Here is a 184,872-nt window from a genome sequence, read left to right as displayed (position 1 = left end):
GTTGAACGCCTTCGCCATCACCTTCAGCGACCGCTTCCCACCCGCTGAAACCTACTAACCAAGATCGCCGGAAACACCCTTAGCGAGACAGCCCCATGCGGCCGGGCCGGGCCGGGCCGGGCAGGGCCGGGCCGGGCGGGTCCGGGCGGGGGTGGGGCGGGGGCGGGCAGGGTGGGCGCAACGGTCGGGTGGGGCGCAACGGTCGGGTGGGCCGCAACGGTCAGGGTGGGGCGCAGGGCTGGGGTGGGGCGCAACCGCCGTGGGGATCGCCGGGCCGGTCCGCGCTCGCGGGGCAGGGTGGGGCCGTGTGGTTGGGGTGAGCCGCCCGGTCTGGGCCAGCTCTCGATCGGGGGCGGGGTGCGCGGTGGTGGGTTGGGGTGGGTGCGCTCGTTTCGGGGTCCTGCGCAAGGGTGGCGGGTAGGGTCCGGAGGTGGTGGGACGACAGCGGTTGGGGGCCAGATGCGGGATCTCCGCTTCAAGATGATCATGGCGTTGAACGCCGCCGACCTGGGCGACCCGATCTGCGAGCAGGTAGCCGAGATCTGTGCCGAGATCGCCGAGCAGCACTGTGCCGAGTTCGGCCACACTCCCCAGCTACGCACCGGTGAGATCGCCGAACTGGCCAGCGGCGATCCGGCCCTGACCTGGGCGCCGTCGACCCCCGACGCCGGGCAGCGTGCCTGGTGACCGCGCCAGCGCCCGCCGTCGACATCCGTCGTGCCGATGATCGATTCGCCACCCGGATCTCCTGGCTGGACTCCAAGCACTCCTTCTCGTTCTCCCGGCACTACGACCCGGCCAACACCCACCACGGCCTGCTGCTGGTCAACAACGACGACGTGGTCCGACCGGGCGCCGGCTTCGAGACCCACCCGCACCAGGACATGGAGATCGTGACCTGGGTGCTGCGCGGTTCCCTGGTGCACCAGGACTCCACCGGGCACTCCGGGGTGATCTACCCGGGTCTGGCCCAGCGGATGAGCGCCGGCACCGGCATCCTGCACTCGGAGAAGAACGACGCCTGGCGGCTCAACAACCAGGAGCCGCACACCGACCCGGTGCACTTCGTGCAGATGTGGGTGCTCCCCGACGAGCAGGGCGTAGACCCCGGCTATGAGCAGTTCGAGATCGAGGACGAGCTGCTCCGCGGGGGCCTGGTGCCGATCGCGTCCGGGATGGACCGCTACGACGGCGCGTCCGCGATCCGGATCCGCAACCGGTACGCGACCCTGCACGCCGCCCGTCTCGCCCCCGGCGACGAGGTGACCATCCCGGACGCGCCCTACGTGCACCTCTACGTGCCCAACGGCACGGTGACCCTGGAGGGCAGTGGTCCGCTCGGCAGCGGCGACGCCGCCCGGCTCACCATGACCGGTGGCCGGCGGGTGACCGCCGACGAACCGGCCGAGATCCTTGTCTGGGAGATGCACGCAACGGTCGCCTGACCGCTACCGGTTCGCACCTGCCGTCTCCCTAGATCACGCTTGAACATGGATGTAGTGGCCTCCACGGAGAGGGAGGCCACTACATCCTGGATCAAGCACGATCTTGCAGGGCGCAGGGCGCAGGGCGCAGGGCGCCGCGAACCGGGCTTCGCGCCGGCTACGCCGGCGACTCGGTGCGGTCGGCGGCCCAGGTGGTGTGGAACGAGCCCTCGCGGTCCACCCGCTGGTAGGTGTGTGCGCCGAAGTTGTCCCGCAGACCCTGGATCAGCGCCGCGGGCAGCCGCTCCGCGCGCAACGCGTCGAAGTACGCCAGCGACGACGAGAACGCGGGCGTTGGCACACCGGCCCGGGTCGCATCGGCCACCACCCGCCGCCAGCTCGGCACGCCAGCGCTGACCGCCTCGGCGAAGTACGGCGCCACCAGCAGCGTCGGCAGGTCGGGCTGCTCGTCGTACGCCTCACGGATCCGGTTGAGGAAGCGGGCCCGGATGATGCAGCCGCCCCGCCAGATCGTCGCGGTGCCGCCAAGGTCGATGTCCCAGTTGTACTCCTGGCTGCCCGCGCGGATGTGGTCGAAGCCCTGCGCGTACGCGACGATCTTGGAGGCGAGCAGTGCCCGGCGGACGTCCTCGACGAACGTCTCCCGGTCGGTCACCTGCCACTTCTCACCCGCGTCGGGGAACGCCCGGCGGGCCGCCTCGCGCTGGTCGACGTGCCCGGAGAGCGAACGGGCGAAGGTTGCCTCGGCGATCCCGGTGATCGGGATGCCCAGGTCCAGGGCGCTCTGCACGGTCCACCGACCGGTGCCCTTCTGCTCGGCCCGGTCCTGCACGATGTCCACGAACGACCTGCCGGTCGCCGCGTCGGTGTGCGCGAGCACGTCGGCGGTGATCTCGATGAGGAACGACTCAAGCTCGCCGTTGTTCCACTCCCGGAAGATTTCCGCGATCTCAGCGGGCGTCGCGTCCAGGCCGGCCCGGAGCAGGTCGTACGCCTCGGCGATGAGCTGCATGTCGGCGTACTCGATGCCGTTGTGCACCATCTTGACGAAGTGCCCGGCGCCGTCCGGCCCGACGTGCGTGCAGCACGGCACGCCGTCCACCTGGGCGGCGATCTTCTCGAACATCGGCCCGAGCTTCGCGTACGACTCGGCGGAGCCGCCCGGCATGATGCTCGGCCCGCGCAGCGCGCCCTCCTCGCCGCCGGAGACACCGGTGCCGCTGAAGTGCAGCCCCTGGGCCCGCAGCGCCTCCTCGCGGCGACGGGTGTCGGCGAAGTGGGCGTTGCCACAGTCGACGATGATGTCGCCCTCGTCGAGCAGCGGCACCAACTCGTCGATCACCGCGTCGGTGGGCGCGCCGGCCTTCACCATCACGATGACCGCGCGGGGTCGTTCCAGTGACGCCACGAAATCGGCCATCGTCTCGCCGGGCAGGAACGTGCCCTCGTCGCCGTGCTCGGCAACCAGGCTGCGGGTGCGCTCCGGCGAGCGGTTGTGGACTGCCACCGTGAAGCCGTTGCGGGCCAGGTTGCGGGCCACGTTGCGACCCATCACCGCCAGCCCGGTCACACCGATTTGTGCCCTCGCCTGATCAGCCATTCGTGCCGCCACCTCTCGTCACACCACTATCAGCGCTTGGAAACTTACCGTGATGTGAGCCGATACGGACCAGTGATCGACGTCCCGTTACTGCACGTGATGCGGACGTTGCCCCTGGCGGCTCGGGCCATCGGCGCTGGTCGGTGAGCCCCGCGCAGGGAAACGTGTCGTCATTCCGCGCCGCGCACGTCAGCCTTCGGCGAGACGGGCTTCGATTCGGGCGATCTTCCCGGTCAGCGCGTCGGTGACCCCAGGTCGGACATCGGCCTTGAGCACCACACTCACCCGGGGCGCCCGCGCGGCGACCACGTCGACAGCCTGCTTCACCACCGCCATCACCTCGTCCCACTCGCCCTCGATGGTGGTGAATATGGCATCGGTCCGGTTGGGCAGGCCGGACGCACGGACCACCCGCACCGCCTCGGCGACCAGGTCACCCACGGAGTCGTCACCGCCGAGCGGGGTGATCGAGAACGCGATCAGCATCTGCCGATCGTGCCAGTAAAAACGGATGCGCGTCGGTCGGGCGGTGGCTACGGTACGAACATGCGTAACTGACGCCCCACTTCCGAGCCGGCCCGCCGTCCCGCGTCGCGGTCCGTGCGCTCCCGGGCGTCCCGCATTCCCTCCCCGCCGTTCGGTGGCGATGGCCCTGCCTGGCCCGGTGAGCAGTCCCTTCCCCAATCGACCGCCGCGCAACGGCGGTCACCAGCCGATCCGACCGACCGCCGCAGCGCGGGACCGGCCGTGCCGGTCGGCCTTGAAGGAGGCCCGGATGCCTGCCAGGCGTAACCCGAAGAAGACCCGTACCCCGAGAGCGACGCCGCTCGGCGTCGACCCGGCGGCCGGCAACGGCCCGTTTCCACCCACCCGCCCCGACCTGGACCTCACGGTCGAACCGGCCCTGCCGGCGGTGCTGGTGGAACCGGCCCTGCCGGCCGAGCCGGCCCTGCCGGCGGTGCTGGTGGAGCCGGCATCTGGCCTGGGCGAGGTGGCGCCGCCGGTCGATGTGCCGGCAGCGGTCGACGCGCCGACGGTGGGAGATCTGCCCAAGCCAGCCGCACGACCGAAGGCACCGACAGCAGGGCCACCGCAGGGTGGCGGCAACCGCTCCGGCGGCGGCCGCAGCCAGCAGGCCGGCCAGGCCCGCCGCTACGCCTTCCGCCGCAGCTGATCGAGCCGCCCACCCCGCCCCGCCCGTCCCGCCCACCCGGCCGCGCCCGTCCCGCCCACCCCGCCCCGCCCGTCCCGCCCGCCTCGGGCCGCCCGTCCCGCCCGCCTCGGGCCGCCCGGCCCCGCCCGCCTCGGGCCGCCCGGCCCCGCCCGCCTCGGGCCGCCCGGCCCCGCCGCGCCCCACCCCGCCCGGCCCCGCTGCCCCCCGCGATCTTGCAATTTCTGTCCGCGTATAAACGGCATATCGGGATGAACCAACGACAGAAGTCGCAAGATCGGCGTAGGCGGGCGAGGGCGAGGGCGGGGGCGCTGGGCGCTGGGCGCTGGGCGCTGGGCGCGGGATGGTGACAGCAACATCAGGGATGTAGTGGCCTCCATGGCGAGCGAGGCCGCTATCTCTGATGTTGTGTGGATCTTGGCCCAGCGGGGGCCCAGCGGCGGGCCAGCGGCGGGACTCAGCTGATCAGGGGGCGGAAGGCGCCTAGGAGGATGCTTGTGGTCAGGGCGGCTCCGGCCAGCACGAACGCCCCGGCGATGAGGAGGGCGTCGGCGCGGGTGAAGTACGGCCGCCGGGCGACGGTACGGGGTGTGCCGGCGTCGAATCCGCGGGCGTCCATCGCCACGGCCAGCCGGGTGCCTCGACGGATCGCCCCGACCAGCAGGGCGAATGCGGTGGGGTCCGTTCCCGGATTCGTGGGGCAGCGGGGCGTCGGCCGCCGTGCTAGAAACTCTCCGACGTGGCACGGGCGGGGCGTGCCGCGCGAACGGGGAGCGGTCTGGTGGAACAACATGAGGCGGCCGGAGATCTCAACTCCGAACTGCTGGCCAGCGACGTGTGGGCCGATGAGATGCTGGCCGGCGCCGGCATACCGGTGGTGGATGTCCCGTTCGTGACGGTCGGCGGCGGGATTGGCTCCTTCGTCACTGTGGACTACCTCCGCATCGCCGGAGTGGCTGCCGACCGGATCCGGGTGCTGTCCAACATCGACCATCCCTGGCAGACGTACGAATATCTGACCCGGGTGTCGCAGATTCCGCGCCACGAGCGGATCCGCTCCGACTCGTCCTCCCGGCCCGACAACATCTGGGGCTTCCCGTCGTACGCGGTGGCGGAGGCCTGGCAGGAGCGCAGCCTTCGGCCGCTGCTGCACGTGCTGGGTGAGCCGCTGTTCAGCGACTACTGGACGCCCCGGGCCGGGCAGGTGTTCGCCGGCCTGGAGCGGGAGGCGGAGCGGATCGGATACCGGGACATGCTGGTCGACGGCGTGGTGCGGATGGTCCGGCGGCGTGCCGGGGGCGGCTACTTCACCATCCTCACTCCGCCGGCCGGCAGCTCGTCGACCCGGCGGGTTGCCTACCGGTCCCGATTCGTGCACCTCGCGGTCGGCTATCCCGGCCTGCGTTTCCTGCCGGACCTGCAGCAGTTCCGCGAGACCCACCAGGATTTCGAGCACGTGGTCAACGCCTACGAGCCGCACGAGCACGTGTACGAGGTGCTCAAGAACCGGCCGGGCACCGTGCTGGTCCGGGGCGGCGGCATCGTCGCGTCCCGGGTGCTGCAGCGCCTGATGGACGACCGGGAACGGCACGGTCTGGGTACCGAGATCGAGCACCTGTTCCGCACCTATGTCAGCGGCGCGCACGGGCCGCACCCGTGGCTGCGCCGCCGGGGCGGCGACGGATGGGCGTACCAGGGGTTCAACTATCCCAAGTCGGTGTGGGGCGGCCAGCTCAAGGCCCGGATGCGCCGCCTCGAGGGCGCGGACCGGGCCGCCGCGTACGCCGCGATGGGCGGCACCAACACGCCGAGGCGCCGCCGCTGGCAGGAACAGATGCGCGCCGGCCGGAAGGGCGGCTGGTACCGCACCTGGCAGGGCACGGTCGACCAGGTGGAACCGACCGCCGACGGCCGGATCGCCAGCCGGGTCACCGGCGACGCCGGCACGAGGACGCTGCTCGCGGACTACGTCATCGACTGCACCGGCTTGGAGGCCGACATCGCCGAGCACCGAGTCATCGCGGACCTGCTCGAACATGGCGGCGCCGGCCGCAACCCGGTCGGCCGCCTCGACGTGGAGCGGCACTTCGAGGTACGCGGGACAGCGAGCGGCGACGGTGCCCTCTACGCCTCGGGCACGGCTACCCTCGGCGGCTACTTCCCCGGCGTGGACACCTTCCTGGGGTTGCAGATCGCAGCCCAGGAGATCGCCGACGACCTGGCGCGTCGAGGCTTCGGCGCCCGCCTCGGGCCGGTGCGCTCCACCATGGAGTGGGTGCGGTGGATGCGTGGCCGGCCTGCCGGTCAGAAGGGCTGAGACGATGGTGCCCACCCTCGCCGGACGGATCCAGACCCGGCTCGTGCTCCTGGCGGTCGTCGGCTCACTCGTGACCGCGATCGTGACCCCGCTGCTGCCCTCCGGTGTCGGCTACCGGGACACCTTCGGGGTGCTGGTCGCCGTCGCCGTCCTCGGCGTCGGCTGGGAGCTGGTCTACCACCTGCTCATGCAGTTCCGCTGGGAGAAGGACTGGCCGCTGCTGTTCGGTCTGGGCACGGCGGTGCCCGAGGCGGCGCTGATCTGGCTGCTGCTCGACCACCACGCGCTGCCGGGGCTCGCCGGGCCACCTCCGCTCGGTGCGTTCCTGCTGCACTTCTTGGCGGTCTGGCTGGCGGTCTGGCTGGTCGCCAACGGCCCGATGCGGGTGCCGTTCCTGCGCTGGCGCTTCTTCGGCGGGCGGCTCGGGTGAGCGGCCGGAAGCCGGACCCGGCCGTGCCGTTCACCGCGGTGCTGCTCGTCGCCGGCGCCACCGAGGTGGTCGCGACGACGGCCGGTGAGCCGACGGTCGTGCTGCCGGCGATGGTCGAGGGCGTGGACTGCCGGAACGGCCACTTCAACGACCCCGGGCTGCGCTACTGCCAACGCTGCGGCATCGCCATGCATCAGCAGACGCTCGCCACCCGGCTGGCGCCGCGGCCGCCACTCGGCGTGCTGATCACCGACGATGGGGTCACCTTCCGGCTGGACACGGACTATGTCGTCGGGCGCCGTCCGGAGCAGCATCCGGACGTCCGGGCCCGGCGGGCGCGGCAGGTCCGGCTCACCGGCGAGATCTCCGGAGTCTCCCGCCTGCAGTTGCGGATCCAGCTGCGCGGCTGGCAGGTGGCGGTGGTGGACCTAGGCTCTGCCAACGGCACCATGCTGCGCGAGGCAGCGGACGCCGACACCCGGCGGGTGCCCGCCGGCGAGCCGGTCGTGATCCGGCCCGGCACCCAGATCGAGTTCGCCGCACGGTGGCTGCGGTACGAATCCCACCGGAACCCCTGAGGAAGCCCGTGCGCGGCATCGCCGACTACACCTTCATCCGCCCGCTCGGCTCAGGTAACCACGGGACCTTCTACCTGGCGAACCGGCCGGCCCGGCTCCCGATCCCGGCCGACCTGGTCGCCGTCAAGGTGCTGCACGCCGAGTCCGAGGAGACGGCGTTCCGGCGGGCGACCCGAGAGCTCGCCGCGTTCGCCGCGGTCAGGTCCCCGTACCTGGTCGACCTGTACGACGCAGGTCAGCACGACGGCTTCTTCTACTACTCGACCGAATACCTGCCGGACGGCTCGCTAGCCCAGCCCGCCGTACCGGTCGACCGGTCGACCGCGCTGCGGGCGCTCGCCGACGCGGCCCGGGCGCTGTCGGCCCTGCACGCTGCGGGCATCGCGCATCGCGACATCAAGCCGGGGAACGTGCTCCTGCGCGACGGTGGCGGTCGGCTGGCCGACCTCGGCCTCTCGCAGATCTTCACCGAGGGCGCCACCATCACCGGGATGGGGTCGGCCGACTCGGTCGAGTACGTCGACCCGGCGGTGCTCCTCGGCGACCCCGCCGGACCCGACGGTGACGTCTGGTCCCTCGGCGCGACCGTGCACCGGGTGCTCGCCGGCAGCGGCGTCCACGGCGAGTTGCCCCCGGGAAACGCGCTGCTCGCCCTGCGGGCGGTGCTCGCGCGGCCGCCCCGCGTCGACCCCGACCTGCCGGACGCGCTGCGCGGGCTGGTGGCGGACTGCCTGGCGCCCGCGGGCGACCGTCCCACCGCGGCGCAGGTCGCGGCCCGGCTCGACGGGATCGCCGCGGAGAACGAGGCGTGACCGCGCACGCGGTGGGCCAACTCCTGCTCGCCCTGGCCGTCGTGATTGCGCTCGCCCGCCTGCTCGGGGCGGCGGCGAAGCGCCTCGGGCAGCCGCCGGTGGTGGGCGAGATCGTGGCCGGTGTGCTGCTCGGTCCGACCATCTTCGGTGCCGAGCTGAGCGGGCGGCTGTTCCCCACCGAGATCCGGCCCGCCCTGTCCGGGCTCGCGAACGTCGGTCTCGTGCTGTTCATGTTCATCATCGGCTACGAGCTGGACCAGTCCCTGGTGCGGGGCCGGCTGCGGGCGGCGGCCGCGGTCTCGCTGGGATCGATCGTCGTGCCACTTGGCCTCGGCGTCGGTCTGGCCGGGTGGTTGGCGGGGCGGCACGACGTCGACCGGGTGGTGCCGTTCGCGTTGTTCCTCGGCGCCGCGATGGCGGTCACCGCCTTTCCGGTGCTGGCGCGGATCCTCGCCGATCGGAGGATGGTCCGGACGGAGTTGGGCGGGCTGGCGCTTGCGAGCGCCGCCGTCGACGACGTGGTCGCCTGGTGCCTGCTGGCCGGGGTCGTCGCGGTGGGCGGTGCGGAGGCCGGATTCCCGTGGCAGGTGCTGCTCGTGGCACCGTACCTGCTGGTGATGTTCGGCTGGGTGCGGCCGATGCTGCGCCGGTTGACGGTCGTCCGGGCACGTGCCGGCCGACTCACCCCGGACGTGCTCGGTTTCATCCTGGTCGGCCTGCTGCTGTCCTGCTACACCACGGAGCTGCTCGGCCTGCACGCCATCTTCGGTGCCTTCGTCTTCGGCGCGATCATGCCGCGGGTGGACGGTTCGGCGCTGCGGGAGGAGATCCTGGAGCGCCTGGAGCAGGTCTCCGTGCTGCTTCTGCTCCCGGTCTTCTTCGTGATCGCCGGGCTCCAGGTCGACCTGTCCCGGATCGGTCTCTCCGGTGTGGTGGACCTCGCCCTCATCCTCGTCACGGCGATCGGCGGCAAGTTCGTCGGCGCGTACCTCGGCGCCCGCTCGCAGCGGGTCGCCCGACGGCCGGCGGGGGCGCTCGCGGCCCTGATGAACACCCGTGGCCTCACCGAGATCGTCATCCTCACCGTGGGTCTGCAGCTCGGCATCCTCAACCCTGAGTTGTTCTCGCTGATGGTGGTCATGGCGCTGGTCACCACCGTGATGGCCGGGCCACTGCTCAATGTGATCTATCCCCGTCGCCTGGTGGACCGGGACATCGCCCAGGCACAGCGGGCCGCGCTCGGTGGGCCCGACACCCACCGGGTGCTGGTGGTCGTGCCGGAGGGTGAGCGGGCGGCCGAACTGACCGCGCTCGCGGTCGACCTGGCCGGATCCCGAAGACCCGCCGAGGTGGTGCTGAACCGCCTGCTGCCGTACCCGGTAGCCGCCGTGGAGGTCGGTGCGGGCCTGCACACGGAGCTGGCGGGGATGACCGCCGCGATGGGGGAGCTGGCCCGGTTGGCCGAGTCGGTCCGCAGCGCGGGTCTCGGCGCGCCGGTGCTGGTGCGGTATGCGACCGACCCCCGAGGTGAGCTGGCGGGCGAGGTGGCGACGGCGCAGCCGGCCGTGGTGCTGTCCACCCAGCCCGCCGACGTGGACGTGCCCGACGCGGTGTGGGTCACGGCGCACCGGTTGCCGGCCCGCCCCTGGCCCGCCGTGGCGGTCGCCGCGGACGGCGCCGACGGGCCGGCCGCGCTGCGGGTGGCCGCCCAGCTCGCGGCGGGCGCGGGGGTGCCACTGGTGGTGGAGTCGGTCGGTTCCGGCGGCGGGGCCCGGCGGGCCAACGCGGCGGTTCGCGCGCTGGTCCGGCAGGGGGTGGCCGTGGACACTGGCGGGGAGGCGCCGACGGGGGCCCTACGGATTGCCGGCCGCGACGTCGCCTCCGACGGGGCGCACCTCACCGTCCAGGGTGGAAGGTCGGTGGACGCCGCCGATGGGCAGTGGTTGGTTCCGCCGCGGTCCCGGGAGGAGCGGGACGGGTGCGATACTGTGCCGGCTCCCGGCGCGGACCGGGCGTGAGGCACGGAAGTGGGACGGGATGACGGGCGATACCACCGAAGACTTCCAGCCGCTGCGCCCTGGCGATCCCCGGCACCTCGGGACGTGCCGGCTTCTCGGCCGGCTCGGCGAAGGTGGGATGGGCACCGTCTTTCTGGCGGAGCAGCCGGGTGGCCGACGGGTGGCGGTCAAGGTGATCCGCACCGACCGCTCCGACGACGCCGAGTTCCGGCGGCGCTTCCGGGGCGAGGTGAAGCGGGCCCGGCAGGTTCCGCCCTTCTGCACCGCCGAGGTGCTCGACGCGGACCCCGATCATGAGCCGCCCTACCTCGTCGTCGAATACGTCGACGGACCGAGCCTGGCTGCCGTCGTGGCGGAGCGGGGGCCGCTGACCGCTGGCAACCTGCACGGCCTGGCGATCAGCGTGGCGACGGCGCTGACCGCCATCCATGGTGCCGGCGTGATCCACCGCGACCTCAAGCCGAGCAATGTGCTGCTGCCGCCGGGCAGCCCGAAGGTGATCGACTTTGGCATCGCCCGGGCGGTTGAGGGCAGCGCCGTCACCCGGACCGACCAGGTGGTCGGGACGGTCGCGTACATGGCGCCGGAGCGGTTCGAGCCGGCCGGCAGTGGGACGCTGACCGCCGCGGCCGACGTGTTCGCCTGGGGCGCGGTCGTCGCGTTCGCCGGTACGGGTCGGACCCCGTTCGCAGCGGACACGCCGCAGGCCACCGCGGTGCGTATCCTCACCCAGGAGCCGGGCCTGGACGGGTTGACCGGCCCGTTGCGCACACTGGTGGAGCAGGCGCTGGCGAAGGATCCGGCGAGCCGGCCCGGTGCGCGGGAGTTGCTGGACCGGTTGCTGACGGTCGCTCCGCGGCCGGAGACCGGCTCCGCCGAAGTGACGGCCGACCGGTCCGCGCTGCTCGCCGCCGTCGAGCAGGCGCAGGCGGCGACCGACCAGCGTCCCCTCCTCGAGACCGAGCTCGCCGGTCGGCGGCACACCACCCACGGGTCCGTGGTCGCGTCCGGTGCCCCTGCCACGCCGCCTGCGGACGACGACGCCACCACCCGGTGGGGTGTCTCGTCCGCCACCCCGACGCCGAGGCCGACCTCCGTCGCGAGGCCGGCGGACGCCCTACCCGCCTCCGCGCCCCCGCCCGCGACCTCCGCGCCCGCGATGAGCCCGCCCGCACCGACTCCCCGGCGGTGGCCGTTCGTCGCCGCCACGGTGCTCTCCGCCCTGGCGCTGGTCGCCGCGCTGGCCGGCGTCGGCGTGCTGACCGGGGTGCTGCGGGGAGGCCCGGGCGAGCCGCTCGGCCTCGCCCCGACGCCGTCCGTCGAGCCGTCCGTCGAGCCGTCCGGCGCGACGCCGGCACTGCCGTCGGTGGTGATCCGGGATCCGCTCACCGTCACCAACTACTGGCGGACCCGCACCGACGAGAAGAACCGGGTCAGCTGCGCGTTCGACGGGGCGTACGTGGTGACGAAACGGTCCGAGGGTCCGTACCGCTGCCTGGGGCCGCAGCAGTCCTTCGCCGACTTTCAGGTCGAGGTGGACGTGGCGTTGCGGCGGCCCGGCAGTTGCGCCGGCATCTGGTTCCGCTTCACCGACCTGACGGGTGGGCACGCGCTGCGGGTCTGCCCGGACGGATATCACCTCGTGGCGCACGGAGTGGACAGCCCGAACGCGGTCACCCCGGCGGGCACCTTCCCCTACCCGGCTGGGCAGCTGGCACTGGGCCGGACGATCCAGGTGGGCATCGTCGCCAGGGGCGGGCAGTTGCGGTTCCTCCGGGAAGGTGTGGAGATCGGCGCGGCCCGGGACGGCGCCCCGGTGCCGGGCCGGGTGGTGCTCGGCATCTTCCGCGACCCGGCCCGGGACGAGCCCGCAGAGCCGCCGTACGAGGTGGCCTTCCGCGACGTCGAGATCCGGCAGCTCGACTGAACGTCCGGTCAGTGCTGCCCGGCGCGGCAGGGCGTCGGGTCCGGCACCTCGCACGGGGCGATGCCGGCGGCCCGGTACGGCGTGGCCACCAGCATCAGCTCGCCGGCCTGCCACTGCGGCCGGACGAAGTCCCGGGTGTGCACCACGGTCTCCCGTCCGGCCGGCGGCGCGCCCAACACGATCACCGCTGGATGGCGCTGGCGTCGAGCAGCTCGGCGACGGTCAGCGTCCCGACCAGACGGTCGACCCCGGGATAGCGCACCGCCCGACCCGAACGGCGGGTGGCGTGCTCCATGGCCGCATGGTCGGCGGCCTGTCTCAGCTCGGCGGGGCTCGCCGGCAGCCCGGCCAGCCGGTCGTCGGACAGGTCGCTGCCCAGGCTCAGGGCCACGTGTGGATGCGGTGCCCAGGACAGGTGGGTGCAGGCCACCAGGTCGGGCAGGTCGAGCGGGGGTACGTGCTCGGCCAGCCAGTGCTCGGCCTCCCGTACGGTCCGGTGGCCCAGGCTCAGCCCGACGATCACCGGTTCAGCGCCCAGGCGTAGCAGCCCGACCCGTACGCGCGGCAGTGCTCGGCGACCGGGGCGGAGCGGTCCAGCGCCGGGAGTCCGTCGGTGACGGCCGTCTGGTCGTGGTCATCGCGGGGTGCCGGTCCGTGTCCCATGTGCTGCTCCAGTCGCGTTCGCGGGAGGCGTCCGGGTCAATCTGCTGCGGCCAGCGGAACGTCGGGAGTCCCGATCACGGCAGGAACGCGAACAGGTGACTGCGTAGCCGCCCTCAGCCGAGCAGCGGGCGGAACGTGCCGAGCAGCACGCTGACCGTCAGCGCCGCCCCGGCCAGCGCCGCTGCACCGGCGACCAGCAGCCCGTCGGCCGCCGTGAAGCGCTGCCGCCGGGCGACCGTACGCGGGGTGCCGGCGTCGAATCCGCGGGCGTCCATCGCCACCGCCAGTCGGGTGCCTCGGCGGATGGCCCCGACCAGCAGCGCGAACGCGGTGGAGGCGAAGAGTCGCAGCTTCGCCACCGGATTGCGTCCCGCGTCGACGCCCCGGGCGCGTCGAGCCATGCTGATCATCTGCCACTCCTGACCGAGCAGCGGTACCAGTCGGAACGCGGCCAACGCACCGATGGCGAACCGGGCCGGTGCCTTCGCGTTCTGGATCAACGCGTCGGCCAGGTCGGTGGGGTCGGTGGTCGCGAAGACGATCACACCGGGCAGGGCCACCGCGAACACCCGCAGTACCAGGCCGAGCGCGGTGAGCAGGACGCCGGTGCTCACCAGCACCGGTCCCACGTCCAGCAGGACCCGGCCGGACCGGTCGGCGGCGAACAGCACGAGGGTGACCAGGATGCCGGCGGCACTGAGCAGCAGTGGCCAGGCCCGCCGGGCCAGCACCCGGTAGCGGATGCCGAACAGCGGCAGGACGGCCAGTTCGAGGGCGATGGCGATTGCCGGGGCCACCGGGTCCAGGGTCGCCAGCAGGGTGAACGAGAAGACGAGTGCGGCGGCGACCTTCGCCACCGGGTTGCGGCGGGCCAACGGGGCGTCCGGCGCGGCGACCGGCTCGATGCTGATCATCGGTGGTCGTCCGGGGTTCGGTGCAGGGTGACGGTGCGGTCGGCGAGCGCGGTGACGAAGTCCGCGTCGTGGGTGACGGTGACCACGGCGTGCCCGGCGTCGCGCAGGTCGGCGAAGAGGTCGACCAGCTCCCGCCAGGTCCGCCGGTCCTGACCGAAGGTGGGTTCGTCGCAGATCAGCAGGCGTGGCGCGGTGGCGAGGGCGGTCGCCACGCTCAGCCGCCGCGCCTCGCCACCGGAGAGGGTGTACGGGTTGGCGGCGGCGAGTCGGGCCAGCCGTAGCCGTTCCAGCAGCCCGGCTACGGTTGCCTTGACGGCAGCCTCGGGTTGACCGGTGCGGCGCGGGCCCAGCGCCAGCTCGTCGAAGACGGTGCTGGTGACGAACTGGTGCTCCGGGTCCTGGAAGACCGACCCGATGCGTCGGGCCAGCGCGGGTGCCCGCCACCGGTGCGGGGGAGTGCGGTGGTCCGCGCCGGCCAACTCGGCGGTCGCGGTGACCTGCCCGTTGCCCGGCCTGAGCAGACCGCCGAGCAGCAACGCCAGGGTGGACTTGCCGGCACCGTTCGGTCCGCGTACGGCGAGTGCTTCACCGGCGCGTACCGCCAGGTCGGTGGGGCCCAGCCGGGGCGGCAGGCCGAGCCGGTCGGCGGTGAGCAACAGCTCCCCGGGGCTGGCGGTGGCCGGTCGGGGCGCGATGGGGTGACCGGGCACCCAGACCCCCTCGGCGGCCAGGGCGGCGCCGTGGGCGGCGAAGACCGCCTCGGGCGGGCCGTCCGCGCGGACGCCGCCACCCGGTTCCAGGACGACCACCCGGTCGACAAGCGGCAGTGCCTCGGCGACCCGGTGCTCGACCAGGATCAGCGTGGTGTCGGCGTCCAGCGCGCCGGCCACCGCGTGCCGGACCAGTTCGGCCCCGGTCGGGTCGAGGTTGGCCGTCGGCTCGTCGAGCAGCAGCAGGGCGGGGCGCAGGGCCAGCGCGCCGGCCAGGGCGAGCCGTTGCTGCTCACCGCCGGAGAGCGCGGCGGTGTGGCGGTCCCGGGAGTACGGGAAGCCGACCCGGCGCAGCGCCTCGTCCACCCGGGGCCAGATCTCGTCGGCCGGTACTCCCCGGTTCTCCAGCCCGAACGCGACGTCGTCGCCGCAGCGTGCCATGACCAGTTGGGTCTCCGGGTCCTGGAAGACGATGCCGACCCGTTCCCGCCCCTTGCGGGGGTCGAGCCCGTCGATCTCGACGGTGCCCTCCTGCTCGCCGGAGTCCTCCGGGAGCAGCCCCGCCAGAGCGCTGAGCAGTGTGCTCTTGCCAGCCCCGGACGGCCCAAGAAGCAGAACCCGTTCCCCAGCCTCAACCCGCAGATCAACCCCGCGCAGAGCCCAGGCCCGCCGCCCAGCGTGCCGCCACCCGAACCCCCGCAGCAGTACCCCGCCCACCAAACGACCCCCTCCCAGCCGCGCCCCGCCCCACCTCACCCTGCACGGTCGATCATGAGGTTGACGGTGGTTGTGGAGATCCATCCGCCCGTCAACCTCATGATCGACGCGAGTTGGTGGGGGTTAGATCAGGGCTCGGTTCCGGCCTGCCGGGAAGCGGTCCAGGACGCCGGTGTTGGCCAGGGCGTTCGTCAGCAGCCAACCGCCCAGGCCGGCGATCACTGTGGCGCTGACGATGGTGAGCAGCGCGTACGGGATGCGGTAGTCGGTCAGCGCGTAGTCGACGTTCCAGACGAAGAAGTCGAACAGCGCGGCGCTGAGGCCGGTCAGCGCGCCCGCGAACACCGCGGTCGGCAGGCGGAACGACCGGTACCGGAAGGCGGCGAAGGCCAGCTCGGCGCCGATGCCCTGCACGATGCCCTGCGGAATGACAGTGCCGGCCCACTGGCTGCCCAGCAGCGCGGACAGGACCGCGGCCACGGTCTCGCAGTAGAGCGCGGCGCCGGGCTTGCGGATGACCAGCCCACCGATCACCGCCGGCATCAGCCAGACGCCGTAGAGCAGCGTTTGCGCCGGCGGGAAGAAGGCGAACGCGCCCTCGGTGGCGCTCCAGACCAGGCCCCAGGCCCAGAAGATGACGCCGAAGGCGACCGCGATCACCGAGGCGACCACGATGTCGATGGTGCGCCAACGGTGTGTGTCAGTGGTGGATGTCATGTGTTGCTCCCAGTTCGTGAGTGCGAACCAGGAGAAGACGCACGCCGCGTCCGGTGGCACCGGACTGCGGCGCGGCTGGAGGTCGACCGAACTCCCTGCGCTGGCATTACCCAGATCAGGTTCGAGGGTCTGCGGGCGTGCCCGCACTCTCAGCGCTGTGCGCTCCCCTGTCGGATATGAAGTTGTCTCGCTGACGCTAACACCGACCAGGGGCGCGGGCCCAGCAGGGCATCCGCCTGACCTGCGGGAGCGAGCGGCCGACCGCCGTCTGGGTACGCTTCCGATCATGCGGGTTGATGCGCGAGGCTTCACGTTCGAGGTGACCGTCGGCGGTCCGACGGACGGCGTACCCGTCCTGCTGCTGCACGGTTTCCCCCAGCACAGCGGCGAGTGGGACGACGTGGTGCCGGCGCTGCACGCGGGCGGGCTGCGCACGTACGCGCTGGACCAGCGCGGTTACTCACCCGGTGCCCGGCCCACGGTGGTGGCCGACTACCGGATTCCCGAACTCGTCACCGACGTGGTGGCGGTGCTCGACGCGCTCGGGCTGGACGCCGTGCACCTGGTCGGCCACGACTGGGGCGCGATAGTGGCCTGGGCGGTTGCCGCCGGGCACCCCGAGCGGGTCCACACGCTGACCGCCGTGTCCGTACCCCATCCGGCGGCCATGGCGCACGCCCTGAGCAACGACGCCCAACAGAAGGCCCGCTCGTCGTACATCGCCCTGTTCCGCAAGCCCGAAAAAGCGGAGAAGGTCCTGCTGGCGTGGCACGCCACCGCGCTGCGCAAGATGCTCGGCGGGGTGGGCGACACGTCCCGGGTGAACCGGTACGCCGACCCGATGCGTGAGCCGGGTGCGCTGACGGCCGCGCTGAACTGGTACCGGGCGATGTCCCGCGCCGACCTGGCCGGCGTCGGCCCGGTCGCGGTGCCCACCACGTACGTCTGGAGTGACCGGGACGTCGCCATCGGCCGGACCGCCGCCGAGGTGTGCGCGCAGAACGTCACCGGCGACTACCGCTTCGTGCAGCTGCCCGGGGTGAGTCACTGGATCCCGGACGCGGCACCGGCCCCGCTCGCCGAGGCGATCCTGGCCCGAGCCGGCGGGACGGCCTGAGCAGCAGTGGACACCAACGGGCTGCTGGCCCGCAATCGAACGACGGAGGACGTATGACGGTGAGTGCCGAGGACTACCTGGCCGTGGTGACCGAGACGATCGGCCGGGTGGCCGCCAGTCAGCGGGAGGCGGTGGGGCGGGCCGCCGACCTGATCGCCGAGGCCGTCCGAGCCGACGGTGTGGTGCACGCGTTCGGCACCGGGCACTCGGAGGCCCTCGCCATGGAGATCGCCGGACGGGCGGGTGGTCTGGTGCCTACCAACCGGATCGCGCTACGCGACCTGGTGCTGCTCGGCGGCGAGCCGGCCGACCGGCTGGGCCCGCTGCTGGAACGGGACCCGGCCGTCGCGCACCGCCTCTACGAGCTGGCCCCGGTGCGCCCCACCGATGTCTTCGTGCTCGCCTCGAACTCCGGCGTCAACGGCGCGATGGTGGAGTTCGCCACGCTGGTGAAGGAACACGGTCACGGGCTGGTGGCGATCACCTCGGCGCGGCACTCCGGCCGGATGGCCTCCCGGCACCCGTCCGGGCGCAAGCTGAGCGACCTCGCCGACGTGGTGCTCGACAACGGTGCGCCGTACGGCGACGCGACGCTGCCCCTGCCGGGCGGTGGCGCGGTCGGCGCGGTCTCCTCGATCACCGCGGCGTTGCTGGCGCAGCAGGTGACAGTGGAGGTGGTGGCGCGGTTGCTGGCGGCGGGGGAGCGACCCCCGGTCTACCTGTCGGCGAACATCCCGGACGGCGACGCGCACAACAACGAGCTGGAAGCGCGGTACGCGGGCCGGATCCGACGCGGGTCCTGACGCCGCCGGGCGGCCGACGCGCGTCGCCGAGATGAACGGCAGGTGTCGTGAACTTGTTTCGCGCTCGGCCGGGTGGGGCATTGGCGTTGCTGCCGGCGGGCGGGACCGCCGGCAGTAGCGTCTCACCGGAGGTAGCGCGTGTCGAAGGAGACCGAGAAGCAGCGCTGGCAGCGCAACTTCGCCGACCTGCTGCAGGAGTTGCGGGTCGCCCAGACCGGCGTGCAGATCCTCTTCGCCTTCCTGCTCACCCTGCCGTTCAGTAACGGGTTCAACGAGACCAGCGAGTTCCAGCGCGACGTCTACATCGTGGCGTTGCTCGCGGCGGCCGCCGCCACCGCGATGATCATCTCGCCGGTGGCGTTCCACCGGGCGCTGTTCCGGCAGGGGCGCAAACCGGAACTGGTCCGTTTCGCGCACCGGATGGCGACCGGCGGCCTCGCCTTCATGCTGATCGCAATGGTCAGCGCGGTCCTGCTGATCACCGACTTCGTGCTGGACCGGCCGATCGCCTTCCTGCTCAGCGCCCTGACCGGGCTCTGGTTCCTCACCTTCTGGATGGTGCTGCCGTTCGCCCGGCGCAGCTGGGGTGAGGACGACATCGACGACGATGACGACGACCCGGACACCATCGAGGAACGCTGACCGCGTCGATCTTCACGCAGCGCTACCCCTGGGTAACAACCGGGGGTAGCGTGACGGTAGCCGCATCGAGCTTCGAGGGGGCAGCCGTGACCACGACGCAGAACGGCCGACCGGCACCGGACGGCCCCGACTCCGAATCCACGGCCGGTGCCGCCGCGCCGCTGCCCGCCGAAGCCGGGCAGGTCACCGAGAAGGAAGCCCGGCAAGTCGCCGAGGCCGCCCGCGAATCCACCTGGGACCGGCCCAGCTTCGGCAAGGAGCTGTTCCTCGGCCGGTTCCGGCTCGACCTGATCGACCCGTGGCCCCGATCCGACCCGGACGACGTGGCTCGCGCGGAGGAGTTCCTTGGCCGGTTCCGCGCCTTCCTGACCTCCGAGGTGGATGGTGAGGCCATCGAGCGGGACGCGTCCATACCCGACTCGGTGTTCCACGGCCTGGCCGACCTCGGCGCGTTCGGCATGAAGATCGACCGGAAGTACGGCGGGCTCGGGCTGAGCAACCTGCACTACTGCCGAGCGCTCATGCTGGCCGGCTCGGTCAGCCCGGCCATCGGCGCGCTGCTCTCGGCGCACCAGTCGATCGGGGTGCCGCAGCCGCTGAAGATGTTCGGCACCCCCGAGCAGAAGCAACGCTTCCTGCCCCGGCTCGCCGCCGGTGAGGTGTCCGCGTTCCTGCTCACCGAGCCGGACGTCGGCTCCGACCCGGCCCGGCTGGCCACCATCGCGGAGCCGACCGAGGACGGCACCGGCTACCGGCTCAACGGGGTGAAGCTCTGGGCCACCAACGGCATCGTGGCCACCCTGCTGGTGGTGATGGCCCGGGTGCCGGCCACGCAGGGACGTCGGGGCGGCATCACCGCGTTCGTGGTGGACGGCGACAGCCCCGGCATCACCGTCGAGCGGCGCAACGAGTTCATCGGCCTGCGCGGGCTGGAGAACAGCCTGACCCGGTTCCATGACGTGATCGTCCCCGCCGAGAACGTCATCGGCGGAGAGGGCAAGGGGCTGAAGATCGCCCTGACCACTCTGAACACCGGCCGGCTCTCACTGCCGGCCATGTGCGTGGGTGCCGGCAAGTGGGCGTTGAACGTGGCCCGAGGGTGGGCCGCCGACCGGGTCCAGTGGGGACGGCCGGTGGGCGAGCACGAGGCGGTCGCGCAGAAACTCTCGTTCATCGCCGCCACCACGTACGGCATGGAGACGATGCTCGACCTCTGCTGCCTGCTCGCCGACGACGACCGCAACGACATCCGGATCGAGGCGGCACTGGTCAAGCTGTACGCCAGCGAGATGGCCTGGAAGATCGCCGACGAGCTGATCCAGATCCGGGGCGGGCGCGGCTACGAGACGGCCGACTCACTGGCCGCCCGCGGCGAACGTCCGGCCGCCGTCGAGCAGATGCTGCGCGACCTGCGGATCAACCGGATCTTCGAGGGTTCCACCGAGATCATGCACCTGCTGATCGCGCGGGAGGCGGTCGACGCCCACCTGTCGGTGGCCGGCGACATCATCGACCCGGACGCGGGGCTTGGCCGCAAGGCCCGAGCCGGCGCGCGAGCGGGCGCCTTCTACGCGAAGTGGCTGCCCACGCTCGCCGTCGGTCGGGGGCAGAGCCCTTCGGCGTATGCCGAGTTCGGCCCGCTCGCCGCGCACCTGCGTCAGGTGGAGCGTTCGTCGCGCAAGCTGGCCCGGTCGACGTTCTACGCGATGTCCCGCTGGCAGGGAAAGATGGAGCGTAAGCAGGCGTTCCTCGGCCGGGTGGTGGACATCGGCGCCGAGTTGTTCGCGATGTCCGCGGTCTGCGTCAGGGCCTCCGCCGAACGGGACACCCGCCCGGAGAACGTCGAGCTGGCCGACCTGTTCTGCCGGCAGGCGCGGGTGCGGGTGGACGCCCTGTTCGCCGGCCTCTGGGACAACACCGACTCGGTCGACACCGCTGCCGCGAAGCGCATCCTCGCCGGCCGCTACGCGAGCCTGGAGGAGGGCGTGCTCACCCCGTCCGAGGAGCTGCCCTGGGTGGCCCGCTGGTCGCCCGGTCCGTCCACCTCCGAGGATGTCCGCCGCCGCATCCCGCCAAAGCCGTAAACCCCGCTGCACGGCCTCGCCGCCGCGTGGGTCGGCAGGGGTTGGCCGGGGTGCGGGTCGGCAGGGGTTGGCCGCCGTGCGGGTCGGCAGGGGTTGGTCGCCGTGCGGGTCGGCGGCTTCGGTCAGCGGGCGACCGCCCAGGCCAGCACCCCCGCCAGGATCAGACCGTTGAGCCCGGCCAGGGCCAGGTACGCCGCAGGTGGAATCTTCTTGCCCCGGCGCAGGAAGGAGACCAGGACAGCGGCGTAGCCGAGCAGCAGGACGGCGATGACGACGAGGAAGTAGAACACCCGACGACTTTAGCGGCCCCGGCTGCGTAGACCGAGTTGGCGCAGCTCCAGAGCGGCCAGGGCGTCGACTGTCGCGTCGTCGCCGCGCCGCCACGCCTCAGCGACGTCCGGGCCGATCCGGGTCAGTTGGCCCAGCGGCTGGGTGGCCAGGGCGCGCAGGGCGAGCAGGTCCCGACCGGCCGGACCGGCGGCCAGCTTCGCGGCCGACCCGGCTCGGCGCATCCAGCGCAGCCGCAGCGGCAACCAACCGAAGAGCACGATGCCGAGCGGGAAGATCAGCACCGCGACGGCGAGGGCGAGGGCGAGCTGATCGACCAGGTGCTGCTGGTCGCGGCCGGCGTCGGCCAGCCCTCGGGCCGCGTCGGCGGCCTGCCGGAACGGAGCGGTCAGCTCGTCGCCGACCAGTGGCACCCGGCCGACCTTCCCGCCGGCTTCGGCGAGGTTGTCGGCGAGGCCGCTGCCCGCGCCCTCCAGCTTCTGTCCGGGTACGGCGAGCTTCTGCACCAGATCGTGCAGCCACAGCGCGCCGCGGATCGCCACGTACACCCAGGCGACGACGAGCAGGTCGGTGAGCAGCTGACGGGCGGCGGTCGGGAACCGATCGGCATAGATCTTCACGCCGGACAGCGTGTCACGAACGGCCTTCGCGGGGCACCCGTGAAGTGAGCCCGGATCGCGATCGACCGGGCCGGTGGTCAGCGCGGGCAGGTCGGGCAGGTGCCGAAGATTTCCAGGGTGTGGCTGACGTCGGCGTAGCCGTGCTGCGCGGCGACCCGGTCGGCCCAGCTCTCCACGGCCGGCCCGGCCACCTCGACCGTACGCCCGCACACCCGGCAGACCAGGTGGTGGTGGTGCCCCTCGCTGCACCGGCGGTACAGGTGCTCGCCGCCCGGCGGACGCATCACATCGATCTCACCGGCGTCGGCGAGCCCCTGGAGGGTGCGGTAGACGGTGGTCAGGCCGACCCGCTCGCCGCGCTGCCGCAGCATCGCATGCAGGTCCTGGGCGCTGTGGAAGCCCTCCATCTCGCCCAGCAGCGCGCTCACCGCCGAACGCTGCCGGGTGTTGCGCACGGCGGCGCTGCTCTCGCTCATGATCCCTCCCCGGCGTGGCTGACCGCGTCCGCCACGATGTGCGCGACGTGCTCGTCGACCAGGCTGTAGGCGATCTCCCGGCCTCGGCGGGAGCCGCGCACCACGCCCGCTCCGCGCAACACCCGCAGGTGCTGGGAGACCAGTGGTTGCGCCGCGCCGAGCTTCTCCACCAACTCGTGCACGCACCGCTCGCCGCCGGCCAGCTCACTGACGATGGCCAGGCGAATGGGAGCGGACAGGGCGCGGAGCAGCTCGCTGGCCCCGTCGAACCCGTCGTAGCCCGTCGCGCTGGTCATCCCGCAACGGTAACCAATACCACTGAGCTCGCGCTGACCAGGCTCAGCTCAGCACGACCTCGTGAGGTTCCGGTGTCGGCGCGGCGGTTGGCGTCGTCCGGCGGCGCACGACCCGCCAGACAGCGCCGGCCACGGCCACCACCAGGAACGAGGCGATCGCCACCAGCACCACCGAGGCGCCCGGCGCGGTGTCCGCTGTGGCCGCCACCCAGACACCCGAGCCGGCGGCGAAGAGCCCGAGCGCCATCGCGGCGGCCATCGTGCTGCGGAAACCCCGGGTGACCTGCTGGGCGGTGGCAACCGGCACCACCATCAACGCGCTGATCAGCAGCACGCCGACGGCCCGCATGGCGATGGTCACGGTGACCGCTGTGGCGACCGCGATCAGCAGGTTCAGCGTGCGGACCGGCAGGCCGGAGACCCGGGCGTACTCCTCGTCGTGACTGACCGCGAAGAGCGCCGGCCGCAGCGCGATCATCGTGACCAGGATCGCCGCGCCGAGCACCGCGATGGTCGTCAGGTCGGCGGGCGAGATGGTGGTCAGCGACCCGAACAGGTAGGCGTTGAGGTTCGCGCTGGTCGCGTCGGAAAGGCCGACCAGGAGTACGCCGCCCGCGATGCCGCCGTAGAAGAGCAGAGCCAGAGCCAGATCACCGGAGGTACGCCCACGGGCCCGGACGATCTCGATGGCGATCGCGCCGATGGTGGCGGCGATCACCGCGACCAGCACCGGGGAGCGGTTGAGCAGCAACCCCGCGCCGACGCCGGTCAGCGCCACGTGCCCCACACCATCGCCGATCAACGCCAGCCGGCGCTGCACCAGGTAGATGCCGAGCGCCGGCGCGGCCAAGCCGATCACCAGCGCGCCGATCAGGGCGCGCTGCATGTAGGGGTACTGGAAGAGTTCCATGGGTCAGTTGCTCCACAGCCCGGCGGGCTCGTCGTAGCAGTGCGGGTGCACGTGGTCGTGGTCGGGCTCCGCGTGATGGCCGGCCGGGTCGGGCACCGCGCCGTCGTGGGCGATGCGACCCTCGTGGACGACGACGGCCCGGCTGATCACCGGTCGCAGCGGGCCCAGCTCGTGGGCGACGAGCAGCACCGTTCCGCCGTCGGCGACGAAGTCGCGCAGCGCGCCGGCGAAGGCCTCCTGGCTGGCCGCGTCCACCCCGGCGGTGGGCTCGTCGAGCACCAGCAGCTCCGGCTGGCCGGCCAGGGCGCGGGCGATCAGGGTGCGCTGCTGCTGGCCGCCGGAGAGCGTGGACACCGGGTCACCGGCCCGGTCGGCGAGCCCGACCGCGCCCAGCGCCGCGTCGACGGCGGCCCGGTCGGCTCGACCCGGCGGACGAAGCACCCCCCGACGGGCCAGCCGGCCGGAGGCCACCACCTCCCGGACGGTCGCCGGTACGCCGCCGCCGGCGCCCAGGCGTTGCGGGACGTACCCGATGCGTGCCCACTGCCGGAACCGGCGCAACGGCCGGTCGAAGAGGGTGACCGAGCCAGCGCTGATCGGCACCAGCCCGAGCACGGCGCGGATCAGGGTGGACTTGCCCGAGCCGTTGGCGCCGAGGATCGCGACCACCTCGCCGGCGGTCACGGTGAGCGAGATGTCCCGGAGCACGGGGCGACCGTCGTAGCCGACCACCCCGTGCTCGACGGTGATGACAGGTGAGGTCACGAGCAGCTCAAGGCCGTCTGCAGGGTCCGCAGGTTGGTGCGCATCACCGAAAGGTAGTCCCCGTTGCTGCCGGCGGCGAGCCCTTCGATCGGGTCGAGCACGGCGGTCTTCGCGCCGACCTGACCGGCGATGGTCTCGGCCACCTTGGGGCTGACCAGGGTCTCGAAGAAGATCGTGGTGGCCTGGTGCTCCTTGGCCTCCTCGATCACGTGCGCGAGGCGCTGCGGCGAGGGCTCGACGTCCGGGCTCAGCCCGGTTATGCCGACCTGGTCGAGCTGGTAGCGGTCGGCGAGGTACCCGAACGCGGCGTGGCTGGTCACGATCTCCCGCCGCTGGCAGGTCGCCAGACCCTGCTTGAACTCGCCGTCCAGTGTCGTCAGGTCGGCGCGCAGGGCAGTCGCCCGGGCGGTGTAGTCGGCGGCGTGGTCCGGGTCGGCCTTGCCGAGGCGCTGGGCGAGCTGGTCGCCGATGCCGGCCAGCCGGGTCGGGTCGAGCCAGACGTGTGGGTCCTTGCCGCCGCTCTCCTCGGCGTGCCCCTCTTCGCCCTCGTGGTCGTGCCCGCCGGCGGACGCGTCCAACAGCGGCTGCACGCTCGTCACGTCGAACGCCCGGTCGCCGCCGTTCTGGGCCACGGCGTCGTCCACGGCCGGCTGGAACCCCTTGAGGTAGACGATCAGCTCCGCGTCGCTGACCTCTCCGACCTGGCTCGGGTTGAGCTCCAGGTCGTGCGGCTCGGCGCCGGGCTTGGCCAGGTTGGTGACCCGGACCGCGTCGCCGCCGATCCGTTCGGCCAGGAACTGGAGGGGGTAGAACGCGGCCACCACGTCGACTCGCTGGGGGTCGGCCCCGGCGGCGCCGCCGGTGGAGCAGCCGGCTCCGGCGCCCAGGGCGAGGAGAGCGGTCGCGGCGGCCAGGACACGGTACGTGGCGCGGTTGGTCATGTCGTCAACTGTCCGTGGTAACGATAATGATTGTCAAAAACGCATGATTGCATGTCAGAGGAGCTTCGCGAGGCCCACTGCCACCAGCAGGGTGAGCATCACCAGCCGGATCAGCCGGGTCTGCGGCGCCTGAACCGCCCAGGTCGTCGCCAACAGGGCGATCAGGACCCCGGCGAGCGCGAGCGTGAGCAGCCCGCCGATCACCCCGGGCGTGAAGAACGCCACCAGCACCACCACCAGGGTGAGCAGGAACACCGACGTCGGGTTCGCCCCGGCCAACCGGGCGAGCAGAGGGCGCTGCGTACGCTGCATCCCACAGACTCTACGAGGAGGAACCCCCGGTGCTGGTGACCAACCGGTTCGTGGTCGACGTCGATGCCGCCGACGGCTTCACCGAACGGGCGCACGCCGCCCTCACCGCGCTGGCCGCCCGGCCCGGCTACCTGCGCGGCCAACTGGTCCGGGCGTTGGACGACCCCCGGCACTGGTCACTGGTCACCGAATGGGAGTCGGTCGGCACGTACCGGCGGGCGCTGGGCGCCTTCGAGGTCAAGGTCAGCGCCGTGCCGCTGCTCGCCGAGTCCGTCGACGAGCCCTCCGCGTACGAGGCGCTGGCCACCGCCGCCCCCGGCGGGGCCGTGGTCGTCGCCGAGAGTGATCGGGCTGCGGGTCCTTACCGCTGAGCCGCCGGACACTACGCTGCTCCTATGACCGCACCCGCCCCGCCACCCGGTCCCGGGGTGGCTCCGCCGTTTGCCGCGCCGCCCACCGAGGGCCGCCGGGCTCGGCTCTGGATCGGCCTCGGCGTCGGCGCGCTCGCCGTGGTGCTCTGCTGCGGCGGCGGTGGCACCGCCGTCGTCGGCCTGGCCGTCAGCGGAGTCCAGGCCATTCGGGAACAGGCCCGCACCGTGACCGGCGACTACTACCAGGCGCTCGTCGAGCGGAACTACGGGCGGGCGTACGACCAGCTCTGCGACGACGCGCAGCGGCGTGAGTCCCGGCCGGAGTTCGAACGGCGCGCCGCCGCCGAACCGCAGGTGACAGCGTTCCGCGTGGGCGAGGTGGACACCACCTACCTGACCGTGCCGGTCGACGTGACCCTCGACGGCGGCGACCGGGAGCGCCAACAGGTCAGCCTCGGGCAGGACGGGCAGACCGGCGGCGTGGAGGTCTGCGAGGTCAGCTGACCCGTCCCCGGTATTCTGCTGGGCTTGGGGCGACGGTGGTCGTACCGTTGTCCCGAACCGACCGTTCCATCCACATCTCGCCCCCGCCGACCGCCAGCCGGCGTAGGAGGAAACATGCCAGCCGACCGTATCGACGCCGTCGTCAGCCTCGCCAAGCGCCGAGGCTTCGTCTTCCCCTCCAGTGAGATCTACGGAGGCACCCGATCGGCGTGGGACTACGGTCCGCTCGGCGTGGAGCTCAAGGAGAACGTCCGCCGGCAGTGGTGGAAGACGATGGTCCAGCAGCGCGACGACGTCGTCGGCCTGGACTCCGCGGTGATCCTGTCCCGCAAGGTGTGGGAGGCGTCCGGCCACATCGCCGAGTTCGTCGACCCGCTGACCGAGTGCCAGTTCTGTCACAAGCGGTTCCGGGCTGACCACCTGGAAGAGGCGTACGCCGAGAAGCACGGCAAGCCGCTCACCTCGCTGGCCGAGCTGAACTGCCCCAACTGCGGCAACAAGGGCACCTTCACCGAGCCGAAGATGTTCAACGGCCTGATGAAGACCTACCTGGGCCCGGTGGAGAGCGACGAAGGGCTGCACTACCTGCGCCCGGAGACCGCGCAGGGCATCTTCGTCAACTACAAGAACGTCGAGACGGTCGCCCGCAAGAAGCCCCCGTTCGGCATCGCGCAGACCGGCAAGTCGTTCCGCAACGAGATCACCCCGGGCAACTTCATCTTCCGGACCCGCGAGTTCGAGCAGATGGAGATGGAGTTCTTCGTCGAGCCGGGCACCGACGAGCAGTGGCACGAGTACTGGCTCCAGGAGCGCTGGAACTGGTACCTCGACCTCGGCCTCTCGGCGGACAATCTGCGCCTGTTCGAGCACCCCAAGGAGAAGCTGTCGCACTACTCGAAGCGGACCGTGGACATCGAGTACCGCTTCCAGTTCGGTGGCACCGAGTTCGCCGAGCTTGAGGGTGTCGCCAACCGCACCGACTTCGACCTCTCCACGCACAGCAAGCACTCCGGCGTCGACCTGTCGTACTTCGACCAGAGCAAGAGTGAGCGCTGGATGCCGTACGTCATCGAGCCGGCCGCGGGTCTGACCCGCGCGGTGCTCGCCTTCCTGCTGGAGGCGTACGACGAGGACGAGGCGCCGAACACCAAGGGCGGCGTGGACAAGCGCACCGTGATGCGGTTCGACCCAAGGCTCGCCCCGGTCAAGGTGGCGGTGCTGCCACTGTCGCGCAACGAGGCGCTGTCGCCCAAGGCCAAGGATCTCGCGACCCTGCTGCGCAAGCGCTGGGTGGTGGAGTTCGACGACTCGCAGGCGATCGGGCGTCGCTACCGGCGGCAGGACGAGATCGGCACCCCGTTCTGCGTCACCGTCGACTTCGACACCCTGGACGACAACGCTGTGACGGTGCGCAACCGGGACACCATGGCCCAGGAGCGCGTCTCCCTGGACCAGGTCGAGCGCTACCTGATCGAGCGTCTTCCGGGCTGCTGAGACTCTGCGCACGGGGCCTCGGCCGACGCCATGAGCGCCGGTCGGGGCCCCGTACACTTGTCCGGTGACTGCCTCGACCGTGCCCGCGCTGCGCCCGCTGACTCTCGGCCAGCACCAGGTGTGGCCGCCGGTCGTGCTCGCGCCGATGGCTGGGATCACCAACATCGGGTTCCGTCGGCTCTGTCGCGAGCAGGGCGGCGGCATCTACGTCTGCGAGATGATCACCACTCGGGCGCTTGTCGAGCGCAACCCGAAGACGCTGCGCATGATCGCGTTCGGCGACGACGAGAAGCCCCGCAGTCTCCAGCTCTACGGCACCGATCCGGAGATCACCGCCGCCGCCGTGCGGATCGTCGTCGAGCGCAACCTGGCCGATCACATCGACCTCAACTTCGGCTGCCCGGTCCCGAAGGTCACCCGGCGCGGCGGCGGCGCGGCGCTGCCGTGGCGGCGGCGGCTCTTCGCGCGACTCGTGCGGGACGCGGTGGCCGCCGCGGCACCGTCCGGCGTGCCGGTCACTGTCAAGATGCGCAAGGGCATCGACGACGACCACCTGACGTACGTCGAAGCCGGGCTCGCCGCCCAGGAGGCCGGCGTGGCAGCGGTGGCCCTGCACGGGCGCACGGCCTCGCAGCGCTACTCGGGCACCGCCGACTGGGACGCGATCGCCACCCTGAAGCAGGCCCTCGACGTGCCGGTGCTCGGCAACGGCGACATCTGGGAAGCTGACGACGCTCTGCGCATGGTGGCCCACACCGGCGTCGACGGCGTGGTCATCGGGCGCGGCTGCCTGGGCCGGCCGTGGCTCTTCGCCGACCTGGAGGCCGCCTTCAACGGTCGGCCGGAGCGGCGGCTACCCACCCTCGGCGAGGTGGCCGTGACCATGCGCCGGCACGCCGAGCTGCTGGTCGACCAGTTCACTGCCGGTGCCCGCAACCCGGCCCGAGGTGAACGGGACGGCTGCACCGACTTCCGCAAGCACGTCGCCTGGTACCTCAAGGGCTTCCCCGTCGGCGGCGAGCTGCGGCGCTCGCTGGCGATGATCGAAAGCCTGGCCCAGCTCGACGACCTGCTCGGCAAGCTCGACCCGGCGGAGCCGTTCCCGATGACCGCCCTCGGGCAGCCGCGTGGGCGTACCAACTCGCCCGGCAAGGTCTTCCTGCCGGAGGGCTGGCTGGCCAGCCGGGACGACGACACCGTCCCCGAGGGCGCCGAGATGGACGACTCGGGCGGCTGAGTCTCCGACCCTCGTGGGGTCGTCGCTGTCGGACCTACTTCGCAGGTTCCCGGCCCGGTTCCGGCCGGGAGCAGGGGGCGGACGTTGGGGGTGCGGCACGCTATCGAGCTGATGTCGTAAACGAGTCATGACCTGGGCTCGGCCGTGCGCTGTTCGGCGGTGCCACTGACTCGCACTGCCCTGCGGCCGCCACCGTTGTTGCCCTGCGGTGCCTCCACCGCCTTGCCGTCACCGTGTTGCCCTGCGGTTGCCGTGGCGAGTTGCCCTGCGGTTGCCGCCACCGGGTTGCCCGGTAGGTCCCATTGCGACGTTGCTTCGCGGCTGCCCTGGTGACGCTGATTCGTCTACGACATCAGCTCCAAAGGGCCCGTGACGCAGACAACGGACCCCGCGCCGGGTACTTCGTCGCCGAGATCCGCTCAACATCAGGGATGCTGGTGTCTCCGGCGTGTCGGAGGCAGCAACATCGGGGATCTTGCGCGGGGCGCGGAGCGCGGACATGCGGAAGGGCCGGACCCCGTGGTGGGGTCCGGCCCTTCCGAGTTGGGTGGTGCTCAGCTGGTGGCGTAGCCGCGGGTGGCGATCCAGTCCGCGAGGTGCTCGATGGTGACCTCGTACGAGGCGGTGTTCGGGTCGGCGGAGTCGGCGATCTTGACGATGTTGCCGTTGTCGCGGTAGCCGACGACGCTGATGTAGTGCCCACCCTCGAAGGAGTGGATACCACCGTCGGTGTCGGTGGTGGTGCCGGCGATGTTGGCGACCACGGCCCGGCCGTCGTCGACGGTCTTGACGACGTCGGCGCGAAGCTTGTCGGTCTGCTTCTCGTCGGCCTTGGGCGTGCTGATCTCGACGGAGTGGTAGGCGTCGTTCTTGCCGGTCTCCTTGTTCAGCACCGGGGTGATGTCGTTGATGGAGTTGGTGCCGGCCTCGGTGGTGCCCATCTCCTTGGCCATGGCGTCCACGCTGATGTCCTTGCCCTGCACGGACAGGGCGTTGCGGGCGGCGGCGGGGCCGCAGTAGTAGAAGTTCGGCTGGGCTTCGTAGCGCACGCCGAGCTCCCGCTCGCCGTGGCCCTTGCGGTCGGTCTGCGCCTGCGACGCCGGCTTGCCGGTGTTCGGGGCGGCGAACGCGGTGGTGACGGGTCCGACGATGGCGCCACCGGTGAACGCGAGGCCAGCGGCGGTCAGAGCGGTCTTACGAATCAGATCGGTACGCATGATGGCGTGCTCCTCTGCTTCATCGGGGGTGCCGCGCGGCGTGACAGGGGACAGCAATCCGCGCGGGAGATACGCAGTGTTGTCGTCCCGGCGGCTCGTGGGGCCGGCGTCGGGACAGAGCACAACGGTGCGGGGCGGCGGATCATTCCGCCGGGTTCCTTGCCGGCGCTGCTGCGCTGTGCGGGGGATGTAACTGGGGCGGCCCGGCCGGTGTTCCCGGCGGCTGCCCTGCACCGACGACCGACAGTCGCGGTGCCGTGCCAGGTATAACGACCCCGCCAGGCCGACGATTCCGCCATCCGGGTGGCCCCGGCCACGGGACGTTGAGCCTGATATCGGACATCCGGCGTCTAGCGACCTACGCCGGGTCGGCGATGTGGGGCGTCCTGGCTGAAGGATGCCGCGATATCGGCGATCTGAAAGCGACCACCGGAATCGCGGGCCTATATCCGGTTGGCACCCTCTCGGGTCGTGTTGTCCTGGCTCGGGACCGCCGGGTTGGGTTGGGTGGGGATGATCGGGGTGGTTGGCCAGTGGATCTCGGGCGCGCGGTGGAAGGTGATCCCGGCCGTCGTCCAGCGCGGGCCCTGGCCGGCCAGGCGGTCGCGGAAGTCGGCCCAGTCGTGGCTTGCCCGGGGTGACCAGCCCAACTCGGCGATGGCCGGGAGGCGGGGCAGGAGCAACAGCTCGATGTCGGCCAGCGAAATGACCGACTCGGTCCAGAGCGGGGCCTCCACACCGAGAACCGCCTCGGTGGGTACGCCGGCGACGTGCGTGCCCGGGTCCCAGTCGTACGCCTTTCGCACGTCGATGAGGCCGGCCCAGTCGTGCCCGATCGGGGTGTCCGGGGCGTACTTCATATCCAGGTAGGCGTGGTTGCCGGGGGAGACGATCAGCCGGGCGCCCCGGCGTACGGCGTCGACGGTGGTGGGGTCCTCGCCGTTCGTGCCCCACCACTGCAGGACCCGCCCGTCGAGGTGGGCGGCTGGCGCGAGCTGGTGCCAGCCGACGACGGTCTTGCCGAGGTCGGCCACGATGCGCTGGACCCGCTCGACGAAACCGGTGTAGACCTCGCCCTTGACCTTGAACGCCTCGTCGCCCCCGATGTGCAGCCAGGGGCCGGGGGTGAGCGCGGCCACCTCGCCCAGCACGTCGGCGACGAAGTCGTACGTGCGCTCGTCGGCCGGGTCGACGTAGCTGAAGCCGACCTCGGTGCCGGTGTACGGCGGCGGTGCGATCTTGTCCGGTGCCAGTTCCGGGTACGCGACCAGCGCCGAGTTGGTGTGCCCCGGCAGGTCGATCTCCGGGACGACGGTGATGTGGCGGGCTGCCGCGTAGGAGACGATCCGCGCGTAGTCGGCCTTCGTGTAGTGCCCGCCGGGGCCGCCGCCGACCTCGGTCGTCCCGCCGATGCTGGTCAGCTTCGGCCAGGAGTCGACGGCGATCCGCCAGCCCTGGTCGTCGGTGAGGTGCAGGTGCAGGTGGTTGAGCTTGTAGCGGGCCAGGTGGTCGACCACCCGCAGCACGTCCTCGACGGCGAAGAAGTGCCGCGCTACGTCGAGCATCGCACCCCGGTAGGGGAACCGGGGTGCGTCGGTGATGGTCCCGCCGGGCAGCACCCAGCGTTCGGTGACCGGGGTGGAGCTCTCGATCGCCGCTGGCAACAGTTGGCGCAGCGTCTGTATGCCGTGGAAGAGGCCGGCGGCGGTGGAGGCGGTGACGTTCACCCCGTCGGTGGCGATGTCGAGGCGGTAGCCCTCCGCGCCGAGGTCGGCGCTGCCGTCGAGCACCAGCGCGATGCCACCGGCGGGCTCCGGCGTCGTGGCGTCGGTGACCGGCAGCGGGTAGCCGGTGGCCGGACGCAGGAGTTGGGCGAGCTGCTCGGCGACCGCCAACGCGGCGGGGTCGGCGCTGGACACGATGACGGCTTCGGCTGGGAGGGTCCAGTCGGCGGTCGGGTCCGGCTGGACCTGCTGGGGGGCGGGCACGACGTCGGCCAGCCGGTGGGGGGCCGCCGGGGCGAGCAACGCGCCCGCTGTCTGCTCGGCCGTGCTTGCCAGCGTCGCCGCGTCCGGTTCCCCCGCCGACAGGGGCGCGGGGAGGGCGGTGGGGCCGGGGGAGGGGGTGGTCGACACGGCGGCGACTCCGGGGGTGTATTCGCGTCGGTTATGGCAAAAGTGAAGTTCACTGGCTGGCGTGCCGTCAAGCGTACGACGCTCTGCCGTATGCGTGATGGTGCGCATGGAAGCGTTCCCAAAAACCGGTACGAACACGGATAGTCGTGATAGCTGTGCCAATTGTCACCGAACGGTCCCAGGTCACTCGATGGTCGCTTAACCTTCGCCCACCGATCGACGTTGACCCCGGGATTACCGGCGGTCCGTCCCGGGGAAGAAGAAAACTGAACCTTCGTTAAGTGTCAATCCGGCGCGTGTGTTGTGGAGGCTCTGGTGGCAGCGCAAGAGACCGTCGATCACAAGTACGTCTACGACTTCTCCGAAGGCAACAAGGAGCTCAAGGAGTTGCTCGGTGGCAAGGGGGCAAACCTCGCCGAGATGACCAATCTGGGCCTGCCCGTTCCGCCCGGCTTCACCATCACCACCGAGGCGTGCCAGGCGTACCTCGCGACGGGACGGGAGCCGGACGGGCTCGCCGGTCAGATCGAGGCGCACCTGGAGTCGCTGGAGCGCGCGATGGGCAAGCGCCTCGGTGACCCGCAGGACCCACTGCTGGTCTCCGTCCGCTCCGGTGCCAAGTTCTCCATGCCCGGCATGATGGAGACCGTCCTCAACGTCGGTCTCAACGACCAGAGCGTGGAAGGACTCGCAGCCCAGGCCGGCAACAACGAGCGGTTCGCCTGGGACTCCTACCGGCGACTCATCCAGATGTTCGGCAAGACCGTCTGCGAGGTGCCGAGCGAGGAGTTCGAGCACGCGCTCGACGAGGCCAAGCACGCCAAGGGCACCCACAACGACCTGGATCTGGACGCCGACGACCTGCGTGGGCTGGTCGACGCGTACAAGAAGATCTTCTTGAAGCACACCGGCCGGGAGTTCCCGCAGCAGCCACGCGAACAGCTCGACCTGGCCATCCGGGCGGTCTTCGAGTCGTGGAACGCCGAGCGCGCCGTGCTCTACCGCCGCCAGGAGCGCATCCCGGCCGAGCTGGGCACCGCTGTCAACGTGGTGACGATGGTCTTCGGCAACCTCGGGCCCGACTCCGGCACCGGTGTCGCGTTCACCCGTGACCCGGCCAGCGGGGCGCAGGGCATCTACGGCGACTACCTGGCCAACGCGCAGGGCGAGGACGTGGTCGCCGGCATCCGCAACACGGTGCCGTTGCAGGAGTTGGAGCAGCTCGACAAGGCGTCCTACGACGAGCTGCTCGGCATCATGGCCCGGCTGGAGGAGCACTACAAGGACCTCTGCGACATCGAGTTCACCATCGAACGCGGCAAGCTGTGGATGTTGCAGACCCGGGTCGGCAAGCGCACTGCCGCCGCCGCGTTCGTCATCGCCGGGCAGCTCGTCGACGAGGGCCTGATCGACCTGGACGAGGCGCTGCACCGGGTCAACGGCGCGCAACTGGCCCAGCTGATGTTCCCGCGCTTCCAGCTCGACCACGAGTTCCAGCCGGTCGCCACTGGCATCGGCGCGTCGCCGGGCGCGGCGTCCGGCACTGTGGTGTTCACCTCCGCCCGAGCCGTCGAGCTGGCCGCCGAGGGGAAGTCGGTGATCCTGGTGCGCCGGGAGACCAACCCGGACGACCTGAACGGCATGATCGCCGCGAAAGGCATCCTCACCTCGCGCGGCGGCAAGACCAGCCACGCCGCGGTGGTGGCCCGGGGCATGGGCAAGACCTGCGTCTCCGGTGCCGACGAGATCGAGGTGAACGTGCCGGCGAAGCGGTTCACTGTCGCCGGCCAGACCGTCGCCGAGGGCGATGTGGTGTCCATCGACGGCACCACCGGCAAGGTCTACCTCGGCGAGGTGCCGGTCATGCCCTCCGAGGTCGTGCAGTACTTCGAGGGCAGCCTCGACCCCGAGCACGTCGACAACGCGCTGGTCCGGGCCGTACACCGGATCATGACGCACGCCGACGGGAAGCGGCGGCTGGCGGTCCGCACGAACGCCGACACCGGCGCGGACGCCGCCCGGGCCCGGCGCTTCGGCGCCGAGGGCATCGGGTTGTGCCGCACCGAGCACATGTTCCTCGGCGACCGGCGGGAGCTGGTCGAGCGGCTGATCCTGGCCCGGGCCCCGGGTGAGCGGGAGGCGGCGCTGGCGGCGCTGCTGCCGTTGCAGCGGGCCGACTTCGAGGAGATCTTCCGCGAGATGGACGGCCTGCCGGTCACCGTCCGGCTCATCGACCCGCCGTTGCACGAGTTCCTGCCGCCGTTGGAGCAGCTCGCCGTCAACGTGGCGGTCGCGCAGGAACGCGGCGAGGACGTGGCCAAGGAGGAGGCGCTGCTCGCCGCCGTCCGGCGGATGCACGAGGAGAACCCGATGCTCGGGCTGCGTGGTGTACGCCTCGGCCTGGTCATCCCCGGCCTGTTCGCGATGCAGGTCCGCGCCATCGCCGAGGCGGCGGTCAGCTGTGCCCGCGGCGGCGGGGCGGCGAAACCGGAGATCATGGTGCCGCTGGTCGGGGCGGTGCAGGAGCTGGAGACGGTTCGCGCCGAGGCCGAGAAGATCATTGCCGAGGTGGTCGGGGACAGTGGCGTCGAGGTGCTGATCGGCACCATGATCGAGGTGCCCCGGGCGGCCCTGACCGCCGGGCAGATCGCCGAGGCCGCCGAGTTCTTCTCCTTCGGCACCAACGACCTGACCCAGATGGGCTGGGGCTTCTCGCGCGACGACGTCGAGGGGGCGTTCTTCTGGCGCTACCTGGAGTTGGGCATCTTCGGCATCTCGCCGTTCGAGTCGATCGACCGTGACGGTGTCGGCCGGCTGGTGCGGATAGCCGCCGAGGAGGGCCGGGCCGCCCGCCCCGGGCTCAAGCTCGGTGTCTGCGGTGAGCACGGTGGCGACCCGGACTCGGTGCACTTCTTCCACGAGGTCGGCCTGGACTACGTGTCCTGCTCACCGTTCCGGGTGCCGGTGGCCCGGTTGGAGGCCGGCCGGGCGGTCGTGGAGACCGGCGGGTCGGACAGCCGTTGACGCACGCCGGCGGCGGCCTGGTCACCGGGCCGCCGTCGGCGTTCAGATCGGCGGACGACGCCAGGTCGGTCGGGACGAGCGGCGCAACTGCGCCGGCAGGGTCGCCATCGGGGTACGCGTGGCCAGCGGGGCGTGCGCGTCCGGAACGGCTGTCGCGCCGATGCCCGTGCCGCGAATGTCCAGGAACGACCCTGCCCGACGGGCCACCACCCGTGCCTCCTCGTGCAGCGCCTCCAGGTCGTCTGCCGCCGACGCGGTGACGAGGGTCAGCAGGGCGCTGCGCCCGGCCGGATAGGTGACCACGCAGCCTGCTGTGGTGCACACGACCGACTCCCGGAACTCACCATGCCGGACGGTGTCGGCCACCCGGTGCCCGAGCCCGAAGCTCGCGGCGGCGAGCGCGGCGAGATGGGTGGCGTCGGTGCTGGGTAGGTCGCTGGAGATGAGCAGGCCGTCGGTGCCCGCGAGCACCGTGCCCGCGATGTCGGGTCGGCGCTGGCGCAGCCCGCGTAGCTCCGGTCCCATCACCGTGTCTGCGTCCACGAGCGTTACCCCTCACCGGTCGGCTCTGCGTGTCAGTCGGCTGGTCACGTTCCGCGCTGGGAACGCTACCGGTGGCGACTTCCGACCGCGAGACCGTAACCCTCGGCGATCGGTCGGCAACTGGGGGCCAATCGGTGGTTGTGTGCCATTCATCGATGCGTCGTGAGCGGGTCGGGCAGTGGTGGCGGGCGTAACCTTGGCTCGCTCGTACACGGCCGATTGGGCGCCGCGTCGAACGGGAAGAGGTGACTGCATGACGAGTGTCTGGGAGAGCCTGACTGTCGACGCCCGCGACCCGGCCAGACTGGCCCGTTGGTGGGCTGAGGCACTCGGCTATCAGGTCGTCACCGAGAAGCCCGACGAGGTGGAGATCCGCCAGTCCGCCGACCGCCTGCCCGGCCTGGTCTTCGTGCCGGTGACCGAGGGTAAGGAGCGCAAGAACCGGTTGCACCTCGACCTGCGCCCCGCCGATCTGGAGGCTGAGGTCGAGCGCCTGGTCGACATGGGCGCCCGGCACGTCGACATCGGTCAGGGCGACGTCGAGTGGACGGTGCTGGCCGACCCGGAGGGCAACGAGTTCTGCGTGCTGCATGCGCGAGAGGAGTGACGCGGCGGAAGCTCGGTTGGTCGAGGAGCCGCCCAAGGACACCGGGCATCGCCGGTCGCCGTACGAGCGCGACCGGGCCCGGGTGCTGCACTCGGCGGCGTTTCGCAGGCTGGCCACCAAGACCCAGGTGCACACCGCCGGCACCGACGACTTCCTGCGTACGCGGCTGACCCACTCGCTGGAGGTGGCCCAGATCGCCCGGGAGATGGGTTCCCGGCTGGGCTGCGACCCGGACGTGGTGGACGTCGCGGGGCTCGCGCACGACCTCGGGCACCCGCCGTTCGGGCACAACGGCGAGGCTGCGCTGGATCTGCTCGCCACGCCGTGCGGCGGCTTCGAGGGCAACGCGCAGACCCTGCGGGTGTTGACCCGCCTCGAGGCAAAGGTGATCGCCCCGGACGGCTCGTCCGCCGGGCTGAACCTGACCCGGGCGTCGCTGGACGCGATCGGCAAGTACCCCTGGCCGCGCCGGCCGGGGGAGCGCAAGTTCGGGGTGTACGCCGATGACGCGGCCGTCTTCGACTGGATCCGGGCCGGCGCACCCGGCGACCGGCGTTGCCTGGAGGCCCAGGTGATGGACTGGGCCGACGACGTCGCGTATTCGGTGCACGACGTGGAGGACGGCATCCACGGCGGCTATGTCACGTTGCACCCGCTGCTCACCGACGCCGACGAGCGGGCCGCGCTCTGCGCCGACGTGGCCGCCGCCTACTCCGGGGAGTCCGAGGCGGACCTGGCCGAGGTGCTCGTCGACCTGCTGGCCGGTCCGCTGCTCGCCCCGCTCGCCGGCTACGACGGCAGCCATCGCGCGCAGGTCGCGTTGAAGGCCACCACCAGCGGCGTGACCGGGCTGTTCGTGTCCGCCGCGGTGGCGGCGACGGAGGAACGCTTCGGTCCGGGCCCGCACCGCCGCTACGCCGCCGACCTGGTCGTGCCCCGCCTGGTGCGGGCGCAGTGCGCGCTGCTCAAGGGCATAGCGCTGCGGTACGTGATGCGTCGCAGCGGCTTCCGGGGCCGTTACGAGCGGCAGCGGACGATGCTCGCGGAGTTGGTCGCCGCGCTGGTCCGGCATGCCCCGGAGGGGCTCGACCCGATCTTCGTCCCGCTGTGGCGGGCCGCCCCGGACGACCGGGCCAGATTGCGGGTGGTGATCGACCAGGTCGCCTCGCTCACCGACCCGGCGGCGGTGACCTGGCACACCCGCCTGGTCGGCAAGGGGACACCCCCGGCCGACCATGAGCCAACTTAGGCTAACCTAACTGACATGACGGAACGCCCCAGGAACGTCACTTCGGCCCGGGTGCTGCGCACCGAGCGTCCCACCCCGCACCTGATCCGGCTCGTCCTCGGTGGGGACGAACTGGTCGGCCTGCCGGTGGGCGAGTTCACCGACCACTACATCAAGGTGGTGTTCCCGCAGCCGAACGTCGCGTACCCGCAGCCGTTGGACCTCGCCGCGATCCGCCGGGACCTGCCCCGGGAGCAGTGGCCCCGGCTGCGCGCGTACACCGTGCGGCGCTGGGATCCGCTGGCCGGGGAGCTGACCGTCGACGTGGTGCACCACGGCGACGAGGGGTTGGCCGGCCCGTGGGCCGCCGCGCTGCGTCCCGGCGATCCGGTGCACTTCGTCGGCCCCGGCGGCGCGTACGCCCCGAACCCGGACGCGGACTGGCACCTGCTTGTCGGTGACGAGAGCGCCCTGCCGGCGATCGCCGCCGCGCTGGAGCGCCTTCCGCTGGGTGCCCCGGCCCACGTCTTCGTGGAGATCGCCGACCCGGCGGAGGAGCAGAAGCTGCTCAGCCCCGGGGCGGTCGAGTTGACCTGGCTGCACCGTGGCGAACGCCCGGTGGGCGAGGCGCTGGTCGCGGCGGTACGCGCGTTGGAGTTCCCGGCCGGCCAGGTGCACGCCTTCGTGCACGGCGAGGCGGCCTTCGTCCGGGAGTTGCGCCGGCTGCTGCGCGGTGAGCGGGGCGTACCCCTCGACCAGCTCTCCATCTCCGGCTACTGGCGGCGTGGCATGGACGACGAGGGCTGGCGTTCCACCAAGGCCGACTGGAACCAGCAGGTGGCGGCCGAGGAGACGAGCGTCGCCGAGCCGGCCCGGGTGGCCTGAGCGCCGCTCAGCCCTCGGGCGTCTGATTCGCCTGGCCGGCCTTGGCCAGTCGCCGGCTGACCAGGACGGCGTACCCGACGACGGCCAGGGAGAGCAGCGACAGCATCAGCCTCGGTTGGTGCACCGTCACGGTGACCAGGGAGACCGAGACCACCCCGTAGACGGCGATCGCGAACCGGGCGGCGCTCGGCCGGGTCCACAGCCAGTACAGCGCCAGACCGCAGAGCGTCCAGATCACCATCGACGCGCCGAGCAGCAGCCGCAACTCCAGCGGCAGGTGGTTGGCGTTGTCGTCGACCAGCCGGACCACCTGCCCGAGTGACCAGCCGAGCAGCAGCAGCGCACCGCCGAGCGGAATGTGCAGGTAGCTGTACGCCTGCCCGCCGCGCAGCCGGCGTTGGAGAAGGCGGGTGGTGACGAATGTGGTGTAGACCCACCAGACGGCCGCTGGGATCAGGAAGGCCAACGCGGCGGTGAGGATCATGTGGGGCGGGGGATGGTCCGGCACGGCGAAGAGCAGGCTGGCCAGCGCGCTACCCAGCACGATGATGGTGAACTGGCCGATCCGTTCCGGCAGGTGCCTGTTGTCCACCGGCCAGCGGTTGAGCCAACGCGCCCCGACCCAGGGCGTGGACAGTTCGATCACCATGGCGACGATCCACAGGACGGGCCGCAGCTCGGTGGGCACGATCAGCGACACCAACCAGATCAACCAGCCCGACCCGAAGCCGATCAGGTAGATGGTCGTCACCATCCGGGCCATCGGGCTGGTGGAACGGGCCCGTAGGTACAGCAGGAGCAGCACACCCCGCACGATCAGGTACCCGATGGGCAGGAGGACGCTCTCCGGCACCTCGTCGACCCCGAGTGTCATCGCGCCCGCGCCCACCAGCGCGACGAGCACCAGCACCCGGTGCAGCGCGTCGTCCGGATCGAACCGCGTGTCGTAGTAGACCTGTCCCATCCAGGCCCACTGAATCACCACGAAGAGCCCGATCACGGCCAGTACGTCGGTCGGCGACGGGCTCGGCTCGTTACCCAGCCGAGCCACCACCGCCGCCAGCGCGTACACGAAGATGAGGTCGAGGAAGAGTTCCAGCCAGGTGGCGTGCCGGTGTCCGGCCTCGTCCGCACCCGGGGTCTGATCGGGTAGCCCGACCCGCCCGGCCAGCCATCTTGGCAGGCGGGGGGCTTGGCTACGTACCCGGCGCATCTGGTCATGGTCCCCGCGCGGACCCGGCCGGCGGGCCGGAACCGCCCAGCCGGCAGCGGCCGCCGCCACACCGGCGTCCCCCGGCCGGCGTGTCGTCGGTCCGGCAGGGCAGGATGTACGGCGAGGGGGTGGCGCATGGCTGGGCGGATCCGGGACGAGGACATCGCACTGGTCCGGGAACGCACCTCGATCGGGGATGTGATCTCCGAGACGGTCACCCTGAAGTCCGCCGGCGGCGGCAACCTCAAGGGTCTGTGCCCGTTCCACGACGAGAAGAGTCCGTCGTTCAACGTGTCCCCGGCCCGCAACGTCTGGTACTGCTTCGGCTGCGGGGCCGGCGGGGACGCGATCAAGTTCCTGATGGACGCCGACCACCTCAGCTTCGTGGAGTCCGTCGAGCGGCTGGCCGGCCGCGCCGGCATCCAACTGCGCTACATCGAGGACGACAAGGGCACCCCGCGGCCCCGCCCGCAGCAGGGTCAGCGGCAGCGCCTGGTCGCCGCGCACGCCGCCGCCGTCGAGTTCTACAGCGCGCAACTGAGCACCGCCGGCGCGCGGGCGGCACGGGAGTTCCTGGCCCGCCGGGGCTTCGACCGGGCCGCCGCCGAGCGCTACGGCTGTGGCTTCGCGCCGGAGGGTTGGGACCCGCTCACCAAGCACCTGCGCCAGCAGGGCTTCACCCACCAGGAGCTGGTCACCGCCGGGCTGTCCCGGGAGTCCCGTTCCGGCACCCTGATCGACAGGTTCCGTCGCCGGCTGCTCTGGCCGATCCGCGACCTCGCCGGCGACGTGATCGGCTTCGGTGCGCGCAAGCTCTTCGATGACGACGACGGCCCGAAGTACCTGAACACGCCCGAGACGCCGATCTACAAGAAGTCGCACGTGCTCTACGGCATCGACCAGGCCAAGCGGGAGATCGCCAAGCAGGGTCGGGCGGTGATCGTCGAGGGTTACACCGACGTGATGGCCTGTCACCTGGCCGGGGTGACCACTGCGGTGGCGACCTGCGGCACCGCCTTCGGTGCCGACCACATCAGGGTTCTGCGGCGGCTAGTGCTCGATGGCAGCGCCCACTCTGGTGAGATCATCTATACGTTCGACGGTGACGCCGCTGGCCAGAAGGCAGCCATGCGGGCGTTTGAGGATGATCAGGAATTCCTGGCGCAAACTTTCATTGCGGTCAGTCCAAACAACATGGATCCGTGTGAGTTGCGGCTGGAAAAGGGGGATCTCGCTGTTCGAGACCTTGTCGCGTCCAGAGAGCCGCTGCTGACCTACGCGCTTCGCAGCATCGCCAGCCACTATGAGCTCGACACGGCCGAAGGTCGGACTGGAGCAATGCGTGCCATTACTCCGCAAATGCTCAAAATCAGGCGCTGGGACCTGCGTGAGCAGTACCTCCGGGAGTTGTCCCATATCACCGGCGTTGATCCGGAAGAGGTCCGCGTAATTCTCAAGGCTGCAGACAGGGCTAACGGTGGCGTGGTCGCCGGACTTCCACGACCTGCTAAGAACATCTCGCCGGCGGTGGACAGCCCGCAGTCGATGGTCGAGCGGGAGGCGCTCAAACTCGCCCTCCAGCAACCGGTCCTGGCCGGGCCGATGTTCGACACGGTCGAGGCCACCGAATACCGCCACCCGGTGCACGTCGCGGTGCGTACGGCCATCGCGGCGGCCGGTGGTGCCGCGTCGGCGACCGGCGGCGCGGTCTGGATCGAGTCGGTCCGCGACGCCTGCGAGGACCTGGCGGCAGCGGCGCTGGTCGGTGAGCTGGCCGTCGAACCACTGCGGATCGACGGTGAACCGGACCCGCGCTACGTGTCGATCACCATGGCCCGGGTGCAGTTCGGGTCGGTGACCGCCCGGGTCCGGGACCTCAAGTCACGCATCCAGCGAATCAACCCGGTCAACAACAAGGACGAGTACTTCGCCGCCTTCGGTGAGCTGCTCTCCCTGGAGCAGCACGCCCGGGCGTTGCGCGAGCAGGCTGCGGGAGGCCTCTAGATGGGACTGTTCAGCCGCAAGCCGAAGCTGCCGCCGGCCGACCGGCCGCCGCTGACCGCCGACGAGCGGGTGGTGGCCTGGGCCGCCGCCGGCAACGGTGAGGGCGACGGGGTGGTGGTCGCCACCAACCTCGGGTTGTGGCTGCCCGGTCGAGGGCACCGGCTCGGTTGGCACACCATCCTCAAGGCGGTCTGGTCCGGCCGGCAGTTGACAGTCACCCCCGCCGAGCCCGTCGTCGAGCGCGACGGCTACACGGTGGTCGCCGACGGTCCGGCCGAGACGTACCTGCTGCTCGACCCAGGGGAGTTGCCGCACCAGGTGCGGGCCCGGGTGACCCGTTCGGTCGCGTACACCGAGCACCAGCCGGTGCCCGGCGGCGCGGCGCGGGTCGCGGCCCGACGCGTGGCCGGGGTCGACGGTCTGACCTGGACGGTCCGACTCGACCCCGGCACTCCGACCGACGACGACGCAGTGCTCGCCGACACCGACCGGCTGGTCGGTGTGGCCCGCGCCGCCACCGCTCCGGCGGACGGCTGACCGGTCGGGTCAGTTCGCGCCGAGGTCGTTCAGCGCCTTCTCGGCGCCGCGGTGCAGCGGCACCGGCAGGGTCCGGCGGGCCTTTTCCAGCGAGATCCCCTTGGCCGCCGGGTTGGCCTGGGCCAGAGCGTCGCGCTTGTCGAACACCGTCCGGGTGATCGCGCAGGCCACGTTGGCGTCAAGGTCCTTGCGGACCAGCAGCACGTTGGGCACGACGATGGTCGGGGTGTCGCTCGCCGTCTTGTACGCGTCCCGGCCGATCGTGCCTTCCTGGTAGCCGGGGCTCAGCGTGGTCATCTTCGGCAGCAACGGCGAGATGTCGACGAACTTCACCGAGTCGCCGGCAGTGGTGAACAGGTCGGTGAGGCCACCGGTGGGCAGACCACCGGACCAGAAGAAGCCGTCGACGCTGCCGTCCTTGATCCCCTCGACAGTCTTGGTGAGGTCCAGTCGCTGCGCCCGAATGTCCTTCGCCGGGTCGAGACCGGCGGCCTGCAACAGCCGGTTCGCGATCACCTCGGTGCCGGACTTCGGTGAGCCGGTGGAGATCCGCTTGCCGCGCATGTCGGCGACCGAGGTGATCCCGGAGTCGTTGCGGACCACCACCTGCGTGTAGTTGTCGTAGATGCGGGTCAGCGCCTGCACCGGCTGCGGCGCGGTGAAGCTGCCCTTGCCCTCCACCGCGTTGACCGCCGTGTCGAACAGCGAGAACGCCACGTCGTACTGGCCACCGACCAGTTGCTCGACGTTCTGCACCGAGGCGCCGGTCTCGGCGGCGGTGCCGGTGAGCTTGCCGCCGGTCGCTCCGGACAGCTGCCCGGCCAGGGCGTTGCCGACCACGTAGTAGACGCCCGTCGCGTTGCCGGTGGCGATGCCGACGCGGGTCTCCTTGGTCACCTCGCAGGTGACCTCGCTGGCCGTGTCGTCAGTGGCCGCGCCGCCCTGCTGACCTCCGCAACCCGCGGCACCGACCGCGACGAGAGCGAGCGCGCTCAGGCCCGCCGCGAGCCGTACGTCGATTCGTCTCACAGTTGTTCCTCCACAGGATTTGCTGGTGATCCGGACGTTGACCGGCCGGCGGCGCCGCGTCTAACGAACACGCCCGCCGCCGCCACGGCGGCCAGCGCTGCGCCGACAGTGACCGGCACGGGTTCGAGCCAGAGCAATGTGACGCCGGCGAGAGCGCCCAGCACCCGCTCCGGTACGCCGGCCCGGCCCACACCGGGCAGCCAGCCACCGGCGGCGACGGCGAGCACCGCCACGCTGAGCGCTGTGACGCCGGCGGCGAAGGCGATCCGCTGGACGCCACCGATGCCGAGCAGGCCGAGCCCCGCCGGCGTGATGACGAACGCGATCGGGGTCAGGTAGGCCGGCAGCGCGTACCGCAGGGTCTGCCACATGGTCGGCACCAGCCGGCCGCCGGTGACCGCGGCGGCGGCCACCGCGGCGAGCGCGGTCGGTGGGGACACCTCGGACAGCACCGCGAAGTAGAAGACGAACATCGCCGCCGCCGGCGCGGTGACGCCCAGGTCGAGCAGGGCCGGACCGACGATCACCCAACCGATCACGAACGATGCGGTGACCGGAACGGCCAGGCCCAGCAGGCTGAGCGCGACGGCGGCGAGCAGCGCGGTGAGCACCAGCACCAGGGTCGGGTCCGACGTGGCCGCCTGCGCCCCGCCGATCAGCAGCGCCGCCGCCTGCGGCCCGAGGCCGGTCTTCGTGGTGGTCGCCGTGATGATGCCGGCGGCGGCGCAGACCGCGGTGACGGCGAGGACGCCGCGTACGCCGGTGACGAGCGCGGTCACCAGCCGGCCCGGGGTGAGTCGGTGCGCCCGGTCCAGGTAGGAGAGCACGACGGCGAGGACGATGGCGAACACGACGGCCCGCGTCGCGGACACACCGATGGCGAGGAACACGATGATGGCGATCAGCGAGGCGAAGTGGTAGCCGAACCGGGCCAGCAGCCGCCAGGGCGAGCCGACGTCGATCACCACCGGGCGTACGCCCGAACGGCGGGCGTCGATCTCCACGGCGAGCAGGATGCCGAGGTAGTAGAGCACCGTCGGTACCGTTGCCCAGCCCAGCACCTGGAGGTACGAGACGCCCAGGTACTCGGCGATGATGAACGCCGCCGCACCCAGGGTTGGCGGGGAGAGGATCGCGCCCACCCCGGCCGCGGCCAGCATGCCGCCGGCCCGCTCCGGCGGGTAGCCGGCGCGGCGCAGCAGCGGCCAGGTGACCGCGCCGATGCTCACCGTCGTCGCCGCGCCGGAGCCGGAGACGGTGCCGAGCAGGAAACCCGAGGCCACCGCCGTCCGGCCGGCTGCGGTCCGGGACCGTCGGAACGCCGCGGCCGACAACTCGACGAAGAACCGCCCGGCGCCGGACAACTCCAGCACCGCGCCGTAGATGGTGAACAGCACGATGTACGAGGCGGCCACGTCGAGCGGCGTGCCGTAGAAGCCGCTGTCGGAGTTGTAGAACGCGTCGACCAGCTGACTGAAGTCGAGCCCGGCGTGCGCGACCGGCCAGGACTGCGGCAACAACCCGCCGTAGTAGCCGTAGCCGAGGAACAGCAGGCAGACCGCCGGCAGGATCCAACCGGTGGCACGTCGACACGCTTCGAGCAGCAGGAGCAGCAGGACGGTGCCCAGCACCAGATCCGTCGCCGCCAGCAGGCCCTGCCGGTCGAGGAACGCGTTGTAGCCGCCGCCACCGCTGCCGATCCGGATCGGGAGGACGGGGTAGAGGCAGGCCGCGACCGCCAGGGCGCTCAGAGCCCAGTCGGTCATTGTGGGCCGCGTCGACGCGGGTGCCGGGACGCGCCCGTCGCTGTCGCTCCCGGTGGCCTCGGCGCGGTCGGCCCGTGGTCGCCGGGAGCGTAGGCGGGCCGGCAGCCGCAGGTCGGACGGGTAGGCGAGGAAGACCAGCGGGAGTACGCCGGCGAGGAAGATGATCAGGTAATACTTGCTGCCCTGCGACAGGGGGCGGAACACCTGCCACAGGGCGAGAGCGCCGACCGCCAGCGCCGCCACGGTGAGGAGCAGACCCGCCGGCCCGGAGAGCACCCGCCCTGGTTTCTCGTCCTCGAACTGGGCGGCCAGGTCCCGAGTCGCCTGCTCGGCGACGCTCGGGTCGCTCGGCTCGGCTTCAGATCGCGGTCGGGGTGGCCCGCCGGGGCTCGCTGCGGGCCCGTCAACGGAAGAGTTGGCTGGTCGGGCACGTGACTGTGAACCATCGGGCGAGCTGATGGGCGGCACGGAAGGACGATACACGTCGATTGGCTGACGGGTGGGGCATCGATCGGCGTTTCGCCGTCGGTGGTACGGAAACCACTGTGATCGGCCGGTCGCCGGCGGATATTTGCGTGGAGGGGTGTCGGACCGGGCGGTTAGGGTCGGGCGGTGACTTCGGGGCGACCACTGATTCAGGCTCGCGGGCTGGTGAAGCGGTTCGGCGATTTCACCGCCGTGGACGGCATCGACGTCGAGGTTCGCCCGGGCGAGGCGTTCGGTTTCCTCGGGCCCAACGGTGCGGGCAAGTCGTCCACCATGCGGATGGTCGGCTGCATCTCCCCACCCAGCGCGGGTGAGCTGCGCATCCTCGACATGGATCCGGTGGCTGACGGGCCGGCCATCCGGGCGCGCCTCGGGGTGTGCCCCCAGCTCGACAATCTCGATCCGGAGCTGACCGTCCGGGAAAACCTGACCGTCTACGCCCGCTACTTCGGCATCTCCCGCCGGGCGGCCCGGGAGCGCGCCGCCGAGCTGCTCGACTTCGTGCAGCTCACCGAACGGGCCGACAGCAAGGTCGAGCCGCTGTCCGGTGGCATGAAGCGTCGGTTGACCATCGCCCGAGCGCTGGTGAACGATCCGGAGATCGTGTTGCTCGACGAGCCGACCACCGGGCTGGACCCGCAGGCCCGGCACCTGGTGTGGGAGCGGCTGTTCCGGCTCAAGCAGCAGGGCGTCACGTTGGTGCTCACCACCCACTACATGGACGAGGCCGAGCAGCTCTGTGACCGGCTGGTGGTGATGGACGGCGGCCGGATCGTCGCCGAGGGCTCGCCCCGCGCGTTGATCGAGCAGCACTCGACCCGCGAGGTGGTCGAGCTGCGTTTCACCGCCGAGTCGCAGGAACCGTTCGCAGGCAAGCTCGACGGGCTGGGGGAGCGGGTCGAGGTGTTGCCCGACCGGGTCCTGCTCTACGTGCCCGACGGCGACGCGGCGGTCGCCGAAGTCGCCGCGCTGGGGCTCCAGCCGGCGAACGTGCTGGTCCGGCGCAGCGGCCTGGAGGATGTCTTCCTGCACCTGACCGGCCGCACCCTGGTCGACTGACCGCCCGCGACTGATCGTTGACAGTGCCGCCACCGTTGATCTGCCGGCGGTTGCGGCTCAACGGGCTCTGGCCCAGGTGAGGAAGCGGTCGGTCAGCCCGTCGTGCCCGGCGAGGTCCCCGGCCGCCTCGTAGAGCAACGTGGCGAGGTAGACGAGCAGGCCGACCCGGTCCTCTCGGTACTCGCCCAGCAGTGCCAGCCGGGCCGGTGAGCAGGGCCACGCCGCCCCGCAGACCCGGCAGCGCCAGGACGGGCGGGCCGCGACGTGCGGGCGGTACCGGGGCATCAGTGCCCGCCGCTGTGACAAGCCGACCAGGTCAGTCGCACGAGGGAACCTCCATCGGGGGTGGGGAGGGGAGCGCCCCGGATCGGGGGGTCACGGGGCGCTCCCGGCCTGGTTCCGCCCGCCGTCTGGATCCCGTGAGCGGTTCCGCTGCGTGACAGTCTGCTGAGGGCCCGACTACTGTGGGAGGTTCCGCACGCCGACGACCAGCGCGTACGGCAATCGGCCCGGCACGGTACGGGAATGTACGGGGGTTGTCCGTGGAGAGTTCGTCCATGCTGGAGCACTTCGCCGAGGAGTTGCGACTGGCGCGGGCCGCCAGTGGGATGTCGCAGACGGCGCTGGCCGAGGCGTTGAGCTATTCCGGGGCGTTGGTCGCCAAGGTGGAGACATCCGAGCGCCGGCCGAGTCTGGATTTCGCCCGCCGTTGTGACGCCGTGTTCTCAGCCGACGGTCGGTTCGAGCGCATCCAGCGGCGGATCAGCCGTGAGGCGGTGGTGCCCTGGTTCCGCGACTGGGCCGGCATTGAGCAGGAGACCACAGCGCTGCGGTGGTACGAGCCGCTCTACGTGCCGGGCCTGGTCCAGACCGAGGGGTACGCCCGCGCCATCCTGGCCGGTGCCGGACTCTTCGCGGCGGACGAGGTCGAGCAGCAGGTGACCGCCCGGCTCGATCGGCAGGGCGTGCTCACCCGGGACCGGCCGCCGCTGCTCAGCGTGGTCGTCGACGAGTACGCGCTGCGCCGCCACGTCGGCGGGCCGGAAGTCATGCGTGAGCAGTTGCGGCACCTGGTGAAGCTCGGCTCGGCCCTGCCCCGGGTCCGAATCCAGGTCGTGCCGCTGTTCGCAGGTGCGTACGCTGGGCTCGATGGTCCCTTCGTGATCGCCACCGCAGCCACCGGTGAAGATGTGGTCTTCCTGGACGGGCAGCGTCACGGGCAGGTCATCGACCGCGCCGAGTATGTCCGGCAGATGGTCGAGGTGTGGGAGTCGATCCGTGGTGAGGCACTATCGCAGCAGCAGTCCCTCGACCTGATCGCGGAAGTGGCGGAGACATGGATCTGACCGGTGCCCGGTGGCGCAAGAGCACTCGCAGCAACGGCAGCGGCGGTGCCTGTGTGGAGGTTGCCAGCAACCTGCCTGGGTTGGTGGCCGTCCGGGACTCCAAGGACCCGACCGGCCCTGTGCTGGTCTTCGCGCCCGACACGTGGCGCGCGTTCGTCGGGTCCGACTCCGTCCGCCGGTAGGTAGCTGCCACGCGGTCCAGATCCACTCGGCTTTCAGGAAGTCGGGGTGTTGGGGCGGCTCTGACACCGCGAATTCCTGAAAACCGAGTCGATCAACGGGGCCCAGGCCGACCGCGCGAAACCCGGGCGACACGTCGGCGGGGTCGTCGTAGGGTGACCGGCGGTCTGTCGTACCCCTTGGGTAGACAGGTCGTGGTGGCCGGCGCGGCGGGCGGGGTGATCGGGTGAGTGTGACGGGATCGGCGCGGTTCCCCTGGGTGCCGGCTTACGCGGTGTTCGAGCACTACCTGGTGGGTCTGCGGCGCACCTGGCGGGCCGGGGTGTTCTCGTCGTTCCTGCTGCCGGTGCTGACCGTCCTCGGGTTCGGGGTGGGCGTCGGCGCCTACATCGACCAGGGCGTCGGCGGGGTGCGTTACCTCGACTGGTTGGTCCCCGGGCTGATCGCCTCGACCGCGCTCCAGGTGACGGTCGGTGACTCGACCTGGCCGGTGTTCAGCAACTTCCAGTGGGTCAGGACCTACTTCGCGCAGGGCGCGTCGCCGCTGCGGGTGGGTGACATCGTGGCCGGGCACCTGGCGTTCGTGCTGTTCCGTGTGCTCACCACGATTGTGGCGTTCCTGCTGGTCACCGGGCTGTTCGGGGCGTTGCGGTCGCCGTGGGCGGTGGCCACCCTGCCGGTGGTCGCCCTGCTCGCGCTGGCCGTCGCCGCGCCGACCTTCGCGTACGCGGCGTCGGTGTCGAGCGACAGTTGGCTGGCGATGCTGTTCCGGTTCGCGGTCATCCCGATGACGCTCTTCGCCGGCGTGTTCTTCCCGGTCGAGTCGTTGCCCGAGGCACTGCGCTGGCTGGCGTACGCGACACCGTTGTGGCACGCCGTGGACCTGTGCCGCGCGGCCACCCTCGGCGTCGCCCCACAGTGGTCGGTCGTCGGGCACCTGCTCTACCTGGTCGCCTGGGCGGTCGCCGGCTGGTTGCTGGCGGTGCGCGCGTTCCGTCGCAAGCTCGTCGTCTGAAGAGCAACTCGTCGTCTGAGGAGCAAGCAGAGAGGGTGTCGTGGTCACGCTGATCCTGCCCCGGCTGGTCGACGTCTCCGCCGCGTCCCGGCGGTCGGCATCGGTGGTCGGGCGCAACGTCGCGGCGCTGAAGTCGGTCTACTGGCTGTTGCTGCTCTCCGGCTTCGTGGAGCCGCTGCTCTACCTGCTCTCCATCGGGGTGGGCGTCGGCGCGCTGATCGGCGACCTGCCGCTGCCCGACGGGCGGCTGGTCTCGTACGCCGAGTTCGTGGCCCCGGCGATGCTGGCCTCCTCGGCGATGACCGGGGCGCTCGCGGAGACCACCTTCAACTTCTTCGGCAAGATGAAGTACATGAAGCTGTACGACGGGATGATCGCCACCCCGGTACGGCCGTTCGAGATCGCCGTGGGCGAGTTGGGTTGGGCGATGCTGCGGGGCAGCGCCTACTCGGCGGCGTTCCTCGGGGTGATGGTCGCGCTGGACCTGACCAGCGTCACCCGGGCGTTGACCGCCTTCCCGGCCGCGGTGCTTGTCGGGTTCGCGTTCGGGGCGCTCGGCATGGCGATCTCCACCTTCATGCGGAGCTGGCAGGATTTCGACCTGATGGGCTCCGCCCAGTTCACGCTCTTCCTTTTCTCCGGCACCTTCGTGCCGGCGCAGGCCTACCCGACGCTGCTGCACTGGCTCGTCGAGGTCACTCCGCTGTACCGGTCGGTGCACCTGATCCGGGGGGTCACGCTGGGCAGTGGCGGTTGGCTCTGGCTGCTCGACGTGCTCTACCTGCTGGCGATGCTGGCGGTCGGCCTGTACGTGGCCTCTCGCCGGATGGGCAGGTTGCTCTACAAGTAGGGGTTATGTGCGCGCGTTCACGGGGCATGTCCGGAGGTGACACCACCGACGAAGAGGAGGGGCGATGGCCTCGGACGAGTCTTCCGCCCAGCGGGAGCGGGAGCATGATCCCGCGAACGCGCCGGTCGGGCCTGACGCGGGGCCGGACAGCCCCACCGATCTGCCCGGCAGTGGCTGGAAGGCGGCGTTGCGCCGGACGGTCCGCGAATTTCAGGACGACAGCCTGACCGACTGGGCGGCGGCACTGACCTACTACGGGGTGCTGTCGATCTTCCCCGGCCTGCTGGTGCTGATCTCGATCCTCGGCCTGCTCGGCAAGAGTGCTACCGAGGGCGTCAAGGACACCGTCAACCAGGCGGTGCCGAACGACAGCATCCAGAAGATCATCGAGGGTGCGATCGATACCGCCCAGCAGAACGGCGGCCTGGCCAGCATCGCGGCGATCATCGGTCTGTTGGCCGCGTTCTGGTCCGCCTCTGGTTACATCGGCGCGTTCATGCGCGCCTCGAACACCATCTACGACGTGCCGGAGGGGCGGCCGATCTGGAAGACGCTCCCGATCCGGCTCGGCGTGACCGCGGTGGTCGGGGTGTTGCTGCTGGTCAGCGCGGTGATCGTGGTCTTCACTGGGCGTCTCGCCGAATCGGTCGGTGACGTGATCGGGTTGGGCTCGACGGCGGTGGCGGTGTGGGACATCGCGAAGTGGCCGGTGCTGCTGATCCTGGTCAGCCTGATGTTCGCGATCCTCTACTGGGCCTCACCGAACGCGCGGCACGGCGGCTTCCGCTGGGTCAGCCCGGGCGGGGTGCTGGCCGTGGTGATCTGGTTGTTGATCTCCGGCCTGTTCGCCTTCTACGTGAGCAACTTCAGTTCGTACGACGAGACGTACGGGACGCTGGCCGGGGTGATCATCTTCCTGGTCTGGCTCTGGCTGAGCAACATCGCGATCCTGCTGGGGGCCGAGTTCGACGCCGAGTTGGAGCGGGGCCGCGCCATCGAGGCGGGTCACGACGTCGACGACGAGCCGTACGTCGAGCTGCGCGACGACCGCAAGCTCCGCAAGAAGCGAAATTCTGCCGGCCGTCGCTGACGGCCCCGCGCGAATCGCCCCGCCACCGAGGATCGGCTGGCGGGGCGTTTGCGTGTCCGTCGATGAAACTGTTGGCGAGGGGACGCGACCCGTCCGTGATCCTTTCCTTGATCGACTAGTAGCTTTTGTTCTTTCGGACAAAAGTTGGTCTCGGAACGGCTGAAGCTCTGGACAGGCGGCGTGGAACGCTCTTACTGTGTCGGACACAACACACCGACATTGCGTCGATGTGAACGCTGCCAATGAAGAGGGGGCCCAGGTGCGCACCGTCGACCCCCTGCACGTGCGCCTGTTGCGGCTGCTCCGCGACGAGGGCGCTGTGTCCCGGGCCGAGCTGGGCGACCGGCTCCAGATGCCGCGTCCGCGCATGCTGGCCGAGCTGGATCGCCTGGTCGCGCTCGGCTACGTCGCCGAGGCGGGGCTCGCCGCTTCCCGAGGTGGGCGTCGCTCGACTCTTGTCGAGCTGAACCCGAAGCTGCGCTTCGCCGCCGTCGACCTCGGCGCCAGTTCGATGGACGTCGAGGTGGTCAACGGCCGCCTCGAACCGGTGGCCCACTACGCCGAGGCAGCCGACATCCGCAGCGGCCCGAAGGTGACCCTGCAACGGGTGAACGAGCTGCTGCACAAGGCCCGGGTCGACGGCGCGTACGAGCGCCTGGACGCTGTCGGCATCGGCGTGCCCGGCCCGGTCAGCTTCCGCGACGGCGTGCCGGTCTCACCGCCGATCATGCCGGGCTGGGACCGGTTCCCCGTGCGTGAGCTGCTCAGCCGTGAGCACGGCTGCCCGGCGGTGGTCGACAACGACGTCAACATCATGGCGATCGGCGAGCGGCACGGTGGGGTCGCCCACTCGGTGGACGACTTCCTCTTCGTGAAGATCGGCACCGGCATCGGGTGCGGCATCTACCTCACCGGCGAGGTCTACCGGGGCACCGACGGCTGTGCCGGCGACATCGGCCACATCCAGGTCGACTCGCACGGTCCGATGTGCTCCTGCGGCAACGTCGGCTGCCTGGAGGCGCTGTTCAGCGGCGCCGCGATGGCCAAGGACGCCTTGGCCGCCGCCCGCAGTGGCACGTCGCCGGCGCTGGCCGAGCGGCTGGCACTGCGGGGTGTCGTCACCGCGCTGGACGTCGCCGAGGGCGCCGTCGAGGGCGACGTGACCTGCATCCAGCTCATCCGGGACGGCGGACGGCGGGTCGGCGGGGTGCTCGCCGGTCTGGTCAGCTTCACCAACCCGTCCATGATCGTGATCGGTGGAGGGCTGGCCCAGCTGGGCCACATCCTGCTCGCCGAGATCCGCAGTGTGGTCTACCGGCGTTCACTGCCGCTGGCCACCGGCAACCTTCCCGTCGTCCTGTCCGAGCTGGGCGGCCGTGCCGGTGTCACCGGCGCGGCGGTGCTCGCGAGCGACGTCGCCTTCGGGGAAGCCGCATGAAGCCGTTCGAGATTCCGTCGTGAGCGAGGAGGAGACTGTGGCTCTGCCCGAGGATGACCCCGCCACCGCGTCGGCCGAGGCCGTCGCCGAGGCGCCGCTGGTCGAGGCTCCCGCCGACACCGTCGCGGGCGAGGTGGTCCTGCGCCTCACCGATCTGGTGAAGACCTTCCCCGGCGTACGCGCGCTCGACGGCGTGCAGCTGGAGGTGCGTGCCGGCGAGGTGCACTGCCTGCTCGGGCAGAACGGCGCCGGCAAGTCCACCCTCATCAAGGTGCTGGCCGGGGTGCACCAACCGGATTCCGGGCAGGTGGAGTGGCGCGGTGAGCCGGCCACGTTCGCCAACCCGCAGGCCGCCATGAAGGCGGGCATCGCCACGATCTACCAGGAGCTCGACCTCGTCGAGGATCTGTCGGTGGCGGAGAACGCGTTCCTCGGGCACGAGTACCGCAACTTCGGTTTCGTCAGGCGCGGCCGGATGGCTCGGCACACCCGCCAGATCCTCAGCCGGCTCGGCCACGGTGAGATCCCGCCGAATCGGATGGTCCGGTCCCTGCCGGCGGCCGGCAAGCAGATCGTCAGCATGGCGCGGGCGCTGTCGCACGAGGCCCGACTGATCATCATGGACGAGCCGAGCGCGGTGCTGGCCCACGACGAGGTCGGCAACCTGTTCCGGATCATCCGGGAGCTGACCGCGCAGGGCATCGCCGTCATCTACATCTCCCACCGCCTGGAGGAGATCCGCGAGATCGGCGACCGGGTCACGGTACTCAAGGACGGCCGGACCACGGCGGCGAACCTGCCGGCGCGCGACACCCCGACCCGCGACCTGGTGAGCCGGATGACCGGCCGCACCATCGAGTACGTCTTCCCGGACCGGCCGACCGAGGACCCCGCCGGCGCCGACCTGCTTCAGGTGCAGGGGCTGACCCGCACTGGCGAGTTCGCCGACGTGTCGCTGAACGTGCGTGCCGGGGAGATCGTGGGCATCGCGGGGCTGGTCGGCTCCGGGCGTTCCGAACTGCTGGAGACGATCTACGGTGCCCGCCTCCCGGAGGCCGGCACGGTGCAGATGGACGGGAAGGTCCTGCGGCCCGGCGTCGGCGCTGCGGTTCGCGCCGGCATGGGAATGGCCCCGGAGGAACGCAAGAGCCAGGCTCTGCTGCTCGGCGAGCCGATCTACCGGAACGTCACGCTGGCCACCTTCGGCCGGTACGCGCGCCTCGGCTTCACCAACGCCGCCAAGGAACGTGCCGAGGCGGACCGGATCGCGGAGACCCTGGAGCTGCGGCCCCGGGACGTCGACCGGCCGGTACGCACGCTGTCCGGCGGTAACCAGCAGAAGGTGGTGGTCGGGCGTTGGCTGCTCGGCGGCACCAAGTTGCTGCTTCTCGACGAGCCGACCCGGGGCGTGGACGTGGGCGCCCGAGCCGAGCTCTACCAGGTCATCCGGGCATTGGCCGCTCAGGGCGTGGGGGTGCTGCTGGTCTCCAGCGAGGTGCCCGAGGTGCTGGGTCTGGCCGACCGGGTGCTGGTGATGCGGGAAGGGCGTGTCGTCCGCGAAGCCGCGGCCGGCGAACTCGACGAGAACACTGTGCTTGACCTCGTGATGGCGGGGTCCTTGATGGAAGGCGCACCGGCATGAGCGACGCGACTCCCACTCCCACCGCGACACCGGAGCGCCCGCAGCTTCCGGCGCAGTCGCCTCCGGTGGATCCGGCGGAGACGGCGGTGGCCAGCGACAAAGCAGGATCCGGGGGCAAGCTCTCCTGGTGGCGGGGTGACGGTGGCGACGGCGCCAAGCGCAACCTCGGCCTGATCGGGGTGCTCGCTGCGCTCATCGTGGTCGGCGCGGTCACCAAGCCCGACCTGTACGGCGACCCGAACTGGGTCTGGAACAACGTCCTGGCCATCCTCCAGTTGGCCTCGGTCGTCGGCGTGGTCACGGTCGGGATGACCTTCGTGATCATCGGTGGTGGCATCGACCTGTCGGTCGGCGCGATCGTCGCGCTCGCCGGGGTCTGGTGCACCACAGTGGCCACCCAGAGCTACGGCGCCGCCGGCATGATCTTCACCGCCCTCGCGGTCGGCGTCTGCGTCGGCCTCGTCAACGGTGTGCTCATCTCGTACGGGCGGCTGGTCCCCTTCATCGCGACGCTCGCGATGCTGGTGGCCGCGCGGGGGCTCGCGGCTTCCATCTCCAACAAGCAGACCCAGGTGTCGAGCAGCACCTTCATCAACGACATCGCCGCGCGCAAGGTGATCGGTATCCCGATCCTCGTCTACATCCTCGGCGCGGTGGTGCTGGCCGGTTGGGTGGTGCTCAACCGCACGACCTTCGGCCGGCGGACCATCGCCGTCGGCGGTAACCCGGAGGCGGCCCGGCTGGCCGGCATCAACGTCCGGCGGCACACCATGCTGCTCTACGCGCTCTCCGGTCTGTGCTGCGGTATCGCCGCCATCATGCTCACCTCGCAGGCCACCTCGGCGCAGGCGGCGATGGCCAACCTGTACGAGTTGGACGCGATCGCCGCGGCGATCATCGGTGGGACGCTGCTCAGCGGCGGCCGGGGCACGATCGTCGGCTCGCTGCTCGGCGTCATCATCTTCGCCACCATCACGAACCTCTTCGCCATCAACGGCCTCTCCATCGAGGCGCAGAACATGGTCAAGGGCGGCATCATCGTCGCCGCCGTCCTGGTCCAGCAGTTCCAGTTCAAGTCCGTCACTCGGCTCCTCGCGCGGAACAGGGTCACCACCGCAACCTGACGCACCGCACCGTTGTCCTGGCGACGTCGAGATCGTTCGACGGTGGCCGGGCCTCGCACACCCTCAATAAGTCAAATCCCGCTCCCAGGAGGTCATTAATGACCCAGCACAGTCGCGACCTGTCGCGCCGCCGGTTGCTCTTCGGTGGAGCCGCAGTGGGCGCTGCCACTCTGCTCACCGCCTGCACCAGCAACGAGACCCCGGCCGCCAGCACCCAGACCAAGGCCGCCGGAAACGCCGAGGGCAACAACGCCCCGGGCAAGAAGGTCGTCATCGGCTTCTCCGCCCCGGCCGCCGACCACGGCTGGATGGGCGCGATCCACGCCAACGCCAAGGCGCAGGCCGCCGCGTACTCCGACGTGGAGTTCAAGGAGGTCGACGGTGGCTCGAGCTCCGAGGCCCAGCGCTCCACGCTCGGCACCCTGATCGCCCAGAAGCCGGACATCATCGTCGTGCTGCCGCACGACGGCAAGGAGGTCAACGCCGTTGCCCTCCAGGCGATGCAGGCGGGCATCCCGATCGTCAACCTCGACCGGATCTTCCCGGACGCGCTGGCCTCGCGGCTGGTGATCAAGGGTGACAACTACGGCATGGGCGTCGCCGCCGGGCACTTCATCGGCAAGCAGCTCAAGGACAAGGGTGTCACCAACCCGGTCATCGGCGAGATCGCCGGTCTGGAGATCCCGCTGACCGTCGAGCGCAGCACTGGCTTCAACGCCGCCCTGGCGACGTACGGGTTCAAGGTGCAGAACCGGCGTTCGGCCGAGTTCACCTCGGACAGCGGCCAGCGCGAGGCGGCCCAGCTCCTCCAGGCGCTGCCGAAGATCGACGCTATCTGGAACCACGACGACGACCAGGGCATCGGTGTGCTGGCCGCCATCAAGCAGGCCAACCGGTCGGAGTTCTTCATGGTCGGCGGCGCGGGCTCCAAGCTCGCGATCGACGCGATCAAGGCCGACAACACAGTGCTGAAGGCCACCGTCACCTACAACCCGTCGATGGCCTCGTCGGCGATCTCCCTCGCGCGGCTCATCGCGCAGGGCCGGGGCCTGGGCGACCTGACGGAGCTGCAGGTGCCCAAGGAAGTGACCCTGGCCTCGGAGACGATCACCAAGGAGAACGCGAGCAGCTACGACAAGCTCGGGTTCTGACATACCGGGGGGAGACCCACCTTGTCCACGACAGACAAAGAACTGCGGGTCGGCATGGTCGGCTACGCGTTCATGGGCGCCGCGCACTCACAGGCGTGGCGCACCGTGAACCGCGTGTTCGACCTGCCGGCGCGGGCCCGGATGGCGTTGATCTGCGGCCGAGACACAGCGAAGGTGGCGGACGCCGCCGACACGCTCGGCTGGGACGCGTACACCACCGACTGGCGTGACCTGATCAACCGGGATGACATCGACGTTGTCGACATCTGCACACCGGGCGACAGTCACGCCGAGATCGCTCTCGCCGCGTTGGCCGCGGGCAAGCACGTTCTGTGCGAGAAGCCGTTGGCCAACTCGGTGGAGGAGGCACGGGCGATGACCGCTGCGGCGGACGCCGCCCGGGCTGCCGGAGTGCGGTCGATGTGCGGGTTCAACTACCGCCGGGTCCCCGCGGTCACGATGATGCGCCAGTTGGTCGCCGACGGACGGCTCGGGGTGATTCGACACGTCCGTGCGACGTACCTGCAGGACTGGATCGTGGACCCGCAGTTCCCGCTGGTCTGGCGGTTGCAGAAGGACAGGGCGGGCTCCGGCGCGCTCGGTGACATCGGTGCGCACATCATCGACCTGACCCAGTTCGTCACGGGTCAGCGGATCAGCGGCGTCAGCGCGGTCACCGAGACCTTCGTCAAGGAGCGGCCGTTGCCCGCCGAGTCGAGCGGTCTGGCGGCCTCGGTGGACGGCCACGAGGCGCCCACCGGGACGGTCACCGTCGACGACGCCGCGGTCTTCGTGGCGCGACTCGACGGTGGCGCCCTGGCCACGTACGAGGCGAGTCGGTTCGCTACCGGCCGGAAGAACGCGCTGCGCGTCGAGATCAACGGCTCGCTGGGCAGTGTGGTCTTCGACCTGGAGCGCCTCAACGAGCTGGAGTTCTACGACGCGACCCGCCCGACTGTGGAGCAGGGCTTCAGCCGCATCCTGGTGACCGAGGGCGAGCACCCGTACATGTCGGCGTGGTGGCCCCCGGGCCACATCATCGGCTACGAGCACTCGTTCACGCACGAGATGCGCGATTTCATCGAGGCGGTCGCCACCGGTGTCGACCCGACTCCCTCCTTCGCCGACGCGTTGCAGGTCCAGCTGGTGCTGGACGCGGTGGCCCGCTCGGCGGAGCTCGGCTCCTCCTGGGCCGAGGTGGAACCGACGCTGACCGCGGCGGCTCTCTGACCATTGGCCATCCGCGACGGCGGTGTTCGCACCGCCATCGCCCGACTGGCTTTCCGAAGCCGACCGGCGAGGGACCAGCCACGGATTGCGCCCCGTGGCCGGGACAGAGGTCGGCATCGGAGAGCGTGCAGCCGGGCCCTACGGCCCGGTGGCGCACGAGCAGGACGGTCGTCCGGTGCGACCGGACCGGGATTCCCCGGCCGCACCGGAGGACCGCCACCACCGGTGACCTCCGGAGGACCTGATGACACCGCCCGCCGCCGCCCCCGCCCGTACCGCACCCGCTCGCCGGTTTCCGGCGGGTAGTGGTTCGGTCGGTGTTCCGGTGGGCGCGGCGGCCTGAGACGCCCGGCCGGGGCATACCAGTGCCCCGACCGGCCGGATGCGGGGGAGGCAGGGTCGAGACGCCGACCCGACCCTGCCTACCAGCCCCGTCTGCTCGCACCTGCCGGGATCCGGTCCGGCGTCGTCGCCGCCGAAGCCGACGTCGGAAGCCGGTGCTGTTCCGGTGCGGGGCGAGCGGACGGGGCCCATTCCACCCGGCCCGAAACTTTTCCGAAACCGGGCCGTATCTTTCCGAAACATATTCTGATATTCCTATATTTAGCGGTACCGACGGTTCCTCGGAAATGGGGAAGGAGCACCATGCGAACAGGTGTCTGGCTGGTAGGAGCGCGCGGTTCCGTCGCGACCACCAGCATCGTCGGGGGGCTCGCGCTGCGGGCCGGCCTGGCCGGGCCCACCGGCTGCGTCACCGAGCTTCCCGAGCTGCGCGGCCCGGCCCTGCCGGCCTTCGCCGACCTGGTCTTCGGCGGACACGACCTGGCCACCACTCCGCTGTGCAAGCGTGCCGAGGCCCTCGCGGACGCTGGTGTCATCCCGTGGCGGTTGGTCGCCGCGCTCCGCGACGAGCTGGGCGTGGTCGAGCAGGAGCTGCGCCCCGCGCCGGTCGGCGACACCCAGGCCGAGCGGGCCGAGGCAGTGGTCCGCGACCTGACCAGCTTCCGCGAGCGGCACAAGTTGGACCGGGTGGTGGTGGTCAACGTCTCCGCCACCGAGCCGGCCCCTCGACCGCACCCCGCGCACGCCGACCCGGCCGCGCTACGCGCCGCCCTCGACGGCCCGGACGAGGTGCTGCCGGTCAGCTCTCTCTACGCGTACGCAGCGGTGCTCGCCGGCTGCCCGTACGTCGACTTCACCCCGTCCACCGGGCTGCGGCTGCCGGCGCTGGCCGCGCTGGCCGAGGAGGCCCGACTGCCGTACGCCGGGCACGACGGCAAGACCGGGGAGACCCTGGTCAAGTCGGTGCTCGCGCCGATGTTCGCGATGCGCAACCTGGCAGTGGGCTCCTGGTCCGGGGTCAACCTGCTCGGCGGCGGCGACGGCGCCACCCTTGCCGACCCGGCCGCGAACGCGGCGAAGGTGCAGAGCAAGCAGCGGGTGCTCGGCGAGACGCTGGGCTACGTCCCGCAGGGCGGCACCCGCATCGAGTACGTCGAGGAGCTGGGCGACTTCAAGACCGCCTGGGATCTGATCACCTTCAGTGGATTCCTCGGCACCGGCATGCGGATGGAGTTCACCTGGCACGGTTGTGACTCCGCGCTGGCCGCGCCGCTGGTGCTCGACCTGGCCCGACTCACCGCCGCCGCGCACGCCGCCGGGCAGGTGGGGCCGCTGGCCGACCTGGGCTTCTTTTTCAAGGACCCGCTGGGCACGCCCACCCACTCGCTGGGCGAGCAGTGGGCCCGGCTGACCGCCTTCACCCGGCAACTGCATGACGGCGGGGACGGTGATCATGACAACGTTGGCTGATCTCGCCGAGCTGGTCCGGGCGCCGGCCGCGCTCTCGGTGCCCGGTGACGTGATCGCCGGGGCCGCGGCGGCGGGCGCGCTGAGCCCGCGTACCCCCGCCCTGGCCGGCGCATCGGTGCTGCTCTACTGGGCCGGCATGGCCGCCAACGACTGGTCCGACCGGGGTCTGGACGCCGAGGAGCGGCCCGAGCGGCCGATCCCGAGCGGGCGGGTCACCCCGGCCGTCGCGGTCGGTCTCGCGGCGGGCCTCACGGCCGCCGGTGTGGGCCTGGCCGCCGCCGTGGGCGGTCGCCGCGCCGCCGCACTCGCCGTGCCGCTGGCCGCCACCATCTGGGGGTACGACCTGCTGGCCAAGAACACCGCGGCCGGTCCGGCCGTGATGGCCGCCTGCCGAGGGCTGGACGTGCTGCTCGGCGCGTCCGGCGGTCGGATCACCCGGGCGTTGCCGGCGGCGGCCACCGTCGCCGCGCACACCTGGACGGTCACCGCGCTGTCCCGCCGGGAGGTCACCGGCGCGGACGCCACCCTGCCGATGCGCACCCTCGCCGGCACCGCGTTGGTCGCCACCAGTGCCGCCGTCGCAGTTCCGGGCGCCTTCCGCACCGCGAACCCCGCCGGGGCCACCGACCGGGCCGAGACCGTCGACGAGACCGGCGTGCGCGCGGGTCGGAGCCGGTCGGCCACGATCGCGGCGCTGCTACCCGCGGTGCTGGCCGGGTGGTACGCCGCCCGGTACGGCGCGGCCCAGGTCGAGGTTGTCCGGGACCCGTCGGCCAAGCGGGTCCGCGCGGCCGTCGGCGCCGGGATCACCGGGTTGCCGGCCCTCCAGGGAGCGCTCACCGCACGGGGTGGAGCAGGTCTGCTCGGGGTGGCCGTCGCGGCGGCCGCGCCGCTGGGTCGACGACTGGCCCGGAAGGTCTCCCCGACATGAGCGTCCCCGAGCCACGGCCCGGTGCGCCGGCCACCGACGCCACCACGCTGCGCCTCGGGTACGGCACCAACGGGTTCGCCAACCACCGCCTCGACGACGCGCTCGCGGTCATCGCCGACCTCGGCTACGACGGGGTGGCGCTCACCCTGGACCATGACCACCTGGACCCGTTCGCGCCCGGGCTCACCCGCCGGGTCGCCGCTGTCAGTCGACGGTTGGAGTCTTTGGGCCTGGCGGTGGTCATCGAGACCGGCGCCCGCTACCTGCTCGACCCGTGGCAGAAGCACGCCCCGACGTTGCTGCACGACGACCCGACCCGGCGGATCGAGTTCCTCCGCCGGGCCGTGCGGATCGGCGCCGACCTGGGCGCGGAGGCGGTCTCGTTCTGGGCCGGTGTCCGACCCGAGTCGGTGTCACCGCAGTGCGCCTGGGACCGACTGGTGGCCGGCTGCGCCACAGTGGCCGACGCGGCCGACACCGCGAACGTCACCCTCGGCTTCGAACCGGAGCCGGGCATGCTGGTGCAGGACATCGCCGACTGGCGTCGGCTGCACGCCGCACTGGACAACCCGGCCCGCTTCGGCATCACCCTCGACATCGGCCACTGTCGGTGCCTGGAGCCCTGGCCGGTGCCGCAGTGCGTCGCCGAGGTGGCCGACCACCTGGTCAACGTGCAGATCGACGACATGCGCCGAGGCGTGCACGAGCACCTGGAGTTCGGCGTCGGCGAGATCGACTTCCCGCCGGTGCTGGCCGCCCTGCGCGACGCCGGCTACCGCGGCCTGGTCGCCGTGGAGTTGCCCCGCGACTCGCACGCCGCACCCGCCGTGGCGGCCCGGTCGATCGAGTTCCTGCGTGCCGCCGCGGCCACCGATCGCCACGCCACTCGCACCCTTTGCTCTGCACCCGCCGATGCGCCAGCGGCCGAGGGATCGCCCGTCGAGGCGACAGCCGCGAAAGAGGCCCCGGTGCAGATGTAGGTGCAGAGCAAAGGGTGGCGTGGCACTGGCACTGGCACTGGCACTGGCACCGGGAGTAGCACAAGGGGAGGAGACGGGATGACACCGGATTCACTACGGGCCGCGCTGGGAGGCGTACCCGATCCCGACTGGCTGGACACGGCGCTGCGCCGGGTCACCACCGAGCCCACCGCGATCACCCGGCTCTTTCCCGCCGTCGGCCGACGCTGCGGGCGGGCCGCGCTGCCCGACGCCCCCGGCTGGACCGCCGACGACGCGGCCCGGGTGCTGCTGCTCACCAGCCTGCCCGGCGAGCACGCGGCGTACGCCGAGCGCCTCTACCAGCACGGTGACGCGGCCGAACGACGAGCAGTGCTGCGCGCCCTGCCGCTGCTGCCGATCGGCGCCGACGCGGTCCCGTTGCTGCACGACGCGATCCGGACCAACGACACCCGGTTGGTCGCCGCCGCGCTCGGCCCGTACGCCCGGCACCTCGACCAGGCCGCCTGGCGGCAGGCGGTGCTCAAGTGCGTGTTCAGCGGCGTACCCCTGGCCGGGGTGGCCGACCTGGACTCCCGGGCCGACAGCGAGCTGACCGCCATGCTCGCCGCGCTGGCGGCGGAACGACACGCCGCCGGCCGTGACCTGCCCGCCGACGCCACCGACCTGCTCGACCGGCTCACCGCCGCACTGCCCCGGGAGGCGTGAATGCGCATCTTCGACCCCCACATCCACATGACCTCACGCACCACCGACGACTACGAACGGATGGCCGCCGCCGGAGTGCGCGCGGTGGTGGAGCCGGCATTCTGGCTGGGGCAGCCGCGCACCAGCGCCGCCTCGTTCACCGACTACTTCGACTCGCTGATCGGCTGGGAGCCGTTCCGGGCCGGGCAGTTCGGGGTGCGCCACTTCGCCACCATCGCGCTGAACCCCAAGGAGGCCAACGACCCGCGCTGCCGGCCGGTCCTCGACCTGCTGCCCCGCTACCTGGACAAGGACGCGGTGGTGGCGGTCGGCGAGATCGGGTACGACTCGATGACGCCCGAGGAGGACGAGGCGTTCGCGGCGCAGCTCGCCCTCGCGGTGGCATACGAACTACCGGCGCTGGTGCACACCCCGCACCGGGACAAGGCGCGCGGCTGCGAGCGGACCCTCGCCGTGGTCGCCGAGTCCGGCATCGACGCGGGTCGGGTGGTCGTCGACCACCTCAACGAGGTGACAGTGAAGCTGGTCCGCGACAGTGGCTGCTGGCTGGGTTTCTCGATCTACCCGGACACCAAGATGACGCCTCAGCGGATGGTGGAGTTGCTGCGGGAGTACGGCACCGAACGGATGCTGGTCAACTCGGCAGCCGACTGGGGGCGCTCCGATCCGCTGCTGACCCGAGCCACCGGCGAGGCGATGCTCGCGGCCGGCTTCAGCGACGACGACGTCGACAAGGTGCTGTGGCGAAACCCGGTGGAGTTCTACGGGCAGTCGGGGCGGCTCGACCTCAGCGACCTGGATGCCGCCGCCGCCGTGGACCCGCAGACCGGCAACTCGATCCTGCGCGGCGGCAGCTGATGCGGCTGCGACATGCCGGCGGTGAGACCGTCCACCTGGGCTACTGCACCAACGTGCACCCGGCCGAGGACCTCGCCGGGATCCTCGGTCAACTGGACACCTACGCGGTGCCGGTCCGCGAGGCGCTCGGCAGCGACCTGCTCGGGCTCGGTCTGTGGCTGGCCGCCCCGGTCGCCGCCGAGCTGGCCGCCGACCAGACGCTACGCCGCCGGTTGCGCACCGAGCTGGACGCGCGCGGCCTGGAGGTGGTCACCCTCAACGGCTTCCCGTACGCGGCCTTCCAGGCCCCGGTGGTCAAGCAGGACGTGTACCACCCGGACTGGACCACCGAGCAGCGCCTGACCTACACCCTGGACCTGGCCCGGGTCCTCGCCGACCTGCTGCCCGACGACGCCGCCAGGGGTTCGATCTCCACGCTGCCGCTGGCCTGGCGTCAACCGTGGGACACCGGCCGGGTCGACGCGGCCCGAGGCCGACTGGACCAGCTCGCCGCCGGCCTGGCCGACGTGCAACGCGACACCGGCCGTGAGGTGCGCGTCGCCTTCGAGCCCGAGCCCGGCTGTGTGGTGGAGAGCACCGGTCAGGCGGCCGCGCTGCTGTCCGGGATGGACACCGAACGGCTGGGTGTCTGCGTCGACCTCGCTCACCTGGCCTGCGCCTGGGAGGAGCCGGCCGAGGCGCTGCACCGACTGCGGGCGGCCGGACTGCCGGTGGTGAAGGTGCAGGTCTCGGCCGCTGTCGAGGCCGCCGACCCGGCCCGCGACGCCGAGGCGTTGCGCCGCTGGGTGGAGCCGCGCTTCCTGCACCAGACCCGGGGCGCCGGTTGCGCCGGTCTGGCCGACCCGGCCGAGCCGACGTACGCGGCCGACGACCTGGACGAGGCGTTGGAGCGGGCGCTGCCCGGGCCGTGGCGGGTGCACTACCACGTGCCGCTGCACGCCCCACCCGAGGAGCCGCTCGGCTCGACCCTGCCGGTGCTTCGTGCGGCCCTGAGAGCGCTCTTCGACGGCCCGACCGCCGGCTGCGACCACCTCGACGTCGAGACGTACACCTGGGGGGTGTTGCCGGCCGCACGACGGCCCGGCACCGACGCGGAGCTGGCCGCCGGCATCGCCGCGGAGCTGGCGTTCGCCCGGGACGAACTGGTCGGCCTCGGCCTGACCACAGACCGAACCGTGAGCATGGGAGTGACGCGATGAGCCGGCGACTGGTGGTCCTCGACGTGGTGGGGTTGACGCCCCGACTACTGGCCCACATGCCTCGACTGCGCGGGGTGGCCGACGGCGGCTTCCGGGCCGAGCTGGGCACTGTGCTGCCCGCCGTGACCTGCTCGGTGCAGTCCACCTTCCTCACCGGAGAGCAGCCCAGCGGGCACGGGATCGTCGGCAACGGGTGGTACTTCCGGGAGCTGGGCGAGGTGCTGCTGTGGCGGCAGCACAACGCGCTGGTCGGCGGGGACAAGCTCTGGCAGGCCGCTCGCCGGGCCGAACCCGGCTACACGGTGGCCAACGTCTGCTGGTGGTACGCCATGGGCGCCGACGTCAACTGGACGGTGACGCCACGCCCGGTCTACTACGCCGACGGGCGCAAGGAACCGGACTGCTACACCGACCCGCCGGAGCTGCACGACGCGCTCACCGGGCGGCTGGGCACCTTCCCGCTCTTCACCTACTGGGGGCCGACCGCCGCCCTGCCGTCGTCGAAGTGGATCTGCCAGGCCGCCGAGCAGATCCTCGCCGACGTGTCACCCGACCTGACCCTGGTCTACGTCCCGCACCTGGACTACGACCTGCAACGCTTCGGTCCCTCGTCGGCCCAGGCCGCCGCGGCGGCAGCCGAGCTGGACGCGGTGCTCGGCCCGCTGTTGGACGCCGCCCGGGCCCGGGACGCCACAGTGGTGGTGCTGTCCGAGTACGGCATCACCGACGTGTCCCGGCCGGTGGACGTCAACCGGTTGCTGCGCGCCGAGGGCCTGTTGCGGGTGCACACCCAGGCGGGCATGGAGTACCTCGACCCGTGGACGTCGAAGGCGTTCGCTGTCGCCGACCACCAGATCGCGCACGTCTACGTCAAGGATCCGGCCGACGTGCCGGCGGTGGCGAAGCTCTGCGCCGGCCTGCCCGGGGTGGCCGAGGTGCTCGACGCCGAGGGTAAGGCCGCACACGGGCTCGACCATCCGCGCGCCGGTGAGCTGGTGCTGGTGGCCGAGCCGGACGCCTGGTTCACCTACTACTACTGGTTGGACGACGCCGACGCACCGGACTTCGCCCGGCTCGTGGAGATCCACCGCAAGCCGGGCTACGACCCGGCGGAGCTGTTCTTCGACCCGGCGAACCCCGGTGCCGCGAAGGCTCGCGCCGGGGTGGCCCTGGCCCGCAAGAAGCTCGGCATGCGGTACCTGATGAGCGCTGTCGGCCTGGACGCCGGTGCGCAGGCGGTTCGCGGCTCGCACGGGCGGCTGCCGGCCGACCCGGCGGACGGCCCGGTGCTGCTCTGCTCCGACCCGAGCGCGGCCCGGGACAAGATCGCGGCGACCGAGGTCAAGGCGCTGCTGCTGGAGCTGGCCGGATTAGGCGTTGACGGCGCGAGCGGCTCGGGGGAGCGGACATGACGGTCACCGTCGCGCCCACCGACGCCAGCGAACTGCGGGCACGCTTCGACGCGGAGCTGGCCGGGTTTCTCAGCCGACAGGGCCCGGACTGGCCGGACGGGGCGCCGCGGGGCGTGTTCACCGCGCTGCAACGGTTCGTGCTGGCCGGTGGCAAGCGGTTACGACCGCTCTTCTGCTACTGGGGTTGGCGCGGCGCGGGGGCGGCCGACGGCACCCCGATCGTGGTGGCCGCGGCGGCCCTGGAGCTGTTCCACGCGTTCGCGCTGATCCACGACGACATCCTGGACGGCAGCGACCGCCGCCGGGGTGAGCCGTCGGTGCACCGGCTCTTCGCCGACCTGCACGCCCGCTCGTCGTGGCGCGGTGACCCCGAGGCGTACGGCCGCAACACCGCGCTGCTCTGCGGGGACCTCTGCGCGGCCTGGTCGGATCAGATGTTCCACGAGTGCGGGCTCAGCACCGAGCAGGTGCACCGGGGGTACGGCGTGTTCGCGCTGATGCGTACCGAGGTGATCGCGGGGGAGTACCTGGACCTGGTCTCGGGGGTGGGCGACGGCTCGGTGGCCAGCGCGCTCACCGTGATCCGGATGAAGGCTGCCCGGTACACGGTCACCCGGCCGTTGCAGATCGGTGCGGCGCTGGCCGGCGCGGGGCCGGAGCTGATCGCCGCGTTGGGCGAGTTCGGTGACCCGCTGGGTGACGCGTTCCAGCTCCGCGACGACGTCCTCGGCGTGTTCGGCGACCCGGCGGTGACCGGCAAGTCGGTCCTGGACGACCTGCGTGAGGGCAAGCCCACGGTCATGATGGCGCTGGCCCGCAGCGCCGCCGACCGGCCCCAGACCATCCGGTTGCGGGAGCTGTTCGGTAACCCGGCGTTGGACGCCGAGGGCGCGGCGGAGCTGCGCGACATCATCGAGGCGACCGGCGCGCGGGAGCGGATCGAGCAGATGATCCGGGTCCGGACCGAGGCCGCGCTCGCCGCGCTGCAGAACGCTGTGGTGGCCGACGAGTCCCGCGCGGCCCTGGTTGCGCTGGCCGGGCAGGCCATCGACCGACGCGCCTGACCGGCGACTTTCGATCAAATCGACAAAAGTTGATGCTGAACCGCCGGAAGGTATGGACACATCGACACGTGCGACTTAGTGTCGTGACCAACACGAAGATGTTTCGTCGAGGTGAACCGGCGGCGCGGTAACCCATCGACCCCCCACCACCGCTACGGCATCCGGCGCGACGGCGCGCGCCCGGCCTGGCAGTCACACGTCAGGAAGGGACAGCACAGATGTCAATGAAGGACGCTCCCCGACAACGGTCCCGACGATGGTTCTCCACCGGATCCGCGCTGCTGCTGGCGGTCGCCGCCGGCACTGTCACCTTCGCTGCCGGCTCGGCCCCCGCCCAGGCACACACGATCGTCGCCAGCGACTTCCAGCAGGTCGAGTTGGCTCGCGGCGTGACCGACATGGGTGAGCCGATGTCGCTGGCGGTGCTGCCGGACCGCTCGGTCCTGCACACCGCCCGCAACGGCACCCTGCGCCGCACCGACGCCAACGGCACCACCTCCGTGATCGGCACCCTCTCGGTCTACACGCACGACGAGGAGGGGTTGCAGGGCGTCGGGGTCGACCCGGGCTTCGCCAGCAACCGCTACATCTACCTCTACTACGCCCCGCCGCTCTCCACCCCCGGCGGCGACGCACCGGCCACCGGCACCGACTTCTCGGCCTTCGACGGCGTCAACCGGCTCTCCCGGTTCACCCTCAACTCGGACTTCACGCTCAACCAGTCCAGCAAGGTCGACGTGCTCGACGTCCCGGCCAGCCGGGGCGTGTGCTGCCACGTCGGTGGTGACATCGACTTCGACGCCGCCGGCAACCTCTACCTGTCCACCGGCGACGACACGAACCCGTTCGAGTCGTCCGGCTACTCGCCGCTGGACGAGCGGACCAACCGCAACCCCGCGTACGACGCGCAGCGCAGCGCCGGCAACACCAACGACCTGCGCGGCAAGATCCTGCGGATCAAGGTGAACGCCAACGGCACGTACTCCGTCCCGTCAGGCAACCTGTTCGCCCCCGGCACGGCCAGGACCCGGCCCGAGATCTACGCGATGGGGTTCCGCAACCCGTTCCGGATCAGCGTGGACAAGGCCACCGGGGTGGTCTACGTCGGTGACTACGGGCCGGACGCCGGCTCCACCAGCTCCACCCGCGGGCCGTCCGGCCAGGTGGAGTTCAACCGGGTCGCGGCACCGGGCAACTACGGCTGGCCGTACTGCACCGGCACCAACACCAGCACCGAGACGTACAACGAGTTCGACTTCGCGACCAGCGCCAGCGGCGCGAAGTACAACTGCACCGGCGGGCCGACCAACAACTCGTTCCGCAACACCGGCCTGACCACCCTGCCGCCGGCCCAGCCGGCCTGGATCCGGTACGCCGGTGACGCCGGCACCCCGACCGAGTTCGGCGGCGGCTCCGAGTCGCCGATGGGCGGCCCGGTCTACCGGTACAACGCCTCGTCGACCTCCACCACCAAGTTCCCGCAGTCGTTCGACGGTCAGTTCTTCGCCACCGAGTTCGGCCGGGGCTGGATCAAGCCGATCCACGTCAACTCCGACGGCTCCCGGGGCACCATCGACACCTTCCCCTGGGTCGGCAAGCAGGTGATGGACTCGGCGTTCGGCCCGGACGGCGCCTACTACGTCCTCGACTACGGCACCGGTTACTTCAACGGTGACGCCAACTCCGCGCTCTACCGCTTCGACTACGTCGGCGGCGGCAACCGGGCGCCCACCGCGAAGGCCAGCGCCAACCGCACTTCAGGTGCGGCCCCGCTCGCAGTGACGTTCTCCTCGGCCGGCTCGTCCGACCCCGAGGGTGGCACGTTGACCTACGCGTGGGCCTTCGGTGACGGCACCACCTCGACCGCCGCGAACCCGACGAAGACCTACAGCGCCAACGGCACCTACACCGCCACGCTGACCGTGCGGGACCCGCAGGGCGCCACCGGCAGCAGCAGCGTGCAGATCAGCGTCGGCAACACCGCGCCCACCGTCACGATCAACAACCCGGGCAACGGTCAGCTGTTCGGCTTCGGGGACACGGTGCCGTACAGCATCACGGTGACCGACCCGGAGGACGGCACCATCGACTGCACGAAGGTCAAGATGACCTATGTGCTCGGCCACGACCAGCACGGCCACCAGATCACCTCGAAGACCGGCTGCTCCGGCTCGATCACCATCCCGGTCGACGGTGAGCACGACGACGCGGCGAACATCTTCGCGATCTTCGATGCCGAGTACACCGACGCCGGTGGGCTGACCACGCACACCCAGCACACGTTGCCGCCGCGGCACCGCCAGGCCGAGTTCTACGGCACCTCGTCGGGGATCAACGTGTTCAGCAAGACCCCGGCCGAGGGTGGCAAGACCGTCGGCGACATCAACAACGGCGACTGGATCGCGTTCCAGCCGTACCGGCTGGGCAACGTGACCTCGTTCAACGCCCGGGTCTCCTCGGCGGGCGCCGGCGGCACCCTCCAGGTCCGGGCCGGCTCGGCCACCGGCACCGTGCTCGGCTCGGCCACGGTCCCGGTGACCGGCGGCTGGGAAACCTTCACCACTGTCACCGGGACGATCAGCAACCCGCCCACCGGCACGACCACGCTCTACCTGACCTTCGCCGGGTCGGGCACCGGGGCGCTCTACGACCTGGACGCCTTCACCTTCGTGACCGGGACGCCCCCGGCCGGTGGGGCCGGGCCGATCAAGGGCCTGGCTGGCAAGTGCCTGGACGTGCGCAACGCCGCCACCGCCGACGGCACGCAGATCCAGATCTACACCTGCAACGGCAGCGCGGCGCAGACCTGGGCCGTGACGCCGAACTCGACGATCAAGTCGTTGGGCAAGTGCCTGGACGTCGCGGGTGCCGCCACCGCCGACGGCACCAAGATCCAGCTCTACACCTGCAACGGGACCGCCGCGCAGAACTGGGTGGCCCAGGCCGACGGCACGTTGCGTAGCCCGGCGTCCGGCAAGTGCCTCGACGTCTCCGGCAACAGCTCCGCCGACAGCACTGCGGTCCACCTCTGGACCTGCGTCAGCGGTGCCGCAAACCAAAAGTGGATCCTGCCCTGAGCTGACAGGTGGGGGCCCCTCGGCACGCCTAGTGTGAGGCGAGGGGCCCCTCCTAACCGCAGTTAGGAGAGCGATATGCGCAGACGTCTGCGACCCGTCCTCGGTGCGGCAATGGCCGCACTCGCCGTCATCGCCTGCACCACCCCAGCCACCCCGGCCAGCGCCGCCGACGCCCCGTACGACGTGTTGGTCTTCTCCAAGACCGCCGGTTTCCGGCACGACGCGATCCCGGTCGGCATCCAGACCATCCGGGACCTGGGCGCGGCGAACAACTTCACGGTCACCGCGACCGAGGACGCCGCCGCGTTCACCACGAGCAACCTCAACCAGTACGAGGCTGTCGTCTTCCTCAACACCACCGGCGACGTGCTCAACGCCAGCCAGCAGACCGCCTTCGAGTCGTACATCGGCTCCGGCCGCGGATACGTGGGTGTGCACGCCGCAGCCGACACCGAGTACGACTGGCCGTTCTACGGCAACCTCGTCGGGGCGTGGTTCGCCTCGCACCCCGCGATTCAGCAGGCCAACATGAAGGTGGAGGACCGGGGCCACGCGGCCACCGCTCACCTGCCGCAGACCTGGACCCGCACCGACGAGTGGTACAACTACCGCACCAACGCCCGGTCGAGCGCCCACGTGCTGGCCACCCTCGACGAGTCGTCGTACTCCGGCGGCGGAATGGGCGCCGACCACCCGCTGAGCTGGTGCAAGAGCTACAGCGGCGGCCGGTCCTTCTACACCGGCGCGGGGCACACCCAGGCGTCGTACGCGGAGTCGGGTTTCCGGAACCACCTGCTCGGCGGCATCCGGTACGCCTCGGGCCGGAGCAAGGCCGACTGCCGGCCCGAGACCGGCTACACCCCGCTGTTCAACGGCTCGACGGCCGGTTGGTCACAGGCCGGCCCGGGCAGCTTCACCAACACCGACGCCACCCTGACCTCGGTCGGCGGCATGGGTCTGTACTGGTACAACGCGAAGCAGTTCACCAACTACTCGCTGAAGATGGACTGGAAGCTGGCCGGTGACGACAACTCCGGCATCTTCATCGGGTTCCCTCCGTCGAGTGACCCGTGGTCGGCGGTCGACAACGGTTACGAGATCCAGATCGACGCCACCGACGCGACCGACCGCACCACCGGCGCGGTCTACACCTACAAGTCCGCCGACATCGCCGCCCGCGACGCGGCGCTGAACGCGCCGGGGGAGTGGAACACCTACGAGCTGCTGGTCGAGGGCGAGCGGCTACAGATCTTCCTCAACGGGGTGAAGATCAACGACTTCACCAACACCAACCCGGTACGGTCGCTGGCCGGTCACATCGGTATCCAGAACCACGGCACCGGTGACGACGCCTCCTTCCGCAACATCCGGATCAAGGAACTGGGCGGCACCCCGCCGACCGGGAACACCACGATCCAGGCCGAGGCGTTCAGCTCGGCCAACGGGGTCTCCGCGTTCACCAAGGCGGGCGCCAACGGCGGGCAGACCCTCGGCTACATCGAGCCGGGTGACTGGGCCGCGTACAACGGGGTCAACCTGGCCGGGGTCACCTCGTTCACGGCGCGGGTCGTCTCCGGCGGCGCTGGTGGCGCCATCCAGGTGCGCACCGGTTCGGCCACCGGCCCGGTGCTCGGCACTGTCGCGGTGCCGAACACCGGCAGCTGGAGCACCTACGCCAACGTCTCCGCGGCGCTGTCCAACGTCCCGTCCAGCACCCAGAACCTCTACCTCACCTTCACCGGTAACGGCACGGGGCTCTTCGACCTGGACGACTTCACCCTGGTCAAGGGTGGAGGTGGCACAAACGGGGTGGGCCCGATCAAGGGTCTGGCCGGCAAGTGCCTGGACGTGCGCAACGGTGGCACCGCCGACGGCACCCAGATCCAGCTCTACACCTGCAACGGCAGCGCCTCGCAGACCTGGACCGTGACGCCGAACTCGACGATCAAGGCGCTCGGCAAGTGCCTGGACGTCAACGGCAGCGGCACCGCCGACGGCACCAAGATCCAGCTCTGGACCTGCAACGGCAGCGGCGCACAGAACTGGGCTGCCGCGTCCGACGGCACGCTGCGCAACCCGTCGTCGGGCAAGTGCCTGGACGTCTCCGGCAACAACTCCGCCGACAGCACCGCCGTGCACCTCTGGACCTGCCTCAACGCGGCCAACCAGAAGTGGACCCTGCCCTGACCGACTGCCCCCTGACCCCCTGACAGCGGAGGGGCCGCGGCTCACGTCGTCGGCCCCTCCGGCCTGACCGCCGACGTGCCCGGCCGACGTCCCCCGTCGACCGGTCGCACCGTCGAAGCGCGACGAGCGGTGTCTCCAACGAGCGTGATGCCTCTGAGTCATCAAGATGACTCAGAGGCATCACGCTCGCACCAATTTGTCCGCCGGGTCGCCATCCCGCCGGGCGCCGCATGCGAGGTGTGCGGGCTTGTCGGAAAGGTCGGGCCTCGGTGTAGGGCTGGCCCCCGCGCCGCTGCCGGGGTACCCGGATGCAGGCACATTGCGTGGACGCCGCCGCCCGGCTCACAGCGGGCTGCCGTACCTTGACCTGCATGGGGTTGTTCGCGCAGTGGCGCGGGACGGTGCTGGCGCGAGGCCATCAGCTGCTCGGTGCGCTGGGCCGGGCCGACGAGCCCGACGACCCGTCCCAGCCGGCGCCCAGCCTGAACCGCCTCGACGCGCTGGTGGAGGGCTTCACCGCCGGTCAACCGGTGCGGTGGACCATGGCCGGGCAACCCCGTCCGCTACCCGGCCCGGTCGACGTCGTGGCGTACCGGATCATCGAGGAAGCGCTGACCAACGCCTGCCGGCACGCGCCGGGCGCCCCGGTCGGGGTCCGCCTGCGCTACGACGCTGCGGGCATCAGCATCGAGGTCCGCGACGAGGGCGCCGCTCCCGCTCCGTCCGGCGGCGGCACCCAGGGCGCCGGTCGAGGTCTGCTCGGGGTACGCAGGCGCGCCGAGCGGCTCGGCGGCACGTTTTCCGCCGGCCCGCGCGCCGGTGGTGGCTTCACCGTACGGGCTGTCCTGCCCGCGCCCGAGGAAATGATCGGATGATCGGCCGTCTGCGGGGCTTCCCCGATGGGGCACTGCGGAAATAGGGTGGGGGTCGGCGACCGTGCTGGTGGCCGGTGACCCGGTGGGAGGCGCAACCCGCCGGGCTCAGGTGTGCTCCGCACCCACCGGTGACCGTTCGGGTGCCACGCACGTCCGGTCACCCTCGCCCCGGTCCGCACAAGGAATCCCCATCACATCAGGGGAGAAGGACAATGGCGCGACCCATCACGCTCTTCACCGGCCAGTGGGCCGATCTTCCGTTCGAGGAGGTCTGCCGGCTCGCCTCCGAGTGGGGCTACGACGGTCTGGAGATCGCCTGCTGGGGCGACCACTTCGAGGTCGACAAGGCGCTCGCCGACGACTCGTACGTCGAGCGCAAGAAGGAAACCCTCGCGAAGCACAACCTTGAGGTCTTCACGATCTCCAACCACCTGGTCGGTCAGGCGGTCTGTGACCACCCGATCGACGAGCGGCATCAGGACATCCTGCCCGGCCGCATCTGGGGCGACGGGGAGCCCGAGGGGGTTCGCCAGCGGGCCGCCGAGGAGATCAAGGACACCGCGCGGGCGGCGGCGAAGCTCGGAGTGAAGACCGTCGTCGGCTTCACCGGCTCGTCGATCTGGCACACCCTCGCGATGTTCCCGCCGGTGCCGCCGTCGATGATCGAGCGCGGCTACCAGGACTTCGCCGACCGGTGGAACCCCATCCTCGACGTGTTCGACGAGGTGGGAGTGCGGTTCGCGCACGAGGTGCACCCCAGTGAGATCGCGTACGACTACTGGACGACGAAGCGGACGCTGGAGGCGATCGGCAACCGGCCCGCGTTCGGGCTGAACTGGGACCCGTCGCACTTCGTGTGGCAGGAGCTGGACCCGGTGAACTTCATCTTCGACTTCGCCGACCGGATCTACCACGTGGACTGCAAGGACGCGAAGGTGCGTACCGGCGATGGCCGGCGTGGCCGGCTCGCCTCGCACCTGCCCTGGGCCGACCTGCGGCGCGGGTGGGACTTCGTCTCCACCGGCCACGGCGACGTGCCCTGGGAGGACTGCTTCCGCGCGTTGAACGCGATCGGCTACACCGGCCCGATCTCGGTCGAGTGGGAAGACGCCGGAATGGACCGGCTGGTCGGCGCTCCGGAGGCGTTGCAGTTCGTCCGCCGGCTCGCCTTCGACGCACCGACCGCCGCCTTCGACGCGGCGTTCAGCAGCAAGGACTGACCGCGCGTCGGACAGACCACGGGCCGGTCGCCCTGCGGCGACCGGCCCGTCGACGTGCGATTGGTCAGAGCGTGCTGGCGTTCGTGCCCGAGCCGGACGGCTTGGTGCGGGGGTTCGTGGACGACGGCGACCCGGAGGTCGTGCCGACCGTGCTGGTGCCCGTCTTGGCGCCCACAGTGGCGGGCGTGCCGGCGAACGCGTCGTCGGCGGCGGTCAACTGCTGCGTGCTGGTGCTGCCGTTGCCGTTGCCCAGCTTCTCGCCCAGTTTGGTCTGGCCGAGCTTGTCCTTGCCCTCGCTGTAGAGCTTGTTGGCCTGGGCCTGCGCGACCCCGGCCGCCTCCTGGACGGTCGGGTGGTCGAGCACCTTGCGGCCCTTGACCACGAGCTCTTCGTACTTCTCCCGGCCGGCACGGGCGCCCAGGACGAATCCCGCAGCCAGCCCGCCAAGAAACATGATCTTTCCGCGCATGGCGGCTCCTTCCGTACCTGACGCGCCGTCACCCCGGCGAGTTGCCCCGTCGGAAGGCGACCTGTTCGCGCCTGCGTCCTCTGTCCGCAGCTAACTACCCATCCTGCTCCCCGCTCAAGCATGGTTGTGCCGGGATGGCGATTTATCCTGTTTGTCAATGCGTCGCGGACCCTGACCTGCGCCTCTTGATCACCCGGCGCCGGGGTGGAACCCACTGGACCGCCACCGGGGAAAGTCCTGTACTCTTGTCCCGTCGCACGGCGTCGGCGAGATCCGATGTCAGGCGGTGCACGATCCCCTGTAGCTCAATTGGCAGAGCAGCCGGCTGTTAACCGGCAGGTTATTGGTTCGAGTCCAATCGGGGGAGCTTCTCCACCCAACGCCCGTCGGCTTCAGGCCGACGGGCGTTTCTTCGTATCTGGCCCCCCATCCGCAGGGTCGATCATGGAGTTGTGGTGTCGGTTGCACCCTGCTTTGCGCATTTCATCCACCGCCACAACTCCTTGATCGACGCTGACGGTATGCCGGATTCGCACTGTCTCGACTGGTTTGGGCGGCAGGATGGGCGATGGTGGCCGCGCTCAGAGCGCGTCGAACCTTGAGGTGTGAGGGGCGGATGTCCGGACGAGGCGGCAGGGCCACGCTGATCGCGGTGGCGGTCGTGCTGGCCTGGTTGGTGATCGGCGGCGTGTCCGGCCCGTACGCGGGACGCCTCAGCGAGGTCGCCACCAACGACAACGCCGCCTTCCTGCCCACCGACGCCGAGGCGACCCGAGCCCAGGACCTCGCCAGCGAGTTCGTCGACAGGCAGACCATCCCGGCTCTGGTCGTCTACGAGCGGCCCACCGGGATCACCGACGCGGACCGGCAACGGGTGAGCGCCGACGCCGCCCGGTTCGCCCAGATCCCGGGAGTGGTCACCCCACTGCCCCCGCCCATCCCGAGCGACGACGGCCAGGCCCTCCAGGTCGTCGTACCGGTGGACGACGCCGAGGGCGAGGAGATCGGCACCGTCGTCGAGCAACTGCGCGACATCACCGGCGGGGACCGGGACGGCCTCACCGTGGACGTCTCCGGCCCGGCCGGTCTGCTCGCCGACCTGATCGAGGTCTTCTCCGCCATCGACGGACCACTGCTGCTGGTCACCCTGGTCGTGGTGCTTGTCATCCTGCTGGTCGTCTACCGCAGCCCGGTCCTGTGGATCTTCCCGCTGCTCGCCGCCGGGATGTCGTACGCCCTCGCCTCGGTCTTCGTCTACCTGCTCGCCGACGCGGACGTGGTCAAGCTCAACGGGCAGGCCCAGGGCATCCTCACCGTGCTGGTCTTCGGCGCCGGCACCGACTACGCGTTGCTGCTGATCGCCCGCTACCGGGAAGAACTGCACCGGCACGAGCGCCCATGGGACGCCATGAAGGCCGCCTGGAAGGGCGCCGCGCCGGCCATCATCGCGTCCGGCGGCACCGTCATCGTCAGCCTGCTCTGCCTGCTGCTGTCCAGCCTCAACTCCAACCGGGCGCTCGGACCGGTCGCCGCCATCGGCATCGCCGCCACCCTGCTGGTGATGCTCACCTTCCTACCCGCGCTGCTGGTGCTCGGCGGACGGTGGGCGTTCTGGCCCCGACGACCCCGAGCCGACCAGGCCGACCCTCGGGCCGAACACGGCATCTGGAGCCGCGTCGCCGGCTTCGTCGCCCGGCACGCCCGCCCGATCTGGCTGAGCACCGCCGTCGTGCTGGCCCTGCTGACCCTCGGCCTCACCCAGCTCGGCGCCACCACCCTCGGGCAGTCCGACCTGTTCACCCAGCGCACCGACTCGGTCGACGGTCAGGAGGTCATCTCCCGGCACTACCCGGCCGGCACCGGCAGCCCGGCCACCATCTTCACCACCGAGCAGACCGCCCGACAGATCGCCCAGGTGGCGACTGACGTGCCCGGGGTCGCCGACGTCCGCCCCCTCACCGCCGGCCCGCAGACCGGCCCACCCCAGGAGAACGCCGCCCCGAAGGTCGTCGACGGGCGGGTGCAACTGGAGGCGACCCTGGCCGACCCACCAGACAGCGACGGCGCCGAGCGGACCATCCGCGAGCTGCGGGTGGCCGTACACCGGGTGCCCGGCGCGGACGCGGTCGTCGGCGGCTTCACCGCGATCAACGTGGACACCTCGGACGCCGCGAAGCGCGACCAGAACGTCATCATCCCGGTGGTGCTGGCGGTCATCGCCGTCATCCTGGCCCTGCTGCTGCGCGCGCTGCTCGCCCCGCTGCTGCTGATCGCCACGGTGCTGCTCAGCTTCGCGGCGACCCTCGGCCTCTGCGCGCTGCTGTTCCGCGACGTCTTCGACTTCCCCGGCGTGGACTCGTCGTTCCCGCTGTTCGCGTTCGTCTTCCTGGTCGCGCTCGGCATCGACTACAACATCTTCCTGATGAGCCGCGTCCGCGAAGAGTCGGTCAAGCGCGGCACCCGCGCCGGAGTGCTCGCCGGCCTCGCCGTCACCGGCGGGGTGATCACCTCCGCCGGCATCGTGCTCGCCGCGACGTTCTCCGCCCTCGCCGTCCTGCCCCTCGTGGTGCTCGTCGAGTTGGGTACGGCGGTCGCGATCGGGGTACTGATCGACACCATCATCGTCCGGTCGCTGCTGGTGCCCGCACTCGCGTACGACATCGGGCCGAAGATCTGGTGGCCGGGCCGGTTGTCCCGGGCGAATGGTGAGCGGGAGGCGCGCGGTGCTGGCTGAAACCGATGTGGTCATCGTCGGCGGCGGCCTGGCCGGCCTCGCCGCCGCCCGCCGGCTGCACCGCGCCGGCGTGCCCTGGCGGCTGGTGGAGGCCGAGGGTCGGTTCGGCGGCCGGGTCGCCACCGACGTGGTCGACGGTCACCTCATCGACCGGGGCTTCCAGGTGCTCAACACCGCCTACCCCCGGCTCGGCACGCTGCTCGACACCGACCAGCTCAACCTCGGCTACTTCACCTCCGGTGTGCTGGTCCGCAAGGGCGACAAGCTGCTGCGGCTGGTCAACCCGCTGCGCGAGCCCACCAGCGGGCCCGGCACCGCGCTCGCCGGGGTCGGCTCCCTGCTCGACCGGCTGCGCTTCGCCGCCCTCGCCACCGGCTGCGCCACCCTCCCCGCGTCCCGGCTGCTCGACGCGCCGGAAACCAGCACCGAGACCGCGCTGCGCCGCGCCGGCCTCTCCGACGCCATCATCGAGGAGCTGCTGCGACCGTTCTTGTCCGGTGTGTTCATCGACCGGGAACTCTCCACCTCCAGCCACGTGCTGGCGATGGTGCTGCGCTCCTTCGCCCGCGGCCGGATCGGCCTGCCCGCCGAAGGAATGGCCGCGCTGCCCCGGGCCGTCGCCGCGCCGCTCCCCGCCGACCTGCTCGACCTGAACACCCCGGTCGCCGAGGTCACCCCGGGCCGGGTCCGCACCCAGGCCGGCGACATCCACTGCCGGGCCGTCGTGGTCGCCGTCGACCCGCCCGCCGCGGCCGCGCTGCTGCCAGCCCTTGCGACGGTACGCATGCACAGCTACACCACCTACTACCACAGCGCCCCTGAGCCGCCGCTCACCGAGCCGATCCTGCTCGTCGACGGCGACCGACGCGAACTCGTCGCCAACACCGTGGTGCTCAGCAACGCCGCCACGACGTACGCGCCCACGGGACGGCACCTGATCGCCACCTCGGTGGTCGGCCCGACGGCCCCACCCGAGCCGACCATCCGGGCCGAGTTGGCCCGGCTGTACGGCCGCTCCACCGCCGACTGGACCCACCTCACCACAGTGGCCATTCCCGAAGCGCTACCCGCCGCGCCACCGCCGCAGGGACGGCTGCGCAAGCCGGTGGCGCTGGGGAAGGGCCTTTTCGTGGCCGGTGACCACCGGGACAGCCCATCGATCCAAGGCGCTCTCACCAGCGGCTGGCGTGCCGCCGGCGCCGTACTGGACGAGCTGCGCGCCGGCTGACGTTCGTACCCGAGCACGCTGTTATATTCCTGTTGCCCATCGTGCTGGCTCAGGCGTGGGCACCGGCCGGCTTCATGCTGGCTGCTGATCGCCGAGCGGGATAAGATCCGGCGCGGTGTTTCGGGGCGGTAGCTCAGCCGGTTAGAGCAGGGGACTCATAATCCCTCGGTCGCGGGTTCGAGCCCCGCCCGCCCCACCGAAACGGATACCCAACCGGAGGGGTCGGAGACCCGAGAAGCTGCAGGCCACGGCGTGCGCCGGGGCTAAGCGACCGACGCCGCTCGGCGGCCAGTGGGCGAGTTGGGCCTGGGCCTCTCGCGGGTATCAGGCGTTGACCGAGTTGTCTGTCAGACCTTGAGGACGTCGACGTCGTACAACGCTATCGACGCGTCGCGGGAGGCGAGGGTCAGACCTTCGGTGATTGCCTGTGCCACCAGCATGCGGTCGAAGGGATCGCGGTGATGCGATGGCAGGCGGCCGGCGGCTATGGCGTGGGCGTAGGTCACCGGGAGTTCTCGAAAGCCCATGTCCCTTACCCGCTCTGCGAGGTCAGGGGGTCCGGTGAGTTTTCCGGTGCTTTGTTTGATGGTGATTTCCCAAAGGGTGACCGGGGAGAGAAAGATGTCCGGCTCGTGGCGTAGTCGGTCGAGCAACTCGGCACCGAGAGTCGGGTCGCCAGTGATGGCCCAGAGCGCGACGTGAGTATCCAGCAGCAGGTTCATGCGCCGATGCCGAAGTCGTCGGCGATCTCGGCGTTGGTCTGTGCTGAGTCCCAGTCACCGGAGAGGTCCAGTTGTCCGGCGAGGGAGCCGACTGCGGTGCGGTTGGCCCGCCGGACCAGCGGTACGACCTTCGCCACCGGGGTGCCCGCCCGGTCGATGATGATCTCCTCGCCGTGTTCCACCCGTTCAATGATGCGCGACAGATGGGTCTTGGCATCATGCATGTTGTAGTGCACAGCCTCAGCCGACATGGCGTGACCTCCTCGCTTAGCTAAGGGATTAGTTTAGCCTGCTTGGCCGCATGCGTCAGCGGCCTTGGCTGCTCGGGGTCGAGGTCGCCAGACGCCGCGCCCTGGGAAAATCAGGATCAGCGGATCACCAGGGATGGTGGCGGCGTGGTTCGCATGGTGGTACCTCCGCCCCACCACACAAATTTCCTGGTCAAATCCCGCTGCCGGCGACGGCGCGAGGGCCTTCTTCCAGGTAGCGAGGCATTCATGCATGCATAATGAATGCATGGTTGCTATCCAAATTCGGGACGTGCCTGAAGAGGTGCGAGATGCCTTGGCTGCCCAGGCCAAGGAACGCGGGCAGTCGCTCCAGGCGTACCTGCTGGAGTTGGTGGAGACGCAGGCTCGACGTCTGCGCAACACAGCGACCCTTGATCGCTTCGCCGGCCGTTCTGATGGCACTCGAGCCCTTCCGGGGGAGAGCTCTGCGGAGCTGACAGACCAGCGGGAGCAGCGAGGGCCGAGGGGTAGTGCCGCATGATCGTCGTGGACGCTTCGGTCCTGGCTGATGCTCTCGTCGACGACGGGCCGGTAGGCGACGCGGCGCGGGCGGAACTTTACGCAGATCCGCACTGGGCGGCGCCAGGTCATCTTCTGGTGGAAGTCATGTCGGTGATCAGAGGCAAAGCCCTCGGCGGAAAACTGAGCCCTGCCCGCGCTCAAGAGGCCGTCGATGCTCTGCCTTCACTGGTCATCGACGAGGTTGACGTCTTGCGATTGCTCGACCGGATGTGGCAGTTGCGAAGCAATGTCACGGCCTACGACGCAGCGTATGTCGCGGCAGCGGAGCTGCTGGCCTGTCCACTCGTGACCGGCGATGGTCGGCTCGCCAAGGCCAACGGGATCCGCTGCGAGATCCGACTGCTCGCACCGTCCTGACGGCGGCTGCCACGGATATCGACCCTTGCCTGGACGCGGTGGTGGGAGAACGACATCCTGTCGCCGAAATCGCGTGCGAGGGTTGCCTTGCCTTCGAGAGGTAACGGAGGGGAGGGCTGATGAGCGGCTTCCAGGACTGGGACGGCATCCGTGCAGAGCTGCACGACGGAGACAACGACGCGCTCGATGGGTCGACACCATCAAGACCGCCTGCCGCCCCTGAGCCGGCAGGGCGGCTGACATGGTTCATGGCACTCGCGAACTGGCGCACCTGTGCGGTGAGCGTCAGCGTGTCCGGCTGACGGACGTAACCCTCGGGTCTACGGAGTAGCGGCGGACGACGTCGGCGGCGTCGCCAGCGGTGGCACCGGGATCGAACAGCACCTCCAGGCACGGGGCTTGCGGCCCTTCCGACCCGAAGCCCGCAACCACGTTGTTCGGGTCGAAGCGGTGGCTCTCGCCCACCAGTTCCTCAGCGGACTGCCCCTCCCGCACGCAAATCATCGCCTCGGGCTGGCTACCACCCCAGGCCAGTGCTGGAGCCGACACGCCGATTGTGAGCACCAGCGCCGTCCCCACGCCGATCACTGTCGTCCGGCCAAGCCCTGGTCGGCTGATCGGTGAGATCACCGCCGCCAGGGCGGACAGCACGTAAACCCAGAGAGCCCGTTTGTCGGCCGAGTCATGGAGAGCCAACGCGATGACGCCGGCTCCGACGGTCTGTGCGATCAGGCTGATCACCCGGAACCCTGGCCAGTCGACCAGCGCCGCTGGTATCGCGGCGAGCGCACCAAGCAACAGGAGGAGCACGACAAGCCCGTACGCACTCCATTCACGGCGCGCGTCCAGGACGAGCAACACCAGAGCAACCAGGTGTCCGCAGACGACAAGCGGCGGGCGGAGGTACGCCAGAAACCGTGCGACCATCGGAAGACCCTACGTGATGTGACCGATTTCGACGAGGGCTCCAATCCCGGCCCGACCGGCGAGCGGTGACGTGAGGAGGGGGCCGGACATGGTTCAAGGCACCCGCGACGAGCTGCTCGGGCGCTTGGCTGAGGCAGTCGGGGCCGTCGCAGTCGGCCACCCGACGCGGGTTGCCGTCGACGGAGCGCCCGCCGCTGGTAAGACCACTCTCGCCGACGAGTTGGCCGTCGTCCTGCGCGCACAGGGCCGCGAGGTCATCCGCGCCACGATCGACGACTTCCTCTTTCCTCGGGCGCAGCGCTATCCGCGCGGCGAGTACTCAGCCGTTGGCTGCTACCACGACACCCACGACCATCAGGCGCTGAAGCGGGTTCTCCTCGACCCGCTGGGGCCGGGCGGAGATCGACGCTTCCAACCCGCGGTCTACGACAGCGCAACGGATGCCGTGCTGTCCCCGCCGGTCGTGACCGCCCCGACCGACGCCGTGCTCGTCCTCGACGGCGTCTTCCTCCTGCGCCCGGAACTGGTCGACCGGTGGGAGCTGCGCGTCTTCGTGTCGACGGCATTCGACAAGACCGTGGATCGTGCCGTGGTCCGGGAGCGCCGGGGGTCGACCCGGGCCCACGTCGAACGGCGCTGGCGGGAGCGTTACATCCCCTCCCAGCAGCTCTACCTCGCTACGGCCCGGCCGATCCAGCACGCCGACATCGTCGTGCACAACGACGAGCCTCAGCGGCCGGCGTGGGAGACGCGGACGCACTGGCCGCACTCATCCTGACTCTGGGCAGGCCGGTCAAGCGCACGGTTAGGCAGCCGCGTCACCCACGGTCGGGCTGTGGGGTCTCGACGTACTGGCCAAACGGTTCGGCGGCGTCGTCCGACTCTGGTAGGTGCAGACGACCTGACGGCCACACCGTGTGTCCCACTATGGGCATCTGACGACTGTCGATGCCCTTCACGTCGAAGCCGTTGTCCGGAGGCATCGACGGGTGGCACGGTCGTGCGATGATCAGCGCGAGTGCCAGGTGGCGGAGGGAAGAAGCGTGACCGATCCGCAGCACGGCTCCGGTCGACGGGAGCCGTTCTGGCAGACAATGGCCGGGATGCTCACCGCCGTCGCGGCCCTGATCACCGCGATCGTGGGTGCCGCGGCCTTCGTGCATCAGATCGGCGGGTTCGGCGCGGACGGCGGTCAGCAGACGGCCACCGGGACGACCGCCACGCCTTCCATCGCGCCCCGTTCAGCGGAAACGGCTGGCGCGCAGGCGACGTCACCGCGTGCCGCTCCGGTGGAAGGCGCGGGCGCGGGACCGTACGAGTTGCTCTTCACCAACAACGGCGTCGACCTCGACGCGGACCCACCGAAGGTCGCCACGGGCCCGGACCCGAGCATCGACATCTACGACGCCGGCACATTGATGACGAGTTACCCGGCCTGGCCCGGTCTGGCGAAGTGGCCCCGGCCCAGCGCACCACAACGACAGGACTGCCTCTCGCTGCTCAACAGCTTCGCGACGAGCAACTCAAGATTCGTCAAGGGGAGTCGGTACTGCGTTCGCACGCAGGGCGACCTGCATGTCGCAGCCGTCGAGTTCGTCGAACCGATGAGCGGCGGGTGGAAGATTCGTGTGACGGTCTGGCCGGGCACGGTGAGCTGACAGGACAGGTGGTGCGTCGGCGCTACCGTGAGTGCGTCAACCCCACCGAGGAGCGCCGCATGACCGCCGCACCGCGCAGGGCCGTACGCCGGGGTCTCATCGTCCTTCTCGTCCTGCTGGCGGTCTCCGGCTGGACCTATGTCGCCATCGGTGACCGGTGGAAGAGCAACGTCGCCTTCTTCACCCTCGACGAGGGCGACAACTATCGGCTCCGGGTCACCGGTTCGTTCGATGTGCGTTGCGCCAAACTTGAACGGGAGACGTTCTCCGACCCGTACGTCAACTGGCGGGAGGCGGGCAAGGACTGCGCCTGGCCCCGGGTGGCAGACGGCGACGGCTGGCTGGCCGGTGGGCGGGTCGAGCAGGTCCATTCGGAACGTCTGGGCAGGCGCCTGCCGGAGGCGATCCTCTATGGCATCGTGCCGGCCGCCGCCACGTCGATCCAGATCACCCTTGGCGACGGGACGCCACGCGAGGCGACCACGATCGCATCGGGTCACGATGCCTACCGGGTCTACGCCGTGTACGTACCCGACGCGGGCGACCGGGTCGAGGTCGTGTCGCTGCGGCTGCACGACGCGCGAGGCGGTGATCTGCTTGTCTACTAGCCGTTTCCGTACCGTGGTGGCTGCCGTGGTGGTGTTCGGTGGTCTTGCCGTGGTCGGCGGCCTCACCTGGGAGGGCTGGGACGGGCGGCGGCCGAGCGTCACCGGTCCCCGGTTACTCACCGAAGGCACGACCGGCGGCGTGCAGTGGTCGGTGGTCCAGGTTCGGGAAAGCACCTGGGGTGAGTGTCTCTACCTGCGTCAGGACGGCGCGACAGTGGAACGCGCCTGCACCGAGTCCGGAGTTCTGCAGAACTACGAACTCAGCGTCCGTACGCTCCGCGGCGCCGCCGCCCCGATCATCTTCGGCATGCTCCCCGCCGCTGCCGCCCGAGCCGAGGTGGCAGCGGACGGCGGCGATGTCCAGGTCCGCTTCCGCAACGCCAAACTGGTGCCCCTCAAGGTCCATGGCTCCGACGGGTCCCGGCGCTTCGTGGTGCAGGCCGCACCGCCCGGCCCGGACTGGGCTGGCAAGAACTCGGTGTCAGTCGCCGTCCAGGACGCGTCGGGTCGGCCGCTCACCCCCCGCGACCTTCGGCCCCGCTAGTCGCCGGGGTGACAGGGCGGCTGGTTCGTGGCTACTGGTCACCGTGACTCTGCTCGCGGGTGCGCTTGATGCTGCCGACCTCGCCTCTGATCGGCAGCCAGTAGAACGGGATGAACGCGATGACCACCACGAGGCCCACGACCGGATGAATGGCGCCCAGTGCGGTCCCGACGACGATCCAGAACGGCGCGGGGCGGAAGCGTCTGCTGATCGCCCGTGCGGTGTCGTCGTCGGTGGTGGAGGTCAGCAGACGACGGCCGTGCCTGGCGTACTCCCAGATCACGTTGAAGAGGATGGCGGCTACCACGTAGGTGGCCCCGTAGAAGATGAGTGCGGTCCGCTTGCCGTGGCCCGACTCGAACGCGTGGGCCAGGAGGGACGAGGCGAACGGCAGAAATGCGATCACCATCAGCAGCAGGGTGTTGAGCAGGAGCAGCATGCGGTCGGCGGAGCGGATGTGGTCGAACATGACGTGGTGGTTCACCCACATCTGCCCGATCAGCAGGAAGGTGATCGCGTACGCCAGGTATGAGGGCCACAGTTCGATGAGGCCGCGGAGCAGGTGCTCGGTGTCCTCCGGCGGCTGGATCTCCAGGACGAGCAGGGTAACGGCGATGGCAATGACCGCGTCACTGAAGGTGACTGCCCGCTTCGGATCTCGTTCCGCACCGATCGGGTTGCTGGATCTGGTTGTGCCCTCGGTGGAGACGCCGCGAGCCGCGCGAAACCAGCGCATGAGCCCCCCCACGGTGGTCATCCAAGAGCCTGCCGGTGCCGCGGGTTCCCACCGTCGCCGGAACCAAACCGGCCTGCGGGTCAGGCAGCGTCCTCCGCCTGGACGAGTCGGCCTCAGCCGATGTGCAGCAGCAACACCTGGTGGTCGCTGAGGTCGGAGACGCAGTCGCGCAACAGCCTCAGCCCGTCCAGCCCGGCCGGGCCACTCTCCTCGAAGTCCATCCCCATCTCGGCGAAGTGGGCCGCCAAATCCTCCGCGTGGTGCGCGCCGGGATCGAGCTGATCCAGTAATCCTGGTGCGGGAGTGATGAGCGTGGTCAGGCCGTACGCGCTGTTGATGGCCTCCGACTCGGCGTTGAACTCCGGCGGATCCAGGTCGATGCCGCGCTCCTCCAGATAGGTCAGGACGTACAGCATGCAGTAGCCGGACCAGTCGTACTCCTGCCGCGCACTGCGCCCGTGTTCGGCCAGGTACGCGCGGAACGACGACGGCGATGTGCGGGCCAGGCGGGCCAGCTCAACGATGCTGTCCCTCGGGACCACTGTCAGTGACGCGATGGCGGACAACGCATCCTCCGGCGGTTCAGGAGAGCACGCGGTAGGTGACGTGCAGGACCGAGCTTGCCGCCCGTGCCGTCACCTGTTCCAGCTTCAGCGACGGGACGCCGTCGAACAGCCGCACACCGGTGCCGAGGGTGAACGGCACCAGGTGCAGCCGCAGCTCGTCGACGAGGCCGGCGGCGAGGTACTGGTTGATGGTGGTCGCACCGCCGTGGATCAGGATGTCGCCGCCACCGGCCGCCGCACGGGCCCGCGTGAGCGCCGACTCGATGCCGTCGGTGACGAAGTGAAAGGTGGTGCCGCCCTCCATCGGCTGCGGCTCGCGTGCGTGATGGGTGAGCACGAACACCGGCTTGTGGAACGGTGGGTCGTCACCCCACCAGCCGTTCCACTGCCGATCCCACGCACCGCGCACGGGGCCGAACATGTTGCGCCCCATGATGACCGCCGACGCGTCGGTGAGCTGGTCGAGCTCGGCCTGGTTCTCCTCGGCGTGGTCGAACATCCAGGCGTGCAGTCCACGGCCCCCGCCGTCACCGCCGTCGTCGCCGAACGGGCGTTCCTCGGTCTGGTTGAGCCCGGCCGAGTATCCGTCGGCGGAGACGGTCTGGTCGGCGATCACCTTGCCGTTACGTGTGGTCACAACGCTCTCCATCGACGACTTCTGGGCGGGGATCAGCCTACGGCCACCCATGATCCCGAACGTGCATTGAAGTTCTGGCAGCTATGGGGAGGGCGCCGCTCGAAGGAACACCAGAACCAGAGCGGCGGCCATCACCACGGGGGCCAGGCCGCACGCGACACTCACCACCACCGCCGTGACCCGAGAGCTGGGGTCGGTCCCGGTCTCGCGTTTCGGGAAGGCGTACACGCCGACCAGGAGGAGCACGAGCCACAGTGGCACGAGCACGGGGGCGAGAGCGGGCCAGACGGGCCAGACCGGCTCGGTGACGATGCCCGGACCCAGGGCCGTCCAGGTGAGGGCGGCGCCCGGGAGGAGGCCAACCGTGACCAGGGTGCCGACCAGCAGGGGTACGGGTCGACGCCGCCGTCCCACCCACCCGAACAGCGCCGCGCCGGCTGCTGCACCGGTGAGGGTGCCAGCGACAGCGCTGGCGAGGAACGTGGCGGGCGCGGCCGATGCGATGGTCAGCTCTGCCCCGCTCGCCGAGTAGTCGAGCGTGAACGTCTGTCCGTCGCGCTCAGCCCGCCAGCCGTCGCACAGGTAGCCGGGTACGCGGCGAAGACCCTCCCACCCCTGCCTCGCGGCGTTGCGCCGCAACTGCTCCGAGAGCCCACAGTCGTCACCATCGTCGTACCGGAAGGACGTCCGGCCCGAGCCCAGGTCGTCGGCAGCGAGATGAACGCCCCACCGGTAGCCGTGCACGACCTGACCCGAGTCGACCGGCACCGCACCGGGAAGCAGCTGCGCCGCCGCGCGCTGTGCCTGATCGCCGGTGGGTGGCGTGACGCCGCGACCGCCGTACCAGGAACCGAGGCTGAGGCCGACCGCGCCCAGCAACACCGCGCCGAGCAGCACCATCGCGACGCGCCGCAGCCGACGGCTCATCGGCGCACCTCCCTGCCGTAGTGCGCTAGAGGGTAGCTCCCGGAGTCCGGCTCTGGTGCCCCGTGGATCGTGTCCAGTGCGCGACGATCGGATCGAGCATGCCGGGGCGGAGATTTAGCCTGATTCGGTGATCTCGATGGTTGGTACGGGCGTGCGGGTCAGGCTGCTCGGGCCGGTGGAGGTGGTCGTCGCCGGCGCTCCGCAGGCGCTGAACGGTGTACGCCGCAAGGCGGTACTGGCCACGTTGGCGCTGCACGCAGGCCGTGTCGTCAGCATCGACCGACTCGTCGACGTGGTCTGGGGCGACCAGCTACCAGCCACCGCGGCGAACACCTTGCAACGCCACGTCTCCTACCTACGCGGGGTGCTCGGTGAGCCCGGATCGATCGTGGCGCGCCAGCCCGGCTATCTGCTCGACACCGGGCCGGACTCCACGGATGTCCAGGCCGCCGAGCGCCTCATCGAGCTGGCCCGGCGCTCGACGGACCCCAACGAGCAGGTGAAGCACCTGACGGCCGCGGTGGCACTGTGGCGGGGCCCACCGCTGGCCGACGTGGCCGGGTCGGCCTGGCTTGAGGAACAGGCCGAACATCTGGCACGCCTACGGTTGGAGGCCGAACGGTCGCTCGCCGAGGCCCGGCTGTCCGTCGGTGAGCACGCCGGCCTCGTCCCCGGGTTGGAACGGCTCGTCCGACAACACCCCTTCGACGAGCACCTGCACGCCCAGCTGATGCTCGCCCTGTACCGCGACGGCCGACAGGGCGAGGCGATCGCCACGTACCGGCGGTTGCGCGACAACCTGCGGGAGAACCTCGGCCTCGACCCGGGTCCGCGGCTACGCGACCTGGAGTGCGCCATCCTGCGCCAGGACACCGCCATCGCCGCACCAGCCGCGGCGGCACCGACGCGGGTTGCGGCGCAACTGCCTCCCCCCGTACCCACGTTCACCGGACGCGACGCGCAGCTCGCCGCCCTCGACGCGATGATCGACCGGGGCGGCGCCGTCGTGGTGTCCGGGACGGCCGGCGTCGGCAAGACCGCCCTCGCCGTGCACTGGGCGCACCGCGCGGCCGAGCGCTTCCCCGACGGGCAGCTCTACGTCAACCTGCGCGGCTTCGACCCGGCGGCCACACCGACCGAACCGGCGCGAGCGCTGCACGGTTTCCTGGAGGCGCTCGGCGTTCCGGTGGCCCGAATGCCCCGCGACCTGGACGCCATGGCGAGCTTGTACCGCACGACGGTGGCGGGCAAGCGACTGCTGGTGGTGCTGGACAACGCCCGCGACGCGGAGCAGGTCCGTCCGTTGCTGCCCGGCTCACCGGACTGCCTCGCCGTCGTCACCAGCCGCGACCAGCTCATCCCGCTGGTCGTCACCGAAAGCGCCCAACCGGTGCCCCTCGACCTGCTGAGCCCCGGCGAAGCCCGCGACATGCTGGTCCGCCGGCTCGGGGAGCGCCAGGTCGCCGCCGAACCCGCCGCGGCCGACACCATCGCCGACCGGTGCGCCCGGCTGCCCATCGCCCTGGCCATCGTGGCCGCCAGAGCCGCCACCAACCGACACTTCTCGTTGACCGCCGTCGCCGGCGAGCTGGGCGACCTGGACGCCTTCCGCGCAGGTGACGAGGCCACCGACGTACGGGCGGTCTTCTCCTGGTCGTGCCGGACGCTCAGCCCGGCCGCAGCCCGGCTGTTCCGGCTGCTGAGCCTGCATCCCGGCCCGGACGTCTCCGCCCCGGCCGTGGCCAGCCTGGCCGGCGTCGACGGGCAGGCGACCGGCCCTCTGCTCACCGAGCTGACCCGGGCGAATCTCTTCACCGAGCACACGTACGGGCGCTACGCGTTCCACGACCTGCTGCGCGCGTACGCCGCCGACCTGGCCGAGGAGGCCGAGCCGCCGGCCGAGCGTCGTGCCGCCATCCACCGGCTGCTCGACCACTGCCTGCACACCGCTCACGCCGCCGACCTGGCACTGCACCCGCACTTCAGCGCGATCAGCCTCCCGCCACCCCGGGCGGGTGTGACGCCGGAACGCCCCAGGAGCCGATCGGCCGCCGCGGCGTGGTTCGCCACCGAGGTCCCCGTCCTGCTTGCCGCCGTGCCGCTCGCGGCGCGGTCCGGGTTCGAGGGACACGCCTGGCAGCTCGCCTGGACCATGGCCGGGTTTCTGCACCGGCAGGGGCACTGGCAGGACTGGCTCGGCACGCAACAGATCGCGCTGGCCGCCGCGTCCCGCATCGGGGATCAGGCGGGGCAGGGCCACGCGCACCGCAGCCTCGGTCTCGCCTGCTCCCGGCTCCGACGGTACGACGAGGCCGACGACCACCTGCGGCGCGCACTCGACCTGTTCACCGACGTCGGCGACGACGCCGGACGGGCGCACACCTGCCTGAACCTTGGCCAACTGGCCGAGCGGCAGGGGCAGCACCAGCAGGCGCTGCGCCATTCCCGGCGGGCGCTGACCCTGTTTCGGGGGGCCGGAAACCGGGCCGGGCAGGGGTACACCCTCAACGCGGTCGGTTGGCAGGAAGCGCTGCTCGGCAACTACCACAGCGCCCTTGAGTCGTGCGGCCAGGCGCTGCGGATGTTGCAGGAGGTGGACGACGTCCAGGGGCAGGCCGACACCTGGGACAGCCTCGGCCACGCCCACCACCAGCTCGGCGACGACCGCCGGGCCATCGCCTGTTACGAGCACGCCCTCGAACTCTTCACGCAGGTCAACGACAGGTACGCCGAGGCGGGCACGTACGTCAATCTCGGCGGCAGCCACCTGGCGCTCGGCGACGTCCCCGCCACCCGTGCCGCGTGGCGGCGAGCCCTGACCATTCTCGACGAGCTCGGCGATGCCGACGCCGACTCGATCCGCGCCGACCTCGAACAGCTCGACGCCACTCGGCTGCGCTGACGTACGCCGCTTTCTGCGCCGTTTCCGGGCCGCTTCAGCGCGGCCCGGCACTCTTCGGACACCAGTCTCTTCCGCATCAGGAACGGAGCGTTCGATGAGTCGTTTGGCACACCGCCTCGCGGTGATCGGGGTGGTCAGCGCGACGGTGCTGGCCATGTCCTCCGCCGCCGTCGCCCAGACCGACAAGCCGCCACGGAAGGGCGTCGACTGCGTGGTCCAGCACGTCGACGAACGCGGCAAGGTCCTCCGCACCGAGACCGCGCCCGAGGGCCGGGAGTACGGCCCGTTTCGGTGCGTCGGCGGGAAGTGGACGTTCACCTGGGCGCCCTTCGGGGCGGACGACATGATCACGGCCGCCGAGATCCAGATCGAGCCGTCCGGTGCCGTGTCGGTCCGGCAGTTCACCGGCCCCGCGCTCGGCAACGACCTCACAGTGGGCGAGATCGCCGGCATCGCCCAAGCCGTCAGCGGAAGCCGGGAGGTGCTTGTCGACCGCGCCATCGTGGCGGTCGACGACGGCAAGGAGCGGACCCCGGAGCAGATCGAGGCGCTGCTGGCCGGCAATGACGACACCGGGGTACGGGTGCTGGACATCATCGAGAAGCCCGACGCCGCCATGTCGACGAAGGACGTCATCGACGAGGCCGGCGGGACACCCGAGACGACAGTCGTCTACTTCAGCCTCTGGGGCGCGATCAAGTCGGTGTTCGCCTGGATCGTGGACACGATCGGCGAGATCGGTGAGTGGATCGACGACCACTGCGACTGGGGGTCCCCCAACACCACTGGCGACATCGTGACGTGTCGCTGGTAGCCCGTCCCACCCCGCCGACACCGATCACGGAAATGAGGACAGCATGACAACTCTGCGGGACATCACCAGGCGCGCCACCATCGTCACGACCGCCCTGATCGTCGGACTGACGGCTTCGTACGCACCGTCGCAGGCCGCCGAGGGGCAGGCCCGGACGACGATCACCGACCACAGCGGTGCCCCGGGCACGATGCTTCGACAGCTCGAGGATCTGACCGGTCGGCCCGTCGGCGACCTGGACAAGGTGCTGGCCGTCGACACCGGCGGGCGGACCCTCACCAGCGACCAACTCGCGGCGCTCGCCGCCGGCAAGGAGGTCGACGGCGTCAAGGTCGTCGGCACGATCCCGGGCAGCCGGGAGGTGCTCGGTACGACAATGGCCGACCTCGCCGACGGCACGTACGACGGCACTGGCGACGGCGGGACGGCAACGTCAGTGCTCTTCGCCTCGTCGACCTCCGGCGGCCGGGAGTGGTGCCTGACCATGTGCGTCGCGTCCGGCAAGTCCGTCTGGGAATGCCTGCTGTCGCGCCGGACCGGCGAGCTGATCCTCACTCTCGACCTGGCCGGCGGCACCACGGTCGGCGGGACGAAGGCGGCCTTCGAGAAGGCGAACGGTGTCGCCGTCGACGGCCCGTCCAGCGTGCAGACGCTCATCGGCGACGGCGCGCCGTCGGCGGACGAGATCAGGACGCTCCTCGACGGCAGGGACATCACGTCGCTGCGCCGGGTGGCGACAGTGGACCGCCCGGACCCCGAGTGGGCGCTGGCCGACGTCGCCGAGAAGTCAGGCGTCGTCTACGCGAAGACCAAGGGCCACCTCTTCACCCTCAACCTCCCGATCCTCGGCAAGATCCTCGTGTTCTGCGTCTCGCAGGACAACGGGAAGACCTGGAAGTGCTCGGCCAAGCAGTGGGGCGGGTTCTGACCCGTTGGCCCGCCAACGGTCCCGCTCCGCGTCGACCCTCAGCAGTCGACGCGGAGCGGGACCCCACCCCTTGAGCGCGCCGCGCATACTCCCCACATGATCAGCAACGACCCTCGCGTCCCGTGGTCGCCTCGGGCAGCCCACCCGGCCGACGGCTCGACACTGCCGCTCTACATGGTCTTCTTCTTCCTCCTGGGCCTCGTCGGCTTCGCGATCTACGGGCTGAGCGACGGCGAGGGTGCGCTCGTTCTCGCGATCATCGTCTCGGGAGTGTTTTTCGCGTGCTTCCTGATCCTCTTCGCGGTCTACTGGATCGGATACCTGCTCAAGGGACACGCCACCTGGTTGGCCGAGCGTCAGGCTGAGTCCGATGGGCCGTCCACGGGTCACCAACCGGAGGCGTGAGCCCGGCAAGCGATCTTCCACTCAACCCCGGAGACCCCCGGTGGCGTCTCACCCTGCGTCCGCACTCAGACGCGAGGTGGACGCGACCTGGAGGTGGCGTGAGTCGGCACGAGGACGACGAAGAGTTCCGGCTGTTCGTGCAACGACAGTGGGGATCGCTGCTCCGAACGGCCTACCTGCTGACCGGTGACCGGGGGACAGCCGAGGACCTGACGCAGTCGGCATTGGAGAAGACCCATCGGCGCTGGGGGCGGGTGCTGCGCCGGGACGCGCCCGAGGTCTACGTACGTCGGGCGATGGTGAACACGGCGATCTCCTGGCGGCGTCGACGGCGGCCGTTGGAGGTGCCGCTGCTGACCTCCGACAGCCAGCCGACGCATGACGCGTACGCGCAGGTGGAGCAGCGGCAACTCCTCCTCGCCGCGTTACGGCGATTACCGCCCAGGACGCAGGCGGTGCTGGTGCTGCGCTACTTCGAGGATCTCAGCGAGGCGGACACCGCCAAGGTCCTCGGCTGCTCCGTCGGCGCGGTGAAGAGCCAGGCGTCGCGCGGCTTGGCCCGACTGCGCAGCGACTTCGCCCCACCCGCGGCGCAGTCCCCGGCACGGCTCGAGGAGGAACTGGCATGACCGGAAGCTTCGCCAATTCGACGCTCGGTCCCGCGCTGCGGCAGGCCGCGCACGGCGTCGACGTACCCGAGGATCCCTGGCCCGGATTCGCCCGCCGGGAGCGACGGCACCGGCGGACGCGGCTGATCCGCACGGCGTTGGCCGCCGCGGTCGGGGTCGCGCTCGTCGGGGTCCAGACCAACGTGGTTCCGTTGCCCGGATGGGCGCCGGGCATCGCGGTCGCAGCCACTCCGACGGCGCTGCTCGACGCACCACCACGGGGCGCGCTGGCCGGAGATCAAGCTTGGCTGGACACGCTACGGGCGCGGATCACCGCCGATCCGCCGGTGCGAATCGACGCCCCGGTGGGTGCCTGGAAGATCGGCGACAGTGACCGGATCCGTCTGATCTACGGCAGTGACCAGCCGGGCCACCGGGTCGCGCTGGTCGCGGTGCCGCTGCGGTTCGGCCTGCTGACCAGAGAGGCGCTGGTCTGGTACGTGGGTCCCGCCGGGGCCAGTGCCCAGCAGATGCGGTACAGCGGCCACAGCGAGGGTGACGACGACCCGGTGATGACGCTGATGCGGGCCTACCCCGACCGGGCCGGGTTCGCGGTCGCCGTCGGTCCGCCCGAATCCACTGTGACGATCAGTGGCGACCCTCGATACACGTCGAGGGGCACCCTGGAGTACCAGGACATCGCCCGAGGGGACGGAGGCGGAGTCGGGCTCGCCGTACTGCCGCCCGAACCCCTGCCGCACGAACCCGTCGTCCGGGTCAGCCGCGGCGAACGGGTGTTCTTCCAGGGCGGTCTGGGCGGCGGCCCGTACGCCGGGCTCGACCCGACCGGGCCGGAGATGGACGGCCTGCTCATCGGTGCTCGTCAACCCGTCCGAGGTACGCCGATCGACGAGGCCAACCTCCGTAACTTCGTCCACACGGCACTTCAGAACAGCCAGCTCGCGGCCGGCGGCACGACAGTACGGGTGCGGTGGTCGGGCCGCGATCACGGGCAGGCCGCCGCGCTGCTCACCGTGCAACCGGCAGGGGGTGGAGTGATCGCGTACGCCATGCACGGCGACGACCGGACCGGCTGGTACATCGACCTACGGTTGCTGCTGCCGGCCGAGGGCGCCGACCAGCGACCGATCGGCTGGCGGGTCCGGACCGAGGACGGTGCCCGTCCCGCCACCGGCGAGGTGCGGGTGATCGCCCCGCCGAACGCGGCCCGCCTCACGGTGACGGTCGAAGGCGCACCCCCGGCCACTGTCACCCTCGACGCGTCGAACGCCGGCACCACCCGGGTACCAGCGGACCGGGCGGCCACTCTCACCGCGTACAGCAGGGACGGCGGTGTCCTCGGGACCACCCCGCTGCCGCCCGTGGAGACCGACAGCAGCGCGGGAGGTCTGCCCGGCGACAGCCCTGCCACCCGGGTGACACCCTGACGCGACGGCAGGCGGGCCGAGCCGTCCCCGGACGGCTCGGCCCGCGTCGGCCTCTAGGATCGACAGCCTTGACGGCGAAGACGGCCTGCGGGAGCGCGTGGTGACGATCGAGGCAGAACGGCCAGCTGACCGGCTCGCCGACATCGTCGAGCGGGCCGAAGCCGTACTCGTGGACTTCGACGGACCGATCTGCCGCCTGTTCGGCAGCAAGGCCGCGCCGCGCATCGCCGCCGACCTGCGTCAGCTGATTCTCAGCCGGGGCGTCGTCGTGCCCGACGAGCTACGCGACGGAGACGACCCGCTGGCGCTGTTCCGCGCGACAGCTGCGTTCGCGCCGGAGCTGGTCGGCGTCGTCGGTGCGGCCCTGGCATCGGCGGAGGTCGAGGCGGCGGCGTCCGCGGAGACCACCATCGGAGCCTTCGACCTGGTCAGGGCATGCCTGGCGACCGGGCGAAGCCTCGCCATCGTCAGCAACAACTCCGCCGCCGCCATCGGCGCCTACCTCGGGCGCCGCGACCGGGCCCGCTACTTCGCCGCCGTCGTCGGGCGGGGCGAGCATCCTGATCTGCTGAAGCCCGACCCGACGCCCGTTGTGCAGGCCCTGCGGGCGCTGACGGTCGCACCCGATGCCGCTGTTCTGGTCGGTGACTCGGTCACCGACGTCGAGGCCGCCCGAGCAGCCGGTGTCGCCTGCATCGGGTACGCCAACAAACCCGGCAAGGCCGAACGCCTCACCGCCGCCGGTGCCGACGCGATCGTGACCGACATGACCGACCTGGCCTCGGTTCTCGCTCGTACGCGCACGCCGGTCAGCCTGCTGCCGTGGGTCGACTCGGGCGGCGGGCCGCTCATCGTCGTGCCGACGACCGCGCTCGGCCAGTGGAAGGGCGCGTCGGACGACGACGATGACTCCTGGGGTGACTACGACCGGGCCTGCCGGGTCGATGGTTACGTGGGGGTGCTTGACGTCGGTGCCGCCCAGGCGCTCGTTCTGGCCGACGAGCCGGCCTCCACCACGTACCTCCCGGACCGGCGGATCTTCGTGCGGTGGCTGTGCGCCGACTCCGAGGCAGAGGTCGTCCGCCTGGTGCCCCGGGCGGTCGAGATCGCCGACTGGGAGGACGCGGGTACGTGGACGACCAGCGGGCCAGCCGAGTTGTTCGACTCCGCCTACACCGATGACGGGTTGGAGCACACCACCCACCTCACCGTTGACCTGGCCCGTGGCACGTACCTGATCCGCACCGCTCTCGTGCAACCCGACGAGAGGACGGCGCTGATGCTTGTCCACCTGGTCGAGCAGACGCAGCCGGCCTGAGCGGACCGAACAACTCCGGACAGACCCGTGACCAGCCCGGACAGGGCGCGTCTGTTCGGAACAGGCAGCGACCGTAGCGGAGGCTGAGCTGGCGTCAATACGCTGATGACCGGTCACCCGGGACGCTGGCCAGCAGGACCGGGTGACGAGTTTCGCCGATACGTGGGGCCCCGACGATCTGTCAGCGCTGTCGCCTGTTGAAGCGGCAGCACACCCTCTGAGAGGAGAGCTCATGCGAGTTCGTCGTGTTATCTACGCAGCGGCCGTCGGGGCCATCGTTGCGGCCACCTGGATGGCCGCGCCGGCTCAAGCCGGTTGGGGTCACGGCTGGTAATCGGTTTCGGGCGAATGCGGGCGGGCCGGCACCCGGCGGGACTCCGGCCCGCCCGACACCCTCACACGGCCGGACTTCTGTCGCTCGCATCGTCGGGTCGAGGTACAGTTTTCTGTACCCACTTGGAGGTGATCGTGCGAACCGTGAACTTCACCCAGCTTCGGCAGAACCTGGCCGCCGAGCTCGACAGTGTCATCAACGACGCGGAGGAAGTGGTGGTGACCCGGTCAGGCCACGAGCCGGTGGTGATCGTGCCGCTCGCTGAGTACGAGTCAATGAAGGAAACCGAATACCTCCTGCGCAGCCCGAGCAATGCGGCCGCCCTGCGTCGATCGATGGCAGAGCTGGAGGGCGATGATGTGGTCGAGCGCGACCTGATCGACCCGGCAACTGTGCGAGACGTCGCATGAGATTGGTCTTCACCGCGACTGCGTGGAGCCAGTACCTCAGTCACACGGACCGTAAGCTGGTCAAACGCATCAATGACCTCATCTCGGACGTCATGCGCAACGTGGACGAAGGCATCGGAAAACCGGAGCCTCTTCGGGGAGAGCTGTCCGGTTTCTGGTCCCGCCGGATCGATCGTGAACACCGGCTGGTGTACCGAATCACCAAGGATGACGTCGAGATCATCGCCTGCCGGTATCACTACGGCGACAGCTAGCAAGTGCGGAGCGCCGACCGGTTGGCGTCGGGTCCTCGCACCTCGATGAGCCGCTGGGAGGTGGGTCGCCCCGGCTACGAGTCGAGCCGGGGCTCACACATGCGCAGGGCATCGGCCTACCTGGAACCGTGGCCGCCATCGCGACAGCCTAGGGCTGGCGCACGTCCGTTCACGAGGTGGCCGTGCGGATCTCCGATCGGGTGGGGACGACGCGGTGGCGGCGGACCGGGTACAGGACCGGGTGCGTCATGCTCCAGGCGGCACCAGCGCAGACGAACTCCTTGTACCGGGCCGCCAGCTTCCCGGTGAGCTGGGCGGGCCTGGCCCGGTCGTCGGCGGTCACGTACTGGATGATGCCGTCGCGGCGACCGAGGCTGATGCACTGGTTGAAGTAGCGTAGTGGGGCCTTGGGGGACTTCGCCCGACCGGTCAGGCGCGCGGCGATGGCGTCGGCGGCCTGCCAGGCCATCGGAATGCCCGAGGCGCAGGACATCCGCAGTGGCTTGCCGCCCGGTCCTTCGGCGATCGCGGCGTCGCCCACCGCGTACACCTCGGGGTGTGAGACCGACCGCATGCTGGCGTCGACGATGATCTGGCCGGTCTGCGCCACCGCCAGGGTCGTGGCGGCGGCGATGGGGTGCACGGCGAAGCCCGTCGTCCACACCGTCACCTGGGCCGGGATCTCCCGACCGTCGCGGGTGACCGCACCGTCCGCCTCGACCCGCGTGATGTCGGCGTGCTCGTGCACTGTGATGCCGAGCCGGTCGCAGACGCCGCGCAGGTGCTGCTGCGCCCTGCCGTTGAGCCAGTCGCCGAGACCGCCGCGGGCGGCGAGCGCGACGTCGAGGTCCGGCCGGGTCTCCGCGATCTCGGTGACCGCTTCGAGGCCGGTGAGGCCGCCGCCGACGACGAGCACGGTCCCGCCGGCAGCGAGGTGGGCGAGGCGGTCGCGCAACCGCAGCGCCGAGGGCCTGCCCGCGATGTCGTACGCGTGCTCGGCGACCCCGGGAACGCCGTGGTCGGCGGTGACGCTGCCGAGGGCGTAGACCAGCGTGTCGTACGTGATCTCGTCGGTGCCGTTGTCGTCGACGAGCGCTACGGTCCTGCGGTCGGCGTCGACGGCGGTGACCCGCGCCTGCCGAGGCGTTACGCCGGTGCCGGCGTAGACCTTGCTCAGTGGGCGTGGTGTGAGGTCCTGTCCGGTGGCGAGTTGGTGCATGCGGACCCGCTCGACGAAATCCGCGTCGGCGTTGACGAGGGTGATCTCGGTGTCGTCCGGGTGCAGCCGCTTGGCGAGACGCCCGGCGGCCATGGCTCCGGCGTAACCCGCTCCGAGGACGACGATGCGGTGCTTCATGGTGGCACTCCTGTCTCGGTGGTGGTCGCTTCCTGAACCGGACAGCGACGCGATTCCTGACAGGAGTCGGCTATGAGCTGGATCACCAGACGCGGAGGGTGGGCTCCTCGTGCTCCAAGGCGGACCACTGCCGGGTGGCGCGGACGAGCTTGTCGGGGTTGACCTGGTTGTGGATGGCCGCGACGCCCTCGGGCGTCACCTCCAGCGACATCACGCCGATGACCCGGTCGTCGATCACGACCACCACCGCCGGAGCGCCGTTGGCGGTGGCGACGTGCACGGCTGGGCTGCCACCCACCAGGTCCCGTTTGACGTCGGTCGGCTTGAACAGGCCACGCAGGAACTTCGCCACCGCCAGTGCGCCGACGATCGGCGCGGCCCGGGCCGGGATCTTGCCGCCACCGTCGGCGGTGCTCGTCGCGTCACTGGTCAGCAACTCCACCAGCCGCTGGATCTCGCCGTTGTTGGCCGCCGTGAGGAACTCCGCGACGACCTTCCGGGCGGTGGCCCGGTCGACCTCCGCGGGTGCCCGTTCGGCGGTGACGTGCTGTTTGGCGCGCCGGTAGGTCTGCTGGCAGTTCGACTCGGTGATGCCGAGGATCTCGGCGATCTCACCGTGCGGGTAGCCGAAGGCCTCCCGCAGCACGTACACCGCGCGCTCGTTGGGTGACAACCGCTCCAGCAGGGTCAGCACCGCCATCGAGACGGACTCGCGCTGCTCGGCGGTGTCGAGCGGGCCGAGCATCCGGTCCCCGCCGAGGACCGGCTCGGGCAGCCAGGTGCCCACATAGGTCTCCCGCCTGGCCCGCGCCGAGGTCAGCTGGTTGAGGCACAGGTTGGTGAGGACCTTCGTCAGCCACGCCTCGGGCGTCTCGACGTGTTCCCGGTCCGCGCCCTGCCAGCGGAGGAAGGTGTCCTGGACGGCGTCCTCCGCGTCGCTGGCCGAACCCAGCAGGCGGTAGGCGATCGCCTCCAGGCGGGGCCTGGAGTGCTCGAACACCTCGACCTCGTCCGGGCTGAGCGGCATGACTAGACAGTATCCGGGCGGGCGGTGCCGCCGTCCCGGTGCCCGTCCCACCGCTCGCGCCATGATCAAGTGATGAAAAGTAGCTTTGAGCGCTGTTCCTGACCTCTTTTTCATCACTTGATCAACGGATCGCACGGCCCGCGTGGTCCACCACCACGGCGGTCAGGCAGATCGCCGCAGCTGCCATGAGCGGCGGGCGGGCACCGAGGTGGACGGCCGCGGAGCCGAGCGGAATCGCCACGACGAGCGGTCCGAACATCGCGGTGTTGGCCGTCGCGGAGACCCGTCCCAGCAGCGCTGACGGCGTGTGGGTCTGCACGGCGGTCACCGCCGCGACCAGGGTCCAGGGCAGCCCGACGCCGGCCACCACCGCCCCGACGACAGTTGCCGGCCACCACGGCAGGCAACGCGTCAGGCAGCCGACCGCGAACAGCGCCGTTCCGGCGATACCGACGGCCACGGGACCTCTCGCCGCGATGAGCCTGCCGACGATCAGGCCACCGAGAACGGAACCGGCGCCCTGTGCGCTGGCCAGCACACCGAGGAACGTCGTCGGCAGGCGTAGCTCGGTCACGACGATCGCGTAGATTCCCGCGGTCGTGAAGCCGGACATGGCGATCGACACCGCGGCGAGCACGACCGCCAGCCGTGTCGCTCGCTGTCCGAACAGGACCACCAATCCGGTACGTAGGCCGCCGCCGCGTTCGGTGGGCCGGCCGGTGGGCGCATCGTTGAGGCGAAGGAGCGCGTACAGGGTGGCGACCAGGACCGGCATGGCGGCACTGAGGACGGCGACCGCGTGGCCGCCGCGCCACGCGTAGAGGCCGGCCCCGGCCAGGGGAGCGACGAGCTTCATGCCCTCCTGCGCGCTGGAGCGCCACCCGTTGACGTCACCGAGTTCGGCCGGCGCGAGTGCCGACGGCAGCAACGCCGTCTCGCCGGCGTCGATCAGCACGTAGCTGACGCCGTAGGCGCACGCGACGGCGAAGATGAGCCAGGTCTGCCCCGGCCCGCGCACCGCGAGGAGCGCGAGCAGGGCGGCCGCCAGCATGAGGTTGACGGCGATGACCAGCGGCCGTCGGGCCGCCCGGTCGAGCAGACCGCCCAGCCACGGGCCGGTGAGCACCGGGGCGTAGACGCAGAGCCCGGCGAGGGCGGCGAGGCTGGTGGAGCCGGTGAGGTCCAGGATCCAGATGCCGGCGACCAGGGACATGGCGCTGCTACCGAAGCCAGACAGCAGGGAGATCGCCACGAACAGGCCCGCGTTGCGACGCATGAGCACTCCGAGTTGAGTCGAGGTGACTCATATCCTCAAGCTTGAGCGCAGTGCGGGCAATGCCGCTGGACCTTGTCAATCAACCGTTGACAAGGGCAATGTCGATCTTCATCGCGGCGGTCCGCGCCGACGCGGGCAGTCGCTCACCCGCTTCGGCGAGATCGGTGCTGAGGTGCAGGGCCAACGCGTGCAGCGAACCCGAGGCCGCGTCCAGCGCGGCGTCCACGGTGCTCCGGACGAGCGCCGCTCGACGAAATCGGCTGTCCCACCGCTGGTCGGCCCCGATCCACCGAGCCAGGTCCGCCACCGCCGCCCGCAGCGCCGCGACCTGCTGCGGCATCTGAAGGTCGAGCTGCTGCCGCCGCGACCACCGTGCCGCCACCAGCCGTTGTCGACGCTGCTCGGCGGCCTGCCGACTGCCGAGGCCGAGTGCCGTCGCGATCTGAGCCCACGTCGCACCGTCGTGTCGTGCGCGGTCGATGAGCTCCAGCTCCTGCTCGTCCAGGCGGGCGCGGGTGGCGCGAACCCCCGCCAACCGCGCCAGCTCCGACGTCATCCGTCAACGTTACATTGACACTGTCGGAGTCTGGGCGGCGATCGTCCTGGGGGCGCGAACCATGAACACGTCCACCGCATCCTCGGTGTCGAGGGTGAAACCGTGCCGCTCGTACAGGCTCCGGGCTGGGCTGCCCCGCAGCACGTTCAGCCGGACCGGCGTGCCGGCGCTGTCGCACCGGCGCAGCAACTCGCGCAGCACTGCCGTGCCGATGCCACTGCCCTGTAGCCGCGGAGCCAGGTAGAAGTGCTCCAGCCAGTGGGCGTCCGCCGCGGGCCGCAGCGCCACGCAGCCGGCGAACGCGCCGTCCACCTCGACGACCCAGGTGTGCGCCGGTGCGAAACCGTCCCGCAGGCGCTGCCGCACCCGCTGTTCGTCGTGCCGCCCGAGCCGCTCCAGATCGGCCCGCAGTACCACCGCCCGCAACTCGGCCACCGCCTCGACGTCCGCCGCCGAGGCCGGCCGAAGCTCCCAGTCCGTCATGATCAATAAGCTAGCGCGGCCCGGTGACCTCGTGTTGGCGCAGCCCCGCGACGAGGAGTTCCACCATGCGACGCGCGTCATAGCGGGGTTCGCCGGCGCCGATGCAGAGATTGCCGACACCGCGCAGCAGCTCGAAGGCCGTCACGTCGGGGCGGATCTCTCCAGCCGCGGCAGCGGCGTCGAGCAGTTGGGCGCACACCGGCAGGAGCCGGTCCAGGAAGTAGGCGTGCAGCGCCTCGAAGGCCGCGTTGTCGGACTGTAGCGCCTCGGCGAGGCCGTGCTTGGTGACCAGGAAATCGACGAAGATATTGATCCACTGGGCGAGGGCGGCGTGCGGTGTGTCGCTCTCCGCCAGCAGCGTCGGCCCGGCCTCCGCGCACGCCTCGACCTGGTGTCGGTAGACGGCGACGATGAGGTCGGCGCGGGTCGGGAAGTGGCGGTAGATGGTGCCCACACCGACGCCGGCCCGGGTGGCGATGTCGCGTACGGGCACGTCCACGCCCGAGGTGACGAAGGCCGAGGCGGCGGCGGCCAGCAGTGTCGCCTCGTTGCGCCGGGCGTCGGCCCGCTTCCGCGGGGTCGGCCTCCCTGGTTCGCCGTCGATGTCGACCAACGCGCCCTACCTCCTATTTGGCAAACGGAACAGTCCGTTAGCGGAACGGCGTTCCACTTGACCAGGATGCCAGATCGGGTGGGCCAGTCGCCACCGCCGCGGACGCCGCGCCTTCGGGTGCGGTGCTCGGCACCGCTGGTCACCTGGGATGAGACCCATGAGCGCTGAGGCTGTCGGCATGCACATGCCCGCCGTTGTGACGCTCGCAGACGTGGCGGCGATGAACGCCGCCGATCCGAACGGTCACCGCTACGAGACCAGCCCCGAGGGGTTCCTGTCGGTCATGCTGCCGCCCGATTCGGAACACGCCATGATCGCCAGCCGCCTCTTCGCCTGGCTGATCGTGGCCGGGTGGCCTGCCGAGCAGGTGCTTCAGGCGGTCGGTGTGCGCATCTCCGGACCGGACGGTGACGGTGGCCGCATCCCCGACGTGAGCGTCTGGCGTAAGCCGCCGTCCCGCAGCGTCTGGGCCACTGTCGCCGACGTCGTACTCGTCGTGGAGATCGTCTCGCCGGGCTCGGAGGCGATGGACTCCGTGACCAAGGTCCGCGAGTACGCGTCGGCGGGGATCCCGCAGTACTGGGTCGTCGATCGGGACGGCGCGCAGACGGTCACCCTCCACCGGCTGAGCAGGGACGGCAGCTACGAGACGCGGGCACGGATGCCACTGGCCTGGCTGCTCCAGACCGCCCCCGCCGACCACCTCGACTGAACGCCAGCATCGACGGCCCCTGACCTGTCGTATCTTTTCGGGATGGTGCAGCCGGTGTGGGCGAACGGTGACGCGTACGAGGCGTACGTGGGTCGGTGGAGCCGCCTGGTCGCTGTGGAATTCCTGCGCGGGTTGGCCGTTGCGCCGGGGCGGCACTGGCTCGACGTGGGCAGCGGCACCGGAGCACTGACCTCGACGATCCTCACCCACAACGACCCCGCCGAGATAACCGGCATCGACCCGTCGGAGGGCTTCGTCGCTGTCGCGCGTACCCAGGTCACCGACCCCCGAGCGGCCTTCCAGGTTGGTGACGCCCAAGCGCTGCCGCTGCCCGATCGCGTCGCGGACGTGGTGGTCAGCGGATTGACGCTCAATTTCGTGCCGGAGCCCGCGCGGGCGGTGGCGGAGTTCGCCCGGGTGGTCCGGCCGGCCGGGGTGGTGGCCGCCTACGTCTGGGACTACGCCGATCAGATGGCGATGATGCGGCACTTCTGGGCCGCCGCCGCACAGCTCGACGGGGCCTCGGCGAAGCTGGACGAGGGGAACCGCACCACCGTGTGCCAGCCCGACGCGCTCCGCACGCTGTGGGAGCGGGCCGGGTTGCGGGACGTGTCGGTCTGGCCGGTCGACGTACCGACGACCTTTACCAACTTCGCCGACTACTGGACGCCGTTCCTCGGCGGCCAGGGGTCGGCGCCGGGGTACGTCGCGACGTTGGCCGAATCCGACCGGGCCGCGCTGCGGGAGTCGCTGGCCACGCGGCTGCCGGTCGAGCCGGACGGGTCGATCCGGCTCACCGCGCGGGCGTGGGCCGTGCGCGGGACGCCGCCCGAGTAACCCGTCGCGCCGAGCCCTTCCCGAGCCTTCCGGGCTCTTGTCGCAATTCGGACAAGACGGTAAAGCCCCTGGTAGAGCACCCTTGGGGCAGGTGGAGGTAGACGGGTGGCGGGCCACATCCCGATCCTCCGGCCCGGTGGGGACAACATCGTCCGCACCGGTGCCGCCCTCACCCAGCCCGGCCTCGAAGCCGTGGCGGTCACGGCACAGCTGCCGTGCCGATCGCGCGTACGACAGGCCGTGGCTGTCACCGACACCCCTGCGGGCGCCCGCAGCGGTGCCTCCGCCCATCGGGACAAGGACGTCAGCACCATCGGCAGTCAGGCAGCGCCGTCCGTCGGTCGTGCTCACCGTCCCCGTGCCCCGCCGGCCTTTCGCACTGTGGACCCCGCCGGGGTCCGGCGTCGCTCGACCGCGCGCCGAGGCCCGGCGACCGAGCAAGAAGGGGCCCGACATGGCCGCTCCCACTGCAACCGCAGCCCTGAACGCATCCGTCTTCGCGCCGGGTGACCAGATGCTGCTGACCGTCACCTACTCAGACGCCGACACCAAACCGCTGACCGTCACCATCGTGGTCACCGACGCGCAGGGCAACAGCAGCGCGCCGGTCAAGGTCACGGCGGTCATCGACCCGCTCACGGTCACCGTCACCGACAACTCCGGACGTACCTGGACCCGGGTCTCCGACAACGGCTCCGTGGCCGTGTATCGGTCGGTGGCGTGATGCCCCGGGTCACCGTCCAGGTCCGCGACGCCGCTGGCAACACCGCGACGGCAGCCGCCGACTACAGCCTGAGCCAACCCGTGCTCGGCGGCTACTACCTCTCCGGGGGCGCCGACCCGACCGCCGACATGGCCGGCGGCAACTTCCGGTCGCTCACCCAGTACCGCAGCTTCGCCGACGGCTTCATCTTCCCCGGCTACAACCGGCCCTGGCTGGTCAATCTTGGTAAGGCCGGTGTGCAGATGAACATGGTCCTGGAGTTGAAGAGTTACGGCGCCCCGAACTACGGGCCGCAGAGCTTCACTGTGGACGGCGTCAGCTACACGGTGCCAGCCCCGTCGATGACCATCCAGCAGCGACCCGGCACCACCTGGCCGAGGGCGTACGGGTACAACCAGGTGATCAAGGGGCAGTGCGACGGGTTGTTCGCCCGCGCCCTGTCGCAGTACCGGGCGCTCGGTTTCGGGGTCAACATCCAGCTCGCCTCGGAACTGGACACCGATCACGAGTTCGGCACCACCGAGGACGGGAAGGCGTACACCTGGGCCGAGTCGGACGCTCGCGCGGTGCAGGCGATCAACTACATCCTGACGTGGTTCAGGGCGCGGACCCTGCCCACCGGGACGACCTTCTCGGTGGGGTTGGGCGGCTTCGACCGGGAATGCTTCCAGCGCACCCACCCGGAGTCGCTGATGTCCCGCCTCGACTACCTCCAGTGGAACGCGTACGGCACCAACGCCAGCCACACCGCGCTGGCCCGGTTTCGTCGCACCAAGGACTGGGCGGTGGCGGATCTCGGCCCGGTGGCGCTGTCCCGACCCGTGATCATCGCGGAGTGGGGTGTCAGGGTCGCCGAGATTCCGAACCAGGCCGCCTGGATCGCCACCGTCCCGGCGGCGATCGCCCAGCTCAACGCCGAGCGTGGGCCACGGATCGTGCGCACCAACTACTTCAACTCCGGGTGGGGCACCCTGGTGCCGAAGGCGGCCGGGTTGACCGCGCTCCGCGAGGCGTACGCCAAGCGGCCGTACGTCTGAGTGACGCCGGCGGCCCGGTCGGCATCCCGCCGATTGGGCCGACCGGGAAACCCTATGCTCGAATCATGGAACTTCGGATCTTCACCGAGCCCCAGCAGGGTGCCAGCTACGACCAGTTGCTCGCCGTCGCCCGCTGCGCCGAGGACGCCGGCTACGGGGCGTTCTTCCGGTCCGACCACTACCTGAAGATGGGTGACGTGAGCGGCGAGCCCGGCCCCACCGACGCGTGGACCACGCTCGCCGGCCTGGCCCGGGAGACCAGCCGCATCCGGCTCGGCACGCTCATGACCGCCGCCACCTTCCGACTGCCCGGCCCGCTGGCGATCACGGTGGCGCAGGTCGACCAGATGAGCGGCGGCCGGGTGGAGCTGGGCATCGGCACCGGCTGGTACGCCGAGGAGCACAGCGCGTACGGCCTCGCGTTCCCGCCGCTGGGCGAGCGGTTCGACCGGCTGGAGGAGCAGCTCGCCGTCATCACCGGGCTCTGGGCCACGCCGCCGGGGGAGCGGTTCGACCACGACGGCCAGTACTACCCGGTCCGGAACTCGCCAGCCCTGCCCAAGCCCGTGCAGCAGCCCCGTCCTCCGATCCTGCTCGGCGGTACGGGCCCGAAGCGCACCCCTCGGCTGGCCGCCCGCTACGCGGACGAGTTCAATCTGCCGTTCGCCTCGGCGCCGGACACCGCGGCGCAGTTCGACCGGGTACGCGCGGCCTGCATCGAGATCGGCCGGGACCCGGCCGAGATGGTCTGGTCCAACGCCCTGGTGCTCTGCTGCGGGCGCGACGACGCCGAGGTGGCCCGCCGCGCTGCCGCCATCGGTCGCGATCCGGACGAGCTGCGGGCCAACGGTCTGGCCGGCACGCCCGCCGAGGTGCTGGACACCATCGGCCGGTACGCGGAGATCGGCAGCGAGCGGCTCTACCTCCAGGTGCTTGACCTCAGCGACCTGGAGCACCTGGAGCTGGTCGCCGGCGAGGTGATGGCGAAGCTCTGACTCGGCCCGGTCAGGCCCGGTGGAAGCTTGTCCCGACCGCGTTCGGGTCACTTAGCACGGTGTCCAGCCGCCCGTCGCGGTCACTGTCCACGTAGGTGATGTCCGGGATCCCGTCACCGTCCACGTCGATCTGGACGATGTCGGCGACGCCGTCCCCGTCGAGGTCGGTGACCACCTCCACCGAGCCGTCCAGGTGACGCGTCACGATCGACTGTGCGCCGGGGGCGCGCGGCGGCGGGCCGGGTGCCGGCACCGGCGTCGGGGCGGGCGCGGGCGTCGGTGTGGGCCGAGGACCGGGCGTCGGCGACGGGTGGCTCGAAGACCCGCCGGCCGGCGGCGCGCTGGCCTGCTCGACCTCGGTGCCGGTCGGGTCCAGCTCCTCCTCGGAGGGGAAGACGTCGCCTCGTGCGGCCGGATCACGGTAGCTGCTCATGGGCGTAGGGTTCCCCGACGACGACGAGAACAACCGTGCCCGATCGACCGGTGTCCCTGGTGCCCGGTCTGGCGGAAGATGTCGGGACCGACGCCACGGTCATGAAACGGGGGTCCGAGCGTGGAACTGCGCCGGAATCGGGGGGCCCGTGCGCTCGCCTTGGTGTGCGTACTCGGTGGAGTGCTTCTGTTGGTCTATCCCAGCGACGGCGCCCTGCTACGGACGATCATCGCGGTGGGGGCGATCGCGCTCGGCGCGGTGGCGCTGGTCAGCGCGATGCGGCCGTTCCGGTTCGGGATCCACTCGGAAGGGCTCAGCATCCGGCGTCCCGGCCTGCGCCGGGAGATTCGGTGGGACGAGGTCGACACGCTGGTCCTCGACGAGCCGCCCCGACGCGACGGCTACGCGAAACCGCCGCGACTGTTGCTGGTTCCTGTGCAGGGTGTGCCCCGTGAGCTGGTGACGGCGCGCCACCCGTCCGACGGTCGCCCGGCCATCGAGCTGCTCGTTCTCGACCAGGTCCGTGAGCAGCCGGAGCAGGTGTCGGCCGCGTTGACCCGCTATGCCGGCGACCGGTTCGTCGACCTGCTCGCGGTGCGCCGCGCCGCCTTCGAGGCACCGGAGCTCATGATCGGTCTGCGTGGCTACCAGATGGACCGGGTCGACCGGTTGATCCGACGCGGCCAGGACGCGCTGATGTCCGGGGACACGTCAGCCCGGCAGGCGGCCCGTGGTGAGATCGAACTCGCCACCAGGGCTGGTCTGCCGATCGCCCAGCGTGGCTACAACACGTCCGAGACGGATACCGTTCTGGGTGCCCTCGTCGCCGCGTTGGCCGACCAGCAGAGCACCGATCGGGAGACCGCCACATGACCGCGCAGGGACCGCACACCGCGTCGACCACTGACGTTCCGCGCCGCAACTGGGCCGGCAACGTGCGGTACGCCGCGAAGGCGTTCCACCGCCCCACCTCCGTCGACGAGCTGCGCCGGCTCGTCGCCGGCAGCAGCCGGATCCGGGCGGTGGGCAGCGGGCACTCCTTCAACCGTCTCGGCGACACCGACGGTGACCTGGTCAGCCTCGCCGGGCTGCCCCCGGTCGTCGAGGTGGACCACGAGCGCGGGCAGGTCACGGTGAGCGGCGCGATGCGCTACGGCGACGTCGCCCGACAACTGCACACCCAGGGGTACGCGCTGGAAAACCTCGCCTCGCTGCCGCACATCTCGGTGGCCGGCGCGGTGGCCACCGCCACCCACGGTTCCGGTCAGACCCACGGCAACCTGGCCAGCGCGGTCGCCGGCCTCGAACTGGTCACCGCCGACGGCGACCTGCTCCGTGTCGACCGCGACACCGACACGTTCGCCGGCATGGTGGTCGGGCTCGGCGCGCTCGGCCTGGTCACCCGCGTCACTCTGGACGTCGTGCCGACCTTCGCGCTGCGCCAGTACGTACGCCTCGACCTGGACCGGACGGCGTTGGACGAGGCGCTCGGCTCGGCGTACAGCGTGAGTGTCTTCACCGACTTCCGCGCGCCCCGGCTGCGTGAGGTGTGGCGCAAGCAGGTGGCCGACGAGCCGTCACCCCCGGTGGACTGGCTGGGCACCACGGCGGCCGACCAGCCTCGGCACCCGGTGCTCGGGATGCCGGCGGAGAACTGCACCCCGCAGCTCGGCGAGCCGGGCCCATGGCACGAACGGCTGCCGCACTTCAAGCTCGGCTTCACCCCGAGCAGCGGCGACGAGTTGCAGTCCGAGTACCACGTCGCGCGCACGGCGGCGGCGGACGCGCTCGCCGCCCTGGACGACGTGGCGGACCTGATCGCCCCGGTGCTGCTGGTGTCCGAGCTGCGGACGGTGGCGGCCGACGAGCTGTGGCTCAGCCCGAACTACCGGCGCGACAGCTTCGTGCTGCACTTCACCTGGGTCGACGACACCGCAGCGGTGCTGCCCGTGGTGGCCGCCGTGGAGGAGCGGCTGGCGCCCTTCGCGCCCCGCCCGCACTGGGGCAAGGTCTTCGTCACCGACCCGGCCGAGCTGTCCGCCCGCTACCCGCGCTACGACGACTTCGCCGCGCTCCTGGCCGACCTGGACCCGAAGGGCACGTTCCGCACCGAGGCCATGGACCGCTACTTCCCCCGGTGATTCAGCGCGTGTCATAGCGCGGCGGCATGGGGCGGCTGGGATTGGTGAGGTGCGAGACCCCCGACGGACACTGACGTCTGTCGATGAGTCTCATCGTCCGGTCCCCGTCCCCGGGACCGTCGGCTCCACCCCTCGGAGCGAGACATGCAGCCCGTACCCGCCATCATCCCCGAACCAGTCGCCCCTCGCCCCCGCCGCGCTCTGCGCTGGGCGCTCGCCCTCGCCGTGCTCGGCGCCGGACTGGGCGCAGCGGCGCCGGCCGCCCACGCCGCCGCCAGCCCCTACGAGCGCGGCCCGGCCCCCACCGTGGCCAGCATCGAGGCCAGCCGGGGCGCGTTCGCCATCGCCCAGAGCACCGTCGCCGCCTCCAGCGTCAGCGGTTTCCGGGGCGGGACGATCTACTACCCGACCAGCACCGCCGAGGGCACCTTCGGCGCGGTGGCGATCTCACCCGGCTACACCGCCACCCAGTCCAGCGTGGCCTGGCTGGGGCCACGCCTCGCCTCGCAGGGCTTCGTGGTGATCACGATCGACACGTTGTCCCGCTACGACCAGCCGGCCAGCCGGGGCACGCAACTGCTCGCAGCCTTGGACTACCTCACCAACACCAGCGGCGTACGTACCCGGATCGACCGCAACCGGCTCGCCGTGATGGGGCACTCGATGGGCGGCGGCGGCAGCCTCTCGGCGGCGAACTCACGACCGCAGTTGCAGGCCGCGATCCCGCTGACCGGCTGGCACACCGTCAAGAACTGGTCCGGCGTACGGGTGCCGACGCTGGTCGTCGGCGCGGAGAACGACTCGGTGGCGCCGGTCTCGTCGCACTCGGAGCCCTTCTACACCAGCCTGCCGTCCACGCTGGACAAGGCGTACCTGGAACTCAACAATGCCAGCCACTCCGCGCCCACCTCGACGAACGTGACGGTCGCCAAGTACAGCATCTCCTGGCTGAAGCGCTTCGTGGACGACGACATTCGCTACGACCAGTTCCTCTGCCCCGCACCCGCGCCCTCCACAACCATCCAGGAGTACCGCAACACCTGCCCCCACTCCTGACCCCACGCCCCTCTTCCCTTGCCTTCGTTGATCATGAAGTTATTGCCACTCGGCACGGCGTGTCGGCGCAATAACTTCATGATCAACGGGGTGGGGTGCGGGAGGGCGTGGGGGTGCGGAGGGTGCTGCGTTGGACGGCGCGGCTGATGTCGCTGGGGGAGACTATGCCGGTCAGGTGGCCGTCTTCGGTCACCACGAGGGCGCGGCCGTCGGCGCACTCGGAGAGCCGGGGGAGCAGGTCGTTGAGCTGTTCACCGGGCTGGGCCAGCACCAGATCGTCGGCCCGGCAGGCCACCTCGGCCAGCGTGGTCGACGCCCGCCGCTCCGGCGGTACGCCCCGCACCCGGTCGACGGTCACCAGCCCGGTCGGCCGGCCGTCCTCGGTCAGCGGCAGCGCCGAATGCCGGTACGCGAAAAGGTAGTGGTCGACGAAGTCCGCGACAGTCATCTGCGCCGAGGCCGTCTGCGGCTGCGGAGTCATCACGTCGCCCACCCGGATCCCGCGCAGCGCGGTGCCGGTGCGGGCCTGCCGCTCCTCCATGCCGGCCGCCCCGATCAGGAACCAGCCGATCAGCGCCAGCCAGAGCCCACCGAAACCGACACCGGACAGGAACTGCCACAACCCCAGGCCGATCAGCAGCACACCCAGCACCCAGCCGGCCCGAGCGGCGACCACCGACGCCCGGGTCCGGTCGCCGGTGGCTTTCCAGACCGCGGCGCGCAGCAACCGGCCACCGTCCAGGGGCGCGGCCGGCAACACGTTGAAGACGGCCAGCAGCACGTTGATCCCCGCCAGCCAGGCCACCGCCCCGAACAGCAGGCCGCCCTGCCCGGCCAGCGCGAGCAACGCCGCGATGGCACCGAAGAACGCCCCGATCAGCAGGCTGACCAGCGGGCCGACGCCTGCGATGCGCAACTCCGCACCCGGGTCACGCGGCTCGCCCCGCAACTCGGCCACGCCGCCGAACAGCCACAGCGTGATGCCGTCGACCTCCAGCCCGTTGCGTTTGGCCACCACCGCGTGCGACACCTCGTGGGCGAGCAGGCCGACGAAGAAGACCACCGCCGCGGCCAGGCCGGCGAGGGTGTACGCCACGGGCGAGCGGTCCGGGTACGAACGGGGGAACTGGTTCGCGGCCAACCCCCACGCGATCAGCGCGAAGATGACCAGCACACTCCAGTTGACGCCGACCGGCACTCCTGCGACCCGGCCAAGCCGGAAACTGGCCCTCATCCCACCGAGATACCCCGCCAGGACGCCGACATGCCGCACCGCCAGCGCGGTCTTGCTTGATCAGGTGATGAGAAATAGCTGTCAGAGGCATTCCAGAGCTATTTCTCATCACCTGATCATGGCAACCGGGCAGGGCGACCGACCGCTCAGCGACCGACCGCTCGGCGACCGACCGCTCAGCGGCGGGGCGTTTCGCTGGCGATTGTCGCCTCGCGGGGCAGGGCCGCCGCGCGCAGCGCCCAGTCCAGCGCGTAGTCGGCGATCGGCTCCCAGCCGGGTTGTCCGACGGTGAAGTGCGATCGGCCGGGGAACTGCTCGTACGCGGTGAGGGCCCGGGACTTCTGGTAGAGCCCGGCGTTGGCGCGGACCACCGACGCCGGCACCACATGGTCGGCCTCGCCGGCCATCAGCAGCAGCGGTGCCCGGTCGATGCGCCCGACGTCGACCCGGGCGGGTGAGCGCGGGTCGACGTTGGCGAAGGCACCCTCGAAGAAGACCCGGCCGGCGCCCGGGACGGCGTAGCGCTGCCAGGCCCGGTCGGACTCCTCGCGGCTCATCGTGTTGCCGAAGGTGTAGGCGAAGTCGTCAGGGGTGAACGGGACGGCCTTGCTGCGGTTGGCGGGGCTGCGCAGGATCGGGAAGCCCGAGCGGAGCTGACTCAGCGGCACCTTGAGCACCCCCTTGATCGCCGCGGGATGCACCCCCACCACTGCCGCGCCGAGACCCCGGTCGGCGAGGACCTGGGCGAACAGGCCGCCGAACGAGTGCCCCATGATGATCGGCGGTCGGGGCAGCGCCCGGATGATCTTGTCGTAGTGCGCGACGATGGTGGCCATGCTCTGCTCGGCGATGGGGCCGGGGTCGTCGCGCAACTGCTCCACGGACCGGTCCATGCCGGGCCAGGCTGGGGCGATGACGTGCATGCCGCGTTCGGTGTACCGCTGGGCCCACCCCTCCCAGCTGCGCGGCGTCATCCAGAGCCCGTGGATCAGCACGATCGTGTCGACCTGACCCTGCGGCGTGGCACCCATCGCGTCCTCCCGGTGTCGCGGCTTCGGCCCGGCGGTTACCCGCTGCCGGGCGTGGAAACCCTCCGGGGCAACGGGCCCCTGACAAATGTCACGGTCGGAGCGTGACGACCGCTCCGGGCATCGGGGTACGCGCCGCCGGAGCATGACTGGCATGACCAGTACCCATCCGGCTGTCGAGTTGGACGGCCTCACCAAGAGCTTCGGCGCGGTCACCGCTGTCGACGGGTTGAGCCTTCGGGTGCAGCCCGGCGAGGTGGTGGCGTTCCTCGGCCCGAACGGCGCGGGCAAGACCACCACCATCGACATGCTGCTCGGGCTGTCCCGCCCGGACACTGGCACCGTCCGCATCCTCGGTGGCACCCCTGACGACGCGGTGGCCCGAGGTCGCGTCGCCGCCGTACTCCAGACCGGTGGGCTGCTCAAGGACCTCACCGTGGGCGAGACGGTGCGGATGACCGCGCACTTCTACCGGCACACCCGCCCGGCGGCGGAGGTGCTGGAGCGGGCCGGTATCACCGACATCGCCGACCGGGTGGTCGGGCGCTGCTCGGGTGGTCAGCAGCAGCGGTTGCGCTTCGCGCTGGCCCTGCTGCCCGACCCGGACCTGATGGTGCTCGATGAGCCGACCACCGGCATGGACGTCGAGGGTCGGCGGGACTTCTGGCAGGCGCTGCGCCGTGACGCCCGGCGCGGACGGACAGTCATCTTCGCCACCCACTACCTCGACGAGGCGGACGCGTACGCCGACCGGATCGTGCTGGTCCGGCAGGGACGCATCGTCGCCGACGGCACCACCGCGGAGATCAAGAACCTGGCCGCCGGCCGTACCGTGCGGGCCACCCTGCCCGGTGCCGACCAGGCCGCGCTCGCCGCGCTGCCCGGCGTGGACGCCGTCGAGGTGCGCGGCGACAGCGTGCTGGTGCGGACCGGCGACTCGGATGCCGTCGCCCGGCACCTGCTGACCCGGACCGCCGCCCGGGACGTCGAGATCACCTCCCGCAACCTCGAGGACGCGTTCCTCGCCCTGACCACAGCGCAGACCGGAGCCTGAGATGACCATCTCCACCCCCACCCGCGCCGCGGTCACCGAGCCGGACCGTCGGCTGCCCGCCCTGGGCGGGTTCGCTCCCGGCGCCCTGGGCATCGAGTTGCGCCGGGTGCTGCGCAACCGCCGCACCCTCGCCTTCACGCTGATCATGCCCGGCGTCTTCTTCCTCATCTTCGGCCTGCCGCAGGGCGGGCAGTCACTGGACAACGGTCGGCCGGTGACGGCGTACGTCATGATCAGCCTGGCCGTCTACGCGGCCATGGTGGCCACCACCAGCGTCGGTGGCGCGGTGGCCACCGAGCGGGCCCTGGGCTGGAGCCGGCAACTGCGGCTCACCCCGCTGCGCCCGGCGGCGTACGTGGCGACCAAGCTCATCACCGCGATGAGCCTCGGCCTGCTCGCGGTGGTCGTCGAGTTCCTGGTGGGTGCCGTGGCCGGCGTCCGCGTCCCGGCGTACGTCTGGCTGCTGTCCGGGCTCGCCGCCTGGGTCGGTTCGCTGGTCTTCGCCGCGTTCGGTCTCTTCATCGGCTACCTGGCGCCGGCCGAGAACGTCATGCAGATCATCGGCCCGGTGCTGGCGGTGCTGGCCATGTTCGGCGGGCTGTTCGTCCCGGTCGAGGTGCTGCCGGACGTGCTCCAGCAGGTCGCGAAGTTCACCCCGGTGTACGGCATGGGCGTGCTGGCCCGTGCCCCACTGACCGGCGACGGGGTGAGCATGGCGGCGGTGGCGAACCTCGTCGTCTGGGCGTTGCTCTTCGGTGTCGGCGCGGCCCGGCTGTTCCGCCGGGACACCGCGCGGGTCTGAGCGACCGCGACCGCTAGCGTGAACCCGATGGACCTCCCGACCGGGCAGCCGTGGCCGGTGAGCCGCCACTGGCGGGTCACCGGCTGGCTGCTGGCCGCCGTCTGGCTGTTCTTCCTCAACGTGCCGCTCGCCACCGCGCTGCACCAGCCGGAGCTGTGGCGGCGGCTCCTCGGTGTGGTGGCCCTTGTCGTCTTCGGCATCGGTTACGTGTTGCTCTTCCAGTGGGCGCGCAAGCTCCGCCAGTCACTGTCGCCCATCCCGACCGGCCGGGCTCGGGCCGGGCTGGCGCTGCTGCTCGCGGTGGGCCTGGCCAGTGTCCCGGGCACCGAAGGGGACTGGCTGGCCACCCTGGTCTACGTGGCCGCGGCGGCGGTCTTCCTGCTGCCGCTACGGGAGGCGTTGGCCGTCGTCGTGCTCTGTGCGGTGACCCCCGTGGTGGCGTCCCAGCTGGTGCCGGGGTGGGAGGCGGAGAACGGCATCGTCTTCGCGGTGCTGCTCGCCTCGTTCGCCATGTTCGGGGTGTCCCAGTTGGCGCAGCGCAACAGCGAGCTCCGCGCCGCCCAACAGGAGATCGGTCGGCTCGCGGTCGCCGAGGAGCGGTCCCGTGCCGCCCGCGACCTGCACGACATCCTCGGGCACTCGCTGACCGTGGTGGCGATCAAGGCCGAGTTGGCCGGCCGTCTGATCGAGGTCGACCGGGAGCGGGCCGCCACCGAGATCGCCGAGGTGGAGGCGCTGGCCCGGGCCGCGCTGGCCGACGTACGACAGACGGTCGGGGCGTACCGCGAGGTGAGCCTCGCCGCGGAGCTTGCCGGCGCCCGCTCCGCGCTGGCCTCGGCGGGCATCGCGGCGGACGTGTCGGCCGAGGTGCCCGAGCTGCCGCAGGAGTGGGACCGGTTGTTCGGCTGGGCGGTACGGGAAGGGGTGACCAACGTGGTCCGGCACAGCGGGGCGCGGTGCTGCGTCATTCGGGTGCACCCGGATCGGGTCGAGATCAGTGACGACGGTGGCGGGCCGTCCACTCCCGACCCGAGCGGGCACGGGCTGGTGGGCCTGCGGGAGCGGGCGCGGCGGCTGGACGCTGTGGTGACCGTCGGCCGGCGGCCGACGGGCGACGGTTTTCTGCTGCGGGTGCACGCGCCGGGGGAGGCCCGGTGAGCGGCGGCTCCACGCCGATCCGGCTGTTGCTCGCCGACGACCAGGCGCTGGTCCGGGGTGCACTGGCCGCCCTGCTCTCGTTGGAGGAGGACCTGACAGTGGTCGCCGAGGTCGGCCGGGGCGACGAGGTGGTGCCCGAGGCCCGACGCAGCGCTCCGGACGTGGCTCTGCTGGACGTGGAGATGCCCGGCCTGGACGGGATCGCCGCCACCGCGGCGTTGCGGGCCGCGCTGCCGACCTGCCGGGTGCTGGTGGTGACCACCTTCGGTCGACCCGGCTACCTGCGGCGGGCCATGGAGGCCGGTGCGAGCGGTTTCGTGGTCAAGGACACGCCGGCCCGGCAGCTCGCCGACGCGGTCCGCCGGGTGCACGCCGGGCTGCGGGTGGTCGACCCGACGCTGGCCGCGGAGACGCTGGCCGCCGGGATCAGCCCGCTGACCGAGCGGGAGACCGAGGTGCTGCGGACGGCCCGGGGCGGTGGCAGCGTCGCGGACCTGGCCAGGGCGTTGCACCTGTCCGAGGGGACGGTACGCAACCACCTGTCGGCGGCGATCGGCAAGACCGGTGCCCGCAACCGGGCCGACGCGATCCGGGTCGCCGAGCAGAACGGCTGGCTGCTCGGTGAGTGACAGTGCGAGCCGGTGCTCAGGTGCTCAGGCGGTCGGCGGTGGGGCGGCCAGTTGGTCGACGACGACGACGCTGCTGCCGGGGCGGACCTCGGCGAGCAGTTCCCGTTGACCGCTGCGGGTCAGCCGGATGCAGCCGTTGGTGGTGTTCTCGCCCAGCTCGTCGTCGTTGTGCCAGGTGTGCACGCCGATGTGCGCGCCGCGCAGCCCGGACGGCACCGACTCGGGGTCGTCGGGCACCGACCCGAGGGCGTAGATGTCCACCCCGCCGTAGACCTCCTCCGGCGGTGGGGTGCGGCCCAGGACGAAGGTCCGCCCCAGTGGAGTCTCCTGGCCCGACTGGCCGAGGCTGACCTCCCAGGAGCGCACCGCCTTGCCGGCCCGGTACCAGGTGAGCCGGTGGACCTTGCGTTCCACAACGATCTGGTCGCGCAGCGCCACCGTCTCGAACCCGCCGGGCGGCAGCCAGGCGAGCCGGCGGTTGGCCGAGGGCAGCAGGACCGCCGTCCAGCCGGCGCGCCGCTGGGCGATCGGCATTGTCAGCTCGACGCCGCGGATGGTCGGTTCGAGGAAGGCACGCGGCCGACCGCCGGGCGCGTCGTACGCGGCGATCCGTCTCGTCGGGTGCGCGCCGTCGGCCAGCGGTGTGACGTCCATGGTGAACGGATCGGCGGGGAACCCGCCGGGGGCGGGGTCGTAGTCGACCACCGGCAGCCCGTCCGGGGCGGGCGCGGCCGGGGGGATCGACTCCTCCGGGCTCTGCTCCACACTGCTCGGAGTGGGGTCGGCTGCCACCACGTCGCGGTCGTCGGGGGCCGTCGAGCTCGGGGTGAGGGCCTGGCCGACCAGCAGCGCGGTCACCAGCAGCGCGGGTACGCCGATGGCGGCGGCCACCCAGACGCCGCGACGGCGGTACGGAGTCTTTCGGTCAAACGGCACGAAACCACTCTATGGTGGCGGATGCTTCGGGGCCCCCGGTTCGGCGAGACCCGCCGTCCGGAGGCCCCGATCGCGTCAGACCCGCGCGCCGATGTGGATGGCCACAGCGTCGTGCGCCGGCACGTTCGCCGCGAACCAGCCGTTACCGTCCACCGTGATCACCGGACCGCTGCACGTCCCACCCGCGTAGGTGCCGTGGATGACGTCGCAGTACCGACCGGCGGGCAACCCCGTGTAGTAGGAGCGGCCGTTCACCGCGGCGTCCTCGTCGTTGACGGTGAGGAAGCCCTTGCCGCTGCGACTGAACGCGATGTGGTTGTTGCCGTTGTCGTACCAGTTGGCCACGCCGGCACCCTCGGTGGCGTTGCGGAAGCCGACCATGTTGGCGATCACCGGCCAGCGGTGTTCGCACTCCCAGCCGGAGTAACAGGTGGCGTTGAGCGTCTTGTTGGCGCCGTCCGACGGTGGGCCGGCGTCCCGGTTGCTGAAGGTGTAGCTGGACATGACGGTCGGAGAGCCGTACGGCCAGGCCAGCATGAAGGCGTTCGCCAGCGCGTAGATGCCCCGGTCGCGGTAGGTCAGCACCCCACCGGAGTCGCGCTGGGTGTCGTGGTTGTCGACGAACACCGAGGCCGGGCCGGTGGGCAGGTGCCCCCAGCCCTCGCCGAAGTTGCGCAGGTACGCCAACCGCTCGGAGCGGAACACCCGGGCCAGGTCCTTGCCGTAGCGGAACTCGTGCACGTCACCGTTGCCGGTGTACTCGGTCGGCTGGACCGGCTCGCCGGCACCGTAGATGACCTCCTGCACGATGTACGCGGAGCGGGACAGCTTGCCCCTGATGGCGGCGATGTCGGCGGCCGGCATGTGCTTGCTGGCGTCCATCCGGAAACCGTCGACGCCGAGCGAGAGCAGGTCGTTCAGGTACGAGGCGATCTTCGTGCGGACGTAGTCCGACTCGGTCTTCAGGTCCGAGAGGTTGACCAGTTCACAGTTCTGCACCTCGTACCTGTCGTTGTAGTTGGCGATGTCGTCGCCGCCGTTGCGCCCGCAGTGGTGGAAGTCCTGGGTCTGGTAGATGCCCGGGTAGTCGTAGTGCGAGTAGGACGAGCCGGCCCAGCCGGTGCCGCCGTTGTCCTGGCCGGACATGTGGTTGACCACCGCGTCGACGATCACCTTGACCCCGGCCGCGTGGCAGGTGTTCACCATCGACTGGAACTGGGCCCGGGTGCCCTTGCGGGACTCGATCCGATAGCTGACCGGCTGGTACGCCAGCCACCACTGGTTGCCCCGCACGTGCTCCTGCGGGGGCGAGACCTGCACGTAGCCGTAGCCCTTCGGGCCGAGGGTGCTCTGGCACTCGCTGGCCACCGAGGGCCAGTTCCACTCGAAGAGCTGGACGATGACCTTCTTGCCGCCGGACGGGGCGGCGGCGGCCGGGGGTGCCGTCACGGCGGTGGGGACGAGCAGGCTGACGAGCAGGCCGAGGGCGAGGAGCGTCGAACCACGTCGACGTCGGTGCATGGGGACTCCTGACGGGAGCGGGAGCGGGAGCGGGGGTGGTGGTGCGGTGGGGGAGTGCTATCGGCTTGCCGGGATCTTGCAAGCCTGACTGAAAATTGCTGAAAGGTTACAAGCGTGTTGCGAGGACTGTCAATGCATGGGCATTCGTCACTGTCCTGATCGGTGGGTGGGAGCGGGTGGAACGCACTGCCGCGCCCCTCGGTTCGATTTCGGCCGAGAAATTTCCTTCCGCAGGTGATCCGCGCGCCCCGCCGGCCCGTACTGGATGGGGGAGCAGGGGTCGGCCGGTGGTGCGCCGCCGCGAGACGATCGAGGAGCAGATGGCCCGGGCAGAGCAGGACAAGAAGGCGGCGACGGTCCGGACCAGCGCCAGCAGTCGGGGGGTGCGCGCCCCGTCACGGTCGGCGAGCGCCCTGCTGATCGCGTCGGTGCTCGCCGCGCTCTGGGCGGCGATCATGCTGACCGGCGTTGGCCAGACGGCGTACGCGTACGGCTTCTTCTTCACCGAGTTCTTCGCCGGGGTCATCTCCCTGGTGGCGTTGAGCCTCACCGTGATGCTCGGTCTGCTCGCCACCGACCGGCTGGTGCTGCGCATCCCGCACCGGGTGCTGATGCAGTCGGCGCACCGGGCCACCGGCGTGCTGGGCGTAGCCGGGCTCGGCTTCCACGTCCTCACCAAGGTCGCCACCGGGCGGGCGGCGGCGACCGACGCGCTGGTCCCGTTCGTCGGCGGCCGTGGGCTCTACATCGGGCTCGGCACCGTGGCGGCGCTGCTGATGGTCAGCGTGATCTGGACCGGCATCATCCGCGCCCGCTTCGCCGGCGTCGGTCCGAAGTGGCTGTGGCGCACGCTGCACTCCACCGCGTACCTGGCCTGGCCGTTCGCTGTCTTCCACGGCCTCAACGCCGGTCGGGCCGCCGCGCCCTGGGTGATGTTCAGCTACCTGGGCTGCATTCTGCTGGTGGTGCTGGCCCTGCTGGTCCGGTTCTCGGTCAGCATCGGTCGGCGCAGCCGCGAGCAGCACCAGGCAGCGGTGCGCAACGCGGTGATGATCGGCCGGGCCGAGGAGGCGAAGACCGCCAGATCGCTCCTGGCCGGGTTGGGTCGACGCCCGAAGGCCGCCGAGAAGCGTCCCGCCTGGGCGGACACCACCACCGCCACCTGGGCCGCGCCGGCCACGCGGCGCGACCCGGAACGGTTCACCGTCCCGGTGGTGCCCGAGCCCGGTTCCCTCGTCGAGCCGGCCCGGCCGAGCCGTCGTCGGCGGGAGGAGGAGCCGGCCGCCCGCCGCGACACCGAGCGGTCCTCGCGCGGCCGACGTGCCGAGGAGGAGTCGACGACCCGCCGGTCGGCCCGCCGCAGCGTGGAGGAGACCGACACCCGTCGACGGGACGAGGAGGAGGTCGAGCCGGTGACCCGGCGGCGCGCCTCGCGTACCCGCGACGAGGCCGTGCCGACCGGACGGCGCCGCGTCGAGGAGCCGGCCGCCGAGCGGTCCCGTCGCCGGTCCCGCACCGAGGACGACGGCAGCCGTTACTCGGCGCCGCCGCTGCCGGCCCTCGCCGAGCCCGAGGAGCCCTGGGACAGCCCGCGCCGGTGGCAGGCCGACGAGCCGATCTCCGCCGGCCCGGTCTCCAGCAGCCCGATCTCGTCGGCGCCGCGTAGCGGCAGCGGCCGGCACAGCGTCGACGACGACCTGCCCGAGGAGCCGGACTACTGGCGTCCGCCGGCCCGGTACGTGCCGGACGAGGTGGCGCCGCCCGTCGACGACACCCCGACCCTTGTCGACCTGGCGTCCCGCCGCGCCAAGCGGGCAGCCGGCGAGGGCAAGTCCAAGCGCCGCAAGGCCAGCGCCGACGCGGTGGACGGGGCGTACTGGGCCGGGCTGCGGGGTGAGGCGAAGTGATGCGGACCGCCGTGCCACCCGTCGCCTGTGTGGGCGAGCCCCGGCTCACCGCCGGCTTCGCCGAGTACGGCCGACTCGACCTGCGCGCGCACGAGGAGGTGCACGGACCGATCGGCCCGATGGAGCCCGCGCAGCTGCTGCAGCTCGCCGAGGGCATGCAGCTCAAGGGCAAGGGCGGGGCGGGGTTCCCGTTCGCCCGCAAGATGCGCGCGGTGCTGGAGTCCTGCGAGCGGCAGGACCTGGCCGCCGTGGTGGTCGTCAACGCCACAGAGGGGGAGCCGGCCAGCTGGAAGGACAAGGTGCTGCTGACCCGCGCCCCGCACCTGATCCTGGACGGTGCCGCGCTGGCCGCGTACGCGCTGGACGCCGACGAGATCGTGATCGGCGTGGCGGACGACGGGGTCGGCCGGGACTCACTGATGGACGCGCTCGACGAGCGCCGGATGCCGGTGCAGACGACGATCGTCACAGTGCCGCACCGGTTCATCTCCGGCGAGGGCGGCGCACTCGTCAACGGCATCAACGGGCTGCCGCACATCCCGCCGGGCACCAAGAAACGCTCCAGCGACTCCGGGGTCAGCGGTCTGCCCACCCTGCTGTCCAACGCCGAGACGTTTGCCCAGCTCGCCATCGGTGCCCGACTGGGCCCGTACGAGTACGCGGCGCTCGGCACCGACGACGAGCCGGGCACCGTGCTGCTCACGGTGACCGGCGCGGCGGGCCGACCGGCCGTGGTGGAGTGCACCGCCGGCATGCCGCTGCGCGACGTCCTCGACCTGTGCGAGGTGCCGGACGTCCAGGGCATCCTCATGGGGGGCTACCACGGCAAGTGGATCACCCAGGAGGCGGCGGAGAAGGCAGAGGTCTCCCGCAAGGGCCTGGCCGCTGTCGGCGGCACCCTCGGCGCGGGCATCATCGTCCCGCTCGGCGTCGACACCTGCCCGCTCGGTGAGGCCGCCCAGGTGGTGCGCTACCTGGCCGGCGAGTCCGCCGGCCAGTGCGGGCCGTGCAAGATGGGTCTGCCGGATCTGGCCCGCGCGGTGGACCTGGCCGTGGCCGGCAGCCAACCGGCGGACGTGGTGCGCGCCGCCGCCGGCGAGGTGAAGGGCCGGGGCGCGTGCAGTCACCCCGACGGCACCGCCCGGTTCGCGCTCTCCGCGATCGAGGTCTTCGTCGAGGACCTGCGGCTGCACAGCACCGGCGACGGCTGTGGCCGGCGGGTCAAGGGCATGATGGGGCTGCCGGGCGCACCCGATGCGAATCCGCAGAAGCTCACCCTGGACTGGTCCCGCTGCGACGGGCACGGCCTCTGCGCGCACGTCGTACCGGACTTCATCCGGCTCGACGCCAACGGATATCCGGCCTTCCCGGCCACCCCCGTGCCGACCTGGCTGCGCGAGGGCGCGCTGAAGGCGGTCAAGGTCTGCCCGGAGTTGGCTCTCCGACTCGCCAAGGCCGAATAGCGAAGCGTCAGGCCCACCAGGGGTCCCTTCCGGACCGGAACGGAGAAACGGATGCGGATCAGCATGGCCTGGACAGGGGCCGGGCAGTTGCGCCGGGCCGCTGCCGCCGGGGCGCTCGTGGTGGCCCTGTTGGGTGTCGCCGCCTGCACCGGCACCGCGCCGGGTGGGCCCGCCGCCGCCGGATCGGCCCCGGCCTCGACCGATGCCTCGTCCACCACGACCGGGGCGCCACCCACACCGACCGGGGCAGCGTCCACGCCGACCGGCGGGCCGCCGGCCGCTCCGGCGCAGGTCCCGGACGTGCTGCGCTTCACCGGGACCACGCTCGGTGGGGCGGCGTTCGACGCGGCACGGCTCGCCGGCAAACCGGTGGTGCTGTGGTTCTGGGCGCCGTGGTGCGCCACCTGCGCCAGCCAGGCCTGGACGGTGGCCGAGATCGAACCCCGATACCGCGACGCCGTGCCGATCGTCGGCGTCGCCGGGCTGGGCGAGCGGAAGGCCATGAAGGAGTTCGTCACCGAGTTCGACCTCGGCGCGACGACGCAGATCGAGGACACCAAGGGCGCGCTCTGGAAGCGGTTCAAGGTGACCGAGCAGAGCATCTTCGTGGTCATCGACCGGAACGGCGCTGTCGTGCACCACGGCTTCCTGGACGGTGAGGCGCTCACCGCCAAGGTCGCCGCACTGGCCGGGGCGTGACCGCCACACTGCTGCTCGCGCTGACCGCCGGCATGCTCGGCGCTGTCAACCCGTGCGGCTTCGCGTTGCTGCCCGCGTACCTCTCGCTGCTGGTCGCCGGGAAGTCGGACACCCGCGGCGCGGTCGGCCGCGCGCTCACCGCGGCGGCCGGGCTGACAGTGGGGTACGTGCTGGTGTTCGGCGCGTTCGGCCTGGCGCTGGCACCGCTGGCCGGCTGGCTGCGACCCCGGCTGCCGTGGCTGACAGTGGCGCTCGGCGTGCTGCTGGTGGTGGCCGGCTGCTGGTTGCTCGCCGGTCGGCGGCTGCCCGCCCCCGGCTGGTCGGCCCGGGCACCTCGGCTGACCCGCTCCTGGCCGTCGATGGTGCTGTTCGGCGCCGCGTACGCGTTGGCGTCACTCGGCTGCGCCATCGCGCCGTTCCTGGCCATCGTGGTGACCAGCCTCCAGGCCGGCTCGACCGGTCAGGGGTTGGCGCTGTTCGGCGCGTACGCCCTCGGGATGGGTCTGGTGGTCGCGGTCGCCGCGCTCGGGGTGGCGCTGGTGCGCGACGGCCTGGTGGCCCGGCTGCGCGTCGCCGGCGCGCTGGTGCCCCGCCTCAGTGGCCTGGTGCTGCTGGTCGCCGGCTGCTACGTCGCCTGGTACGGCTGGTACGAGCTACGGCTCGCCGCCGGCCGCCGCGACGCCCTGCACGACCCGGTCGTCCGGGTGGCCGCCCAGGTCCAGCGAGCCCTGGCCGACGCCCTGGACCGGATCGGCCCGGCGGTGCTGCTGGCCGCACTGGCCACGTTGCTCCTGGCCGCGCTCCTGGTGAAGCGCGCCCACCGCCCGACCCCAGCCCTTGTCGATCATGAAGTTATCGCCGCGACACGCCGGGGCGACGGGCAATAACTTCATGATCAACCATGAGGGCCCGGTGGGGATTGACCACGGCGGCGGGGCCGGTGTGGACGCACCGGGCCCGCCGCCGTCGACCGCTTCGGGGGCCGGCTAGCGCAGGGGGGTCAGACGGTCGGTGCCCAGGCGGTCCTGGAGGACCTTGGGGACCAGGACACTGCCGTCGGCCTGCTGATTCTGCTCCAGGATGGCCGGGAAGAGCCGGCTGGTGGCCAGTGCCGACCCGTTGAGGGTGTGCACGAAGCGGGTCTGCTTGCCGCCCGGCTCGCGGTAACGGATGGCCGCCCGACGCGCCTGGTAGTCGCCGGCCCAGGAGACCGACGACACCTCCTTGTACTTGCCAGTGCTCGGCATCCACACCTCGATGTCGAGGGTCTTCTTCATCGAGGCGCTGGCGTCACCGGCCGAGAGCAGCGTGCGCTGGTAGTGCAGTCCCAGCCCTTCGACCAGGCTCTCGGCGTGGGCGAGCATCTCCTCCAGCGCCGCGTCGGCCTGCTCCGGCAGGGTGAACTGGAAGATCTCCACCTTGTTGAACTGGTGCCCCCGCACCGTGCCGCGCTCGTCCGAGTGCGAGCCGGCGGACTCCCGCCGGTAGCACGGGGTGTACGCGAACGCCTTCAGCGGCAGCTTCGGCGTCTCCAGGATCTCGTCCTGGTACGCGCCGAGGATCGCCGTCTCCGACGTGGGCAGCAGGAACTGCCCGCGCGGGGCGGACGCCGAGTCCAGGTGGTAGACGTCGTCGTAGAACTTGGGGAACTGCCCGGCGGCGAAGCCGGCCGAATCCAGCAGCAGGTGCGGCGGGAGCAGGAACTCGTAGCCGGCCTTGATGTGCTGGTCGACGAAGTAGTTGAGCAGCGCCCACTCCAGCCGGGCGCCGACCCCGGTGTAGATCCAGAAACCGGACCCACCGAGCTTGACCCCGCGCTCGTAGTCGACCAGGCCCAACGCGCGGCTCAGCTCCACGTGGTCGCGGACCTTCTCGATCGCCGGCGGCTCACCGAAGGTCTTCACCACCCGGTTGGCTTCCTTGCCGCCGGCCACCACGTCGTCGCTGGGCAGGTTGGGCAGCTCACTCATCGCGTCGCGCAGCCGGGCCTGCACCTCGTCCAGCTGGGACTCCAGCTCGGCGAGCTGCTTACGCTCCGCCTCCGGTGCGGCGGCCTGCGGCTCCTCGCCGGCCCGCTTCGCCAGCGCGTACGCCCGGGCCTCGGCCTTGCGGCGCTGCCGCTCGGCGTCGATCTCCGTGATCAGGGCGCGGCGTTCCTGGTCGAGCCGCTGGATCTCGTCCAGGGCACGGGTGACCTCGGCGGGATCCAGACGCTTCGCCAGCGCGGTCGCCACCGCCTCGCGATCCTTCCGGATCAACTCCATGTCGAGCATGCTGCTCCGTACGCCTCCGTCCGGGGTTCACTGGTGAACCATCAGATGCTACCGTCGCGGCCCTCTCGGCCCGGGACGGGGAGGTTCTCCAGCCGGATCGGCATCAGCACCGAGTAGGTGTCGACGTCGTCGGGTCGGCGTACGGCCAGCGGTGCGATCGGCCCATCCAGCTCCAGCACCAGTTGCGGCGCGCCGGCCGCGTTCAGCGCGTCCAGCAGGTAACCGCCGTCCACCCCGACCCGCAGCGCGTCGGTGCCCAGGTCGCCGGCGGGAAGCAGCCGCAGCCCGCCCTGCTCGTCGACGCCGAGCACGGTGACCGGCCGGGTCGTGCCGTCGTGGTCGAGGGCGACAGTGGGTGCCGCCGGGTCGGCCAGCGCGGCGCGAAGCGCGGCCACGTCCACCGGGATCCGGCGCGCGGTCGGCCGCTCACCGACGGACTTACGCAACAGCCGGTGGTAGTCCGGGAAGTCGTACGGCAGGGCGGCGGCGGTCAGCGTGCGGTCGGCAACCCGCACCCGCAGGTCCATGCCCGCCACCGTCAGCCGTACCGGCCAGGTGTCGCCGGTGTCGAGCAGCGGCCGGAGCTGGTCGACGAGGGCGACCGGCAGGAACACCCGCACGGGCGGCCCGTCGACGTCGGCCCCGGCCCGAGCCAGCGCGAGCCGGTACCGGTCGGTGGCGACGAGCCGGACGCCGTCGGACTCCACGTCGAACAGCACCCCGGCCAGCATCGGCAGCTCCGGATCGACGCCGACGGCGAAGCGCACCGCGTCGAGCGCTGCGGCCAGGGCGGTGGGGGTGACCAGGAGTGTGGTGGCGGTCGGCGGGGCCGGGTCCACCAGGGCGCGGAGCCGGTCGACCTCGCGGCGGGCGTCGCTGAGCCCGTCGGCCAGCCGACGTAGGTGCGCGTCGAGCAGTTGGTGCACCACTGCCGGCTCGGCGCGTACCGCGGCGGCGATCTCCGGCACCGGCATGCCGATCCGACGCAGCCCGGCCACCAGCCGGGCCGGCGCGATCTGCCCCTCGGTGTACCAGCGGTAGCCGGTCACCGGGTCGACCAGGGTCGGCTCCAGCACCCCCGCCGAGTCGTAGAAGCGCAGCGCGCTGACGGTCAGGCCGCTGGCTCGGGCCAGCTCGCCGATGCTGTGCAGGTCACTCACGCTGGGCATCCTGCCCCCTCGACCCGGTTGAGGGTCAAGCCGAGCGGTTGAGCACCCGGAAGGTGAGGCCGGCCCGGACGAGCCGGTCGAGCAGCGCGTCACCCATCGCGGCGACCGGGGTGAGCTGACCGGCGGTCGACGGCAGCTCGTCGAACGCCAGGCACAGCGCCGACTCGGCGAGCATCTTCGCCGTCTCGTCGTAGCCGGGGTCACCGCCGGCGACCTCGGTGACCACCCGCTGCCCGCCGCCGGTGCCGACGAACCGGACCCGGAACCAGGACGACGCTCGCTGCTCCGCGGTGGGCCCCTGCCCGGACGCGAGCCGGCCGAGCAGCCAGCGTCGGCTGGGCGGCAGCTTCACCAGCCCGATCAGCGCGCCGAGCCCGGCCGCGCCGGCCAGCACGGTGGGCAGCCGCTTCACGGCGGCGAAGTGCCGGTAGCGGAAGTCCGGGCCGTACTCCGCGCGGGCCGCAGCCGAGCGGCGGACCACCTGCGGGTCGATGGTCGGCAGCGGCACGGTCCAGATGCCCAGCTCCGCCGAGCGGGCCAGCCGGCCGGGCACCGCCCGGACCCGCCGGTCGGTGGGGCGCGGCTCGACCGCCCGACGGTCCCGGGCGGCCTGGCTGGCCTGCCCGGTACGGGAGAACGCGGTGAGCGCCGAGTGGTAGGTGCCGGCGGAGAACCGACCGCCGGCGCGCACGTACCCGTCCACTGTGATCGGGACGTCGGTGGGCAGTTGCTTGACGGTGAACCAGACGCCCAGGTCGTGCGGAACGGAGTCGAAGCCGCAGGCGTGCACCAGCCGCGCGCCGGTGCGTGTCGCCTCGGCGTGGTGACGCACGTACATGAGGTCGACGAACTCCGGCTCGCCGGTGATGTCCAGGTAGTCGGTGCCGGCCCGGGCGCAGGCCCCGACCAGCGGCTCCCCGTGGTGGATGTACGGGCCGACAGTGCTGGCCACCACCCGGGCGCTCTCCGCCACCGCCCGCAGGGACTCGGCGTCCGTCACGTCGGCGGTGAGCAGCGGCAGGTCGGCCAGGCCCGGGTCGATCGCGGCGAGCCGGTCCCGCACGGCGGCGAGGCGCTGCGGGTTGCGCCCGGCCAACGCCCAGCGCAGCTCGGCCGGCGCGTGCCGGGCCAGGTATTCGGCGGTCAGGCCGCCGGTGAACCCGGTCGCTCCGAACAGCACCACGTCGTACGTTCGCTCGCCAGTCATCCTCAGAGTCTGCCATTCGTGGTCGCCGATCAGCGATCACGAGGAGGCGGTCACGGCGTGAACACGGCGCGTACGCAGCCGTCGGCCCGGTCCCGGAACAGCGCGTACCCCTCGGGGCCCTGCGCCAACGGCAGCCGGTGGGTGGCCAGGTGTTCGGTCCGCAGCTCGTCGCGGGCCATCCGGTCCAGCAGCATCGGCACGTCCCGCAGATCCGGCCGACCGGCCCCGCGAAGCGTGAGTCGCCGCTCGGTCAGCGCGCCCAGCGGGAACGCGTCGACGAACCCGCCCGTCGCGCCGAGCACCACCACCACACCGCTCTTGCGGCACGCGTGCACGGCCTCACGCAGCGCGTCCGGTCGGTCGGCGTGTTGGCCACCGAACCGGTCGGCCCTCGACCGGGCCGGCGGCGTGCCGACCGCCACCACGCACACGTCCGGCCCGCGCCCACCGCTTCGGTCGCGCAGTTCGGCCGCGACGTCGGTGTGGCGGTAGTCGAGCGGCTCGGCGTCGGAGTGCCGCTCGGCCATCCGCAACCGCTGCTCGTGCCGGTCCACGACCAGCACCCGGGCGGCTCCGCGCAGCACCGCCGCCCGGGCGGTCACCTGACCCACCGCCCCGGCGCCCCAGATCGCCACCACGTCGCCGGGACGCACCGCACCCAACTCGGCGGCGAGCCACCCGGTCGGTGCCACGTCAGCCGCGAACACCGCCCGGTCGTCGGCGACGGCGTCCGGCACCCGGAAGGCGCTCACATCGGCGTACGGCACCCGCACGTATTCGGCGTGGCCGCCCGCGAAACCGCCCGCCGCCCGGGGCCGGCCGAAACAGCCTGCGTCGGAGCGGGCCCAGTCGGGGTCGGCGCTGGGCAGGTCGGCGTGGGCGTTGTCGCAGCAGGAGTGCAGGCCCTGACGGCAGTACCAGCAGCCGCCGCAGGCCACGCTCGCACCGACCACCACCCGGTCTCCGGCGCGGTGTCGGCGGACCCCGGGGCCGACCTCCACCACCTCGCCCAGGAACTCCGCGCCGAGCACCTCGCCGGGCCGCAGCAGCGGGTGCCGGCCGGCCAGCAGCGGCAGGTCACCGCCGCAGGTGGCGCTGCGCCGAACCCGGACGATGACGTCACGCTCGTTGCGTAGCTCCGGGTCGGGGACCTCGCGTACGGCCAGTTCGTCGGCTGCCACCCAACAGAGCGCTCTCACCCGGGGACCCCGGGGCGGTCCAGCGCCGAGCGGTCCGCGCGGAGCACCTCACCGGTCTCCACCCGTTGCTTGATCTGGCGCAGGGTCCGGCGGACCAGCAGACCCGGGTCGTCGCCGACGACGTGCGCGGCGAGCCCGGTGGGCGGGGTGACGCCGGCCAGCGGTCGGGCGGCCAGTTCGGTGCCCCGGTCACCGGGCGCCGGGCGCACCCGCACCTCGACCGCCCCGTCCAGGCGACGCAGCGGCTCCGGCCAGCGGCCCTCCGGCAGCACCTGCTCCGGCGGCCGGTCGACGGTCACCACCTCCCACCGGGCCGACGCTGCGGCGTCGCCGTCCGCGCCGTGCCGGCCACGCGCCGCGGCGTCACCGTCCGCGCCAGGCCGGCCACCCCGACGGGGTACGCGCAGCAGCCGCGCCGCCCCGGCCAGCGCCGCCCCACCGAGTGCGGATCCCGCCCGCGCCAGCCGTCCCATCGGTACCACCCGTCCTCCCGGTTCACGTCCCCCGATCGTCGGTCGCACCCGGGTGAAGCGCGCTCGCCCGGAAGGGGTGAACCGGCCCGTGCCGGGTAACCGCTCGCCGACCGGGGGCGGAGCGCGTGGTGGGGGTGGGGCTGGGTGCCGGAACAGGATCACGTACGGGTCGAACCGGCATCGGGGCCACCGCTGTTGGCGTCCCGGCTGACGCCGGCCGTGCCGCCGGAGCCGGTGGTCGCCCGGCCCCGCCTGCTGCGCCGGTTGGACGAGGGCAGCGCGGGACCGGTCACCCTGGTCGCCGCTCCCGCTGGCTGGGGCAAGACCACCCTGCTCGCGTCCTGGACACGGCTGGGCGGCGCGCCGCCCGACGTAGAGCCGGGCGGGATGGTGCCGGACTCCGGTGACCTGTCGGTCTCGTCGGCTGACGTCCCGGTCTCGGCGTGGATGTCGGTGGAGGCCGGCGACGACTCCGACCGGCTCTGGGCTTACCTCGCCGCGGCGCTGCGTTCGGCGACCGGGGCGACGGAGGGCGGCCCGGTGCCCGACCGGCCGCCCCGCCCCGACCAACTGGAGGCGCTGGCCGCCATGCTCGCCGCCGCCGACCGGCCGGTGCTGCTGATCCTGGACGACCTGCACCGGGTCGCCGACCCGGCGGCGTTGACCGGCCTGGAGTTCCTGCTGCGGCATGCCGGGCGGCGGCTCCGTCTGGTGATCGGCGCGCGGGCCGGACTGCACCTCCCACTGCACCGGCTTCGTCTCGCCGGCGAGCTGACCGAGATCGGCCCGGACGAGCTGGCGTTCACCGACGACGAGGTGGCCGACCTGCTCACCGCCCACGCCGCCGCGCTGCCGGCGACCGCGGTGCGCCGGCTGCGGGAGCGCACCGGCGGCTGGCCGGCCGCGCTGCGCATCGCCGCCCTCGCGGTACGCGGACAGTCCGACCCGGAACGCTGGGTGGGGCAGTTCGGCGGAGACCACCCGGAGATCGCCGGTTACCTGCGCGAGGAGGTGCTGGCGACGCTCGACCCGGCCGAGGAGGAGCTGCTGCGCCGTACCGCAGTCGTCGACACCGTCTGCGCCGACCTGGCCGAGGCGCTGACCGACCGCGCCGACGCCGGGCAGGTGCTGGCCGACCTGGCCGGGACCGGCGGTCTGCTGCACCGGGAGGACACCCGGCCGCCCTGGTACCGGTACGACTCCCTGCTCGCCGAGCTGCTCCGCGCCGACCTCGCCCGGTTGCCCGTCGACGAGCTACGCGACCTGCACGTCCGGGCCGCCAACTGGTACGCGGGTGACGGGCGGCCCGCCGACGCTCTCCGGCATGCCCTGGCCGCCGGCCGCTGGGACCTGGCCGGTGACCTGTTCGTCGCGCACTGGCCGGAGCTGACCCGCTACGACCGGGACCCGGTGCACGCCCTGGCACCCACCCCGCCACCGGCGGAGGTGATCAGGGCCGACCCGGAGGTGGCGCTGGCCTGCGCCGCCGAGCGCGCGTACGCCGGTGACCTGCCGGCCGCCACCGGTCACCTGCGGGCCGCCGCCGGTCACGCCGCAGGGCTGCCGGTGCCGCGCCGGGACCGGTTTCTGCGGTTGGTCACCGCACTGGAGCTGACAGTGGCCCGGCTCGCCGACGACCGTACCGAGGCCCGGGCCGCCGCCGCTCGCCTGCTGCGCACCCGCCCGGCGGAAGCCACGCCGACCCGGCTGCCGACGGGGGTTTCCAGTTCCGCCCCGACGGCCGGTGGCGGCGGCGCCGCCGACGACCTGGACCTGCGGGCGTTCACCGGTACCGCGCTGGGGCTGGTCGAGTTGGCCGACGGGGCGCTGCCCACCGCCCGGTTCGTGCGGGCCCGGGCGGCCGCGCGGGAAGCCGGCCGGCCGCGCACCGAGCTGGTCGCCGCAAGCCGCGCCGCGCTGCTGCTCGCGGTGCGCGGTGAGCTGCGGGCAGCCGAGCAGGCGGCCAGGGAGGCGCTCGGCATGCCGCCCTGTCGGGGCTGGTCCTGTCGGCTCGACTGCGGCCACGCGTACCTGGCTCTCGCCCTGGTGGCGCTACTGCGCGACCAGCCCGAGGAGGCCGCCGCGAACCTCGCCCTCGCCGTCGGGGCGCTCGACGTCACGCACGGCTGGGCCGGCGACCCCTCCCTGGGCGGCGACTGGCTCGCCGCCGCCGCCTCCGACGAGCCGGTGGCGGCGGCGGTGGCCGCGCTGTGCCGGGCACAGCTGGGCCGCGACTCCGGCGACCCGGCGACCGGCCAGCGGCTGCTCGTCCAGGCCCGGGAGGCGCTGGCCGACCGGCCGTCCGCCGACGAGCTGACTGGCCTGTTGCGGGCCGCCGAGGCCGAACTGCGGGCTGCGCGGGGCGACCTGGACTCCGCCCGCGACCTGCTGGCCGACGCCACCGACGAGGGTGCCGACCCGGTGCTCGCCGTGACGTTGGCGAAGGTGCAGCTGCGGGCCGGTGACGCCGCCGTCGCCGAGCGGACCCTGCCGGACTGGCAGGCGCCGGCCGCCACGTCCTGGCCGCTACCGGTACGCCTGGACGCCGGCCTGCTCGACGCGGTGCTGGCCCAGCGCGCCGGGGACGGGCGTCGGGCGGGTCGGATCCTGGAGCAGACGCTGAGCCTGGCCGGCCCGCAGGGCTGCCGCAGGGTCTTCACCCGCGCCGAACCACCGGTGCGGGACCTGCTTGCCGCGCACCTGGACGCGGGCACCGCGCACTTCACGCTGGTCAGTGACCTGGTGCGGGGCGCGGGACAGGGCGCCGTCGGGCCGACCGCCGGGCCGGGGGGCGCGCTCGACGAGCCGCTCACCGAACGGGAGCTGACCATCCTGCGCTACCTGCAGAGCATCCTGTCCAACGTGGAGATCGCCGCCGAGTTGTCCCTCTCGGTCAACACCGTCAAGACCCACGTCCGCAACATCTACCGGAAACTCGACGCGACCCGCCGACGCGAGGCGGTCCGGCGGGCGCGCGAGCTGCGTCTGATCTGAGCGGGTCAGGCGTTGGCGGCGGCATCCGCTGCCGTCAGCAGGTCGGGCAGGTCGTACCCGCCGTCGTGCCTGATGCCGTTCACGAACAGGGTCGGGGTGCCGTTCACCCCGCTGCGGATGCCCCCCACGAAGTCCCGACGCACCCGGTCCGCGTGCGCACGGTTCTCCACCTCGGCGTTCAACTCGTCCGGCGGCAGGCCGACCTGCTCGACGCCGAGCGAGAGGTGCACCGGGTCGAGCTGGTCCTGATGCTCGTAGAGCCAGTCGTGCATCTCCCAGAACCGGCCCCGGACCCCGGCGGCCTCGGCCGTCTCGGCGGCCCGTTCGGCGTACGGGTGCACGTTGGCGATCGGGAAGTAGCGGTAGACCAGCCGTACGGTGTCGGCCCGCTGCCGCAGCAACTCGTGCAGGTTCGGGTACGCGGCACCGCAGAACTGGCACTGGAAGTCGCCGTACTCGACGATGGTCACCGCCGCGTCGGCCGGCCCCCGGATGTGGTCGTCGGTGGTCACCGGGTCTCGAAGTCGGGCGGTGACCTGCAGTGGCGTGCTCATCGGGTCATCACCTTCCGATCGGCGGCGAGTTGGTCCAGCGCGTCGAAGATCCCGTCGGCGCCGGGGTTGACGTCGGGCGGCGACAGGTAGCTCCAGGTCACCTTCCCCGCCGGGTCCAGCACCACGAGCGCGCGGGCCGCCTCACCGTTGGGCATGTACGCGCCGTAGCTGCGGGCCACCTCGCCCTTGGGCTCGAAGTCGGCCAGCAGGGGGAACTCGATGCCACGGCTCTCCGCGAACGCCCGGTGTGACCAGATGCCGTCCACCGACAGGCCGAGCACCACCGCCCGGTACTGGGCGAAGACGGGTGCCGCCGACTGGTAGAGCGACATCTGGTCACCGCAGACCGGGCTCCAGTCGGCGGGGTAGAAGGCGAGCACGACCGGCTGGCCACGGAACTGCTCGGGCCCCAGCAGGGCCCCGTCCGGGGTGGCCGGCAGGGTGAAACCGGGTGCGGTGCGCCCCGGTTGGATCAGCCCGTTCGGATCACTCATGCCACCAGCCTGCTCCCGGGGTGGGTGAGACGGGCTCACCCACCCCGGGTGGTTCCCCGCCCGTTCATCGCCCGCTCAGCGGGCGTCCGCGCCCGCTCAGCGCAGTACCGGGGCGACCGCGATGTGGTTCTGCACCTCCCGGATGCCCGGTGCGGACCAGGCCACCTGCTCGACCTCGGCTCGTTCGGGCATCGAGTGCACCAAGCCGGCGAGGATCGCGGTGTCGCCGTGCACCCGGACGCTGATCCGTTCGGCCTCGGTCGCTCCGGCCCGGGCGAGGGCGTCGACGATCCGGTCGGCCAGGTTGCGGGCGTCCGGCGCGTTGGCCGGTCGGACGGTGATGCCGTTGCTCACCCCGCGTACGCCGGTCAGCCGGGCCACCGCGCGTTCGGCCGCCCGCCGTTGGTACTCCCACTCGACGTCGCCGTGCAGCGTCACCCAGCCGGCGGAGACGGTGACCTGGAGCTTCTCGATGGGTACGAACGCGTCCCACTCCAGCCCGTGGCTGGCCGCGGCGGCCAGGTCGCTGTCGGCGCGCTCGGTGCCGTTGGTGAGCTGCACTGCCAGGTCGTTCGCGACCGCCCGGACCGAGGCGACCCGGTGGGTGGCTCGTTCGGCGGCCCACTTCTTGGCGTAGCTGTCCACGCGGCCGGTCAGGGTGACGACGCCCTCGGCGACGGTGACGCCGATTTCGTGCGGCTGCACCCGTGGTTCCCAGGTCAGCTCGTCGAGCACGGCGGACTGGATGTCCTGGTCGGTACGACTGATCTCCGCGATGGCCATCTGTCCCTCCTCCGCTGTTCCGATGGCGGACCGGGTGCTGGCCGCGGCCGGAGGCCCGCCGTGCTGCGATCCTGCCGCCGCCCCGGGTGAGCCGTCCTCGCCCGGACCGGGTGACGGAGGGGCCCGACCTGGGCGGGGCGGGTGGGGGAGCGCGTCGAACATCGATTATGGGAGCGCTTCCAAAGCGAGCTGGTTTCGGTTACGGTAATCGCATTCCTCGATTGCGGGAGCCGTCGCGTCGGGTGGTGGAGCCAGGGCAGCTCTAGCCGTCTCGTCGTCGTGCTCGTCCCCCGGGCCACGGCGGCAGTCAGGTGATCGACCCCGTCCCCCGGGGCCCGATCCCGAGAGGAACAGCCCTTGCGCAGATCAGTCCAGCGACCTCCACCGGCGCCGACGTCCACTTCGGCCTGCCACCGACCGACAGCCTCCGAGTACCGCGCCGACAACCACCCAGACCTGCGGTCGACACGGGCGCGAGCCACCGATCAGGTGATCCGGACGGGATCCCGGATCACCACCGATGCACCGGTCCGCCGGGCCGCCTGAGGGGTCCGGCACCCGGCGGACCGGGTTCCACCCGAGCGGGCAGATGACAGCAGGCCCCGCCCGACCGGGGTCGAGCGGGGCCGATGGTGGTGCCGTCGGTCAGACGGCGGGGGAGTTGGGGCGATCGACGTCGACGAACTCCACGTCGTCGACCGTGTCGTCCCGGCTGCCGGCGGCCCGCGCGGCGGAGCCGACGGCCCAGCCGACCGCCGCGCCGACGAGGGCGGCGCCGATCAGGAGCGTCCAGGGCAGTGCCGGCTGGCGGCCGGCGAGCGCGTCGAAGGCCAGCGAGGCGCGGCGTCGCGCCTCCTCGGCGGCGGAGCCCACCAGGTCACCCGCCCCGTCGGCGAGGTCGCTGCTGTTCTGGCGGGCCGATCGGGCGGTGTCCCGCACACTGTCACCGGCGTAGCTGACCGCTGAGAGCAGGTGCTCCCATGCCTGGTCCGCGATCCGCTCCGGCTTGCTGCGGCGGTCCAGCAGGTTGGTTCCGAACATCGTGGTTACCTCCTCAGGTGCCGAAGCCGCCGGCCACTTCGGACTTCGGCGTCTTTCCAGCGCGTCACGGTGTCGCCTATCCCGCAGTGCCCCGCGTCAGCCGGACGCAAACCCCGAGCTGCACGCAGCACCAGTAGCCCGGCGCGCCGGAACTCGGCACGCCACCGAATCAGCGCACGGCTGACACGGCGACACCTCGGGCGAAGTCGTCGTCATCGTCGTCATCGTCGTCTCCGCCACCGAAACCGCAGGCCAGGACGAGGGCGAGCAGAACACCGACGCCGGCCAGCCCGGCAAGTCGCTTGATCATCGAAGATCCTCTCCGTAGCGGTGGTGTCCCGGCCGATGCTAGGGCGCGTCGGCAACCGGGGGCGCGGGCCGCGCCGGCCGACGGTGGGCGACACGCCGACGGCACACGGGGCGGGCGTACGTCACGGGCCGTATGTCGGGCGCGCCGGTTCCGGACCGCTACCCTGGTTCGGCGGCGGGCCGGCCCCGACTGATCGCCGATGGTCAGATAACGAAAAGTCTTGAGTAATCAGATACTGAAAAGTACGGATATGGGTGGCTTTGTGGGCCCGGATCCGTGAATTGCTCATCCCGAGGGGTGGCGACCGAGGCCGTCAGAGGAATACTCTCGGTCGCGGCCCGCGTACTGATGAGGCGCCCGGGGGACGGGCGGGTGGAGGTGCTCGCGTGAGCCTGTCGATCGTGAAGTCGGTTCTGTCCGGTGGTGTCGTGGAGATCGCCCCGCGGGGTGAGATCGACGTCGACACAGCGTACGAGGTGCGCGAAGCGATCGCAGAGGTGCTGGCCAAGGGCCGCCCGCTGCGCATCGAACTCAACATGAGGTTGGTCACCTTCATCGACTCGGTCGGCATCAGCGCCATGGTCGCCGGCTTCCAGACGGCTGAGGTCAGCGACGTCAAGCTGGTGGTGACCCAGCCGAGCCGGTTCGTGCACCGGCAGCTCTGGGTGACCGGCCTGCTCGGCCTCTTCGGTGCCCCGGAGCCCTACTTCGCCGGCGCTGCCACCCCCGAGGTGCTCCCCGGCGCCTGAGCGCGCCGGGTCTCCCCGTCAGGGCTGCTCGTCCAGACCGGTCAGGTCGATGTCGGTCGCCTCGGTGACCGCTCGGATGGCCGTCACCGACGCGTACCCGGCGGCCAGCAACGCCACGTCCGTGCCCGGCTGTGCGGCCTGCCCCGGCTCCTCCAGCGAGGTACGGACGAACCCGTGGCCGGATTCGGCCACCGTTATCTGCACCTGGCCGAAGCTGGCCAGGGTGCCGCGCCGCACCCCGCGCAACTGCCCGTGCGGCAGGTCCGGGGTGTTCACGTTGAGCACGCTCTCCATCGGCGCGGAGGTCAGGCGGGGGAGCAGGTCCAGGGCGACCCGCGCGGCGGTGCCCCAGTGCCTCTCGGCGTCGCGTATCCGGGCTGCGGCATCCACCGCGGAGCCACCGCTCGCGGCCGTCGCCTCGCCGACGGAGAGCACGTCCAGGGAGACCGCCATCGCCCGGCAGCCGTTGCTGGCGGCGGTGAACGCGGCGCCCACGGTCCCGGAGTGCAGCACCGCCCGGCCGGCGTTGGCGCCCCGGTTGACGCCCGAGAGCACCACCGACGGCGGTGGTCCGAACGCCCCGTGCAGGGCGATCAGCGTGATGAAGCCCGGCGACCCGGCGACCCCGTACGTCGGCACCCCCGCCAGGTCCGGCAGCGGATGGTCGTTCACGACGACCCGCCCGTCGCGCTCCACGGCGCTCATCGCGGCGCTGGTGCCGCTCGCCTCCTCCATCGGGGCGGCCACGACGACGTCCAGGCCCCGCCGCCTGGCTGCCCAGGCCAGCGCCTGGATGCCCGGCGCGGCGACCCCGTCGTCGTTGGTGATCAACACCCGCAGGGTCATCGCTCGACCACCCGGCCGGCCAACTCGTCCGGGGTGGTCCGCTCCTGTTGACGGCTGTCCGCCGGCACCAGCCGGACCCGGTCCACCAGGCCGGTGATCGAGTCCAGGCGCCCGGTGCCCAGGCCGTGCCGGGTCACGTTCAGCGCGCCGGCGGCGGCGCCGGTGCGGATGGCGGTCCGAATGTCGCCGCCCCTGGCCACGACGGCGGCCACTCCGGCCGTCATCGAGTCGCCCGCGCCGCGTGGGTCGGCGGCCTCCAGCCGGGGCATCTCGACCTGGAACAGTTCCCCGTCGATGAGCGCCAACGCCGGCTGGTCGGCGCGGCTCACCACCACCGTCTCGGCGCCGCCCGCGTGCAACTCGTACAGGGCCCGGGTCAGCTCCTCGGTGTCGTCGCTGCGGGCGCGGCCGTCGCGGATCAACTCCTCGTGACTGACCTTGAGGAAGAACACCCCGCTCTCCAGCACCGAAGCGAGGTGATCGCCGGAGAGGTCGACCACCACTCGAGCACCGTTCGCGCCGAGGTCGGCGGCGAAGCGTCGGTACAGGTCGGCCGGCACGAGCCACGGTTCGTTCGGCCCACTGAGGATGCTCACCGAGGCCCGTAGGCCCTCGCCGAGGGCGAGGTTGTACAGCTCGTCGATCTCGTGCCGGCTCAGCGGCTGTCCGGGCACGTCGGCGATCTCCTGTCGGGAGCCGTCGCGGCGATCGTGCACGTACCCGCCGCTGCCGGAGTCACGGACCACCACCTTGAGGTCCACACCCTCGCTGACCAGCAGTGGCTCCAGCACCTGGCCGATCTCACCGCCGAGGGCGGCGCAGAGCACCACGTCGACTCCGAGGGAGAGCACCATCCGGGCCTGCCAGACACCCTGCCCGCCGGGGTGCAGGTGCAGCTCGGGGTGGTCGTTGGGCTGGTCCACCATCACCGTCAGCTGTGGGGTGGGCGCGAAGACCATCACGTGCCCACTCATCGGTCGTCGCCGTTCATGCTGGCCGCCCTCCGGCACCTTCGGAAGATTTCGTACTAACCGACCTTAATGGCGCAGGTGGTGGCAGGTCGTCGCATCGGCCCGGTCCGGCGCGGCGCTGAGGGTCCGTGGGGCGTTGCCAGCCAGACATCGGTACGGGACGATCGGGCGACCAGACGACGGCGGGAGACGGTGTGCTCAGCAGCGATACCTTCAGCTACACCGTCCAGGCCCGGTGCTCACCCGCCGAGGCGGCAGCGTTGCTCAGCGACCTGACCCGGCAGGGCGAGCTGCATCCGCTGATCGTGCGGGTTCGCCGGGTACCGCCCCGGCCCGGTGCCCAGGCGAGCTACACGATCAACGACCGGTTGGCGGCCGGTCCGCTGCGCTTCCGGACCACCTACCACGCGGACGTGCTGATCAGCGAGGCCGACGAGATCGTCATGGTGGCCCGCCAGTGGCCGGCCACCACTGTGCGGAACCACACCCGACTACGCGCCGAGCCGGACGGCCTGACCCGCATCGACGTCGAGATCACCCTGACCGCGCCGAGGCCCCTGTTCCGCTACGCGTTCCGCCAGGCCCAGGCCGCTCACCTCGCCCTCGCCACCCGACTGGGCGCCGCCCTGGACCGCACCAACAACACCCCGCCCCCCTGACCCGCCCCTGGCGCGCCGATCTTGCAGTTTCGGCTGTCGATATCAGTGGGATGAACCCATATGTCGGCGCAGTAACTGCAAGATCGCGGGCGTGCGGGGTGTGCGGGGCGGGGCGTGGGGTGCGTTAGGTCGGGGTTGGCGCGCTGTTGCGGGTCGGGCGGGTGATGGGACGTCGGCCCCACGGCTTGTAGGTGGAGAGCACTGTCGCGATGACCATCAGGCTGGTCGACACCGCCGGTGCGATGACCAGGTCGGCGCGATCGCGGGCGGGCAGGGCGGCGCCGACCGCTCCGGCGTGACGCAGATTCGGGGTGAGCAGGAACAGCACCAGCCCGACCATCACCGTGGTGAGCACGAGCTTGACCAGCACCCACCGGTGGCGCAGCAGGCCCCATGGGGTGAGCAGCGAACTGGCGACTCCGATCAACCACACCAGGACGCTCAGCGGCGCGAACAGCACCGTGCCGACCAGGGCCGTGACCGGATAGACCACCGCCGGATCGGCACCCCGCTGAACGGCGACGCCGAGGGTGAGCAGCACCAGGTCGGCGCCGAGCCAGCCGAGCGAGGTGACGAGGTGCAGGGTGAGCAGCGCCTTGCGGGTGGTGGGTCGGATCCGAGGCATACCGCGATGCTGCCCGCCGGCCACAGCCGGGTCGTCCGACGAGCGACGACATCAGGGGTACGCCCGGTGACGTAGCCCGGCCCCTGACGCCGTGATGCCTGTGAGCCATCCAGTGGCTCACAGGCATCACGACGAGTGGGTCAGTAGACCGACAGGTGTACGTGGTTGGTGTGGTCGCTGGACGGGTCGCCGCCCGCCCCGCTGTACGACTTCCACCCGCTGCTGGGCAGCCAGATCTGCCTGTACCAGATCACGTAGAGCACGGCGAGCCGGTCCGCGTTGCGGATGAAGTACGCGGCCAGGTTGTTGCCGTACGTCTTGTCGCCGCCGGTGGCGTCGCCGCCGAAGCCGTTCTTCTGCGCCGCGAAGTCGCAGGCCCGGCCCTTCGGGTGTTCACCCGAGCCGCTGGGGCGGTGGCACGAGACGTACCGGGTGAATCCCGCGGCCTTGGCCTGATTGAGCGCGTGCAGGGTGCGCGGGGTGATGCAGCCGTTGGCCGGCGTGGGGTCGTTGACGCTGCACGACTCGGAGGGCCAGGAGCCGTCGGAGTTGCGTGGCGCGGCCTTCGCGTTGGCGCTGGAGGTGCCGCGGTTGGAGCCGGCGTCGGCGGTGGTCTGCGGCTTGGGCGTGGTGGCCACGGTCAGGGCCCGTTCGGCCTGCTCCTTGCGCTTGGCCATCACCGCGACCTGCTTGCGCTGTTCGTTGATCTCGCCGTCCAGGGCGACCCGGGTGCGGTTGGCCTTGTCCTTGGTGTCCAGCAGGTCGCGCAGCACCCGGTCCTCGTTGGCCGCCACCGCGTCCAGCGCGGCGGCCCGGTCCATGAAGCCTTCCGGGGTGTTGCTGTTGAGCAGCGCCGACACCGCACCGAGCCGGCCGGTGCGGTAGGCGACCTCGGCGATCTCGCCGACCTTGCCGTTGCGCTGGTCGATCTCGACCTCGATGGTCTCCAGCTGGGTGCCGAGCTGCTTCTGCCGTTGCACTGAGGTGTCCAGGGCGCGCTTCGCGTCCAGGTAGCCCTTGCTGGCCGCATCGAGCTGGGCCCGCAACGCCGGGGTGCCGCCCTCCTCGTCGGAGTCGGGTGCGGCGGCTCGCAGGCCGGTCGGGGGAGCGGCCGAGGCGGTGCCGGCCGGAAGCGCGACGCCGAGGGCGAACATCGCGACGATCAGGGCCGCCAGTCGGGCGGCGGGTGGTCGTGCTGGTGCCACTGCGCATGTCCTTCCGTCAGCCGCCGACCGGGTTAGCTGACGGGTTCGGGACGGAAGATCCCTACCGCTGACGCGGATACACCCCAGGAACATGGTTCCCCGGTTCGCCCAGGTGGGCGATTAGGCGGCGACCGCCACCGGCGCCGGGAGGGCGCCGCCTGGTGACGGCCGGGACCGAGCCTACCGGTGCGGGTGGGGCCGCTGCAGCCGATGTGACGGACGGTGCGTGCGTCAACACGGAAATCGACGAACCGGTCACCATTCGATGGAGCCGCAGGCTCCAGAAGCGGCGCCAGGCTCGATCTGCAAGGTCGCGTGTTCGATGCGGAAGTCGTCGTGCAGGGCCGTACGTGCCGCGGTGAGCACCGCGCCGACCTCCGCGCCCGGTGCCATGGTCAGGTGGGCGGAGGCCACCTCCATGCCCGAGGTGAGCGTCCAGACGTGCAGGTCGTGCACCTCGACGACACCGGGGACGGCGGCGAGCCGGTCGTGCACGGCGGTCACCTGGAGGTGCTCCGGGGCGGCCTGCACCAGGATGCGGATGGCGGCGCGGGCCAGCCGCCAGGTGCGCGGCAGGATGAACACGCCGATGGCGACCGCGACCAGAGGGTCGGCCCACCACCAGTCGGTGACGGTGATGAGCAGCGCCGCGCCGATGACGCCGACCGAGCCGAGCAGGTCACCGAGCACCTCCAGGTAGGCGCCCTGGAGGTTGATGCTCTCCTTGGCTCCGGCGCGCAGCAGCGCGAATGCGGCGATGTTCGCCAGCAGGCCGAGCACGGCCACCACGAGCATCGGGCCGGCGATGACCTCATGCGGGTCACCGAAGCGGCGGATCGCCTCGACCACCACGTAGATCGCGACGCCGGAGAGCAGGACGGCGTTGGCCAGCGCGGCGAGCACCTCGAGCCGGTAGAGCCCGAAGGTGCGCTGCGGGTCGCCGGTGGCCCGCCGGGTTGCCGTGATGGCGGCGAGCGCCATCCCGATGCCGAGCACGTCGGTGAACATGTGCCCGGCGTCGGAGAGCAGGGCGAGCGAGCCGGTGTGCAGTGCGACCACCGCTTCGACCACCATCAAGGTGGCGAGCAACCCGAACGCCGCCCAGAGTCGACCTCGGTGCTGGTGTGCGGCATTGGCGACGGACCCATGGTGGTGGTCATGACCTGCGCCCACGAGAACCACCTTCCGCCGCTGGTCGGGACCTGGTCAAATGTATGCTCACATCGCTATGTATGCAAGTGTACGGGCAGGGCGTTCCGCCGGCGGCAGTCCGCACACGTCAGCCGGTCGGGTCGATGGTGGTGAGACGCTGGGTGGCCCGGGAGAGCGCCACGTACAGGGTGCGCACCCCGGCGCCCGGATCCGCCCGGATCTCGCTCGGGGCGACCAGCACCACCCCGTCGTACTCCATGCCCTTGGCCTCCAGGCTGGTCACCACCTGCAACCTGGGCGCGCCGAGCGCGCCCAGCCAACCGGCGACCTCGTCCCGGCGGGGGACCGGCGTGATCACCCCGACCGTGCCCTCCACCTCGGCCAGCAGGCCGGCGGCGGCCTCCACGGTCGCGGTCTCCAAGCCCGTCGGGGGCACCACCAGCTCCACCGGCTCGACCCCGGTGGAGCGGACGGCGGTCGGCAGCGGCAGGTCCGGGTAGAGCCGCCGGATCTCCGCCGCCGCCACCGCGAAGATCTCCGCCGAGTTCCGGTAGTTGGTGGTGAGCGTGAAGTCGTGTCGCTTACGCCGGCCCAGCGCCTGGTCGCGGGCCCGGGTCAGCTCCTCCGGATCGCCGGTCCACGCGGTCTGCGCGGGGTCGCCCACGACGGTCCAGGAGGCCAGTCGGCCGCGTCGACCGATCATCCGCCACTGCATCGGCGAGACGTCCTGTGCCTCGTCCACCACCACGTGCGCGTAGTCCCGGTAGTCCTCCGGGCGCTCCCGGGCCGCCGCGCGGGCGGCCCGTTGCCGTTCACCGAGGGTGCTCAGCTCACGGACGCCGCCGGCGAGCTGGAACGGGTCGCGTCGCGCGCGGGCCGGCTGCGCGGGCTTGCCGAGCAGCGCGTCCAACTCGTCCAGCAGTGCCACGTCGGCGATGGTCAGCCCGGCCGAGTCCAGGTTCCGGTACGCGGCGTTGAGCAGCCGGATCTCCGCCGAGGAGAGGATCCCGCTGGCGTACCGGCGCAGCCGATCCGGCTGCGCCAGCCAGCCGAGGACGTGCCGGGGGTGCAGCCGAGGCCACCACGCCTTGAGGAACTCCCGGAACTCCGACCGCTCGGCGATCTCCGCCTCGAAGGCCGGTTGCTCCGGCAGCCGACCGCTGCTCAGCTCACGGGCCTGCGCCCAGAGCGCGGCGAACACCCCGTCGAAACCGGCCCGGCGCACCTCGTTGCGCCGTGCCCCGCGTTGCAGCGCACGGTCCCGGACCCGGTCCAGCGCGACCCGGTCCAACCGCAGCAGCGTGCCCCGGTAGAGCAGCCGCAGCTCACCCGGGCCGCCTGGCACCGCGTCGCGGGCCGCCCGCTCCAGCACCCGACGCATCCGCAGCGAGCCCTTCACCGCCGCCACCTCGGGCGGGTCGGGGCGGGTGGCTGTCATCCCCGGGAAGAGGGTGCCCAACGAGTGCAGGGTCGCGGTGTCCTCACCGAGCGACGGCAGCACGGAGCCGATGTACTCGACGAACACCGACGACGGGCCGACCACCAGGATGCCGCCGCCGGCGTAGCGGCTGCGGTCGGAGTAGAGCAGGAACGCGGCCCGGTGCAGGGCGACAGCGGTCTTGCCGGTGCCGGGGCCGCCCGCGACGATCGTCACCCCGGAGCCGGGCGAGCGGATCGCCTCGTCCTGCTCCCGCTGGATGGTCGCCACGATGTCGCGCATGCCCCGGCCGGTGGCCTTGGACAGGGTGGCCAGCAACGCGCCGTCACCGACGACCGTCATCCCCTCGGGGGCGTCGGTCGGGTCCAGCAACTCGTCCTCGATCCGGGTCACCCGCTCGGCGCGGGACTGGATCGTGCGCCGCCGCACCACGTCCAGCGCTTGCGCCGGGGTGGCCTGGTAGAAGGCGGCGGCGGCGGGCGCGCGCCAGTCGACGACAAGCGTGACGGCGTTCTCGTCGCGGATCCCCAGCCGCCCGACGTGCAGCACCTGACGGTCGCGCAGGTCCAGCCGGCCGAAGACCAGCCCCTCGTGCTCGGCGTCCAGGGTGTGCCGCCGCTGCGCCGCGTGGAAGACCATCGCGTCGCGCTCGACCAGGGCGCCGTGCGTGCCCACCCGGGCCATCCGGTAGCCGTCACGCTCGGCGCGTACGGCCGACTGCCGCAGCTCGGCCAGTCGGGCGTACACCCGGTCGAGGTGTCGTTGCTCGACGGCGATCTCCTGCTCGAGGCCGGTCTGGTCGGTCAACGCACGCTCCTTCAGAGGTCGCCGGCAGGCGGCGAAAACCGCGCGGGCCAACCGAGAAGAGTACGGCCCTGGGCCCGACCCGCCGCGCCCGAGGTGCGCGAACGTGCTCAGGCACCCGTCTCGGCGGGGGCCGCGCCACGGTGAGCCGGCGACGACGCGCCGAGGTGGGCCGGCGGCGATTCGGCGAGCGCCCGTCGTACGACGCCGGTCAGCGCGGCGTTGACCTCGTCCGGACGCTCCATCATCAGCATGTGCCCGGCGCCCGGGCAGACGGTCAGCTCGGTGGCCGGCAGAGCCGCCGCGATCGACTCGGCGCACGGCGGTGGGGTCAGCCGGTCCCGGTCGCCGACCAGGGCGGCGGCCGGCAGGTGGGCCAACGCGGCGAGGGTGTCCAGGCGGTGCTGGGTGCCGATGGAGGCGCGGAACCCGCCGATCGAACGCAGCGAGGCCCGGGCCACCGCCGACGTCACCAGGCGGATGTCGGCCGGCTCGCAGCGGTCACCGAAGAGCATCCACCGGATGCTCGGTCGCAGCGCGTTCAGCAGTGCCCGGGGAGCACGCCACGAGCCACACCGGGCCAGCACACCGGCGCCGGTCGTCTCGGCCAGCCGGATCAACCGGGCGATCCGCGGCGAGAGCCCGTAGACGGTGTGCGTGTGCCCCTCGGCGGTGGTCGAGACGAAGACCAGGCCGGCGGTACGGGCGGCGAAGTGTGCGGGGTGGCGGTGGGCGTACTCCATGATCGTCATGCCGCCCATCGAGTGCCCTACCAGCACCACCGGGCCGGTCGGCGCGACCGCGTCGATGACCGCGGCCAGGTCGTCACCCAACTGGGCCAGGGTGGCAGTGGGCAGCGCCATGCAGCTGGATCGGCCGTGCCCCCGCGCGTCGTAGGCGACCACCCGCACCGCATCGCCGAACTGCGGCGCGGTGAGCGCCTCGACCTGCCGGTGCCAGGCGCGCCCGTCCAGCGTCCAGCCGTGCAGCAGGATGGCGGTGACCTGGGCGTCCGTCGGACCCGTCGCCTCGACGTTGAGCCGTACACCGTCCGGCAGGCCGACCTCGAACCGCTCCGGCATCGCCACCTCCCCAGGGCCGCCCAGTATCACCAGCACCGGGATACCCGGCGGTAACACCGGCTACCCGCCATGACACCACGCCAATCGCGCCGTGGCGAACATTCCCGACCTCGCCCGTGCCGGACGGCGGCGGACCAAGCTGGACGGCATGGGGTCGTCGGGAGCGCCCATGGGTGCGACGTCGGGGCAGGGGCGGCAGGCCGGCGGTACGCCCCGCGCCGCCCTGGCCGACCTGCTCGCCGGCAATCGGCGGTTCGTCAGCGGCCAGCCGGTGCACGGGCACGACGTCACGGCCGCCGCCGCGGCCTCCGGCGACCAGCAGCCGTACGCGGTGGTGCTGGGCTGCATCGACTCCCGGGTGCCCTTGGAGGCGATCTTCGACCAGACCTTCGGCGCGATCTGCGTGATCCGCACCGGGGGGCACGTGCTCGATCGCGCGGTCTGCGGCTCGATCGAGTACGTGGTCGGCCAGCTCGGCGTACCGCTGGTGATGGTCCTCGGCCACGAGCGGTGTGGCGCGGTGCAGGCCACGGTAGAGGCGCTGCGCATCGGCCAGCGTCCCGGCGGGTCGCTGGCGCACCTGGTGGACGAGATCGCGCCGGCGGTCACCGAGGCGGGGATCGACGATCCGGCGGTGCTGCCGCTGGCGATCCGCCGGCACGTCCGGCGTACGGTGCGCACCCTGCGCCAGGACGATCTGCTGGCCGGGCCGGTGGCCACCGGCCGGGTGGCAGTGGTCGGCGGCCTCTACGACCTGGCCACCGGGGAGGTCGCCCTGCTCGATCCAGGCTGACCTGCCCTGGCCCGAGGACCGTCCCCGCCGCCGCCCGCGTCGATCATGGAGTTATGGTGGGTGACAAACCGGCCTGGATGACTCCAAGCCGGGCACCACAACTCCATGATCGACGAAGTCGATCCTCGCGCACGCGAAACCGCCCGCCGGGAACTCCCGGCGGGCGGTTCGTTGGTGCGGTGGGGGAGGGCTCAGCCCTCGAAGACGCCGGCCGCGACCAGGCGCTTCTCGGTGGCCTCCCAGCCGTCACCCGGGTGGGTGGTAGCCAGGTTGTTGATCTCCGCCCGGATCTTGGCGGCGTGGCCGGCGGCGGCCAGAACGCGGATCTCCTCGACGAAGGCGTCGGAGTCCGTGCGCAGGTGCGCGGTCTTGCCGTTGGTCAGGTTCCGCACGTAGGCGTGCTTGCCGCCGTTGAGCGGGATGAGGTACTTGAACTCGCCCAGCACGCTGAGGGCGCCACCCTGGCCAGCCTGGCCGGCCCGGACTGACGCGCGCGCGGTCTTAGAGGTGTTGCTCGCCACGGAGGTACTCCTTGCAAGACGTACGGGAGGACTAGACGTCCGGGGGCTGTGTGCGGGTCGTACGTGACTCGGCCCGCGAAGGTGTAACGCGGCATAAGCCGCCGGTGGAACTGTACAGGACCACGACATCATGCTGGTCGTCGCGGTGTCCTGAGAGGCAACGGCGACCACCCGTCCGGCTATTCCACCCGGCGTTTTTTCCGATTCCCTGGCGCACCACCTGTCACAGGAGTCATCATGTGTTGCAGCAGCCACCTGGGTGGACGAGGTCGTAGGGGAAGACGCACCTCGCTCTCCGGGAGGTCACCGTGCCAACGCGTGGCGTCGTATACGTCCACTCGACCCCGCTCGCCGTGTGCTCACACGTCGAGTGGGCGATCGCGCGCGTCCTAGCCGCGCCGGTCAACCTGCAGTGGACGGCTCAGCCCGTCGACCCCGGCGCACGCCGGGCCGAGTGCGGGTGGACCGGTCGTCCGGGGACGGGCGCCGAGCTGGCCGCTGCCCTACGGCAGTGGCCCATGATCCGTTTCGAGGTCACCGAGGAGCCGAGTCCCGGCGCCGACGGTGAGCGCTTCATGTACGTGCCAGCCCGTGGCCTGTTCCGGGCGACGGTCGGCGTGGCCGGCGACATCCAGCTCGGCGAGGACCGGCTCCGGGCGCTGATGGCGGCCTCCCGGGCCCCCGAGGCCCTGGCGCACGCCCTCGACAAGGCGCTCGGCACGGCATGGGACGCTGACCTGGAGCCCTACCGGTACGCCGGCGACGGCGCCCCGGTGACCTTGCTCACTCGGGTCGGCTGACCCGGCCGGCGGGCCGCTGGCCGTACGCCCTCGCGCCGGTGACGACCGGTAAGGTCAAGTTGCCCCGATAAGGGAGAAGCTGGTGGGATGGGCGACGTGTCGAATCGCCCGTGGCGCGCCAGTGTCGCTGTCGCCGCCCTGACCGCCCTGCTCGTCTCCGGCTGCTCAGGTGACCCGGAGCGCCCCACGCCGACGCCCAGCCCCGTCGGGACGTCGGCGGGCCCGAGCGTCCCGCCCGCGCCGCCGGCCAGCGACCCCGCCGGCCGCGCCGCCGCGCTGGTGGCGACGCTGTCCGACGAAGACCTGGTCGGCCAGGTGCTGATGCCGTACGCCTACGGCGACTCGGCGACGAAGGTCTCCGCCGGTTCGGCGGCCGGCAACCAGGCCCTCGCCGGGGTGGACACCCCCGCCGAAATGATCGCCAAGTACCGACTGGGTGGCCTGATCCTGGTCGGCTTCAGCGCCGACGACCCGACCAAGGGCAACCAGGAAACCACGAACGTCGACAACCCCAAGCAGGTCCACGAGCTCACCACCGGGCTGCGCAGCGCCGCCGGTCGGCTCGCCGCCGGTTCGGCGCCGCTGCTCATCGGCACCGACCAGGAGTACGGGGTCGTCACCCGCGTGACCGACGGTGTCACGGTGCTGCCCAGCGCCCTCGCGGCCGGCGCGGCCGGTGACCCGAAGCTCACCGAGGCCGCCTGGCGGGCCGCCGGCGCCGAGCTGGCCGCGATGGGCATCAACATCGACTTCGCCCCGGTGGCCGACGTGCTGGCCACCCGCAGCACAGTGATCGGCTCCCGGTCCTACGGCTCCGACCCGAAGCAGGCCGCCGCGCAGGTGGGCGGCGCGGTCCGTGGCCTCCAGGCGGTCGGGGTCGCGGCCACCCTGAAGCACTTCCCCGGGCACGGCCACAGCGCCGACGACTCGCACAAGGACCTTCCGGTGCTGACCCAGTCCGCGGCGGCGTTGCAGAGCGGCGCGTGGCCGCCGTTCACCGCCGGAATGGACGCGGGCGCGATGGCCGTGATGTCCGGTCACCTGGACGCGCGCGCGATCGACCCGGGGACCCCGGCGACGTTCTCGCACAAGCTGCTCACCGACGTCCTGCGCGGCCAACTCGGCTTCAAGGGCGTAGTGATCACCGACGGGATGAACATGCCGCCCGCGATGCGCTGGGCTCCCGGCGAGGCGGCGGTCCGGGCGCTCAACGCCGGTAACGACCTCATCCTGATGACCCCGAACGTCGGTCAGGCGTACGACGGGCTGCTCGCCGCGCTGCGCGGCGGGTCGCTGCCCCGGACCCGGCTGGTCGACGCGGTCACCCGGGTGCTGACGATGAAGTTCCAGCTCGCCGAGCTGCCGGCGGCGCAGATGTCCACGCTCAACACCCCGGCACACCGGGCGGCGGCCGACGCGCTGGCCGCTGCCGCCGTCACCGTGCTGCGTGGCGCCTGCGGAGGAGCGGTACGCGGGCCGGTCACCGTCACCTCGTCCGGCGGTCGGGACGGCACCCGGGCCACCCTCACCGCCGCGTTGACCGCCGCCGGAGTGCAGGTCAAGCCCAGCGGCGGCACTGTCGTGCACCTGGTGGGCTACGGCGACGGCGCCAAGGACCTGAGCCCCGACGCGGCGATCACTGTCGCCATGGACACCCCGTACGTGCTGGCCGATGCGAAGTCACCGAGGCTGCTGGCCACGTACTCGTCGAGCCGGGCATCGATGACCGCCCTGGCCGCTGTGCTCGCCGGCAAGGCCCGGCCGGGCGGCCGGTCCCCGGTGACCGTTCCCGGACTTCCCGCGACGACCTGCGCCAGCAACTGAGCCAACGGGGCCGATCTCAGCCGGCAGGCGTGAGCCCGCGCACCGCGAGCCGGTACGCCGGCAGCACGTCGGTCCGTTCGGTGATCAGGCCCTCGTTGACCGCGAAGACCAGCGTCTGCCCCGCCGACTGAACGGCCAGCGCCCAGTTCCGCGCCGCCTCGTCCTCGGCCAGCGGGCTGGTGGCGAGCCAGGTCGTCTCGGTGGCGTCGAAGCCGCCGGCGCGGAGGTCGCGGAACTGCTGGCCGGTGACCGTCTCGCCGGCTCCGGCGGCGAAGCTCTCCAGCGCGGCGCGCGGAGCGGCAGTCGGCGTGTCCGTCGCCCAGATCCGCAGGAACCCGCCGCCGGCCGGCCGGCCGTCAACCTCGCAACGCACTGTGGTGCCGCCGCGCTTGGTGAGCGCCTCGCCGACCAGCTCGGCCAGCTCACCCTCGGGAGGCTCGACAGCCTTCGCCGTCCACCCGTCGGCCAGCGGAAACGTCACCGGTAGCGGGCAGGGGGAACCAGCGCCACCGGTGGTGCCGCCGGACGCCGCCGGGGTCGTCTCGTCGTACCAGGGTTCGCCAGTGGCCTGTGGGGCCGGGTCGCCAGCCGCGGGCCCGGCGGGAGCGGCGGCGTCGTCGCCGCAGCCGGCCAGCAGGCCGAGGATGAGCGCCGCCGACACGGCGACGCGGGTACGAGCGTCCATTGTGGTGATCCCCGTCAGTCGATCTTCAGTCGGCCCATCTAAGCGGCGCGGTCCCTCGACGTCAATCCGGATCGAGTGCCCGCGACGGAAATCCGGTCGCCTCCGCGCCGATCGGTCTGACAGCCTCACCCCATGGGAGCGGCAGCAGGATTCCGGCACGTACGACGGGCGGACGGCACCGTGGTCATCACCCACCACGGCCGGGTCGCCGGCACGCTGCGTGGCGCTCGGGCCGCCGAGTTCCTGGCCGAGGTCGACGACGACCCGCAGCTGGTGATGGCCCGCTGGACCGGCAACTACCGCCACGGCAACGAGCGCACCGCGAAGCAGCACCCCCGCAACCGGGGCTGAACGACGAAAGGGCCCCTCCTCTCGACGAGGAGGGTCCCTTTCGCGGGATCTCAGGGACGGGCGAAGACGAGCGCCACGTTGTGGCCGCCGAAGCCGAACGCGTTGTTCAACGCGGCCGGGATCTCCATGTGACGGGCCTTGTGCGCGGCGACATCCAGGGTGAGGCCTGGCTCCGGGTCGTCGAGGTTGATCGTCGGAGGGACGACACTGTCGCGGATCGCCAGGATGGTGGCGATCGACTCCAGCGCACCGGCCGCACCGAGCAGGTGACCGGTCATCGACTTCGTCGCGGACAGCACCGGGTGGTCGCCGAGCGCCTTGTGCAGCCCACCGATCTCCAGCATGTCCCCGACCGGGGTCGAGGTGGCGTGCGCGTTGACGTGCACGATGTCCCGCTTCGCCACGTCCGCGTCGGCGATCGCCTTGGCGATGGCCCGGATGGCGCCCTCGCCCTCGGCGTGCGGCTGCACGATGTCGTACGCGTCCGAGGTGATGCCGGCGCCGGCGAGGCGCGCGTACACCCGGGCGCCCCGGGCCGCGGCGTGCTCGGCCCGCTCCAGCACCACGATGCCGGCGCCCTCGCCGAGGACGAAGCCGTCCCGGCCCCGGTCCCATGGGCGGGAGGCCCGCTCCGGGTCGTCGTTGCGGGTCGACATGGCCCGCATCGAGCTGAAGCCGGCGATGGGCAGGGGGTGGATGACCGCCTCGGTGCCGCCGGCCACCACCACGTCGGCCCGGCCGGAGCGGATGATGTCCAGACCGAGGGCGATCGCCTCGGCACCGGTGGCGCAGGCGCTGGCCACCGAGTGCACGCCGGCCTTGGCGCCCAGCTCAAGCCCGACCCAGGCGGCCGGACCGTTCGGCATCAGCATCGGGATGGTGTGCGGGGAGACCCGCCGTGGCCCGGAGGCCTCCAGGATGTCGTCCTGGGCGAGCAGCGTGGTGGCACCACCGATGCCGGAGCCGACACTGACGGCCAACCGCTCCCCGTCGAGGTCGGAGCCGGCGAGGCCGGCGTCCGCCCAGGCCTGCTGCGCCGCGATGATCGCGATCGCCTCGGAACGGTCCAGGCGGCGCAGGCGGACCCGGTCCAGCACCTCGGACGGCTCCACGGCCAGCTGGGCGGCGATCCGGACCGGCAGTTGCTCGGCCCACTCCTGGGTGAGGGCACTCACCCCGGAGCGGCCGGCGAGCATTGCGTCCCAGGTCGACGCGACGTCCCCGCCAAGCGGGGTCGTCGCGCCGAGCCCGGTGACGACGACGTCTGGACGACTCATGATCAGGACTGCGCCGCGATGTAGCTGACAGCGTCGCCGACGGTCTTCAGGTTCTGCACCTCGTTGTCCGGGATCTTGACGCCGAACTTCTCCTCGGCCGCGACCACTACCTCAACCATGGAGAGCGAGTCGACGTCGAGGTCGTCGGTGAAGGACTTCCCCTCGGCCACGTCGTCCGGGTTCACCCCGGCAACCTCTTCGAGGATCTCGGCGAGGCCGGTGGTGATCTCGTCACGGGTCATTGCGGTTGGTTCCTTTCATCGGGGTTCTCCGGCGGCCGGCGTCGCCGACCGCCAATCCTGGACGCGTACGCGCCCGAGGGGGTCATCAGGGGCAGCGGACGACCTGACCGGCGTAGGTCAGGCCACCGCCGAAGCCGAACAGCAGCACCGGTGCACCCGAGGGCACCTCCCGGCGCTCGACCAGCTTGGACAGGGCCAGCGGCACGCTCGCCGCGGAGGTGTTGCCGGACTCGACGATGTCCTTCGCGATGATCGCGTCGGGGATGTTGAGCCGCTTGGCGATGCCGTCGATGATGCGGGCGTTGGCCTGGTGCGGCACGAACGCGGCCAGCTCCGACGGGTCGACCCCGGCCCGCTCGCAGGCCTGTAGCGCGAGCGGCGCGATGGCGGTGGTGGCCCAGCGGAACACCGCCTGCCCCTCCTGCTGGATGTACGGGCGCCAGCCCTCGATGCGGACCGCGTCGCTCTTGTCCGGCACCGAACCCCAGACGACCGGGCCGATGCCGGTCGGCTCGTCGTCGGCGGTGGCGGAGACCACCGCGGCACCGGCCCCGTCGGCGAAGATGATGCAGGTGGAGCGGTCGGTCCAGTCGGTGAAGTCGGACAGCTTCTCCGCGCCGATGACGATCGCGTTGCGCGACGCCCCGGCCCGGATGGCGTGGTCGACGGTGCCCAGCGCGTACGCGAAGCCCGAGCAGGCGGTGTTGAGGTCGAACGCGCCCGGCGCGGTGATGCCCAGCTTGCCGGCGACCCGGCAGGCCACGTTGGGGCTGCGGTCGATGGAGGAGCAGGTGGCGACCACGACCAGGTCGATGTCGGCGGCGGTCAGGCCCGAGTTGGCCAGTGCCTTGCCGGCAGCCGCGGCGGCCATGTCGGCGACCGTCTCGGTGTCGGCGATCCGCCGGCTGACGATGCCGACCCGGTCGCGGATCCACTCGTCGTTGGTGTCGACGAGCTGGGCGATGTCGTCGTTGGTCACCACCCGGGAGGGCTGGTAGTGCCCCATCGAGACGATGCGACTGCCAGTCATGAACGGCCTCCGATACGGGCGATCAGGTCCCGTGCGGCCGGCAGGTCGTCCGGGGTGTTGAGGGTGACGATCTCCGGGGCGCCGTCGCCCTTGAGTTCCCGCTTGACCAGGCCGGCGAGGGTGCCGGCCGGGGGTAGTTCGATCACGCCGGTGACCCCGAGGTCGGCCAGCGTACGCATGCACAGGTCCCAGCGCACCGGCGCGGTGACCTGACGAACGAGGCGCTGCACCATTGCCGCGCCGTCGTCGACAGCGGTGCCGTCGAGGTTCGACAGCAGGGTGCGGGCCGGGTTCGCCGGGGTGATCCCGGCGGCTTCAGCGGCGAGCGCGGTCTCCGCCGGAGCCATGTACGGGGTGTGGAAGGCGCCGGCCACCTGGAGTCGGATGATCCGGGTCCGGGCGGGCGGCGCGGCGGCGAGCTTGTCGAGCCCGTCCAGGGCGCCCGCGGCGACGATCTGCCCGGCGCCGTTGCGGTTGGCCGGGTAGAGCCCGTTCGCCTCGATCGCGGCGATCACCTCGTCGGGATCACCACCGAGCACCGCGGCCATTCCGGTCGGCTCCAGCGCACACGCGGCGGCCATCTCCCGGCCGCGGACGCCGGCCAGGGTGATCGCGGCGTCGGCCGACAGCACACCGGCCAGGGCGGCGGCACCCAACTCGCCGACGCTGTGGCCGGCGGTGACGGCGACGCCGTCCAGCGGCAGGTGCTCGGCCGCGAGCAACGCCGCGGCAACCAGCAACGGCTGGGTGCGGGCGGTGTCCTTGATCTCGTCGGCGTCGGCGTTGGTGCCCAGGTGCAGCAGGTCGACCCCGGCCAACGCCGACCAGTCGCGCAGTCGCGCCTCAGTGCCGGTCAGGTCGAGCCAGGGGGTCAGGAAGCCGGGTTTCTGAGAACCCTGGCCGGGACTAAGTACGGCGAGCACGTCTATGACTCTCCCGGATAATGGCGGGTAACGCGGTGCCGCCTTCGACCAAACCACACTAGGACCTTTAGAGGTTTCCTACAAAGATCGGCGGGGATCATCCTCGGTTTGGGCGGATTTCCGGGTTGCCGGGGTCATTGTCTGAGTCGGGACCGGCGAGGCCAGCGGGGCGACCGGATCCAACCGACCCACGGTCAGCGCGACCTGAAGGGCGAACGCGTCGCGCGGCGACAGTGGCGAGAACCCGGTCACCTCGGCGATCCGGCGCAACCGGTAGCGCACCGTGTTCGGGTGCACGAACAGCGCCCGGGCCGCGCTCTCCAAGGTGCCACCGGCCGCCAGGAAGGCGTCCAGGGTGGCCAGCAGCTCCCCACCGGCGCGCACCAGCGTCGCGTACACATCGTGACGCAGCCGCCGACGGGCCTCGGTGTCGCCGGCGAGGGCCCGCTCCGGCAGCAGGTCCGCGGCCGGCACCGGCCGGGGCGCGCTCGGCCAGGCCGGTGCGGCCCGAAAGCCGGACAGCGCGGCCCGCGCCGACTCGGTCGCCTCGTCCAGGCTCGGTACGGCGGGACCGACCACCACCGGGCCGTCCCCGAACGCGCTCAGCAGCTTCGCGGTGGCGGTCAGCGGGTCAGGTGCGCCGCCCAGCACGATCACCAGCCGGTCGCCGTGGACGCCGCCGATCACCTCCACGCCGATCCGGCGGGCCTGCCGGTAGACCACGTGCAGCACCGCGGAGACCTCGCCGCCGGGCGACCGACCGACAGCCACCGCCACCGGCGGCGCGTCCGCCCAGCCGAGAGCGGCGGCCCGACTGGCCAGGACGTCCGGCGAGTCACCCCGCAACAGCGCGTCGACGAGCAGCGCCTGCAACCGGGCGTCCCAGGCGCCACGCGACTCGGCGGCCCGCGCGTAGACCCTGGCGGCGGAGAACGCGATCTCCCGGGAGAAGCGCAGCACCGCCTCGCGTAGCTGCTGCTCCTCACCCTCGGCGGCCAGGTGCGACACCTGCTCCTCGACCACGTCGATCGTCACCTTGATCAACGCCACGGTCTGCTGGAGGGTGATCGACCGGGCCAGCGCCTGCGGGGCGGCGGCGAAGACCTCGTCCGAGACCTCCTGGGTGCTGTCCGCGGTGCCGCCGCCCTCGCGCAGCCACTGCACCAGCGACCTCGCGCCCGCCTGCGCCACCAGCATCACCCAGGACCGCTGGTCGGCCGGCAGCGCCCGGAACCAGGGCAGCGTCTCGTCCATCCGGGCCACGCTGGAGGTGGCCAACGCCCCCGCCGATCGTTCGATCCGGCGCAGCGTGGCCGACAGCTCCCCACCGCCCGGCGTACTCACCGCCCTAGCCTGACACGTCGTGAGCAGGTCAACCACGCCGGCACCGGTCCGCCGTGCGCCCAACGGCCCGTCTCACGACTGCGGGGGAGCGGGCAGGCCCACCTCCTGGGCCAGGATGGCGGCCTGCACCCTGCTGCGTAGGTCCAGCTTCGCCAGGATCCGGCTCACATGGGTCTTCGTGGTGCTCTCCGCCAGCACCAGTCGATCGGCGATCTGCTGGTTGGACAGACCCAACCCGAGGCAGGCCAGCACGTCACGCTCACGCGGGGTGAGGGTGGCCAGCGCGGCCCGCGCGTCCGCCGACGCACCCGGCGCGGTGGCCGCGAAGGCGGTGATCAACCGACGGGTCACAGTGGGCGCGATGAAGCCGTCGCCCCGCGCCACCGTCCGCACCGCGCCGACCAGGCCGTCGGCGTCGGTGTCCTTGAGCAGGAACCCGGCCGCCCCGGCCCGCAACGCCCCGAAGACGTACTCGTCCAGGTCGAAGGTGGTGAGCACCAGCACGTCGGCGAGCCCGTCGCTGACGATCGCCCGGGTCGCGGAGATCCCGTCCCGGCGCGGCATCCGCACATCCAGCACCGCCACGTCGGGGCGCAACTCCCGGCACAGGCGCACCGCGGCGTCGCCGTCGGCCGCCTCGCCGACCACCTCGACACCCGCTGAGCTGTTCAGGATCAGGGCCAGTCCGGCCCGTACCGTCGGCTGGTCGTCGGCGAGCACCACCCGTACCGTCGCCGGGCCCGTGTCGTCCGACGGCCGCGCCGGCCCGGTCACCCGCCCTCCCCGGTGGGCAGGGCCGCCCGCACCTGCCAACGGCCGTCGTGCGGCCCGGCGGTGAACCGGCCGGCCAGCAGCGTGGCCCGCTCCCGCATGCCGATCAGCCCGGCCCCGGCGCCCGGCAGCCCGGCCCCGCCCCCACGCACCGGGTTCTCCACAGTCAGCACCACCTCGGCCGGCCGGTACGCGATCGTCAGCTCCGCCTCGCCCGTACCGTGCTTGAGCGCGTTCGTCAGGGACTCCTGCACGATCCGGTACGCGGCGAGGTCCACCCCCACCGGCAACACGCCCGGCGTGCCATCGGTCCGGACCCGCACCGCGAGGCCGGCAGCCCGGACCCGGTCGACCAGTCCGTCCGCCTCGGCCAGTCGCGCGGTGACCACCTCCGGCGCGGCCGGGTCGGCGCTGGTCCCCGGCTCGCGCAGCACCTCGATCATCTGACGCATCTCGGCGAGGCCCTGCACGCTGCTCTCCCGGATCACCCGCAACGCCGACTCCACCTGACCGCGATCCAACCCGGGTACGGAGAGCACAGCGGTGGCGTGGATGGCCACCGCGCTGAGGTGGTTCGCGACCACGTCGTGCAGCTCCCGGGCCATCCGGGCCCGTTCGGCGCTGACCGCCTGCCGACGGTCCAACTCGACCAGCCGGGCGGTCTGCTCGGCCCGCGCCCGCTCGGCGGCGGCCTGATCGCGGTACTGCCGCACGCTGATACCGGTCAGGACCGGCAGGAGGCCGACGAGCACCACCAGCACGCCGATGGCCACCCCGCTCCACTGGTCGGAGAGGATCACGCCGACGACCGCACCGAGCACGCTCAGCCCGATGGTCGCCCGCAGCAGCCACCGCCACAGCCGTGGCGGACCGTAGACACAGGCGTCGTAGAGGACCTGCGTGTAGATCAGGATCGCGCCCAGCGAGCCCCCCAGCGCGATGTCCACCACCACTGCCACGGTGCCGACGGCGAGGCTGGCACGCGGGGCGGCGCGGCGCAGACCCACCGCGACGCACATCGCCAGCAGCGACGGCAGGAACAGGACCGCGGGCACGTCCGGGTGCGGACGGATCTGCGGTTGCCAACCCAGCGTCCACAGCACCAGCCCGCCGGCCAGCGACGCCCCGGCCAGCGCCAGGTCCCGGCCGCGAGTGCCGGAGCCGAGCCACGGTGGCGGACGCATGCCCCGATCCCACCACAGTCGCACCGGGTCGGAGTCCGACCGGGGGAGGAGACCGCCGCCTGCGACATGCGCCGAAAGGGGTACGCGGGCCGCGCCTCCCACGCCCTCTGCGTCATCGACCGGGCTGAGGGCGGGGCGCAGGCGCTCGCTCATCACGGCGTGACACTGCGGGCGCTCTTCGCCCGCGCCGACCTGGAGGCTCACCGCGCCCGCTGCCCGCCGGTCCGCCTCGCCGCCGAACCTCACGGTGAGCGACACGAAAAGAAGCTGTGAACTGCGTAACCGGCGCCCGCGCTCAGCGGCGTCTTCGGGGACCGGCCGGTCCGGACCCCGGGTACGCTGCGCGCGGCCCGTCGGTCCCGGCCAGTACGGTGACAGGGCACCTCGGGGAGCATTCGAGGGTGAAGCGAGCGTGAGGAGACCGGGGATGGCGCACGGGGAGGCCGAGCACGGCTGCGCCCAGGGCGAGCCCTGCCGGCCGGGGCACCACGACCCGCAGGCGGCTGGCAAGCCCCGCCGGCCGGTCGGCGGTGCGCCATCGCACCCGGTGGAGCCGCTGCCGGGGCGCATCGACGACGAGCCCGTGCTGCCGCGTCAGCGCTCTGCCGAGCCCGACTCGGACGTCCCCGCTGGTTGCCTCAGTGAACTTTCCGGCTGGGCCGGGGCACACCGGCACGGCGCGGTCCGGCCGCGTCCACGAGCCACCCGCCGGGAGCGCCCACCGCGCCGCTGGTGCTGAACACCGCGTTCCGCTGCCCGGTCGGCCGACGCACCCGCTGACCAGCGAGTGCGTCGGACCGTCGCGTGTTGTTGCGGGTCAGCGAAAGCGTGACCTCAGCGCGTGCGCCTGCTCAGCGCGTGCGCCTGCGGATCAGCAGGGCGATCCCGGCGAGGCCGACGGTGATGGTCAGCATCACGCCGACGTTGAGCAGCAGCAGGCGTTGCAGGTCGCCGAGCGCCTCGTCGAGGTCCTTCGCCGGGTCGAGCGTGTCCTCCGGGAGAACCCGCTCACCGCCGCCCGCGCCGCCGCTGACCGTGTCGAACTGCCGCTCCAGCGGCGCACCGGCGGTGCGCAGGGTCTCGGACATGCTGAGCCGACCCAGGAACCAGCCGGCGCTGGTCTTACGGCCGTCCGGCTGCTTCGCCGGCCGGAAGACGCGAGGGCCGCCGATCGCCTTGGGGTAGAGGTCGTAGGTCTGCTTCGGCGTCTCGCCGGCGAGCACCACGACGGTGTATTTCGGACCGAGGTTGGCTGCCTTCGGACCGGTCGGCATGCCGGTGCGCGCGAGGAAGTTGACCTGGTCGATGACCGCGCCAACGAGGGCGGGCTCCTTTTCCGCGCGCAACCGCAGCGGTCCGGACAGCCCCGTGCCGGTGATGTCCACTCCGGCGGGTGCCGGCTTCGGCGCCGCCGAGGCCGAGCCGGCGGTGCCAAGCGACAGCAGTGCCACCGCCATCGTGCCCGCCAACACGGCGGCCAACCGCCTCATGTGTCGGAGCATCCCGCCTCCTCGCCCCGTTCGATGGATGGCTTCGTGGTGACGTCTGGACCGATCTGCCGGTGCGGCATCGACCCGGATGGTCGGGTCCACTCCTACAGACTCCGCAGAACGTCGATGAGTTGCAGCTTTTGGAACAGTAATTGGAACTATCTGCGATCTCTGCTCGACTAATGAGGAGCCGTTTGATCAGCGGGCGGATCGTACCCTTACGGAGGGGTTCATGGGGGGCAGGGTTACACGTACGGTGCGGGTCGTGCCAGTGGTGCTCGGCGTGGCGTTCGGTGTGTCGTTTTTGGTGCCGGCGACTCCGGCCGCCGCCCACAACCAGCTGACCGGCAGCAACCCGCGCGACGGCGCCCGCGTGGCGTCGGCACCCGCCCGGGTCGAGCTGCGGTTCCTCGCCAAGCCGTCGCCGACTACGACGAAGATCACAATAACCGGACCGGACAATGTGGTCGCTGGCGGGACTCCCGCCTTCGACGGCAGTCGGGTGCGGGTGCCGTTCAAGCCGGCCGCAGCCGGGCTCTACATCGTCGGCTACCAGCTCGCGTCGTCCGATGGGCACCCGGTGAAGGGCGAGGTGCGGTTCACCCTCACCACCGGCACCGCAGCCGACCCCACTGCCTCGCCGTCGGCCACCGCCGGAACCAACCCGGCGAGCTCGCCGTCGGCTGGCGCGTCGGCCGTCGGCGTACCCTCCGCCGGCTCGCCGTCGGCGGCACCTGGCAGCCCGACGGCCTCCCCGGCGCCGGCCGCCTCGGAGCAGTCCGACTCCGGCAGTCGCTGGTGGATCTGGGCTCTCGGCGGCCTGCTGCTGCTCGCCGCACTCGCGGCCGGCCTCGTGTTCCGCCGCCAGCGACGAGCTCGGTAACCCTCTGATCCTCGCCGCTCCCGGTGGGCAGGCAGGCGTACGCATCATCCTTTGCTCTGCACCCGCGGATGCGACGGCAACGGTCGGTGACCGGTGCAGATCGGGGTGCAGAGCAAAGTCAAAGCGATGCTGAGGTACGCCGGCGACGCTCTCCTGACGAGTGGACGGGCGACAGTCAGACGAGGCGCAGGCGGGCGGCGCGCATCCGGGTCAGGGTGCGCTCGCGGCCGAGCACCTCCAGCGACTCGAACAGCGGCAGACCCACTGTGCGACCGGTGACCGCGACCCGGACCGGCGCCTGCGTCTTGCCGAGCTTGAGGCCCCGCTCGGCGCCGACCGCCTCCAGCGTCGACTTCAACGACTCGGCGTCCCAGGACTCCAGCGCCTCGAACGCCGCGACGGCGTCGTCCAGCAGCTCGGCGGAACCGTCCTTCATCGTCTTGGTCCAGGCGGCCTCGTCGATCAGCGGTGAGGCCAGGAAGAGGAAGTCGACGTTCGGCACGATCTCGCTGAGCACCGCGATCCGCGTCTGGGCCAGCGGCGCCACGGCGGCGAACGCGTCGGCGTCGAACTCCTCCGGCTGCCACGGCGGCGGCGCGATGGTCCCGGTGCCGGTCAGCCACGGCTGGCAGGCGTCGATGAACTCGGTCACCGGCAGCGCGCGAATGTACTCGCCGTTGAACGCGCGCAGCTTCTTCTCGTCGAAGAACGCCGAGGAGAGGTTGACCTCGTCCAGCCGGAACTCGTCCTCGATGACCGACCAGGGAACGATCTCCCGGTCGCCGGAGGGAGCCCAGCCGAGCAGCATGAGGTAGTTGCGCATCGCGCCGGCCAGGTAACCCTCGTCGCGGTACGCCTCCAGGGCAACCTTGTCCCGGCGCTTGGAGAGCTTCTGCCGCTTCTCGTTGACCACCACCGGCACGTGTGCCCAGATCGGCGGCTTGACCCCGAGGGCTTCCCAGAGCAGCTGCTGCTTGGGGGTGTTGGGCAGGTGCTCCTCGGCCCGGATCACGTGGGTGATCCCCATCGTCATGTCGTCGACGACGTTGGCCAGCAGGAAGACCGGCGAGCCGTCACCGCGGGCGATGACGAAGTCCTCGATGAGCTTGTTCTCGAACGTGGGCTCACCACGGATCAGGTCGACCACCACTGTCGCGCCCTCGTCGGGCGTACGGAAGCGCAGGGCGTGCCCGGGGCCGGGGCCGAGGCCACGGTCGCGGTGGTAGCCGTCGTAGCCCTGGTACTGCGAGCCGGTGCGGGCCTGCACGTCCTCGCGGGTGCAGTCGCAGTAGTAGGCGCGGCCCGACTCGTGCAGGCGCGCGGCGGCAACCCGGTGCTCCCCGGCGTTGGCCGACTGGAAGTACGGGCCCTCGTAGCTGCCCCGGGAGATCCCGATCCAGTCCAGCGCGGAGAGGATGCCCTCGGTCCACTCGGGCTTGTTGCGCGCCGCGTCGGTGTCCTCGATGCGCAGCACGAACACGCCGCCCTGCTGCTTGGCGTAGATCCAGTTCTGCAGCGCCGAGCGGGCGCCGCCGACGTGGAACATACCGGTCGGGGAAGGGGCGAAGCGCACACGTACTGTCACGTCCCCCAGCCTACGGCGGTCCGCGACTGCAATCCGCCACCGCCCCCCACGGCTCAGGGGACCGAGCGGATCTTGACGACCAGCGCGCTGCCGAGCAGGGTGACCACGGCGGTGACCGCGTAGAGCGTGGGATAGCCGCCCAGGTACACCACGAGCGGGGCGGAGAGCGCCGGGCCGAGCACCTGCGGCGCCGAGTTGGCGATGTTGATGACGCCCAGGTCCTTGGCCCGGTCGGTGGCCCGGGGCAGCACCTGGGTGATCAACGCGGCGTCCACCGAGAGGTAGACGCCGTAGCCGGCGCCGAGCAGCAGCGCCGCGACGATCGCCATCGGCCAGACCGGCGCGACCGCGAGCAGCAGCGCCGCCACCGCCATGATCAGCCCGGAGACGATCACGTAGATCTTGCGGCGGCCGGAACGGTCGGACAGCCGGCCGGCGACCACAGCTGTCAGCATCATCCCGAGCGTGTAGAGCAGGATCAGCACCAGCAGGCCGCCCTCGGGGTCGGGGTGGCGCACCCCGTCGCTGAGGAAGTACAGCAGGTAGAGGGTGCCCAGGGCGTTGCCCAACTGGACCAGGAAGCGGGTGATCCAGGCCCAGGCGAAATCCGGGTGCCGGCGGGGGCTGATCCACATCGAGGCCAGCAGCGCCCGCGTCCGGATCGCCGGCCGATGGGTACGTGGTAGCGGTTCGTCGGGGGTGAGCAGCGCGAACGGCAGCGACAGCAGCAGGACGGCCACGGCGATGGCCAGGTAGCCGGCGGCGTTGCCGGTGACCACTGCGGTGACCAGCACCGCGCCGAGCACCAACCCGAGCGCCTGCGGGATGCCCACCCACCCCGAGACGCCGCCGCGCTGCCGCACCGGGACCCGGTCGGGGATGGCGGCGCTGAGGCTGGCCAGCATCGCGTTGAAGCAGACCTGCGCGGCGACCCAGCCGAGGGCGACGCCGAGGATGGTCCGCTGCTGGGCCAGCAGCACCAGGGCCGCCGCGCCGAGCACGGCCCCGCCCGCCGTCCAGACGTGCCGACGGCCGAACTCGCGGCCGGCGATGCGCAGGCAGGTCCGGTCGGAGAGCGCGCCAGCCAAGGGGTTGGCCAGCACCGCGGCCAACGCGCCGAGGCCGGTGACCACGGCCAGCATGTTCTCCTTGTCGCCGGGCGCGATCTGCTCGATCTGCTGCGGCAGCAGCACCTGGATGGGCGTGAAGAACGCCATCCACACGCCGAGGTTGGCCGCGAAGATCAAGCCGATCCAGCTGCGCCGCACCGGCACCGTCGGCTCGGCGAGCGCCGCCGGCAGCGACGCCGTCGTCGGGTCGAGGGTGGTCACCGCGCCGACCCCGGCCGGCTGGCCGCGATCACGTCCCGCAACCAGGTGTACGACGACTTCGGCGTACGGGTCTGGGTGGGGTAGTCGACGTGCACCAGACCGAAGCGCTTGGTGAACCCCTCGGCCCACTCCCAGTTGTCCAGCAGCGACCAGACGAAGTACCCGCGGACGTCCACCCCGTCGTCGATGGCGGCCCGGACCGCCCGCAGGTGCCCGTCGAGGTACGCGATCCGTTCCGGGTCGGCCACCTGCCCGTCGGCGTCGGGCTCGTCGTCGTACGCGCAGCCGCTCTCGGTGATCTCGATGGGCGGCAGCGCGTCGCCGTAGGTGTCGCGGAGCCAGCCGAGCAGCTCGTGCAGCCCGTCGGGGTCCACCGGCCAGTCGAAGGCGGTACGCGGGTAGCCGTCCAGCGGCACGAGGTCGAACGGCAGGGGTGAACCCTCCTCGGCCGCCCGTACACCGGTGGGGTTGTAGTAGTTGACCCCGAGCACGTCGATCGGCGCGGCGATCGTGTCGAGGTCGCCGGGGTGGACGACGCTCGGGTCCAGGCCGGGCAGCTCCGGGTAGCCGCGGCCGAGCAGCGGGTCGGTGAAGAGCCGGTTGTGCAGCGCCTCGTACGCGGCCCCGGCGGCCCGGTCGGCGTCGCGGTCGCCGAGCACCCGCACCGGCGAGTAGTTGTTGGCGATCGCCACCGGGCTGGCGGTGTGGGTCCGCAGCGCGGCGACCGCGAGCCCGTGCCCGAGCAGTTGGTGGTGGGCGACCGGGAAGGCGTCGAACAGCAGCATCCGGCCGGGGGCGTGCACACCCATGCCGTAGCCGAGGCTCATGTGGATGAACGGCTCGTTGAGGGTGATCCAGAGTCGGACCCGGTCGCCGAGGCGAGCGGCGGTCTTCTCGGCGTACTCGGCGAAGCGGGCGGCGGTGTCGCGGTGCATCCAGCCGCCGGCGTCTTCGAGGGGTTGCGGCAGGTCCCAGTGGTAGAGGGTGGCCACCGGGTCGACGCCGACGGCCAGCAACTCGTCCACCAGGCGGTCGTAGAAGTCCAGGCCGGCCGGGTTGGCCGGGCCGGCGCCGGTGGGCTGGACCCGGGGCCAGGCGATGGAGAACCGGTACGCGGAGACGCCCAGGCCGGCCAGCAGCGCCACGTCCTCGGTGTGTCGGTGGTAGTGGTCGCAGGCCACCTCGCCGCTGCTGCCGTCGCTGATCCGCCCGGGGGAGCGCGCGAAGGTGTCCCAGATGGACGGAGCTCGGCCGTCGGCGGTGGTGGCGCCCTCGATCTGGTGGGCCGATGTGGAGACGCCCCAGCGGAAGCCGGTGGGGAACTGGGGCATCGGTGCGGTCGACATGCGCCCTCCCGGTCAACGTGAAACGTGTTCGGGACTTTAAAGCGCTCTCGATGAATGCGCCATAGGCCGCCCTGGCGTAATCCGCAATGGTTGATCGGCGTGTCTTTTTCCGAACCCGTCCAGGTAAGTCCGATTTAACGCATAGAGTGCCGATATCGTGGGATGTCCTCACCGGAGGAAAGACGGAAATGATCCTCGTGGAACGCAGTGCGCACGTGGCGGCGCCAATTGAAGTGGTCTGGGATGTCGTGCAGCGGGCCGAGCAGTTGCCGGCCTGGCTGGCTGGGGTCCGAGCGGCCGAAGTGCTCTCGGGAGAGGGCTTCGGGCGGCGACAACTCGTCCAGGCTGGGCGCGGCTCGGCGCATGAGGCCGAGGTGATCGCCTACCAGGAGCCGACGCTGATCGGCTGGCGGGAACGGGCCAAGGGCGCTGGATCTCGGGCGGAGGCGCGCACCGAGATCTACGTCCAGCTCACCGGAGACGAGGAGGAGGGCGGGACCATCGTGCGCCTCATCGTGGTCCGCTGGCCGGCCGGCCCGGTCAAGGCGGCCATGCTGCGCCTCGGACTGCGTCGGGTCGGCGCCGACCTGGAGGACTCGCTGGCCCGGCTCACCGACCTGGCCGCCGTCGGCTGACGAGCGCCCATCCTCCCGGCGTCACCCGCGACGGCGGTGGTCCGGATCCCCGCCAGGGCCCCCGGACCACCGCCGCTCCGTACCCCCCGACCGCAGTTGGGTTGGGCCGTAGTCGAAGAAGGGCCCGGCGCTGATGCGCCGGGCCCTTCTGCGGTCGTGCTGGGTCTTAGCTGTCGCCGCCGGTCTCGCCGACCGGGGCGGCGTTGACGTCGTCGATCGCGTACTTCTTGGCGGCCTCGGCCGGCACCGTGATCGCCACCGCGCCGCTGCGGGCGAGCTGCCGCAGCGTGGCCACGACGATCGACTCCGCGTCGACGTGGAAGTGCCGGCGCAGCGCGTGCCGGGTGTCCGACATGCCGAACCCGTCGGTGCCGAGCGACGTGTAGTCGCCGGGTACCCAGCGGGCGATCAGATCCGGCACCGCACGCATGAAGTCGCTGACCGCGACCTTCGGCCCGTCCGCCTCGGCCAGCTTCTGCTGGATGTACGGAACCTTCGCCTCGGCGCCCGGGTTGAGCAGGTTGTACTCCTCGGTCTCCACCGCGTCGCGGCGCAGCTCGGTCCAGGAGGTCACCGACCAGACGTCGGCACCCACCCCCCAGTCCTGGGCGAGCAACTGCTGGGCCTTGAGCGCCCACTGCATCCCGGTGCCCGAGGCGAGCAGGTTGGCCTTCGGGCCGTCGACCTGCGGTGCCGGCGAGTAGCGGTAGATGCCCTTGAGCAGGCCCTCCACGTCCACGTCGGCCGGCTCGGCCGGCTGCAGCGTCGGCTCGTTGTAGACCGTGAGGTAGTAGAAGACGTTCTCCTGCGCGTCCCCGTACATCCGGTGCAGACCCTGCTCCAGGATGTGCGCGATCTCGTACGCGAACGCCGGGTCGTACGCCACCACCGCCGGGTTGGTGGCGGCGATCAGCAGCGAGTGCCCGTCCTCGTGCTGAAGGCCCTCACCGTTGAGCGTGGTCCGACCCGCTGTGGCGCCGAGCAGGAAGCCCCGGGCCATCTGGTCGGCCGCTGCCCACAGCCCGTCGGCGGTCCGCTGGAACCCGAACATCGAGTAGAAGATGTACATCGGGATCATCGGCTCGTCGTGCGTGGCGTACGCCGAGCCGGCCGCGGTGAACGAGGCCACCGAACCGGCCTCGTTGATCCCCTCGTGCAGGATCTGCCCGGAGGTCGACTCCTTGTACGACAGGAACAGCTCGCGGTCGACCGAGGTGTAGCGCTGGCCGTGCGGCGAGTAGATCTTCGCGGTCGGGAAGATCGAGTCGAGACCGAAGGTCCGGGCCTCGTCCGGGATGATCGGCACCCAACGCTTGCCGAACTCCTTGTCCTTCATCACGTCCTTGAGCAGACGGACGAAGGCCTGCGTGGTGGCCACCTTCTGCTTGCCCGAGCCGCGCTTGATGTCGGCGAACCGCTCCGGGCCCGGGATGGCCAGCCGCTTCGTGCTGGTCCGCCGGGACGGCAGGTACCCGCCGAGCTGCTCGCGCCGCTCCTTGAGGTACGCCAGCTCCTCGGACTTCTCGCCCGGGTGGAAGTACGGCGGCAGGTAGGGGTTGTCCTCCAGCGCCGAGTCCGGGATGTCCAGGTAGAGCCGGTCGCGGAAGGTCTTCAAATCCTCCAGCGTCAGCTTCTTCATCTGGTGGGTCGCGTTGCGGCCCTCGAAGTGCGAGCCGAGGGTCCAGCCCTTGATCGTCTTCGCCAGGATGACTGTGGGCTGACCGGTGTGCTCGGTGGCCGCCTTGTAGGCCGCGTAGAGCTTGCGGTAGTCGTGCCCACCCCGCTTGAGGTTCCAGATCTCGTCGTCGCTGAGCGGCTCGACCATCTTGCGGGTCCGTGCGTCGCGGCCGAAGAAGTGCTCCCGCACGTACGCGCCGGACTCCGCCTTGTAGGTCTGGTAGTCGCCGTCGGTCGTGGTGTTCATCAGGTTGACCAACGCGCCGTCGGTGTCCGCGGCGAGCAGCGGGTCCCACTCACGACCCCAGACGACCTTGATCACGTTCCAGCCGGCACCCCGGAAGAACGCCTCCAGCTCCTGCATGACCTTGCCGTTGCCCCGGACCGGGCCGTCCAGCCGCTGCAGGTTGCAGTTGATCACGAAGGTGAGGTTGTCCAGCTCCTCGCGGGCGGCGACGCCGATGGCGCCGAGCGTCTCCGGCTCGTCCATCTCGCCGTCGCCGAGGAACGCCCAGACATGCTGCTGGGAGGTGTCCTTGATGCCGCGGTGCTGCAGGTACCGGTTGAACCGGGCCTGGTAGATCGCGTTCAGACCGCCGAGGCCCATCGAGACGGTGGGGAACTCCCAGAAGTCCGGCATCAGCCGAGGGTGCGGGTACGAGGGCAGCCCACCACCGGGGTGCGACAGCTCCTGGCGGAACCCGTCGAGCTGGTGCTCGCTGAGTCGCCCCTCCAGGAACGCCCGCGCGTACATGCCGGGGGAGGCGTGGCCCTGGTAGAAGATCTGGTCGCCACCGCCCGGGTGGTTCTTGCCCCGGAAGAAGTGGTTGAAGCCCACCTCGTAGAGCGACGCCGAGCTGGCGAAGGTGGAGATGTGCCCACCGACGCCGATCTCCGGGCGCTGAGCCCGGTGCACCAGCATGGCGGCGTTCCACCGGACGTACGCCCGGATCCTCCGCTCGACGTGCTCGTCACCCGGGAACCAGGGCTCGCGCTCCGACGGGATGGTGTTGATGTAATCGGTGGTGGTCAGGGGCGGAACCCCGACCTGGCGCTCACGGGCCCGCTCCAGCAGGCGCAGCATGACGTAGCGAGCGCGTTTGGCGCCGCGTTCGTCGATGACACCGTCAAGCGACTCGACCCATTCGCTTGTCTCTTCAGGGTCGATGTCCGGAAGCTGGCTCGGTAGGCCGTCGCTGATCACCGGGCGCTTGCGTTCCGTAGCCACAGGCGTTCCCTCGGTTGTGTGTGGGATAGGTCTCTAGCGCCATCCTGCCCCCTGGTGGCACCCCTCGTCACGTCTAGGTGCCCCGGACGCGATGCTGAACACAGGTACCCGCCGGTAACTTAGCGCGACGACGAGGTGGAACCTGAGCGGTTTGACCGCCACTCCTACCGTTACCGCCATGAACGGGCGCCGTGTCGCGGTCGCCGCGAGCATGATCGTTGTCGGGGTGGTCGGCCTGGTCATCGGCGCCGTCGCCCTCGCTTCCGGCAACCTGCCGATGGTCGGACTGGTGGCCCTGGGTGCCCTGGTGGCCGTGCTCGGCGCGGGCCTGCTGCGCGACGCGAGCCGAGCGGCCCGTCCGAGCGGCCAGGCCGGCGGTCGTCGCCGTCGTCCGGACTCGGGTGGCGGTGGGTACGGCTACCACCCGATGCCCGCCGGGGACGCCGGGAGCGGGAACGTCGGCAGCCAGCGGGACGGCGACCACGACCGCTCCGACGACATGGAGCCGGCCGGCGGCAGCGGCGACTCCGGGGGAGGCTGGTCCGGCTGGGGCTGGTCCAGCGGTGACTCCGGCGGCGGCTGGTCCGGCAGTGACTCCGGTGGTGGCTGGTCCGGTGGCGGCGACTCCGGCGGCGGTGGCGGCGGCAGCTCCTGAGCTCACCCTGCGGCAGAATGCGACGTATGCGCAGCGATGTGATCACCGTCCAGACCGGGTCCCGGCCGACCGTCCGGGACATCACCGCGGAGGCCCAGCAGTTCGTCGCGGGCGAGGGCGACGGCCTGCTGCACGTCTTCGTGCCGCACGCCACCGCCGGCCTGGCGATCATCGAGACCGGGTCGGGGTCCGACGACGACCTTCTGAGCGCCGTGGACGACCTGCTCCCCACCAAGGACCGCTGGCGGCACCGACACGGCTCGCCCGGCCACGGCCGTGACCACGTGCTGCCGGCGTTCATCCCGCCGTACGCCACGCTGCCGGTGCTCGGCGGTCGACTGGCGCTCGGCACCTGGCAGTCGATCTGCCTCGTCGACACCAACGGCGACAACCCGACCCGCCAGGTCCGCTTCTCCTTCCTCCCCGCCTGACCCAGCCTCAATCTCGGCGATCTTGCACTTGCTGTCCCGACACAAGGGGCATCCCACCCATACAGGCAACCGGAACCGCAAGATCGGCGCGGAGGGGGCGCGCGCGGGGGTGATCAGGCTGGGCTGCGGTGGGCGGGCTGGTGCGTACGATGTGGTCGTGACGGGGCAGGTGGGTTCCGTGGTGGGCGGGCCGGCGGATCGGGCTGGTCTCGCCGCAGACGTGCTGCGCCGGATGGCCCACGTCAGCGACGCGGTCCGACACCGACAGGGCAGCGCGTTCGCCGAGGTTGGGCTCACACCGGCGGCGGCCCGGGCGCTGCGGGAGCTGGACCCTGATCATCCGCTGCCGGCCCGGGATCTCGCGGGTCAGCTGGGTTGTGACCGGTCGAACGTGACGGTGCTGGTCGACAAGCTGGAGCAGGCCGGGCTGGTCGAGCGTCGCACCGACCCGGCGGATCGGCGGCAGAAGACGCTGCTGGTCACCGAGGAGGGCCGCGTCGTACGGGCCCGGGTGATCGAGGTGATGTCCGACTCCCGACTCCTGTCCGGGCTGGGCGACGAGGAGCTGCGTACCCTTCGTGACCTGGTCTGGAAGGTGTCCGACGGCGGCTTTCCGGAGCCCTGCGGGTCGGAGTGAGCGCGACCCTTCCGGCCGTGTCCCACTGGGCGAGCGGAGCTTCCGTCGGTAATGCTGTCCGACGTGACCACCCCGCAAGATCTCGACGACCGGTTCCGGGAGACGCTGGCGGCGCTGCCTGCCGCCGAGCGGCGGCGTGACCCCGCCGACCCGGTCACCGACGACGCCCCGCTGACCGGCGGGCAGGTGCTGGACCTGTTCGACGCGCAGGTGACCAGCCGGCAGCTCGACCTTGCCGGCCGCTGGTTGCGCAGCTTCGGGGAGGGTTTCTACACGATCGGCTCCGCCGGGCACGAGGGCAACGCCGCGGTCGCCGCCGCGCTTCGTCCCACCGATCCGGCGCTGCTGCACTACCGCTCGGGTGCCTTCTACTGCCTGCGCGCCGCCCAGGCCGCCGCCGACCCTGCCCTGGCTCCCGTGGACCCCGCGCCGGCCGCCGCGGACGCTACCCAGGCCGCCGCTGACCAAGCGCCGGCCGCCAACCGGGCGCGAACTGTCGACTCCGAGCGGTCCGCCCCGGCGGGAACCGTCGAGTCCGAACCGTCAACCGGCACTCGGCCGTCCGTCGACGGCGCACCGTCCCGTGACCCCGACCTCGGCGCCGATCCGCGGCTGTCCGAATCGGAGCCGTCCGGGATCGAACAGGCCCCGGCCGCCAACGGGTTCGCGGCATACGCCGACGCGGCCCGGGACGTGCTGCGCGGGATGGTCGCGTCCAGCCTTGAACCGATCGCCGGGGGACGGCACAAGGTGTTCGGCCGGGCCGACCTGGCCGTCGTGCCGACCACCTCGACCATCGCCTCGCACCTGCCCCGCGCTGTCGGAATGGGACTGGCGGTGGAGCGGCTGCGCCGGCTGGACAGCGCCGGACGGCGTACCGGGGCCGGAATGCGGGTCGGCAGCGGCGCGGGCGCCACGCACGCCCCCTGGCCACCGGACGCCATAGTGGTCTGCTCCTTCGGCGACGCCTCGGTCAACCACGCGAGCGCCACCGCCGCCTTCAACACCGCCGGGTGGTACGACCACGCGGGGCTGCGGATTCCGGTGCTCTTCGTCTGCGAGGACAACGGGTTGGGCATCAGCGTCCGCTCGCCGGAGGGCTGGGTCGAGGCGACCCTGCGGGCCAAGCCGGGCATCCGCTACTTCAGCGCGGACGGAGCCGACCCGGTGCGGACGTACGAGGTGGCGGCGGAGGCCGCGGCCTGGGTACGCCGCAACCGGCGGCCGGCCGTGCTGCACCTGCGCACCGTTCGGCTGATGGGGCACGCCGGGGCGGACGCGGAGTCGGCGTACCGGGGCCCGGCCGAGCTGGCCGGGGACCTGGACCGGGACCCGCTGGCCGCCACCGCGCGGCTGCTGGTCGACGCCGGCGTGGCGACCGGCGAGGAACTGCTTGCCCGGTACGACGAGACCGGCTGGCAGGTACGCCGGCTGGCCGAGGAGGTGCTGGGCGAGCCGAAGCTGGCCTCCGCGGCCGACGTGGTGTCGGCGCTGGCCCCACGTCGTCCGGTGCGGGTGGCACGGGCGGTGGCCGACGCCGCGGCGCGGGCCAGTGGGCCGGGAGCGGGCGCCCGGGCGGAGGCGTTCGGCGGCAAGCCGCCGGAGCTGGCCGGGCCGATGACCCTGGCACAGAGCATCAACGCCGCGCTCGCCGACGGGATGCTCGACCACCCGCAGATGGCGCTCTTCGGTGAGGACGTGGCCGCCAAGGGCGGCGTGTACGGGGTGACGAAGGGGCTGCGCGACCGGTTCGGGGCGGCCCGGGTCTTCGACACCCTGCTCGACGAGACGTCGGTGCTCGGGCTGGGCCTCGGTGCCGGGCTGGCCGGGATGCTGCCGGTGCCGGAGATCCAGTACCTGGCGTACCTGCACAACGCCGAGGACCAGCTGCGCGGTGAGGCGGCCACCATGCGGTTCTTCTCGCAGGGGGCGTTCCGCAACCCGATGGTGGTGCGGGTGGCGGGCCTGGCGTACCAGGAGGGGTTCGGCGGGCACTTCCACAACGACAACTCGGTGGCCGTACTCCGGGATGTGCCTGGTCTGGTGGTCGCGGTGCCGGCGCGGCCGGACGATGCCGCGCCCATGCTGCGGACCTGTCTGGCGAGCGCGGCGGTGGACGGCAGTGTCTGCGTGTTCCTGGAACCGATCGCGCTCTACCACACCCGCGACCTGTACACGGAGGGTGACGGTGAGTGGCTGGCGGGCTATCCGGAGCCGGGCGGGTGGGTGGCCGGCCACGTGCCGATCGGGCGGGCCCGGGTCTACCCGGTCGGCTCGGCGGACGACCTCACCATCATCACCTTCGGTAACGGGGTACGGATGTCGCTGCGGGCCGCGGCCGTCCTCGCCGAGGAGGGGGTGGGCACCCGCGTGGTGGATCTGCGCTGGCTGGCTCCGCTGCCGGTGTCCGACATCATTCGGGAGTCCTCGGCGACCGGCCGGGTGCTGGTGGTGGACGAGACGCGCCGCTCCGGCGGGGTCGGCGAGGGCGTGATCGCCGCGCTGGTGGACGCCGGATATGTCGGTGCCGCGCGTCGAGTAGCCGGAGTTGACTCGTTTGTACCATTAGGTCCGGCAGCACGTCACGTACTGGTCTCCGCTGAAGCCATTACCGACGGTGCCCGTACGCTGCTGGCACGGTAAATTCCGTTCCACCCGGTGCGCCACTTGCGCGCAGCCCAACAACTGTGTGGACTTTGCCTGACGGCGTCGCACCGACGTCGCGAGCAGGGACGAGATGAGGAGGCACGCGACAGTGAGCGCGACCGCTGGTCAGGCCGCCGACGGGGTACGCAGCCTGGCGGACCGGTTCGGGATCGAACCGGGGATGGTCGTCATGGAGATGGGGTACGACGACGACGTCGACCAGGATCTCCGAGACGCCCTGACCGACCGCTGTGGAGATCTGGTCGACGAGGACACCGACGAGGTGGTCGACGCGGTGCTGGTTTGGTACCGGGACGGCGACGGTGACCTTTTCGAGCTGCTCGTCGATGCCCTCGGCCCGCTGGCCGACAACGGCGTCGTGTGGCTGCTCACCCCGAAGGCGGGGCGCGACGGGCACGTCGAACCGAGCGAGGTCGCGGAGTCCGCGCCCACCGCCGGCCTTCAGCAGACCTCGACCGTCAACGCCGGCCGGGACTGGAGCGGCGCGCGTCTGGTGCTGCGTCGAGGTGCCAAGGCCAAGAAGTAGCCAGCGCCGCTCCGCTCGCCCGACGGTCCGCCCACCGTCGGGTAGCAGGCTGGTGCCGTCCCCCCGCCCCGACGCCGTCGCCGGCGTGGCCGAGCAGCGAGGAGAGTTCGCATGCCCCTGGAGGTTGGTGCCGAAGCACCCGACTTCGTGCTCAAGGACCAGAACAACCAGGAGGTCCGCCTCTCGGACTTCCGGGGCAGGCGCGCCGTGCTGCTGGTGTTCTACCCGCTCGCCTTCACCGGCACCTGCCAGGGCGAGTTGAGCGAGGTGCGCGACAACCTCGGCGAGTACGTGAACGACGACGTGCAGGTGCTGACTGTCAGCGTCGACTCGGCCTACAGTCACAAGATCTGGGCCGACCGTGAGGGCTACCAGTTCCCGATGCTCGCCGACTTCTGGCCGCACGGCGCCGTCGCCCAGGCGTACGGGGTCTTCAACGACGTGGCCGGCTTCGCCAACCGGGGCACCTTCGTCATCGACAAGGCCGGAGTGGTCCGCTTCGCCGAGATGAACGGCCCGGGCGAGGCCCGCGACCAGCAGGGCTGGCGCAAGGCCATCGCCGAAGCGACCAACTGACCGGGGTACGCCGTGCGCCCGGGTCGGTGGCGGGCAGGTAAGCTTGCCAGCCACCGGCCCGCCACATGGGCGATCCGGGCGCGTAGCTCAGTGGGAGAGCACCCGCCTTACAAGCGGGGGGTCGCAGGTTCGAAACCTGCCGCGCCCACCCTGTAGTACGACGCAGCCTGCGAAGGCACGCCGCGTTCAGGTCAGCTGGTGAAGCCGCCGTCCACGTTGACCACCGCACCTGTCACGTAACTGGCCTCGGGGCTGGCCAGGTGCGCGACGGTGGCCGCGATGTCGGCGGGGCGCGCGTACCGGCCGACGGCGGTGAATCCGCTGATCGCCCCCGCGTTCGGTCCGTCCGCCGGGTTGGCGTCGGTGTCCGTCGGCCCAGGGTTGACCAGGTTGACGGTGATGCCCCGTGGGCCCAGTTCACGGGCCAGGCCGCGGGTCAGCCCGACCAGAGCGGTCTTGCTCATCGCGTAGAGGGTCAGCCCGGGAAAGACCGCCCGCTCACCGACGTTGCTGCCGATGCTGATGATCCGTCCGCCGTCGCCCAGGTGCCGCAGGGCCGCCCGCGCGGCGACGTACGGTGCCCTGATGTTGACCGCGATGGTCTGCTCCACCTCTGCCGAGCCGAGCTCGTCCAGGGCGCCGACCAGGAACACCGCGGCGTTGTTCACCAGGATGTCCAACCGGCCCAGTTCCGCGGCGGCCCGGTCAACGGCGCCCCGCACGGCGGCCGGGTCGGCGCCGTCCGCCTGGATCGCCAGCGCTCTGCGGCCCAGCGCCTCGATCTGCTTCACCACGATCGCAGCCCGTTCGGCGTCCTGCCGGTAGGTCAGCGCCACGTCGGCCCCGTCTTGTGCCAGGCGCAGCGCGATGCCGGCTCCAATGCCTCGGGAGCCTCCGGTCACCAGGGCGACCCTGTCGTTGAGTGTCGTCGTCATGCAAACGATCATCTGGCCGCGCCGAGCTTGCGTCTGGCGGCCATCGGACGTCTCGCTCCGACCGCGAAGTCCGATACCCGCGATCCTCGGCGGCCTGCCGAACCCGGTGGGTCACCCTGATCCGCGCACCTTCACGGATCCTGCTGCCTCACCGGGCGACGAGACCGCAGGATCACCGAAGTTGCGCGGATCTTGCGAGGTGGGGGAGGGTGGGGCGAGCGATCCGGGGAGCGTGGTGGTGGAACTGGCGGGCATTGGCGCGGTGCTGTTCGACATGGACGGCACGCTGGTCGACTCCGACGCCGCCGTTGAGCGGGCCTGGGAGCGGTGGGCGGCCGAGTACGCCGTCGACCCGGCCACGGCGCTGGCGATCGCGCACGGCAGCCCGGCCGACCGGACCGTCCGCCGGCTGCTGCCCACGCTCGACGACAGCGCGGTCGCCGCCGCCGCGGCACGACAGCTCGCGTTGCAGTACGACGACCTGTCCGACGTGACGGCCACCCTCGGGGCGCACGAGCTACTGAACGCGCTGGCCCGGCTGGGGTTGCCCTGGGCGGTGGTGACCAGCGCCGACGCGCGGCTCGCCGAGGCCCGGCTCGGTGCCGCCGGAATCAAGGCGCCGGTGCTCGTCACCGTGGACGACGTCAGCGTCGGCAAGCCGGACCCGGAGGGCTACCTGCGGGGCGCGGCGCTGCTGGGCGTACCCGTGGGGCGGTGCCTGGTCGTCGAGGACGCCGAGGTCGGCCTGCGGGCCGGTCGGGCTGCCGGGGCAATGACCGCCGCGCTGAAGGGCCTCGACGGCGACCTGCGTCTGCGCGACCTGGCCCAACTGGCGCACCACCTGGAATCGACGCCCTGACCACTGTCAACCAGCGCGCTGCTGCGTCAGGCGAACCGCGGTCAGAGCGATCAGCAGCACTGTGACGCCGAAGAGCAGGGCGTTGAGGGCGACGGCGGGGTACCCGAGGCGGGGTACGTCGAGGAACGGGTAGAGGTAGCGGCCCTCGGCCCCGCCGAAGGCACCCCGGACCAGGATCACCGTCAGCCACAGCAGTGGGTAGCCGAGCAGGCTGACCGCGTACGCCGGACGCAGCGCCGCCTGAGGTCGGCGGTTGAGCCACTGCGCGGCGGCCAGCGGCGGCACCACGGCGTGCAGCAGCAGGTTGCCGGCGTCGGAGACCAGCCCACGAGCCTCGGGGTTCGCCACCATGGCGTAGCCGCTCCACGGGTTGGCCAGCACGAGGACGAAGACCACCGCGGTGCCGGCGAGGTAGACGGTGAGCGCGGTACGCACCCGGTCACCGCACCCCGCCAGCAACACCACCAGGTAGGCGAGGTCGACCTGCACCGTGAAGTAGAAGAGCAGCTCGACGGGCTTCTCGCGGGCGGCGATTCCGGCGAGGGTCAGCCCGACGGCGAGCACCAGCGCGGTGCTCACCCGCAGGACCCGGTCGGCCACCGGCGGACGCTACCACCGCCGCATCGATGAACGCCACGACGAGCGCCCGCGCCCGGTCTCCGGTGCCGGGTCGGTTGGTCCCGGCGACCCCGCGTCACCTCGCCGCGCCCCGGGGGTGGCAGCGCCTCCCGCTGGGCCGACGGGCGGCAGCGACGCGTACAGCGTGACCAGTTCGGCCAGGTAGCGCTCCGCGGACCAGCCCGTCGCCGCCGCCCGGCCGTCCCGGATCACGGCCCCGCGCACCTCCCGCCCGGTCAGCAGCCGGGTGAGCAACGCCCCGAACGCCGCCGGGCTCGGTTCGGCGACCGGTCGGGCGGTGCCGGTGCCCGGCCGCTCGGCGAGCTGAGCGTCCACGATGGCCACCGGCAGTCCGTAGGCCTCGGCCTCGGCGAGCACCAGGCCCTGCGTGTCGGTGGTGGAGGCGAACGCGAGCACGTCCGCCGCCCGGTAGTAGGCGCCGACCCGGTGGCGTGGCATCGGACGGAGCAGGTGCAGCGCGCCGGTGACGCCGTACCGGCGGGCCATCCGGCGGACCGCGAGCCGGTGCCGCCGGGCCCCGAGCAGCACCAGCCGGGCAGCCGGCAGCTTGCGGCGGACGTGGGCGAACGCGGCCAGCAGCAGCTCCGGGTTCTTCTCCGGAGTGGCCCGTCCGACAGCGAGCAGCACTGGCGCGTCCGCCGGGATGCCGAGCCGGGCCCGCAGCCGCCGCCGGTCGTCGGCGTCGGGGTGCGGTGCGGCGGCCGGGGTCGGCAGGACCACGACCGGGGTACGCCCCGCCATCGTCGCCATCATCGCCGCGGTCTTCGCCGAAGGGGCGATCAGGACAGTGCTGTGGGCCAGGAGGGTTCGCGCGAGCGCCGCCAGTCGGGCCTGTCGACCCGGCCCGGGGTGGGCGAGCGCCCACAGATCGCCCGCCCGCCACCGCAAGCCCAGCCGCAGGCCGGCGTAGGCGGCCCCGATCGGGACCTCCGGGTAGTGCGCGGCGTACGCGACAAGGTCGGTGTGCCAGGTCAGCACGGTCGGTACGCGACGGGTGGCGGCCCACCGCAGGCCGGCGACGCCGAGCGGGCCGGTGGTGTGCACGTGCACCACGTCGACCGGTGCGCTGGGCGGCCGGGGCAGTGCCAACCGGTACGGCCGGGTCGGCACCGACAGCGAGGGCACCTCGCCCGGTCGGCGGCGACACCGCCACACTGGGCCGGGGCAGTGCAGCACGACCCGGTGCCCGGCGGCGCGCAGCAGCGCCACGGTGGTGCCGACCGAGGTGGCCACCCCCTCCGGGTTGGTGAGGTGGCTGTCGCTGACGTGGGCGATCCGCACGTTGCCATCGTCGCCCGCCCGCGCACCCCCGGCCGTCCCGTCCGCCCCGGGCGGGGAAACAGTTGGCGTGGCCGGGCCGGTTCTGCTGCACTACCGGCTCGCGACGAGGAAGGGGAGACGCGGTGGAGTTGACGTTGACGCCGATGACGGCAGAGGAGTTGGCCCGCCTGCTCGAATCACTGGAGCAGGGGTACGCCGACGATCTGGTGGCGCACCGGGGGATGACCCCCGAGGCGGCCCTCGATCGGTCGGTCAGCCAGATCCGGGAGTCGCTGCCGGCGGGCGCGGCCACCGAGGGGGCCCTGCTGCGGGTGGGCCGGGTCGGCGACACCGAGGTCGGCTGGATCTGGGTGACCCTGCCGACGTCAGCCGCCCCGGACCAGGCCTGGATCCACAACATCGAGGTGCACGAGGAGCACCGGGGACGCGGGTACGCGCGGCGGATGATCCAGCTCATCGAGGCCGAACTCACCCAACACGGTGTGCCCGAGCTGGGTCTGAACGTCTTCGGCACGAACTCCGTGGCGATCGGCCTCTACCGCAGTCTGGGCTTCGAGGTCACCTCGCAGCAGATGGCGAAACGCCTCACCCCGGGGAGCTGAGCCGGCGGCCCGGGGACGGGTCCCTTCGGCAGGACTGTTCACCTGCCCAGCGGGAAACCGGCGCGGACCGCACCTGGGGAGGAGCGACGGATGACGCACGGCGCCGGACTGACCATCGGTGTGCTCGGCTCGTACGGTGGGCGAAACCTCGGCGACGAGGCGATCCTCACCGGCCTGCTCACCGATCTGCGTACGCAGGAACCGAACGCCCGGATCATCGTCTTCTCACGGAACCCGGCGCACACCCGGGCCGCCCACCCCGATGTCGAGGCGGTGCCGTGGGAGGGCGTGAGCCGCACCGACTCGGCACTGGTTCTGGCCCAGCTCGACCTGCTCATCCTGGGCGGTGGCGGCATCCTGTACGACCGGGAGGCCCGCCGTTACCTGCGGGTGGTCCGGGTTGCCCAGGAACGCGGCCTGCCGCTGATCACGTACGCGGTGGGGGTCGGGCCGCTCAGCGAGGGGGTGGACACCGGCATGGTCCGGGAGACGCTCTCCAGCGCCACCCAGGTGACCGTCCGGGACCAGGAGTCCCGGATGGTGCTGGAGGAGGCTGGCCTGCTGAACCCGATCACGGTCACCGCGGACCCGGCGTTCCTCCTGGAACCGGAGGAGTTCCCGGCCCACCTGTTGGCCGAGGAGGGCGTGCCGGTCGGCAAGCGCCTCGTCGGGATAAGCGTGCGGGAGCCGGGCCGGGCCGCCGAACGCCTCGACGTGGACGGCTACCACCGGCTGCTGGCCCAGATCGGTGACTTCCTGGTGCACCGGATCGACGCGTACGTGCTGTTCGTGCCGATGGAGCGTGACGACATCCGGCACTCCCACGGGGTGCTGTCGCACATGGTCGCCGCCGAGCGAGGTCGGATCCTGCACGGCACCTACTCGCCGCAGCAGGTGCTGGGGTTGATGCGCCACTTCGACCTGGCCGTCGGCATGCGCCTGCACTTCCTGATCTTCGCGGCGATGGTCGGTACGCCGTTCCTGCCACTGCCGTACGCCGGCAAGGTCTTCGACCTGGCCCAACGACTCGGCGTGCCGGCGCTACGCGGCGTGGAGCGGGAGGTCGAGGGCCCGCTGCTGGCCGAGGTCGACCGGCTCTGGGACGAGCGGGAGCAACGCGCCGAGGCCACCGCACGGCGCGTGGCGGAGGTGTGCGATCAGGCCCGGGGCACCTCGGAGGTCACCCGAGGCGTGCTGGAGAGCCTGCGCAGCCAGACCCTCACCCGGGTCTGAGCTGGCTGTCACACCGCCGGGCCGGTCCACCGGTAGCGCCACTCGCGGGCCTCCTCGCGGGCGGTCTCCAACTCGTAGATCTGCGCGTCGGCCAGCCCGCCGGAGCCGAGGTGATGGTGGGTCAGCGGCGGACGGCCGTTGCTGTCCAGTTCGACGGTGATGGTCTGCCCGTCCGCCGAGCCGCCGACGAGAAGGATCTGCACGGAGGAAGCCATGCGCCCATCCTGCCCGGCCCAGCGCCGGCCCGCAGCGGATAGCGGGGCAGCGGGGGACCCGGCCCGTGGCTAGGGTCGGCGGATGGAGCAGACGATCGATCCCACGCTCGGTCCGGTGCTCGCCCGCACCGGCGACGAACGCGCTGTCCTGACCTCGTTCCTCGACTTCCACCGGGCCGTGCTGCTGCGCAAACTGCGCGGTCTCTCCGATGCCGACGCCCGACGTCGGCTGGTGCCGTCGGCGACCACGCTCGTCGGGCTGGTCAAGCACCTGACCCTGGTCGAGCGGAACTGGTTCCCGACCCTGTTGGCCCCCGAGCCCGGCGACGTCTACCTGACCTCCGAGGAGGACGCGGTCGCCAGCTTCACGCTGAGCGACCAGGAAACCATCGTCGGTCTCACCGAGGCGTACGAACGGGCCTGCGCCCGCTCCCGGACGGTCGTCGCGAGCATCGACCTCGACCACGTGGTGCCGCACCCGCAACTCGGTGAGGTGTCGCTGCGCTGGATTCTGGTGCACATGATCGAGGAGACGGCCCGGCACGCGGGCCACGCCGACATCCTGCGCGAGTTGACCGACGGCGAGGCCGGCGCGCTCTGAGCCCCGGGTCGCCGCACGCCGTCGGCCGTCACCCGGTGGGCAACAGGCCCGGCGGGTACTCCATCCCGTCGTGCGTGCACGCCGCAGCGGCAACCCGCGCCGCGTACCGGGCGGCATGCGTCAGTGATTCGCCGCGCAACCGGCCGGCGATCAGGCCGGCCGCGAAGGCGTCGCCCGCCCCGTTGCTGTCCACCACCGGTTTTCCCGGGACGGCGGGCGGCACTGGTACCGCCGTGCCGTCGCCCGGGTACAGCTCGGCGCCGTCCGCACCGCGGGTCACCACCATCGTCCGGGGCGCCAGCGTGCCGGCGAGCGACGCGGCCCGGTCGCCCAACCGCACCCCGCTCAGCAGAACCAGGTCGGCGACCTCCGCGAACGGCTGGTGGTAGGTGTTCTCGCCGTCCCAGTCGTGCAGGTCGGTGGAGAGCGTCACGCCCGTCGGAACGGCGGCCCGCACGGCGGACAGCAACGGCACCACCCAATCCATGATCGAGAGGTGGACGTGCCGGGCGTCGCGGACCAGTGCGGCCAACTCGGTGGCGGTAAAGGGTGGACCACCCTGCCATGGGCGCGGGTCGTACAGCGACGTGCGCCGCCCGCCCGGGTCCACCAGGTTCACCGATCTGCGGGTGCCGCCCTGGTGCTCGGCCAGCATCGCCGGCACCTCGGCCCGGGTCAACGCCGCCCGGACCAGCTCACCGGCCGGGTCGGCACCGAGGGTGTCGACGACCAGCACGCGCAGGCCGAGTGCCCGGGCGGCCAATGCCACCCCGGCACCGGTGTTGCCGATTCGCAGCTCGATCGGCTCGACGGTGTGGGAGTCGGCAGCCGGGAGCGGCAGCGCAGGCACCCGAACCCGTACGTCCACCCCGAGCCCGCCAAGAACCAGAAGATCTACCACGACGCCGACGCTAGACCGTTGCCTCCCTCCCGCGCCCCTCCTCCCTCCCGCGCCTCCGGCGATCTTGCATTTTGTGTGGTGACGAAAGGTGCATTGCTCGTAGAACGTCGACACAAAGTGCAAGATCGCGCGAGTGCGGCGACGGGTGCGGATCGCCGGCCAGGTGGGCCGCCCTATTCTGGGGGCGGGCGGCGAGTAGGGGGAGCAGGTGCTGGTCATCCACGGGCTGTGGCTGCCCGGCGGCAGTTCGACCGGCGGCCTCGCCGTCTGGGCCGAAGACAGCGCCGCACCGATCCCCGCTCCGCGTTCGGGCCGGCCGGCCCGGGAACGCCCGCATCCCTTCGCCGCCGGGCACTCCGACCTGGCCGTCGTCCTCGCCGACGCCGCCGAGCCGAGCCGGCCGGGCACCGCGCTGCTCAACCTGCCCACCCTGACGGGCGCGCCGACCGACTCACCCGAGCTGATCCGGACCACCGTCGCACCCGCGGCCCGCGGTCGGCTCACACTCGCCGGCTGGCGGGTTCCCACCCTGGTGTACGCCCCGGACGACGCGCTGTCGCTGCTGCAAGCCCTGGACGACATCCCGGCGGTGGCCGGGGCCACCCTGCGACACCTCGCCGAGCTGGCCGACTTCGCCGCCGACCTGGTGACCCGTGGCCGCGTCCTCCCCGGTGTGCGCTCGGGCGACCAGGTGCCCGGCGCTGGCGCCACGGCGGCGTCAGGCGCTACTGGGCAGGCGGCAGCTCAGGCGATCTGGCGTCCGCTGCTGACCGGCACCGACGCCGCCTGGGCGCGTTCGCTGGCGCTGGCCCTGCCACCCGCCGCCCGAGCCACCGTCCTGCCGCCCACCTCCGAGCTGACCACTGCCGAGCTGACCGCTGCCGAGCTACCCGCTGCCGAGCCGCCCACTGCCGAGCCGCCCGCCTCCGAGTTGACCGCTGCCGTCCTGGTCGCGGATGCGCTGGACGCGCTGACCGACGCCGCCGCGCGGGCTGCGCTGGCGACCACCACGCTGGCCCGGGGGCTGCGGCCAGGGGGTCCGGCGCCGGCCTGGCTGGCCGCGCTCGCCGGACCGCAGCGGGACTTCACCATCGACCCGGCCGGGCTGGACACCCTCTCCGCCGAACTGGACGCCTGGCAGCGCGACGCAGCCGGTGGCCCGGTGCGGGCCAGTTTCCGCCTTGTCGAACCGGCCCCCGACGAGGTCACCGAGCCGATCCTGGCCACCCGGGCGCTGTCGGCCGGCGGTGTGCCGGTGCCTGCCGACAGCGCGCCGGTGTCGGTCGGGTCGATAGGTGCCGGGCGCTGGCGTTTGGAGTTCGGGTTGCAGGCCTCGGACGAGCCCGGCCTGCACGTCGACGCCGGGGACATCTGGCGAGCGCCGCAGACCCTCGGCGGCCTGGTCGGGCGGACGACCAGCCCGCAGGAGACGCTCCTCGCCGAGCTGGGCCGGGCCAGTCGGCTCTGGCCGGACCTGGATGCCGCGCTGCGTACCGCCGCCCCGGAGGCGATGGACCTCGACGTCGAGGGGGCGCACCGGTTCCTCAGTGCGGGCGCCCCGGTGCTGCACGCGGCCGGTTTCGGGGTGCTCCTGCCGTCCTGGTGGCAGCGTCCGTCGGCGCGACTGGGCGCCCGGTTGCGAGCGCGCAGCCGCACCGCACCGGGCACTGTGGGTGGTACCGATGCCGGTGTCGGTCTGGACGCCCTGGTCGACTACCGCTGGGAGATCGCGCTCGGTGACCAGCCGCTCTCCGCCGAGGAGTTGGCGGCGCTGGCCGAGACGAAGACCCCATTGGTACGGCTCCGCGGTCGGTGGGTGGAGCTGGACCCGGGGCGGCTCGCGGCGGGGCTGCGTCTGCTCCGCTCCGCGGGCGAGCTGACCGTCGCCGATCTGCTCCGCCTCGGGCTGGCCGACGGCGAGGCCACCGGCGAACTGCCGGTGTTGGAGGTGACCGCCGACGGTGCGCTGGGCGACCTGCTGGCCGGCGCGGTCGAGCGGCGGCTCACCCCGCTGGACCCGCCGCCGGGCTTCCGGGGGACGCTGCGGCCGTACCAGCAGCGCGGGTTGGCGTGGCTTGCCTTCCTGCGCTCACTCGGTCTGGGCGGTGTCCTCGCCGATGACATGGGGCTGGGCAAGACGGTGCAACTGCTCGCGCTGCTCGCCGGGGACCCACCGGAGGCCGGGCCAACCCTGTTGGTCTGTCCGATGTCGCTGGTCGGCAACTGGCAGCGGGAGGCGGCCCGGTTCACCCCGGAGCTGCGGGTGCACGTACACCATGGTGCCGAGCGGGCGCGGGGGGCGGAGTTCACAGCGGCCGCGCACGGCGCGGACCTGGTCCTCACCACCTACTCGGTGGCCGCCCGCGACGCCGCCGACCTGGCCGGCATCGACTGGCACCGGGTGGTGGTGGACGAGGCGCAGGCGATCAAGAACGCGTCGACCCGGCAGGCCGAGGCGGTTCGCGCGCTGCCCGCCCGGCAGCGGGTGGCGGTGACCGGTACGCCGGTGGAGAATCGCCTCGCCGACCTGTGGTCGATCATGCAGTTCGCCAACCCGGGTCTGCTCGGGCCGGCCGCGACGTTCCGCAAACGGTTCGCCGAGCCGATCGAGCGACACGGCGACGCCGAGGCCGCCGAGCGGCTCCGCCGGATCACCGGCCCGTTCGTGTTGCGCCGGCTCAAGACCGACTCGTCCATCATCTCCGACCTGCCGGAGAAGCTGGAGATGGAGGTGCTGTGCAACCTCACCGCGGAGCAGGCCGCGCTGTACCGGGTGGTGGTCGACGACATGCTCGCCCGGATCGAGACCAGCGACGGCATCGAGCGACGCGGTCTGGTGCTGGCCACCATGACCCGCCTCAAGCAGGTCTGCAACCACCCCGCCCAGCTGCTGCGGGACGGCTCGGCGCTGGAGGGTCGCTCCGGCAAGCTGGCTCGGCTCACCGAGATCCTGGAGGAGGTGCTGGCGGCGGGGGAGAAGGCGCTGCTGTTCACCCAGTACGCCGAGTTCGGGGCGATGCTGCGCGGTCACCTGTCGGCGCGGTTCGGCCGGGAGGTGCTGTTCCTGCACGGTGGCCTCGGCAAGGCCGAGCGGGACGCCCTGGTGCAACGTTTCCAGTCCGCGGAGGGTCCGCCGCTGTTCGTCCTCTCCCTCAAGGCCGGCGGCACCGGGCTGACCCTGACCGCCGCGAACCACGTGGTGCACGTGGACCGGTGGTGGAACCCGGCGGTCGAGGACCAGGCCACCGACCGGGCGTTCCGGATCGGGCAGCACCGGCGGGTGCAGGTACGCAAGTTCGTGTGCGCCGGCACCGTCGAGGAGAAGGTGGCCGCGATGATCGCCGACAAGCGCAGCCTCGCCGAACGGGTGGTCGGCACCGGCGAGCAGTGGATCACCGAGTTGTCCACCGGCCAGTTGCGGGACCTGTTCGCCCTGGAAGCCGGCGCGGTGGTGGAGTGAGCGAGCGGAGCGACTTCGCCGATTACGGGCGTCCCCGTCGGGTCGACGGGGGCCTGCGGGCACGCAGTGCCCGGGGCGCGATCGGCCGGTCCTGGTGGTCGAGGCGTTTCCTGGAGGTGCTGGAGTCGTTCGCGCTCGGCACCCGGTTGACCCGGGGCCGGTCGTACGCGCGGGCTGGTCAGGTGCTCACTCTCGACATCGCACCCGGGCAGGTCAGCGCGGTCGTGCAGGGCTCCCGGCCGAAGCCGTACCAGGTGTCGATCGCGCTGAAGCCGTTCCCGGCGGCGCTCTGGTCCCGCATCGAGGACGAGCTGGCCGGGCAGGCGTTCTTCAGCGCCCGGCTGCTCGCCGGTGACCTCCCCGACGAGTTGGAGGAGGTCTTCTCCGCCGCCGGCGCACCGCTCTTCCCAGCGGGTGTGGACGAGCTGACCCAGCGCTGCAACTGCCCCGACTTCGCGGTGCCGTGCAAGCACCTCGCGGCGACGTTCTACCTGCTGGCCGAGGCGTTCGACGCGGACCCGTTCGAACTGCTGCACTGGCGCGGTCGGTCCCGGGCGGAGTTGCTCGACGAACTCCGGGCCCGGCGGGCCGCGACCACCGGTGCCACCCCACCGCCCCCACCGCTCGCCCCACCGTCCGAACCGGACAGTGCGGAGTCGAGTGTGGACACCGTGGCGCCGGTCGGTGCCGCCCGGGCGCTCGCCGGGCTGTCGGCGACGCCGCTGGCGGCTGCGGCGGACCGGTTCTGGTCAGCGCCGGTGCCGCTGCCGGATCGGCCGCCCCGACTGGTGACCGGCACGGACCTGCTGCTGCGACAGCTCGGAGCACCCGCCCCGGCCATCGGTGGGCCGGGACTGCTCGAACGGTTGCGCCGCGCGTACCGGGCGTTCGGCCCGGCCGACACATGAGCTGTCACGTCCACCGGTTGAGCCGTCCCGTCGAGCGGTTCAACAGTCACGTCCAGCGGCGGCGAAACCGCCACATGATGGCGGCGTTGGCCACCAGCACCACCGCGCAGATCGCGCCGGTGAGTCGACCGGCGAACACGGCTATCGCCGGCAGCGACGCCCACAGCACGATGGTCAACAACATCAGGTAGCGGCCCCTGCGGGCTCGGGCCCGGTGGTCCAGCCGCTTAAAGAAGGCCGGGTCACTTTCCCGGAGCTGACGGGTGATCTGGTCGAATCTGCGCTGATCCTCTTTGCTGAGCATGGCGCTGCCTTCCCCTCACGCGTTCAGCGGTTCGGCGGCATACCCGCTGCGGTGGTGGCTCACGCTCGCCCGCTGCTGCTACTTTTCCTCCACGCGAGCACGGTTCACGTCCGGCTTACCTGAACCTTAAGTTTGCCTTTGGTGGTGAACGACGCCGAAACCGTCGGGTACGGCGTCGAGGTCCGATCCGTGCTCGGCTGGCGCGCGTACGCCCTGCTGGGAAGCTCTGCGGGCGGGTCCGTTGCTCCGCCCGCCGCCGAGGTCGCACTGAACGCTGTCTTAAGTGCCCTCCCGAGTGGGTTCCGGCCACCTTGAAGGGCCCTGGGGCCTTGGTTACTTTGCCGTAGCAACCCCCTCAGGCAACAGTCGCCGCACCTGCCGCACCTGCCCGGTAGCAGCTTCCGGCGCTCATCAGAAATCGGGATTGGTACATGGCCGACCAGAATGTGCCACCACGTCGACCGCGGGACGACCGCGGTTGGGACGGACATCAGCACCCCAGCGCTGACGGCTACGGCGACCCCCACCCGCCGGCGCCCTACGGCTACGACTCGCCCCACCCCTACCAGGGCGGCTACGCCGCGCAGGCCGACCCGCGTGAGCAGTACGCCGGGCAGCCCGCGCCCGCTCCGCGCGGTCCGCAGTGGGTCGGCCCGGAGGGCCTTGGCCGCCCGGCCCCGGCGCGACCGGCCGGCACCGGACTGCCCACCCTCGACGATGACAACGAGCCGGATCGCAAGGTCGGCCGACGTAAGGCGATGGTGGCCCTCGGCGGCACCGCCGCCGTCGTCGCCGGTGGCGCGGCGCTCGCCATGACCCCGCAGATCCGTGGCCTCTTCGGCGACGACGCGGTGGCCGGCGACGCGACCGGCAGCACGGTCACCGACGGCACCGCGGCGCGGCCCAGCGGCCAGCAGCCCAGCACCGTGCGTACCTACACCGAGCAGAACGAGAGCTACATGGGCTCCCGGGCCGGTGAGGCGCTGAAGAAGAACGCGCCGGCCGGCGGGCGGACCTTCTCCGGCCCGGCCGCCGCCGCGGCGGCGACCACTGTGACAGTGAAGACGGTGCTGGCCAAGGACCCGATCCTGCACCTGGCCCGGCGCGCCACCTTCGGCGTGACGCCCGCGGTGGTCGCCGACATCAAGCGCGAGGGCATGGACGCCTGGATCCGCGCCCAGCTTGACCCGGGGAAGTTGGAGCCGAGCAAGGGTGAGCTGAAGCTCGCCGAGCTGCCGACCCAGAAGCTCTCCGTGCAGCAGCTGCGCGACCAGCGGGACAAGCTCAACGAGCAGGACGCCCACCCCGAGCGGGAGATGGTCGACGCCACCATCGCCCGGCAGATCTGGTCCAAGCGCCAGCTGTTCGAGGTGATGGTCGACTTCTGGAACGACTTCCTGCACGTCGCCGCCGACTTCGACGGCGGCGAGGTGTACCGCAACTCGTTCGACCAGGACGTCGTGCGCAAGCACGCGCTGGGCAGCTACCCG

At 71.6% G+C, this 184,872-nt stretch carries 181 protein-coding genes, 3 tRNA genes, 4 pseudogenes and 2 riboswitches (1 of these 190 only partly in view); of the genes and pseudogenes, 108 read left to right on the top strand and 80 right to left on the bottom strand.

The genetic code is table 11. The annotated features are described in order from the left end of the window. The first annotated feature begins 459 nt into the window (after positions 1-459). Together ACFYPG_RS29730 and ACFYPG_RS29725 are read left to right on the top strand one after the other, a co-directional pair. Positions 460-687 carry a thioredoxin reductase gene (locus ACFYPG_RS29730; protein ID WP_355009269.1) on the top strand — a complete coding sequence of 76 codons (228 nt, stop codon included), beginning with the start codon at positions 460-462 and terminating at the stop codon, positions 685-687. Next, positions 684-1,445 carry a pirin family protein gene (locus ACFYPG_RS29725; protein WP_387354562.1) on the top strand — a complete coding sequence of 254 codons (762 nt, stop codon included), beginning with the start codon at positions 684-686 and terminating at the stop codon, positions 1,443-1,445. Before ACFYPG_RS29730 ends, ACFYPG_RS29725 begins: the two co-directional genes overlap by 4 nt. Positions 1,446-1,602: 157 nt before the next feature. On the opposite strand, the gene gndA is transcribed toward ACFYPG_RS29725, so the two are convergent. Next, positions 1,603-3,045 carry an NADP-dependent phosphogluconate dehydrogenase gene (gene gndA / locus ACFYPG_RS29720; RefSeq protein ID WP_355009268.1) on the bottom strand — a complete coding sequence of 481 codons (1,443 nt, stop codon included), beginning with the start codon at positions 3,043-3,045 and terminating at the stop codon, positions 1,603-1,605. 189 nt (positions 3,046-3,234) lie between these two features. Further along, on the bottom strand, positions 3,235-3,531 hold the full coding sequence (locus ACFYPG_RS29715; RefSeq protein WP_387354561.1) for an MTH1187 family thiamine-binding protein: 297 nt from the start codon (positions 3,529-3,531) through the stop codon (positions 3,235-3,237). 289 nt (positions 3,532-3,820) lie between these two features. On the opposite strand from ACFYPG_RS29715, the gene ACFYPG_RS29710 reads away from it, so the two are divergent. Beyond that, on the top strand, positions 3,821-4,219 hold the full coding sequence (locus tag ACFYPG_RS29710) for a hypothetical protein (RefSeq protein ID WP_387354560.1): 399 nt from the start codon (positions 3,821-3,823) through the stop codon (positions 4,217-4,219). Positions 4,220-4,673: 454 nt separating this feature from the next. Here ACFYPG_RS29710 and ACFYPG_RS29705 read toward each other — a convergent pair. Next, positions 4,674-4,892 (bottom strand): annotated as a pseudogene (locus ACFYPG_RS29705) (energy-coupling factor transporter transmembrane protein EcfT); the annotation flags it as partial. Between the two features lie 105 nt (positions 4,893-4,997). Between ACFYPG_RS29705 and ACFYPG_RS29700 the strand changes: the two are divergent. Genes ACFYPG_RS29700 through ACFYPG_RS29675 form a run of 6 tightly spaced genes read left to right on the top strand, consistent with a single transcriptional unit; the run spans position 4,998 to position 12,298 of the window. Next, positions 4,998-6,533 (top strand): hypothetical protein, encoded by a 1,536-nt coding sequence (locus ACFYPG_RS29700; RefSeq protein WP_387354559.1) that lies wholly within the window; start codon positions 4,998-5,000, stop codon positions 6,531-6,533. Positions 6,534-6,537: 4 nt separating this feature from the next. After that, positions 6,538-6,963, top strand: a complete 426-nt coding sequence (locus tag ACFYPG_RS29695; protein WP_355009264.1) for a hypothetical protein — start codon at positions 6,538-6,540, stop codon at positions 6,961-6,963. After that, on the top strand, positions 6,960-7,541 hold the full coding sequence (locus tag ACFYPG_RS29690; protein WP_355009263.1) for an FHA domain-containing protein: 582 nt from the start codon (positions 6,960-6,962) through the stop codon (positions 7,539-7,541). Before ACFYPG_RS29695 ends, ACFYPG_RS29690 begins: the two co-directional genes overlap by 4 nt. 8 nt (positions 7,542-7,549) lie before the next feature. Beyond that, positions 7,550-8,353 carry a protein kinase gene (locus ACFYPG_RS29685; RefSeq protein ID WP_355009262.1) on the top strand — a complete coding sequence of 268 codons (804 nt, stop codon included), beginning with the start codon at positions 7,550-7,552 and terminating at the stop codon, positions 8,351-8,353. Further along, positions 8,350-10,371: a cation:proton antiporter gene (locus ACFYPG_RS29680; RefSeq protein ID WP_387354558.1), complete on the top strand. Its 2,022-nt coding sequence runs from the start codon at positions 8,350-8,352 to the stop codon at positions 10,369-10,371. The genes ACFYPG_RS29685 and ACFYPG_RS29680 overlap by 4 nt, the downstream gene beginning before the upstream one ends. Before the next feature lie 19 nt (positions 10,372-10,390). Next, on the top strand, positions 10,391-12,298 hold the full coding sequence (locus tag ACFYPG_RS29675) for a serine/threonine-protein kinase (protein ID WP_355009260.1): 1,908 nt from the start codon (positions 10,391-10,393) through the stop codon (positions 12,296-12,298). Positions 12,299-12,306: 8 nt separating this feature from the next. On the opposite strand, the gene ACFYPG_RS29670 is transcribed toward ACFYPG_RS29675, so the two are convergent. The 6 genes from ACFYPG_RS29670 to ACFYPG_RS29645 all read right to left on the bottom strand — a co-directional run bounded on the left by ACFYPG_RS29670 (position 12,307) and on the right by ACFYPG_RS29645 (position 16,019). Further along, positions 12,307-12,483 (bottom strand): hypothetical protein, encoded by a 177-nt coding sequence (locus ACFYPG_RS29670; protein ID WP_387354557.1) that lies wholly within the window; start codon positions 12,481-12,483, stop codon positions 12,307-12,309. Continuing rightward, entirely contained in the window at positions 12,480-12,821 is a 342-nt protein-coding gene (locus ACFYPG_RS29665; protein WP_355009258.1) for a hypothetical protein, read from the bottom strand. Before ACFYPG_RS29665 ends, ACFYPG_RS29670 begins: the two co-directional genes overlap by 4 nt. Beyond that, positions 12,818-12,961 (bottom strand): hypothetical protein, encoded by a 144-nt coding sequence (locus tag ACFYPG_RS29660; RefSeq protein ID WP_387354556.1) that lies wholly within the window; start codon positions 12,959-12,961, stop codon positions 12,818-12,820. Before ACFYPG_RS29660 ends, ACFYPG_RS29665 begins: the two co-directional genes overlap by 4 nt. Before the next feature lie 113 nt (positions 12,962-13,074). Beyond that, positions 13,075-13,875 (bottom strand): energy-coupling factor transporter transmembrane component T, encoded by an 801-nt coding sequence (locus ACFYPG_RS29655; protein ID WP_355009256.1) that lies wholly within the window; start codon positions 13,873-13,875, stop codon positions 13,075-13,077. Further along, positions 13,872-15,302 (bottom strand): ABC transporter ATP-binding protein, encoded by a 1,431-nt coding sequence (locus ACFYPG_RS29650; RefSeq protein WP_355009255.1) that lies wholly within the window; start codon positions 15,300-15,302, stop codon positions 13,872-13,874. Before ACFYPG_RS29650 ends, ACFYPG_RS29655 begins: the two co-directional genes overlap by 4 nt. A gap of 123 nt (positions 15,303-15,425) precedes the next feature. After that, the gene (locus ACFYPG_RS29645; RefSeq protein ID WP_210786970.1) at positions 15,426-16,019 is read right to left on the bottom strand and encodes an ECF transporter S component; all 594 of its coding nucleotides are present in this window, start codon (positions 16,017-16,019) and stop codon (positions 15,426-15,428) included. A gap of 74 nt (positions 16,020-16,093) precedes the next feature. Beyond that, positions 16,094-16,198, bottom strand: a riboswitch (TPP riboswitch). Positions 16,199-16,305: 107 nt separating this feature from the next. On the opposite strand from ACFYPG_RS29645, the gene ACFYPG_RS29640 reads away from it, so the two are divergent. From ACFYPG_RS29640 to ACFYPG_RS29625, 4 genes are all read left to right on the top strand, one after another. Further along, the gene (locus ACFYPG_RS29640) at positions 16,306-17,136 is read left to right on the top strand and encodes an alpha/beta fold hydrolase (RefSeq protein ID WP_387354555.1); all 831 of its coding nucleotides are present in this window, start codon (positions 16,306-16,308) and stop codon (positions 17,134-17,136) included. A 53-nt stretch (positions 17,137-17,189) separates the two neighbouring features. Then, positions 17,190-17,939, top strand: a complete 750-nt coding sequence (locus tag ACFYPG_RS29635; protein WP_091409712.1) for a sugar isomerase domain-containing protein — start codon at positions 17,190-17,192, stop codon at positions 17,937-17,939. Between the two features lie 138 nt (positions 17,940-18,077). Then, positions 18,078-18,581, top strand: a complete 504-nt coding sequence (locus ACFYPG_RS29630; RefSeq protein ID WP_387354554.1) for a DUF6328 family protein — start codon at positions 18,078-18,080, stop codon at positions 18,579-18,581. Between the two features lie 86 nt (positions 18,582-18,667). Continuing rightward, entirely contained in the window at positions 18,668-20,665 is a 1,998-nt protein-coding gene (locus ACFYPG_RS29625) for an acyl-CoA dehydrogenase family protein (RefSeq protein ID WP_387354553.1), read from the top strand. Positions 20,666-20,787: 122 nt separating this feature from the next. Here the strand turns inward: ACFYPG_RS29625 and ACFYPG_RS29620 are convergent, their stop codons facing one another. From ACFYPG_RS29620 to ACFYPG_RS29585, 8 genes are all read right to left on the bottom strand, one after another. Next, positions 20,788-20,955, bottom strand: a complete 168-nt coding sequence (locus tag ACFYPG_RS29620) for a hypothetical protein (RefSeq protein ID WP_355009250.1) — start codon at positions 20,953-20,955, stop codon at positions 20,788-20,790. Between the two features lie 9 nt (positions 20,956-20,964). After that, positions 20,965-21,573, bottom strand: a complete 609-nt coding sequence (locus ACFYPG_RS29615; RefSeq protein WP_387354552.1) for a hypothetical protein — start codon at positions 21,571-21,573, stop codon at positions 20,965-20,967. Positions 21,574-21,650: 77 nt separating this feature from the next. Continuing rightward, positions 21,651-22,049 carry a Fur family transcriptional regulator gene (locus ACFYPG_RS29610; RefSeq protein ID WP_091409697.1) on the bottom strand — a complete coding sequence of 133 codons (399 nt, stop codon included), beginning with the start codon at positions 22,047-22,049 and terminating at the stop codon, positions 21,651-21,653. Continuing rightward, a complete protein-coding gene (locus tag ACFYPG_RS29605; protein WP_030338189.1) occupies positions 22,046-22,345 on the bottom strand; it encodes a metalloregulator ArsR/SmtB family transcription factor in 300 nt (99 codons plus the stop codon). Before ACFYPG_RS29605 ends, ACFYPG_RS29610 begins: the two co-directional genes overlap by 4 nt. Before the next feature lie 43 nt (positions 22,346-22,388). Further along, positions 22,389-23,255 (bottom strand): metal ABC transporter permease, encoded by an 867-nt coding sequence (locus ACFYPG_RS29600; protein ID WP_238670367.1) that lies wholly within the window; start codon positions 23,253-23,255, stop codon positions 22,389-22,391. A 3-nt stretch (positions 23,256-23,258) separates the two neighbouring features. Next, complete coding sequence (locus ACFYPG_RS29595) at positions 23,259-24,020, bottom strand: metal ABC transporter ATP-binding protein (RefSeq protein WP_387354551.1); 762 nt, start codon at positions 24,018-24,020, stop codon at positions 23,259-23,261. Next, positions 24,017-24,961 (bottom strand): metal ABC transporter substrate-binding protein, encoded by a 945-nt coding sequence (locus ACFYPG_RS29590; RefSeq protein WP_355009247.1) that lies wholly within the window; start codon positions 24,959-24,961, stop codon positions 24,017-24,019. Before ACFYPG_RS29590 ends, ACFYPG_RS29595 begins: the two co-directional genes overlap by 4 nt. Before the next feature lie 54 nt (positions 24,962-25,015). Continuing rightward, a complete protein-coding gene (locus ACFYPG_RS29585; protein WP_355009246.1) occupies positions 25,016-25,273 on the bottom strand; it encodes a hypothetical protein in 258 nt (85 codons plus the stop codon). A 29-nt stretch (positions 25,274-25,302) separates the two neighbouring features. On the opposite strand from ACFYPG_RS29585, the gene ACFYPG_RS29580 reads away from it, so the two are divergent. The 4 genes from ACFYPG_RS29580 (at position 25,303) to dusB (ending at position 28,879) form a co-directional block, all read left to right on the top strand. After that, a complete protein-coding gene (locus ACFYPG_RS29580; RefSeq protein WP_112589142.1) occupies positions 25,303-25,644 on the top strand; it encodes an antibiotic biosynthesis monooxygenase in 342 nt (113 codons plus the stop codon). A gap of 24 nt (positions 25,645-25,668) precedes the next feature. Continuing rightward, positions 25,669-26,148 carry a hypothetical protein gene (locus tag ACFYPG_RS29575; protein ID WP_355580273.1) on the top strand — a complete coding sequence of 160 codons (480 nt, stop codon included), beginning with the start codon at positions 25,669-25,671 and terminating at the stop codon, positions 26,146-26,148. 114 nt (positions 26,149-26,262) lie between these two features. Beyond that, positions 26,263-27,642: a glycine--tRNA ligase gene (locus ACFYPG_RS29570; RefSeq protein WP_091409675.1), complete on the top strand. Its 1,380-nt coding sequence runs from the start codon at positions 26,263-26,265 to the stop codon at positions 27,640-27,642. A gap of 64 nt (positions 27,643-27,706) precedes the next feature. Continuing rightward, complete coding sequence (gene dusB, locus ACFYPG_RS29565; RefSeq protein WP_355009245.1) at positions 27,707-28,879, top strand: tRNA dihydrouridine synthase DusB; 1,173 nt, start codon at positions 27,707-27,709, stop codon at positions 28,877-28,879. A gap of 554 nt (positions 28,880-29,433) precedes the next feature. Here the strand turns inward: dusB and ACFYPG_RS29560 are convergent. Then, the gene (locus ACFYPG_RS29560; RefSeq protein ID WP_355009244.1) at positions 29,434-30,096 is read right to left on the bottom strand and encodes a C39 family peptidase; all 663 of its coding nucleotides are present in this window, start codon (positions 30,094-30,096) and stop codon (positions 29,434-29,436) included. Between the two features lie 443 nt (positions 30,097-30,539). Then, complete coding sequence (locus ACFYPG_RS29555) at positions 30,540-32,339, bottom strand: beta-N-acetylhexosaminidase (protein ID WP_387354550.1); 1,800 nt, start codon at positions 32,337-32,339, stop codon at positions 30,540-30,542. Positions 32,340-32,546: 207 nt separating this feature from the next. On the opposite strand from ACFYPG_RS29555, the gene ppdK reads away from it, so the two are divergent. Continuing rightward, on the top strand, positions 32,547-35,255 hold the full coding sequence (gene ppdK / locus ACFYPG_RS29550; protein ID WP_387354549.1) for a pyruvate, phosphate dikinase: 2,709 nt from the start codon (positions 32,547-32,549) through the stop codon (positions 35,253-35,255). A gap of 42 nt (positions 35,256-35,297) precedes the next feature. On the opposite strand, the gene ACFYPG_RS29545 is transcribed toward ppdK, so the two are convergent. Further along, entirely contained in the window at positions 35,298-35,798 is a 501-nt protein-coding gene (locus ACFYPG_RS29545; protein WP_355009814.1) for a roadblock/LC7 domain-containing protein, read from the bottom strand. Between the two features lie 253 nt (positions 35,799-36,051). Here ACFYPG_RS29545 and ACFYPG_RS29540 point away from each other — a divergent pair, with 253 nt between their 5' ends. The 3 genes from ACFYPG_RS29540 to ACFYPG_RS29530 are packed head-to-tail and all read left to right on the top strand — an operon-like array spanning position 36,052 to position 38,518. Continuing rightward, entirely contained in the window at positions 36,052-36,405 is a 354-nt protein-coding gene (locus ACFYPG_RS29540) for a VOC family protein (protein ID WP_387354548.1), read from the top strand. Further along, complete coding sequence (locus ACFYPG_RS29535) at positions 36,389-37,654, top strand: deoxyguanosinetriphosphate triphosphohydrolase (protein ID WP_387354547.1); 1,266 nt, start codon at positions 36,389-36,391, stop codon at positions 37,652-37,654. The genes ACFYPG_RS29540 and ACFYPG_RS29535 overlap by 17 nt, the downstream gene beginning before the upstream one ends. 15 nt (positions 37,655-37,669) lie before the next feature. Continuing rightward, entirely contained in the window at positions 37,670-38,518 is an 849-nt protein-coding gene (locus ACFYPG_RS29530; RefSeq protein ID WP_387354546.1) for a siderophore-interacting protein, read from the top strand. A 7-nt stretch (positions 38,519-38,525) separates the two neighbouring features. Here ACFYPG_RS29530 and ACFYPG_RS29525 read toward each other — a convergent pair whose 3' ends face one another. Continuing rightward, positions 38,526-39,731, bottom strand: coding sequence for a low temperature requirement protein A (locus ACFYPG_RS29525; protein WP_387354545.1), 1,206 nt, complete (start codon positions 39,729-39,731; stop codon positions 38,526-38,528). 135 nt (positions 39,732-39,866) lie between these two features. Here ACFYPG_RS29525 and dnaG point away from each other — a divergent pair, with 135 nt between their 5' ends. Beyond that, positions 39,867-41,735 carry a DNA primase gene (dnaG, locus tag ACFYPG_RS29520; protein WP_387354544.1) on the top strand — a complete coding sequence of 623 codons (1,869 nt, stop codon included), beginning with the start codon at positions 39,867-39,869 and terminating at the stop codon, positions 41,733-41,735. Then, positions 41,736-42,272, top strand: a complete 537-nt coding sequence (locus ACFYPG_RS29515; RefSeq protein ID WP_355009809.1) for a hypothetical protein — start codon at positions 41,736-41,738, stop codon at positions 42,270-42,272. 9 nt (positions 42,273-42,281) lie between these two features. On the opposite strand, the gene ACFYPG_RS29510 is transcribed toward ACFYPG_RS29515, so the two are convergent. Further along, on the bottom strand, positions 42,282-43,301 hold the full coding sequence (locus ACFYPG_RS29510; RefSeq protein WP_355009808.1) for a TAXI family TRAP transporter solute-binding subunit: 1,020 nt from the start codon (positions 43,299-43,301) through the stop codon (positions 42,282-42,284). Continuing rightward, positions 43,298-45,343, bottom strand: coding sequence for a TRAP transporter permease (locus ACFYPG_RS29505; protein WP_387354543.1), 2,046 nt, complete (start codon positions 45,341-45,343; stop codon positions 43,298-43,300). The genes ACFYPG_RS29510 and ACFYPG_RS29505 overlap by 4 nt, the downstream gene beginning before the upstream one ends. 336 nt (positions 45,344-45,679) lie before the next feature. On the opposite strand from ACFYPG_RS29505, the gene ACFYPG_RS29500 reads away from it, so the two are divergent. Next, positions 45,680-46,612, top strand: coding sequence for an ABC transporter ATP-binding protein (locus ACFYPG_RS29500; RefSeq protein ID WP_355009806.1), 933 nt, complete (start codon positions 45,680-45,682; stop codon positions 46,610-46,612). Between the two features lie 57 nt (positions 46,613-46,669). Here ACFYPG_RS29500 and ACFYPG_RS29495 read toward each other — a convergent pair whose 3' ends face one another. Beyond that, a complete protein-coding gene (locus ACFYPG_RS29495) occupies positions 46,670-46,897 on the bottom strand; it encodes a flavin reductase (protein ID WP_355009805.1) in 228 nt (75 codons plus the stop codon). Positions 46,898-47,169: 272 nt separating this feature from the next. Between ACFYPG_RS29495 and ACFYPG_RS29490 the strand changes: the two genes are divergently transcribed. The 22 genes from ACFYPG_RS29490 (at position 47,170) to ACFYPG_RS29385 (ending at position 73,980) form a co-directional block, all read left to right on the top strand. After that, the gene (locus tag ACFYPG_RS29490; RefSeq protein WP_387354542.1) at positions 47,170-47,958 is read left to right on the top strand and encodes a Scr1 family TA system antitoxin-like transcriptional regulator; all 789 of its coding nucleotides are present in this window, start codon (positions 47,170-47,172) and stop codon (positions 47,956-47,958) included. Next, complete coding sequence (locus tag ACFYPG_RS29485) at positions 47,949-48,140, top strand: DUF397 domain-containing protein (protein ID WP_355009803.1); 192 nt, start codon at positions 47,949-47,951, stop codon at positions 48,138-48,140. The genes ACFYPG_RS29490 and ACFYPG_RS29485 overlap by 10 nt, the downstream gene beginning before the upstream one ends. 224 nt (positions 48,141-48,364) lie before the next feature. Next, on the top strand, positions 48,365-49,153 hold the full coding sequence (locus ACFYPG_RS29480) for an ABC transporter permease (protein ID WP_387354541.1): 789 nt from the start codon (positions 48,365-48,367) through the stop codon (positions 49,151-49,153). 40 nt (positions 49,154-49,193) lie between these two features. Then, a complete protein-coding gene (locus ACFYPG_RS29475; RefSeq protein ID WP_387354540.1) occupies positions 49,194-50,003 on the top strand; it encodes an ABC transporter permease in 810 nt (269 codons plus the stop codon). A 64-nt stretch (positions 50,004-50,067) separates the two neighbouring features. Continuing rightward, positions 50,068-51,093, top strand: a complete 1,026-nt coding sequence (locus tag ACFYPG_RS29470; protein WP_355009800.1) for a YihY/virulence factor BrkB family protein — start codon at positions 50,068-50,070, stop codon at positions 51,091-51,093. 259 nt (positions 51,094-51,352) lie between these two features. Continuing rightward, positions 51,353-52,531, top strand: a complete 1,179-nt coding sequence (locus tag ACFYPG_RS29465) for an ROK family protein (protein ID WP_355009799.1) — start codon at positions 51,353-51,355, stop codon at positions 52,529-52,531. A gap of 133 nt (positions 52,532-52,664) precedes the next feature. Further along, entirely contained in the window at positions 52,665-54,173 is a 1,509-nt protein-coding gene (locus ACFYPG_RS29460; protein ID WP_355009816.1) for a sugar ABC transporter ATP-binding protein, read from the top strand. Next, a complete protein-coding gene (locus ACFYPG_RS29455) occupies positions 54,170-55,297 on the top strand; it encodes an ABC transporter permease (RefSeq protein ID WP_355009798.1) in 1,128 nt (375 codons plus the stop codon). The genes ACFYPG_RS29460 and ACFYPG_RS29455 overlap by 4 nt, the downstream gene beginning before the upstream one ends. A 98-nt stretch (positions 55,298-55,395) precedes the next feature. Continuing rightward, the gene (locus ACFYPG_RS29450) at positions 55,396-56,448 is read left to right on the top strand and encodes a substrate-binding domain-containing protein (RefSeq protein WP_355009797.1); all 1,053 of its coding nucleotides are present in this window, start codon (positions 55,396-55,398) and stop codon (positions 56,446-56,448) included. Between the two features lie 54 nt (positions 56,449-56,502). Then, the gene (locus ACFYPG_RS29445; protein WP_387354568.1) at positions 56,503-57,678 is read left to right on the top strand and encodes a Gfo/Idh/MocA family protein; all 1,176 of its coding nucleotides are present in this window, start codon (positions 56,503-56,505) and stop codon (positions 57,676-57,678) included. 645 nt (positions 57,679-58,323) lie between these two features. Next, positions 58,324-59,490: an inositol-3-phosphate synthase gene (locus ACFYPG_RS29440; protein ID WP_387354539.1), complete on the top strand. Its 1,167-nt coding sequence runs from the start codon at positions 58,324-58,326 to the stop codon at positions 59,488-59,490. After that, positions 59,474-60,421: an SCO3242 family prenyltransferase gene (locus ACFYPG_RS29435; RefSeq protein ID WP_355009794.1), complete on the top strand. Its 948-nt coding sequence runs from the start codon at positions 59,474-59,476 to the stop codon at positions 60,419-60,421. Before ACFYPG_RS29440 ends, ACFYPG_RS29435 begins: the two co-directional genes overlap by 17 nt. Next, complete coding sequence (locus ACFYPG_RS29430; protein WP_387354538.1) at positions 60,418-61,401, top strand: sugar phosphate isomerase/epimerase family protein; 984 nt, start codon at positions 60,418-60,420, stop codon at positions 61,399-61,401. The genes ACFYPG_RS29435 and ACFYPG_RS29430 overlap by 4 nt, the downstream gene beginning before the upstream one ends. Positions 61,402-61,479: 78 nt before the next feature. After that, entirely contained in the window at positions 61,480-62,088 is a 609-nt protein-coding gene (locus ACFYPG_RS29425) for an EboA domain-containing protein (protein WP_355009792.1), read from the top strand. Continuing rightward, complete coding sequence (locus ACFYPG_RS29420) at positions 62,089-62,946, top strand: TatD family hydrolase (protein WP_355009791.1); 858 nt, start codon at positions 62,089-62,091, stop codon at positions 62,944-62,946. After that, positions 62,946-64,145 carry a metabolite traffic protein EboE gene (gene eboE / locus ACFYPG_RS29415; RefSeq protein WP_387354537.1) on the top strand — a complete coding sequence of 400 codons (1,200 nt, stop codon included), beginning with the start codon at positions 62,946-62,948 and terminating at the stop codon, positions 64,143-64,145. The genes ACFYPG_RS29420 and eboE overlap by 1 nt, the downstream gene beginning before the upstream one ends. Beyond that, positions 64,142-65,557, top strand: a complete 1,416-nt coding sequence (locus ACFYPG_RS29410) for an alkaline phosphatase family protein (protein WP_387354536.1) — start codon at positions 64,142-64,144, stop codon at positions 65,555-65,557. The genes eboE and ACFYPG_RS29410 overlap by 4 nt, the downstream gene beginning before the upstream one ends. After that, positions 65,554-66,621, top strand: a complete 1,068-nt coding sequence (locus ACFYPG_RS29405; RefSeq protein WP_387354535.1) for a polyprenyl synthetase family protein — start codon at positions 65,554-65,556, stop codon at positions 66,619-66,621. Before ACFYPG_RS29410 ends, ACFYPG_RS29405 begins: the two co-directional genes overlap by 4 nt. Positions 66,622-66,839: 218 nt before the next feature. Further along, positions 66,840-69,698, top strand: coding sequence for a PQQ-dependent sugar dehydrogenase (locus ACFYPG_RS29400; RefSeq protein WP_387354534.1), 2,859 nt, complete (start codon positions 66,840-66,842; stop codon positions 69,696-69,698). Positions 69,699-69,773: 75 nt separating this feature from the next. After that, a complete protein-coding gene (locus tag ACFYPG_RS29395) occupies positions 69,774-71,885 on the top strand; it encodes a ThuA domain-containing protein (protein WP_387354533.1) in 2,112 nt (703 codons plus the stop codon). A 371-nt stretch (positions 71,886-72,256) separates the two neighbouring features. Beyond that, the gene (locus ACFYPG_RS29390) at positions 72,257-72,760 is read left to right on the top strand and encodes a sensor histidine kinase (protein WP_387354532.1); all 504 of its coding nucleotides are present in this window, start codon (positions 72,257-72,259) and stop codon (positions 72,758-72,760) included. Between the two features lie 212 nt (positions 72,761-72,972). Beyond that, the gene (locus tag ACFYPG_RS29385) at positions 72,973-73,980 is read left to right on the top strand and encodes a sugar phosphate isomerase/epimerase family protein (RefSeq protein WP_387354531.1); all 1,008 of its coding nucleotides are present in this window, start codon (positions 72,973-72,975) and stop codon (positions 73,978-73,980) included. 64 nt (positions 73,981-74,044) lie between these two features. On the opposite strand, the gene ACFYPG_RS29380 is transcribed toward ACFYPG_RS29385, so the two are convergent. Next, positions 74,045-74,449, bottom strand: a complete 405-nt coding sequence (locus tag ACFYPG_RS29380; RefSeq protein WP_387354530.1) for a hypothetical protein — start codon at positions 74,447-74,449, stop codon at positions 74,045-74,047. A gap of 294 nt (positions 74,450-74,743) precedes the next feature. On the opposite strand from ACFYPG_RS29380, the gene ACFYPG_RS29375 reads away from it, so the two are divergent. From ACFYPG_RS29375 to ACFYPG_RS29360, 4 genes are all read left to right on the top strand, one after another. Beyond that, a tRNA-Asn gene (locus ACFYPG_RS29375) sits at positions 74,744-74,816 on the top strand. Positions 74,817-75,065: 249 nt separating this feature from the next. Continuing rightward, positions 75,066-77,183 carry an MMPL family transporter gene (locus tag ACFYPG_RS29370; protein ID WP_387354529.1) on the top strand — a complete coding sequence of 706 codons (2,118 nt, stop codon included), beginning with the start codon at positions 75,066-75,068 and terminating at the stop codon, positions 77,181-77,183. Then, positions 77,173-78,411, top strand: a complete 1,239-nt coding sequence (locus ACFYPG_RS29365) for an FAD-dependent oxidoreductase (RefSeq protein WP_387354528.1) — start codon at positions 77,173-77,175, stop codon at positions 78,409-78,411. Before ACFYPG_RS29370 ends, ACFYPG_RS29365 begins: the two co-directional genes overlap by 11 nt. Positions 78,412-78,533: 122 nt before the next feature. Further along, positions 78,534-78,607 (top strand) — tRNA-Ile (locus ACFYPG_RS29360). 151 nt (positions 78,608-78,758) lie between these two features. On the opposite strand, the gene ACFYPG_RS29355 is transcribed toward ACFYPG_RS29360, so the two are convergent. Both ACFYPG_RS29355 and ACFYPG_RS29350 read right to left on the bottom strand, forming a co-directional pair. Next, positions 78,759-79,133, bottom strand: a complete 375-nt coding sequence (locus tag ACFYPG_RS29355; protein WP_354824914.1) for a type II toxin-antitoxin system VapC family toxin — start codon at positions 79,131-79,133, stop codon at positions 78,759-78,761. Further along, complete coding sequence (locus ACFYPG_RS29350; RefSeq protein WP_355009781.1) at positions 79,130-79,384, bottom strand: type II toxin-antitoxin system prevent-host-death family antitoxin; 255 nt, start codon at positions 79,382-79,384, stop codon at positions 79,130-79,132. Before ACFYPG_RS29350 ends, ACFYPG_RS29355 begins: the two co-directional genes overlap by 4 nt. A gap of 265 nt (positions 79,385-79,649) precedes the next feature. Here ACFYPG_RS29350 and ACFYPG_RS29345 point away from each other — a divergent pair, with 265 nt between their 5' ends. The 3 genes from ACFYPG_RS29345 to ACFYPG_RS29335 all read left to right on the top strand — a co-directional run bounded on the left by ACFYPG_RS29345 (position 79,650) and on the right by ACFYPG_RS29335 (position 80,604). Continuing rightward, on the top strand, positions 79,650-79,904 hold the full coding sequence (locus tag ACFYPG_RS29345; protein ID WP_355009780.1) for a hypothetical protein: 255 nt from the start codon (positions 79,650-79,652) through the stop codon (positions 79,902-79,904). After that, complete coding sequence (locus tag ACFYPG_RS29340; RefSeq protein WP_355009779.1) at positions 79,901-80,302, top strand: type II toxin-antitoxin system VapC family toxin; 402 nt, start codon at positions 79,901-79,903, stop codon at positions 80,300-80,302. Before ACFYPG_RS29345 ends, ACFYPG_RS29340 begins: the two co-directional genes overlap by 4 nt. Before the next feature lie 119 nt (positions 80,303-80,421). Continuing rightward, positions 80,422-80,604 (top strand): hypothetical protein, encoded by a 183-nt coding sequence (locus tag ACFYPG_RS29335; RefSeq protein WP_387354527.1) that lies wholly within the window; start codon positions 80,422-80,424, stop codon positions 80,602-80,604. Here ACFYPG_RS29335 and ACFYPG_RS29330 read toward each other — a convergent pair. After that, a complete protein-coding gene (locus tag ACFYPG_RS29330; RefSeq protein WP_387354526.1) occupies positions 80,588-81,229 on the bottom strand; it encodes a hypothetical protein in 642 nt (213 codons plus the stop codon). The two genes, ACFYPG_RS29335 and ACFYPG_RS29330, sit on opposite strands and share 17 nt — an antisense overlap. 88 nt (positions 81,230-81,317) lie before the next feature. On the opposite strand from ACFYPG_RS29330, the gene ACFYPG_RS29325 reads away from it, so the two are divergent. The 4 genes from ACFYPG_RS29325 (at position 81,318) to ACFYPG_RS29310 (ending at position 84,039) form a co-directional block, all read left to right on the top strand. Continuing rightward, entirely contained in the window at positions 81,318-82,007 is a 690-nt protein-coding gene (locus ACFYPG_RS29325; RefSeq protein ID WP_387354525.1) for a cytidylate kinase family protein, read from the top strand. Positions 82,008-82,272: 265 nt separating this feature from the next. After that, the gene (locus ACFYPG_RS29320; RefSeq protein ID WP_387354524.1) at positions 82,273-82,887 is read left to right on the top strand and encodes a hypothetical protein; all 615 of its coding nucleotides are present in this window, start codon (positions 82,273-82,275) and stop codon (positions 82,885-82,887) included. Between the two features lie 59 nt (positions 82,888-82,946). Beyond that, positions 82,947-83,495, top strand: coding sequence for a hypothetical protein (locus tag ACFYPG_RS29315; RefSeq protein WP_387354523.1), 549 nt, complete (start codon positions 82,947-82,949; stop codon positions 83,493-83,495). Then, positions 83,485-84,039 (top strand): hypothetical protein, encoded by a 555-nt coding sequence (locus ACFYPG_RS29310; RefSeq protein ID WP_387354522.1) that lies wholly within the window; start codon positions 83,485-83,487, stop codon positions 84,037-84,039. Before ACFYPG_RS29315 ends, ACFYPG_RS29310 begins: the two co-directional genes overlap by 11 nt. Before the next feature lie 31 nt (positions 84,040-84,070). On the opposite strand, the gene ACFYPG_RS29305 is transcribed toward ACFYPG_RS29310, so the two are convergent. The 4 genes from ACFYPG_RS29305 to ACFYPG_RS29290 form a co-directional block, all read right to left on the bottom strand. Further along, positions 84,071-84,796: a TMEM175 family protein gene (locus ACFYPG_RS29305; RefSeq protein ID WP_387354521.1), complete on the bottom strand. Its 726-nt coding sequence runs from the start codon at positions 84,794-84,796 to the stop codon at positions 84,071-84,073. A 92-nt stretch (positions 84,797-84,888) separates the two neighbouring features. Further along, a complete protein-coding gene (locus ACFYPG_RS29300) occupies positions 84,889-85,341 on the bottom strand; it encodes a hypothetical protein (protein ID WP_387354520.1) in 453 nt (150 codons plus the stop codon). Between the two features lie 16 nt (positions 85,342-85,357). Further along, entirely contained in the window at positions 85,358-85,978 is a 621-nt protein-coding gene (locus ACFYPG_RS29295) for a dihydrofolate reductase family protein (protein WP_387354519.1), read from the bottom strand. A gap of 81 nt (positions 85,979-86,059) precedes the next feature. Continuing rightward, a complete protein-coding gene (locus ACFYPG_RS29290; protein ID WP_387354518.1) occupies positions 86,060-86,905 on the bottom strand; it encodes a hypothetical protein in 846 nt (281 codons plus the stop codon). 136 nt (positions 86,906-87,041) lie between these two features. Here ACFYPG_RS29290 and ACFYPG_RS29285 point away from each other — a divergent pair, with 136 nt between their 5' ends. From ACFYPG_RS29285 to ACFYPG_RS29245, 9 genes are all read left to right on the top strand, one after another. Then, positions 87,042-89,807 carry a BTAD domain-containing putative transcriptional regulator gene (locus ACFYPG_RS29285; RefSeq protein ID WP_387354567.1) on the top strand — a complete coding sequence of 922 codons (2,766 nt, stop codon included), beginning with the start codon at positions 87,042-87,044 and terminating at the stop codon, positions 89,805-89,807. Between the two features lie 94 nt (positions 89,808-89,901). After that, positions 89,902-90,621, top strand: a complete 720-nt coding sequence (locus tag ACFYPG_RS29280; RefSeq protein ID WP_387354517.1) for a hypothetical protein — start codon at positions 89,902-89,904, stop codon at positions 90,619-90,621. 43 nt (positions 90,622-90,664) lie between these two features. Further along, complete coding sequence (locus tag ACFYPG_RS29275; RefSeq protein WP_387354516.1) at positions 90,665-91,549, top strand: hypothetical protein; 885 nt, start codon at positions 90,665-90,667, stop codon at positions 91,547-91,549. A gap of 96 nt (positions 91,550-91,645) precedes the next feature. Next, the gene (locus ACFYPG_RS29270) at positions 91,646-91,954 is read left to right on the top strand and encodes a hypothetical protein (RefSeq protein ID WP_387354515.1); all 309 of its coding nucleotides are present in this window, start codon (positions 91,646-91,648) and stop codon (positions 91,952-91,954) included. A 98-nt stretch (positions 91,955-92,052) separates the two neighbouring features. Then, complete coding sequence (locus ACFYPG_RS29265) at positions 92,053-92,583, top strand: SigE family RNA polymerase sigma factor (protein WP_387354514.1); 531 nt, start codon at positions 92,053-92,055, stop codon at positions 92,581-92,583. Then, positions 92,580-94,010 carry a hypothetical protein gene (locus ACFYPG_RS29260; RefSeq protein WP_387354513.1) on the top strand — a complete coding sequence of 477 codons (1,431 nt, stop codon included), beginning with the start codon at positions 92,580-92,582 and terminating at the stop codon, positions 94,008-94,010. Before ACFYPG_RS29265 ends, ACFYPG_RS29260 begins: the two co-directional genes overlap by 4 nt. A gap of 100 nt (positions 94,011-94,110) precedes the next feature. Further along, positions 94,111-95,328: an Imm21 family immunity protein gene (locus tag ACFYPG_RS29255; RefSeq protein WP_387354512.1), complete on the top strand. Its 1,218-nt coding sequence runs from the start codon at positions 94,111-94,113 to the stop codon at positions 95,326-95,328. Positions 95,329-95,805: 477 nt separating this feature from the next. Continuing rightward, positions 95,806-96,072 carry a type II toxin-antitoxin system Phd/YefM family antitoxin gene (locus ACFYPG_RS29250; protein WP_387354511.1) on the top strand — a complete coding sequence of 89 codons (267 nt, stop codon included), beginning with the start codon at positions 95,806-95,808 and terminating at the stop codon, positions 96,070-96,072. Then, a complete protein-coding gene (locus tag ACFYPG_RS29245) occupies positions 96,069-96,326 on the top strand; it encodes a Txe/YoeB family addiction module toxin (RefSeq protein WP_387354510.1) in 258 nt (85 codons plus the stop codon). Before ACFYPG_RS29250 ends, ACFYPG_RS29245 begins: the two co-directional genes overlap by 4 nt. A 169-nt stretch (positions 96,327-96,495) precedes the next feature. Here the strand turns inward: ACFYPG_RS29245 and ACFYPG_RS29240 are convergent, their stop codons facing one another. The 6 genes from ACFYPG_RS29240 to ACFYPG_RS29215 all read right to left on the bottom strand — a co-directional run bounded on the left by ACFYPG_RS29240 (position 96,496) and on the right by ACFYPG_RS29215 (position 101,629). Then, positions 96,496-97,683 carry an NAD(P)/FAD-dependent oxidoreductase gene (locus ACFYPG_RS29240; protein WP_387354509.1) on the bottom strand — a complete coding sequence of 396 codons (1,188 nt, stop codon included), beginning with the start codon at positions 97,681-97,683 and terminating at the stop codon, positions 96,496-96,498. An 82-nt stretch (positions 97,684-97,765) separates the two neighbouring features. Beyond that, complete coding sequence (locus ACFYPG_RS29235; RefSeq protein WP_387354508.1) at positions 97,766-98,710, bottom strand: RNA polymerase sigma-70 factor; 945 nt, start codon at positions 98,708-98,710, stop codon at positions 97,766-97,768. A gap of 121 nt (positions 98,711-98,831) precedes the next feature. After that, complete coding sequence (locus tag ACFYPG_RS29230; RefSeq protein ID WP_387354507.1) at positions 98,832-99,986, bottom strand: MFS transporter; 1,155 nt, start codon at positions 99,984-99,986, stop codon at positions 98,832-98,834. Between the two features lie 79 nt (positions 99,987-100,065). Next, entirely contained in the window at positions 100,066-100,542 is a 477-nt protein-coding gene (locus ACFYPG_RS29225) for a hypothetical protein (RefSeq protein WP_387354506.1), read from the bottom strand. Between the two features lie 9 nt (positions 100,543-100,551). Next, positions 100,552-101,025 carry a GNAT family N-acetyltransferase gene (locus tag ACFYPG_RS29220; RefSeq protein WP_387354505.1) on the bottom strand — a complete coding sequence of 158 codons (474 nt, stop codon included), beginning with the start codon at positions 101,023-101,025 and terminating at the stop codon, positions 100,552-100,554. Between the two features lie 10 nt (positions 101,026-101,035). Beyond that, a complete protein-coding gene (locus tag ACFYPG_RS29215; protein ID WP_387354566.1) occupies positions 101,036-101,629 on the bottom strand; it encodes a TetR/AcrR family transcriptional regulator in 594 nt (197 codons plus the stop codon). A gap of 166 nt (positions 101,630-101,795) precedes the next feature. Between ACFYPG_RS29215 and ACFYPG_RS29210 the strand changes: the two genes are divergently transcribed. The 5 genes from ACFYPG_RS29210 to ACFYPG_RS29190 all read left to right on the top strand — a co-directional run bounded on the left by ACFYPG_RS29210 (position 101,796) and on the right by ACFYPG_RS29190 (position 105,943). Beyond that, complete coding sequence (locus ACFYPG_RS29210) at positions 101,796-102,350, top strand: Uma2 family endonuclease (RefSeq protein ID WP_387354504.1); 555 nt, start codon at positions 101,796-101,798, stop codon at positions 102,348-102,350. A 42-nt stretch (positions 102,351-102,392) separates the two neighbouring features. Further along, positions 102,393-103,187, top strand: a complete 795-nt coding sequence (locus tag ACFYPG_RS29205) for a methyltransferase domain-containing protein (protein WP_355009754.1) — start codon at positions 102,393-102,395, stop codon at positions 103,185-103,187. A gap of 454 nt (positions 103,188-103,641) precedes the next feature. Then, positions 103,642-103,911: a hypothetical protein gene (locus ACFYPG_RS29200; RefSeq protein WP_124859437.1), complete on the top strand. Its 270-nt coding sequence runs from the start codon at positions 103,642-103,644 to the stop codon at positions 103,909-103,911. After that, positions 103,911-104,948, top strand: coding sequence for a hypothetical protein (locus ACFYPG_RS29195; RefSeq protein WP_387354503.1), 1,038 nt, complete (start codon positions 103,911-103,913; stop codon positions 104,946-104,948). The genes ACFYPG_RS29200 and ACFYPG_RS29195 overlap by 1 nt, the downstream gene beginning before the upstream one ends. Before the next feature lie 65 nt (positions 104,949-105,013). Beyond that, positions 105,014-105,943, top strand: coding sequence for an LLM class F420-dependent oxidoreductase (locus tag ACFYPG_RS29190; RefSeq protein ID WP_387354502.1), 930 nt, complete (start codon positions 105,014-105,016; stop codon positions 105,941-105,943). A gap of 10 nt (positions 105,944-105,953) precedes the next feature. Here ACFYPG_RS29190 and ACFYPG_RS29185 read toward each other — a convergent pair whose 3' ends face one another. Further along, on the bottom strand, positions 105,954-106,376 hold the full coding sequence (locus ACFYPG_RS29185; protein WP_355009749.1) for a hypothetical protein: 423 nt from the start codon (positions 106,374-106,376) through the stop codon (positions 105,954-105,956). Positions 106,377-106,565: 189 nt separating this feature from the next. Here ACFYPG_RS29185 and ACFYPG_RS29180 point away from each other — a divergent pair, with 189 nt between their 5' ends. From ACFYPG_RS29180 to ACFYPG_RS29170, 3 genes are all read left to right on the top strand, one after another. Next, positions 106,566-107,249, top strand: a complete 684-nt coding sequence (locus ACFYPG_RS29180; protein WP_387354501.1) for a hypothetical protein — start codon at positions 106,566-106,568, stop codon at positions 107,247-107,249. Further along, positions 107,246-108,517, top strand: a complete 1,272-nt coding sequence (locus ACFYPG_RS29175) for an FAD-binding protein (RefSeq protein WP_387354500.1) — start codon at positions 107,246-107,248, stop codon at positions 108,515-108,517. The genes ACFYPG_RS29180 and ACFYPG_RS29175 overlap by 4 nt, the downstream gene beginning before the upstream one ends. Positions 108,518-108,661: 144 nt before the next feature. Continuing rightward, positions 108,662-109,573, top strand: coding sequence for an alpha/beta hydrolase (locus tag ACFYPG_RS29170; protein ID WP_387354499.1), 912 nt, complete (start codon positions 108,662-108,664; stop codon positions 109,571-109,573). 82 nt (positions 109,574-109,655) lie between these two features. Here ACFYPG_RS29170 and ACFYPG_RS29165 read toward each other — a convergent pair whose 3' ends face one another. Together ACFYPG_RS29165 and ACFYPG_RS29160 are read right to left on the bottom strand one after the other, a co-directional pair. Beyond that, entirely contained in the window at positions 109,656-110,807 is a 1,152-nt protein-coding gene (locus ACFYPG_RS29165) for a site-2 protease family protein (RefSeq protein WP_355009745.1), read from the bottom strand. 176 nt (positions 110,808-110,983) lie between these two features. Then, positions 110,984-111,838: an alpha/beta hydrolase gene (locus ACFYPG_RS29160; RefSeq protein ID WP_387354498.1), complete on the bottom strand. Its 855-nt coding sequence runs from the start codon at positions 111,836-111,838 to the stop codon at positions 110,984-110,986. 151 nt (positions 111,839-111,989) lie between these two features. On the opposite strand from ACFYPG_RS29160, the gene ACFYPG_RS29155 reads away from it, so the two are divergent. Genes ACFYPG_RS29155 through ACFYPG_RS29140 form a run of 4 tightly spaced genes read left to right on the top strand, consistent with a single transcriptional unit; the run spans position 111,990 to position 115,478 of the window. After that, a complete protein-coding gene (locus tag ACFYPG_RS29155; RefSeq protein WP_387354497.1) occupies positions 111,990-112,889 on the top strand; it encodes an ABC transporter ATP-binding protein in 900 nt (299 codons plus the stop codon). 1 nt (position 112,890) lies between these two features. Continuing rightward, complete coding sequence (locus ACFYPG_RS29150; protein WP_357223877.1) at positions 112,891-113,691, top strand: ABC transporter permease; 801 nt, start codon at positions 112,891-112,893, stop codon at positions 113,689-113,691. A gap of 27 nt (positions 113,692-113,718) precedes the next feature. Beyond that, positions 113,719-114,849, top strand: a complete 1,131-nt coding sequence (locus ACFYPG_RS29145; RefSeq protein ID WP_387354496.1) for a sensor histidine kinase — start codon at positions 113,719-113,721, stop codon at positions 114,847-114,849. Then, entirely contained in the window at positions 114,846-115,478 is a 633-nt protein-coding gene (locus tag ACFYPG_RS29140; protein ID WP_387354495.1) for a response regulator, read from the top strand. Before ACFYPG_RS29145 ends, ACFYPG_RS29140 begins: the two co-directional genes overlap by 4 nt. Positions 115,479-115,502: 24 nt before the next feature. Here the strand turns inward: ACFYPG_RS29140 and ACFYPG_RS29135 are convergent, their stop codons facing one another. Together ACFYPG_RS29135 and ACFYPG_RS29130 are read right to left on the bottom strand one after the other, a co-directional pair. Next, positions 115,503-116,414, bottom strand: coding sequence for a L,D-transpeptidase (locus tag ACFYPG_RS29135; protein ID WP_355008789.1), 912 nt, complete (start codon positions 116,412-116,414; stop codon positions 115,503-115,505). 75 nt (positions 116,415-116,489) lie between these two features. Continuing rightward, a complete protein-coding gene (locus ACFYPG_RS29130; RefSeq protein ID WP_387354494.1) occupies positions 116,490-117,935 on the bottom strand; it encodes an alpha-amylase family glycosyl hydrolase in 1,446 nt (481 codons plus the stop codon). A gap of 287 nt (positions 117,936-118,222) precedes the next feature. Between ACFYPG_RS29130 and ACFYPG_RS29125 the strand changes: the two genes are divergently transcribed. The 4 genes from ACFYPG_RS29125 to ACFYPG_RS29110 are packed head-to-tail and all read left to right on the top strand — an operon-like array spanning position 118,223 to position 122,891. Then, entirely contained in the window at positions 118,223-119,842 is a 1,620-nt protein-coding gene (locus ACFYPG_RS29125) for a hypothetical protein (RefSeq protein ID WP_387354493.1), read from the top strand. Beyond that, a complete protein-coding gene (locus ACFYPG_RS29120) occupies positions 119,842-121,305 on the top strand; it encodes an NADH-ubiquinone oxidoreductase-F iron-sulfur binding region domain-containing protein (RefSeq protein ID WP_355008792.1) in 1,464 nt (487 codons plus the stop codon). The genes ACFYPG_RS29125 and ACFYPG_RS29120 overlap by 1 nt, the downstream gene beginning before the upstream one ends. Before the next feature lie 51 nt (positions 121,306-121,356). Next, positions 121,357-122,004, top strand: a complete 648-nt coding sequence (locus ACFYPG_RS29115; protein ID WP_387354492.1) for a TlpA family protein disulfide reductase — start codon at positions 121,357-121,359, stop codon at positions 122,002-122,004. After that, positions 122,001-122,891, top strand: coding sequence for a cytochrome c biogenesis CcdA family protein (locus ACFYPG_RS29110; protein ID WP_387354491.1), 891 nt, complete (start codon positions 122,001-122,003; stop codon positions 122,889-122,891). The genes ACFYPG_RS29115 and ACFYPG_RS29110 overlap by 4 nt, the downstream gene beginning before the upstream one ends. 99 nt (positions 122,892-122,990) lie before the next feature. Here the strand turns inward: ACFYPG_RS29110 and serS are convergent, their stop codons facing one another. Genes serS through ACFYPG_RS29085 form a run of 5 tightly spaced genes read right to left on the bottom strand, consistent with a single transcriptional unit; the run spans position 122,991 to position 128,325 of the window. Continuing rightward, positions 122,991-124,277: a serine--tRNA ligase gene (gene serS, locus ACFYPG_RS29105; RefSeq protein ID WP_387354490.1), complete on the bottom strand. Its 1,287-nt coding sequence runs from the start codon at positions 124,275-124,277 to the stop codon at positions 122,991-122,993. Between the two features lie 41 nt (positions 124,278-124,318). Beyond that, on the bottom strand, positions 124,319-125,446 hold the full coding sequence (locus ACFYPG_RS29100) for a MerR family transcriptional regulator (RefSeq protein ID WP_387354489.1): 1,128 nt from the start codon (positions 125,444-125,446) through the stop codon (positions 124,319-124,321). 25 nt (positions 125,447-125,471) lie between these two features. Then, positions 125,472-126,653: a saccharopine dehydrogenase family protein gene (locus ACFYPG_RS29095; protein ID WP_387354488.1), complete on the bottom strand. Its 1,182-nt coding sequence runs from the start codon at positions 126,651-126,653 to the stop codon at positions 125,472-125,474. Positions 126,654-126,703: 50 nt separating this feature from the next. Next, positions 126,704-127,852, bottom strand: a complete 1,149-nt coding sequence (locus tag ACFYPG_RS29090) for an alcohol dehydrogenase catalytic domain-containing protein (protein ID WP_387354487.1) — start codon at positions 127,850-127,852, stop codon at positions 126,704-126,706. Then, positions 127,849-128,325, bottom strand: a complete 477-nt coding sequence (locus tag ACFYPG_RS29085) for a hypothetical protein (protein ID WP_387354486.1) — start codon at positions 128,323-128,325, stop codon at positions 127,849-127,851. Before ACFYPG_RS29085 ends, ACFYPG_RS29090 begins: the two co-directional genes overlap by 4 nt. 144 nt (positions 128,326-128,469) lie before the next feature. Between ACFYPG_RS29085 and ACFYPG_RS29080 the strand changes: the two genes are divergently transcribed. Beyond that, positions 128,470-131,319, top strand: a complete 2,850-nt coding sequence (locus tag ACFYPG_RS29080) for a LuxR C-terminal-related transcriptional regulator (RefSeq protein WP_387354485.1) — start codon at positions 128,470-128,472, stop codon at positions 131,317-131,319. A gap of 5 nt (positions 131,320-131,324) precedes the next feature. On the opposite strand, the gene ACFYPG_RS29075 is transcribed toward ACFYPG_RS29080, so the two are convergent. From ACFYPG_RS29075 to ACFYPG_RS29055, 5 genes are all read right to left on the bottom strand, one after another. After that, positions 131,325-131,873 (bottom strand): DsbA family protein, encoded by a 549-nt coding sequence (locus tag ACFYPG_RS29075; RefSeq protein ID WP_091409221.1) that lies wholly within the window; start codon positions 131,871-131,873, stop codon positions 131,325-131,327. Further along, positions 131,870-132,367 (bottom strand): redoxin domain-containing protein, encoded by a 498-nt coding sequence (locus ACFYPG_RS29070; protein WP_387354484.1) that lies wholly within the window; start codon positions 132,365-132,367, stop codon positions 131,870-131,872. Before ACFYPG_RS29070 ends, ACFYPG_RS29075 begins: the two co-directional genes overlap by 4 nt. A gap of 96 nt (positions 132,368-132,463) precedes the next feature. Next, positions 132,464-133,150, bottom strand: coding sequence for a BON domain-containing protein (locus ACFYPG_RS29065; protein ID WP_387354483.1), 687 nt, complete (start codon positions 133,148-133,150; stop codon positions 132,464-132,466). Between the two features lie 645 nt (positions 133,151-133,795). Then, a complete protein-coding gene (locus tag ACFYPG_RS29060) occupies positions 133,796-134,191 on the bottom strand; it encodes a hypothetical protein (protein ID WP_355008803.1) in 396 nt (131 codons plus the stop codon). A 169-nt stretch (positions 134,192-134,360) separates the two neighbouring features. Next, positions 134,361-134,501 carry a hypothetical protein gene (locus ACFYPG_RS29055; protein ID WP_238670080.1) on the bottom strand — a complete coding sequence of 47 codons (141 nt, stop codon included), beginning with the start codon at positions 134,499-134,501 and terminating at the stop codon, positions 134,361-134,363. 386 nt (positions 134,502-134,887) lie between these two features. Between ACFYPG_RS29055 and ACFYPG_RS29050 the strand changes: the two genes are divergently transcribed. Then, complete coding sequence (locus ACFYPG_RS29050; RefSeq protein ID WP_088949581.1) at positions 134,888-135,250, top strand: STAS domain-containing protein; 363 nt, start codon at positions 134,888-134,890, stop codon at positions 135,248-135,250. An 18-nt stretch (positions 135,251-135,268) separates the two neighbouring features. Here ACFYPG_RS29050 and surE read toward each other — a convergent pair whose 3' ends face one another. Together surE and ACFYPG_RS29040 are read right to left on the bottom strand one after the other, a co-directional pair. Then, positions 135,269-136,096, bottom strand: a complete 828-nt coding sequence (gene surE / locus ACFYPG_RS29045; RefSeq protein ID WP_387354482.1) for a 5'/3'-nucleotidase SurE — start codon at positions 136,094-136,096, stop codon at positions 135,269-135,271. Further along, positions 136,093-137,070 (bottom strand): PfkB family carbohydrate kinase, encoded by a 978-nt coding sequence (locus ACFYPG_RS29040; protein WP_355008805.1) that lies wholly within the window; start codon positions 137,068-137,070, stop codon positions 136,093-136,095. Before ACFYPG_RS29040 ends, surE begins: the two co-directional genes overlap by 4 nt. Before the next feature lie 191 nt (positions 137,071-137,261). Here ACFYPG_RS29040 and ACFYPG_RS29035 point away from each other — a divergent pair, with 191 nt between their 5' ends. Continuing rightward, positions 137,262-137,726, top strand: a complete 465-nt coding sequence (locus ACFYPG_RS29035) for an SRPBCC family protein (protein WP_355008806.1) — start codon at positions 137,262-137,264, stop codon at positions 137,724-137,726. A gap of 124 nt (positions 137,727-137,850) precedes the next feature. On the opposite strand, the gene ACFYPG_RS29030 is transcribed toward ACFYPG_RS29035, so the two are convergent. The 5 genes from ACFYPG_RS29030 to ACFYPG_RS29010 all read right to left on the bottom strand — a co-directional run bounded on the left by ACFYPG_RS29030 (position 137,851) and on the right by ACFYPG_RS29010 (position 144,032). Next, positions 137,851-138,351: a hypothetical protein gene (locus tag ACFYPG_RS29030; RefSeq protein WP_387354481.1), complete on the bottom strand. Its 501-nt coding sequence runs from the start codon at positions 138,349-138,351 to the stop codon at positions 137,851-137,853. 140 nt (positions 138,352-138,491) lie between these two features. Continuing rightward, complete coding sequence (locus ACFYPG_RS29025; protein WP_387354480.1) at positions 138,492-139,556, bottom strand: coiled-coil domain-containing protein; 1,065 nt, start codon at positions 139,554-139,556, stop codon at positions 138,492-138,494. A gap of 5 nt (positions 139,557-139,561) precedes the next feature. Continuing rightward, positions 139,562-139,693, bottom strand: a riboswitch (cyclic di-AMP (ydaO/yuaA leader). Between the two features lie 118 nt (positions 139,694-139,811). Then, a complete protein-coding gene (locus ACFYPG_RS29020; protein WP_355008808.1) occupies positions 139,812-140,729 on the bottom strand; it encodes a cation diffusion facilitator family transporter in 918 nt (305 codons plus the stop codon). A gap of 106 nt (positions 140,730-140,835) precedes the next feature. Continuing rightward, a complete protein-coding gene (locus ACFYPG_RS29015; RefSeq protein ID WP_387354479.1) occupies positions 140,836-142,953 on the bottom strand; it encodes a HelD family protein in 2,118 nt (705 codons plus the stop codon). A gap of 107 nt (positions 142,954-143,060) precedes the next feature. After that, entirely contained in the window at positions 143,061-144,032 is a 972-nt protein-coding gene (locus ACFYPG_RS29010; protein ID WP_387354478.1) for an alpha/beta fold hydrolase, read from the bottom strand. Positions 144,033-144,201: 169 nt separating this feature from the next. On the opposite strand from ACFYPG_RS29010, the gene ACFYPG_RS29005 reads away from it, so the two are divergent. Continuing rightward, positions 144,202-144,825: a carbonic anhydrase gene (locus tag ACFYPG_RS29005; protein ID WP_387354565.1), complete on the top strand. Its 624-nt coding sequence runs from the start codon at positions 144,202-144,204 to the stop codon at positions 144,823-144,825. Positions 144,826-145,016: 191 nt separating this feature from the next. On the opposite strand, the gene ACFYPG_RS29000 is transcribed toward ACFYPG_RS29005, so the two are convergent. Next, complete coding sequence (locus ACFYPG_RS29000) at positions 145,017-145,346, bottom strand: hypothetical protein (RefSeq protein ID WP_354942397.1); 330 nt, start codon at positions 145,344-145,346, stop codon at positions 145,017-145,019. Between the two features lie 308 nt (positions 145,347-145,654). On the opposite strand from ACFYPG_RS29000, the gene ACFYPG_RS28995 reads away from it, so the two are divergent. Beyond that, entirely contained in the window at positions 145,655-146,146 is a 492-nt protein-coding gene (locus ACFYPG_RS28995) for a DUF3145 domain-containing protein (RefSeq protein WP_091409261.1), read from the top strand. A gap of 87 nt (positions 146,147-146,233) precedes the next feature. Next, entirely contained in the window at positions 146,234-147,970 is a 1,737-nt protein-coding gene (locus tag ACFYPG_RS28990; protein ID WP_387354477.1) for a glycoside hydrolase family 3 protein, read from the top strand. Positions 147,971-147,986: 16 nt separating this feature from the next. On the opposite strand, the gene ACFYPG_RS28985 is transcribed toward ACFYPG_RS28990, so the two are convergent. Next, the gene (locus tag ACFYPG_RS28985) at positions 147,987-148,655 is read right to left on the bottom strand and encodes a lipoprotein (protein WP_387354476.1); all 669 of its coding nucleotides are present in this window, start codon (positions 148,653-148,655) and stop codon (positions 147,987-147,989) included. Positions 148,656-148,787: 132 nt separating this feature from the next. Between ACFYPG_RS28985 and ACFYPG_RS28980 the strand changes: the two genes are divergently transcribed. Further along, a complete protein-coding gene (locus ACFYPG_RS28980; RefSeq protein WP_355008813.1) occupies positions 148,788-149,006 on the top strand; it encodes a hypothetical protein in 219 nt (72 codons plus the stop codon). A gap of 50 nt (positions 149,007-149,056) precedes the next feature. Here the strand turns inward: ACFYPG_RS28980 and fabF are convergent, their stop codons facing one another. The 7 genes and pseudogenes from fabF to ACFYPG_RS28945 all read right to left on the bottom strand — a co-directional run bounded on the left by fabF (position 149,057) and on the right by ACFYPG_RS28945 (position 155,777). After that, the gene (fabF, locus tag ACFYPG_RS28975) at positions 149,057-150,283 is read right to left on the bottom strand and encodes a beta-ketoacyl-ACP synthase II (RefSeq protein ID WP_124855678.1); all 1,227 of its coding nucleotides are present in this window, start codon (positions 150,281-150,283) and stop codon (positions 149,057-149,059) included. A gap of 2 nt (positions 150,284-150,285) precedes the next feature. Then, positions 150,286-150,525 carry an acyl carrier protein gene (locus tag ACFYPG_RS28970; RefSeq protein WP_030330276.1) on the bottom strand — a complete coding sequence of 80 codons (240 nt, stop codon included), beginning with the start codon at positions 150,523-150,525 and terminating at the stop codon, positions 150,286-150,288. Positions 150,526-150,610: 85 nt separating this feature from the next. Next, positions 150,611-151,555 carry a beta-ketoacyl-ACP synthase III gene (locus tag ACFYPG_RS28965; RefSeq protein WP_355008814.1) on the bottom strand — a complete coding sequence of 315 codons (945 nt, stop codon included), beginning with the start codon at positions 151,553-151,555 and terminating at the stop codon, positions 150,611-150,613. 5 nt (positions 151,556-151,560) lie between these two features. After that, positions 151,561-152,478: pseudogene (locus ACFYPG_RS28960) on the bottom strand (ACP S-malonyltransferase); the annotation flags it as partial. A gap of 78 nt (positions 152,479-152,556) precedes the next feature. Continuing rightward, entirely contained in the window at positions 152,557-153,885 is a 1,329-nt protein-coding gene (locus ACFYPG_RS28955; protein ID WP_387354475.1) for a PucR family transcriptional regulator, read from the bottom strand. A gap of 9 nt (positions 153,886-153,894) precedes the next feature. After that, positions 153,895-154,596, bottom strand: a complete 702-nt coding sequence (locus ACFYPG_RS28950) for a response regulator (RefSeq protein ID WP_387354474.1) — start codon at positions 154,594-154,596, stop codon at positions 153,895-153,897. Beyond that, entirely contained in the window at positions 154,593-155,777 is a 1,185-nt protein-coding gene (locus ACFYPG_RS28945) for a sensor histidine kinase (RefSeq protein WP_387354473.1), read from the bottom strand. The genes ACFYPG_RS28950 and ACFYPG_RS28945 overlap by 4 nt, the downstream gene beginning before the upstream one ends. 66 nt (positions 155,778-155,843) lie before the next feature. On the opposite strand from ACFYPG_RS28945, the gene ACFYPG_RS28940 reads away from it, so the two are divergent. Then, positions 155,844-156,050, top strand: coding sequence for a hypothetical protein (locus tag ACFYPG_RS28940; RefSeq protein WP_355008818.1), 207 nt, complete (start codon positions 155,844-155,846; stop codon positions 156,048-156,050). A 154-nt stretch (positions 156,051-156,204) separates the two neighbouring features. Further along, a complete protein-coding gene (locus tag ACFYPG_RS28935) occupies positions 156,205-156,516 on the top strand; it encodes a hypothetical protein (RefSeq protein ID WP_357259914.1) in 312 nt (103 codons plus the stop codon). Between the two features lie 112 nt (positions 156,517-156,628). Here the strand turns inward: ACFYPG_RS28935 and ACFYPG_RS28930 are convergent, their stop codons facing one another. Then, on the bottom strand, positions 156,629-157,279 hold the full coding sequence (locus ACFYPG_RS28930; protein WP_387354472.1) for a hypothetical protein: 651 nt from the start codon (positions 157,277-157,279) through the stop codon (positions 156,629-156,631). A 253-nt stretch (positions 157,280-157,532) separates the two neighbouring features. On the opposite strand from ACFYPG_RS28930, the gene ACFYPG_RS28925 reads away from it, so the two are divergent. Next, entirely contained in the window at positions 157,533-158,150 is a 618-nt protein-coding gene (locus tag ACFYPG_RS28925; RefSeq protein WP_387354471.1) for a copper resistance protein CopC, read from the top strand. A 175-nt stretch (positions 158,151-158,325) separates the two neighbouring features. Here ACFYPG_RS28925 and gltX read toward each other — a convergent pair whose 3' ends face one another. From gltX to ACFYPG_RS28910, 3 genes are read right to left on the bottom strand one after another with little or no spacing between them, the layout of a single operon-like run. Continuing rightward, on the bottom strand, positions 158,326-159,735 hold the full coding sequence (gene gltX, locus ACFYPG_RS28920; RefSeq protein ID WP_387354470.1) for a glutamate--tRNA ligase: 1,410 nt from the start codon (positions 159,733-159,735) through the stop codon (positions 158,326-158,328). A gap of 53 nt (positions 159,736-159,788) precedes the next feature. After that, on the bottom strand, positions 159,789-161,066 hold the full coding sequence (locus ACFYPG_RS28915; RefSeq protein ID WP_387354469.1) for an MFS transporter: 1,278 nt from the start codon (positions 161,064-161,066) through the stop codon (positions 159,789-159,791). Next, positions 161,063-162,412 (bottom strand): GH1 family beta-glucosidase, encoded by a 1,350-nt coding sequence (locus ACFYPG_RS28910; RefSeq protein WP_387354468.1) that lies wholly within the window; start codon positions 162,410-162,412, stop codon positions 161,063-161,065. Before ACFYPG_RS28910 ends, ACFYPG_RS28915 begins: the two co-directional genes overlap by 4 nt. Positions 162,413-162,600: 188 nt before the next feature. Here ACFYPG_RS28910 and ACFYPG_RS28905 point away from each other — a divergent pair, with 188 nt between their 5' ends. After that, entirely contained in the window at positions 162,601-163,047 is a 447-nt protein-coding gene (locus ACFYPG_RS28905) for an SRPBCC domain-containing protein (protein WP_210783445.1), read from the top strand. Positions 163,048-163,213: 166 nt separating this feature from the next. Here the strand turns inward: ACFYPG_RS28905 and aceE are convergent, their stop codons facing one another. Continuing rightward, positions 163,214-165,952 (bottom strand): pyruvate dehydrogenase (acetyl-transferring), homodimeric type, encoded by a 2,739-nt coding sequence (aceE, locus tag ACFYPG_RS28900; protein ID WP_355008825.1) that lies wholly within the window; start codon positions 165,950-165,952, stop codon positions 163,214-163,216. 178 nt (positions 165,953-166,130) lie between these two features. Between aceE and ACFYPG_RS28895 the strand changes: the two genes are divergently transcribed. The 7 genes from ACFYPG_RS28895 (at position 166,131) to ACFYPG_RS28865 (ending at position 171,592) form a co-directional block, all read left to right on the top strand. Further along, positions 166,131-166,607: a hypothetical protein gene (locus tag ACFYPG_RS28895; protein ID WP_387354467.1), complete on the top strand. Its 477-nt coding sequence runs from the start codon at positions 166,131-166,133 to the stop codon at positions 166,605-166,607. Between the two features lie 26 nt (positions 166,608-166,633). Further along, a complete protein-coding gene (locus ACFYPG_RS28890) occupies positions 166,634-167,038 on the top strand; it encodes a YjbQ family protein (protein ID WP_387354466.1) in 405 nt (134 codons plus the stop codon). 232 nt (positions 167,039-167,270) lie between these two features. After that, on the top strand, positions 167,271-167,675 hold the full coding sequence (locus tag ACFYPG_RS28885; RefSeq protein WP_355008892.1) for a MarR family winged helix-turn-helix transcriptional regulator: 405 nt from the start codon (positions 167,271-167,273) through the stop codon (positions 167,673-167,675). A 51-nt stretch (positions 167,676-167,726) separates the two neighbouring features. Further along, positions 167,727-170,318 carry a thiamine pyrophosphate-dependent enzyme gene (locus ACFYPG_RS28880; protein ID WP_387354465.1) on the top strand — a complete coding sequence of 864 codons (2,592 nt, stop codon included), beginning with the start codon at positions 167,727-167,729 and terminating at the stop codon, positions 170,316-170,318. Between the two features lie 112 nt (positions 170,319-170,430). Then, a complete protein-coding gene (locus ACFYPG_RS28875) occupies positions 170,431-170,868 on the top strand; it encodes a DUF3052 domain-containing protein (protein ID WP_007463483.1) in 438 nt (145 codons plus the stop codon). Positions 170,869-170,979: 111 nt separating this feature from the next. Beyond that, positions 170,980-171,444, top strand: a complete 465-nt coding sequence (locus ACFYPG_RS28870; protein WP_387354464.1) for a peroxiredoxin — start codon at positions 170,980-170,982, stop codon at positions 171,442-171,444. A gap of 76 nt (positions 171,445-171,520) precedes the next feature. Further along, a tRNA-Val gene (locus ACFYPG_RS28865) sits at positions 171,521-171,592 on the top strand. A 43-nt stretch (positions 171,593-171,635) separates the two neighbouring features. On the opposite strand, the gene ACFYPG_RS28860 is transcribed toward ACFYPG_RS28865, so the two are convergent. Further along, positions 171,636-172,379 carry an SDR family NAD(P)-dependent oxidoreductase gene (locus tag ACFYPG_RS28860; RefSeq protein ID WP_387354463.1) on the bottom strand — a complete coding sequence of 248 codons (744 nt, stop codon included), beginning with the start codon at positions 172,377-172,379 and terminating at the stop codon, positions 171,636-171,638. 238 nt (positions 172,380-172,617) lie between these two features. Between ACFYPG_RS28860 and ACFYPG_RS28855 the strand changes: the two genes are divergently transcribed. After that, positions 172,618-173,238, top strand: a complete 621-nt coding sequence (locus tag ACFYPG_RS28855; RefSeq protein WP_387354462.1) for an HAD-IA family hydrolase — start codon at positions 172,618-172,620, stop codon at positions 173,236-173,238. 6 nt (positions 173,239-173,244) lie between these two features. Here the strand turns inward: ACFYPG_RS28855 and ACFYPG_RS28850 are convergent, their stop codons facing one another. Continuing rightward, positions 173,245-173,838: a Pr6Pr family membrane protein gene (locus ACFYPG_RS28850; RefSeq protein WP_387354461.1), complete on the bottom strand. Its 594-nt coding sequence runs from the start codon at positions 173,836-173,838 to the stop codon at positions 173,245-173,247. A gap of 9 nt (positions 173,839-173,847) precedes the next feature. After that, on the bottom strand, positions 173,848-175,158 hold the full coding sequence (locus tag ACFYPG_RS28845; RefSeq protein WP_387354460.1) for a glycosyltransferase: 1,311 nt from the start codon (positions 175,156-175,158) through the stop codon (positions 173,848-173,850). A gap of 122 nt (positions 175,159-175,280) precedes the next feature. Here ACFYPG_RS28845 and ACFYPG_RS28840 point away from each other — a divergent pair, with 122 nt between their 5' ends. Then, positions 175,281-175,760, top strand: a complete 480-nt coding sequence (locus tag ACFYPG_RS28840) for an N-acetyltransferase (RefSeq protein WP_355008833.1) — start codon at positions 175,281-175,283, stop codon at positions 175,758-175,760. Between the two features lie 90 nt (positions 175,761-175,850). Continuing rightward, positions 175,851-176,993 (top strand): polysaccharide pyruvyl transferase family protein, encoded by a 1,143-nt coding sequence (locus ACFYPG_RS28835; protein WP_387354459.1) that lies wholly within the window; start codon positions 175,851-175,853, stop codon positions 176,991-176,993. An 8-nt stretch (positions 176,994-177,001) separates the two neighbouring features. On the opposite strand, the gene ACFYPG_RS28830 is transcribed toward ACFYPG_RS28835, so the two are convergent. Then, a complete protein-coding gene (locus ACFYPG_RS28830) occupies positions 177,002-177,208 on the bottom strand; it encodes a hypothetical protein (protein ID WP_355008835.1) in 207 nt (68 codons plus the stop codon). An 82-nt stretch (positions 177,209-177,290) separates the two neighbouring features. On the opposite strand from ACFYPG_RS28830, the gene ACFYPG_RS28825 reads away from it, so the two are divergent. Then, positions 177,291-177,809: a DinB family protein gene (locus ACFYPG_RS28825; RefSeq protein WP_355008836.1), complete on the top strand. Its 519-nt coding sequence runs from the start codon at positions 177,291-177,293 to the stop codon at positions 177,807-177,809. A gap of 28 nt (positions 177,810-177,837) precedes the next feature. Here the strand turns inward: ACFYPG_RS28825 and ACFYPG_RS28820 are convergent, their stop codons facing one another. Then, positions 177,838-178,710, bottom strand: coding sequence for a PfkB family carbohydrate kinase (locus ACFYPG_RS28820; protein WP_355008837.1), 873 nt, complete (start codon positions 178,708-178,710; stop codon positions 177,838-177,840). Positions 178,711-178,918: 208 nt separating this feature from the next. On the opposite strand from ACFYPG_RS28820, the pseudogene ACFYPG_RS28815 reads away from it, so the two are divergent. The 3 genes and pseudogenes from ACFYPG_RS28815 to ACFYPG_RS28805 all read left to right on the top strand — a co-directional run. Then, positions 178,919-179,548, top strand: a pseudogene (locus ACFYPG_RS28815) (ATP-dependent helicase); the annotation flags it as partial. 105 nt (positions 179,549-179,653) lie between these two features. Continuing rightward, a pseudogene (locus tag ACFYPG_RS28810) lies at positions 179,654-182,170 on the top strand (DEAD/DEAH box helicase); the annotation flags it as partial. Continuing rightward, on the top strand, positions 182,167-183,078 hold the full coding sequence (locus ACFYPG_RS28805) for an SWIM zinc finger family protein (RefSeq protein WP_387354458.1): 912 nt from the start codon (positions 182,167-182,169) through the stop codon (positions 183,076-183,078). The pseudogene ACFYPG_RS28810 and the gene ACFYPG_RS28805, both read left to right, overlap by 4 nt. Before the next feature lie 46 nt (positions 183,079-183,124). Here the strand turns inward: ACFYPG_RS28805 and ACFYPG_RS28800 are convergent, their stop codons facing one another. After that, a complete protein-coding gene (locus ACFYPG_RS28800) occupies positions 183,125-183,382 on the bottom strand; it encodes a DUF3040 domain-containing protein (protein WP_355008840.1) in 258 nt (85 codons plus the stop codon). Positions 183,383-183,813: 431 nt separating this feature from the next. Between ACFYPG_RS28800 and ACFYPG_RS28795 the strand changes: the two genes are divergently transcribed. Next, a protein-coding gene (locus tag ACFYPG_RS28795) for a DUF1800 family protein (protein ID WP_355008841.1) crosses the window boundary here: on the top strand, positions 183,814-184,872 show its 5' portion. The gene runs 1,023 nt beyond the window's last position; the window shows 1,059 of its 2,082 coding nt (coding positions 1-1,059); its start codon is at positions 183,814-183,816; the stop codon falls past the right edge of the window.

It is taken from the genome of Micromonospora sp. NPDC005553, from assembly GCF_042871765.1.
GTDB lineage: Bacteria > Actinomycetota > Actinomycetes > Mycobacteriales > Micromonosporaceae > Micromonospora.
Note: the sequence above shows the minus strand (reverse complement) of the source record. Positions and strands in the feature narration are given on the sequence as shown.

Excerpts from the sequence above, each read along its gene's own strand:
- ACFYPG_RS29730 (WP_355009269.1), top strand. The coding sequence starts at position 460 with ATGCGGGATCTCCGCTTCAAGATGATCATGGCGTTGAACGCCGCCGAC.
- gndA (WP_355009268.1), bottom strand. The coding sequence starts at position 3,045 with ATGGCTGATCAGGCGAGGGCACAAATCGGTGTGACCGGGCTGGCGGTG.
- ACFYPG_RS29715 (WP_387354561.1), bottom strand. The coding sequence starts at position 3,531 with ATGCTGATCGCGTTCTCGATCACCCCGCTCGGCGGTGACGACTCCGTG.
- ACFYPG_RS29710 (WP_387354560.1), top strand. The coding sequence starts at position 3,821 with ATGCCTGCCAGGCGTAACCCGAAGAAGACCCGTACCCCGAGAGCGACG.
- ACFYPG_RS29695 (WP_355009264.1), top strand. The coding sequence starts at position 6,538 with ATGGTGCCCACCCTCGCCGGACGGATCCAGACCCGGCTCGTGCTCCTG.
- ACFYPG_RS29675 (WP_355009260.1), top strand. The coding sequence starts at position 10,391 with ATGACGGGCGATACCACCGAAGACTTCCAGCCGCTGCGCCCTGGCGAT.
- ACFYPG_RS29660 (WP_387354556.1), bottom strand. The coding sequence starts at position 12,961 with ATGGGACACGGACCGGCACCCCGCGATGACCACGACCAGACGGCCGTC.
- ACFYPG_RS29655 (WP_355009256.1), bottom strand. The coding sequence starts at position 13,875 with ATGATCAGCATCGAGCCGGTCGCCGCGCCGGACGCCCCGTTGGCCCGC.
- ACFYPG_RS29645 (WP_210786970.1), bottom strand. The coding sequence starts at position 16,019 with ATGACATCCACCACTGACACACACCGTTGGCGCACCATCGACATCGTG.
- ACFYPG_RS29640 (WP_387354555.1), top strand. The coding sequence starts at position 16,306 with ATGCGGGTTGATGCGCGAGGCTTCACGTTCGAGGTGACCGTCGGCGGT.
- ACFYPG_RS29635 (WP_091409712.1), top strand. The coding sequence starts at position 17,190 with ATGACGGTGAGTGCCGAGGACTACCTGGCCGTGGTGACCGAGACGATC.
- ACFYPG_RS29610 (WP_091409697.1), bottom strand. The coding sequence starts at position 22,049 with ATGAGCGAGAGCAGCGCCGCCGTGCGCAACACCCGGCAGCGTTCGGCG.
- ACFYPG_RS29605 (WP_030338189.1), bottom strand. The coding sequence starts at position 22,345 with ATGACCAGCGCGACGGGCTACGACGGGTTCGACGGGGCCAGCGAGCTG.
- ACFYPG_RS29600 (WP_238670367.1), bottom strand. The coding sequence starts at position 23,255 with ATGGAACTCTTCCAGTACCCCTACATGCAGCGCGCCCTGATCGGCGCG.
- ACFYPG_RS29590 (WP_355009247.1), bottom strand. The coding sequence starts at position 24,961 with ATGACCAACCGCGCCACGTACCGTGTCCTGGCCGCCGCGACCGCTCTC.
- ACFYPG_RS29585 (WP_355009246.1), bottom strand. The coding sequence starts at position 25,273 with ATGCAGCGTACGCAGCGCCCTCTGCTCGCCCGGTTGGCCGGGGCGAAC.
- ACFYPG_RS29575 (WP_355580273.1), top strand. The coding sequence starts at position 25,669 with ATGACCGCACCCGCCCCGCCACCCGGTCCCGGGGTGGCTCCGCCGTTT.
- ACFYPG_RS29570 (WP_091409675.1), top strand. The coding sequence starts at position 26,263 with ATGCCAGCCGACCGTATCGACGCCGTCGTCAGCCTCGCCAAGCGCCGA.
- ACFYPG_RS29560 (WP_355009244.1), bottom strand. The coding sequence starts at position 30,096 with ATGCGTACCGATCTGATTCGTAAGACCGCTCTGACCGCCGCTGGCCTC.
- ACFYPG_RS29555 (WP_387354550.1), bottom strand. The coding sequence starts at position 32,339 with ATGCGCACCATCACGCATACGGCAGAGCGTCGTACGCTTGACGGCACG.
- ACFYPG_RS29540 (WP_387354548.1), top strand. The coding sequence starts at position 36,052 with ATGACGAGTGTCTGGGAGAGCCTGACTGTCGACGCCCGCGACCCGGCC.
- ACFYPG_RS29535 (WP_387354547.1), top strand. The coding sequence starts at position 36,389 with ATGCGCGAGAGGAGTGACGCGGCGGAAGCTCGGTTGGTCGAGGAGCCG.
- ACFYPG_RS29530 (WP_387354546.1), top strand. The coding sequence starts at position 37,670 with ATGACGGAACGCCCCAGGAACGTCACTTCGGCCCGGGTGCTGCGCACC.
- ACFYPG_RS29525 (WP_387354545.1), bottom strand. The coding sequence starts at position 39,731 with ATGCGCCGGGTACGTAGCCAAGCCCCCCGCCTGCCAAGATGGCTGGCC.
- dnaG (WP_387354544.1), top strand. The coding sequence starts at position 39,867 with ATGGCTGGGCGGATCCGGGACGAGGACATCGCACTGGTCCGGGAACGC.
- ACFYPG_RS29515 (WP_355009809.1), top strand. The coding sequence starts at position 41,736 with ATGGGACTGTTCAGCCGCAAGCCGAAGCTGCCGCCGGCCGACCGGCCG.
- ACFYPG_RS29495 (WP_355009805.1), bottom strand. The coding sequence starts at position 46,897 with ATGCCCCGGTACCGCCCGCACGTCGCGGCCCGCCCGTCCTGGCGCTGC.
- ACFYPG_RS29490 (WP_387354542.1), top strand. The coding sequence starts at position 47,170 with ATGCTGGAGCACTTCGCCGAGGAGTTGCGACTGGCGCGGGCCGCCAGT.
- ACFYPG_RS29485 (WP_355009803.1), top strand. The coding sequence starts at position 47,949 with ATGGATCTGACCGGTGCCCGGTGGCGCAAGAGCACTCGCAGCAACGGC.
- ACFYPG_RS29470 (WP_355009800.1), top strand. The coding sequence starts at position 50,068 with ATGGCCTCGGACGAGTCTTCCGCCCAGCGGGAGCGGGAGCATGATCCC.
- ACFYPG_RS29455 (WP_355009798.1), top strand. The coding sequence starts at position 54,170 with ATGAGCGACGCGACTCCCACTCCCACCGCGACACCGGAGCGCCCGCAG.
- ACFYPG_RS29450 (WP_355009797.1), top strand. The coding sequence starts at position 55,396 with ATGACCCAGCACAGTCGCGACCTGTCGCGCCGCCGGTTGCTCTTCGGT.
- ACFYPG_RS29445 (WP_387354568.1), top strand. The coding sequence starts at position 56,503 with ATGGTCGGCTACGCGTTCATGGGCGCCGCGCACTCACAGGCGTGGCGC.
- ACFYPG_RS29440 (WP_387354539.1), top strand. The coding sequence starts at position 58,324 with ATGCGAACAGGTGTCTGGCTGGTAGGAGCGCGCGGTTCCGTCGCGACC.
- ACFYPG_RS29435 (WP_355009794.1), top strand. The coding sequence starts at position 59,474 with ATGACAACGTTGGCTGATCTCGCCGAGCTGGTCCGGGCGCCGGCCGCG.
- ACFYPG_RS29430 (WP_387354538.1), top strand. The coding sequence starts at position 60,418 with ATGAGCGTCCCCGAGCCACGGCCCGGTGCGCCGGCCACCGACGCCACC.
- ACFYPG_RS29425 (WP_355009792.1), top strand. The coding sequence starts at position 61,480 with ATGACACCGGATTCACTACGGGCCGCGCTGGGAGGCGTACCCGATCCC.
- ACFYPG_RS29420 (WP_355009791.1), top strand. The coding sequence starts at position 62,089 with ATGCGCATCTTCGACCCCCACATCCACATGACCTCACGCACCACCGAC.
- eboE (WP_387354537.1), top strand. The coding sequence starts at position 62,946 with ATGCGGCTGCGACATGCCGGCGGTGAGACCGTCCACCTGGGCTACTGC.
- ACFYPG_RS29410 (WP_387354536.1), top strand. The coding sequence starts at position 64,142 with ATGAGCCGGCGACTGGTGGTCCTCGACGTGGTGGGGTTGACGCCCCGA.
- ACFYPG_RS29405 (WP_387354535.1), top strand. The coding sequence starts at position 65,554 with ATGACGGTCACCGTCGCGCCCACCGACGCCAGCGAACTGCGGGCACGC.
- ACFYPG_RS29400 (WP_387354534.1), top strand. The coding sequence starts at position 66,840 with ATGTCAATGAAGGACGCTCCCCGACAACGGTCCCGACGATGGTTCTCC.
- ACFYPG_RS29395 (WP_387354533.1), top strand. The coding sequence starts at position 69,774 with ATGCGCAGACGTCTGCGACCCGTCCTCGGTGCGGCAATGGCCGCACTC.
- ACFYPG_RS29390 (WP_387354532.1), top strand. The coding sequence starts at position 72,257 with ATGGGGTTGTTCGCGCAGTGGCGCGGGACGGTGCTGGCGCGAGGCCAT.
- ACFYPG_RS29385 (WP_387354531.1), top strand. The coding sequence starts at position 72,973 with ATGGCGCGACCCATCACGCTCTTCACCGGCCAGTGGGCCGATCTTCCG.
- ACFYPG_RS29380 (WP_387354530.1), bottom strand. The coding sequence starts at position 74,449 with ATGCGCGGAAAGATCATGTTTCTTGGCGGGCTGGCTGCGGGATTCGTC.
- ACFYPG_RS29370 (WP_387354529.1), top strand. The coding sequence starts at position 75,066 with ATGTCCGGACGAGGCGGCAGGGCCACGCTGATCGCGGTGGCGGTCGTG.
- ACFYPG_RS29355 (WP_354824914.1), bottom strand. The coding sequence starts at position 79,133 with ATGAACCTGCTGCTGGATACTCACGTCGCGCTCTGGGCCATCACTGGC.
- ACFYPG_RS29350 (WP_355009781.1), bottom strand. The coding sequence starts at position 79,384 with ATGTCGGCTGAGGCTGTGCACTACAACATGCATGATGCCAAGACCCAT.
- ACFYPG_RS29345 (WP_355009780.1), top strand. The coding sequence starts at position 79,650 with ATGGTTGCTATCCAAATTCGGGACGTGCCTGAAGAGGTGCGAGATGCC.
- ACFYPG_RS29340 (WP_355009779.1), top strand. The coding sequence starts at position 79,901 with ATGATCGTCGTGGACGCTTCGGTCCTGGCTGATGCTCTCGTCGACGAC.
- ACFYPG_RS29335 (WP_387354527.1), top strand. The coding sequence starts at position 80,422 with ATGAGCGGCTTCCAGGACTGGGACGGCATCCGTGCAGAGCTGCACGAC.
- ACFYPG_RS29330 (WP_387354526.1), bottom strand. The coding sequence starts at position 81,229 with ATGGTCGCACGGTTTCTGGCGTACCTCCGCCCGCCGCTTGTCGTCTGC.
- ACFYPG_RS29325 (WP_387354525.1), top strand. The coding sequence starts at position 81,318 with ATGGTTCAAGGCACCCGCGACGAGCTGCTCGGGCGCTTGGCTGAGGCA.
- ACFYPG_RS29315 (WP_387354523.1), top strand. The coding sequence starts at position 82,947 with ATGACCGCCGCACCGCGCAGGGCCGTACGCCGGGGTCTCATCGTCCTT.
- ACFYPG_RS29305 (WP_387354521.1), bottom strand. The coding sequence starts at position 84,796 with ATGACCACCGTGGGGGGGCTCATGCGCTGGTTTCGCGCGGCTCGCGGC.
- ACFYPG_RS29290 (WP_387354518.1), bottom strand. The coding sequence starts at position 86,905 with ATGAGCCGTCGGCTGCGGCGCGTCGCGATGGTGCTGCTCGGCGCGGTG.
- ACFYPG_RS29285 (WP_387354567.1), top strand. The coding sequence starts at position 87,042 with ATGGTTGGTACGGGCGTGCGGGTCAGGCTGCTCGGGCCGGTGGAGGTG.
- ACFYPG_RS29280 (WP_387354517.1), top strand. The coding sequence starts at position 89,902 with ATGAGTCGTTTGGCACACCGCCTCGCGGTGATCGGGGTGGTCAGCGCG.
- ACFYPG_RS29275 (WP_387354516.1), top strand. The coding sequence starts at position 90,665 with ATGACAACTCTGCGGGACATCACCAGGCGCGCCACCATCGTCACGACC.
- ACFYPG_RS29270 (WP_387354515.1), top strand. The coding sequence starts at position 91,646 with ATGATCAGCAACGACCCTCGCGTCCCGTGGTCGCCTCGGGCAGCCCAC.
- ACFYPG_RS29260 (WP_387354513.1), top strand. The coding sequence starts at position 92,580 with ATGACCGGAAGCTTCGCCAATTCGACGCTCGGTCCCGCGCTGCGGCAG.
- ACFYPG_RS29245 (WP_387354510.1), top strand. The coding sequence starts at position 96,069 with ATGAGATTGGTCTTCACCGCGACTGCGTGGAGCCAGTACCTCAGTCAC.
- ACFYPG_RS29240 (WP_387354509.1), bottom strand. The coding sequence starts at position 97,683 with ATGAAGCACCGCATCGTCGTCCTCGGAGCGGGTTACGCCGGAGCCATG.
- ACFYPG_RS29235 (WP_387354508.1), bottom strand. The coding sequence starts at position 98,710 with ATGCCGCTCAGCCCGGACGAGGTCGAGGTGTTCGAGCACTCCAGGCCC.
- ACFYPG_RS29230 (WP_387354507.1), bottom strand. The coding sequence starts at position 99,986 with ATGCGTCGCAACGCGGGCCTGTTCGTGGCGATCTCCCTGCTGTCTGGC.
- ACFYPG_RS29225 (WP_387354506.1), bottom strand. The coding sequence starts at position 100,542 with ATGACGTCGGAGCTGGCGCGGTTGGCGGGGGTTCGCGCCACCCGCGCC.
- ACFYPG_RS29220 (WP_387354505.1), bottom strand. The coding sequence starts at position 101,025 with ATGACGGACTGGGAGCTTCGGCCGGCCTCGGCGGCGGACGTCGAGGCG.
- ACFYPG_RS29210 (WP_387354504.1), top strand. The coding sequence starts at position 101,796 with ATGAGCGCTGAGGCTGTCGGCATGCACATGCCCGCCGTTGTGACGCTC.
- ACFYPG_RS29205 (WP_355009754.1), top strand. The coding sequence starts at position 102,393 with ATGGTGCAGCCGGTGTGGGCGAACGGTGACGCGTACGAGGCGTACGTG.
- ACFYPG_RS29200 (WP_124859437.1), top strand. The coding sequence starts at position 103,642 with ATGGCCGCTCCCACTGCAACCGCAGCCCTGAACGCATCCGTCTTCGCG.
- ACFYPG_RS29195 (WP_387354503.1), top strand. The coding sequence starts at position 103,911 with ATGCCCCGGGTCACCGTCCAGGTCCGCGACGCCGCTGGCAACACCGCG.
- ACFYPG_RS29190 (WP_387354502.1), top strand. The coding sequence starts at position 105,014 with ATGGAACTTCGGATCTTCACCGAGCCCCAGCAGGGTGCCAGCTACGAC.
- ACFYPG_RS29185 (WP_355009749.1), bottom strand. The coding sequence starts at position 106,376 with ATGAGCAGCTACCGTGATCCGGCCGCACGAGGCGACGTCTTCCCCTCC.
- ACFYPG_RS29175 (WP_387354500.1), top strand. The coding sequence starts at position 107,246 with ATGACCGCGCAGGGACCGCACACCGCGTCGACCACTGACGTTCCGCGC.
- ACFYPG_RS29170 (WP_387354499.1), top strand. The coding sequence starts at position 108,662 with ATGCAGCCCGTACCCGCCATCATCCCCGAACCAGTCGCCCCTCGCCCC.
- ACFYPG_RS29165 (WP_355009745.1), bottom strand. The coding sequence starts at position 110,807 with ATGAGGGCCAGTTTCCGGCTTGGCCGGGTCGCAGGAGTGCCGGTCGGC.
- ACFYPG_RS29160 (WP_387354498.1), bottom strand. The coding sequence starts at position 111,838 with ATGGGTGCCACGCCGCAGGGTCAGGTCGACACGATCGTGCTGATCCAC.
- ACFYPG_RS29155 (WP_387354497.1), top strand. The coding sequence starts at position 111,990 with ATGACCAGTACCCATCCGGCTGTCGAGTTGGACGGCCTCACCAAGAGC.
- ACFYPG_RS29150 (WP_357223877.1), top strand. The coding sequence starts at position 112,891 with ATGACCATCTCCACCCCCACCCGCGCCGCGGTCACCGAGCCGGACCGT.
- ACFYPG_RS29145 (WP_387354496.1), top strand. The coding sequence starts at position 113,719 with ATGGACCTCCCGACCGGGCAGCCGTGGCCGGTGAGCCGCCACTGGCGG.
- ACFYPG_RS29130 (WP_387354494.1), bottom strand. The coding sequence starts at position 117,935 with ATGCACCGACGTCGACGTGGTTCGACGCTCCTCGCCCTCGGCCTGCTC.
- ACFYPG_RS29120 (WP_355008792.1), top strand. The coding sequence starts at position 119,842 with ATGCGGACCGCCGTGCCACCCGTCGCCTGTGTGGGCGAGCCCCGGCTC.
- ACFYPG_RS29115 (WP_387354492.1), top strand. The coding sequence starts at position 121,357 with ATGCGGATCAGCATGGCCTGGACAGGGGCCGGGCAGTTGCGCCGGGCC.
- serS (WP_387354490.1), bottom strand. The coding sequence starts at position 124,277 with ATGCTCGACATGGAGTTGATCCGGAAGGATCGCGAGGCGGTGGCGACC.
- ACFYPG_RS29100 (WP_387354489.1), bottom strand. The coding sequence starts at position 125,446 with ATGCCCAGCGTGAGTGACCTGCACAGCATCGGCGAGCTGGCCCGAGCC.
- ACFYPG_RS29095 (WP_387354488.1), bottom strand. The coding sequence starts at position 126,653 with ATGACTGGCGAGCGAACGTACGACGTGGTGCTGTTCGGAGCGACCGGG.
- ACFYPG_RS29085 (WP_387354486.1), bottom strand. The coding sequence starts at position 128,325 with ATGGGACGGCTGGCGCGGGCGGGATCCGCACTCGGTGGGGCGGCGCTG.
- ACFYPG_RS29075 (WP_091409221.1), bottom strand. The coding sequence starts at position 131,873 with ATGAGCACGCCACTGCAGGTCACCGCCCGACTTCGAGACCCGGTGACC.
- ACFYPG_RS29070 (WP_387354484.1), bottom strand. The coding sequence starts at position 132,367 with ATGAGTGATCCGAACGGGCTGATCCAACCGGGGCGCACCGCACCCGGT.
- ACFYPG_RS29065 (WP_387354483.1), bottom strand. The coding sequence starts at position 133,150 with ATGGCCATCGCGGAGATCAGTCGTACCGACCAGGACATCCAGTCCGCC.
- ACFYPG_RS29060 (WP_355008803.1), bottom strand. The coding sequence starts at position 134,191 with ATGTTCGGAACCAACCTGCTGGACCGCCGCAGCAAGCCGGAGCGGATC.
- ACFYPG_RS29055 (WP_238670080.1), bottom strand. The coding sequence starts at position 134,501 with ATGATCAAGCGACTTGCCGGGCTGGCCGGCGTCGGTGTTCTGCTCGCC.
- surE (WP_387354482.1), bottom strand. The coding sequence starts at position 136,096 with ATGACCCTGCGGGTGTTGATCACCAACGACGACGGGGTCGCCGCGCCG.
- ACFYPG_RS29040 (WP_355008805.1), bottom strand. The coding sequence starts at position 137,070 with ATGAGTGGGCACGTGATGGTCTTCGCGCCCACCCCACAGCTGACGGTG.
- ACFYPG_RS29030 (WP_387354481.1), bottom strand. The coding sequence starts at position 138,351 with ATGCCTCGGATCCGACCCACCACCCGCAAGGCGCTGCTCACCCTGCAC.
- ACFYPG_RS29010 (WP_387354478.1), bottom strand. The coding sequence starts at position 144,032 with ATGCCGGAGCGGTTCGAGGTCGGCCTGCCGGACGGTGTACGGCTCAAC.
- ACFYPG_RS29005 (WP_387354565.1), top strand. The coding sequence starts at position 144,202 with ATGGGTGCGACGTCGGGGCAGGGGCGGCAGGCCGGCGGTACGCCCCGC.
- ACFYPG_RS28990 (WP_387354477.1), top strand. The coding sequence starts at position 146,234 with ATGGGCGACGTGTCGAATCGCCCGTGGCGCGCCAGTGTCGCTGTCGCC.
- ACFYPG_RS28985 (WP_387354476.1), bottom strand. The coding sequence starts at position 148,655 with ATGGACGCTCGTACCCGCGTCGCCGTGTCGGCGGCGCTCATCCTCGGC.
- ACFYPG_RS28980 (WP_355008813.1), top strand. The coding sequence starts at position 148,788 with ATGGGAGCGGCAGCAGGATTCCGGCACGTACGACGGGCGGACGGCACC.
- fabF (WP_124855678.1), bottom strand. The coding sequence starts at position 150,283 with ATGAGTCGTCCAGACGTCGTCGTCACCGGGCTCGGCGCGACGACCCCG.
- ACFYPG_RS28970 (WP_030330276.1), bottom strand. The coding sequence starts at position 150,525 with ATGACCCGTGACGAGATCACCACCGGCCTCGCCGAGATCCTCGAAGAG.
- ACFYPG_RS28965 (WP_355008814.1), bottom strand. The coding sequence starts at position 151,555 with ATGACTGGCAGTCGCATCGTCTCGATGGGGCACTACCAGCCCTCCCGG.
- ACFYPG_RS28945 (WP_387354473.1), bottom strand. The coding sequence starts at position 155,777 with ATGCGTCCGCCACCGTGGCTCGGCTCCGGCACTCGCGGCCGGGACCTG.
- ACFYPG_RS28940 (WP_355008818.1), top strand. The coding sequence starts at position 155,844 with ATGCGCCGAAAGGGGTACGCGGGCCGCGCCTCCCACGCCCTCTGCGTC.
- ACFYPG_RS28935 (WP_357259914.1), top strand. The coding sequence starts at position 156,205 with ATGGCGCACGGGGAGGCCGAGCACGGCTGCGCCCAGGGCGAGCCCTGC.
- ACFYPG_RS28930 (WP_387354472.1), bottom strand. The coding sequence starts at position 157,279 with ATGCTCCGACACATGAGGCGGTTGGCCGCCGTGTTGGCGGGCACGATG.
- ACFYPG_RS28910 (WP_387354468.1), bottom strand. The coding sequence starts at position 162,412 with ATGTCGACCGCACCGATGCCCCAGTTCCCCACCGGCTTCCGCTGGGGC.
- ACFYPG_RS28905 (WP_210783445.1), top strand. The coding sequence starts at position 162,601 with ATGATCCTCGTGGAACGCAGTGCGCACGTGGCGGCGCCAATTGAAGTG.
- ACFYPG_RS28895 (WP_387354467.1), top strand. The coding sequence starts at position 166,131 with ATGAACGGGCGCCGTGTCGCGGTCGCCGCGAGCATGATCGTTGTCGGG.
- ACFYPG_RS28890 (WP_387354466.1), top strand. The coding sequence starts at position 166,634 with ATGCGCAGCGATGTGATCACCGTCCAGACCGGGTCCCGGCCGACCGTC.
- ACFYPG_RS28885 (WP_355008892.1), top strand. The coding sequence starts at position 167,271 with ATGGCCCACGTCAGCGACGCGGTCCGACACCGACAGGGCAGCGCGTTC.
- ACFYPG_RS28880 (WP_387354465.1), top strand. The coding sequence starts at position 167,727 with ATGCTGTCCGACGTGACCACCCCGCAAGATCTCGACGACCGGTTCCGG.
- ACFYPG_RS28870 (WP_387354464.1), top strand. The coding sequence starts at position 170,980 with ATGCCCCTGGAGGTTGGTGCCGAAGCACCCGACTTCGTGCTCAAGGAC.
- ACFYPG_RS28860 (WP_387354463.1), bottom strand. The coding sequence starts at position 172,379 with ATGACGACGACACTCAACGACAGGGTCGCCCTGGTGACCGGAGGCTCC.
- ACFYPG_RS28835 (WP_387354459.1), top strand. The coding sequence starts at position 175,851 with ATGACGCACGGCGCCGGACTGACCATCGGTGTGCTCGGCTCGTACGGT.
- ACFYPG_RS28830 (WP_355008835.1), bottom strand. The coding sequence starts at position 177,208 with ATGGCTTCCTCCGTGCAGATCCTTCTCGTCGGCGGCTCGGCGGACGGG.
- ACFYPG_RS28825 (WP_355008836.1), top strand. The coding sequence starts at position 177,291 with ATGGAGCAGACGATCGATCCCACGCTCGGTCCGGTGCTCGCCCGCACC.
- ACFYPG_RS28800 (WP_355008840.1), bottom strand. The coding sequence starts at position 183,382 with ATGCTCAGCAAAGAGGATCAGCGCAGATTCGACCAGATCACCCGTCAG.